This window comes from Paenibacillus sp. JL3B1040 (assembly GCF_057063165.1).
Window position 1 is genome coordinate 5,217,844 of sequence record NZ_CM169317.1, and the last position, 230,686, is coordinate 5,448,529.

General features: G+C 55.1%; 204 protein-coding genes, 4 pseudogenes and 1 riboswitch (2 of these 209 running past the window's edge). Of the genes and pseudogenes, 45 read left to right on the forward strand and 163 right to left on the reverse strand.

Annotation, left to right across the window (positions count from 1 at the left end; all coding sequences use genetic code 11):
* The 46 genes and pseudogenes from fliD to ACZF99_RS24155 all read right to left on the reverse strand — a co-directional run.
* A protein-coding gene (gene fliD / locus ACZF99_RS23930) for a flagellar filament capping protein FliD (protein ID WP_483607387.1) crosses the window boundary here: on the reverse strand, window positions 1-1,121 show its 5' portion. 355 nt of this gene lie to the left of the window's left edge; the window shows 1,121 of its 1,476 coding nt (coding positions 1-1,121); its start codon is at window positions 1,119-1,121; its stop codon lies beyond the left edge, outside the window.
* Between the two features lie 25 nt (window positions 1,122-1,146).
* A complete protein-coding gene (locus ACZF99_RS23935; RefSeq protein ID WP_483607388.1) occupies window positions 1,147-1,533 on the reverse strand; it encodes a flagellar protein FlaG in 387 nt (128 codons plus the stop codon).
* 81 nt (window positions 1,534-1,614) lie between these two features.
* Complete coding sequence (fliB, locus tag ACZF99_RS23940; protein WP_483607389.1) at window positions 1,615-2,853, reverse strand: flagellin lysine-N-methylase; 1,239 nt, start codon at window positions 2,851-2,853, stop codon at window positions 1,615-1,617.
* A gap of 123 nt (window positions 2,854-2,976) precedes the next feature.
* Window positions 2,977-3,333 carry a DUF8042 domain-containing protein gene (locus ACZF99_RS23945; protein ID WP_483607390.1) on the reverse strand — a complete coding sequence of 119 codons (357 nt, stop codon included), beginning with the start codon at window positions 3,331-3,333 and terminating at the stop codon, window positions 2,977-2,979.
* 72 nt (window positions 3,334-3,405) lie between these two features.
* Window positions 3,406-4,677 carry a flagellin N-terminal helical domain-containing protein gene (locus tag ACZF99_RS23950; RefSeq protein ID WP_483607391.1) on the reverse strand — a complete coding sequence of 424 codons (1,272 nt, stop codon included), beginning with the start codon at window positions 4,675-4,677 and terminating at the stop codon, window positions 3,406-3,408.
* A 150-nt stretch (window positions 4,678-4,827) separates the two neighbouring features.
* Complete coding sequence (csrA, locus tag ACZF99_RS23955; RefSeq protein WP_483607392.1) at window positions 4,828-5,061, reverse strand: carbon storage regulator CsrA; 234 nt, start codon at window positions 5,059-5,061, stop codon at window positions 4,828-4,830.
* Window positions 5,062-5,511, reverse strand: a complete 450-nt coding sequence (gene fliW, locus ACZF99_RS23960) for a flagellar assembly protein FliW (protein ID WP_483607393.1) — start codon at window positions 5,509-5,511, stop codon at window positions 5,062-5,064.
* A gap of 94 nt (window positions 5,512-5,605) precedes the next feature.
* Entirely contained in the window at window positions 5,606-6,169 is a 564-nt protein-coding gene (locus tag ACZF99_RS23965) for a DUF6470 family protein (protein ID WP_483607394.1), read from the reverse strand.
* A gap of 18 nt (window positions 6,170-6,187) precedes the next feature.
* On the reverse strand, window positions 6,188-7,117 hold the full coding sequence (flgL, locus tag ACZF99_RS23970) for a flagellar hook-associated protein FlgL (RefSeq protein WP_483607395.1): 930 nt from the start codon (window positions 7,115-7,117) through the stop codon (window positions 6,188-6,190).
* A gap of 14 nt (window positions 7,118-7,131) precedes the next feature.
* Window positions 7,132-8,730, reverse strand: coding sequence for a flagellar hook-associated protein FlgK (flgK, locus tag ACZF99_RS23975; protein WP_483607396.1), 1,599 nt, complete (start codon window positions 8,728-8,730; stop codon window positions 7,132-7,134).
* A gap of 18 nt (window positions 8,731-8,748) precedes the next feature.
* Entirely contained in the window at window positions 8,749-9,249 is a 501-nt protein-coding gene (locus ACZF99_RS23980; protein ID WP_483607397.1) for a flagellar protein FlgN, read from the reverse strand.
* Between the two features lie 9 nt (window positions 9,250-9,258).
* Entirely contained in the window at window positions 9,259-9,546 is a 288-nt protein-coding gene (gene flgM, locus ACZF99_RS23985; protein ID WP_483607398.1) for a flagellar biosynthesis anti-sigma factor FlgM, read from the reverse strand.
* Between the two features lie 129 nt (window positions 9,547-9,675).
* Entirely contained in the window at window positions 9,676-10,095 is a 420-nt protein-coding gene (locus tag ACZF99_RS23990) for a TIGR03826 family flagellar region protein (protein WP_483612936.1), read from the reverse strand.
* 115 nt (window positions 10,096-10,210) lie between these two features.
* On the reverse strand, window positions 10,211-11,509 hold the full coding sequence (locus ACZF99_RS23995) for a hypothetical protein (RefSeq protein ID WP_483607399.1): 1,299 nt from the start codon (window positions 11,507-11,509) through the stop codon (window positions 10,211-10,213).
* A 2-nt stretch (window positions 11,510-11,511) separates the two neighbouring features.
* A complete protein-coding gene (locus ACZF99_RS24000) occupies window positions 11,512-13,626 on the reverse strand; it encodes an ATP-dependent helicase ComFA (RefSeq protein WP_483607400.1) in 2,115 nt (704 codons plus the stop codon).
* Window positions 13,627-14,967: 1,341 nt separating this feature from the next.
* Window positions 14,968-15,387: a hypothetical protein gene (locus ACZF99_RS24005; protein WP_483607401.1), complete on the reverse strand. Its 420-nt coding sequence runs from the start codon at window positions 15,385-15,387 to the stop codon at window positions 14,968-14,970.
* A 706-nt stretch (window positions 15,388-16,093) separates the two neighbouring features.
* Entirely contained in the window at window positions 16,094-16,822 is a 729-nt protein-coding gene (locus ACZF99_RS24010; RefSeq protein ID WP_483607402.1) for a response regulator, read from the reverse strand.
* The gene (locus ACZF99_RS24015; protein ID WP_483607403.1) at window positions 16,815-17,987 is read right to left on the reverse strand and encodes a sensor histidine kinase; all 1,173 of its coding nucleotides are present in this window, start codon (window positions 17,985-17,987) and stop codon (window positions 16,815-16,817) included. Before ACZF99_RS24015 ends, ACZF99_RS24010 begins: the two co-directional genes overlap by 8 nt.
* Window positions 17,988-18,035: 48 nt before the next feature.
* Complete coding sequence (locus ACZF99_RS24020) at window positions 18,036-20,753, reverse strand: phosphodiester glycosidase family protein (RefSeq protein ID WP_483612938.1); 2,718 nt, start codon at window positions 20,751-20,753, stop codon at window positions 18,036-18,038.
* 378 nt (window positions 20,754-21,131) lie between these two features.
* Window positions 21,132-24,227 (reverse strand): SwmB domain-containing protein, encoded by a 3,096-nt coding sequence (locus ACZF99_RS24025; protein WP_483607404.1) that lies wholly within the window; start codon window positions 24,225-24,227, stop codon window positions 21,132-21,134.
* A 185-nt stretch (window positions 24,228-24,412) separates the two neighbouring features.
* On the reverse strand, window positions 24,413-25,618 hold the full coding sequence (metK, locus tag ACZF99_RS24030; protein WP_483607405.1) for a methionine adenosyltransferase: 1,206 nt from the start codon (window positions 25,616-25,618) through the stop codon (window positions 24,413-24,415).
* Between the two features lie 360 nt (window positions 25,619-25,978).
* Window positions 25,979-26,248: an alpha/beta-type small acid-soluble spore protein gene (locus tag ACZF99_RS24035; protein ID WP_483607406.1), complete on the reverse strand. Its 270-nt coding sequence runs from the start codon at window positions 26,246-26,248 to the stop codon at window positions 25,979-25,981.
* A gap of 130 nt (window positions 26,249-26,378) precedes the next feature.
* On the reverse strand, window positions 26,379-26,897 hold the full coding sequence (locus tag ACZF99_RS24040) for a hypothetical protein (protein WP_483607407.1): 519 nt from the start codon (window positions 26,895-26,897) through the stop codon (window positions 26,379-26,381).
* A 103-nt stretch (window positions 26,898-27,000) separates the two neighbouring features.
* Window positions 27,001-29,523 (reverse strand): hypothetical protein, encoded by a 2,523-nt coding sequence (locus tag ACZF99_RS24045; protein WP_483607408.1) that lies wholly within the window; start codon window positions 29,521-29,523, stop codon window positions 27,001-27,003.
* 451 nt (window positions 29,524-29,974) lie between these two features.
* Window positions 29,975-30,414, reverse strand: a pseudogene (tnpA, locus tag ACZF99_RS24050) (IS200/IS605 family transposase).
* A gap of 157 nt (window positions 30,415-30,571) precedes the next feature.
* Complete coding sequence (locus ACZF99_RS24055) at window positions 30,572-33,670, reverse strand: S-layer homology domain-containing protein (RefSeq protein WP_483607409.1); 3,099 nt, start codon at window positions 33,668-33,670, stop codon at window positions 30,572-30,574.
* A gap of 516 nt (window positions 33,671-34,186) precedes the next feature.
* Window positions 34,187-34,528 carry a hypothetical protein gene (locus ACZF99_RS24060; RefSeq protein WP_483607410.1) on the reverse strand — a complete coding sequence of 114 codons (342 nt, stop codon included), beginning with the start codon at window positions 34,526-34,528 and terminating at the stop codon, window positions 34,187-34,189.
* A gap of 137 nt (window positions 34,529-34,665) precedes the next feature.
* Window positions 34,666-38,613, reverse strand: a complete 3,948-nt coding sequence (locus tag ACZF99_RS24065) for an S-layer homology domain-containing protein (RefSeq protein WP_483607411.1) — start codon at window positions 38,611-38,613, stop codon at window positions 34,666-34,668.
* A gap of 572 nt (window positions 38,614-39,185) precedes the next feature.
* Complete coding sequence (locus ACZF99_RS24070) at window positions 39,186-40,307, reverse strand: glycosyltransferase family 4 protein (protein WP_483607412.1); 1,122 nt, start codon at window positions 40,305-40,307, stop codon at window positions 39,186-39,188.
* Between the two features lie 112 nt (window positions 40,308-40,419).
* Window positions 40,420-41,181 carry a WecB/TagA/CpsF family glycosyltransferase gene (locus tag ACZF99_RS24075; protein WP_483607413.1) on the reverse strand — a complete coding sequence of 254 codons (762 nt, stop codon included), beginning with the start codon at window positions 41,179-41,181 and terminating at the stop codon, window positions 40,420-40,422.
* Window positions 41,182-41,195: 14 nt separating this feature from the next.
* Entirely contained in the window at window positions 41,196-42,338 is a 1,143-nt protein-coding gene (gene csaB / locus ACZF99_RS24080; protein WP_483607414.1) for a polysaccharide pyruvyl transferase CsaB, read from the reverse strand.
* Complete coding sequence (locus ACZF99_RS24085; protein ID WP_483607415.1) at window positions 42,311-44,329, reverse strand: DUF5693 family protein; 2,019 nt, start codon at window positions 44,327-44,329, stop codon at window positions 42,311-42,313. Before ACZF99_RS24085 ends, csaB begins: the two co-directional genes overlap by 28 nt.
* A 72-nt stretch (window positions 44,330-44,401) precedes the next feature.
* Complete coding sequence (locus tag ACZF99_RS24090; RefSeq protein ID WP_483607416.1) at window positions 44,402-46,120, reverse strand: phospho-sugar mutase; 1,719 nt, start codon at window positions 46,118-46,120, stop codon at window positions 44,402-44,404.
* A gap of 35 nt (window positions 46,121-46,155) precedes the next feature.
* Window positions 46,156-46,578 (reverse strand): 3-hydroxyacyl-ACP dehydratase FabZ, encoded by a 423-nt coding sequence (fabZ, locus tag ACZF99_RS24095; protein ID WP_483607417.1) that lies wholly within the window; start codon window positions 46,576-46,578, stop codon window positions 46,156-46,158.
* A 306-nt stretch (window positions 46,579-46,884) separates the two neighbouring features.
* Window positions 46,885-47,085 (reverse strand): DNA-directed RNA polymerase subunit beta, encoded by a 201-nt coding sequence (locus ACZF99_RS24100; RefSeq protein ID WP_483607418.1) that lies wholly within the window; start codon window positions 47,083-47,085, stop codon window positions 46,885-46,887.
* A 12-nt stretch (window positions 47,086-47,097) separates the two neighbouring features.
* Window positions 47,098-47,919, reverse strand: coding sequence for a flagellar hook-basal body protein (locus tag ACZF99_RS24105; RefSeq protein ID WP_483607419.1), 822 nt, complete (start codon window positions 47,917-47,919; stop codon window positions 47,098-47,100).
* 32 nt (window positions 47,920-47,951) lie between these two features.
* Window positions 47,952-48,851 (reverse strand): flagellar hook-basal body protein, encoded by a 900-nt coding sequence (locus ACZF99_RS24110; RefSeq protein ID WP_483607420.1) that lies wholly within the window; start codon window positions 48,849-48,851, stop codon window positions 47,952-47,954.
* 77 nt (window positions 48,852-48,928) lie between these two features.
* The gene (mreB, locus tag ACZF99_RS24115) at window positions 48,929-49,927 is read right to left on the reverse strand and encodes a rod shape-determining protein MreB (protein WP_483607421.1); all 999 of its coding nucleotides are present in this window, start codon (window positions 49,925-49,927) and stop codon (window positions 48,929-48,931) included.
* A 241-nt stretch (window positions 49,928-50,168) separates the two neighbouring features.
* Window positions 50,169-50,453, reverse strand: coding sequence for a sporulation transcriptional regulator SpoIIID (gene spoIIID, locus ACZF99_RS24120; RefSeq protein ID WP_009223751.1), 285 nt, complete (start codon window positions 50,451-50,453; stop codon window positions 50,169-50,171).
* Between the two features lie 815 nt (window positions 50,454-51,268).
* Complete coding sequence (locus ACZF99_RS24125) at window positions 51,269-52,015, reverse strand: peptidoglycan DD-metalloendopeptidase family protein (protein ID WP_483607422.1); 747 nt, start codon at window positions 52,013-52,015, stop codon at window positions 51,269-51,271.
* A 100-nt stretch (window positions 52,016-52,115) separates the two neighbouring features.
* Window positions 52,116-53,831, reverse strand: a complete 1,716-nt coding sequence (gene spoIID / locus ACZF99_RS24130; RefSeq protein ID WP_483607423.1) for a stage II sporulation protein D — start codon at window positions 53,829-53,831, stop codon at window positions 52,116-52,118.
* 409 nt (window positions 53,832-54,240) lie between these two features.
* On the reverse strand, window positions 54,241-54,882 hold the full coding sequence (locus ACZF99_RS24135) for a hypothetical protein (RefSeq protein WP_483607424.1): 642 nt from the start codon (window positions 54,880-54,882) through the stop codon (window positions 54,241-54,243).
* Window positions 54,821-55,969 carry an ABC transporter permease gene (locus ACZF99_RS24140; protein ID WP_483607425.1) on the reverse strand — a complete coding sequence of 383 codons (1,149 nt, stop codon included), beginning with the start codon at window positions 55,967-55,969 and terminating at the stop codon, window positions 54,821-54,823. Before ACZF99_RS24140 ends, ACZF99_RS24135 begins: the two co-directional genes overlap by 62 nt.
* Window positions 55,950-56,885, reverse strand: coding sequence for an ABC transporter ATP-binding protein (locus tag ACZF99_RS24145; RefSeq protein ID WP_483607426.1), 936 nt, complete (start codon window positions 56,883-56,885; stop codon window positions 55,950-55,952). The genes ACZF99_RS24140 and ACZF99_RS24145 overlap by 20 nt, the downstream gene beginning before the upstream one ends.
* 62 nt (window positions 56,886-56,947) lie before the next feature.
* The gene (locus ACZF99_RS24150; RefSeq protein WP_483607427.1) at window positions 56,948-58,162 is read right to left on the reverse strand and encodes a HAMP domain-containing sensor histidine kinase; all 1,215 of its coding nucleotides are present in this window, start codon (window positions 58,160-58,162) and stop codon (window positions 56,948-56,950) included.
* Entirely contained in the window at window positions 58,150-58,824 is a 675-nt protein-coding gene (locus tag ACZF99_RS24155; RefSeq protein ID WP_483607428.1) for a response regulator transcription factor, read from the reverse strand. The genes ACZF99_RS24150 and ACZF99_RS24155 overlap by 13 nt, the downstream gene beginning before the upstream one ends.
* A 282-nt stretch (window positions 58,825-59,106) precedes the next feature.
* Between ACZF99_RS24155 and ACZF99_RS24160 the strand changes: the two genes are divergently transcribed.
* Window positions 59,107-59,922 (forward strand): undecaprenyl-diphosphate phosphatase, encoded by an 816-nt coding sequence (locus ACZF99_RS24160; protein WP_483607429.1) that lies wholly within the window; start codon window positions 59,107-59,109, stop codon window positions 59,920-59,922.
* A 183-nt stretch (window positions 59,923-60,105) separates the two neighbouring features.
* On the opposite strand, the gene murA is transcribed toward ACZF99_RS24160, so the two are convergent.
* From murA to ACZF99_RS24235, 15 genes are all read right to left on the reverse strand, one after another.
* On the reverse strand, window positions 60,106-61,449 hold the full coding sequence (gene murA, locus ACZF99_RS24165; protein ID WP_483607430.1) for a UDP-N-acetylglucosamine 1-carboxyvinyltransferase: 1,344 nt from the start codon (window positions 61,447-61,449) through the stop codon (window positions 60,106-60,108).
* A 245-nt stretch (window positions 61,450-61,694) separates the two neighbouring features.
* Entirely contained in the window at window positions 61,695-61,946 is a 252-nt protein-coding gene (locus ACZF99_RS24170) for a DUF1146 family protein (protein WP_483607431.1), read from the reverse strand.
* A 278-nt stretch (window positions 61,947-62,224) separates the two neighbouring features.
* Window positions 62,225-62,644 carry a F0F1 ATP synthase subunit epsilon gene (locus ACZF99_RS24175; protein ID WP_483607432.1) on the reverse strand — a complete coding sequence of 140 codons (420 nt, stop codon included), beginning with the start codon at window positions 62,642-62,644 and terminating at the stop codon, window positions 62,225-62,227.
* Between the two features lie 59 nt (window positions 62,645-62,703).
* Entirely contained in the window at window positions 62,704-64,095 is a 1,392-nt protein-coding gene (gene atpD / locus ACZF99_RS24180; protein ID WP_483607433.1) for a F0F1 ATP synthase subunit beta, read from the reverse strand.
* A 35-nt stretch (window positions 64,096-64,130) separates the two neighbouring features.
* Window positions 64,131-64,991, reverse strand: a complete 861-nt coding sequence (gene atpG, locus ACZF99_RS24185) for an ATP synthase F1 subunit gamma (protein ID WP_483607434.1) — start codon at window positions 64,989-64,991, stop codon at window positions 64,131-64,133.
* 121 nt (window positions 64,992-65,112) lie between these two features.
* The gene (gene atpA / locus ACZF99_RS24190) at window positions 65,113-66,627 is read right to left on the reverse strand and encodes a F0F1 ATP synthase subunit alpha (protein ID WP_483607435.1); all 1,515 of its coding nucleotides are present in this window, start codon (window positions 66,625-66,627) and stop codon (window positions 65,113-65,115) included.
* Window positions 66,628-66,642: 15 nt separating this feature from the next.
* Window positions 66,643-67,191, reverse strand: coding sequence for a F0F1 ATP synthase subunit delta (locus tag ACZF99_RS24195; RefSeq protein ID WP_483607436.1), 549 nt, complete (start codon window positions 67,189-67,191; stop codon window positions 66,643-66,645).
* A complete protein-coding gene (atpF, locus tag ACZF99_RS24200; protein WP_483607437.1) occupies window positions 67,188-67,679 on the reverse strand; it encodes a F0F1 ATP synthase subunit B in 492 nt (163 codons plus the stop codon). The genes ACZF99_RS24195 and atpF overlap by 4 nt, the downstream gene beginning before the upstream one ends.
* 112 nt (window positions 67,680-67,791) lie before the next feature.
* Entirely contained in the window at window positions 67,792-68,004 is a 213-nt protein-coding gene (gene atpE, locus ACZF99_RS24205; RefSeq protein ID WP_483607438.1) for a F0F1 ATP synthase subunit C, read from the reverse strand.
* A gap of 87 nt (window positions 68,005-68,091) precedes the next feature.
* On the reverse strand, window positions 68,092-68,859 hold the full coding sequence (atpB, locus tag ACZF99_RS24210) for a F0F1 ATP synthase subunit A (RefSeq protein ID WP_483607439.1): 768 nt from the start codon (window positions 68,857-68,859) through the stop codon (window positions 68,092-68,094).
* A gap of 33 nt (window positions 68,860-68,892) precedes the next feature.
* Window positions 68,893-69,270 carry an ATP synthase subunit I gene (locus tag ACZF99_RS24215; protein WP_483607440.1) on the reverse strand — a complete coding sequence of 126 codons (378 nt, stop codon included), beginning with the start codon at window positions 69,268-69,270 and terminating at the stop codon, window positions 68,893-68,895.
* Window positions 69,263-69,496, reverse strand: coding sequence for an AtpZ/AtpI family protein (locus tag ACZF99_RS24220; RefSeq protein ID WP_483607441.1), 234 nt, complete (start codon window positions 69,494-69,496; stop codon window positions 69,263-69,265). Before ACZF99_RS24220 ends, ACZF99_RS24215 begins: the two co-directional genes overlap by 8 nt.
* A gap of 150 nt (window positions 69,497-69,646) precedes the next feature.
* Complete coding sequence (gene wecB / locus ACZF99_RS24225) at window positions 69,647-70,801, reverse strand: non-hydrolyzing UDP-N-acetylglucosamine 2-epimerase (RefSeq protein ID WP_483607442.1); 1,155 nt, start codon at window positions 70,799-70,801, stop codon at window positions 69,647-69,649.
* Between the two features lie 773 nt (window positions 70,802-71,574).
* Window positions 71,575-72,204: a uracil phosphoribosyltransferase gene (gene upp / locus ACZF99_RS24230; RefSeq protein ID WP_483607443.1), complete on the reverse strand. Its 630-nt coding sequence runs from the start codon at window positions 72,202-72,204 to the stop codon at window positions 71,575-71,577.
* Window positions 72,189-72,383: a hypothetical protein gene (locus tag ACZF99_RS24235; RefSeq protein WP_483607444.1), complete on the reverse strand. Its 195-nt coding sequence runs from the start codon at window positions 72,381-72,383 to the stop codon at window positions 72,189-72,191. The genes upp and ACZF99_RS24235 overlap by 16 nt, the downstream gene beginning before the upstream one ends.
* Before the next feature lie 101 nt (window positions 72,384-72,484).
* Here ACZF99_RS24235 and ACZF99_RS24240 point away from each other — a divergent pair, with 101 nt between their 5' ends.
* The 3 genes from ACZF99_RS24240 to ACZF99_RS24250 are packed head-to-tail and all read left to right on the forward strand — an operon-like array spanning window position 72,485 to window position 74,721.
* Window positions 72,485-72,976 (forward strand): RrF2 family transcriptional regulator, encoded by a 492-nt coding sequence (locus ACZF99_RS24240; protein WP_483612940.1) that lies wholly within the window; start codon window positions 72,485-72,487, stop codon window positions 72,974-72,976.
* 54 nt (window positions 72,977-73,030) lie between these two features.
* Window positions 73,031-73,951, forward strand: coding sequence for an NAD(P)/FAD-dependent oxidoreductase (locus ACZF99_RS24245; RefSeq protein ID WP_483607445.1), 921 nt, complete (start codon window positions 73,031-73,033; stop codon window positions 73,949-73,951).
* Complete coding sequence (locus ACZF99_RS24250; RefSeq protein ID WP_483607446.1) at window positions 73,948-74,721, forward strand: class I SAM-dependent methyltransferase; 774 nt, start codon at window positions 73,948-73,950, stop codon at window positions 74,719-74,721. The genes ACZF99_RS24245 and ACZF99_RS24250 overlap by 4 nt, the downstream gene beginning before the upstream one ends.
* Before the next feature lie 81 nt (window positions 74,722-74,802).
* Here ACZF99_RS24250 and glyA read toward each other — a convergent pair whose 3' ends face one another.
* The 22 genes from glyA to ACZF99_RS24360 all read right to left on the reverse strand — a co-directional run bounded on the left by glyA (window position 74,803) and on the right by ACZF99_RS24360 (window position 97,587).
* Window positions 74,803-76,050: a serine hydroxymethyltransferase gene (glyA, locus tag ACZF99_RS24255; protein ID WP_483607447.1), complete on the reverse strand. Its 1,248-nt coding sequence runs from the start codon at window positions 76,048-76,050 to the stop codon at window positions 74,803-74,805.
* A gap of 28 nt (window positions 76,051-76,078) precedes the next feature.
* Complete coding sequence (locus tag ACZF99_RS24260) at window positions 76,079-76,663, reverse strand: TIGR01440 family protein (RefSeq protein ID WP_483607448.1); 585 nt, start codon at window positions 76,661-76,663, stop codon at window positions 76,079-76,081.
* A 190-nt stretch (window positions 76,664-76,853) separates the two neighbouring features.
* Window positions 76,854-78,239: a group II intron reverse transcriptase/maturase gene (gene ltrA, locus ACZF99_RS24265; protein WP_483606585.1), complete on the reverse strand. Its 1,386-nt coding sequence runs from the start codon at window positions 78,237-78,239 to the stop codon at window positions 76,854-76,856.
* A 469-nt stretch (window positions 78,240-78,708) separates the two neighbouring features.
* Window positions 78,709-78,790, reverse strand: a riboswitch (ZMP/ZTP riboswitch).
* Window positions 78,791-78,838: 48 nt separating this feature from the next.
* Window positions 78,839-79,423, reverse strand: a complete 585-nt coding sequence (locus tag ACZF99_RS24270) for a low molecular weight protein arginine phosphatase (protein ID WP_483607449.1) — start codon at window positions 79,421-79,423, stop codon at window positions 78,839-78,841.
* A 74-nt stretch (window positions 79,424-79,497) separates the two neighbouring features.
* The gene (locus ACZF99_RS24275; RefSeq protein ID WP_483607450.1) at window positions 79,498-80,058 is read right to left on the reverse strand and encodes a manganese efflux pump MntP; all 561 of its coding nucleotides are present in this window, start codon (window positions 80,056-80,058) and stop codon (window positions 79,498-79,500) included.
* A 177-nt stretch (window positions 80,059-80,235) separates the two neighbouring features.
* A complete protein-coding gene (locus tag ACZF99_RS24280) occupies window positions 80,236-81,108 on the reverse strand; it encodes a DUF72 domain-containing protein (protein ID WP_483607451.1) in 873 nt (290 codons plus the stop codon).
* A 19-nt stretch (window positions 81,109-81,127) separates the two neighbouring features.
* A complete protein-coding gene (locus ACZF99_RS24285; RefSeq protein WP_483607452.1) occupies window positions 81,128-82,375 on the reverse strand; it encodes an L-threonylcarbamoyladenylate synthase in 1,248 nt (415 codons plus the stop codon).
* Between the two features lie 139 nt (window positions 82,376-82,514).
* The gene (gene spoIIR / locus ACZF99_RS24290; protein ID WP_483607453.1) at window positions 82,515-83,201 is read right to left on the reverse strand and encodes a stage II sporulation protein R; all 687 of its coding nucleotides are present in this window, start codon (window positions 83,199-83,201) and stop codon (window positions 82,515-82,517) included.
* Between the two features lie 349 nt (window positions 83,202-83,550).
* A complete protein-coding gene (locus ACZF99_RS24295; RefSeq protein ID WP_483607454.1) occupies window positions 83,551-84,762 on the reverse strand; it encodes an FtsW/RodA/SpoVE family cell cycle protein in 1,212 nt (403 codons plus the stop codon).
* A 244-nt stretch (window positions 84,763-85,006) separates the two neighbouring features.
* Complete coding sequence (locus ACZF99_RS24300) at window positions 85,007-85,282, reverse strand: hypothetical protein (RefSeq protein WP_178023312.1); 276 nt, start codon at window positions 85,280-85,282, stop codon at window positions 85,007-85,009.
* Window positions 85,283-85,396: 114 nt separating this feature from the next.
* The gene (gene prmC, locus ACZF99_RS24305; RefSeq protein ID WP_483612942.1) at window positions 85,397-86,266 is read right to left on the reverse strand and encodes a peptide chain release factor N(5)-glutamine methyltransferase; all 870 of its coding nucleotides are present in this window, start codon (window positions 86,264-86,266) and stop codon (window positions 85,397-85,399) included.
* Window positions 86,267-86,291: 25 nt separating this feature from the next.
* The gene (prfA, locus tag ACZF99_RS24310; RefSeq protein WP_483607455.1) at window positions 86,292-87,359 is read right to left on the reverse strand and encodes a peptide chain release factor 1; all 1,068 of its coding nucleotides are present in this window, start codon (window positions 87,357-87,359) and stop codon (window positions 86,292-86,294) included.
* A 218-nt stretch (window positions 87,360-87,577) separates the two neighbouring features.
* The gene (locus tag ACZF99_RS24315; RefSeq protein WP_483607456.1) at window positions 87,578-88,012 is read right to left on the reverse strand and encodes an NINE protein; all 435 of its coding nucleotides are present in this window, start codon (window positions 88,010-88,012) and stop codon (window positions 87,578-87,580) included.
* A 2-nt stretch (window positions 88,013-88,014) separates the two neighbouring features.
* Window positions 88,015-88,359, reverse strand: coding sequence for a TM2 domain-containing protein (locus ACZF99_RS24320; RefSeq protein WP_483612944.1), 345 nt, complete (start codon window positions 88,357-88,359; stop codon window positions 88,015-88,017).
* Window positions 88,360-88,609: 250 nt separating this feature from the next.
* A complete protein-coding gene (ychF, locus tag ACZF99_RS24325) occupies window positions 88,610-89,710 on the reverse strand; it encodes a redox-regulated ATPase YchF (RefSeq protein ID WP_483607457.1) in 1,101 nt (366 codons plus the stop codon).
* Between the two features lie 79 nt (window positions 89,711-89,789).
* Window positions 89,790-90,272: a GNAT family N-acetyltransferase gene (locus ACZF99_RS24330; RefSeq protein WP_483607458.1), complete on the reverse strand. Its 483-nt coding sequence runs from the start codon at window positions 90,270-90,272 to the stop codon at window positions 89,790-89,792.
* Between the two features lie 22 nt (window positions 90,273-90,294).
* Complete coding sequence (locus tag ACZF99_RS24335; protein ID WP_483607459.1) at window positions 90,295-91,125, reverse strand: energy-coupling factor transporter transmembrane component T family protein; 831 nt, start codon at window positions 91,123-91,125, stop codon at window positions 90,295-90,297.
* The gene (locus tag ACZF99_RS24340; RefSeq protein WP_483607460.1) at window positions 91,122-92,858 is read right to left on the reverse strand and encodes an ABC transporter ATP-binding protein; all 1,737 of its coding nucleotides are present in this window, start codon (window positions 92,856-92,858) and stop codon (window positions 91,122-91,124) included. The genes ACZF99_RS24335 and ACZF99_RS24340 overlap by 4 nt, the downstream gene beginning before the upstream one ends.
* A 15-nt stretch (window positions 92,859-92,873) precedes the next feature.
* Window positions 92,874-93,434, reverse strand: coding sequence for an ECF-type riboflavin transporter substrate-binding protein (locus ACZF99_RS24345; protein WP_483607461.1), 561 nt, complete (start codon window positions 93,432-93,434; stop codon window positions 92,874-92,876).
* A gap of 664 nt (window positions 93,435-94,098) precedes the next feature.
* A complete protein-coding gene (fni, locus tag ACZF99_RS24350) occupies window positions 94,099-95,127 on the reverse strand; it encodes a type 2 isopentenyl-diphosphate Delta-isomerase (RefSeq protein WP_483607462.1) in 1,029 nt (342 codons plus the stop codon).
* A 64-nt stretch (window positions 95,128-95,191) separates the two neighbouring features.
* Window positions 95,192-96,700: a cardiolipin synthase gene (gene cls / locus ACZF99_RS24355; protein WP_483607463.1), complete on the reverse strand. Its 1,509-nt coding sequence runs from the start codon at window positions 96,698-96,700 to the stop codon at window positions 95,192-95,194.
* A 194-nt stretch (window positions 96,701-96,894) separates the two neighbouring features.
* Window positions 96,895-97,587 (reverse strand): TorD/DmsD family molecular chaperone, encoded by a 693-nt coding sequence (locus ACZF99_RS24360; protein WP_483607464.1) that lies wholly within the window; start codon window positions 97,585-97,587, stop codon window positions 96,895-96,897.
* Between the two features lie 502 nt (window positions 97,588-98,089).
* On the opposite strand from ACZF99_RS24360, the gene moaA reads away from it, so the two are divergent.
* Window positions 98,090-99,097: a GTP 3',8-cyclase MoaA gene (gene moaA, locus ACZF99_RS24365; protein ID WP_483607465.1), complete on the forward strand. Its 1,008-nt coding sequence runs from the start codon at window positions 98,090-98,092 to the stop codon at window positions 99,095-99,097.
* Here moaA and mobA read toward each other — a convergent pair.
* Window positions 99,094-99,765, reverse strand: a complete 672-nt coding sequence (gene mobA, locus ACZF99_RS24370; protein ID WP_483607466.1) for a molybdenum cofactor guanylyltransferase — start codon at window positions 99,763-99,765, stop codon at window positions 99,094-99,096. The two genes, moaA and mobA, sit on opposite strands and share 4 nt — an antisense overlap.
* 133 nt (window positions 99,766-99,898) lie before the next feature.
* Between mobA and ACZF99_RS24375 the strand changes: the two genes are divergently transcribed.
* Window positions 99,899-101,116: an MFS transporter gene (locus ACZF99_RS24375; protein ID WP_483607467.1), complete on the forward strand. Its 1,218-nt coding sequence runs from the start codon at window positions 99,899-99,901 to the stop codon at window positions 101,114-101,116.
* Between the two features lie 194 nt (window positions 101,117-101,310).
* Window positions 101,311-102,285, forward strand: a complete 975-nt coding sequence (locus ACZF99_RS24380) for a LacI family DNA-binding transcriptional regulator (RefSeq protein ID WP_483612946.1) — start codon at window positions 101,311-101,313, stop codon at window positions 102,283-102,285.
* 71 nt (window positions 102,286-102,356) lie between these two features.
* Here the strand turns inward: ACZF99_RS24380 and ACZF99_RS24385 are convergent, their stop codons facing one another.
* The 4 genes from ACZF99_RS24385 to ACZF99_RS24400 all read right to left on the reverse strand — a co-directional run bounded on the left by ACZF99_RS24385 (window position 102,357) and on the right by ACZF99_RS24400 (window position 108,249).
* Window positions 102,357-104,105, reverse strand: a complete 1,749-nt coding sequence (locus ACZF99_RS24385; RefSeq protein ID WP_483607468.1) for a glutamine--tRNA ligase/YqeY domain fusion protein — start codon at window positions 104,103-104,105, stop codon at window positions 102,357-102,359.
* Window positions 104,106-104,288: 183 nt separating this feature from the next.
* A complete protein-coding gene (locus ACZF99_RS24390) occupies window positions 104,289-104,780 on the reverse strand; it encodes an N-acetyltransferase family protein (protein WP_483607469.1) in 492 nt (163 codons plus the stop codon).
* A 22-nt stretch (window positions 104,781-104,802) separates the two neighbouring features.
* Window positions 104,803-106,026, reverse strand: coding sequence for an MFS transporter (locus tag ACZF99_RS24395; protein WP_483607470.1), 1,224 nt, complete (start codon window positions 106,024-106,026; stop codon window positions 104,803-104,805).
* A gap of 153 nt (window positions 106,027-106,179) precedes the next feature.
* Window positions 106,180-108,249 carry a molybdopterin-containing oxidoreductase family protein gene (locus ACZF99_RS24400; protein WP_483607471.1) on the reverse strand — a complete coding sequence of 690 codons (2,070 nt, stop codon included), beginning with the start codon at window positions 108,247-108,249 and terminating at the stop codon, window positions 106,180-106,182.
* 332 nt (window positions 108,250-108,581) lie between these two features.
* On the opposite strand from ACZF99_RS24400, the gene ACZF99_RS24405 reads away from it, so the two are divergent.
* A complete protein-coding gene (locus ACZF99_RS24405) occupies window positions 108,582-109,550 on the forward strand; it encodes a transposase (RefSeq protein ID WP_483607472.1) in 969 nt (322 codons plus the stop codon).
* Window positions 109,551-109,831: 281 nt separating this feature from the next.
* Here ACZF99_RS24405 and ACZF99_RS24410 read toward each other — a convergent pair whose 3' ends face one another.
* From ACZF99_RS24410 to ACZF99_RS24480, 15 genes are all read right to left on the reverse strand, one after another.
* Complete coding sequence (locus ACZF99_RS24410; RefSeq protein ID WP_483607473.1) at window positions 109,832-110,668, reverse strand: formate/nitrite transporter family protein; 837 nt, start codon at window positions 110,666-110,668, stop codon at window positions 109,832-109,834.
* Window positions 110,669-110,873: 205 nt separating this feature from the next.
* A complete protein-coding gene (locus ACZF99_RS24415; RefSeq protein ID WP_483607474.1) occupies window positions 110,874-112,235 on the reverse strand; it encodes an FAD-dependent oxidoreductase in 1,362 nt (453 codons plus the stop codon).
* Window positions 112,236-112,626: 391 nt separating this feature from the next.
* Window positions 112,627-113,430: a hypothetical protein gene (locus ACZF99_RS24420; RefSeq protein WP_483607475.1), complete on the reverse strand. Its 804-nt coding sequence runs from the start codon at window positions 113,428-113,430 to the stop codon at window positions 112,627-112,629.
* Window positions 113,431-113,444: 14 nt separating this feature from the next.
* Window positions 113,445-114,308, reverse strand: coding sequence for an ABC transporter ATP-binding protein (locus ACZF99_RS24425; protein WP_483607476.1), 864 nt, complete (start codon window positions 114,306-114,308; stop codon window positions 113,445-113,447).
* Between the two features lie 220 nt (window positions 114,309-114,528).
* Window positions 114,529-115,419, reverse strand: coding sequence for a M15 family metallopeptidase (locus ACZF99_RS24430; protein WP_483607477.1), 891 nt, complete (start codon window positions 115,417-115,419; stop codon window positions 114,529-114,531).
* A gap of 135 nt (window positions 115,420-115,554) precedes the next feature.
* Entirely contained in the window at window positions 115,555-117,000 is a 1,446-nt protein-coding gene (locus ACZF99_RS24435; protein ID WP_483607478.1) for a DEAD/DEAH box helicase, read from the reverse strand.
* A gap of 88 nt (window positions 117,001-117,088) precedes the next feature.
* Window positions 117,089-118,759: an ABC1 kinase family protein gene (locus ACZF99_RS24440; RefSeq protein WP_483607479.1), complete on the reverse strand. Its 1,671-nt coding sequence runs from the start codon at window positions 118,757-118,759 to the stop codon at window positions 117,089-117,091.
* 3 nt (window positions 118,760-118,762) lie between these two features.
* The gene (locus ACZF99_RS24445) at window positions 118,763-119,071 is read right to left on the reverse strand and encodes a phasin family protein (protein ID WP_483607480.1); all 309 of its coding nucleotides are present in this window, start codon (window positions 119,069-119,071) and stop codon (window positions 118,763-118,765) included.
* A gap of 56 nt (window positions 119,072-119,127) precedes the next feature.
* Window positions 119,128-119,985, reverse strand: a complete 858-nt coding sequence (locus tag ACZF99_RS24450) for a uroporphyrinogen-III synthase (RefSeq protein ID WP_483607481.1) — start codon at window positions 119,983-119,985, stop codon at window positions 119,128-119,130.
* 97 nt (window positions 119,986-120,082) lie between these two features.
* A complete protein-coding gene (locus ACZF99_RS24455; RefSeq protein ID WP_483612948.1) occupies window positions 120,083-121,159 on the reverse strand; it encodes a GerAB/ArcD/ProY family transporter in 1,077 nt (358 codons plus the stop codon).
* Window positions 121,160-121,197: 38 nt separating this feature from the next.
* Window positions 121,198-121,422 (reverse strand): hypothetical protein, encoded by a 225-nt coding sequence (locus ACZF99_RS24460; RefSeq protein ID WP_483607482.1) that lies wholly within the window; start codon window positions 121,420-121,422, stop codon window positions 121,198-121,200.
* A complete protein-coding gene (locus ACZF99_RS24465) occupies window positions 121,419-122,642 on the reverse strand; it encodes a Ger(x)C family spore germination protein (protein WP_483607483.1) in 1,224 nt (407 codons plus the stop codon). Before ACZF99_RS24465 ends, ACZF99_RS24460 begins: the two co-directional genes overlap by 4 nt.
* Complete coding sequence (locus ACZF99_RS24470) at window positions 122,629-124,152, reverse strand: spore germination protein (RefSeq protein ID WP_483607484.1); 1,524 nt, start codon at window positions 124,150-124,152, stop codon at window positions 122,629-122,631. The genes ACZF99_RS24465 and ACZF99_RS24470 overlap by 14 nt, the downstream gene beginning before the upstream one ends.
* A gap of 291 nt (window positions 124,153-124,443) precedes the next feature.
* Window positions 124,444-125,229, reverse strand: coding sequence for a winged helix-turn-helix domain-containing protein (locus ACZF99_RS24475; RefSeq protein ID WP_483607485.1), 786 nt, complete (start codon window positions 125,227-125,229; stop codon window positions 124,444-124,446).
* Window positions 125,202-125,591, reverse strand: coding sequence for a Fur family transcriptional regulator (locus ACZF99_RS24480; RefSeq protein WP_483607486.1), 390 nt, complete (start codon window positions 125,589-125,591; stop codon window positions 125,202-125,204). The genes ACZF99_RS24475 and ACZF99_RS24480 overlap by 28 nt, the downstream gene beginning before the upstream one ends.
* 186 nt (window positions 125,592-125,777) lie before the next feature.
* On the opposite strand from ACZF99_RS24480, the gene ACZF99_RS24485 reads away from it, so the two are divergent.
* Window positions 125,778-126,170 carry a YczF family membrane protein gene (locus ACZF99_RS24485; RefSeq protein ID WP_483607487.1) on the forward strand — a complete coding sequence of 131 codons (393 nt, stop codon included), beginning with the start codon at window positions 125,778-125,780 and terminating at the stop codon, window positions 126,168-126,170.
* On the opposite strand, the gene ACZF99_RS24490 is transcribed toward ACZF99_RS24485, so the two are convergent.
* From ACZF99_RS24490 to ACZF99_RS24500, 3 genes are read right to left on the reverse strand one after another with little or no spacing between them, the layout of a single operon-like run.
* Entirely contained in the window at window positions 126,087-127,190 is a 1,104-nt protein-coding gene (locus tag ACZF99_RS24490) for a GerAB/ArcD/ProY family transporter (protein ID WP_483607488.1), read from the reverse strand. The genes ACZF99_RS24485 and ACZF99_RS24490 overlap by 84 nt on opposite strands.
* Window positions 127,191-127,204: 14 nt before the next feature.
* Window positions 127,205-128,416: a Ger(x)C family spore germination protein gene (locus tag ACZF99_RS24495; protein ID WP_483607489.1), complete on the reverse strand. Its 1,212-nt coding sequence runs from the start codon at window positions 128,414-128,416 to the stop codon at window positions 127,205-127,207.
* On the reverse strand, window positions 128,403-130,070 hold the full coding sequence (locus ACZF99_RS24500) for a spore germination protein (RefSeq protein WP_483607490.1): 1,668 nt from the start codon (window positions 130,068-130,070) through the stop codon (window positions 128,403-128,405). Before ACZF99_RS24500 ends, ACZF99_RS24495 begins: the two co-directional genes overlap by 14 nt.
* Before the next feature lie 170 nt (window positions 130,071-130,240).
* Here ACZF99_RS24500 and ACZF99_RS24505 point away from each other — a divergent pair, with 170 nt between their 5' ends.
* From ACZF99_RS24505 to ACZF99_RS24555, 11 genes are all read left to right on the forward strand, one after another.
* A complete protein-coding gene (locus ACZF99_RS24505; RefSeq protein WP_483607491.1) occupies window positions 130,241-131,809 on the forward strand; it encodes an FAD-dependent oxidoreductase in 1,569 nt (522 codons plus the stop codon).
* 143 nt (window positions 131,810-131,952) lie between these two features.
* Window positions 131,953-132,279: a PadR family transcriptional regulator gene (locus ACZF99_RS24510; protein ID WP_068783904.1), complete on the forward strand. Its 327-nt coding sequence runs from the start codon at window positions 131,953-131,955 to the stop codon at window positions 132,277-132,279.
* Window positions 132,276-132,911: an HAAS signaling domain-containing protein gene (locus ACZF99_RS24515; protein WP_483607492.1), complete on the forward strand. Its 636-nt coding sequence runs from the start codon at window positions 132,276-132,278 to the stop codon at window positions 132,909-132,911. The genes ACZF99_RS24510 and ACZF99_RS24515 overlap by 4 nt, the downstream gene beginning before the upstream one ends.
* Complete coding sequence (locus ACZF99_RS24520) at window positions 132,908-133,858, forward strand: DUF4097 family beta strand repeat-containing protein (RefSeq protein ID WP_483607493.1); 951 nt, start codon at window positions 132,908-132,910, stop codon at window positions 133,856-133,858. Before ACZF99_RS24515 ends, ACZF99_RS24520 begins: the two co-directional genes overlap by 4 nt.
* A 143-nt stretch (window positions 133,859-134,001) precedes the next feature.
* Window positions 134,002-134,103 carry an RAxF-45 family protein gene (locus ACZF99_RS24525; RefSeq protein WP_483612950.1) on the forward strand — a complete coding sequence of 34 codons (102 nt, stop codon included), beginning with the start codon at window positions 134,002-134,004 and terminating at the stop codon, window positions 134,101-134,103.
* 96 nt (window positions 134,104-134,199) lie between these two features.
* Complete coding sequence (gene abc-f / locus ACZF99_RS24530) at window positions 134,200-136,218, forward strand: ribosomal protection-like ABC-F family protein (RefSeq protein ID WP_483607494.1); 2,019 nt, start codon at window positions 134,200-134,202, stop codon at window positions 136,216-136,218.
* 361 nt (window positions 136,219-136,579) lie between these two features.
* Window positions 136,580-137,824 carry an ArnT family glycosyltransferase gene (locus ACZF99_RS24535; protein ID WP_483607495.1) on the forward strand — a complete coding sequence of 415 codons (1,245 nt, stop codon included), beginning with the start codon at window positions 136,580-136,582 and terminating at the stop codon, window positions 137,822-137,824.
* Window positions 137,821-138,546, forward strand: a complete 726-nt coding sequence (locus ACZF99_RS24540) for a glycosyltransferase family 2 protein (RefSeq protein WP_483607496.1) — start codon at window positions 137,821-137,823, stop codon at window positions 138,544-138,546. Before ACZF99_RS24535 ends, ACZF99_RS24540 begins: the two co-directional genes overlap by 4 nt.
* The gene (locus tag ACZF99_RS24545) at window positions 138,547-138,900 is read left to right on the forward strand and encodes a DUF2304 domain-containing protein (protein ID WP_483607497.1); all 354 of its coding nucleotides are present in this window, start codon (window positions 138,547-138,549) and stop codon (window positions 138,898-138,900) included.
* On the forward strand, window positions 138,884-139,228 hold the full coding sequence (locus ACZF99_RS24550) for an EamA family transporter (RefSeq protein WP_483607498.1): 345 nt from the start codon (window positions 138,884-138,886) through the stop codon (window positions 139,226-139,228). Before ACZF99_RS24545 ends, ACZF99_RS24550 begins: the two co-directional genes overlap by 17 nt.
* Before the next feature lie 143 nt (window positions 139,229-139,371).
* The gene (locus ACZF99_RS24555) at window positions 139,372-140,082 is read left to right on the forward strand and encodes a Crp/Fnr family transcriptional regulator (RefSeq protein WP_483607499.1); all 711 of its coding nucleotides are present in this window, start codon (window positions 139,372-139,374) and stop codon (window positions 140,080-140,082) included.
* Between the two features lie 301 nt (window positions 140,083-140,383).
* On the opposite strand, the gene ACZF99_RS24560 is transcribed toward ACZF99_RS24555, so the two are convergent.
* The 5 genes from ACZF99_RS24560 to cidR form a co-directional block, all read right to left on the reverse strand.
* Window positions 140,384-142,276 carry an ABC transporter ATP-binding protein gene (locus ACZF99_RS24560; protein WP_483607500.1) on the reverse strand — a complete coding sequence of 631 codons (1,893 nt, stop codon included), beginning with the start codon at window positions 142,274-142,276 and terminating at the stop codon, window positions 140,384-140,386.
* The gene (locus ACZF99_RS24565) at window positions 142,273-144,000 is read right to left on the reverse strand and encodes an ABC transporter ATP-binding protein (protein ID WP_483607501.1); all 1,728 of its coding nucleotides are present in this window, start codon (window positions 143,998-144,000) and stop codon (window positions 142,273-142,275) included. Before ACZF99_RS24565 ends, ACZF99_RS24560 begins: the two co-directional genes overlap by 4 nt.
* A gap of 24 nt (window positions 144,001-144,024) precedes the next feature.
* Window positions 144,025-144,504, reverse strand: coding sequence for a MarR family winged helix-turn-helix transcriptional regulator (locus ACZF99_RS24570; protein ID WP_483607502.1), 480 nt, complete (start codon window positions 144,502-144,504; stop codon window positions 144,025-144,027).
* Between the two features lie 170 nt (window positions 144,505-144,674).
* Window positions 144,675-145,469, reverse strand: a complete 795-nt coding sequence (gene pdaA / locus ACZF99_RS24575; RefSeq protein WP_483607503.1) for a delta-lactam-biosynthetic de-N-acetylase — start codon at window positions 145,467-145,469, stop codon at window positions 144,675-144,677.
* A 127-nt stretch (window positions 145,470-145,596) separates the two neighbouring features.
* Entirely contained in the window at window positions 145,597-146,490 is an 894-nt protein-coding gene (cidR, locus tag ACZF99_RS24580) for a cidABC operon transcriptional activator CidR (RefSeq protein WP_483607504.1), read from the reverse strand.
* A gap of 141 nt (window positions 146,491-146,631) precedes the next feature.
* Here cidR and ACZF99_RS24585 point away from each other — a divergent pair, with 141 nt between their 5' ends.
* From ACZF99_RS24585 to ACZF99_RS24600, 4 genes are all read left to right on the forward strand, one after another.
* Window positions 146,632-147,003, forward strand: a complete 372-nt coding sequence (locus ACZF99_RS24585; RefSeq protein ID WP_483612952.1) for a CidA/LrgA family protein — start codon at window positions 146,632-146,634, stop codon at window positions 147,001-147,003.
* The gene (locus ACZF99_RS24590; protein ID WP_483607505.1) at window positions 147,000-147,683 is read left to right on the forward strand and encodes a CidB/LrgB family autolysis modulator; all 684 of its coding nucleotides are present in this window, start codon (window positions 147,000-147,002) and stop codon (window positions 147,681-147,683) included. The genes ACZF99_RS24585 and ACZF99_RS24590 overlap by 4 nt, the downstream gene beginning before the upstream one ends.
* 65 nt (window positions 147,684-147,748) lie before the next feature.
* Window positions 147,749-148,099 carry a hypothetical protein gene (locus tag ACZF99_RS24595; RefSeq protein WP_483607506.1) on the forward strand — a complete coding sequence of 117 codons (351 nt, stop codon included), beginning with the start codon at window positions 147,749-147,751 and terminating at the stop codon, window positions 148,097-148,099.
* A gap of 23 nt (window positions 148,100-148,122) precedes the next feature.
* A protein-coding gene (locus ACZF99_RS24600) for an IS1182 family transposase (protein WP_483612954.1) occupies window positions 148,123-149,495 on the forward strand; the annotation gives its coding sequence in 2 pieces (ribosomal slippage) (window positions 148,123-148,705 and window positions 148,705-149,495; 1,374 coding nt in all).
* 609 nt (window positions 149,496-150,104) lie between these two features.
* Here ACZF99_RS24600 and ACZF99_RS24605 read toward each other — a convergent pair.
* The 3 genes from ACZF99_RS24605 to ACZF99_RS24615 form a co-directional block, all read right to left on the reverse strand.
* Window positions 150,105-150,839 carry a Crp/Fnr family transcriptional regulator gene (locus ACZF99_RS24605; RefSeq protein ID WP_483607507.1) on the reverse strand — a complete coding sequence of 245 codons (735 nt, stop codon included), beginning with the start codon at window positions 150,837-150,839 and terminating at the stop codon, window positions 150,105-150,107.
* Window positions 150,840-150,851: 12 nt separating this feature from the next.
* Window positions 150,852-153,161: a nitric-oxide reductase large subunit gene (locus tag ACZF99_RS24610; protein WP_483607508.1), complete on the reverse strand. Its 2,310-nt coding sequence runs from the start codon at window positions 153,159-153,161 to the stop codon at window positions 150,852-150,854.
* Window positions 153,162-153,339: 178 nt separating this feature from the next.
* Entirely contained in the window at window positions 153,340-154,317 is a 978-nt protein-coding gene (locus ACZF99_RS24615; RefSeq protein WP_483607509.1) for a Gfo/Idh/MocA family protein, read from the reverse strand.
* Window positions 154,318-154,486: 169 nt separating this feature from the next.
* Between ACZF99_RS24615 and ACZF99_RS24620 the strand changes: the two genes are divergently transcribed.
* Window positions 154,487-155,143, forward strand: a complete 657-nt coding sequence (locus ACZF99_RS24620) for a nitroreductase family protein (RefSeq protein WP_483607510.1) — start codon at window positions 154,487-154,489, stop codon at window positions 155,141-155,143.
* 270 nt (window positions 155,144-155,413) lie between these two features.
* Window positions 155,414-156,790 (forward strand): NADP-specific glutamate dehydrogenase, encoded by a 1,377-nt coding sequence (gdhA, locus tag ACZF99_RS24625; RefSeq protein WP_483607511.1) that lies wholly within the window; start codon window positions 155,414-155,416, stop codon window positions 156,788-156,790.
* An 81-nt stretch (window positions 156,791-156,871) separates the two neighbouring features.
* On the opposite strand, the gene ACZF99_RS24630 is transcribed toward gdhA, so the two are convergent.
* The 3 genes from ACZF99_RS24630 to gltC all read right to left on the reverse strand — a co-directional run bounded on the left by ACZF99_RS24630 (window position 156,872) and on the right by gltC (window position 159,636).
* Window positions 156,872-158,050, reverse strand: a complete 1,179-nt coding sequence (locus tag ACZF99_RS24630) for an NAD(P)/FAD-dependent oxidoreductase (protein WP_483607512.1) — start codon at window positions 158,048-158,050, stop codon at window positions 156,872-156,874.
* A 14-nt stretch (window positions 158,051-158,064) separates the two neighbouring features.
* Window positions 158,065-158,517, reverse strand: a complete 453-nt coding sequence (locus ACZF99_RS24635) for a DUF1641 domain-containing protein (protein WP_483607513.1) — start codon at window positions 158,515-158,517, stop codon at window positions 158,065-158,067.
* 219 nt (window positions 158,518-158,736) lie between these two features.
* Window positions 158,737-159,636: a glutamate biosynthesis transcriptional regulator GltC gene (gene gltC, locus ACZF99_RS24640; protein WP_483607514.1), complete on the reverse strand. Its 900-nt coding sequence runs from the start codon at window positions 159,634-159,636 to the stop codon at window positions 158,737-158,739.
* A gap of 183 nt (window positions 159,637-159,819) precedes the next feature.
* On the opposite strand from gltC, the gene ACZF99_RS24645 reads away from it, so the two are divergent.
* Window positions 159,820-160,116, forward strand: coding sequence for an RNA polymerase sigma factor (locus ACZF99_RS24645; RefSeq protein ID WP_483607515.1), 297 nt, complete (start codon window positions 159,820-159,822; stop codon window positions 160,114-160,116).
* Between the two features lie 192 nt (window positions 160,117-160,308).
* Here the strand turns inward: ACZF99_RS24645 and cydC are convergent, their stop codons facing one another.
* From cydC to ACZF99_RS24685, 8 genes are all read right to left on the reverse strand, one after another.
* A complete protein-coding gene (gene cydC, locus ACZF99_RS24650) occupies window positions 160,309-162,072 on the reverse strand; it encodes a thiol reductant ABC exporter subunit CydC (protein ID WP_483607516.1) in 1,764 nt (587 codons plus the stop codon).
* The gene (cydD, locus tag ACZF99_RS24655; protein WP_483607517.1) at window positions 162,069-163,808 is read right to left on the reverse strand and encodes a thiol reductant ABC exporter subunit CydD; all 1,740 of its coding nucleotides are present in this window, start codon (window positions 163,806-163,808) and stop codon (window positions 162,069-162,071) included. Before cydD ends, cydC begins: the two co-directional genes overlap by 4 nt.
* Complete coding sequence (gene cydB, locus ACZF99_RS24660; RefSeq protein ID WP_483607518.1) at window positions 163,808-164,821, reverse strand: cytochrome d ubiquinol oxidase subunit II; 1,014 nt, start codon at window positions 164,819-164,821, stop codon at window positions 163,808-163,810. Before cydB ends, cydD begins: the two co-directional genes overlap by 1 nt.
* Window positions 164,811-166,220, reverse strand: coding sequence for a cytochrome ubiquinol oxidase subunit I (locus tag ACZF99_RS24665; RefSeq protein ID WP_483607519.1), 1,410 nt, complete (start codon window positions 166,218-166,220; stop codon window positions 164,811-164,813). Before ACZF99_RS24665 ends, cydB begins: the two co-directional genes overlap by 11 nt.
* Before the next feature lie 182 nt (window positions 166,221-166,402).
* Entirely contained in the window at window positions 166,403-166,798 is a 396-nt protein-coding gene (locus tag ACZF99_RS24670) for a nitrous oxide-stimulated promoter family protein (protein ID WP_483607520.1), read from the reverse strand.
* Complete coding sequence (locus tag ACZF99_RS24675) at window positions 166,795-168,453, reverse strand: hypothetical protein (RefSeq protein WP_483607521.1); 1,659 nt, start codon at window positions 168,451-168,453, stop codon at window positions 166,795-166,797. Before ACZF99_RS24675 ends, ACZF99_RS24670 begins: the two co-directional genes overlap by 4 nt.
* 3 nt (window positions 168,454-168,456) lie before the next feature.
* The gene (locus ACZF99_RS24680) at window positions 168,457-169,245 is read right to left on the reverse strand and encodes an ABC transporter ATP-binding protein (RefSeq protein WP_483607522.1); all 789 of its coding nucleotides are present in this window, start codon (window positions 169,243-169,245) and stop codon (window positions 168,457-168,459) included.
* Between the two features lie 133 nt (window positions 169,246-169,378).
* Complete coding sequence (locus ACZF99_RS24685) at window positions 169,379-170,842, reverse strand: catalase (RefSeq protein WP_483607523.1); 1,464 nt, start codon at window positions 170,840-170,842, stop codon at window positions 169,379-169,381.
* Window positions 170,843-171,113: 271 nt separating this feature from the next.
* On the opposite strand from ACZF99_RS24685, the gene ACZF99_RS24690 reads away from it, so the two are divergent.
* Entirely contained in the window at window positions 171,114-171,938 is an 825-nt protein-coding gene (locus ACZF99_RS24690) for an aldo/keto reductase (RefSeq protein WP_483607524.1), read from the forward strand.
* Window positions 171,939-172,206: 268 nt separating this feature from the next.
* On the opposite strand, the gene ACZF99_RS24695 is transcribed toward ACZF99_RS24690, so the two are convergent.
* The 5 genes from ACZF99_RS24695 to ACZF99_RS24715 all read right to left on the reverse strand — a co-directional run bounded on the left by ACZF99_RS24695 (window position 172,207) and on the right by ACZF99_RS24715 (window position 177,170).
* Complete coding sequence (locus ACZF99_RS24695; RefSeq protein WP_483612956.1) at window positions 172,207-173,211, reverse strand: siderophore ABC transporter substrate-binding protein; 1,005 nt, start codon at window positions 173,209-173,211, stop codon at window positions 172,207-172,209.
* 52 nt (window positions 173,212-173,263) lie between these two features.
* Entirely contained in the window at window positions 173,264-174,028 is a 765-nt protein-coding gene (locus ACZF99_RS24700) for an iron ABC transporter ATP-binding protein (protein WP_483607525.1), read from the reverse strand.
* Window positions 174,022-174,972, reverse strand: coding sequence for an iron chelate uptake ABC transporter family permease subunit (locus tag ACZF99_RS24705; RefSeq protein ID WP_483607526.1), 951 nt, complete (start codon window positions 174,970-174,972; stop codon window positions 174,022-174,024). The genes ACZF99_RS24700 and ACZF99_RS24705 overlap by 7 nt, the downstream gene beginning before the upstream one ends.
* Entirely contained in the window at window positions 174,962-175,915 is a 954-nt protein-coding gene (locus ACZF99_RS24710; protein WP_483607527.1) for an ABC transporter permease, read from the reverse strand. Before ACZF99_RS24710 ends, ACZF99_RS24705 begins: the two co-directional genes overlap by 11 nt.
* Window positions 175,916-176,162: 247 nt before the next feature.
* Window positions 176,163-177,170, reverse strand: coding sequence for a Gfo/Idh/MocA family protein (locus ACZF99_RS24715; RefSeq protein ID WP_483607528.1), 1,008 nt, complete (start codon window positions 177,168-177,170; stop codon window positions 176,163-176,165).
* 118 nt (window positions 177,171-177,288) lie between these two features.
* On the opposite strand from ACZF99_RS24715, the gene ACZF99_RS24720 reads away from it, so the two are divergent.
* A complete protein-coding gene (locus tag ACZF99_RS24720; RefSeq protein WP_483607529.1) occupies window positions 177,289-177,459 on the forward strand; it encodes a DUF4023 family protein in 171 nt (56 codons plus the stop codon).
* Between the two features lie 56 nt (window positions 177,460-177,515).
* Here ACZF99_RS24720 and ACZF99_RS24725 read toward each other — a convergent pair whose 3' ends face one another.
* On the reverse strand, window positions 177,516-177,701 hold the full coding sequence (locus ACZF99_RS24725; protein WP_483607530.1) for a hypothetical protein: 186 nt from the start codon (window positions 177,699-177,701) through the stop codon (window positions 177,516-177,518).
* 209 nt (window positions 177,702-177,910) lie between these two features.
* Here ACZF99_RS24725 and ACZF99_RS24730 point away from each other — a divergent pair, with 209 nt between their 5' ends.
* On the forward strand, window positions 177,911-178,420 hold the full coding sequence (locus ACZF99_RS24730) for a hypothetical protein (RefSeq protein WP_483607531.1): 510 nt from the start codon (window positions 177,911-177,913) through the stop codon (window positions 178,418-178,420).
* A 59-nt stretch (window positions 178,421-178,479) separates the two neighbouring features.
* On the opposite strand, the gene ACZF99_RS24735 is transcribed toward ACZF99_RS24730, so the two are convergent.
* Both ACZF99_RS24735 and menA read right to left on the reverse strand, forming a co-directional pair.
* Entirely contained in the window at window positions 178,480-179,565 is a 1,086-nt protein-coding gene (locus ACZF99_RS24735; protein WP_483607532.1) for a Gfo/Idh/MocA family protein, read from the reverse strand.
* A gap of 78 nt (window positions 179,566-179,643) precedes the next feature.
* The gene (gene menA / locus ACZF99_RS24740) at window positions 179,644-180,591 is read right to left on the reverse strand and encodes a 1,4-dihydroxy-2-naphthoate polyprenyltransferase (protein WP_483607533.1); all 948 of its coding nucleotides are present in this window, start codon (window positions 180,589-180,591) and stop codon (window positions 179,644-179,646) included.
* Window positions 180,592-180,783: 192 nt separating this feature from the next.
* Between menA and ACZF99_RS24745 the strand changes: the two genes are divergently transcribed.
* Window positions 180,784-181,077, forward strand: coding sequence for a hypothetical protein (locus tag ACZF99_RS24745; RefSeq protein ID WP_483607534.1), 294 nt, complete (start codon window positions 180,784-180,786; stop codon window positions 181,075-181,077).
* A gap of 1 nt (window position 181,078) precedes the next feature.
* On the opposite strand, the gene ACZF99_RS24750 is transcribed toward ACZF99_RS24745, so the two are convergent.
* The 4 genes from ACZF99_RS24750 to hemH all read right to left on the reverse strand — a co-directional run bounded on the left by ACZF99_RS24750 (window position 181,079) and on the right by hemH (window position 185,763).
* Window positions 181,079-182,473 carry a diguanylate cyclase gene (locus ACZF99_RS24750; RefSeq protein ID WP_483607535.1) on the reverse strand — a complete coding sequence of 465 codons (1,395 nt, stop codon included), beginning with the start codon at window positions 182,471-182,473 and terminating at the stop codon, window positions 181,079-181,081.
* Window positions 182,474-182,662: 189 nt separating this feature from the next.
* Window positions 182,663-183,220, reverse strand: coding sequence for a hypothetical protein (locus ACZF99_RS24755; protein ID WP_483607536.1), 558 nt, complete (start codon window positions 183,218-183,220; stop codon window positions 182,663-182,665).
* A 125-nt stretch (window positions 183,221-183,345) separates the two neighbouring features.
* Window positions 183,346-184,635 carry an NCS2 family permease gene (locus ACZF99_RS24760; protein WP_483607537.1) on the reverse strand — a complete coding sequence of 430 codons (1,290 nt, stop codon included), beginning with the start codon at window positions 184,633-184,635 and terminating at the stop codon, window positions 183,346-183,348.
* 99 nt (window positions 184,636-184,734) lie between these two features.
* The gene (hemH, locus tag ACZF99_RS24765) at window positions 184,735-185,763 is read right to left on the reverse strand and encodes a ferrochelatase (protein WP_483607538.1); all 1,029 of its coding nucleotides are present in this window, start codon (window positions 185,761-185,763) and stop codon (window positions 184,735-184,737) included.
* Window positions 185,764-186,288: 525 nt separating this feature from the next.
* Here hemH and ACZF99_RS24770 point away from each other — a divergent pair.
* Both ACZF99_RS24770 and ACZF99_RS24775 read left to right on the forward strand, forming a co-directional pair.
* A pseudogene (locus ACZF99_RS24770) lies at window positions 186,289-186,336 on the forward strand (hypothetical protein); the annotation flags it as partial.
* Between the two features lie 108 nt (window positions 186,337-186,444).
* Window positions 186,445-187,122, forward strand: coding sequence for a hypothetical protein (locus ACZF99_RS24775; protein ID WP_483613001.1), 678 nt, complete (start codon window positions 186,445-186,447; stop codon window positions 187,120-187,122).
* Window positions 187,123-187,476: 354 nt separating this feature from the next.
* Here ACZF99_RS24775 and ACZF99_RS24780 read toward each other — a convergent pair whose 3' ends face one another.
* The 11 genes from ACZF99_RS24780 to ACZF99_RS24830 form a co-directional block, all read right to left on the reverse strand.
* Window positions 187,477-187,599, reverse strand: coding sequence for a hypothetical protein (locus tag ACZF99_RS24780; protein ID WP_483607539.1), 123 nt, complete (start codon window positions 187,597-187,599; stop codon window positions 187,477-187,479).
* A 272-nt stretch (window positions 187,600-187,871) separates the two neighbouring features.
* Complete coding sequence (locus tag ACZF99_RS24785) at window positions 187,872-189,389, reverse strand: MDR family MFS transporter (RefSeq protein ID WP_483607540.1); 1,518 nt, start codon at window positions 189,387-189,389, stop codon at window positions 187,872-187,874.
* A 199-nt stretch (window positions 189,390-189,588) separates the two neighbouring features.
* Window positions 189,589-190,158, reverse strand: coding sequence for a TetR/AcrR family transcriptional regulator (locus ACZF99_RS24790; protein ID WP_483607541.1), 570 nt, complete (start codon window positions 190,156-190,158; stop codon window positions 189,589-189,591).
* Window positions 190,159-190,302: 144 nt separating this feature from the next.
* Window positions 190,303-191,160 (reverse strand): GNAT family N-acetyltransferase, encoded by an 858-nt coding sequence (locus ACZF99_RS24795; protein ID WP_483607542.1) that lies wholly within the window; start codon window positions 191,158-191,160, stop codon window positions 190,303-190,305.
* Between the two features lie 21 nt (window positions 191,161-191,181).
* Window positions 191,182-192,162, reverse strand: coding sequence for an aldo/keto reductase (locus tag ACZF99_RS24800; protein ID WP_483607543.1), 981 nt, complete (start codon window positions 192,160-192,162; stop codon window positions 191,182-191,184).
* A 167-nt stretch (window positions 192,163-192,329) separates the two neighbouring features.
* Window positions 192,330-192,728 carry an ArsR/SmtB family transcription factor gene (locus tag ACZF99_RS24805; RefSeq protein WP_483607544.1) on the reverse strand — a complete coding sequence of 133 codons (399 nt, stop codon included), beginning with the start codon at window positions 192,726-192,728 and terminating at the stop codon, window positions 192,330-192,332.
* A gap of 3 nt (window positions 192,729-192,731) precedes the next feature.
* Window positions 192,732-193,157: an SRPBCC family protein gene (locus tag ACZF99_RS24810; protein ID WP_483607545.1), complete on the reverse strand. Its 426-nt coding sequence runs from the start codon at window positions 193,155-193,157 to the stop codon at window positions 192,732-192,734.
* 121 nt (window positions 193,158-193,278) lie between these two features.
* Window positions 193,279-195,381, reverse strand: a complete 2,103-nt coding sequence (locus tag ACZF99_RS24815; RefSeq protein ID WP_483607546.1) for a glycoside hydrolase family 36 protein — start codon at window positions 195,379-195,381, stop codon at window positions 193,279-193,281.
* 101 nt (window positions 195,382-195,482) lie between these two features.
* A complete protein-coding gene (locus tag ACZF99_RS24820) occupies window positions 195,483-196,805 on the reverse strand; it encodes an ABC transporter substrate-binding protein (RefSeq protein ID WP_483612958.1) in 1,323 nt (440 codons plus the stop codon).
* Window positions 196,806-196,931: 126 nt separating this feature from the next.
* The gene (locus ACZF99_RS24825) at window positions 196,932-198,581 is read right to left on the reverse strand and encodes a response regulator transcription factor (protein ID WP_483607547.1); all 1,650 of its coding nucleotides are present in this window, start codon (window positions 198,579-198,581) and stop codon (window positions 196,932-196,934) included.
* Window positions 198,574-200,403, reverse strand: coding sequence for a sensor histidine kinase (locus ACZF99_RS24830; RefSeq protein WP_483607548.1), 1,830 nt, complete (start codon window positions 200,401-200,403; stop codon window positions 198,574-198,576). The genes ACZF99_RS24825 and ACZF99_RS24830 overlap by 8 nt, the downstream gene beginning before the upstream one ends.
* Window positions 200,404-200,537: 134 nt before the next feature.
* Between ACZF99_RS24830 and ACZF99_RS24835 the strand changes: the two genes are divergently transcribed.
* Together ACZF99_RS24835 and ACZF99_RS24840 are read left to right on the forward strand one after the other, a co-directional pair.
* On the forward strand, window positions 200,538-201,425 hold the full coding sequence (locus ACZF99_RS24835) for a carbohydrate ABC transporter permease (protein ID WP_483607549.1): 888 nt from the start codon (window positions 200,538-200,540) through the stop codon (window positions 201,423-201,425).
* On the forward strand, window positions 201,425-202,255 hold the full coding sequence (locus tag ACZF99_RS24840) for a carbohydrate ABC transporter permease (protein WP_483607550.1): 831 nt from the start codon (window positions 201,425-201,427) through the stop codon (window positions 202,253-202,255). The genes ACZF99_RS24835 and ACZF99_RS24840 overlap by 1 nt, the downstream gene beginning before the upstream one ends.
* A 278-nt stretch (window positions 202,256-202,533) precedes the next feature.
* On the opposite strand, the gene ACZF99_RS24845 is transcribed toward ACZF99_RS24840, so the two are convergent.
* A complete protein-coding gene (locus ACZF99_RS24845; RefSeq protein WP_483607551.1) occupies window positions 202,534-204,123 on the reverse strand; it encodes a glycoside hydrolase family 43 protein in 1,590 nt (529 codons plus the stop codon).
* A gap of 122 nt (window positions 204,124-204,245) precedes the next feature.
* Here ACZF99_RS24845 and ACZF99_RS24850 point away from each other — a divergent pair, with 122 nt between their 5' ends.
* A complete protein-coding gene (locus ACZF99_RS24850; protein WP_483607552.1) occupies window positions 204,246-205,292 on the forward strand; it encodes an LLM class flavin-dependent oxidoreductase in 1,047 nt (348 codons plus the stop codon).
* Here ACZF99_RS24850 and ACZF99_RS24855 read toward each other — a convergent pair.
* Window positions 205,247-206,776: a response regulator gene (locus ACZF99_RS24855; protein WP_483607553.1), complete on the reverse strand. Its 1,530-nt coding sequence runs from the start codon at window positions 206,774-206,776 to the stop codon at window positions 205,247-205,249. The genes ACZF99_RS24850 and ACZF99_RS24855 overlap by 46 nt on opposite strands.
* A gap of 16 nt (window positions 206,777-206,792) precedes the next feature.
* Window positions 206,793-208,556 (reverse strand): cache domain-containing sensor histidine kinase, encoded by a 1,764-nt coding sequence (locus tag ACZF99_RS24860; protein WP_483607554.1) that lies wholly within the window; start codon window positions 208,554-208,556, stop codon window positions 206,793-206,795.
* Window positions 208,557-208,775: 219 nt separating this feature from the next.
* Between ACZF99_RS24860 and ACZF99_RS24865 the strand changes: the two genes are divergently transcribed.
* The 3 genes from ACZF99_RS24865 to ACZF99_RS24875 all read left to right on the forward strand — a co-directional run bounded on the left by ACZF99_RS24865 (window position 208,776) and on the right by ACZF99_RS24875 (window position 211,877).
* On the forward strand, window positions 208,776-210,089 hold the full coding sequence (locus ACZF99_RS24865; protein ID WP_483607555.1) for an ABC transporter substrate-binding protein: 1,314 nt from the start codon (window positions 208,776-208,778) through the stop codon (window positions 210,087-210,089).
* Window positions 210,090-210,165: 76 nt separating this feature from the next.
* Window positions 210,166-211,047, forward strand: coding sequence for a carbohydrate ABC transporter permease (locus ACZF99_RS24870; RefSeq protein WP_483607556.1), 882 nt, complete (start codon window positions 210,166-210,168; stop codon window positions 211,045-211,047).
* A complete protein-coding gene (locus ACZF99_RS24875; protein WP_483607557.1) occupies window positions 211,047-211,877 on the forward strand; it encodes a carbohydrate ABC transporter permease in 831 nt (276 codons plus the stop codon). The genes ACZF99_RS24870 and ACZF99_RS24875 overlap by 1 nt, the downstream gene beginning before the upstream one ends.
* Before the next feature lie 641 nt (window positions 211,878-212,518).
* On the opposite strand, the gene ACZF99_RS24880 is transcribed toward ACZF99_RS24875, so the two are convergent.
* From ACZF99_RS24880 to ACZF99_RS24915, 8 genes are all read right to left on the reverse strand, one after another.
* Complete coding sequence (locus tag ACZF99_RS24880) at window positions 212,519-213,667, reverse strand: family 8 glycosyl hydrolase (RefSeq protein WP_483612960.1); 1,149 nt, start codon at window positions 213,665-213,667, stop codon at window positions 212,519-212,521.
* A 212-nt stretch (window positions 213,668-213,879) separates the two neighbouring features.
* On the reverse strand, window positions 213,880-214,614 hold the full coding sequence (locus tag ACZF99_RS24885) for an SIS domain-containing protein (protein ID WP_483612962.1): 735 nt from the start codon (window positions 214,612-214,614) through the stop codon (window positions 213,880-213,882).
* A gap of 6 nt (window positions 214,615-214,620) precedes the next feature.
* Window positions 214,621-215,367 carry a creatininase family protein gene (locus ACZF99_RS24890; protein ID WP_483607558.1) on the reverse strand — a complete coding sequence of 249 codons (747 nt, stop codon included), beginning with the start codon at window positions 215,365-215,367 and terminating at the stop codon, window positions 214,621-214,623.
* A 13-nt stretch (window positions 215,368-215,380) separates the two neighbouring features.
* Window positions 215,381-216,373 (reverse strand): phosphotriesterase family protein, encoded by a 993-nt coding sequence (locus ACZF99_RS24895; RefSeq protein ID WP_483607559.1) that lies wholly within the window; start codon window positions 216,371-216,373, stop codon window positions 215,381-215,383.
* Between the two features lie 54 nt (window positions 216,374-216,427).
* Complete coding sequence (locus tag ACZF99_RS24900) at window positions 216,428-217,726, reverse strand: PTS ascorbate transporter subunit IIC (RefSeq protein WP_483607560.1); 1,299 nt, start codon at window positions 217,724-217,726, stop codon at window positions 216,428-216,430.
* 118 nt (window positions 217,727-217,844) lie between these two features.
* Window positions 217,845-218,108, reverse strand: coding sequence for a PTS sugar transporter subunit IIB (locus tag ACZF99_RS24905; RefSeq protein WP_483607561.1), 264 nt, complete (start codon window positions 218,106-218,108; stop codon window positions 217,845-217,847).
* Window positions 218,109-218,153: 45 nt separating this feature from the next.
* Window positions 218,154-218,585, reverse strand: a complete 432-nt coding sequence (locus ACZF99_RS24910) for a PTS sugar transporter subunit IIA (protein ID WP_483607562.1) — start codon at window positions 218,583-218,585, stop codon at window positions 218,154-218,156.
* A gap of 26 nt (window positions 218,586-218,611) precedes the next feature.
* Complete coding sequence (locus ACZF99_RS24915; RefSeq protein ID WP_483607563.1) at window positions 218,612-220,711, reverse strand: BglG family transcription antiterminator; 2,100 nt, start codon at window positions 220,709-220,711, stop codon at window positions 218,612-218,614.
* Window positions 220,712-221,474: 763 nt separating this feature from the next.
* Between ACZF99_RS24915 and ACZF99_RS24920 the strand changes: the two genes are divergently transcribed.
* The 4 genes and pseudogenes from ACZF99_RS24920 to ACZF99_RS24935 all read left to right on the forward strand — a co-directional run bounded on the left by ACZF99_RS24920 (window position 221,475) and on the right by ACZF99_RS24935 (window position 224,120).
* Window positions 221,475-222,125 (forward strand): GntR family transcriptional regulator, encoded by a 651-nt coding sequence (locus ACZF99_RS24920; RefSeq protein WP_483607564.1) that lies wholly within the window; start codon window positions 221,475-221,477, stop codon window positions 222,123-222,125.
* Window positions 222,121-222,314: pseudogene (locus ACZF99_RS24925) on the forward strand (mannonate dehydratase); the annotation flags it as partial. The gene ACZF99_RS24920 and the pseudogene ACZF99_RS24925, both read left to right, overlap by 5 nt.
* A gap of 56 nt (window positions 222,315-222,370) precedes the next feature.
* Window positions 222,371-223,225, forward strand: coding sequence for an SDR family oxidoreductase (locus tag ACZF99_RS24930; RefSeq protein ID WP_483607565.1), 855 nt, complete (start codon window positions 222,371-222,373; stop codon window positions 223,223-223,225).
* 262 nt (window positions 223,226-223,487) lie between these two features.
* A complete protein-coding gene (locus ACZF99_RS24935; protein WP_483607566.1) occupies window positions 223,488-224,120 on the forward strand; it encodes a polysaccharide deacetylase family protein in 633 nt (210 codons plus the stop codon).
* 647 nt (window positions 224,121-224,767) lie between these two features.
* Here ACZF99_RS24935 and ACZF99_RS24940 read toward each other — a convergent pair.
* The 4 genes and pseudogenes from ACZF99_RS24940 to nirB all read right to left on the reverse strand — a co-directional run bounded on the left by ACZF99_RS24940 (window position 224,768) and on the right by nirB (window position 228,919).
* Window positions 224,768-225,225, reverse strand: a pseudogene (locus ACZF99_RS24940) (uroporphyrinogen-III C-methyltransferase).
* Window positions 225,222-226,094 carry a formate/nitrite transporter family protein gene (locus ACZF99_RS24945; protein ID WP_483607567.1) on the reverse strand — a complete coding sequence of 291 codons (873 nt, stop codon included), beginning with the start codon at window positions 226,092-226,094 and terminating at the stop codon, window positions 225,222-225,224. The pseudogene ACZF99_RS24940 and the gene ACZF99_RS24945 overlap by 4 nt, the downstream one beginning before the upstream one ends.
* Window positions 226,095-226,134: 40 nt before the next feature.
* Window positions 226,135-226,449, reverse strand: coding sequence for a nitrite reductase small subunit NirD (gene nirD, locus ACZF99_RS24950; protein WP_483607568.1), 315 nt, complete (start codon window positions 226,447-226,449; stop codon window positions 226,135-226,137).
* A 22-nt stretch (window positions 226,450-226,471) separates the two neighbouring features.
* Window positions 226,472-228,919: a nitrite reductase large subunit NirB gene (gene nirB / locus ACZF99_RS24955; protein WP_483607569.1), complete on the reverse strand. Its 2,448-nt coding sequence runs from the start codon at window positions 228,917-228,919 to the stop codon at window positions 226,472-226,474.
* Window positions 228,920-229,387: 468 nt separating this feature from the next.
* Between nirB and ACZF99_RS24960 the strand changes: the two genes are divergently transcribed.
* Complete coding sequence (locus ACZF99_RS24960) at window positions 229,388-229,993, forward strand: ANTAR domain-containing response regulator (RefSeq protein ID WP_483607570.1); 606 nt, start codon at window positions 229,388-229,390, stop codon at window positions 229,991-229,993.
* Window positions 229,994-230,030: 37 nt separating this feature from the next.
* Window positions 230,031-230,686, forward strand: partial view of an anthranilate phosphoribosyltransferase gene (locus tag ACZF99_RS24965; RefSeq protein WP_483607571.1) — the 5' portion only. The gene runs 424 nt beyond the window's last position; the window shows 656 of its 1,080 coding nt (coding positions 1-656); the start codon lies at window positions 230,031-230,033; its stop codon lies off the right edge, out of view.

A 230,686-nucleotide genomic window follows, 5' to 3' on the forward strand; every position in this document is an offset into this window, starting at 1 on the left:
TCACCTTGCTCATCAAGAATCAGTTTACCGTTCTCGTAATATTGACCTGTGGTAATACCGATCGAACTCAAACTGATGGAAGTTCCCTCTACACCGGCCGTCACTATGACCTCTCGCATGTTCCATACCGTAGCGCTTAGAATCTCATCGTTTCGCAGCAAGCCGCTCTGTGCTTTTTCTTGCCATCTTTTAATATCATCTTCCTTCAATTCCTTTTTCTGTTCATCGGTTAGCGGAGAATAGTCCCGATACCGTTGTTCATTCAGTTTCCCGTTAATCTTCTCCAATACCGCATTGTAATCCTTGATGAATGACTTTACCGTCTCAACGATTTTGTCCGCATCTGTCTTGGTTTCAATAACAGCAGGCTTATCCGTTTCGGTCTTATCCAGAAGTGTAATCTCGACCCCGTTAAGCGTAAAAGTATTACTGCTATACTCAAGCGGTTGTCCGTTTACCTTGATCTTAGCTTTCTCTCCGCCTTCGTAGTCCCCTGTCAACTTAAAGGCGGTCGTCAATGAACCTCCAAACGTAACATCTTCGCTTCCGTACTCTTTAGACTTAAGGGTGATCTTCCCGGTTGCTTCATCCAATACCGCCATTACATTAGCCTTAGTATCACTATTGATCTTACGGAGCACGGACTCGATCGTATCCGATTTGGAGAACTCCAGGTTTACCGCATCACTTCCGGGGCGCGTAATCGTCAGTACATACTTATCATCTGTCCCCCCTGGATCAATCGAACTCAATGTCGATTTCTTGGAGACCCCGGTTCCCAGACTTTCTATACTGGTCTTGGAGCGTTGCGTTGCTAACTGTTCCACTTCAACCGTCATCTTGACCTGGCTCGCCGCTGAAGTTGCCTTAACACTAATCGCGTTGGTATCTCCGGTAACCACGGACTTATAAGGGTTCATTGAAGAACTACTCTTATAGCTCCATAATTTATTGTTACGGAAGTCTACCAATTGACTATTGATCTCTCTATAATAATCCCGCTTCCATTCGATCGTTTGCTTCTGCTGCGTTAATTTATCAAGCGGCGCTCTTTGCGCCTTCATCAACTGTTGAACCATACTATCGATATCCATGCCGGAAGCTAGTCCGGAAATTCGCATATAGTTAACCTCCTATACCTAGACATTAAATACGTTCATCAATCAGTATTCCTGCAATCTCCATCATCTTCGCTACAAGATCCAACGTCTTCTCAGGGGGGATTTCGCGAATCAATTGACCTGAATCCCTATCCAACACCTTGACCATAATCGAGTTCGTCTGTTCGTGCACACTCACCTCAAAGACAGTGTGTGGACCCTCAAGAGCCTTGACTGCCCTGTCGATCGCCTTAATCAGTTGCTCTTCGCCAACCGAAATGTACTCACCTTGACGTTCAAGGCGTACGACCTGATTTTCACTCGTAATGAGTGGAGTATGGCTTAGATCTTTATAGTCCTTTCTTCCTGGGGAGTAGCTCGAGGTGCCGTTTGCCAAAGGTGTTCTCCCGGACAGTGTTATTTCAGGTTTCATAATCAACCCTCCGGTAACGTAAATTGATATTACTATATATATCGGCCAGACCGACAGAAAGCTTAAAGCCATTATGATTTTTTAGTTATTTTTAATCAGAATGGCCATATAGGCCATTGAGTTGTATTCATGTTTACGAAGCAATTCCCTGACATCACTTAAATATAAAGAATTATGCTCAATCGTTTTAGAAAAAGATTGAATCAATTTGATCACATGATCCAAATTGAAATTTTCTTTATGAAAACCGGCCATTCCAATCAGATGCATCTTGATCATGGCATAGTGGATAACCATCATAATATACTCTTCAAATACTTGTTTACTTCTTACCAACGGAAAAAGACGAATATATATGTAGTTAACAAGATAGTTCTCCAATACATATTCATGCTTGCTCATAAAAGGCTGGTAATAATCGTTGTAAGCGGCTTGATAGCGGGCAGATATCTCTTCAACCGAAGATCCCTTCCTATATTCGATACCATACATAAATTCGGAAAGGCAGCTGATATAACGTTGATTATGTAGTCCACGGCTAACTCTTTGATCGACAAGATTCTTCAACAACTCCATTTGAATAGACGAAAGCGAAGGTATATCATTCAAAATATCAGAAATCCCCTCCCCCTCCGCCAATGCTGTATAAGAAGCAATTAGCTGCGGAATTTCCTGAAGCCGGCTTTCCTGAATATATTGCTCGACCTTTTGAAAAAACAAGCCTAGAATAATCAATCGCTCAGCAAGTGAATATTTCCGATTTTGTAATATCTGTATGGAAAAGATCCGGAACTCCCAAAAGTACTGGTCCAACTGCTCCCCATGAGCCGCCGTGGTGTCGAGACGTTGATTAATGGCATTACGAACGTTAATTTCTTCTTCCGTTTCGTTAAATTCAATCCCGTCCGGATTCAGTAGAGCCAGTCGAGCCGCTTCGGGACAGGACATTGTGGCTGATTTTTCAAGCACCCCATTTACGATATTGGATATTCTGGGATAAGTCATACAAACATTGGACAAATACTCTTCTCCCAGCTTTAGCTGAATACTGCAAAGCTTTTCTTCATTTAGCATAGGGCAAGACATATCCGGAGTTAATGCAATTTTGGCATAATCCGCTGACCCTTTATTGGCGCGATTCCGTTTTACATGCTTATCAAGCAATGGCTTGATCTCGGAGTGGACTTTATTATATTTTTTATAGGTCGCTTGATCTATGGCTACCTGCCATCCTGCACAACAGGTATCCTCACACGCCGAGCCGATACAGGAGAACTGCTGCATAAAGGCCGGAACCAACATGGGTCTAGTTTTTGTCATCCTACGATTCTCCTTTAAAATGAAAGCAAATAGTATTTAGAATTGTTATCGGCAAGTAGGCCATAATAATGTAGGTGATTGTTCACAGCAATTTATGGAGTAGATGGTACATTTACAACAAAATTAAGATGAAAATAAAGTCATCAATTCTCTGCTCCAAAATTGAAAACCAGAGATTAGCTGGTTATTTACTATATAGGCAGCTTTATTAATATCGCAATATTCATAAGCAGTTAACATGCTGTGCAGAGCTTCCTCTATTTCACAAGTGATTACACCAAGCCGATCATCCGCTAAAAAAGAGTCCAGAGCCGGCAAAAACTCTGCAATCTGACAGTAGCCGTAAATGATGTCCTCAAACAAGTACATCGTCTCTTCAAACATCCCTTCTTGTATCCTTGCCCGAATGTGATAAAGTCCCTCCATACATGTCTCTGCCAATTCAACCGATCTTCGCATTACTTCTACATATTCTTCCATAACATCCCCTACTTTTTAAATATGAAAAAAGAGACCTTAGAAACTCTAAGGTCTCTTCCCTGCAAAAAAATCTTAACGAAGCAATTGCAGAACGCCTTGCGGTTGTTGGTTGGCTTGTGCCAGCATCGCTTGCGCCGCTTGCGTAAGGATGTTGTTCTTGGTGAATTCAACCATTTCCTTCGCCATATCCACGTCACGAATCCGGGATTCAGCAGCGGACAGGTTTTCGGAGGAAGCGCCCAGGTTGTTAACCGTGTGCTCCAGGCGGTTTTGATAAGCACCCAGCTTGGAACGCTCTGTAGATACAGTCTCCAAAGCAGAGTTAATTGTAGTTATTGCTTTGCTTGCTGTGGAAGCAGAGGAAATGTCAGTACCACCTACAGTGATATTTAGCGACTTACCAGAAGTAAGTTGAGCAGTCAAATTAAGGACGGTTTCTCCAGCTACATTTTTAAATTCTTTTCCATCACCAGAAGTAGCATATACATTCCCATTCGAATCCTTAATTTCTTTATCTGTTACTGTGTATTCTCCGGCTTGCAATTCGGTATTTGCATATTCTGCTGTACCTGTTGCTTTACCGCCAGCTACCTTCACTTGACCAGATGCAACCTTTTCTGTGAAAGTAAAGGTTGCATCAGTACCACTACCATCTCCACCTTTGAATACCAACCCACCATCTTCAGAAGTAGCTACTACATTACCATCAGAATCTTGCAACGTTACATTGTCAGCATCCGCAGGATCAACAACAACATTATAAGTGCCGTCTGCTATTTTCGCTCCGGTTCCAGTGGCCGCTGTAACATTAACAGTTTGCTCATTTTTAATGTTACCAACAACACCCAGGCTCAGACCACGCAGGTCGCCAACCGTCAAGGAAATGTTTTGACCTTCGTTCGCGCCGATGTGGAAGGTTCCACTGAAAGTACCGTCGAGCAATTTCTTAGTGTTGAACTCTGTATCTTTACCGATACGAGTCAATTCTTGGGCCAGTTGGTCAACTTCTTTTTGCAGGTTGGCACGGTCGTTGTCTGTGTTTGTATCTGTTGCGGATTGAACCGCCAGTTCGCGCATACGTTGCAGGATGCTGTGAGTTTCAGTCAATGCACCTTCAGCCGTTTGAATCAGGGAGATACCGTCTTGCGCGTTCTTTTGAGCCATGTCCAGACCGCGGATTTGACCGCGCATTTTCTCGGAAATCGCCAAGCCGGCAGCGTCGTCGCCCGCACGGTTGATACGAAGACCGGAGGACAGTTTCTCCAGGTTTTTGGAAGATGCGCCTGTGTTGGCACCCAGTTGACGGTGCGTATTCAATGCCGCAATATTGTGGTTAATTCTCATTTGTATTTCCTCCTTGAAATTTAAATGTCCCACATCCGTGTGGTTTCGCTTGTTTTCGATCAGGTCGGCCGCCCCTCGAAATCAGCGTCTATTTTTTTTATCGTCAAGTCAATGGGAGAAATGAAGTGTTTTTTTGAAAAAAAATAGGCACTAATCATTTTTTTTATAGTGCTCCAAAAGTGCGTTAACCTCCAGGGCAGTGACTACGGTTGACTCACGGTTAGCGTCCTGAATAGACAAATAAACTTCCTTACGAAAAATCTCAACGTTTCTTGGGGCAGTGATCCCCAGCCTAACTACATCCCCTTCCACTCCGAGCACCGTAACCTCAATTTCATCCTGAATGACAACGGCTTCTCCCTTCTTCCGAGACAACACCAGCATTTATTCCCCCTCCTTCGCGGCAGCAGATTTCTGTTCATTCGGCCACAGGGGGTGTCTGGGCTGATACTCGGTAGCATGAAGAATCACTTGTCTGGCCATTTGGTTTTCAAGATTGAATACAATCGGCGCCAGTAAATTAATCGTTGCATTGGTAATGTTGCGGTTGAGCGTCAGTACACAACATATCCGAAAAGACGCACCCAGCTTCAAATCCTCGACTACATTCTCCGGTAAATCAAATTCATACTCAGGATAGAAAACAAACGGATCAGCAATAAGCAAAGAAACAGAGCTCTCCCGCAGCGACTGCAAATAAGCAAATGGGGAATCCGGAAGGTCAATCACGGCAAATTCAGTATGCTCCTCTAATCCCGGAATCCCCTTCGTAAACTTGAAAGTTTGCTCTTTTCTCACTTCAACTACTCCAGTTTGAACTTCTTCTAGATCCATTGCGTTCGCCCCTCAAGGTCAAATTGAAATCGTATTGGTATAAAAATAAAGCTATAGACGGTAGCATGCACCTCTATAGCGGTCGTCCGAAATATTACATTGTCAACTCGATTGTCGGCGGTATGAATCGAATGGAATCATACTGTTTAACGTAAACATTTAAGTAGCCGGGGTTATACTCTATCCCCGGACTGTGCTGTTTTGAAGTAATTAAGGGTTTGACGGGTTCAATATTGATCTCCGGTCGATGTGGTTCTACATGAACACTAACATTATCAAAAGACGCAGGAGCCCTGAACTCCACAAAGGGGTCGCGCTTCCAATCCTGTCCATAAATCTCCGCGATCGAATTTCCCGGCAAATGGAACTGAGCCATCCGGTTGCCTTGCTCTACGCGTTTGGCAAGCGCCTCCAGGAACAAAGCCGGCAACTCCGTATAAATCTGCCGATTCATTTCCAAAGCCGTGCCCCCGTTGTAAGCTCTCCATGCTTCATGTTGGTTAATTTCCAACTCAGGCCTAGGTTGTCTTATGTCCATTTTAGCCCTTGAAGTTTCAATATTCAATTCTCCTCGAGGCTGCTTAATGGACAATCCCGCCCTTGTCGACTCAAACCCGAGTATTGCAGGCTGTCGGACAATTTGAATTTGATGGCTCAAGGCAGCTTCACACCCATTCTATCTCAAGAAATCAACAAGCGAAGTGGAAATAATTTTTGCTCCCGCCGACAAAGATGCGTTATAAATACTCTCCTGAATCTTTGACTGTAGAATGAGTTTCACATAATCTGCATCCTCCGTCTTGGACTGCATGTCGGTTAAGTTAATGCCTAAATTTTCAAGTCGGCCAGCCATTAACTCAACACGGTTTACCTTGGCCCCGATTTCAGAGCGAGCAGTCATTACTTTGTCTAATCGCGAATCTAATAAATCCAACTGGGAGGAAATCGCCGGAAAGTCGCTTGTCTCCAGTGCGGTGGTCAAACGATCAATCATCGTAAATAGATGGTCGCCATCTTTTTCATCAGGATTTCCGAATATAGCATTTCCAGATATATTTATCGACAATTGAATGCTATCCCCAACGATATATTTGATGTCTCCAGAATCGGTCAATAAATCGCCAGCTAATGTAGTATCAGATAAATTGTTGGCATCCTTGGGAAAGTCATAAGGTTTTATATCGTAAGTTTGACCGTTGAAAATATACTTTCCGTTCAACTTACTGTTTCCAATATCAATCAACTGTTCTTTAAGTTGTTCCACCTCAGTTTTTATACTATCCAGGGCAGATTGTGGATTCGTTGAGTTTGAAGCTTGAACGGTCAGTTCCTTCAAACGTTGAATAATACTTCCGACTTGCCCGATCATTTGATCGCTGAATTCCAGCCAAGAGAGGGCCCCGTCTACGTTATCCTGATACTGCTCATTGGAAGCCAGCTCTGCCCGGTAGCGCATTGAATAAGTGATCCCCACCGGGTCATCCGAAGGTTTGTTGATTTTGCGTCCAGTTGACATCTGGGTTTGAAGATCACTCATCCGATTCCCGCTGCGATTCAAATTCAGTAGGAACTGAGCATTCATCATATTGGAAGTCACTCTCATCATATCGCTATCCCCCCTTATCTACCCACGATGCCCGTTGAGTTTATCAACTTGTCGAGCAACTGGTCAAAGGTTGTCATAAATCGAGCTGCAGCGCTGTATGCATGTTGAAATTTGATCATATTGGACATTTCTTCATCCAATGAAACACCGCTGACCGATTGACGCTGCGTGTCGACCTGAGTTACCAAAATTGCCGAGTTTTCCGCTTGCCGATTGGCTTCTTGGGCTTGAATCCCCAGTTCTCCCACCATTGCGCTATACTGTGAATTGATTGTAGACTTGCTTCCGTCTGCGGCAGTAAATTTAGCTTCATTTAGCGATGACAACAACAAAGCTAACGTACCATTCCCTTTTACTACAACTTGATTATTTCCGCCGCCTTCCGCGCGTAACGAGGTTGCAATCAAGTTGGGATTATCCATCAGTAGCGGATTTAACTTGATGGTTCCAGCGTCGGTTCCCGTGAAAAACGGAAGTCCTCGATTTGTCGTCCCATCTATCGTGAAGCCTAATTGGTGGACTCCGTTTATGCCCAGGACATCAATCATCGTATCCGTTACCAAGGTAGAATTTGCCGGAAGCGGCGTTCCCGCAGGTACCAACTGGGCTGTCCCGTTGACGGTTACTGTAGTATCTTTCTTGACTACAACGCCTTCAGGCAACATGGACCCTGCCGGGACGGGCACATCCTCTATACGCCCGTTCATCATGGTATTGGTCAGGTTATTAAGCATTGTCTTATATTCCGCGACATATTGGTCACGAGACAGAATCATACCATGGACTTCCCCACCGGTCAGGCTTCCGGCAGCAAATCCTTGAAATAGAAATGAAGAGGTCGGATTATCCGGGGGCGATGCCTGTACCAAGATCTGTCCATCCTGAAGCAGCGGCGTATTCCCCATCGTAATATTGTACCCCTGCTCCCCTTCGGTAACCGTAACATTAATGATTCGGGATAATTTATCGGTCAGTAAATCTCGCTGATCTCGTAAGTCGTTTGCATTATCCCCCAAACTTTCAATACGCAGAATGGATTGATTCAAGTCATTGATGGAGGATAAATAAGTTAAAACTTCGCTTTCTTTGGCCGCCACATTAGCCGTAAGATCCGTACTTAAATTGTCCAATTGCCGACTCATATAGTTCAATGCATCGGTTAAAGCCTGAGCACGCTCTATAACGATCTTTCTCGCCGTCACACTTTCGGGATCCTTGCTAAGGTCGGACCAAGCGCTCCAGAAGTTATCCATAACGGTCCGCAGACCCGTATCGGAAGGTTCGTTCAAGATCCCTTCGAGTTTAGATAGAGTATCTGCCTGAATGTCCCAAGTCCCTTGGGCGCTGGCTTCCCCACGATATTCTCTATCGAGGAAAGTCTGCCTGATCCGAGTTATCGATGAAAATTCAACCCCTGTCCCCAACTGACCTGGGGAAGTTGACCTGTTTATGCCATACGCCTCTATCGGACGAGAAGCCTGCATATTCACTACTTGCCGGGAATAACCCGCAGTGTTGGCGTTCGCTATATTATGGCCTGTCGTATTTAAAGCCGCAGTTTGCGTGAATAAGCTCCGTTTTGCCGTCTCTATAGAATGAAAAGTAGATGCCATAAGAACCTCCCGTATTCATTATGCACGTGCATCAAACAGACCTGTTATTGGCCCTGTGCCGGATTTATCCGACGGATGTTGATAAGTTGCCTCGGACGCAGGCTCACCGCCTAAGAGTGCCAGTGAAAAATCGATGAAGGTCAGCGATTGTGCCAACAGCGTTTGGTTCAGATCGTTCACGCGCTTCAGATTGTCCAGCGTCATCGAAAGCATCGATTGTGCCTCAAGCAAAGCCTTCTTCTCTTCCGGATCAAACACAAGTCGAGCTAGTTCCGTAATCGTCAGATTAAGCGCCGACTTGATTCCCTTCTCCTGCAAAAATGCTTGGCAGGCGGCGCCCCGCTCCTCCTCCAGAGCGGCAATCCGCTTCATCACCCGGGATTCCTGATTCATAATTTGAATCAAGGACTCGATGTCATCCTTCATGATGGCTTCCTTCTTGGCCTGTCCCGACGCTAGCATGGTTTGATGGACATCATCCAGTTGATTCAAGGCCTCAATCAGTCGTTGTATCGCCATAGCCGCCCCCTATTTCTCGTTCAGAAGAGACTTGAAGTACGGAGCAAGCTTGTCGGCGATTTTGCCCGCTTCCACGTGATAGGTTCCCGAGGAGACTTGCGTCTTCAACTCCTCGATCCGCTCAGTCCGCTCGGGATTGAATCCGACCTCCTGTGCCTTCAGCAGTTCCTTCGCTTCCGCAGAAATCGAAACTTCATCTTTGCGGCGAGCTTTGCTATCTGTATCTTTACGTTGAGATTCAAATTGGCGCTGATAGTTATTGATGGCTCCAACCCGTCCGGTTTCATTGATTTTCATGGGTTTCACCTTCCTTCCAAATAGAAAAAGCCGATAATCTTTACTAAGTTTATCGGCGGCACTGAAATTATTTTTAATAGCGAAGCATTGGTTGTTTAAGAATATTATGCCAAAGCATCAGGGTTTTAGTCATTTGGGACTACGGAATTTGTCGACGGCGCTGTATGCTCCGCTTCCGCCCCTATCGTCCGGTCCCAATTTTTTCGAAGCTTCCTCTTTCATGGCGGCGTTCAAATCACGCGTAAGACGAGCGCGACAGGAATCACACATATTCCCATCCCGAATGAGAACACCGCAGACTTCGCAGGGATACATCATGTTGGGGTTATTCGCAACGGATATGCGTCCTTCTTTAATAAATTTGGTTATTTGTCGAATCGAAACGCCTGTTGCTTCATGTACTTCCTGGATCGTGGCCATTTTCTCGTCACGCAAATATTTCAGGCATTTTTCGTACTCTTCCTCAATTTCTTTGATGCAAGAAGGACAAATGTCTCTGAAATTGTTGGCGAACAATTTGCCGCAACGTGGACAATTCGCAAGATTCAACCCCATGCTCTTACGTCCTTTCGTCAAATCATCATTTGATGCTAGATTACCCTATTTATGAGGGGTTCGTCTATATGTTTGTCAACGAAAATGCAGAATTTTGTAAGAAATCAGGTTAAGATCGGGCCCAGGTCAAGCAGTAAACTTCGGCGCGTCGCCCGATTCGGCCGCAGAGCTCATGCAGTGTTCGGGAGCAAGCCTCCAGCGTACTTCCCGTCGTATATACGTCATCGACCAACAATAAGCGCACCGGCTCGGGAGAAGGAGCAGGCAGGATTCGAGAAAAGGGATCCGTTCCCCCGGCCTGAGCTCTTGTGACTGTTCTCTCCGCCGCAGCCGGGAGAACGCGAGCCCCCAGGAGTGGGGAAGCCCCCTCCCATGAAGCCGCTCCGAACCAGGGGAGTGCCCAATTCGAGGATGCGCTTCTGCCTCGATTCCGCTTTACCACGTTTACTGCTGCCGACAGCTTCTCCGCAGCCTGGGCGGTCGGCCGAAAAACATCGTGCAGGTCGTGCATCCGCTCCCAGCGGGTCTTGAAGCTTTGTTTTTCGGTATGCCGGGAACGTTCCAGCAGATTCAGCAGGGGAATACGGCCTGCCGACGCAGCACCATAGGCCAACCGGGCGGCTTGATTAAACCCCCGTTCCTGCATGCGGTCGCTGCTGATCGGAACAGCGGTCACCGCGTGGAAACGAAAGGGGGCTCCGTTTCCATTGCCGGGAATGCCGGCTTCATCCAGTTCTTTGATCATCCGCCGGTATGCCGCTCCCGTCATGCGGGCCAGAACGGTGCCGTACGCTTCGTTCCCGCGGTATTTGTACTGGGCAAGCCACTCGCGCATCGCCGGGCTGTAAGCGACGGCGCTTCGATTTATCACGAAGCTGCGGGGAGCCTGTCCCGTCCGCGTGCAGTCCGGACAGCCCACCTGACGACCGCAGATCCGGCAGCGGAGGCTTTGGATCCAAGGGATCGAGATATAGCAGGACAAGCAAATTTCCGGGTAGCCCCGCACGCGATCGGAAATCGTTTTGCCGCAAGTTAAGCAAGGGATGGCGGGCGGAGCAAGCAGTTGATGCAGCGGAGAAAACAAGCTGGTCCAAGAAAATGGGCGTCCCTCATAAAGCCGGTAGGTGCTTGAGAACAAAAAGTTTGATGAGAAGTCATCCTCAGAATGGACGTCAACTGCCGTATGCCCCCCTTTTTTCGCCGAAATTGGCCGCACCGTCCGAAGGGCCTGCTCGGGAATCGGCCTGATTTTGGCATTCGTATCACCGTCCGCTTGCCCCGGGAGGAGCCTGCCTCCGCACAGGTCACAGGGAATTTGCCGGGGAATCCGGGGCGTTGTCGCCCGGTTCCAATTGCGGCTTCGCACCCGGGCCCCGTTACTCGCAACACTCTGGGATGACTTCATCATTTTTATTGACCCTCCTTTACCTTCAAAAACCCGTTTTTATGAGCAGCGGCGTTCATCATCCGGATTTGCCGGATAGCGCCTCGCTGCGATCTCGTCCATACCGGGGCGGCAAACACGACTTTTCCGTTCGGGTCGTCCTGGGAACGCCCGGCTCTCCCGGCCATCTGCACCAAGGAGGCTTCATCGAACAAGTCGCTGTCCGCGTCTACTATGTATACATCGCTTTGGGGCACGGTCACGCCGCGCTCCAGGATCGTCGTCGTCACCAGCATTCGAATGTGCCTTTCCCGGAAAGCCAGCACTTTCTCGGCCCGGGCCGGATCCTCGGAGGAGGTTCCTTCAATTCGGATCCCTGGAAAATAAGAGCGCAGAAGCTGGGAGTATGCCGCAATCTGACGAATTCGCGTCACAAAGATAAAGATCTGCGCCCCGCGCCGAACCGAGTGGCGAAGAGGGTGCAGCAAAGCGGGCGGCAGGGAATGGCGGCGCAGGCAGAGCTCCACGCTTGCCGTCGTGACCCGTTCCGGAACCGGCAACGGGCAGCCGTGATACCGCGCCGGAACTTTGGCGTGAGGCAGCCGGCCGGCACGGATCTCCTTTTGCAAACGTAAGGGTGGCGTTGCGGACAGGAAGATGAACCGGCCTTCCGGCTTGCAGGCAGCCTCCGCCGCGTAGCCCAGCATCGGATCGTTGTGGAACGGGAACGCATCCAGTTCGTCGATCACAACCAAATCAAACGCCCGATGGAATCGCAGCAGTTGATGGGTTGTGGCCAGGATCAACCGTGCCTCTTCCCAGCGCTGCGGGCTCCCGCCGTACAAGACGGCCAGGGGCTCGTCGGGAAAAGCTTTCGCTACCCGCGGCGCCAGCTCCAGTACGACGTCGCGGCGAGGCGTAGCGACCAGCACCCGGCCCCCGCGGTCCAACGCGTAGCGCAGCAAAGGGAAGATCATCTCGGTTTTGCCGGCCCCGGTCACGGCCCAGAGCAGGAAGCGGGGCGGTCGGGCAATCGTATCCTTGCGGCGCCGGGAGGTGGGGAAGCCGGCGCGGGGCGCCGCCGGGGACAGGGCAGCTTCCTGCGCTTGCGCCAGGAAGCGCAGCGCCTCCCCCGCCGCGCTGCGCTGGGCGGGGCTCAGCCCCCACCGGTCCAGCAGGAACCCGGTGGGGGCCAGACCCGCCGCCGTGCCGCCCGCAGCGGCAGGCGGCACGGCCCCCGCGCTGCTGCCGCGCAGCAGCAGCGCGCAGGAGCGGCTGCGCCCGAGCGCGAGGCACGCCTCGCAGTAGGCGCAGCCGCGGGAGCCGCACGACCCGCAGGGCGTGCGGCGGTGCACTTCGCTGCCGCAGCGCCGGCAGCGTGGGGCCCGGGCCCGGCGCCAGCGCGGGCCCGGATCGCGGCGGGCGGGGGCCACGCCCGCCGTGAGCTGCACGCGCCCCTGCAGGTGCGCGTGCTGGACGGCGGAACGCCAGGCCGGGGCAAGGCCCGGCAGGCGTTCCGCCAGCAGCTGCTGGAGCTCCGCCTCCAGCAGCGAGCGGCCCTCCAGCGCAGCCGCAAGGCGCTGCGCCGCTGCCGCCGTCCCCATATCCCACACGCCATCCACGTTCGATATTCCGTTTTCTCCCGATGCGCCAAACTCTTTTCCCGCCCCCACAGCAATCTCCGTCTCCCTCTCCAGTGGTTGCAATCCATTTCCTTCCATCCTTGCCCCCTCTTTCCTCATGACTGCCTGTCCCAACTCCGTCACCAGGCCGTCCTTCCACAACCATCCCCGAAGCTCGCCCAATAAAGAAGTCTCATCCAGCGCCTGACCTGAATCCCCCAACCGCAGTTCTCCCGAAGTCGCCAACCGCGCCTCCGCCCGCAATTCCTCCTGCAGTTCCCGCTTCAGCAGGTGGTCCCATTCGTGCAACGACCACCGATCCATCTCGTTTAGTGGCTTGAAACGGTCCCTAACCTCAACGGCCCAACCTAGCGGCAATCCCTCCGACAACAAGTAAATGGCATGGGCGCCTCTGCCCATCCACCAAAACAAATCAACACGCAAATCCAAACTAATTCGCAATTGCCAACTTGATCTAGTTCTTATGGCATATAAACCACCCTTCAAATCTCCCACCATCTTCCTATTTTTTAGGAGCTTCATCCATATTTCAACAATTTTCGGATAATTCCTCTTTTTATGACCATTGTTTTTTGGAAATTCTTTTTTGCTCCGTTTCTTCGACTTCTTTCACCAAATTACTCGCATCCGATGTCGGATCTTGTCCCCGAAAAACCATCCCTACGAAGGGCTTCCCGCCGCCCCCGAGCAACGCCGCCGGGCAACGCCAACGGGCAACTTGATTTGGCTAATCATCATGTGGAACCTTTCATCATGTGGAGACTTTAACGGAACTGCGAGACCTTATTTGCCTATTTCCCGGCTATTTCCCAATGTAACGGAACCTACAGACCTTATTCAGCTCCAAAACAGGTGGAACCTCCTGCTTCGACGCAAATAAGGTCTTCTCGTTCCGTTACGTTTTGAATCCCCATAATCCTAAGTAAATAACGCCTCTGAGTTCCGTTAGCACCGCCCCCACTCTCGAATGCCTTCGCCCCTACTCCTCTGATTCTTGTCATCTGCCTCTATTCCACTAGCCACCTCTCTCATCCTCCTCATATACAACCTGCATCCCCAGCCTTCCACATCTCCAACACCTCCCATTACTCTCGCTACTCCTTCGCCATGATGTCACTTCCCTCATCCCGATCTCATGCCACATTACTTACTCCATACACATCATCCATTACTCATTAGTCCCCGCTCATTGCTCCCTACTCCGTACTGCGTACTCATCACTCCCTCCCCCATAGCTCATTACTAATTACTCCCCACCCTACTAACCTAGGCCGTTCCCTTTAACCACGCTGCCTAAGCCACCCCGCCTCAAGCTCCCCATACCTCATCATTCCGCTCCCTCTCATTCCTCCCAAACAGCTCCAGCCCCCCAATGCAAGCACTCCATAGCAATTCAGTGTTACTGGAACTATGCGACCGTTAAACTCCTAATCCTATTCCCTCTATCTCTATCAAACCTTCCACAGCACCATTCCCTCTTGCACTCCAATCCGGTCATTCTCAACTTATTGACTCTCTCCTAGGCCCCCATCAGCAGTTCATCCGATTAACCGTTTGTCCACCATCCATTCCTCTGCTTATCTGCTCATCCATTCATCCATTTGATTCCATTCCTCCTTTCATCCGCCCCCCCAATTTCCCTAACTCCTTCATCACCATCTCCCCCGCCGCTCCCCCGCACCAAACGCAAAAAAGCACACTCCTTGGCCTATCGCCATCAAGAGTGTGCTTCACACTTTCCACTGCGCATCGCTATGCGCCTGCCGGGTCATATGCTTTTGTCCTTTCTGCATCCGCTGCCGTTGATTCGCTCCGGAACAAGCCGTCCCGGAAAGGGGCTTACACATGGACATAGGGTATTTTGTCCGCCTCCCGCGGTATGCGAAGGTCGATGCAGACGGGCGAATCTCCGGCCAGTAAAGCCGCATGCGCTTCCACATCTTCTTGCCGCACCACCGCCAAGCCGATCACCGTCAGTTCCATTTCGCCTTGCGATTCGAGCTTCCGCATGATCGCCAGCGTATCGTCCTGCGAGCACTCATCGAGCACCGTCACCCTCAAGGGCAAACCGCGCAGCCGCGCATACCACGAGAGTGCCCGCACATACCATTCCATTTGATTCCCATGATTGCTCGTCACCAAAATATAATGAATCGCGCGATCCTTCCGTTTTCCCTGCTGAACCAGGCCGTGAAGCACATGGACCAGCGCTGCGGCCAAGCCGTAGCTGAGCAGGATCCAGCCAACATAAGGAACCACAATACCCACCTCCCACTAGAGGTAGTTGAAAAAGTCATCTTCGGATCACGATGCAGTTCAGTGAAGGTGTTTCGACATCGAATCTTGAATTCACCCGGTCGCTCCGTTGCTCACGTACCCAAAACGTACGCTCCGCTACTCACTCCCTAGCTTCATTCAACCTTCTCGGTGCTCCAAACCGACTTTTTCAACCCTCATCTCAAACGAGGTAGTTGAAAAAGTCATCTTCGGATCACGATGCAGTTCAGTGAAGGTGTTTCGACGTCGAATCTTGAATTCACCCGGTCGCTCCGTTGCTCACGTACCCAAAACGTACGCTCCGCTACTCACTCCCTAGCTTCATCCAACCTGCAGCGTTTTGAAAAAACGCACATCGGAAGCATACGCTTCTCGGTGCTCCAAACCCGACTTTTTCAACCCTCCCTTATAGCGACAATATATGCCGCCGCACAAAGGTCGGTTACTGGGCCCGCACGGAAGGAACCCCATTTAAGGTACATGGTCGCGTGAGCCGGGATTCCGCCAACTATGTATTTGGCTGGTGCCGTTCTCCGGGGGGTCTCTTTGGACGCAAACGAGACACCCGCCTCACTTTTCAATAACCAGCATAAAATGGTAAACACGGTCAAAAAAAAGTTCGTCCACCCCGATTCCCGCACGACTCTTACCACCCGCGGGAACGCTGACGTTTACCGGCCTGGTCTCCTTACAGGGTCACCCAGCCAAACTTAATCGCATTAATGACCGCTTGAGTCCGATCGTCCACGTCCATTTTTTGCAAAATGCTGCTGACATGGTTCTTGACCGTCTTCTCGCTGATAAACAAATGCTCGCCGATCATCTTGTTGCTGCGGCCTTCCGCCATCAAGCGGAGCACCTCGGCTTCGCGGCGGGTCAGCGGGTTGTCGTCGCCGGCCACGAATTTCACGCCCGCTTCGCGGATCGCGGTATCCTCGGCAATTGCTCCGGTCTCGCTCAAATATTCCATCCGGCGCAACTGCTGGATCAATTTGCCCGTCACCTTCGGATGGATGAAAGCATTGCCCTCCGCAACCGTCCGGATCGCGTTGATCAGGGATTCCGCCTCCATGTCCTTAAGCAGATAACCCGTAGCGCCTTTGCGCAGCGTCTCAAACACATAACTTTCATCGTCATGAATCGATAAAATAATGACCTTCACATCGGGCAGCGCCTCACGCAGCTCGGCCGTAGCGTCCACACCGTTAAGAAGCGGCATGTTGATGTCCATCAGCACGATCTCCGGTTGAAGCTGCAGGCAGCTTTCCAGCACCTGAGTACCGTCCCCGCATTCGCCAACAACCTCGATATCTTCCTCCATATTCAAAATCCGCTTCAGACCCTCGCGAAATAACTGATGATCGTCAGCCAAGAGAACTTTAATCACTTGTTTGGTTCCGCTAATAAGACTATCCATCCTGGTACTCCTTTCTCTTATCTGTGTTGGTTGGGATGTGAATAATGATTTTCGTGCCCAAATTGGCCGCCGATTCGATTTCCATCCGGCCTTCGAGCAGCTCCACTCTCTCCCGCATGCCGATTAATCCAAAGTGCGTATGCTCTTTCGTCTTCTGCTCCAATTGCTCCACCTTGAAGCCCAGCCCGTTGTCCGTCACCACGATGCGGATCATCTGCGCCTGATACGTAATTTCGACGCCCACATAAGTCGGAAAAGCATGCTTCGCCGCATTGGTCAACGCTTCTTGAACCAGTCGGAAAATCGCCGCCTCCATCGGCGAGGACATCCGGTGCTCCTTGCCCCGGGTTTCGAAGGTCGCCCTGATTTTCGTTTTCTCTTCATAGTCATGCACATACTTGCGCAGCGTCGGAATCAATCCCAGATCGTCCAACGCCATCGGGCGCAGGTTGAAAATCACCTTCCGCATCTCTTCCAGACTCGAGCGGACTTGTGCTTTCAAATCTACTATTTCGTCCTGGACCAGCTTAAATTCCTGCTTAGCAAGCATTCTTTCTACAATTTCCGTCCTTAGCACTAGATTGGCCAGCAGTTGGGCAGGACCGTCGTGAATCTCCCGGGAGATGCGCTTTCGTTCCTCTTCCTGGGCCAAAATAATCTTCAATCCGATCAACTGACGGTTCTTCGCGGATTCCAATATCCGGGTCACTTGTCCTAACTCGCCGGAAAAATACTCCAGCACGACGCTCATCTGCGAACTGATCGTCTCGGCACGCTCCACCGACTTCTCCACATTGCGCGCGCGCTTCTGCAGCTCGTCGCGGCGGGCCTTCAGATACATTTCCTTCTCACGGTAGATGAGCAGATCGAGCTGGAGTTGGGTTGCTTTTTCATAAGCCTGCTTAATGTCCTCTTCGTTGTAACGCACGAAGTCCCGGCTGACTTCCGTCAGCCGGATGCGGGATTTCCGGTAGTTCACCTCAAGCTGGTCGACCTTCTCCACCGTTTCCGCCGTTTCCTTCATGACATTCTGCAGCTCGTTGCTGAGCGTCTTCAGCTCATTGCGGGCCGAATCCAGTATTTCCAGAATCTGCAGCTTGCTATTTTCCAACACGTTTACTGCATTATTAATAACGCGATCTATGGCATCCGCTTGAAAATCCACGCTAAACCTTCTCCGTTTCTTAGTCCGTATAGTCCCAGACTAATCATATCATGATTCAAGGGTAATGGATTTGGTTTTCTTCTCCCAATTTACGCCAATTCCCAGCTGTTCGGAGACCAAACGTAATGGGACTAAAGTCCTGTTATTCACGATAATCGGCGACACTTCGGCTTTGGAAGAAACCCCGTTAAGCAAAAATGCCTTCTGCCCGACGCTCAGCTCCAACACCGTTGCTCCGCGGGTCACGGTGATTTTCTTGGCCGCGCCGTTCCAAACGGCGTTCCCGCCAAACACGTCCAGCACGTACTTGATCGGCACATAGGTCGTGTTGTCTTTAAGCAGCGGCGCAACCTCCAGGTTTTTCTTCTGCCCGTTCACCGTCATCGACTTCTGGTCCAATACCATCACGGCCTTCGCGCTCGGGAATTCGGAGTTGCCGCCGCCGGCCGCAGGAGCCGTAAACCGCACGTTGTCAAAAGATACGCTGCCCGTCAGCGCCCGTTCGTCCTGGCCTTCCTCCACGTTGACGACGTACAGCCGCTTCAGCTTGGCCGGGAACTTGATGTTGCTCGCCGTCAGATCGGCCGTGAGCGTCTTCCAGCCGGTGAAGTCCATCGGACGCGCCAAGTCGATGTAGACCGGCTTGCCATCGGCGTCGGACAACTCGGCCCGTACCCAGTTCAGACTGGCATCGCCCAACACGTCGATCGTCAAGGTCGTCGCGTTGTCCGGAATCGCTTTGCCGCTCGTGCCGTTGATTTGAGCGTAAGCAAACTTGCTGCCGCTGCCGCCGGTCAGATCGTAGTCGAGCTTCAGCACTTTGGAGTTGGCGCGTTCGCCGTCGCCTTGCACAATGGCAACCGCTCCTTTCGCTTCAGCCGGCAAGCCGGTGAAGGAGATCGGGTAGGCGATATTTTCGAAGCTTTCCCAGATCGATTCCGTCGAAGCCGACAGGACAACCGGAGTTCCGGTAAAACCGTCATAGGATGGCGTTGCGTACGCGAACTTCGCGCCGTTGTTGACGGACTGAACCGTTAGGACGCCGCCTTGTACGCTGGCTTTCATGCCGCTGAACGTCCATTTGACCGATTCCGCCGGTACGTCGACGGTGCGCCCGTCCTTCAGCTTCGCGGTCACGGCCACTGTGACGCTGGTCCCCGCTTGCAGCGGCGCAAATGTCGTGCCCGCCGTCATGCTTTCCAGGTCGGTGCCGCCCAGCACCTTCACGTCCATGCTGGTTTTCGCTTGGCCGCTGGAGGCCGTGATTTTCGCCGTCCCCGCCTTCACGCCTTTAAAGCCGCCGTCGGTCCATACCACGTTGCCGTTGCTGGCTTGCCAGGAAGCTTGAATGCCGCTTGTGTCGATCGGGTTGTAATACGTATCGTATCCTTTCAATGTGTACGGCACGGTTTGCCCGATAAACAATGTCGAAGCGCCGCTGACCTTGAGGCCGAGCAATGTGCCTTGCGGCGCATTCGTAAACACGCCAAGCCCGTTGGCGACCGCGCGCTGCCCCGCCGACCCATTAGACGTCGTAAAGGTCAACTGCGCCGACGTTTCCGCCAGCGGACGCGTCACCATCGTCGTGGAGCCGCCGCCGTCCAGGTTCATGCCTTTCCAGACGCCGATCCCCGTCATGAAGCCCTGCAGCTCCTTCAGGGTGAGGCCGGTGCTGTTGCTGTTTTTCTCGGCAGTAATGATATAAGCCGTTTTACCGTCCTTGGAATAACCCACTGCGGTCCGCGCCACCGCGCTGCCGCCGCTGATGGACGTAATCGACCGGGTGAACGCCGACGCTTTGCCCTGATCGACCAGGAGCGTGTGTCCGCCGATCATCATTTTCAGATCCGCCGGGTTTAGGATTTGCCCGTCCGTCAAGGAGCGCAGCTCATAGGTCGCATCGACGCGCTGCCCCACTTGCAGGTGCGTAGCCACATAATCGGCCGCCGTACCATGCGCACGCAAAATAAATCCATCCGCCGGCACCGGCCCCGGATACGCCGATTTGATGGAGATTTGCGTAATCACGCCGCCTTGCACCAGAACCTCGGTTGGTGTCGTCGCGCTGGCAGCCGGACGTTCCTCCGCTTTCCAAGCGCTCGTATATATGAATAGATTATTGACGTGGCTGTAGGCTTTGTCCGGCTCCGTCGTATAGGATTCCTGGTTAATCCCGGTGAGCGGGAACGTCGAACCGTCTTCGGCGATTATCGTACCGCTGAAGCCGAAACGGTCGATGAGCGGAGTCCCGTCATTCCGCACCGCAAAAGCATACATCCCCTGCAATTGGGCCGGGCTGGTAACCACATTGCCTTTCGTAACGGCCGGTCCCATCGGGACGCCCTGGCCGCCGGTCGCAAAGAAATCGCCGTTCACGCCGGCAACGGCGCCGGTCTCCTTGGCCATTCCTTCCACGCTTTGTCTTGTCGTCACTTGTCCCCCTTTGCCGGTCATCACGTCCAATTGAACGTAAGGATTCGTCAAATCCACCTCGATCACGTCGGCCAGTACTTTCACCGGCTTGCCCGACCGGGTCACGGTGTACTGGTATTTGACGAGCTTGGCCCCGGACGTGATCATCTCTTCGCTAAGCTTGACGGTTTGATTCGCCGCCGCTTCCGCAGTTAAAGCCGGTCCCGCCATCGGCCCTACGCCAATCACGGGTTGAATCCATATCAATCCCGCCAGGGTGGCGAGAGCGATTCGTTTGCCGCCCTTTGCCACCAGGTGGGCCCATTTCGAATTTTGATGTACGTTGACTTCCATATCCACTTCGGTTTGATTTCTTCCGTTTTCCTCTCTTTTGACTACCATTTTGTTCGACAACTCTCCCATCTATTAGTGCTTCTATCGTGCTTCAATTTCAGCTAGTCTCTTATTAATAGACTACTTTCGGGCGGAAAAGTTACGAAAAATAGCAAGATTGTTGAAGGAATGGTTCGATTCGTTGAACTTCGTAGAAACCGCTATGGGGATCGTGTGGATATTGTGGATAAAAACTGTGGAAAACAGGGATAACTTTCGGTGCCACGTTCTACCGGAGACGTTGCATGCTGTGGATATTGTGGATTTGGTGGATAACTTATGTGCAAAAAAGAATCCCGACACCAGGGTTCACACCCCGGTGCCGGGAAAAGTTGTGGATTAAATGTAATTCAGCTTATCCAGCACGCGCTTTAGCATGACCGCGGCTTGTGCGCGCGTCGCGCTGCCTTGCGGCTGGAACGTATTCGTCGACACGCCCTGGATGATGCCTTCCTTCACGGCTTTGGCCACGGTGTCCTTGGACTGGATCTTGGCCGCGTCCTTGAACTTCGTTAACGTCGCGGTGCTCGCGCCGTTCATCGACGTGTCGTATCCGGCGTATTCCATCGCCCGCACCATCATCAACGCCATCTGCTCCCGCGTGATGTTGCTGTTCGGCTTAAACGTGCCGTCGGCGTTGCCGTTGATGATCCCGGCCTTTGCCGCCGCCCCGATATACGCCGCCGTCGTTCCGGAGGAGACGTCCGGGAAGCGGCGGGCACTTGACTCGTCCCCCGGAAGACCTAGCCCTTTTGCAATGAATTCCGCAAATTCGGCCCGGGTAATGTTCTTGTCCGGATCAAACTGTGAATTGGCCGAAGAACGTGGGCCAATAATTAATCTGTTTGCTAACTCACTAATGTCGTTTTTAGCCCAATGCTTGGTTATATCGGAAAAATAACTATACCCTAGCACAGGTCCTACCACAGCATTTCCGCTCAACTTCCCGTTCAATACAACGGTACTGCCGCTCCCCGTCTTACTCGAAGGAATATAGAACATAGTACCGGAAGCAGGATCAACTTTCGCTAGAAATACCGTACCGTAAGCCGATTGATTCGATGGTGTTTTAAAGTAGACTTTCCCCGTATGCTCTACATCCACGGCATTGCCTGACATCAATCCATTGTACGCCGTCACATAGATTTGAACGGGATTCGAGACCGGCGTGGTGGTTATACCCGCATTATACTTCGATGAAAATTCCGTTTGAGAAACCGGCTCAATTTCCACTCTGAGAAACGCGGTAATCAGATTTATATTTCCGAACGCTCGAGAAATATTCGTATAAGGAATTTTCTCAAGAGGCAATTCGTACATGATATCCTTATATTTAACAGCTATGGTTCCCTTTCCGCCCTTGCTGTAATAATCAAGCAACGCGCCGAGAGGAAATACAACCTCGCCGGCTTTTTCCGCAGCGGGAATCTCGAACACCAGATTCCTTGAGGCAGCGGAACTGCTGTCCAAGAACTGCAGGGCTTCCAGAAGCTTGGTATTATCAAGCACATATCTTTTAATGACCTGACCGCGCCGGGACTGACTGGCCGATGACGTCACCGCCTTGCTGTTAAACAAGTATCCGTCCGTTCCGAATTCCCCAGCCGAAAACGTGTTAAGAAAATCCAGTGGCGTCGCCCCGACCACTCCCGTACCGCCGCCTGTGATATTCTGTACCGGCATGTTGTTAAAGCTTCTCAGCATATTGCCCTGGCTGTCGTACAGCGGGGTTGAACCCGTATAATATGTCAACTCGACCGTTTGCCCTGCCGTAACCGGCGAGGTCAGCTTTAGGATAACAGTATCACCACTGGCCGAAGCCGATTGAACACCGCGCGTGGTTTGGTTCACCAGCACGGAGAACTGGCTCGTCGGCAAATTGGAAACCGTTCGCAGCGTCTTCTTATAAACGATCGACAGGATGTCGCCATTCACCGAAGCCGACCGGACGTCATCCGCTACCGTTCCGTACACGACCTGCTTCAAGTTGATATAACCGGCCAAATTACCATTTAAATCGGCGATCCCGTTCACACCGGAGACGTAGGATAGGGTAACATTCTGGTCTTTGGTAAAAGACGAGGCCAAGGTCAGCGTCACCTGATCCCCCGAAACCTCCACCGTATTTACATAGACTGGCGAATTGTTGACAAGTACCGAGAAATAGCTCTTCGGCGGTGTGCTCGTGGTTCGGAGAGCTTCGTCGTATTTCATAATAATTTTATTGCCCGAACCCTCAACGCTGACTAATACCGGAGCTCTTGTGTCGTTATAGTTCCGTACAAAAAAATCGCTAAAAGCCGAAATATCCATATCCCTGGTGTTTTTAAGCGGATAAGAACCCGGAGTATAAGATACCTTGACCACTTCGCCGTTCGAGACGGAACTGGACAAGTAAAGTGTAACAGTAGATCCGCTATGGCTGAGGCGGTCAATCCCTTTGACCGAACCGTCGGCCGTTACCGTGAATTGCTGATAGGCATAGGTAGGAACCGTTTTTAAACTTTCATTGAAATGTAAAGTCAGAGTGCTGCCCGAAATATACCCGTCACGCGGCTTGGGCATTACCGAGTCAACACCGTTTGTTACCTCTTTGCCGGAGAAAGCCGCCGCGGCATTCCCCGATAGATCCTGAATAGCCCGGTAGCCGGTGCCGCTATAACTAATTCTTACATTCTGCCCGACCGCCACACCAGCTTCCAGTACTACATATACGCTTTCTCCCGAAGCATAGGCATTACTGATTCGGCGCGTATCTCCATTCACCGACACCGTGAAATAAGAGATCGGGATATTGTAATCCGAATTGAGTTGCTCATCGTATTTCAGACGTATAGTCATATTGTTGTACATCGTAACGTCCTGCAAAACCGGGGCGGTTTTATCGTACGAGGCGGTCTGGAAACTCCATTCCTGCCTGCTTAATCCGGCAAATGTATAAACCGTTGGATTAATCGCATCCCCTATAGCATTACGGCTTATCTCAACATAGTATCTGGTGCCGGATTCCAATGGGCCATTCGGCGAGATAATTACTTGGCGACCATTTGCCTTGACATTAATAGAAACATAGGAATCATTGCTGTATTTTCTCAAGCTGATTCCATCGCCATATCTGGAATTCAAAGCAACATTACGGTCAAACGTAATAACCAGATCGGCGTTGACATTCACATTCGTGCTTTCAGCGGATGGACTTAAGGATTCTCTGGTCGGGTAGGTGGCCTGTGTTGCTGAGAGTGCTGCCACTCGGCCAGTCCATACCTCATGACCATTTCCACTTAAACTTGATGACCTCGACGTCTCCCCGTTTGCTTTGGAGCTCTCATTTATCGTGGCTTGAGCCGAAGCGGACGCAACTGTAATCGTTGCCGGTTCAAGCAGAATACAAAAAATAAGCAGTACAGCCAGCCAAATAGAGATGTTTCTTTTCATATTCCGTAATCCCCTCTCTGATAAACTAATCTATGGCAATATTCGCTCGAATCGATCACACACCTATGTATATTAACGGCAATTTTATCCTTTAAGTTTAGTAGGTTCTTCATATTGACTAAAAAACGGACGCCCTTTCCATTTTGGAAACGGCATCCGTTATTTTTGAATCTCCAGATTATATCCTAATTTAATCCGGCTTGCGCCTTCAACGCCTCGGCCTTGTCCACTCTTTCCCATGGCAGGTCGATGTCCGTACGGCCGAAATGCCCGTATGCGGCGGTTTGCTGGTAAATCGGCCGGCGCAGATCCAGCATGCGGATAATACCGGCCGGGCGAAGGTCGAAGTTCTGGCGAACGAGTTCCACCAGCTTTTCTTCCGCTACTTTTCCGGTCCCGTACGTGTCGACGTTGATGGAAACCGGAGTCGCCACGCCGATGGCGTAAGCCAACTGGATTTCCACTTTGTCGGCCAGCCCTGCGGCTACCAGGTTTTTTGCTACGTAGCGAGCAGCGTAGGCCGCGGAGCGGTCCACTTTCGTCGGGTCTTTACCGGAGAAGGCGCCACCGCCATGACGGGCATAACCGCCATACGTATCGACGATGATTTTACGTCCGGTCAAACCGGCATCCCCTTGAGGTCCGCCAATGACAAATCGGCCCGTCGGGTTAATAAAATATTTCGTATCCCCGTCCAGCAGCTCAGCCGGAACGACGGGAAGAATGACCTGTTCCTTAATATCCCTTTGGATTTGCTCCAAAGTGATTTCCTCGGCATGCTGCGTGGATACGACGATTGTGTCCACACGTTTCGGCTTGCCGTCCATATATTCAATCGTCACCTGCGTTTTGCCGTCAGGACGCAGATAGTCCAGCGTTCCGTCCTTGCGCACTTCGGACAGGCGGCGTGCGATCCGGTGCGAAAGAGCAATCGGAAGCGGCATCAGTTCCGGAGTCTCATTCGTGGCAAAACCAAACATCAAGCCCTGGTCGCCGGCCCCAATATTTTCGGTCTCTCTATCGACCTGAGCCGGATCGCGACTTTCCAGAGCTGCGTTTACGCCTTGAGCAATGTCGGCCGACTGTTCGTTCAACGAAGTCAGCACCGCGCAGGTATTGTAGTCAAAACCATATTTGGCACGCGTATAACCGATCTCCTTGACCGTCTTGCGGACGATCGCCGGAATATCGACATACTCGGACTTCGTACTGATCTCCCCAATCACAAGTACCAGTCCCGTGGCTACCGAAACTTCACAAGCAACCCGAGCATAGGGGTCATTCGCCAAGAAGGCATCCAGCACCGCATCGGAAATTTGGTCGCAAATTTTATCCGGGTGCCCTTCGGTCACAGATTCGGAAGTAAATAAGTGTCGCCCTTGTACGGACATAGATTCAACCTCCCATGGATAGTATGGCTACGGCCTGTCTATCCAATACAATATAAAGCCCACTCAAAAAATGAACCTTTCCCAAATCGGAAAAGGTTGGATTAACATCCTTAATGGAAATAGTATCGCATTTGCCAAGTCATGTCAAAATAATTCATGTTTTTGTAGAATAATTTATATAGGTTGTTCAAAAAGTCATCTTTCCATGACGAAGCATAGCAAGTGAGATGGATTCGACGTCGAATCTTGAATTCAGCCGGGCCTTCCGTTGCTCACGTAGATCTATCTACGCTCTGCTACTCAGTCCCTAGCTTCATCCAACCTTCTCGGTCCTGAAAACCTGTCTTTTTGAACTCGAACTTAGAGGATAAAATTCCGTTCAGCTTGAGCAACCAGGCGTTTCGTAATTTCACCGCCAACGGAGCCGTTTTCACGGGAGGTCAGATGTCCCCAGCTTCCGCCGTTGCTTTGCCCGTTGCCCATGGCGCCTAATTCTCCGGCAAACTCCGTATCCGCTGCCCCCGTTGCCCCATAACCTACAGGCAAACCAAACTCAGCGGCGATTTCGTATTTCCATTGCTGCAACACCTGACGGCTTTCCGGTACGATCTTCCGATTGCTTCTTGCCATGATTCCAGACACCTCCTGAAAAGTTGGTTTCAAGAGGTAGTATGGCATCCGTCTTGCTCCACTACCCTCAGGAATGTTTGTCTGCCCTGCCCAATCATGCCAATCCGCAAGCGTAAGCGAATGAAACGGATTATTTGATTTGATATCCGCCCCGGACCATCACGGTTAAATTATGCGTACTCCCGTCCTGCACTTGAATGCCCCGACCTTCTCTTGGAAAAGACAACAAGTGGTTATTGGCCACGGCACCGCCGTTGGCAATATCCTTCCCGTCGGTGAGATCCGCAACCCCATTGGAGTCGGCGCTATAAATCACAGCCTTCCCGGAGCGGACGATAAACTCCGCCCCCGCAGCGGCAACGAGAATCTTCCCCGGCTTCACCTCGACGATTTTGATCCCCTCTTCGCTCGAACCGCCGCCAGAACCGCCAGTTGAAGGCGCGCTTGGGGGGCTTGGCGTGCTCGAACCTCCCCCGCCACCTATGGCCTGCTGGATCGCCTGATCCACGTAGCTCTTCGTAACCACCGGATCATCCGCCGTCCCTGGCGTCGTACCCGCGCCTTCCGCTTGCATATTTAACAGCGATCCTGCCCAAACACTGCCGCCAATCCATACTACGGCCGTTGCAATTTTCCAACCCGTCTTCATTATGTTCCTCCTCTATGAGTCTGTTACAGTCTATGATAGAGGTTTTGGTAGAGTGAAACAAGCCCAAATCCGGAGGGGATTGGGGCTTGTTTGGCCATTTGATTTAGTTGTACAATGAAGCATTATCGTAATAGGCAGTTTGTGTTGCGATTTTTACTTTCTCGCCTTGGTAGGAATCATAAATTGAGAATTGGAAACCACCAGTTCTGGACGCCGCAAAAATAGGATCGCTAATGACATAGGAATATGTTTGATTGCCGCCAATTATAAAGTCTTTCTCCAGTTCGATTTCTTTCTCGAATCTGGCTCCACTCGAATCAACCACTTCAAGTACAAACTTATGCTGGAATTCACCCATCTCAAAGGCCAAATCCCGTTTTAAATCATACTTCAATTTAATTTCCAAACCGGAAGAAGTCGTATGACCTTTAATTTCATTAACAGACAAAGTATACGGGAAGAGTTCTACATCTTTCAACGTGCTCTTGATATCTCTGGTTTGCAGATTCAATTCCATGGCCGATGCATTGACATAACCGGTAGGTTTTCCTTCCGCTTCCGTAAACTTGTTCTCCGTAATGCTTTCACCCACAACAAGGTTCCAGTTCGAGACGACGGTTCCTTTCGGCACTTTGGCCGAGAAGGAAACTATGCTTGCCGAGTCCGGCCCGACAGTACGATTGACCTGATTCACGTCTGCCTTGTAATACAGTCCTTGATCTGTCAGGAAATAACCTGTAAGCCGAGAAAGATTTGTTTGCTTGTTTTCCCGGTTTTTCATAATCAATTCCGTATAAATGATATCATTGCTGCTGCCTTTATACATATATGTTTTGCGGGTCTGCAAATCTGATTTTCTCCCTGCTGTTTCCAGGTTAAGGAAAGATCCGTCTTTAATCACATTAAAGTCACTGGTTTTTCCGTAGTTTGAGAACATCACCCAATTGCTGGTTTTGTCCGTGCCGGTTTTCTCAAGCAACTGAATTTGCAATTGCGAGAAACTCAGGCTGGACGGGACATTGGCAACTACGTAGACGCTGCTCTTTTCCCCAACCCCGAGAATTGAGGTGGTATTGTTATTTACGACCTGAACTCCTTCTTTCAGCGAAGTCAAGTCCATCTTGTATTCCCCTACCAGTTCAGGCAACTTTGCGGCTTTGTTGCCTTTATTTTCGATCGTAATTTTGGTTGCTAGCAAGTTCCCGTCATTCCAAGGGAGTTTTTGAACAGCATCCAATGTGACACCAAAGGTGCCGTCGTTATTTTTGATCGTTTTTTCTTGACCCAATGCATACTGCATTTCCGTATATTGCGGCAAACTGTATGCGGCCATCGGGAAATTAGCGCCTGAGGCAGGCGCCTGTCCCGCAGGATCCGTCGAACCGGCAACGCTTGCGGGAGTTTTTAGTACTAATTGCAAGTCATCGGAATTGGCAATTATCGGAACCGTTCCATCTACGGTAATAATTTGTTCCTCACCTGGCTCCAAGGTAATCCCTTCCATGCCGTTAGCCGTTAACGAATATGACTTGGAACCGGACTGTATTTCGAAGCTATAATTCGGTAAAGTCACCGATTGATTCCCCTTATTGGTGAATACAAATTGAATCGATAAACTGCTCTGTCCATAACTTTGATTACGTGATATGCTTTCAATCCTGGTAGCGATAGAATGGTTGTTGACTTTTAGTACTTTTTCCTTGTTCGCGGCAGTAATAGACTTCTGTCCGGCTTTGGTGGCCAAATCCATCGTCGCGATTGGAAGGTCCAATTTGGCGGCCTCATCGGTTTGCACTACCAAAAGCTGCAAATTCCCGGTATTTACGGTCTTTGGCATTTTGGCGATCAAATTTAGCGTTGCGATCTCTTGAGGCATAATTTTTAAATTGACGCTGGCAGCATCGGCAGTTAAACCAAAAGGTGTACCGCTGGCTGTTTGAAGTACATATTTCAAATTCGGATTTTCCAGTATTTTTGAACCCGCATTATGTAACTGCAAGGCTACATGAACATAATTATGGTCCCCTAAACCAATGACACTCACCGAGGTAACCTTGGCGTTAACCGTATTATCTGCAAACGTCAATTTCCGTGTCGTATTAATCGGGGTTGCCACCGTGTAGGAAGAAGGAATACTGATACTCCCGAGTACTTGTTCGTAACCCGCTACGTTAAAGTTCCATTTGATCATTTGGAAAGTAAGATCACTGTATTTTAATCCTTTTGCGATTTTCGCAGTGTAAGTGATGCTTACCGACGCCCCCGGCACGACCTTTGTCTTGTCTTTATCAGAGCTGATGGCACTTACGCTATACATCGTACCGGACTTAGTTTTAACTTTGGACCAATAATCAAGCAACGACAACGTCGTGCTCCCGTTATTTTGATAGGTCAAAGTATAAGTTAAAATGTTCCCGTCATCCTGAGACAAAATATTGACATTCGTCAATTTAGCCGTACTTTTGGTACCAATGCTTACTGCCCGCAATTGATTAAGGTTCTTCACCGTCGCTTGCTTATGTGACTGTGTTGTTTTCGTGGCTGCAGCATCGGCCATTCCAATGACACTTTGGCCAATCAAGGTAGCTACTGCCAACGACGCCACAGCTATTCTTGTTTTACTCAATATGAAATCCTCCTATTTTTTAGTCATTTATATTATATACGCATCAGATCAAAAAAAGTTTAGCTGAAGAACATGAAAAATAGCTGAAAATACAGTTTTATTATAATTTAGCCCAATATCTAGTGAACAGTTATCCACTAAATTTAATGTCATTTGTTAAGCCTGATATATTGACAAAGACCTTTGTTAGAGTATTATTATTTCTTTAGCAAGGGTCTTTATCTGACCAGGTGGTTTAAAACAATGATCGCGGCTGAGAATAAGCTTCACATAATTTGTTCCGTAGGTTTACTTATATGTCATATCATCTTTCGTCCTTACACTTCCCTGTCATAAACACCGGCTTAGCCGTTGGCTTCCACCAGCCCTATAAGGGCATAATACTAGCAAGCGCCTAAGTAAGGCGCACTGAAAGTCAGCCAACCGCGTACGGTCTGTCTCGGGTTGCCCCTCAATGGGGCTTTTTTTTGCCCTTCCCTACCGGCTCACCCGTAAACGGGTCGAACAGTTCTTTCATTGTGAGTTGTTCGTAATTCTTATCTTCTGTTAGTTGATTCCGGATGTACTCGGCGATCACTTTCCGGTTCCGCCCTCCGTATCCATAAAAGTAGCCCCTACACCAGAATTGGCGATTTCCGTATCGGTACTTCAGATTCGCAAATTTATCGAAGATCATGAGCTCAACTTTGGCGGGATACTCACCAACATGTGGATATGATGACATGCTTCTGCTTCGTGGATTTCCACACCTTTACGCTCACATAATTCTCGAATGATTTTCCCAATTTCTCGCTTCAACTTCCCATAGATCACATGACGTCTATGCCTTGGTGCAAATACAATGTGGTATTTGCAGTTCCAGCGTACATTCCCTTGCCCTCCTGATTTGATTGTACCGTTGGCAGACCGGCTACTATCTTATCATATAGGTCAAGGGATTTTTACTCATAGCTTTAAGCTTTCCTGAACCCCCAGTCAAACTGGGGGTTTTTTAGACAAAAAAAGAACGGACTCGCTCAGTGGAGTCCGTTCTTTTTCAAAAGAATAATTAACGCGAAGCGCGAGCTTCAAATGTTACTGATCTTGTAGTAGTGTGCTTATCAACTGGTTTTGCATTAACACCAGTATCTACAAGAGCTTTGGAGCTTTCATTTTTCGCACCATCAAAGGTAGCTGTCAGGTTAACAGTTGTAAACTCACCATTTGGAGCACCTGCTTGGTCAAGCACATAGTACTTAACAACAAACTCTCTGGTACCTGTTTGCACAAATGGAGCACTGTCAGTTACAGGCTTAGCTTTAACTTCATTAAACTTAACATTGAACAAGTTAGTAGCAACATGTTCTGGAGTGGTGAAATTAGACAGCGCGATATCCTCATTTGCTCTAAATTTAAGATCATAGTATGTCACACCAGTAGCCGAGTCGACAAATTTAGTAGCTTCAACGAAGGAAATCTCAGGTCTAATATCGTCAATTACATTTTTGTAATCAAAGGACAATTTGTTGCCCAGACTATCTTGAGACACAACGTTAGCAACAGTTCTAATTTGAGTGTTATTAGCGTCAGCAGGAATAACTTCATCAAAAGTCAAAGTAATGCTCTTTTGGTCGCCACTAAGTGCAGCAGTCTTAGGTGTATAAGTTCCGCTCGGTGTTACCAACTCAAAGTCAAATCTGCTAGTTGTGCTCAGCTTGCCATTAACAGAAAGCTTAACTTCTTTACGGGATTTTGCTTCAGCCTTTTCGAAACCAATGATTTCAGCAGCATCCTTTTTGATATCTCTTGTAATGGAATACCCACTAGTTCCATTAACAAAATACTTACCTTCAGAATCAGCCACATAACTAATAACCAATTGGGCGTATCTCAGGTCATTATTCGTATTAAGGAACACATCATCAGTCTTAGCAGTGATACGAATTGTATCACCAGTAATTGCAATGATATCACCTTTATCAGTGGTTACTGGTTTAGAAGTTCCGCCATATACATATTTTTCTGGCTCCAGTGCACTACCTTCTCCCTCAATTTTAACATTTCTGTTAAATTGAACGAAAATGTACGTCTCAACTGAATTCACACGTTGTACCCATACACGATCAATTCCAGCAACCGCCACAGATTTAGTGTTGAATTTAACATCTACAGGGAGAATTGTATTTGGAACATAAGCTCTATCCGTCAGATTGGAAATCGAAACAATGTAATCCGTGTTATCATCAAGACTTCCAACAGAGCCCAAGTTCAAGGTTACAGTTTTATCCTCATCATTGTACAAAGGTTGATATACTGGTTTACCTTCGGAGTTTACGCCTGATTTATCTGCGACTTTACCATCAGCAGTTTTCAGCACGTAGTTCTCACGATTTTGAGCTTTTTCAGAATCCAGAGATTCACTGAAGCTTACTACCAACTTAATGAATCCATCTTCGCTTTTCAATTCTTGACCAACAACCGTCGGGCGAATTGTATCGAGTTCAGGAGTCACTTTAGCTTCACGATCCGTTTTGTTATCGCTATAATCCGAAACACCTGTCAGATGGATCGTATTCTCGCCATAGTTCAACGGCTCGTTCTCGTTTTCAAACTTCAGCGTTACTTCATTGTCTCTAATTGTAGTGCTAGTCGCTTTACGGGAAGAAATATTAGCATAAGCACTCTCTACACTCTTGATCGTTTCGTTAAAAGTTACAACAACTTCACGAAGATCATTTGCTTTAATAGAAACAATTTCTGGAGCAGCAGTATCTGTAACAACCTCGAAGTCGGTTTCTACTGGTGCAACCTTCAAGCCAGAGAAGTCTTCAACATTACTTACGCTCACCTTATGAGCACCTTCAGTCAAATTAGTGGACACAATTACTGTATCAGGGTACGAATACGTAATGTATGCACCAACAGCTTTTCCATCAATTTTAAAATTGCTGGAAACCGAAGCTTGCCCGCCTTTGATCGGCTCACTGAACTTCACTTTAAATGCTTTAGTACCCAGACCTACAACTTCTTTAATTGTAGGAGCAGTTACATCAGAAGGAACGAACTTAACTGTTTGCTCAAAAGTCTTAGTTCCATCTTCATTTTTAACATTTTTAATTTTCAACTCAACTTCTCTTTGATTTCTCAAAGTTGCAGAATCTGCCTCTGCCAACAAGATGGTTACAGAAGTTTTGTCTTCGGCAACTTTTACCGAATCAATCTTCTTACCGCCATCAACATTGTAGTTATCCTTCTGACCAGCAGAAGCCACATCCACAGTACCGTCAAATGTTACTACTACTTGTTTCAGGTCAGCTGCCGATACGGATTGAACTGTTTGAGCCACAGTAGTAACATAAGTCACTTTGTGAGTGTACTCACGGTCTTGGTAAGTGAATTTAACTTCAGTTTCTTTGTTAGCTTCGAGAGCTGTTTCCAAAGCAACTTTCACTACTTCACCGTCGGACATCGTGAACTCAACGTTCTTCGGATCAACGACTTTGTAGGATTTAACAGTTGGAACTTGGTTAGCTTCGTAGATCGCGTAAGCTGCTACAACCGCTTGGGAACGAGTAGCTGCTGCTTGGTAGTTGACGCCGTCAGGAATCAATCCTTTTTCGACAGCTGCGGCTACATAACCTTTAGCCCATGCGGATGCCGTGTTGTTAGCGTCAGCAGGAACATCCAGTTTCAGAGCCGTTACCAGAACTTTAGCCAACTCTTGTACAGTTACGTTGCCCGAAGGATCGAACAAGCCTTTAACTGTATCTTTACCTTGAAGAATACCAGCTTGAGTTGCAGCTTCGATATAAGGAGCAGCCCAGTGATTAGCGCTGTAACCTTTATCCTTGTAAGTAGCTACGCCAGTTACCGGTTCCAAGCTCAAGGAGTTAACGATGATTTTCGCCAGTTCAGCGCGAGTCAACGTTCTTTCCAAGTGGGACAGGCCGTCCGGGAAGCCATTCATGATACCTGCTTCTTTCAGAGCGTTAAATTGTTGCTCTGGAGTCAGTTTGGCATCTGCACCGAATGCTACGGAAGCAAACATGGAGAATGCCATTGCTGTAGACAAAGCTACGGACAAAATTTTCTTCATAACCTTTTTTTCTCCTCCTTGATTAACTATCACATGAGAATTTTCTTTAAATGAATAGCTCGCATTACTCATTAGCCATTGCACCCCCTTTCCAGAGCTTGAGCAAGTTTCCTATAAATTAGGTCTGCAGCTAAACTGCAGAAACTTGTAACCAAATTCATTTGATAGAATGTAGAAATAGACTAGTTTCCTAATCCTACCTAAACATTATACAATGAGTCCCAAGCGCCGTAAAGCTAATTTTTCTAATAGATAGACAAGTTTCCCTATGAGGGAGACCTTGCCATGTCTAAATTGGTCGCCATTGTCAATGCTCTACAACTTAAACGCAGCAGGTTTCAAAAAGTTGCGGGGGTTTCAAAAAAAATTGCGAGATTGTAACTTTTTCTAAGATTCCCCTCAGTTTCACCTTTTTGACTTCCTTACCTCCTGACGGAAATTAGTATATCATGCCGGAATATGTCAGTCATTAAGCAACTTTTCCCATTTTCACGCTATCTCCATTGTATGTGCGTGCACGACAAATAAGACGTCCTAATTGGGACGCCTTATAAGTCATCACGTACCAAAAGGCCTCCGGATCCGGATTTATCTTACTCTCATGGCCAATTGGATAATGCGAGTCCGCATTTGCGGATCGGTATTCAGTTTCTCATACATGTCATCGATCGCTTGCTTGTTGTCCTTGTATGTCTTCTCATGCTTCATGGTGATATGAGACCACTCGATCAATTCGTTCTCGGCTGCGCGCAGCTCGGTGAAGGCATCATGGAAGCCGGTTTCAATAACAAGCCCTTCCATCACTTCCTGGGTTACTTCTTGCAGCTTTGCAGTTTCTTCAATGCGCTTTTCTAAAACTTTGGATTTATCCTCAAATTTGCGCTTCGCTTTGGAATAAGCCAACTGCGGTTTAGATAAAATCGGTTTCATCTGTTCAAGTTCACCCTTTTGCGTATTGTCTATTACTCTGCCTATTTTAACTTAAAGCTCATGAAATTACAAAAAGATGTAATTGGAAAAAAAAGAACCTGCCCATTTACTTTTCTTATGGACAGGTTCTCCCTTGACTAGCTCAGGTTTTTAGGAAATAGATCCGTGCTCTTTTTAAGCAGCTCCACGGCGATCTTGCCCGCTTCGGCTCGTGTCATGTTCGCTTTTGGATTGAAGTTGTATGACACCTTCTTGTTTCCCGCTTGAGTAACGGGAAGTCCGGCCATAATTTTCGCTTTATAAACAGCTTGAACGGCAGGCCCGGCGTATGCTTCAATCTGGCTCGCATCCAGGAACGATTTGGCAAGCGAATCCTTCAGCTTTTGATCATTTACAGGAAGTTTCAACTGAAGGGCTCGCGCAACCATCACTGCAGCCTGTTCACGCGTTATAGGTTGATCGGCTCCAAAGACCCCTTCACTTAACCCTGTTACGATCCCCGCCCTAGCTGCTGTCTCAATATGAGCGTAATCCCATGTTGGAGAACTGGCTCCCGGAACAAGTTCCACAAAGGTCGGATTATCATCATAATTCAGCGGTAAGTTCAACCCTTTGACAAGCAAAGTTGCAAACTCGCCTCTCGAAGTTTGATCATCGGCCCCGAATTGTTCAAAGCGGACGTTATTCATAATCCCTTTGGCATACAGGGCGTTCAAGATATTACGCGCCCATTGATGATTTGTTATATCATCATAACCTCGACGCATTTTCATTACAGTAAAATAACCAAATTCATCGAATGGAACTGTAATCGTATTGTTCTTTGAATTTACTGCACCGCCAATATTCACCCATTTCCTATTAGGGGTGTAGCGGAAAACGGTAATGGTCGTTCCCGCCTCTTCCACCACATTCGGGTCGAAACGAAGTGTTAATGTGCCGCGACTGGAAGGCGTGATTTTCCGTTCTGCAGGAATTTCCGGATTTCCGTAAAGGGCCTCTACCGAATAAGGTGCCAAGCCGTTGGTTGCCGCTTTATAACCGGCTGAGTTTCTGTCGCCTTGCTCTCCCAACCCGCCGCTAATCCAATATACATTGGACACTCGAGTGAAGTTTCTGGTATCGAAATTGGAGCTGAAATTCAGAAGATACTCGTCCGGAATCGTCCAAGACGGGATCCCGCTGTCCTCACCTGTACCTGGGAAGCCGATAATATTGCCGTAATCATTTCGCCGCTCCACAATGCCCGTGTTCGGCTCTGCAATACCAAACAGCAATTTGGTATCCGGATAATACTTGGTTATTCCTTTCGTATCCGTACTCTGCATTACTGTACCCTTTGGAAAATTTAGCTCGAGCGCTTTATTAAAGGCGCTGTATTTGGTGGCAACTTTAGGTGCCATAAACTGTGCGTCAATCCCAACAACTCCGGTGTAGAACACCTCAAGCGTATCCGTATTTTTTGTACCGCCTTGTACAATTTCTATTTTGATCTTATTGGATTTATCTTGCTTCAATCCGACATAATCGAGTACAAACCGGTTTTCTCCCAGATCAGGGCGTTTGACGGCCTTCTCTTTATCGATTGTAACTTCCGTAGCTCCTTCAGCTTCAATATCAAAATGAACAAAGTTCTTGTTCACCACAATTTGATTGCCTACTGTTGGCTGAGGCGCGATGATTCGGTAAGAATTCACTTCTCTGACCAATTCCAGCCGCTGGCTCGTTTTGGCGCCAGTCTCATTAATTAGTTCCAGCGTGTAGACATAGGTGCCTGGAGCTTCATTAGTGATGTCGTGGATCCGCATAATAAAGTCATTTCTATTACCGGCAAAGTCATAACTGTATCTCTCGCCGGCAAATGTAACCTCTTCCTTTTCTGTCGAAGTAGCCGGTAGATCCACGCTCAAAATATTCTTGGTCCCCATATTCAGGTTCATTTTGACCGCTCCGGAACCTCTAAGCACCAAATCGTATGTTTTTAAGCTGGTAGTATAAACCTTGTCTTTATATATAAAATCCGGCGTTAAATTAAAAATCGTAGCCAATTGCGGATCATTTGAACCAAAATCCCTCGGTGGGAAATCAGGCCGGTCCCTGCCCACAGCTGGCTGAAAATTAGTAATTGTAGAAACATTATTATCGACGATATAAATCCGCAGTTCTTTTCTTACTTCCCGGGTCTGACCCTTATCATCCTTGCCGGTACCCGTAAAGATAATACGATTTTCCCCATAAACTAAAGGGCCCTCTTCAATAGATATTTTAAGCTTAATTTCAAAGTTGCCGTCTGTTTTAAGCCATGCGGGCTCCAGATTTGCCGCCGGGTCGGTCGATTTCACTTTCAACCCGTTGGCAAATACCTCCGCAATAAAGTATTCGCTAGCCAAAGTGTCGAAATCCACATACTGCCCTCTGACCGTCAATTCCTTACTGCCGCCCGAATCGATGGGATAGGTCTGCCCATCCGTAAGATTAGCTATATAAATATAATTCTTGGAGGCAAAAGAAATGGTCGCATCTTTATAAGCCGTAGAGTTGCCATAACTAAAGCGAACCGTCTGATTGCCGTTCTGAAACCCGGTGATTTTATAAATATACTGCGTATCGGAGATTTCTTTGACCAATGTATATGAAATTTTTTGAGTAGCCAGCGGCAGATAGGTAGCCTTAAGCCCGGTCGCGGCATTGTCCGGCTTACTATTCGTGGTGACCTTGATATAAAAATCGCTGGAGTTTACCTTTGCGCCGTTCAGCGGTTCACCGGTAGGAATACTGTCGCCCCCGTCGTAACCGTTCAGATATTTCAAATCGGTGATCACAGTCTGACCCTGCATATACTGAAAATCAACGCTTTTGTTGATCGTCTTTGTTCCGTAAGTGATCGACAGAGGATGGTTTTGATCTTGCACAGGATTGGAATCTGTTCCCAATGTGAAGTTCAACGGGTCGATCTGGAAAGTAACAAGACGATAAGCGGACGTATTCGGTTTGATACTGGGAATGTAGATCTCATTGGTGCCCGTCGTCGTTAATTTTCCGCTGGCGTCAATGCTGAATCCCTCATAATAGCTAGGGTTTACAACTTCACCATCCAAACTTACTACAGCAGATCCCTGGAATGCTGCATTATTGGCATCCGGAATCAATAACTGTGCGAATAACTTCCCTTGTTGCGCATTTTCGGTAAAAATGGGCTCATTTCTTCCCAACAGATCCTGTGCGTAACCGGAGGAATCCAACAAATATAACGCAACGATCGGATTCTTCTCATCATAATAATACAGCGAATAGTTAAAAGTAAGCGTATCAGAACCGTTTTGAACAACTACTTTAAGGTCATTCAAGCCCGGGTTCATAGTCAATTGTTGCGAGAAGAAGGTTCCATCCTGCAGCAGCGTTGTCCCTAATGCAGCTCCTCCATTTACAGAAACCGTTACCTTTGTTGCGTTCTGGGCCCGACCCTCCAGCGTGATCTCGTCCTTTGGAACAACTACCCGTGTGCCTTCGTTAAGGTCGAGTTTATCGGCGCCGCCCAATACTTGAAGTTTCTCAAGATAAGGAACTTTGTCAAAGAGCACGTAAAATGATTCGGAACGGTCATTCAAGCCCTGCGAACCGGAAAACGTGATCTTATTCATGCCGGAGTGCAAAGTTAATGTTGCTTTGAAACGATTGTCCGGGCTATCGACATCCAGTTGAATAACGCCAGGTATAATTCGTGTCGAATCTTCAACCCATCTATTACTCGCCTGATCCCAATTCAGTTGTTGGACATTTACGGCAAGCGTGGAACTCGCCACCTTCGTAAAGGTGCCGCCAATCGTCATTTGCCCTTCAGTAACATGATAAGCGTTACTTCTTGATATTTGTTTCTTTTGGTTTTCCGGAGTAGTATCCGGGTCGGGTGTCAACGTTAGATCAACCGTATTGCGAAGTTCTTTAATGTCCGGAGTAAAATAACTTGTAGGCTTGAGTCCAGGACCATCCGCCGCTTTCGCCACAGGCATCAAACCCGCAGGGAGCAACGTAAGAACCAAGGACAGCAAAGTCAGCCAGATAAACGGCTTCTTCATGCGTTGCATGGATTAATCTCTCCTTTGTCGTGTAGTGTGTGTTGTTGTCCCCGCCAGAGTTCGGCAGAGACTGCCCAAAAACGTCACTTACATATGTTATCGGTCGAAAGATGGAAGGATTTTAGGAAAACATGAAGAAGAATCCAAATGAAAATCGCGGGACACGAAAAAAACCGCCGTTCCCGGCGGGGGGCGTGAGTCGGATGTTCTGTTCGTATCACAAACGTAACGGACCGTACTGACCTTATTCGTTCCTTTCCCGGACATTACCCGCTCTAACGGACTGCAGAGGCCTTATTGCACTCCGAATAAGGCGAAATCACCACAGTAGGCCGGAATAAGGTCTCCTCGGTCCGTTAGAGTCCGAGCCAACGCCGATCCGTGCAAATAACGGCTCTGTTGTCCGTTAGATTAGTTAAGGGTACCTTTGAAGCACGGCAGGCGCGAGCTTACAAAAAAACAACCACCGACGGCTTTACCAAGCCATCGGAGGTTGTCCATTTATCAAGTTAAGGATTGCATAATTGCCCTACATGTAGGGATGCTATAAATTCGTACTGGTTCTAATTCCTTGTTCCGTGTTACTTCGTACCGCGCTCCGCACCGACCTTCATGCGCAGGCGGGCGAGGAAGTCCAACACGGGGCGCTTCGTCTTGCCGATCAAGCCGATGACCTCGGCGCCGATTTGCAGGAAGAAGACCATGACGCAGATGACGACGAACGTCACCCAGTTGGCGTTGTACATCGCGGCCGACGATTGGATGACGGCCAGCACGCCGAAGAAAGCGGCGATGCCGTAAATGATCAGCACCGTCTGGCGGTGGCTGAACCCAAGCTCGCGCAGGCAATGGTGCAGGTGACCCTTGTCCGGCGAGAAGATCGGCTTCTTCTGCATCCAGCGGCGCACGATAGCGAACAGGGTGTCCGAGAGCGGCACGCCGATCAGAATCAGCGGCGTCAGGAACGACACGATCGCGATCTGCTTGAAGCCAAGCAGCGACAGCAGCGCCAAGCTGAAGCCGAGGAACAGGGCGCCCGAGTCGCCCATGAAGATTTTGGCCGGGTGAAAATTGAAATACAGAAATCCGATGATGCTGCCAAGCAATAGCAAGCACAGCAGCGCCACCATCTCGTTGCCCATCAGGAACGCCATCACGGCGATCGTCCCGATCGCAATGGCGGAGACACCCGCGGCCAATCCGTCCAATCCGTCGATCAGATTAATGGCGTTCGTCACGCCGACGATCCACAGAATGGTGAACGGAATCGCAATCCAGGTCTCCACTGCGGCATACGTATGGAACGGAATATTTGCGAATTCAATCCGTATATCGAACGCGAACACGACCACGCAGGCCGTCGCGATTTGAATCAGAAATTTCAGTTTGGCCGGCAAATCGAAGCGATCATCCAAGGCGCCCAGCAGCACGGTCATCGTTCCGCCGACCAGGAAAGCTTTGATGAAGTTCACTTCGCGTACCGAGAAGACGTCCGGAAGAAACGGAAGAAGCAGAAAAAACGCGATGACAAAAGATAAGAAAATCCCCAAACCACCGAGTCTCGGCATAATTCGTGTATGCACTTTGCGCGCATTGGGTACGTCCACGGCGCCAACCTTAAAAGCAAACTTCTTCACGAGCGGCGTCAGGCCCAAAGCCAAGCCAAGCGAAACGATGAACCCGATGATATAAATCATCAACATTAAATTTCGACCTCCAATTGTTCTGCACCGGAATGATTATACTCCGATTATGGAGAAACACCAACCCCGTATTTGCGCAAAAAACCGTAGTTATTCATGGAAATCGAGGCATTTAGCCCATTTTCGTTAGGTTTTCTTTCTCCCGCAGCACGCGCACGGCGAATTTCGGCAGCGCAAGCATTCTGCGGAAGCGGGTAGGCTCCTTCAACAACCGGTACAGCCATTCCAGCCGAAGCTTCCGGAAAGCTATGGGAGCCCGTTTGGTCCGCCCGGAAATGACGTCGAAGCTGCCGCCGACCCCCATCATGACGGGGACGCGCAGGACGTCTTTATATTTGGCGATCCAAGGCTCTTGCGTGTCCGCCCCCCGGGCGACAAACAGCAGATCGGGCGCGGCTTTGGCGATCTCGGCGATGACCTCCCCATCTTGATCGGGGCCAAAATAGCCGTCTCGGTATCCCGCGATCGTCGTTCCGGGATATTGCAGCGCCAAGCGGCGCGCGGTTTCCTTCACCACGTCCGGCGCGGAGCCGAGCAAGTACACCTTCCAGCCGAGGCGCTCCCCCTGCTTCATCAATTCGTGCAGCAGCTCGTAGCCCGGCACCCGTTCCGTTACGGGATCGCCGCCTTTTTGCGCGGCCCAGACCAGGCCTGTGCCGTCCGGCACGATCAATTCGGCGGTTTGCATCATCGCTTTGTATTCCGGGTTCTCGATCGCCGCCATCATCATGATCGGATTGGCCGTAATCACATGATGCGGCGTCTTGTCGGCTACGGCGTCCGTCAAATAGGCGACCGTCTCCTTCATTCCCCATTTGCAGACGGGCACGCCAAATACCGAAACCGTCGGGATCCCTTCCTTGATCTTGGTCATCACCTGTTCACCCATCACTTTCGTAAAAATTCAACGATCCGCCGCGCGGGCACCCGTGCCTCCCGCTTCAGTTCGGCGATTTGCGCGGCGTGGCTCTTGCGCCACGTCCCGGCTTCCTGCAGGAGGCGCTCCCCTTCCGCGGCCAATATCCGCGGATCCAGCTCCTCCGCCGTCCCGACCGGGACGCTGCCGATGCGACCGAGAAAATGGTCGATCTTCGGGTCGTACGAGACGCCGAGCAGCGGGACGTTCTGCGAGGCGGCGTAGATCAAGCTGTGCAGCCGCATGCCGACCAGCAGGCTGCACCGGCTCACCTCCCGCAGCATATCCTGCGGGTGCTCCGTCTCTGGCGCAATGCTCACGGTGCAGCCGTGGTCCGCCACATTTCCCAGCCGTTCCATCACGAAGCGCGAAGCTTCGACGTCGCCGGGGAGATGAAAAGGCAGGAAGCGGATATGCACCGACCTGCGGCGGCAGAGCTGCGAGAGCCCCTCGGCCAGCTGCGTCAATTCGGTTCGCGCTTCGTTCCAGAAGCGAACCGAGACGCCAACTACCGGCAATTCCGCAGCGGCCTCGCCTGCATCGCCGTTTCCTTCCGGCCCCGCGGCGCTCTCCCGCAGCGTCAGCCCCATGACGGGGTCGGGCACGACTTGAATGGCGTCCTTGCCGCGGAGTCCCATCTCCCGCAGCAGGTTGGCCGATTCCGTATCGCGCACGGAAATATAATCGCAGCGCCGGAACACCGAAGCGATCAGCGGCCGGAACAGCTTGCGGTTCACCGGTCCGATGCCCTGGGCGTAGACGAAGGTCGGCTTGCCGAGCCATTGCGCCAGCTTGATCACGCCCAGATAATACGGGATCGACTTGATCCCCGTGGCGTCCTGCAGCAGGCTGCCGCCTCCGCTGATCAGTCCGTCGCTGCTCTTTATAGCCTTCCTTACCTCGCCGAGTTTCATCCGGTGCACGGACTCCACGCCGTACGTCCGGCTCGTCCATTCCGGATCGATCGACAGCACGATGGGCTTGATATCCACGCCCGTGGTCAGCCCCTCTTCTTCGAGCGCCAGCAGGATGGACTGCAGCACCGCTTCGTCCCCGCTGTTGCGGAATCCGTAATACCCCGACAAAACTAAAGTTTTAGCAGTCGTGGCGACCATTTATCCCAGCACCTTTCAATGATTTGCCAAACCAGAACGGCAATCAAACCAACCACGAGACCCAATCCCATCCCCAGAACGCCGCGAATCAGCGAAAGTGCGGCCGGGGTGTGAATATGCGCAAACGTATCGACCATCGACAACTGACCCATCACCGCGATAATCATCGCGAACATCGCCCAACGGTACCGGAAAGCGGCGAACAAGCCGACGATAAACAGCGGATGCGCCAGCAAAAATTCCTTGTTGCGCGGCCGCACGCCAAACGTGTTCTCCAGGAAGGAGCGGAAGGCCGCTTCGCCCGGCAGCAGCGTTCCCGCATTGCCGGTCCGGGACAAGTAATACAAAGCCGCAACGCCCAGCACCGCGGCAACGACCACCCATAACACCGTAATCGGCATGCTCAGCCATTTCCGCAGCTCTTCCCAGACCGAGTTGCCCCGATACAAGAAGACATAGATCGCGATCAGCAAGATCGGCGCCAGATGCAGCAGGCTTACGCCGCGAAACTGATTGAGCACCAAGCTGTACGTAATGTTGTTCAGCAGCGAGATAACAAACGGCACGGCGGTCAAGGACAGCAGCGACGTTTTGATGAACAGCACAATCGTATGCGTCAACCGCCGTCCGCCCGTCAGGTTCGGATGCTTCTCCTGAAGCTCCTGCACCTTGCGGATCGCCAGCACCATGGCGATCGTCGGCGCGCTGATGGCCACGAACAGAGCCAGCGCCTGTTCAAGCAGCACCGGGTTCAGGACATACAATCCGGCCGAACCGACCCAACCTAGGATACAAGCCGCCAGCGTGAGCGACGGCAGGAAGCAGGAAATCAGCAGCGCTACGAGCGCCACGCCGCCGAGTACGACCAGCGCCTTGAGGGATTTCTGCCAACCCGCGTCGTAAACCTTGAAGGCCTCCGCTTGTCCCAGCTCAAACCCGTTATTTTCGATGCGCTCGATCGCGTTCCCCGGAGCCTGCAGCGAATCGATCAGATTGTCGATCGGATTCGTGATCGCCGCCTTCATCGCATCCTTGGAAGCCGAAGCGTTGAGGTACACCATCCGGATGTTCCGGTCTTTGGTGGCCAACACGAACCGATCGGCCAGCGTCGCCTTATCCTGGGAAGCTTCCGTATCGGCCAACGAATGCAGGCGCACCACGTTATAGTCGATCAGATAAGCCAGCTTGTTAAAGCCTTTTTGCGGAGCCTTCAGGTTCTCGATGGCCGCGATGCCGATGCCGTGCTTCTTCAGCAATTCCGCAAAGCCTTGCAGGCTGTTCTTCTCCTCATTCTCGTTGTATCCCTTGACCGCCTCGCCGTCGAACAAAATGCGGGTTACGCCGTTTTCGGCAAAAAAGGCCAACTGCCGATCCAGCTCATCCTGATCATAAGGGATATTGTCCGAAAGCCGCGGCAAAATCGTAAAGCCCTTCTCCCGCAGCATCGCAAACGCCATCGGATCCGGCGGCAGCGGCTTCATCACCGCTTCCTCCATCCCCATGCCGATCACCAGACCGCCCCGGTCCTGATACTGCCAGTTCGCGACCGGTACGTCCAGCTTGCGGAAGGCCGCTTCGATCATCGGCTTCAACTGCGCTTCGTTCTCCGCATTCGTAAACGCCAGGTACGTATAATTGCCGTTCTCCGTGATGACGGCACCATTCAGCTTCGCAGCCTCCACCGAGCTAAACACCATAACCCTACGCGCTTTCGACAATTCGTCCAGCGTACTTTCGAACATTGCCATCGTGCCTACGCCGGCTTCCTTCAACTGGCCGAGCTGTTCGTCCAGGTACGCCTGCGGATCCGCCTTATATGAAGCGATATCCAGCAAACCCCGGTAATTAAAGACGAACTCCACCTTGTTCGCGGAAGATTCCGTTTGAACCCGCTGCGCGATCACCGGCACGGATGCCAGAATTCCGACAATCACCAAAACCCACAACCATTTGCGGGAAGCGTTATTCCACCGCTGCCAACTTCGAATCACTAAGGTACCTCCTCAAAATGCATCAATCCACATCTGTTATTTGTTTCCCAAACCGACTTACCGTTACTACTACTACTTATCGACGCGGGCAAGCACGTCGTCCTGAATCCGGCTCAAGCGCGATTTGGCGTCTTCCGCGGAAGTGCCGCACACGCCGAAATAGAATTTGATCTTCGGTTCCGTTCCCGACGGACGCAGGCAGAACCATGAACCGTCCTCCAGCAAAAATTTCAGCACATTCTCCTTCGGCAATCCGTCAAGGCCCAGCGAGTAATCGAGCACCTCGGATACGCGCACGCCGCCGACCGCTTGCGGAGGCTCGCTGCGGAACGCTTCCATCAGCGCGCCGATTTGGGCCAGTCCGTCTTTCCCTTTCAGCGTCCGGGAAGCCAGCGCTTCGCGGTAGTAGCCGAATTGTCCGTACAGTTCCTCGAGCACGTCGATCAACGTCTTGCCTTGGCGTTTATAATACGCCGCCGCTTCGCAGATCAGCGTCGAGGCCACGACGGCATCCTTGTCACGAGCATAGTTGCCCGCCAAGTAACCATAGCTTTCCTCATAACCGAACAAATAAGTATATTCGCCGGAAGCCTCGAACTCGTTCATCTTCTCGCCGATGTATTTGAAGCCGGTCAGCGTGTTAAACACCGTGGCCCCGTAGTGGCGGGCGATGGCCGCGCCGAATTCGCTGGTCACAATCGTCTTGACGACCGCGCCGTTGTTCGGAAGCGCTCCTCTCTCCTTTAATTGGCTTAATACATAATGAACGAGTAAGGAGCCCGATTGGTTACCGGTGAGAATTTCATACTCGCCGTCCCGGGTCCGCACGACCGCCCCCATCCGGTCCGCGTCGGGATCCGTGCCGATCAGCAGATCGGCGCCGACTTGCTTGCCCAGTTCGATCGCCATCGTGAACGCTTCGCGTTCTTCCGGGTTCGGCGATTTGACCGTCGGGAAATCGCCGTCCGGCAATTCCTGCTCCTTCACGATATGTACTTGCGTAAACCCGATTTTCTCCAGAGCGCTGCGAACGGGAAGGTACCCCGTACCGTGCAGCGGGGTAAAGACGACCACCAAATCCTTGGCCGCACCGGAAGCCATGAGCTCGCGGTTAACGCTGGTATTCGCCACCGTCTCCGCAAACGCCTCATCCTCGGCGGCACCAAGCCAAACGAGCAGCCCCTTCGCTTCCGCTTCCTCGCGGCTTAACCGCTTGACCTGGGCGAAGGAAGCGATATTTTGAATCCGGGCAATGACCTGTTCCGCTTCATGCGGCACAAGCTGACCGCCCGTCGAGTTATATACTTTGTATCCATTGTATTCCGGCGGATTATGACTCGCCGTAATGACGATGCCCCCGGTCGCTTTCAATGCACGCACGGAAAAAGACAACTGCGGCGTAGGACGAAGCGACGGAAACAGCTTGGCGACGATGCCGTTGCCGGCCAGTACCAAAGCGGCTTCAAGCGCAAACTCCGGCGAGAAGTGACGGCAGTCATGCGCGATCACCACCGAAGGCGCACCCGCTTGCCCCGCATGCGCTTCCAGAATATATTCGGCAAACCCCTGCGAAGCGCGGGCAACCGTATAGCGGTTCATGCGATTGCTCCCCGCGCCGATCACGCCGCGCAAACCGCCCGTACCGAACTCCAGATCCCGGTAGAACCGGTCCTCCAGTTCGGCCGGGTTATTTTCCAAATTACGCAGTTCCTGCTTCGTGTCCTCGTCAACCGTGGGGTCTTGCAGCCAACCCTCCAGCTTCTCTTTTACGGCCTTGCTGATTTCAGTCATGGTTGTTTCTCCTCCTTAGTGATCTCTTCCAGCCCTTAGGACAAGGCGAACATGATGTCTCCCTCGGCTACGATCTTGTCGTCGACCTTGGCGACGGCGTGGCCTTTGCCGATCGAACCCTTCATCCGGGTAATTTCGACCTCCAGGCGCAGCGTATCTCCCGGAACCACTTGCCCGCGGAAACGGAATTCGTCCAGCCCGGCCAAAAAGCCGATTTTACCGCGATTGGCCTCCACGTTCAAAATGGCTGCTGCTCCCACCTGCGCCAACGCCTCCGTAATCAGTACGCCAGGCATTACGGGGTACCCGGGAAAATGCCCGGCAAAGAAAGGCTCATTGATTGTGACGTTCTTGATGCCGACGGCGCGTTTGCCTTCCTCGAACTCGATGATGCGATCCACCAGTAGAAACGGAGGACGGTGCGGAATAATTTCCTGGATTTGGTTGGTATTCAACATATGTAAGTCTCCTTTCGGTTTGCCGCATGAATTTCGGACCTGCACTGTCCATTATTGAATAAAAGCGCAGGCATCCGGCCACACTGTAGTTATCCTTCGCCTCTGCAGAAGCGAAGGTTAAGATAAGGGGCTTATCCGCAAGCGACCCTTCGGTCGGTTACGGATACAGCCCTTTTGACTTGCTTTTTGCCGTAGAGTCCCCCATCATTATACATTTTTCGCCTGCAAAAAGAAAACTCCCGTCAGCCGGGAGTTTGTGGACATTTATGTTAATTTCATTCTGTTTCTTCTATTATATACGCGTATTTACGAAGCGAATACCAAGTCGAAAACATGCTTCCACGTCGACAAGTTCCAAATATCCGACGCATCCTGTTTGCCGAACACGACATAACCAACGACCGTACCTGCCGCCAAGGCAGTAACAAGGACCAGCAGGATGAGCACGATTCGCAAGATGATGATCCAGGCGGGCCGTTTGGCAACCGCTTGATTGTCTTCACTCATGAAGCTTCCCACCTATCCGCGCAAGTTATTCGCCAGGCCCATCATCGTTTCGCCGGACGTAAGCGCGCGAGCCGTCAACTGATAGGCGCGCTGCACTTGGAGCACTTCGGCCATTAACTCGGTCAAATTCACGTTGGAGGCTTCCAGCGCCCCTTGACGAAGACTGGCCCGCTGCTCTTGCGGCAGGCTCATAGCATCGACCATGACTTCGGCAGGATCAACGCCCGCAGCCAGAACAAACAGACTGCCGTCCTTCTGAACCAGCGCATCCGGCCGTTCCGGCGTCAGCAAAGCGATTCGCCCCACCTCCGTCGTTCCTTCCCCGTTCGTGGCAAGAAGATTGCCTTCGGGATCGATGCTAACCTCGGCATCGGAAGGGAACGTGATCGCTTCGCCGTCGGCGTTCAGGACGACATAACCTTGCTTATTCACCAAGAAGGCGACATCGGGATCAACCGGATCCGGTTGAACGTGAAAATCCCCGCCCCGGGTATAGGCGACAACGCCTTCCGGCGTCAACACGCTGAACAATGCGTTGCCTTCAATCGCCAAATCCGTCGGATTGCCGGTTTCTTTAATCGAGCCTTGGGAAAAATTCACCGTCACCGGCGTCATTCGCGAGCCGAAACCGAGCGTGAAGCCGGACGGCGTCTTGCGGCCGGGCAGGTTCAAATCGGAAGTTTGCTCTTGCACCCGGGTCAACGTATCTTCAAAATTGGCTTGCTTTTGTTTATACCCTACCGTATCCACATTCGCGACGTTATCGGCAATCAGGTCCAGACGTTGTTGAATCCCGCTCATCGAAACCATCGCGCTGATGATGCTATTATTCATGCCGCACCTCCTATTATAGCCATTCGCTTACGTTACACGCGGCCGATCTCGTTCACCGCTTTATCCAAACTGCGATCGTAATATTGAATGACTTTTTGGTTCGACTCATAAGCCCGCTGGGCCGCCATCACATCAACCATCGCTTGGGCGGCATCGACATTGGATACCTCCAGATAACCTTGGCGCACCACGGCCCCATCCGTACCCGGCACCAAATCGCGCACTCCCGCCGCCTCTTCATCCGCAACGCGGAAGGCACCGTTGCCTTCCCGGACCAGCTGGTAAGGACGTTCGATAATCGTAACCCCCAGAGTGCCCAGATTAACCGGGATGCCGGTATTGTCCAACGCCATCAAGTTACCGGATTCATCGCTGGTCAGCGTACTTACGGACAAGCCCGGATTCAGCACGATCGGATTGCCGGTCACGTCCAGTACTCGATAACCGGTGGATGTTCTCAGCTCTCCCGCCGTATTGACGTTGAAGCTGCCGTCCCGGGTATATCGCACATTCCCCGCGTTATCTTGCACGGCGAAGAAAGCCTGCGGCTGATAAATGACTTCGCCGTCTTCCGTGACGAATTTGCCCGACGCGTCAAAAGCATAAGGCTGGCCCGTCGCCGGATCGTTAAGGCTAAGCTGCGAGATCAAAGCAAAATCGGTATCGTTCCCGGTCTCTTTCAGATCCCCTTGCGTAAACGCCGGCAAGCTCTCCTCCGCAAATACCCCGGTCATAAGTTTCCCGATGCGTGAGCCCTGTCCCGATTGCTTGTCCCCCATCAAGGAAATCAACATTTCGGGAAAAGAGTGCGCCACCGTATTCACCGATTTGTAGCCCGGCGTATTCAGATTGGCGATATTCTGCGTGACCGTATCATGCCGCCGCTGCTCGGCGATCATGCCGGACGCCGCGGTATAGAGGCCTCTTAGCATGGCCTTCCCTCCAAACGCTATATATTTAATGCCCTAATTCCGTGGGCAATACATTCCTACTTATTTATATCGGACGATTAGAGCCTACTTCTTAGCATCTTGTCCAAATTATCGAGCATGATGCCCGTTCCCTTCACCACGCAGTGCATCGGATCCTCGGCGATCAGCACCGGTACGCGAAGCTCTTCGGCGAGAAGCTCGTCCAGTCCGTTCAGCAGAGCGCCTCCCCCGGTCAAAATCACACCGCGGTCGATAATGTCGGCGGACAATTCCGGCGGAGTGCGCTCCAGCACCGATTTGGCGGTGGCGACGATGGAGGATACCGGATCGGCAAGCGCCTCCTGAATCTCGTTCGCCGTAATCGTTACGGTCAGCGGCAGGCCGGACACCATGTCGCGTCCGCGAATATCCATCTCGGCCACCCGTCCGTTCGGGTACACCGTTCCGATGCCGATTTTGATATCTTCCGCCGTCCGTTCGCCAATCAACAGCTTGTACTTCGTTTTAATATATTTAATGATAGCGGCGTCAAACTTGTCCCCGGCGACTTTCAGCGAGGAGGCGGTGACGATGTCCCCCATGGAGAGCACCGCCACATCCGTCGTCCCGCCGCCGATGTCGACAACCATGTTGCCGCTCGGTTCGAAAATATCCATGCCGGCCCCGATCGCGGCCGCTTTCGGTTCTTCTTCCATATACACTTCTTTGGCGCCGCTGCGTTCGGCGGCTTCGCGAATCGCTTTCTGCTCCACCGAGGTAATGTTCGTCGGCGCGCAGATCAGAATTCTCGGGTGGCTGTACCAGCTTCTGCCGCCCACCCGGTCGATAAAGTATTTCAACATCGTTTCCGTAATTTCAAAATCGGCAATGACTCCGTCCCTCAAGGGACGAATCGCAGTGATATTTCCGGGGGTACGGCCCACCATCCGCCTTGCTTCTTCACCGACGGCCAGTACCCGTCTTCCGTCGCTGTCAATCGCGACAACGGAAGGTTCGTCAAGAACGACTCCCTTTCCTTTGACATGAATCAGCACATTGGCCGTGCCCAAATCGATCCCAATATCCTTGCCCATCATTCGATCCCCCAAAGCGTATTTTTGTAAATCACGGAAAGGACGCAGCAGCCTTACCCATGCAATATGGCAAAAGTGTCCCGCTAACCAAGATGTAGTTAATCGACAAAAGTCGATGAATATCGTAAAATTTCGGGATAAATGGATGAAATTCCACATCATCTTATACCATATTTAAAAATACCATACTTTAGGGGAATGATTCAATGATAATCGTTCGATGGGTGAACTAAATAATTACCCATTAATTGACGGAGCTAATCACCTCTCGTTTGGATTGACCTTTTTTCTTATACTTGATCTTCGTCGCTTCCCCGCCGCGCAGGTGTCTGATCGATTTGTGATATTCGAGAATGTGCTTCACCTGATCCGCCAAATCCGGATTGATCTCCGGCAGACGTTCCGTTAAATCCTTGTGCACCGTGCTTTTGGAAACGCCGAATTCCTTGGCGATCGTTCGAACCGTGTGCCGCGTCTCCACGATGCACCGTCCAATCTTTATCGTCCGTTCCTTGATGTAATCGTGCACGCTCCCGCCTCCCTCAACTCGAGATAGTTTGGTACATTATATGAGGGGCGGGCCTAGATATTCTTTGTTTCCAAGCCTGACAAGCCCGGGCGAGGCCATTTATTTTACCTGCGGCCACCTCAAGGGAAGGAGCGGCGAGGCGGGACAAGCCCGAGTCCGGCGCAGGAAACGTTGGAGTTGGCGCGGAGATTCGGGGAAGGAGAGGGGCGGTTCGGGGGCGGTTCGGAGGAGGGTTGGTGGAGGGGCGACGGAGGTTAGGACGAAGTTCGGGTGAGGTTAGGTGAAGGTCCGGGTGAAGGTCCGGGTAAAAGTCGGTGAGATTCGGATGAGGTTAGGTGGAGGTTTGATGGAGGTACGGACGAGGTTAGGATGAGGTTAGGCGAAAGTTCGGGCGAGGTTCAGTGCAGGTTCGGTGCAAATTCGGACGAGGTTCAGTGCAGGTTCGGTGCAAATTCGGACGAGGCGGGGACGGGCAGTGGGTTGTGGATGGACGAGTTCGCAAACTGGAGGAATAGCGTTAAATTTTCACCTTATTGCGGCGTATAGGAGTAATTTTCTTGAAATAGCGTTATCAAATCACCTTATTTCGCTCACATGAGCAGATATGGGCTTAATTTTGAAGAAATAGCGTTAAAAAACATTCCTATTCTCTTGTTAATCCCGAGTTTTCGTGAAATAAGATGATTTCTTAACGCTATTTCCTTCGCCTGAGCAGAAAAAAGCGGAGAGCTCTTCGCTCCCCGCCAGGCCAGCCGCATCGGTCCGGATCATTCGGATCGGCATGCAATGCCTTCAATGAGATGGATGGGTTCACATTAATTTTTCGGAAGCACCGATTCCGGATTAACCAGCTCGCCGTTTTCGTAAATCGCGAAATGGACGTGGTTGTCGAGATCCTTCTCGATTTCGTTGCGGCCGGCGCTGCCGATGGTTTCGCCTTGCTTCACTTCGGCATCCTTCTTCACCTTGACTTCGCCCAAGCTTTCGTACACGGTCTTCAGGTTGTTGGCGTGGGTAATTTCCACGACATACCCGAGCAGCGGCACTTCTTCAACCCGCGTTACTTTCCCGCTCATGGCGGCCGTTACCTCGAAAGGCTTGCGGTCTTCGCGGGCCAGGTCAATCCCGGTGTTCGGCGTAAACGTATCGTTGTACTGTACCAGGGCCGCCTGATGTTCCTCGGCCGTGCCTTCCTTCTCGTAGAACGGCTTTACGACGGCGACTTCGGCAACGTTCGCAACCGGCCAAGCGAGATCCTCGGAGGAGGCGATGACTTCGGTTGCAGCTTCCTCTTTCGTTCCCTCTCCCGTTGCGGCGTCTTCTTCGCCGGACAGGTTTACGGTGTCGGTCACGCTGGCGGGGGTCGAGTCCAATGGCTTGTTGCTCGCATCCTGGTAGACCCACACTAAGGTTAGTATAATTGCCGCTGCCGCCACATACGCTGCCGGGTAAACCCATCTCTTCGACAATAATCTTTTCCACGCGGATACCGGTTTAACCGGTTCTCCCAATCCAATTTTAGGAGATTCCTCGTGTCCTGTTTTTTTCTGGTTTTCATTCATTTGCTCATCACCTCAGTAACCAGTGTTACCGGGGCGAACTCTTTTATACTTCGGCTTTCTACTTTTTTTTCTGAAAAAGAGAAGGTTCGTTTCCATAAAGCTACTTGAGAAAATGAGAGGCCTGCTGAAACGAGATTCCCGTGTAATAGTGTTTAAGGATTTGCGTCGTCGTATACCCTTCCTTCGCCATACCGTTCGCTCCCCACTGACTCATCCCGACCCCGTGGCCGTAGCCATAGGTGGTAACCTTGACGGTATCGCCGGTGACCGAGAGCGTAAATTGGCTGGAGCGGAGGTCCAGCTTCTCCCGGACTTCGCGGCCGGTGTAGACCTGATCTCCGATGCGAATCTCCTTCACTCTACGTCCGGAAGTCCAGGAAAGCGTCTTGAACAGGTTGACGGCGCTCAGCTTCGCCGCTGCCTTTGCACGATTATCCCCTTGATTCAGGGCAGCCAAAGCCGTCTGTACAGGTTCCGGCACCTTCTGTCCCAGCTTGCCGTACAGTTGGGAGAGCGGCATTTCGATCGTCTCGCGGTTTTTGGGGTTGATCGCGGCATCCCACGGACTGGGCACGCTGCGCAAGTAAGGGACTTTCAGCGACCAATATTCCTCGGAGTTTTCGGTATAGCCGCCGCTGGAAGAGAAAAATGATGCGGTGATCGGCTGCCCGCGGTACGTCATCACGATCCCTTCCGTCTGTTTCACGGCTTGGCGCAGCTTCTCGAGCTGCGTTGCTTTGCCCCGGTTTGGCCACTCTTCCAATTCCGCACGGGAGAGATAGACTTGATGCTCCACGGTGTCGTTCACGTCGGCTTTGCCGCCCGCGGTGCCTCCGGTATCTCCGGCCGCCAGCCGCCGGACGATGAAGGTCCGCGCCGCGATGGCCTGCGCCTTCAGTGCCGCGAGCTCGAAGTCGGCCGGCATCTCGGCGGCGAGGACGCCGGTGACATACTGCTCGAGCGGCACGGTCTCGACCGCGCCGGTGCGCGTAAGATAGACGCGCACCGGCGTCCCGCCCGCGGCCTCCGCCACCGCGGACGGCGCCTCGGCGCGAGCCGCGTCCTGCGGGCGCGGCTCCGCCGGCGGCGGCACGGCGGCAGGCGCCTGCGTCTGCGCCGTCGCCGCCGGGTCGTGGCGCGCGGCGGGCGCCTGCGCCGCGCGCCACGCGATGAGCGCTGGCAGCAGCAGCGCCAGCGCGATCAGCGCCGCCGCCACGGGGGCGGCGCCAGTGCCGCCGAGCCACCTCCCGCCACGCTTGCGGGAGGTGGCTCGGCCCGACCGCGTGCGGACGCGTACGCGCACGCGGGTCTCCGGCGGCGCCGCGACGGGTGCCGCCGGAGGCGCCGGGCCCGGCGTTGCCGCTCGGGCCTTGGTCGCGCCCGCGCTTCCCGCTGCCCCTGCAGCAGGGGCGAGCGCAGCGGGCACGACTACGGCAGGCACCGTCGCGGCCGTACCGCCGACCGGGCTGCCGCCATCGCCACAGGTCGCCAGTCCGATTCGGCTCTCTCCCTCCCTTGCACTTCTTCCGACTCGCGTACTTGCTTGCGTATTCACATTTACGGTCCGCTCAATTTGCTCCGCTGCCCTTCTCCCAACTCCTGCGCTTACGGGTCTTCCGTCTTCCGCCTTCCTCCGTTCTCCACTTCCCTCCGCCGCTTGTTCCGGTCTCCGACCAACCTCCATCACGTTTGCGGAAGCCGGCACCGCGGGGGCCTTGTCCTCATTCGGCCTTACCGGCCGGAGCGCCACCCGTTCGCTTGTCCGGCGGTTGCCGGTTTCTTCCTTCCCGCGCTCCGCCTCTCGGCGAGGCCCCACATTTATTTTTACTACTTGGGATCGTTCCTGCATCGACTCGTTTACCTCCGCCTCTATCGTGCTGCCGTACGCTTATCACGTTAACGGGCTAGCAACCTAGCTTTTCTCTCCTTATATCGTTTGCCCGCTATACTTATAGATATGAGTTTTGGCGAAATGCTAGAACTATCTGGACGGAATAACTATACATTCGTGCCAGGGCGGCCCTCCTTCAGGCTTTGCACGATGATTATCCCTTTTATTCAGAGGGGGAATCCGGGACAGAGGCCCGGAGTAAGGTGAGTTCTTCTCCCGTTCTCGGCGATCTGATCAAAAGGGATAATCGTGCAAAGCGCCCGGCCACAACGTATTTCCTCGAGTTCGCCTGGCGTGGTTCCCGAAAAAAAAAGACCCGGTTCCCCGAGTCTCGCTACTTTCTCCCAATAGCCTTCCTGATCCTACAAGTCGCGGCAATAAGGATGACGGCCGCTCCGCAGAGCGCGTATTTTTCGTCAAAACTCCCTCTGGACATGGAGAACAGGTACAACTTCCCGACGTATTTGCCGCCCCCCATATTCAAAACATAATAAAACAGCGGAATCATGTAGCCGATCACAGAAACAGAACTGATTCCAGAGGCAAAGAGACCCAGCGCCCCGAGAAACAGAGCACCGCAAAACGTGCCGAACACATAGCGGGCAAAAGGAAACATACTGCCGTTCAAAGCCATGGTCCAAGCGAAGCCGGCGATGATCCCCAGCATCAGCAGTGCGGAGGTAACCACCCGCACCAGTAAAATGCCGGTTTGCGAGACGGGCTTGGTCGCGATCAGGTCCCGAATGTTCTTATCCTGCTCCGCCGCAAAAACCGGAACGAGCAGCACGATGCCGAGCAGCGCGATAAATCTCTCCAACCGGATGGCGGCGGCTGTCGCGTCCAAATACGATATTCCAAACAGGACGGGCGCGAGCACCGCAAAAAGCAAGGCAAGCAGCAGGTGGGGAAGCACGTTACGCTTCAGATTGGATTTGGCGATGTACGAATATTTTTGCCAAACGGAAATTGGGTCCATGGAGCTTCCCCCTTCTTTTGAGCTCATAAACGCCGGCTGCGGCCCCAACCAACACAAACGACAACATCGTATAACCGATCCGATTGATCATCAAGGTATCCAGGTGCTGCAAGAAAACTTCCGTATTGCCGATCGTATTGTGCCGAACCGCCAGATCACCGCCATATCCGCCATAGATGTGTTTTACCCCTCTATTGATGTCGATGAACCACCACAATCCCTGAACCGCAACAGCGATGGGCGTCTCCGTCAGAACTGTCAAAAAAACGCCGACGGCGGTTGAACCCATCAAGGTCGGCAGCAGCCAACCCAGACTGTATTTGAAAAAGGCGAACCGGTCGATAGATTCTCCCGTATAATCGCCGGCCGTTTGCACCGTGAAATACCCGGCGACCAACAGGACGGGCAAGAACATCATCGCCACCAATGCCGCATAGCGGACGAACACGACCGTCAGGGAGGAGACTCGTCTTGAGTAAACGAGTTCCCGCATGCGGGCCCGGCGGTCCTTGAGACCTATTGCGACCGCAACGAAGACGGGAAACACCGCCAGTACGAAGCCGAAATAATCGCAAAAATAGCGCGCGAGCGCGCCGGTAATCCGGTCTTTATCCACGATAGCGTTGAACTCGGCCAGCGCATCTTCATACGTCATGTCCGTCTCGCCGAAATCGGTCAAGTTCGAAACGGCGTATTTCGAGCCGCCGCCGATCAGCTTGTCCGCCCGCTTCATCAGCTCTTTAAACCGCTCATAGTTAGGCTGGCCGTCCGCCAACTGCGCCACAATCGCTTGGATTTCGGCTTGCTTGGCCTCACTGAGCTTTACGTTCTTGTAAATAAGTAGTGGAGGGGGATAGGTAATATACGCGTTTGCCTCGAATTCTACGATCAGGGAAGCGGTTGCTTCCTTCATGATCAACTCCGGGTCGTCGACGTACTTAATGCCGTACCTTTCCAGCCCCGGCTGCGGCGCTTCGATTTTTTGGAAGCCCGTGCCAAGCTGCGTATATCCGTCCAAGAGCAATACCACAACATAGATCCAGAACGTCCAGCTCAGCAGCGTTTTTTTACATTCCATCCGGAACATAAGTGGTCCCTCCTTGAGCTCCTTGAGCCCCTTGAGCCGTCTGCGCTCCATGATCGCGCATGAGCAGCATGTAGCCGTCTTCCAGGTTCGGCTCGCACGGCACCGCGTTCGCAGCCGGCTCCCGGTCGGCCAGCAGCCGGACGCCGATCCGTTCGCCGAGTGTCGTCATGCCCGTGATCACGAACGTTTCCCTTAGCCGCTCGAGTTCCGGTCTCGCCACTTCCGCATGGTACACTTTGCCCGCCGCGCTGTCGGTCAGCGCCTTCACCGTGCCTTGATACAGCAGCTTGCCCGCTTCCAGGACGGCGAGTTTCTCGCAGGTCGCCTCGATGTCGCCGATGATATGCGTCGACAGCAGAACGATCCGCTCTCCGGCCAGTTCGCTCAGCAGATTGCGGAAGCGGATGCGCTCCTCCGGATCGAGCCCTGCCGTCGGCTCGTCGACGATCAGCACCCGCGGCTCGTGTAAGATGGCCTGGGCGATGCCAAGCCGCCTTTTCATGCCGCCGGACAGCGCTCGTACCTTCTTATGCCGGGCGTTGCCCAAATTCACCCGTTCCAGCAGCAGCGGGATTCTCGCGCGGCGGGTTTCGCGGCTCAGCCCCGATAATACGCCGAGGTAGTCCATGGCCTCGTACACGCCCATATTGCCGTACATGGAAAAATCCTGCGGCAAATAGCCGATGATGCGGCGGACTTCTTTAGCATTTTCGAGCGGGATGCCGCATACGGCAGCCTCTCCGCTTTTAATGTTCAAAAGCGTGGCCAACGTCTTCATCAACGTCGTTTTGCCCGCGCCGTTGCGGCCGAGGAGGCCGAACATGCCCTGTTCGATCGTCAGGCTGATCTTCTCCAGCGCTTGCTTTTTGCCGTAATATTTGCTCAGATTGCGAACTTCGATCGACGTTTTTTCCACAAAAAATAACTCTCCTTTCATCGCGTTCAAGGAGAGTATACAATCCACGCTTCAATTTTTTTTCAACTTTCACGGACTGCCGAAAAACTGGCTATCACGCGGGCGCCCCCTCTTTCCCCGTTGGACAACACCAACCGTCCGCCATGTCTTTCGCACAGCGTCCGGCAAATATAGAGGCCAAGGCCGAAATGGACGGAATCGGACTCGCCTGTTCCCGTCTCTTCCCTGTAATACGGCTTGGCCGCCTCCCGTAGCGCCTCCGGCGAAAAACCGTGCCCGTCGTCGGCCACCTCAACGACGAGACTGGACGTCCCCTCGCGACGCAGCTCGATTTCAATCTGTTGCTGGGCGTAACGGAGCGCGTTGGCCAGCAGATTTTCCACGACCCGGAGAACGATCTTGGCGTCCGCGCACACAAACTTCGCGCCGGTCCGGTTAACGACGCGGATGTCGACGGCGGACCGGGTCTTCAGCGCTTCGGCGATGGAGGCGATCTGCCCGGACAATTCGGAGGCACGCAGCTTCTCGGAATCGATCGCCACATCTTCCAATTTATTCGTTTCGCTCATCGTTTGAACATAACTTTCCAGCCGCTGCGTATGCCTTGAAATGGAGGACAACGTGGTCAGCAGCTTTTCCTGCCCGATTTTCCCCTCGGGAACGTATCGGGAGAGAAAATCCGCATAGCCTCGCAGCACGGTCATGGGCGTCCGCAAATCGTGCGCGAAGGCGGCGTTCAGGCGCTTGCGCTCCTCCATCATCCGCCACATGCTGCGATGGTTCTGCTCCAGCGCTTCCCGCATCGTTTCCAGCGAAGCGCACAGTTTGCCCATTTCGTCTTTGGAGTCGTAGCGCAGGGAAAAATCCAGATCGGATTCGGCGATTTTGCGGGCGGACCGGTTGATCAGCTCGATCGGCTTCTTCAGCTTGAAGCGGTAAAACAGAAACGCTGCCAAAAGAACGCAACCCCCGTAAAAAACGGGGATGACTGCGAGCTGGGCAATGTGAATGACCACCAATTTGACCCGATCCTGCGGGGTATACTCTTCGACCGGATCGGGGACGCCGACGGCCATCGGCAATTCTCTTCCGGCATCGTCTCTGAACATGGTGTACTCGGTTTTATCGTAACGGCTGATAATCGCCCCGTCCGTTCTAGACAGAAGCTCCAACGATACAAAGGTCAAGAGCGTCGCCAGCAACATAAAAAAAATCGTATAGATCACCAGTGTGGTCCGGATCGAGAGGTTGTTCCAGAAGCGTTTTACTCTGCCCATTTGTACCCAACTCCCCATACCGTCTCAATGCAGCTTGGACAACCGGCTGCCGACAGCTTGGCGCGAATCTTGCGGATATGCTCGGCGATCACGGCGCTGTTCCCCTCGCTGTCGAAGCCCCACAGGCGCTCGTAGATCCGCTCCTTATCGAATACCTGACCGGCATGTTGGGATAGAAAAGCGACGATTTCAAACTCTTTCTTGGCCAGCGGAATCGGTTCTTGGCGGTAAAAAACGGCCCGTTCGCTATAGTCGATCACAAGATCGCCGGCGAATTTCGCCTTTGTACGGGAATGGCTCCGCTGCTCCCGCCGCAAATGCGCGGCGACTCTGGCGCCAAGCTCCTCGATGGAGAAAGGCTTGACGATATAGTCGTCCGCACCCGTGCGAAACCCGGTAATTTTATCGGTGTCCTCTGCCTTTGCGGTCAAAAACAGGATCGGACATGCGGTAAACCGGCGAATTTTGGCGCATACCGCAAGCCCGTCCATCTCCGGCATATTAATGTCCAGCAGCACCAGATCGGGGGACTTCTCCATTTGCTTCAGGGCTTCGTTCCCGTTGCCCGCGGTCAGCACGAAATACCCATTCATTTCAAAATAATCCTTCAAGAGCCCCACGATATCGGTTTCATCGTCAACGATTAACAAGGTCTGCCCCATCTTAACCACCTTGCGTCTTTTCGAGATTGTTCAAACTCGGTTCTGTAAACCCGTCTTTTTTTGAACTCACACTTAAGCATATCATTAATTCATCAACTTTTTATCCATTCGCGGAAGCGTTCTTCTTTTCTTTCATCAACGGTTAAACCATTTTGTTCTCCTTTCTTATTCCCGGATGAGCGGCTCGCCTAATGGATCCGAAGAGAGACTTTTTTTTGCATCTTCGCTTTCTTCGTTATAATCTAATTAGGGAGACAAATTAGAATAGAGAGTTGGGGAAACGTGGAAGACTTGATTTTGTGGTTGAAGTACTTGATTCTGGGATTCGTTCAAGGGGCGACCGAACCGATTCCCGTATCGTCGAGCGGCCATGTCATCATCGCCAAAAAATTGTTGGGCGTCGCCCAGGAAGGGCTGTCTTTCGAGATTTTGACGAATGCGGCGTCACTTATGGCCATTGCGTTTATTTACCGGAAAGACATCCTGCGGCTGATCGTCAACGGCCTCGCTTATATCAGAACACGTAGAGCCGAGTATAAAGCGGATTTCAGGTTTATCGTTTATATAATTATCGGTACCGTTCCCGCAATGGTGATCGGCCTGTTGTTCAAAGATTGGATCGAGGAAGTGTTCTCTTCCGTCCATACCGTGGCCATCGCCTTGTTGGTTACCGGGGTGGCGCTCTGGCTGATCCGCAATCTGCGGGGGAGGAAACGCGATGGCGATTTGTCGGCCAAAGACGCGCTGCTTGTCGGTTTGGGGCAATCGGTTGCGTTGATCCCGGGCATCAGCCGGTCCGGCGCGACGATCATCTCTTCGATCGCGGTCGGGATGAAACAGGATACCGCCCTGCGCTTTTCGTTTATGCTGTACATCCCCGTCAGTTTGGGCGGCCTCGTGCTTGGCGTATCCGACATCGCCGGCGATCCGGACCGGACGGCCTTGTTTATACCATATTTGATCGCGTTTTTGACCACGCTGATCGTGACCTATTTCTCGATGAAATGGCTCATGAATATCATGGCAAAAGGCAATTTAAAATATTTTGCCTACTACTGTTTTATCGCCGGCATCCTGCTGCTTATTTTTCGGCTTTAGTTGTTGCTGTTATCGTTATTCACCTCAAACACACTTTTCCCGACGGGGAGTGTGTTTTTGTTTTGTCGCAACTCGTTACGCGAGGATCTCCCTTGTTATCCGGGCATGCCATGCTGGGCGTACCATAAAGAAAAAACCACGCCACCGGCATGGTTTTCTTCCGTACTCTATTTCATTCAGTACTTATGCCCAGGAAGGCTGGATTTTCAATAATGGGACTTCTTCTTTCAAGCTGGCCGAGACCTTCTCGGTTTCCGGGGCGGCTTCTTCCGCCGAGATGCGCCAGATGTCGGCGCCCAAACCGGACAATTTCTCGGCCAAATCTACGTATCCCCGGTCGATATGATGGGTCCCGGTGACTTCCGTCGTGCCTTCCGCCGCCAAGCCGGCCAGAATCAGTGCCGCTCCGGCACGAAGGTCGGTGGCGCATACCTTTGCCCCGCCGAGCTTCGTCCCCCCGGTGACAATCGCGCTGCGCCCCTCCACCTTAATGTCGGCATTCATCAAACGGAACTGATCGACGTGCATGAAACGGTTCTCGAAGACCGTCTCGGTAATTACGCTCGTACCTTCGGATACCAGCAGCAAAGCCATCATTTGCGACTGCATATCGGTCGGGAAGCCGGGATACGGCAGGGTTTTCACGTCTACGGCTTTCAGCGGTTTGTCCGCGATCACGCGTACGCCGCTTTCTTGCGCCTCCACGGTCACGCCCATTTCCTCGAGCTTGGAAATCACCGGACCCAGATGATCGGCAATGGCGCCTTCGATAAATACGTTCCCGCCGGTGATCGCCGCTGCGACCATAAACGTACCGGCCTCGATCCGGTCCGGGATTACGGTATGCTCGCATCCGCGCAATTGTTCGACGCCTTCGATCCGGATCAAGCCGGTGCCCGCCCCGCGGACGACGGCGCCCATGCTGTTCAGATAGTTGGCCAAATCGACGATTTCCGGCTCCTTGGCCGCATTTTCAATAATGGTGGTGCCTTCCGCCAAGGTCGCCGCCATCATGATATTCTCCGTCGCCCCTACGCTGGCAACGTCCAAATAAATTTTCGCGCCGCGGAGGCGGCCGTTCGCTCTGGCTTCGATAAATCCGTGGCCGAGGGTGATTTCCGCCCCCATCGCTTCGAAGCCCTTCAAATGCTGGTCAATCGGTCTGGTCCCGATCGCGCAGCCTCCCGGCAGGGAAATCCGGGTGAAACCCATCCGTGTCAACAACGGACCCATGACAAGAAAAGACGCCCGCATCTTGCGCACCCATTCATAAGGCGCTTCGCATGAAGCGATTCGCCGCGCATCGACCGTAATGACTTCCCGGTCATATGTAACGGCTGCTCCCAGCGATTCCAACACTTTATTAATGGTCATCACATCGTCAAGAAGCGGCGCATCGCGAATCACGCTAACCCCTTCCTCCCCCAATAAAGACGCTGCAATGATCGGTAGCACTGAATTTTTAGCACCGCTGACTTTTACGTTCCCGGCCAAAACATTGCCACCGCGGACGATAAATTTGCTCATCATGGTTCCCTCCGCGCGTTCATTTTCACTTTTTTCCCGATATGGAAAAAGATTAACCTGTTCATTCCCTAAATTTCATCATATCACCGGTCATTTAAGGCGCACAAGGCTCTAATCCTGTCGAAAAAGCGTGTTTTTGGCACAGAAATTGCCTTTTGCCTCGTCTATGGACATGCTTTCGAGTCGTAGCCCTTACTCACCATTGTTGACACAATGAAATGATGTTATTCGACAATTTACATGGATCAAAACATGTACTTCAACATTTGGGTATATCCCCAATATTCCATTACAAAAGCGGCTACGAAACGGCCCAGCACCACCGCCAACAACAGCTGCAGCAGCTTGCCCTGCGGTCCCTTGGGGTGGCGGATGAACAGATCCAGCTTCAAGTTTTGCAGCGCCCACCATGACAGCGCAACGCATGCCAAGGAGACGAGGATGGCCGTCAAGCCGCCCACCCCGACCGAAGCCGCCGCCTGGTCGATCGGATTCATGGCTAAATCCCCCATCACGTTTATATTTATGCTGCAAGTACCTAAACGGTTAATCTTTGCCCTAAACGCTTTGAACCAAGCGTCACAACACGTAATATATATCGGTTATAAACTTGTAAAAATATAGACCTTATATATCATACTTGCCATCGCAGCAATAATCCAGCTTTTCTTTGCGTTGCAAAGGCTTCCATATTCAACTATTACCCAAATATCAGTCTAACGTCATTCTGAAAGAAAAAACAGGCACCCGAAAAGGTGCCCGTTATCGCGCAGGTCTAGTGCCTATTGCGATTGTCGCTGGATACGTTGATCCGCGTAACCGCCCGTTGCAGCGCAAGCTCCGCACGGCGATGATCGATACGGTCCTGGTTGCTGCGAGCCGCCAATCGGCGTTCCGCACGCTCACGGGCCGCGATAGCCCGCTCCACGTCGATCTCCTCCGGCAGCTCTGCGCTCTCGGCAAGTACGATCACTTTATCGCCCTGCACTTCGATAAAACCGCCGTGAACCGCGATCGTCGTCGTCTCCTTGCCGTTTCTGGCAACCACCGGAGCAACCTGCAGCGGAGTGACGAACGGGATATGCCCCCGCAATACGCCGAACTCTCCTTCAATGCCGCGGGCCGTTAAGCTGTCCACTTCTTTCGAGAAGACCACATGCTCCGGCGTAACGATTTCCAATAAAAAGCTGCTCAAGTTTATCCCTCCTGTTCGTGGGACAGTTCATTTCTGAAGCATCCGGATTCGGCTTGGATCTACAGCGATTTTGCCTTTTCGACGGCTTCCTCGATCGTTCCTACGAACAGGAACGCGGCTTCCGGAAGGTCATCGTGCTTACCGTCCAGAATTTCCTTGAAGCTGCGGACCGTTTCGGCAATCGGCACGTATTTGCCCGGGATCCCCGTAAACTGCTCAGCCACGTTAAACGGCTGGGACAGGAAACGTTCGATTTTCCGAGCCCGGGCCACCAGTGTTTTATCGTCGTCGGACAATTCATCCATACCAAGGATGGCGATGATATCCTGCAATTCTTTATAACGAGCCAAGATTTGTTTTACGCCTTGGGCTACGGCATAGTGCTCTTCGCCCACGATTTCCGGCGTCAGAATCCGCGAGCTGGAAGCCAGCGGGTCCACGGCCGGGAAAATCCCCTTCTCGGAAATTTTCCGCTCCAGGTTGGTCGTTGCGTCAAGGTGAGCAAACGTCGTTGCCGGAGCCGGGTCCGTATAGTCGTCCGCTGGCACGTAAATGGCCTGGATCGAGGTAACGGAACCCTTCTTGGTCGAAGTAATCCGTTCTTGCAGTTGACCCATCTCGGTGGCCAGCGTCGGCTGGTAACCTACCGCGGAAGGCATCCGTCCGAGCAAGGCGGAAACCTCGGAGCCCGCTTGCGTAAACCGGAAAATGTTATCGATGAAGAGCAATACGTCGCGGCCTTCCTGGTCGCGGAAATATTCGGCCATCGTCAGACCGGTCAAGGCCACACGCAAGCGTGCGCCCGGCGGTTCGTTCATTTGGCCGAAGACCATCGCGGTTTTCTCGATAACGCCGGATTCCGTCATTTCCATGTAAAGGTCGTTCCCCTCACGGGTACGTTCCCCTACGCCGGCAAATACGGAAATCCCGCCGTGTTCGTGCGCGATGTTGCGGATCAATTCCTGAATCGTCACCGTCTTGCCTACCCCGGCGCCGCCGAACAGGCCGATTTTACCGCCTTTGGCGTAAGGAGCGAGCAGGTCGATGACCTTGATCCCGGTTTCCAGCATTTCCGCTTGCGTCGACAGGTCTTCAAACTTCGGCGGTTCGCGGTGGATCGGATATTTCAGTTCCGTAGCGGCTGCGCCTTTCTTGTCGATCGGTTCGCCCAACACGTTAAACACGCGGCTAAGCGTCGCTTCTCCGACCGGAACCGAAATCGGCGCTCCCAGATCGATCGCTTCCGTACCGCGCACCAGGCCGTCCGTCGAGGCCATGGCGATACAACGAACGAGGTTGTCGCCCAGATGATTGGAAGCTTCCAGAACCAGCGCAGACTGGTCATCCTGCTTCTCAATTTTTATAGCGTTGAAGATTTCCGGCAGTTGACCGCGCTGAAATTCGATGTCAACAACCGGACCCATTACGCTGACAACGCGTCCTTTGTTCATCTTCGTTTCCCTCCTAATATTGCTGCCCGGAACGATCAGCCTTGTGCGTTTGCTCCGGCAACGATCTCCGTGATTTCTTGCGTAATCGCCGCTTGGCGAGCGCGGTTGTACGTCAGGGTCAGTTCATTGATCATCTTCGACGCGTTTTTGGTCGCGCTGCCCATCGCGGTCATTTTCGCGCCAAGCTCACTCGCCTTGCCGTCAAGCAGCGCACCAAAGATCAGCGTTTCGGCATATTTCGGAAGCAGAACTTCCAACACGCGCTCCGGCGAAGGTTCATACTCATAGCTGCTGGTCGGACCCTCATGCTCTACAGAATCGAACGGAAGCAGGCGCTCCACGGTTGGCAGTTGGGTAATCGCATTGACGAACCGATTATAGCAAACATAAACTTCGTCGAATTGCTCGGTTTCGAAGCCTTGCACCGCAGCATAAGTCAAAGACTTGATGTCCGCGAATCTTGGCGTATCCGAAAGATCAGTCACATCGAGACTCACCGAATAGTTGCGGCGTTTCAAGTAGTCTCTGCCTTTGCGGCCGATCACGAACAGCTCGTATTCCGAGGAGGAAGCGTGGCGGGAACGAAGTGTATCCGTCACTTTCCGCAAAATATTCGCGTTATATCCGCCGACCAACCCCCCGTCGGACGTAATCACGATATAGGCGGTCCGCTTCACCGGACGCGTCACGAGCATCGGATGGCTGACATCTTGAGAGGCTGACGCGATGCTGGAAACGACCTCTTTAAGCTTCTCCGCGTAAGGCCGGGAGGATTGCGCTCTCTCCTGCGCTTTCCGCAGCTTCGCCGAAGCTACCATTTCCATCGCCTTGGTAATTTGCCGGGTGTTCTGAACGCTTTTGATCTGACGCTTGATTTCACGCATCCCTTTTGCCATGATTTCACCACCTTAAACTTTGGCTTTGCCAAAGTTACTTCGTAAGCATTTGCTTAACTATTACACACAGGCGTAAACCGGCGTTGCGCTTAGCCAAGGCCGGTTTGTGCCGCAAGAACATTTATGCCGAAGTCGCGAAACCGCGCTTGAATTGCTCGATGGCTTCTTTCAGCTTCGTTTCGTTGTCCGCCGTCAAATCCTTGGTATCGCGGATCGATTGCAGCACGTCGTTGTGCTTATTTTGAATAAAGGCCAGGAATTCGGCTTCGAAACGACGGACATCGGCCAGTGGAATATCGTCCAAATAGCCTTTGACTGCCGTGTACAAGCTGATAACCTGAAGTTCAACAGCCAGCGGCTGGTTGACGCCTTGCTTCAGGATTTCCATCATCCGCGAACCGCGGGTCAACCGGGCTTGCGTCGATTTATCCAGGTCGGAACCGAACTGAGAGAACGCTTGAAGCTCGCGGTATTGGGCAAGGTCCAGACGCAGGGTGCCGGCAACCTTCTTCATCGCCTTGATTTGCGCGGAGCCGCCAACCCGGGATACGGAAATACCTACGTTAACCGCCGGACGTTGACCGGAGTGGAACAAGTCGGACTCCAGGAAGATTTGGCCGTCAGTGATCGAGATCACGTTCGTCGGAATGTAAGCCGATACGTCGGAAGCTTGCGTTTCGATGAACGGAAGCGCCGTGATCGATCCGCCGCCGAGCTCGTCGCTCAGTTTGGCCGCACGTTCCAGCAAACGGGAGTGCAAGTAGAAGACGTCGCCAGGGAACGCCTCGCGGCCCGGCGGACGGCGAAGCAGCAAGGACAATTCGCGATAAGCGGCCGCTTGCTTCGACAAGTCGTCATAAATGATCAGCACGTGCTCGCCTTTGTACATGAAGTACTCGGCCATAGCAACGCCTGCATAAGGAGCGATGTACAAGAGAGGCGACGGTTCCGAAGCGGCAGCCGAAACCACAATCGTGTAATCCAGCGCGCCATAACGGCGCAGCGTTTCCACGACGTTAACGACGGTGGATTGCTTCTGGCCGATCGCGACGTAAATACATTTCACGCCGTTGCCTTTCTGGTTGATGATCGTGTCGATGGCAATCGCCGTTTTACCGGTTTGACGGTCGCCGATAATCAGCTCCCGTTGTCCGCGGCCGATCGGAACCATCGAGTCGATCGCTTTGATCCCGGTTTGCATCGGTTCATGAACCGACTTCCGGTCGATAACGCCCGGTGCGTTATTCTCTACCGGACGGAATTCCGTCGTGGCGATCGGTCCTTTGCCGTCGATCGGTTGCCCCAGCGGATTCACGACGCGGCCCAGCATGGCATCGCCTACCGGAACCTGCATGATTTGTCCGGTCCGTTTCACTTGGTCGCCTTCGCGAATTTCGCCGTAAGGGCCAAGGATGACGACACCGACATTGCTTTCTTCCAAGTTGAGGGCAAGACCAAATACGCCATTTTCGAACTCCAGCAGTTCGTTTGCCATGGCGTTTTCCAAACCGTGAACGCGGGCGATACCGTCGCCAACTTGAATAACGGTGCCGACTTCGGCCACTTCAATTTCGGATTTATATTGTTCAATCTGACTTTTGATCAGAGAACTAATCTCTTCAGGTCTGATACTCAAGTGTTTCACCCCTATCTACAGTGCTTGTCTTCGAAAAGACTTTTCCAGCCGATTCAGCTTACCTGCCAAACTTCCATCGTATACCGTATCGCCGATCTTCACCTTAATACCGCCCAGCAATTCCTTATCCACTTCATTGATAATGCGGATTTTCTTGCTTACCAGTGCGCCGAATTCATCGGCCACCAGCTGCTTCTCCGCTTCGTTCAAAGGATACGAGCTGTACACAAGGGCATCGGACAAACCCAGCGCGTCGCCCACCGCCTTGGTGTAGCTGCTTAGGATCTCCGGCAAAATCGTAATTCTCCCCCGTTCGATCAGCAACTGAACCAGCGAAACGACCGGCTGCGACACCTTGCCTTGCAGGCCTTCGCGGATCGCCTCCCGCTTCGCGGTGTCCGAAATTTTCGGACTCTCGATGAACCGCTGGATGGTTTGATCATGATGAAGCACGTCAACCAGAGCCTTCAGTTCCGCTTCCAATTCGAGCGTCCGCCCTTCCTGCTGAGCAATCTCGAACAGCGCTTTGGCATACCTGCTGGCTACAACGGCTTCCCGGCTCATGATTTGCTACCTACTTCTTTGAGGTATTGGCCTACCAGTTTCTCCTGCTCGGCCGGATTAACTTCCACTTCCCGCTCAATCAGCTTGGAAGCGATATGCACCGAGAACGCACCGATTTCGCCGCGCAGCGTTTCGACCGCATTCAGCTTCTCGCTCTCGATATCACGCAAGGCCTCATCCTTCATGCGCGCAGCGTCAAGCTTCGCCTGATTAAGCAATTCCTTCGCCTGCTTGCTGCTGGTTTCTTTGGAGGTCTCGATAATTTCGAGGGCTTCCTGCCGTGCCTGCTTCAGAGCTGCTTTCTGCTCTTCCACATAGGCTGCCGCTTGTTCCTTGGTTTGCTTCGCCTCATCCAATTGGGAACGCACCATTTCACGGCGTTGTTCCATGATCGCAAACAGCTTGCTGAACGCGAACTTGCTTAGCAGCCAGTATAATATTCCAAATGAAAGCATGGTGATCAAAATATTCTCCCACAGGACCTTCACCGATGTCACTCCTTTCCGTTAGCTACCTGCCTCTTCTACAGCACAGGATACGATACTTATAAAACGAAGGCGCGGATGGCATCGGCCCTCCCCGCCAAACCGTAGCTATTTATTAAGAGAACATGATCAGGAACGCGATAACGGTAGCCGCCAACGGCACAACTTCGACGATACCGACACCGATGAACATTGTGGTTTGAAGCTTGCTTGCCGCTTCTGGCTGACGAGCGATGGATTCCACCGTACTTTTAACGATCATCCCGTTACCGATACCTGCGCCTAGCGCACCCATACCAACTGCTATAGCTGCTGCCAAAAATGTCATCTTTAATTTCCTCCTCAAAAGAATTGAATTTGGTTTAATATAATAGACCTCTTAGAGACAGAACCGTAGGCATGCTCTTCGAGATTATTAATGACTGCCTTCCTCGTGAACCGTTGTTTGTGCGATATAAACCATCGTCAGGATCGTAAAAATGTAGGCTTGAAGCGCGCCGACAAAAATACTGAAGCCCTGCCATACGCCCATGAACGGAATCCCCAGGAATCCCAGTTTCAGGATCACCGCAATTAAAACCTCGCCCGCAAAAATGTTGGCGAACAAACGGATTGCCAACGCGATCGGCTTGGCCAGGTTCTCAATGATGTTCAGCGGCAGAAAAACCGGGAACGGTTCGATGTAATGTTTGAGATAATGCTTCCGGTTATATCTTAATCCCAGATAATTCATTAGGAAAAAGACGATCGCCGCTAGCCCCGCAGTAACGGAAATGTCGGCCGTCGGCGATTTCCACCATAAAATCTCGGCGTGTTCCCCGTGACTCAAATGCTGCGTCGCTTCAATCACATGGCCGAAAATCATTTCCGGCTGGTGCGCTTCCGTGATGATCCCCATCGGCAGACCCAGCAGGTTGGAGACAAAAATGAACAAAATCAAGGTCAGGCCGAGGCTGATATAAGGCTTCCCTTTTTTCAAATCCATCGCGCTTCCGACGATCCCTTGGACAAACTCCACAACCCATTCCATGAAGTTTTGCAGTTTGCCCGGATTATCGACCGACAGGTTGCGAACCGCCAATCGGCAAAGCACAAACACGATCAGACAGGTTACAAACAACATCAGAATCGCAGAGAGATCCAGATTAAAACCGCCAAGATTGATAATCGGTGCCTCATGCATGTGTAACTACTCACCCCTTTCACTCATCGCGAGTCAAGACTTGTTTCTCAGCACGATTACGATGCTCGCCGGTATCGTCAACAACTGGGGCACGAACATACCTATAATAGTGCCCGGCAGGGAAACTTGCTCCAGCTTGGCCGCAACCATGGCCGTTACGAAAACCAGACAGATTCTGGTAACGAACCCAAAGCTGAACTTCTTATTTTCCTGGCTAACCGCGAGATTGACGAGTCCGCGCACTTTTGCGGACAGGAAGCGGACGCAAACCAAACCAGCCACAAGGCCCAGGATCAAACCGCTGCACAGGGGCCTGTACTCAGGGAGAAAAGCCCATCCAAGAAACAAGGCGGATAACAGAAACAACGTTATCCGGGACACGGCCGTGACAATGGAATTCATGTCATCCATTTCGTTCCCCCATAAATCTGCAAATTATGACAATGATGTTGGCAACGCCAAGAATCAGGCCCAGCGTCGTCCCAAGGGCAATCCACAATCCGGATCCGCCAAAAAACGACACCAGCCACTTCGACGCCAGATAGCCCGCAACTATATAGAGCACGAGCACCGTGCCCGCCCCGCTAATATAAGAAGCAACTATCCAAGGTTTAACTTCCTTGCTAGATTTATTCATCAACGCAATCCCAACTTATTTTACAAAATGTGACGACTTTTTGTCAACGAAAGCGTTAAAGCGATAATCCATGATAACAAAGAAAGAAAGCGTTAAACCGTACAGTAATACTGTATGCTATCTTGGGCGGAAACACAATTCTTGAAGTTATTACTTTGTGAACATTCTGTGAAAATCTTCGGGTCGCTGCTCCAAAATCCCAAAATGGTGATATATCGCATTGACAATTCTTTGTGATGCTTTCCCATCGCCATATGGATTGGCGGCCCGGCTCATCGATTCATACGTCTTCCGATCGCTGAGCAACACCTTTGTCCGTTCATAAACCATCTCCTCATCCGTACCGACCAGTTCCAGCGTTCCCGCTTCGATCCCTTCCGGACGTTCCGTCGTATCGCGCAGCACCAGGACGGGAACGCCGAAAGAAGGCGCTTCTTCCTGCAAACCGCCCGAGTCCGTAAGAATTAAATGGGTGTGAGGATAGAAATTATGCAAATCCACCACATCCAAAGGATCGATAAGTTTAATACGGGGATGATCACCCAAAGTTTCGTATGCGGGTTCTCTTACCGCAGGACTGGGGTGAACCGGATAAACGAAGGCTACATCCTCGAACTCATCGGCAATTCTTCTTACGGCACGAAAGATGTTCAAGTGTGGCTGACCTTGCGATTCCCGGCGGTGAGCCGTCATCAAAACAAGCCGTTTTCCGGCAGCCCATTCGAGCACGGAATTTTTGTAATCAGTTTGTACAGTATATTGAAACACATCTGTAACCGTATTGCCTGTGACATATATGGTTGACTTTTGCTTATTCTCTTTCCGTAAATTCCCAGCCGACCATTCCGTTGGCGCAAAATGCAGGTCGGCCAAAACGCCGGTCAACTGCCGATTCATCTCTTCCGGATAAGGAGACATCTTATTCCAAGTACGCAATCCGGCTTCCACATGTCCCACTTTGATTTGCTGCAGGAAGGCGGCATAACTCGCCAGGAATGTCGTCAGCGTATCGCCGTGCACCAGCACGATATCCGGCTTGGCTTCTTTGAGCACCCCTTCCAGCCCCTGCAGCACGCGGATCGAAATTTCGTTCAGCGACTGGTTCGGCTTCATGACGTCCAGATCGTAGTCCGGTACAATCCGGAATACGTCCAATACCTGGTCAAGCATCTCGCGATGCTGGGCCGTCACGCAAACCAGCGATTCGATCCGCTCGGGATGCTTCTGCAGCTCAAGAATCAACGGCGCCATCTTAATCGCTTCGGGTCTGACGCCGAAGATGGTCATTACTTTAATCTTCCCCACCACACTCATTTCCTTCCTTTATAGAGGTAATTTTAAAATCGGCTTCCCATCGCGATGTTGGATCAAGGATGAGGACTCGACGGCGAATCTTGAATTCAGCCGGTCGCTCCGTTGCTCACGTAGCCTCCAGCTACGCTCCGCTACTCTCTCCCTAGCTTCATTCAACCTTCTCGGCGCTGAAAACCCGATTCTAAAATCTTGATTGAAACGGTAATTTTAAAACCACTTCCCCTCGCGATGTTGGATCAAGGATGAGGCTTCGACGGCGAATCTTGAATTCAGCCGGTCGCTCCGTTGCTCACGTAGCCTCCAGCTACGCTCCGCTACTCTCTCCCTAGCTTCATTCAACCTTCTCGGCGCTGACAACCCGATTTTAAAATCTTGATTGAAACGATAATTTTAAAACCACTTCCCATCGCGATGTTGGATCAAGGATGAGGACTCGACGGCGAATCTTGAATTCAGCCCGGGCTTTCCGCTGCTCACGTAGGCTTACCTACGCTCCGCTGCTCAATCCCTAGCTTCATCCAACCTTCTCGGCGCTGACAACCCGATTTTAAAATCTTGATTGAAACGATAATTTTAAAACCACTTCCCATCGCGATGTTGGATCAAGGATGAGGACTCGACGTCGAATCTTGAATTCAGCCGGTCGCTCCGTTGCTCACGAAGCCTCCAGCTACGCTCCGCTGCTCAATCCCTAGCTTCATCCAACCTTCTCGGCGCTGAAAACCCGATTCTAAAATCTTGATTGAAACGGAAAAAGAGCCCGTTTACTTCGTGCCGTACAACCGGTCGCCGGCATCGCCCAGGCCCGGGATGATGTAGCCGTGTTCATTGAGGTGGCTGTCCAGAGCCGCCACGTAAATGTCCACGTCAGGGTGCGCATCATGCACCGCCTTAACGCCTTCCGGCGCGGCGATCAGGTTCATCATCTTGATCTGGGTGCAGCCGCGGTTCTTCAACGCAGTGATGGCCGCGATCGCGGATCCCCCGGTGGCCAGCATCGGATCGATCACGATCAGCTCGCGCTCCTGCACATCCGTAGGCAGCTTGATGTAGTATTCGACCGGTTGCAGCGTTTCCGGGTCCCGGAACAGCCCGACATGTCCAACCTTCGCCGCAGGAAGCAGCTTCAATACGCCGTCCAGCATCCCCAACCCGGCGCGAAGAATCGGAATAAGCCCCAGCATCCGCCCGGAAATGACCTTCGACTCGGCTTCAGCCACCGGCGTCTGCACTTTGATCGACTCAAGCGGGATGTCCCGCGTAATTTCGTACGCCATCAAAGTGGCCACTTCGTCCACCAGTTCACGAAAATCCTTCGTGTTGGTCCGCATGTCGCGGATAAAAGTCAGCTTGTGTTGGATTAAAGGGTGATCGCATACTACCAGTTTTCCCATATTTCGTTCGTACCTCCGTTTTTAGCGCTAAGTTTTTGCTTGTCATCCCGTTCCCATTCTTCGAACGCTCCACAAATCTTGTCTATTATATCATTCCAAGTTGGCATTTTCACCATCACCGCCACATGTTGCAAAGCCGTCAAAAAGAAACCGCTTATATAGGAAGCAATACGCTTCAAACCGGACTTCCCATCAATTGACGGCGCTTGACAGCGAGCATACGCATTCGATATTATGGATACACTAAGTCCATAATTAATTGAAAGGGAGGGAACCGGTCATCCAGTACTCCAAAAGCACCGATTATGCACTGCACGCGCTCATTCACCTGGCGAGCACAGAGCGCCGCCAGAACGTCGGCATCAAGCCATTGTCCACGATGCTTGGCGTTTCGGAGAGCTACCTCTCCAAAATCATGTCCAAGCTGCGGCAAGACGGTATTGTACGCGCCGTGCCGGGCGTGAATGGCGGCTATGAGCTGGCCCGGCCCGCGGATCGGATCACGTTCCTCGAGGTCATTCAAGTGATCGAAGGCCGGCAGCACTTATTCGAATGCTCAAATGCCGAATCGCACCAGCATCGAATGCTTGCCGAAGAGGGCGGCGGCGGAAGCGGGAAAGCCGAGCAAGAATCCGTCCGATGCGTCTGTCTCGTCAAGCAGGTGATGGACGGCGCCGAACGGCAACTGAATCAATACTTGCAGGAGCATACGATTCAGACGGTTTTGGATGCGGCCGCCGCAGCCGGAAAAATCCCGGCGCACAAGAAGTGACCGGCACTTCTTGCTTTTTAATTATGGATATTAAAGATCCATGGAGGTGTATTAATGATGAACGAAGCGATGTATGATGCATTGATTATCGGCGGCGGACCGGCTGGCCTGAATGCCGCCCTCATGCTGGGAAGGGCCCGGAAGAAAGCGGTGGTCATCGACGAAGGTCGGCCGCGCAACGCGGTCACCCGTGAAGCCCACGGATTCCTGACTCGTGACGGAATTCCTCCGGGAGAACTGCGGCGAATTGCGAAGCAACAAATCGCCCGCTATCCCGGCATCTCTTTTATCGAAGACGAGGCCCGATCCGTAACCGGGACGGACGGCCATTTTCAAATCACGACCGCGCAGGGCTTGACCCTCCCCGGGAAGAAGCTGTTGTTTGCCGTTGGCATGAAGGATCGGCCGCTAAATATTCCGGGCCTTCCCGAGGTATACGGGACAAGCGCTTTCGTTTGCCCTTACTGCGACGGCTGGGAGTTGCGCGATGCGCCGCTGGTGATCATTACGAGCGGAGCGGAGGCCATGCATTTCATCCCGCTCATTTCCGGTTGGACGGATCGCTTCACGTTATGCACCAACGGTCCCGACGGATTGACGGAGGCGGATCGCGAGGATTTGCGGCGGCATGGCGTCCCTCTTTATGATGCGCCGATCCGCTCCATCGAGTCGGACGAAGGGATCGTACGGCAAGTCGTTCTCGAAGACGGTACCGCCATTTCGTGCAGGGGGATCTTCTTCAAACCGGATCTGGTCATCGGCTCCAGCCTTCCGCAAACCTTGGGCTGCCAGGTTACGGAAGCGGGAACGGTCATCGTCGACGAATTCGGGCGAACGAACGTGCCGGGCGTCTTTAGCGCCGGAGACGCCGTAACGCAACGGCATCAAGCCATCGCCGCAGCTTCCTCGGGAGCGTTGGCTGCCGCCGCGTTGAACAACGAACTGAATCTTGAAGCATGGAGGAAAAAGGGATGAACCCGTTTCCGGACAACAGGAAGGCAAACTCTGAGCCTTGGGATGACCGAATCACGAACGCCAACCCGGGCGTCGAGTTGCTATCCTGGCTGCGGCCCGAGCCGGGAGAGCGAATTCTTGACCTCGGCTGCGGGAACGCGGACCTCACCGCCGCCATTGCCGCTGCCGGAGCTATCCCCACCGGCATCGACGCCTCGGCGGAAACCATCCGCCGAGCAAAACAGAGGCATCCCGAACTGGACCTCCAAAACAAAGATGCCCGCACGTACCGGAGCGACAGCCTTTATGACGCCGTGTACTCCCATGCCGCTTTGCATTGGATCCAGGACGCGCCCGCCGTCGCCGAAACCATCCGCCTTGCCCTGCGGAAAGGCGGCCGGTTCGTGGCCGAATTTGCCGGAAAAGGCAATATCGCCGTGCTGACCGGGGCGATCGAACAGGTGCTAAAAACGCATGGATATCCGTGGGAAGGGCGAAATCCATGGTACCACCCCAGCATCGGCGAATACGCCAGCCTGCTCGAACGAAGCGGCTTCCGCGTCACGCTCGCCCGGCATCTCGACCTTCCCACGCCGCTGAGTGGCGAGGAGGGCTTACGCAAACGGATCGACGGCTTTGCCGAATCTTTTTTTCACGGGATCGCCCCCTCGGAAAGAGCCGCTCTGTACGATGCCGTCGTTTCTCTTGCAAAGCCCGCTCTATATAAGGATGGCCAATGGATGCTGGATATCAGCCGACTTCGCATCATAGCCATCAAAGATGCGGAGTAGTCCGCATGCCGCTCATGCAACGTCAAAAAGCCGGGGGCTGACAGCTCCCGGCTTCTTTCTTTTCTAAGACGAGTTTCAAAATTAGTATTTCAAGTTCGGGTACAGCGGATAACGATCGGTCAGCTCGGACACCTGCTTGCGGCTTTGTTCCAGCAGCGCTTCGTCCTTCGGCGATTTCAACACGACGGCGATAATCCGTCCGATTTCCTTCATCGCTTCTTCATCCATGCCGCGCGAAGTGGCGGCCGGCGTACCGATGCGGATGCCGCTGGTGACGAACGGGCTGGTCGGGTCGAACGGAATCGCGTTTTTGTTGACCGTGATGCCGATCGAATCCAGCACATGCTCGGCGTCTTTCCCCGTGATGTTGAGGTTGCGCGTATCGACCAGCATCAGATGGTTATCCGTGCCGCCGGACACGATGTTCAGGCCTTCGGCCACCAGCGTTTCCGCCAGAACCTTGGCGTTCTTCACGACATTTTCCGCATAGGTTTTAAAAGAAGGTTGGAGCGCTTCGCCCAATGCAACCGCTTTGGAAGCAATGACGTGCATCAGCGGTCCGCCTTGCGTGCCCGGAAATACCGCTTTGTCGATCGCGGCCGCCCAAGGCTGTTTGCACAAAATCATCCCGCCGCGCGGCCCGCGCAGCGTCTTGTGGGTCGTAGTCGTCACGAAATGGGCATGCGGCACCGGGTTCGGGTGCAGTCCCGCCGCCACGAGGCCGGCGATATGCGCCATATCGACCATGAAGAGCGCGCCCACGTCGTTCGCGATAGAAGCCAGCTTCTCGAAATCGATGATCCGCGGATACGCGCTCGCCCCGGCCACGATCAGGCGCGGGCGATGCTTGAACGCCGCTTTGCGCACCTCGTCATAGTCGATCAGGAACGTGTCTTCCTGTACGCCGTACGCAACGAAGTTATAGAACAGACCGGAAGCGTTGACCGGACTGCCATGGGTCAAGTGGCCGCCGTGCGCCAGGTTCATCCCCAGCACCGTATCGCCGGGTTTCAGAGCGGCAAGGTAAACGGCCAGGTTCGCCTGCGCGCCGGAATGCGGCTGGACGTTGGCATGCTCGGCGCCGAACAATTCCTTCGCCCGGTCGCGGGCGATATTTTCCACGATGTCCACGCGCTCGCAGCCGCCGTAGTACCGTTTGCCCGGGTATCCTTCGGCGTATTTGTTGGTGAGTACGGAACCCATCGCCTCCATGACCGCCTCGCTGACGATGTTCTCGGAAGCGATCAGCTCAATGTTGTTGCGCTGACGCTTCAGTTCCAGATTCATGGCCTCCAGCACGGCTGGATCCTGGTTTCTCAAATTTTCCATCTTCGTTGTCCTCCTTATAAATCCAAGATTAGTCGCAAAGCGTGGAATCCGAATCCGGCGGAAGCGCGTAAACGGCCCGCTCGCCGCCGATCAGCTTCGGGCGGGTCGTGGCCGCCGTGACGCGCGCCTGCCCAACCTTCCGCAGCGAAGGCCGAAACGGCACCGCCACCCGGCGCAGATGCATGCCGATCAGCGTTTCGCCGATGTCGAGCCCGGCGTGGACTTCCATCATTTCCGCCAAGCACGGAGCCGACAAGCGCCGGTAGGCCGCGGCGGCCATCGATCCGCCGGCTTTCGGGACGGGCACCGCAGCCACCTCCGTTAGCGAAAGCCGCTCCAGTACCGCCCGTTCGACCACCAGCGCGCGATTCAAATGCTCGCAGCATTGAAACGCGACGTCAAAGCCGTATTTGGCCCGGACCTCATCGATCCCGGCCCACAGCGCGGCCGCGATGTCTTCGGCTCCGCCCGTGCCGATGCGTTTGCCCGCCACTTCGCTGGTGCTGGCCCCAACGACCAGCAGCTTGCCCGGGCCCAGGTTGGCCGCGCCGGCCACTTCCTCCGCGATCGCCGCCACCTGCGCCCGAATCGTTCCGAGCTCTTCCTGCTCCATGTGATGCCCGCTCCTTTCCGTTTATCCCAAGAACACCTGATAAAGTCTGTCCTTATTATAACAGAGAAAAGCGCGCCGTAATCGAAAGGCCCTACCCAATCGGATAGGAGGCTACCCATTAATTGAGTAGCCGACCTTCCACACCACCGTGCATACCGTTCGGTACACGGCGGTTCAATCGCATTGAGTGCTATTGACGTAGACGCTCGTATTGGGCAGGGAAGTCATAATAACCCGCCTGTGCGAGCCTTTCGTTTGTTACAGAGCGATTCAATACTGCGCTTCCGGCTATTCGCCAGTAGCCCAGCCTTGTGTTCCCCCATTGGTAGGCCTGCCACTTCGGCACCCCCAGCTTGCGCAGGTTTTGCACCTTCGTTTTCGGTCTCTTCCACTGTTTCCAGATGTACATCCGCATCCGTCTTCGCAGCCATTCATTCCAGTTTTGCAGAATCCGCTTCATATCCGCTACGTAGAAATAGCCGATCCATCCGCGAATGTAGACCTTTACGTTTTCCATCACCTGCCGCGCATTCCTGCCTTGGCTTCGACCCGTTAGCTCTTTCAGCTTCTTCTTCGCCTTGGTCAGCGCTTGACGATGTACGCGTACGTATATGCCCCTTCCGTTCTTCCCCAAGGCAAATCCGAGGAATTTGAAGTGCTTCTGCGCCACAACACTGACGACCTTGCTCTTCTGCGTGTTCATTTGAAGCTTTAGCTTCTGTTCCAAATAGGTCCGGCTCGATTCCAGCAGCCGTATGGCTGCTCGTTTGCTCTTCGCCAATACCACGATGTCATCCGCATAGCGGATGACCCTCACGCCTCGGCTTTCCATCTCCTGATCAAATTCGTTCAGGTAGATGTTGGCCAACAGCGGGGACAACGGGCCGCCCTGGGGAGAACCTTCCTCCGTTGCCCGGCACACGCCGTTCTCCATGACTCCGCTTTTCAGGTACTTCTTGATCAGATCAATGACGCGTTTGTCCTGGATTTGTTTGCGCAAGAGATTCAACAGAAGCTCGTGGTTCAGCGTATCGAAGTATTTTGACAGGTCAATTTCGACCGCTTGTCCATAGCCCTGCTCCGCATACGCTTTTACTTTTCGAATGGCTTGCTGCGCGCTTCGCCCCGGGCGGTAGCCGTAACTGCCTTCCGAGAAGCGCGGCTCGAACAAGGGTTGCAGCTCTTGAGCGATGGCTTGCTGAATCACCCGATCTACGACCGTCGGAATGCCTAGCTTTCGCACGCCGCTTCCATCTGGTTTGGGGATTTCCTTTCGCCGTACCGGGCTCGGTCGATAACTTCCATTCCGGATACTTTGTAGGAGTTCCTCTCTGTTTTCACGCAGCCATGGCAGTGCCGCTTCGACAGTCATCCCATCGATTCCGGGCGCTCCGTGGTTGCGCTTGACCTGTTTGTACGCTCGGTTCAGATTCTCTCTGTCCAGGATGCGTTCCATCAGTTCGGTTGCACCGTCTCTTTCTCTACCTTCCCGAGCTTCGATGCTCCGCACTCCTGCATACCCTTCGCGTTCCACGCTATCTCTTTGCCGGCAGCCCTTTCGGTATTCTGCTTTCATCGCGTCGACTCTCCTTTCGGTCTGTACTCAAGACTTACGATTGTTCAGCCCTTCCGCTCGCCGTCGCGGCAAGCGTACTATGGCGTCTGCTGACTTCTCACAGCAAGCTTTACTCCATGTTTCGGATTTTTTTTTTTTTTTCTTCCTACTCCACGTCTGTGAGACCTCCCCGGGTAAGGGCGATAACTTTCCCCTCATCCATCTGCCACATCTACATGATGAGATTCGGGCAGTATTGGACTTTACTTTGACGTGCAAGCTCGTCCGTCTCATCATGCCTTATATGTGATTTCTGTTCGTCAGACCGAGGGTTTGCCTCCGGCTTCCTTCAGATTCGGCCTCGCGACCGACACCCTTGCCTTCAGCTAACAGTTCCTACTGCCAAGCCTGTAGCGGACTTTCACCGCCTAGTTATCGCCCATGCCGGGCGCACACAAAAAAAGAGCATAACGCAGCTTACGCGCGTCGTGCTCTTTGCCCAGGCGACCGGCCTATTCTCCGATGCTCCATCGTGGTTTGATCCACCCTTGTCGCCAGTTACATCGGAACGAAAACTTCTGCTCTTAGAATAAAGCATCGGCGAAGCAAATGCAACAGGTTTAATGCCCCTCGCCGCGCTCCAGCATGGCGATCAGCTTCTCCAGCGCCGCCCCGATCTCTGCCGCCGCCCGGTCATAATCCGCCCGCGAACCGCCGAACGGATCGGAAATGTCGTAGGCCGGCAACCGCCGCTGCAGCTCATCCAGCCGTCGCTGCTGCTCCGCGGACCATTCGCTGCCCAGCGCCCGGGCCAATTCCCTCTCCGCCGCCAGTCGGCGAAACTCCTCCAGATTGGCCAATAGCGCGGCGTCGTCCTCGACGTATTCTTTTAACGTGAATATTTTGTCTGCCGCCCCCGGAAACGTATGGATCACCTGGCGTTTGTGCCCTTGCGTCAGCGTCAGGACCAGATCCGCCCAGTCCGTCAATTCGGCGTCGATCGGGGTGGATTCGAAAGCATCCGTAATCCCCCGGTCCCGAAGGATCGCTTCCGCATGACGGGAAATGGAGGCCCCCTTCATGGCGGCCACGCCGGCCGAACGAACCTGCACGTCCAACCCGCGATCCCGCGCCAGCTTGCGCAGCATGCCTTCGGCCATCGGGCTGCGACAGGTATTTCCGGTACACACAAACAAGATGCGCATGCCCTTTCACCTCCATGTCAGCGGGGAATCCCCCTATCGTTTGAACTTTTATTTTATCACGAACGATCGTCTTTTCAAAAGATGAACAGCAGGCCAAAGGCCAGCAGGATCGCCCCGCCGGCCGCCTCGCCGTAATCGCCGAGCGAACGCCCCACACCTCGTCCCATCGCCAGCCCAACCAAGGACATGACGCCGCCGAACAATCCGAAGGCCAGCACCGCCAGCAGCCAATCGCCACGGAACATGCCAAGCGACACCCCGACGGAAAAGGAATCGATACTGACGCTTAACGAAAACAGCAGCGCGCCCCCCCAGGTCCGGTGGTTGATCGACTGCACGCCGCTGCCTTTGACCGAACTGACGATCATATGGGCTCCGAGCAGAAACAGCAGGGTGCCCGCAGCGTACCGCGCCAGGCTCCCCAGCAGCGCACCGACGTATTGTCCCGCCGCAATGCCAAGCAGAGGCATCAGCACGTGAAAGAGAGCGACCATCGTGCCGATGCGGAGCGCTTCTTTCCGCCGGACTCCTTTCATGCCGATGCCGACGCCCAGCGATAAGGCATCCATTCCCAGCGCAGCCGCCATCAGCAGGATCGTCAACAGCTCTCCCAGCCGCTCATAAGCCTCCGTCATAACCGTAATCCCCTTTGTCCCGTCTTTTGTACAACCATATGCGGACAGGTTACGGTTCATGACTTGGAGGGGAGGAGGGGAGCTTGGGGAGGCGGTAGATCGAGCAACCAACAGGAGCGTATGCTTGCTGCGGGAACGAGCAGGAGGACCATCCCCCTCTCTTCAGCGGGTTAAAGTTTAGTCCCCTAAATCCTCCATACTGCCGAATAAATCCAGTTGAAGCGGCGGAAGCCGGCGCGGCGCTTGGCCCAGCAGACTCATCATCTCCAGCGCGTTTATCGCCGCATCCCCGCCGGAATTGTTGTTGAAAATCATACAGATCTCCTTCGTCCCTTTGCTGCGCAACTGTTCCAACCTGCCGGTCCACTCCTGCAGCTCCTCCTGCGAATAGCGGTACAACGTACGGATCTCCCGCCAGTTCGCCGCGCCCGCTTGACTCCAGCCCGCGGCGTTCCGGCCGTGCATGCGAACGATCGTCAACTCGGCATCGGTGGGTTCCAGTACCGTGGGAACCGAGCCTTGTCCCGCTTGGGGTTCATCGCAAACGATATGAATCCAGCCCTCCCGGCGCATGAATTCCAGCGTACGCTCCCGGTGGACGGCGGCGAACCAGCTTTGATGACGAAACTCCAACGCGGCCGGCAAGTCTCCCATCCATTTGCGGATGGCCCGCAACTGCCGGACATGCTCCGGCGTGCAGTCGAACCAGGGCGGGAACTGGAACATCACAGCCTTTAATCGGCCCGCCTCCACCACCGGGCGGATCGAATCCAGATAAGCCCGGAACATCTCGCCCGGACCGCCGAACGGCGATTTGCCCCGGCTATGGCCGGTCATTCCCTGATAAGCTTTAATAATGAACGTGAAAGCGGACGGCGTCTCCGCCAGCCAGCGGCGATACACCTCTTCCCCCAATACGGCGTAGAAAGAGCTGTCCACCTCCACCACGGAAAAATACTTCGCATACCCGGCGAGCTTGTCTTTGGCCGGCGTCCGGGCAGGGTACAAATCGTCATGATCCCCCCAGCCGGCCAGGCCGATGCGGATCATCTCCTCACCCCCTGCCCTTTTACGAGGCTCCGCCGGCGTCAATCACCCGGTGACCGGCGGCTTTCAGCAGCCGGTTCATCACCGCCGAGCCGAGCCCCTCCTCGGGGCAAGCTTCGGCGAGGATGTAGGTGACGCCGCATTCGTCGAAGCGGCGGAGCGCGGCGTAGAGACGGTGCGCCGCCGTCTCCAGCTCGGTCTCGCGGCCGAGCGAAAGCGCGCAGTCGGCGCGGTAGGACGGGAGGCGCTCGTCGAAGGCGAGCACGCCCGTCTTCTCCCCGCGCGCCGCGGCCGCCGCGAGCTCGGCCCGGATGCGGTCCGCCACCCGCTCGGCGGACCCGCGCACGATGCGCAGCACGCCCTGCGGCGCATAGTGCGTGTACTTCATGCCCGGCGCGCGCGGCGCAGCCGCCGCCGGGCCGGGGGCGGCCCCGCCGCCCGCCCGCGCCTGCGCCTGCGGCTGCAGGGCGGCGTCCGGCCGCACGCCCGCGCCGGCAACGCGGGCGAGCTGCTCCGCCGTGATCCCGCCGGGGCGGAGCACGGTGACAACCCCGTCCCGGCCGGCTTCCACGACCGTCGACTCCAGGCCCACCCCGGTGGGCCCGCCGTCGACGATGCCGTCAATGCGGCCGGACAGGTCCTCGCCCACGTGGCTCGCCAGCGTGGGGCTCGGGCGTCCCGACCGGTTGGCGCTGGGCGCCGCCACCGGGCACCCCGCTGCGGCGATCAGCCGCAGCGCCACTTCGTGGGCGGGCATGCGCACGCCCACGGTGGACAACCCCGCCGTCACGCGCGGCGAGACGGCGCCTTCGGCCACGGGCAGCACCAGCGTCAGCGGCCCGGGCCAGAACGCCTCCATGAGCCGCCGTGCCGTCTCGTTCACTTCCGTGACGAGTCCGTCCAGCTGGCTCACGTCGGCGATGTGCACGATCAGCGGATTATCGGACGGACGGCCTTTGGCGGCAAAAATCGCCTCCACGGCCGCCGTATTCCGCGCATCCGCGCCAAGCCCGTACACCGTCTCCGTCGGGAACGCCACCGTCCCGCCGGAGGCCAGCACGGCGGCGGCTTCCTTCAGGGCCGCCGCCTCCTCCCCCGCTGCCGGAGCTTCCTCCGGCATTCCGGCCTCGGCAACTTGCTCCGCAGGGGCCGCGGCCCCAGTTCCGGGCCCGATGCGCCACCAGCGGGTCGACTTGGACGCCGCCGCTTGCTGAGCGGGCAGATCCGCCGCGCTTCGGGCGTGATTTTCAATAGATTCGTTACGGTTCATTCTCGCTCATCCCAAACTGTTCGATATCGATATATTCTACTATTATACCCGAACCCGTCCATGCGCATAGCCCGTCCCGACGCAGACCGCAAAAAAACCGTCCGGATCCCTCCGAACGGTATCTTCTCATGATGAACAATTAAGCAAATAAACTTGTCATCCAATTCCAGAATTTCACCAGCATATCCCACAGGAAGAAGCGTACCTCCGCCTGCTCCCGCTCCACCTGGACGGCGTCTCCCGCCGCCCCGCCGGCCGAAGCCTTCGCGACCGCAGCCGTACCTGCGTCCTTCGCCAGCGCGTCCCCGCTCCCCGCATCGATGAAGCACAGCGGCGGAAACAGCACGCACCACCAGTTCTTCCCTTTCCCTTCGCCCAGCGTCACGCGCAGCGCTTCGTAATCGCCGGCCGGATAGACCGCGCCGCCGTACATTTTGGTCGGAAACGGCACCGTGCCCAGCTCGACTTCATAATCGTACGTTTTGCCGTATTGCTGGAGCGTCCGTCCAACTTGCTCCTCGATGGCGGGCAGATGGTCGCGGATCACCCGGCGGGCCTCGTCCAGGCTCTGCGGGTCTTCCAACTGCGCAACCCAGCCGTTCATCTGCTCGACCACGGCATCGCGGACGCGGCGTTTGACCAGTTGATCGCCGGTTCCGTCCGAATTGGCGAGAATGCGCAGCCGAATGGATTCTTGCGGAATGCCCCCCTGCGCTCCGGCCGCAGCGGCGGTGTCGACCATTTGTCCCTCCCAGGACATCAACAACATCACAATGGAAAAGAAGAAGAGGACGATTTTCTTACGGGAAGGCGTACGTTGGCTCATGACTCCTTGCTCCTAACCAAACCGGTATTTCAGCAGCTGATGTCTATCAGTATGTCCGGTTAAGAGACTTCTAAACCTAGGAATCTAGTAAAATTTTTCGCGAAAAAAATAGAGTGAACGAATCACCCTATTTCCGCAAAACTCCCGTTTTCGAGCCACATAAGATGAAATTTTCACCTTATCTCCCTCCAAATGCGCCGTTATGGCCCCTGCATCCGGATATAAGCATAAAAAATCACCTTATTTCGGCGTCTTCCCCACTCCACATCAAAATAAGGTGAAAAAGTAACTCTATTCGAAAACTCCCCTCTGCAATGCACTCCCCGCTCGCTCCTTCCTACCCCTCCGTTCATCCTTGGCTTTCCGGACGACGTTTCGATCTGAGCAGCGAGTAGCGGGACGACGTCGGCAGCGGGGTGTCCTCCTCTTTCTCCTGACCGTAGATGCGAATACTCATCGCCACGCCGATGCTCGCCATATTAATCAGCAGCGAGGTGCCGCCGTAGCTGATGAAAGGTAGGGTAATTCCCGTCAGCGGCATCAGGCCGATGAACATGCCGATATTTTCGAAGATCTGATACAGCAGCATCGCCACGATCCCCACGATCAAATACGGCCCGCTGGTCTCGCGGCATTCCAGGGAGATCAGGATAAGCCGGTGAATCAGGACAAAATACAGCAGCAGCAGTGCCGAGCTCCCGATAAAACCGAATTCCTCGGCGATCACCACGAAGATCGAGTCGGAATAGGTCAGCGGCACGCGCTCCGACTGCACCGTCTCCCCTTTCATGTACCCTTCCCCGGTCATGCCGCCGGAAGCGATCGCCAGCTTGGCGTTCCGGGTATGATACGAGGCGTCCTCGGACGCTTTCTCCGGCATCAGCCACGGATCGATCCGGTTGATCCAATGCTCCCGTCCAATCTCGACGAAGAAGTTGTACACCTGGTCGTGATACGTCTTGTAGGCGGTAATGCCTCCGATCACCGAACCGACGAAGATAACGACGGCGATCAGCGCATGCCAATACTTAATGTTCCCGATCCACAGCATGCCCGCCAATATGATGATATAACTAAGCGCATTCCCCAAATCGTTCTGCGCCATCACGGCCACGAACGGAATAAAGGTCAGCAAGCAGATCGGCACAACATCGCGCCAGAACGCCAGCCGGGGCTTTCGTTTGCGCAGCAGCATAAACCCGAGAAAAATGACCAGCAGCAGCTTGAAAAACTCCGCCGGCTGAAAGCTTTGTTTAATGACCGGAATCGTCAGCCAGCCGGTTGCGTTGTAATACGTATTTCCAATGAACATGACGATGATCAGCAGCCCGAAGCCGAACAGGTACAAATAAGGCGCGTATTTCACGAGCAGCCGATAATCCAGAATGGAGACCCCGAAGAACGCGGCGAACCCCAGCGCATAATAGGCCAGCATGCGAAGATGGTGTCCATCATATTTGGTACCCGACGTGGCGCTGTACAGCACCGCGATACTGATGACCATGAGCAGCAGCAAGATCAACACGATGGAGTAATCGATTTTTTTCAGTTTGCTCAGCATGAACATCCTCTTTTCTTCATCTAGAAACCCCGTTACCTTTACTTTAAAAGAAACCCTGCCTAACTACAACAGCGCTTTCGACCCAATAACGGGCGAAACGCCAAAAAGGTTTCCCCTTTCCGTTCGATTTATGTTCGGGCGGCGCTATTTTCTTACGGCACGCACCGCAAAAAAAGAACGCCGACGCAAGCGTCGGCGCCCGAAAGGGGGTCGGGATAAGAAAGGGAAAATGGGAGGCGGGAGGTTAAACGGGGGTAATCAGAGTGATGAGGCCCGTGGCCGCCGTCAGCGCGAAAATACCGATGGTTTGAATGTTGCCAAGCTCAACGGAAAACGTGCTGCCTTGCGTCACGGTCTGGATAAAATCCGGCGCATTGTACCGGGTAATGCGGAGCTCGACGTTACCCAGCGTAGCCGCAACCGTAACGATCCCGGTTGGGCCCAGCGGATCGGCGGCCACGAAATAACCTTGGCCGACACCAGCCGCTTGCGCATACGGATACGTCAGTGTGAACGCCATGTGGAATCTCCTCCTTTCGGCTTGAGATACCACATTCTATGAAACTATCCTTCCAAAGTGAGCGGCTTTTGGTTGAGGAGATTCACCTATTTTCATAGAGTCGCGCAGCGGGGGTTACCGCCCGCGCGCGATGCCCAGCACGTGTCGGTCGATGCCGGCGAGATCGGGAACCGTCACGATCTCGTCCCAATGGCCGGCGGCGCGCAGCAGCTCCGCGACGGCGGCGGCCTGGCCCTGGCCGAGCTCGAAGCCGATCAGGCGAGGCGGCCGGGGCAGCAGCGCGAGCTGCGCCATCATGGCCCGGTAGGGCATGAGCCCGTCCGGGCCGCCGTCCAGCGCGCCGCGCGGCTCGAAGTCCCGCACCTCCGGCTGCAGGTGCGGGATCTCCTCCGCCGGAATGTACGGCGGATTCGACACCACGATGTCCAGCGGCTCGCCGGCGAACGGTTCAAGCAGGTTCCCCTGCTTGAATGCCACGGCCAGGCCGAGCCGCCGGACATTGTCCTGCGCCACCGCCAGGGCGTCCGGCGAGATATCGCTCGCCGCCACGCGCCACGCTGGGCGCAGATGGGCCAGGGCCGCGGCGATCGCGCCGCTGCCCGTGCCGATGTCGGCGGCGTACGGCGCGCCGCCGGGCCACAGCGCATCGCTTTCCAGCGCGATGCGCTCCACGAGCAGCTCCGTTTCCGGCCGGGGGATCAGCACCGCCGGGTTGACCCGGAAGGTCAACCCGTAGAACTCCTGCTCCCCGGTGATGTACTGCGCCGGCTCGCCCGCCGCTTTGCGGCGGATCACCGCTTCCCAGGCGTCCCGCTTGTCCGCCGGGAACGGCTCGCGCAGCGCGGCCAAATACGCCGCGCCTTCAAGGCCCAGCACATGGCGGAGCAGCAGCTCCGCGTTCGACTCGGGCTCCCGCACGCCCGCCGCCGCTAAAAAAGAAGAAGCCTCTTTACGGGCTTCCCAAATCGACATTGCACCGGACATCCGGTATCCTTCGCTGTGCAAAACGTTATTCTCCTTTTTCCATCAATTCGGCTTGCTCGGCAATCGTCAGCGCCGATACGATCTCTTCGATCTCGCCGTTCATGACTTGGTCCAGCTTGTGCAGAGTCAGACCGATGCGGTGGTCGGTCACCCGGCTCTGCGGAAAGTTATAGGTTCGGATCCGCTCGCTGCGGTCCCCGGTGCCGACTTTGCTCTTCCGTTCACCGGCGTATTTCGCTTCTTCTTCCTGCCGCTTCATGTCGTAGATCCGGGCGCGCAACACCTGCAGCGCCTTCTCTTTGTTCGAGTTCTGCGATTTGCCGTCCTGGCAAGTCGCCACGATGCCGGTCGGGATATGCGTCACCCGCACGGCGGATTTCGTCGTGTTGACCGATTGGCCGCCCGCCCCGCTCGAGCAGAACGTGTCGACGCGAATGTCCTTATCCAAAATTTCGATATCCACGTCTTCGACTTCCGGCAGCACCGCCACCGTCGAGGTGGACGTGTGAATCCGTCCGCCGGATTCCGTCGCCGGAATGCGCTGCACGCGATGCGCACCGCTCTCGTATTTCAGCTTGCTGTAGGCGCCCCGTCCGTTAATCATAAAGATGACCTCTTTGAAACCGCCCAGGTCGCTTTCGTTCATGTCCATCACATCGACGCGCCAGCCTTGGGAATCGGCATACCGCGTATACATCCGGTACAAATCGGCGGCAAACAACGCCGCTTCGTCCCCTCCGGCCGCGCCGCGGATTTCCACGATCACGTTTTTATCGTCGTTCGGATCCTTCGGCAGCAGCAACACGCGAATTTTCTCTTCCAGTTCCTGCTGGCGGACGCTCAGTTCCTCGATTTCCAGCTTTACCATTTCGCGCATTTCATCATCCAGCTTATCGGCTTGCATCGCTTTTGCCGCTTCCAACTCTTCGACAACATTCTTATATTCGGTGTACGCCTCATATGCCGGCTGTAAATCCGATTGTTCTTTGGAGTAATCCCGCAGTCGTTTGGCATCGTTCGCCACGTCCGGATCGCAGAGCAGCTCGCTCAGCTTCTCATAACGGTCGGCCAGGGATTGTAGTCGGTCCAACAAGGGATGTCACCTCTCTTCATCGATCGCATTATCTTAAAAAAAGCCGCTCATCCGCAGGCTTAGTATTTCAGGGATAAACGACTTTTTATTATACCACAGAACGTTCGAAACGGCTAGCCAACCCGTACGGACCGCATTTTAAACAAAAGCCGCGAATTTCAACAACATCGTCGAAATTCGCGGCTTTGCGATTGTCAGATACGCCTGCTCGTCAGGCATCATTCGTGAACTCGGATCCCGGTACCCGCTGGCGGGCGAAGGGCTGCGATTTGTTCAATCAGCGACTGCTCCAGCTTGGCGTTCCAGTCCCGGACCATGCCGGGCAGCAAGCAAGCATCGACGATGACCCAGACGGTAAGCGCCAATCCGAACAGAATAACCGGAATGAGCAGCAGCAGCGAATAGGCCGTCTCGGGCGAATCCACGCTTTCGATCCCTGCCGCAATGGCAAACGCAAAATAAAGCCCGATCGTCAGAACAAACAACACCAACTGCACGACCCCGCTGGCCACCCGCTTCAGGTAGAAGCGGTGCACGCCCAAATGGCCGGCCAGCAGCATCAGGTAAGCAAGACCAAGCGACTTCTCCCGCTTATTCATTTCCGAATTCAGGAGCAGCAGCTCATTCGTGGTCAGATCGCTTTTCGTTAGCATGCTTAAATCGGAAACTCCGCAGATCTGCCGCGGTCAAGGAAAATCCGGTCGATAATGCGGTTTTCGATCTCGGCGTTGTACTGCTTCACCCACGTATGTACCAGAAACGCATCTACGATCCACCAGATGCACGTCGCGATCAACCCGATAACCGTGATCGACAAAATCAATTGGGTTACCGCCGTTCCCGTGCGCCCCATGTAGAAGCGATGTCCGCCAAAGAGTCCAAGGAAATACCACAGGATGTAGGCGACCACCATATTCTTCCCCTGATTTTTTACCTCGGATTCCAGCAGCATCAGCTCCCGGGTATCGAGTTGCGACTTCCGGGACATTGCATAATCCATACTCAAAAATAACTCCCCCTTGATACAAAAAATGATGAAACTTGAGATAAGTATACAAACTGGATTCTATGAAAACAATGCAAATTTTTCCCAACTATAAATCTTTCTATATCAAGCTATGCAGGACTTCCCCTATTTATACGCTCAATCCATATGTAAAAAAATACAAAAAATAAATCAAACTGCCCCAAAATTCGCGGGAGGTTCCGCGATTTATGGGGCAGCGACTCACCGCCGATATCGGATTCGATTACACATTAAAGCGGAAATGCATGACATCGCCATCCTGGACGACGTAATCTTTGCCTTCCAGGCGCAGTTGGCCGCGTTCGCGGGCCGCGTTCATCGAGCCGGCGGCGACGAGGTCGTCGTAAGAGACCACTTCCGCGCGGATGAAGCCGCGCTCGAAGTCGGAGTGGATCACGCCGGCCGCTTGCGGCGCTTTCGTCCCTTTGCGGATCGTCCAAGCGCGGACCTCCTGCACCCCGGCCGTAAAGTACGTATACAACCCAAGCAGCCGGTATGCCGCCTGAATCAGACGATCCAAGCCGGAAGCGCTCAAGCCGAGCTCCTCCAAGAACATCGCTTTGTCTTCGCCTTCCAGCTCCGCGATCTCCGCTTCCACTTTGGCGCTGATCGGCACCACTTCGGCGCCCTCGGCCGCGGCGAACTCCTTCACCTGCTGTACGTACGGATTGCTGTCGGCATCGGCCACGCCGTCTTCGCTAACGTTGGCGGCATACAGCACCGGCTTCAAAGTCAACAGGTGCAGGTCGCGCACAATCAGCTTTTCTTCATCGGCCAGTTCCACGCTGCGCGCCGGCTGGTCGTTATAGAGCGCCTCCTTGATCCGTTCCAGAACCTCGACTTCCTGGGCGTATTGCTTATTGCCGCCCTTCATGTTTTTCTTGGAGCGCTCGATCCTTTTCTCCACGCTTTCCGCGTCGGCCAGGATCAGCTCGAGGTTGATCGTTTGGATATCGCTGATCGGGTTGATCTTACCGTCGACATGTGTGATATTCTCATCCTCGAAGCAGCGGACCACGTGAACGATCGCATCCACCTCGCGGATATGGGCCAGAAACTTGTTGCCGAGTCCCTCGCCTTTGCTCGCTCCGCGCACCAAACCGGCGATATCGACGAACTCGAATGCGGTCGGCACGGTGCGGTTCGGGACAACCAGCTCGGTCAGTTTGTCGAGCCGCTCGTCGGGCACTTCCACCACGCCGACGTTCGGATCGATCGTGCAAAACGGATAGTTGGCGGATTCGGCCCCCGCCTGGGTTATCGCGTTAAACAATGTGGATTTTCCCACGTTCGGCAAACCCACAATGCCTGCTTTCAAAGCCATATTATTGACAACTCCTCATTCGTGTAATTGCTCAGCTTCCTTCAACCATAGTAACGATACGCCGGAAATATTTCAAGGTTTAGCCGCGATCCCCCAAGGTTTTGCTCATCTGGATGTCCGTGACCGTGTATCCCATTTTTTGATACAGCCGGTAAGCCCGCTGGTTATGGCCAAACACGTGGAGGCCGATCGTATTCAGCCCCAATTCGCGCACTTTCTCCTCCAGGGCGGTCATCGCCGCCCGGCCGTAGCCCTTGCCCTGGAACTCGTCGTAGACCAGAATATCCAGAATAAACGCAACGGGGCCCTTTTCCTGCTCCATCACATTAAACCAAAGATGGCCGACGGGGGCGCGCCGATCGTTCTCCTGAACGCTGAACAGATAGGCTCCCTCCGTGTCCAGATCGTCCGGGAGAAAGCGCCGGAACGCCGCTTCGGAGAGCGCCGGAGCGTCCTCCGGCTTCCACGTGCCGGCGGCGACCTTCTCCTCCGCGTATTCGCGAACCGAGCGGTCGCGAAACGTCCGATATTCCGCTTTCGTCATTGGGACCAATTGCACCATATGTATCCTCCCTATTTAGCGTCTATTCAAACGGATACCAGAAGCCCTGAAACAAGCTGCGCTTCAGCCAAATACCGGCAATCAGCAGAACGCCGCACAGCAGCGCGATCAGCTTATCGCCGCTCGTCATGACGTTGCCCATATACCAGGTCCGCCGCGGTTTCGTGCCGAAACCGCGCAAATCCATGGCATCCGAGACCGATTCAATGTGCTGCAGCGAGGACTGCAGCAGCGGGACAACCGCCTGCGTCAGATTCCGCGCCCGCTGAAGCAGGGTGCCATCGCCGCGGGAGATGCCCATACCGCGCATTTGCAGCGCGTTGAGGATCGTGCGGAATTCCTTCGTCAGATCCGGAATGTAGCGAAACGCGATGCTGACGGCATAGGCCAGCTTGTAAGGCAAGCCCAGTTTATTCAAGCTGGCGGCAAAACGGCTGGGATGCGTCGTAAAAATGAACAGCAGCGTAATCGGCAGCAGCGTCAGGTATTTGAGCGACAGCGTCAACACGTAAAACAACGTCTCCGTATTAACGGTATCGTATCCGAGCGGGATCAGCGGCGTGTCGCTTCCGGTCAACGTCGTGCCGAAACGGGGCGTGATTAACAGGATAAAGACGCTGTTGACCACGGTAAAGACCGTGAGCGCCCAGAACAGCAGCGCCATTTTGCGAAACGGGATCCGGGCCAGCAGCAGCAGCGAAACCCCGCCGGCCAGCATGACGGCGAACACGCGCAAATCCATAAACAGGAAGGTGACGACCGTCCAAGTCAGCAGCAGGATCAGCTTGACCGCACCATCCATCCGATGAAAATAAGAATCTCCGGCAACGTACAATCCGCTCGTTTGGCTCATCCTTGTTTCACCTTCTTCTCCGCGGCGATAAAAGCTTCGACGAACCGCGATGGATCGGCCAGTCCTCGGGCTCGGGCGAATCGCGCCAAGCTCGTCTCCCGCAGATTGGCCCGGGCGGTAATTTCTCCGTCCGCAAGAATCCGGGCGACCTGATCCGCTGCGATCATCCGTCCTTCCGCCATCACCGCCGCGCGGTCCGCATATTCCAGCGCCAAATGCATGTCGTGCGTGATGAACAGGAACGCCATGCCCTCCGAAGCAAGCCGGTCGATAAATTCCATGAATTCGGTATAATGTCGGTAATCCTGTCCCGCCGTCGGCTCATCCAAGATCATCAGCTTCGGCTGCAGCGCCAGGATAGCCGCGATGCTCAGCCGTTTCTTCTGCCCGAAGCTGAGCGCGGAGACCGGCCAGTTACGGTACGGATGCAGGCCGCATATCCGCAGCGCTTCTTCCGTGCGCCGCTCCCGCTCGGACTCGGGCACGCCGCGCGCCGCCAGGCCGATGCGGATCTCGTCCCGCACCATATGCTGGGTCAACATGTGATGGGGATGCTGCATCACGTATCCGATCTCTTCGCCTCGACGGCGGATCGACCAGCCGTTGATCACCTCGCCGCGCAGGCGAATCTCGCCCGTACTAGGCTTAAAGAGGCCGGTGATCAGTCCCGACAGCGTCGATTTCCCGGCCCCGTTGCTGCCGAGCAATGCAACGGTTTCGCCCGAGCGGACGGTCAGAGTGACATCCGCGACCGCGTTCTTGCCCGGCTCGTAAGCGAAGGATACGCCCCGCAGTTCAAGCAGCGGCTCGCCGGCGCTATCCCGTGCGGCTGGCGGAACGGAGGCTGCCCAGGCCTCCAGCCGTTGCCGCAGCTGCGGTTCGCTGAATCCCGGCGAACCGGTGTCTTCCTTCGGCTTGACGCTCTCCGGGCCAGTCAAGCCGGTGAACCCGGACAGCGGCAGTCCCGCATGGCTCAGCGCCTCCAGGTACAGCGGCTGGCGCAAGCCATAGCGGGGAAGGATCCCCGCCGCGAGCAGCTCGTCCGGCGTGCCGATCGCGGCGATCTCCCCCTCGTTCATCACGACGACGCGGTCGATATGCTCCAGCAGGACGTCCTCGACCCGATGCTCGATGAGGATGACCGTTTTCCCTTGGCTGCGGTGGATTTCGTCGATCAGCCGCATCGCTTTGGCACCGCTGGCCGGGTCCAAGTTGGCAAGCGGCTCGTCGAACAACAAAATATCCGCCTTCGTGGACAACACGCCGGCTAGCGCCACACGCTGCTTTTGCCCGCCGGACAGCGCATGCGGACCCTGCGCCTCGTATTCCCGCATCCCGACCAAATCCAGCGCGGAGGAGACCGCCGCTTTCATCTCGGGCTCCGGAGCCGCTTCATTTTCCAGTTGGAAGGCGACATCCTCCCCAACCGTCTGGCCGACGAACTGGGCGTCCGGATTTTGCAGGATCGTCCCGATCCGACGGCTGCGTTCGAAGATCGCCAGCCCCGTGGCGTCCCGGCCGTCCAGCAAGAACTGTCCGGACATTTCGCCGCCGTACGAAAAGGGAATTAGCCCATTGATACAATGGGCTAATGTCGATTTGCCGGAGCCGCTGGGCCCGGCGATCCATATTTTCTCCCCGTGCGCGATCTCCAGATGGATGTTCTTTAGCGTAGGCTCGCTCTGGTTTTTGTAACGGAAACTGAACTGTCGGAAAGTTATGGCTGCCTGCATCTTTTCAGTTAGCTCCTATCTGTCCACGCTTAAATTCGAGTTGTTGCGGTTACGCTTCACGTAAGCCAGCACCGCCGGCAGTCCCAGAATGAGAAACACGGCGAGATTCGCCAGCCCCGCGGAAATGACCTGGATCGCGATTTTGTCGTTCGGCTCGCCCATCACGAGGATATCGAAGAACCCGGAAAACGCCAGCGAAACGAAAATCCCCACGACGCCGTACGCGACGAACCAGACGACATGGCTTTTCTTCATCCGCCCTTCCTGGGCGTTGAAGTCCTTCGCCAAATAAATCAGGCCCATAAAAGCTGCGGTGATGCCCGAGCCCAGCGCCCACCCCCACCAGACGGTGCCGCTCGTAATCAGATCGTTGATGATATGTCCGATGAAGCCGGCAATAAAGCCGACGATCGGCCCGAACAATGCACCAAGTATCGCCAGCAGGGCAATGGCCGGACGCAGTTGCGTATCCGGCGCAATCGGAATGCCGATCCAACTGGTCGCGCCATACAGGGCAGCCCCAATCCCGATGGTCACCACCGTCCTTGTGCTCCACTTCCATAAGGAAGGTTTCATTTCCAACTCCCCCTCGATGGGCCAACCTCCATCATCATGCAAGGCTTGCCGCCGATATGTATCCGGGCGAACCGGTGTTCACCTTCAATATAATCGGGATTCCGTCCGATTGCAACGAAATTCTTACGAATTTGGTAGGATTTAAGACGGCCGCCCCTCTTTTCTCAACCGCTTTGCATGATTATCCCTATTAATCAGGTAGCCAGGAAGTGATGAAAAGAACCGTTTCAATGACCCGTTCTCCCTCGCTTATTTACTATCCGGAGCTTATCTACTATCCGCAGTATATCTACCATCGACAGTTTATCTACTATCGACAGTTTATCTACACTATCCTTAACTTATCCATTGCCCCTGGCTACTATCTTTAACTTATCCTACTGTCCACAGCCACTATCCTTAGAAAGCTACTATCCTTAGAAATTTTAGCCTATCCGCTTCACCGGCCCCAAGCCTGAGCGAACGGGATAATCGTGCAAAGCGCGGCAAAATAAGACAACGCAAACGGCCGGCGCCGGCTCGCTCTGGCTGCGGCCGAGACCGGTTGGCACGGCCGCGGCGGTTGGCACGGCCGAGACGGGTTGGCGCAGCCGAGACGGGTTGGCGTAGCCGAGGCGGGTTGTCGCAGCCGGACGAGCTGCCGCGCAGTTGCCGCGTTGCCGCGCTACTCGCGGCGCACAAGCCGCGGCGTGTTCCGCAGCGCCGGAACGCTGCCGGCGCCGATGCCGAACATGGCGGTGCGGAGCTCCAGCTCAACGCGCTCCAGCAGCGCGTCCAGCCGCTCCTCCGAATGCACCGCCGGTTCCAGCAGCGCCCGGCCGAACCCGGCCAGGTCCGCGCCAAGCGCCAGCGCTTTGGCGGCGTCCACGCCGGTGTTCAGGCCCCCGCTGCCGATCAGGGCGGCGTCCGGCAACGCCGCCCGCACTTCGCGGATGCATTCGGCGGTGGGGATCCCCCAATCCGCGAATGCTTCCGCCGCCGCGCGGCGCACGGGATCGCTGCCGCGGAACTTCTCGACCTGGCTCCACGAGGTGCCGCCGGCGCCGGCGACGTCGATGAAAGCCACGCCGGCTTCGCGCAGCCGTCTCGCCGTAGCGCCGTCGATTCCCCAGCCGACTTCCTTTACGCCAACCGGAATCGGGAGCTCCCGGCAGACCTCCTCGATCCGCCGAAGCAGCCCGCCGAAGTTCGTATCCCCCTCCGGCTGGAACACCTCCTGCAGGCTGTTCAAATGCAGCACGAGCATGTCCGCTCCGGCGATCTCCACCGCCCGCTTGCAATCCTCCGGGCCGTAGCCGTAATTCAACTGCACCGCGCCCAAATTGGCGATGATCGGGATGGACGGCGCGAACCGCCGCACGGCGAACGTAGGCGCCAACTCATCGCGCTCCACAGCGGCCCGGACCGAACCGACGCCCATGGACCAGCCGCGCCGCTCCGCCGCTTCGGCGAGACGCGTATTGATCTCGCCGGCCAACCGGCTGCCACCGGTCATCGAGCTGATCAGCAGCGGCGTGCGCAGCGAGGCGCCGAGAAACGCCGTTTTCAGGCTGACTTCGCCGAAATCCAGCTCCGGCAGCGCGTTATGGCGGAAGCGGTATTTTTCGAACCCGTTGCGGATCCCCTCCGCGTTCACTTGCTCCTCCAGACAGAGGCGAATATGCTCGGTTTTGCGTTCCGATGTCGGTTCCATACCGTACGCCCTCCTTTATCGAAAAATAAACCGGGGCGGCCCATCGCCCCTCTTCCCGCCTCCGCTACAGCAGCGGAGATAACAGCCGGGCCGCGGATTCCGCCAGGCGCACCGGGATTTTCTTGTGCATAAACGCATGTTTGTCGATCAGCTTCGCCGACAACAGATCGCGTTCGAAATTTTCCACCACTTTGGCGACGCTGTCGCTTTGGACCAACAATGCGTTCACTTCGAAATTCAAATGGAAGCTGCGCATGTCCATGTTGGCCGTACCGACGGTCGCCACCTCTCCGTCCGCGATCAGCAGCTTGGAATGCAGGAAGCCCTTCTCGTATTCGTAGATTTTCGCCCCCACCTCCAGCAGCGACGGAAAATAGGAATGGGACGCCAGGAACGGCAGCCATTTATCCGGCTTGGCCGGGAACAGGATGCGCACATCGATCCCCGATAAGGCCGCCACCCGCAGCGCCGTCAAGATATCCTCGTCCGGGATAAAATACGGCGTCGCCAGCCACACCGATTTCTTCGCCGAGGTGATCATCGCAAAAAAGATATTTTTCAGCGTCCGGCTCTCATTGTCCGGGCCGCTGGGCACGATCTGCACCGCTCCGCTGCAGCCCTGTTCGAGCTCGGGCGACAGGTACGCCAGGTCCATGATCTTCTCCCCGGTCACATACTGCCAGTCCTGCAGGAAAATAATCTGCAGCGACCGGACCGCTTCGCCCTTGACGAGCATATGGGTATCGCGCCAGAAGCCGTACGTTTTACTCCGGCTCAAATATTCGTCACCGACGTTAAGCCCGCCGATAAATCCAGTATTGCCGTCAATGACGACGATTTTGCGGTGGTTGCGGTAATTGACCCGGCTCGACAAGGCCAGGAAGCGGACCTCGCCGAAGATGCCTACTTTGACTCCGGCCTCCCGCAGTTCGCTGATGAACGATTTAGGCAGCCCGATGCTGCCGACCGCGTCGAACATGAAGCGAACCTCGACGCCGGCCCGCGCCTTGGCAATCAGCGTCTTCTGGATTTCGCGTCCGATGTCGTCGGCGCGGTAAATGTAGTACTCCATATGTATATGGTGTTCGGCTTTCTTGAGCTCGCGCAGCAAGGTAGAGAACGTCTCTTCGCCGTTGGTCAGCACCATTGTGCGGGTCGCCATCGAATATGGCGTGCGGGCCAGCCGCTGCGACAGATGCAGCAATCGCTGCTGCCCGGGACTGAACTGCGACAAATCACGGGGAAGCGGATGGCCGCTGCGGTCGATCCGCTCGTAGCTGAGACGGTCCTGTTCCGCCTTCTTGTCGAATTTGCGCCGTTTGAAATAATTTTGGCCCAGCAGGAAATAGAGCACAAGCCCAACGACCGGCAGCAAGGCAAGCACGATGATCCAGGCCACCGTGCTGGATGGATTGCGGTTCTCCATAAAGATGGCCAAGCCGATCGTAATGACGGTGAGCGTTTGGAAAATACTAACGAGCGTACCCCCGAATTTACCGAAGACGCCAAATCCGAAATAATAGAAAGCAAATAAAACCGCGGCGATGAAAATGATTTGAAGTCCCCGTCTCATCGTTGTACTCCTTTTTGTCTAAATGATGCTTGCTTATATTCTACATGAACGTGCGCATTCTTCCTACTGGGGAGCGGGAAAAATGTACTCGCTTAAGCCCAGCGGTAAGTGTTAGACATTGTAACGGACTCAAACGCAAAAAAAAGACCTCACCCCGCGTTACTGCGGAGGTAGAGGTTCTTTTACGCGTATGATTAGCTCTCCGGCCGTTGGCTTTCGCGCCAGGCGCGAAGCTGTTGCAAATCGTTAGCCAGAAATTCATCCATCATTTCGGCCAATCCGGTAAAGAGCGGGCTGTTCGTCGCTTGCAGCAGCTCTTTGGCAAACGGCTGCGCCCACTTCAGCAAATGCGATTCCAGGAAGCGGATCTGCGCGTCCGCCAGCGCCAAGCAGCTTTGCTGCAGGCTGGCTTTGGCCAGCATCCCTTCAGCCAACACCGCCATAAATTCCAGCTCCAGCGCGATATGGTCGTCTTGCTCCCCGGTTAATTTATTGAACACAACCGCATTCTCCATGTACACCTTGCGGACTTCGGCGCTGCAATCCAGTACGCCGGAACCTTCCCTGCTGCCGCGGAATACACTCTCGCAGGACGGAATGATCGCCTCTCGGCCCGAAAACAGACGCTCATATTCCCTGGCTTCTTGATGGCAGACGCTGCGAAACTCCTCTTCCGGGATGCTCTCCAAATAGGCTTTCAGCCTTCGGCCGCCCTTGCTGACCGCCGCCTTCGGGTTCTGTTCGACCTTGCGGCGCCACTGAGCGATCAAGGACATCCGCGGCGGACGGCTCAGAAAGTCCATCAACAATTGATAAACCATTCCGCGAGTTTCCAACCACTGAACCTGCTCCTGCGTGTAGACCAAAGGTTTGAACAGCATTGCCATCCGAATTCATCTCCCTATATAGGTTATTCAAAAAGTCATCTTCCGATCACGAGGTTATTGCGAAGAAAGAGAATCGACATCGAATCTTGAATTCAGCCGGTCCTTCCGTTGCTCACGTAGCCTCCAGCTACGCTCCGCTACTCACTCCCTAGCTTCATCCAACCTTCTCGGTGCTCAAAACCTGACTTTTTGAACCTTTATTGAAGTGGTTGTTCAAAAGCCCTCTTCCGATCCTAAGAAAAAAAGATGACTTCCTTAAAAATGTCGGAAATCATCTCGAATGCATATACCGACACATGATTAAGGGGGATCACGTATTGCTTACTAGCATTATACCTTATAATGTAAGCGCTTCAATGTGATCTTTTTTACACTTTCCTATAGTTTCATTGTATCATCGCCCGCCACAGAATATACTTGAACAGTGTGTGTCAACGCATTGACGACCCGTTAGAATATATATAAAATTTGAAGCACTTAGGGGATGAAAGGAGGCATATACATGGAGCAGTTGCTTGACCCTTTCGGGCGAAAGCACGATTACCTGCGCATTTCGGTCACCGACCGGTGCAATTTGCGTTGCGTCTACTGCATGCCCGCCGAGGGAATGGTTTTTCAGCCGCATGAGGAAATCATGAGCTATGAAGAAATTGCCGAGACGGTATCGGCTCTTGCTCCGATGGGCCTCCGCAAAATCCGGCTAACCGGCGGCGAACCGCTGGTGCGCAAGGATTTGGAACAACTTGTTGCCATGCTTTCCGGCATTCCGGGCATTGAAGATATCGCGTTAACTACGAACGGCATGTTTTTGGCCAAAAAAGCGAAGCTGCTGAAACAGGCGGGATTAAAACGGGTGAACATCAGCCTGGATTCTCTTCGCCAGGACCGCTTCGCTATGATTACCCGCGGCGGCGAGGTGGAGAAAGTGCTGGAAGGCATTCAAGCTGCCGTTGAAGTCGGCTTCGAACCGATCAAGCTGAACGTGGTGCTGATGAAAGGAATCAATGAGGACGAAATCCGCGATTTTCTCGCGTTAACGACGGACCGGCCGCTGCATGTGCGCTTTATCGAATACATGCCAATCGGCAGTGCCAGCGAGTCCTGGCGCAAAACCTACTTGCCCCTGACGGCCGTGGATGACGTTTGCCGGGAAGCGGGCTGGGAAATGGAAGACGTCGACGGTCCGCGCGGCAACGGTCCTGCCGAGAGCCGCCGCATCGTCGGCGCGGCCGGAACGTTCGGATTGATCCATCCGGTCAGCGACCATTTCTGCGACAACTGCAACCGGCTGCGCCTGACCGCCGATGGACACATCAAAGCCTGCTTGTATTGGTCGGATGAGCTGCATGTGCGGCCCTATGCCGCAGCCGGCGACCGCGAGGGCATCCGCTCCCTGTTCCTGAAGGCGCTTGGGGCCAAGCCGAAGAATCACGAAATGGCGTTGGCGCTGGAGCATAAGCAGCAAAGCCATACGCCGACGAGCCGCCGGATGTCGCAAATCGGCGGCTAGTCCGTCAGGCCGCCCGACTCCAGCAGCATCCGGGCCTGGTCGTAATCCTCCGGCTTGTTCATATTAAACGCGCACCACTCCAGGGGGAGGCCCGACGCTAACGCGAGGGCCTCCCCTTCGAGATATTCGGCCCGCAGCGTTTCCGTCCAGGCCGTCATTTTAAGACGTCCCTCCTGCAGCCGGGCTTCGAGGCTCGGCAGCACGCTGCGCCGGTAGGCCGCCAGCAGCGGATGCGCCCGCCCCTCCGTGCGGGCCAGGATCGCCTCCGCCGCAGCGAAGCTTGCCGGGTCGTCCGCCGCGCCGCCCGCCGAGCGCGCCGCCCGGGCTTCCGCTGCCTCCGCCCGCTCCAGCAAAGCGCGGAACAAGCCGCGATTCGCAAACGGCGTGTCGCAAGCTACCGCGAGGTTCCAGCACGTCGCCGAGCTTTCCAGCCCGGCGTGCAGGCCGGCCAGCGGACCGGCCCCCGGGAAGCGGTCGGTGACGACTTCTTTGCCGAACCGGTCGTATGCCGTTTGGTCGCCCGCCGCAATCACGATTCGCGAAGCCACCGGCTCCAGCTCCCGGACCAGCCTTTCCAGCACCGTCAGCCCGCCAAGCTCGAGAAGCGCCTTATCGCTGCCCATTCGGCTTGATCGTCCTCCGGCTAAAATGATGGCCGTCGTGTTCATCAGTTCTCCTCCAATGCATAAATTATGGTAAATTCAATAAAACTTGGTTTGTATCCCCTTTCACCTGTATGTTACATTGGGATCATAGTCACAAGCTTCTCATTGTGACCACTTGGGACCCGGACAGAAAGGAATGGCGCGTTTGCAGGACAAAAGACAACATTCGTCCTTTTCGTTGTTGCCGCTAGGGCTGCTTAATTTTTTCATTTACGGAACCATGGTCATTTTCGCCGCCTTTTTTCAATTATATTTGCAGGACATCGGCATGGACAAGCTGGAGATCGGCAGCTTGATGGCCATTGGGCCGTTGATCTCGCTGCTGGCTCACCCGTTCTGGAGATACCTGGGCGACCAGAAGCAAAATCCGCGCGCCATCCTGTTGGTCATGATGCTGGGATTACTTATCATGGGCCATCTGATGTTTAAGGTCAACACCTTTTCGATGCTGTACCTGACGATGATACTGCTTTATTTTTTCCTAAGTCCGCTGCTCTCGCACAGCAACACTCTGATTCTCGGCTATACCGCGGGAACGGAGAACCAGTTCGGCACCTACCGCATATGGGGCTCGCTCGGCTGGACCTTCATCGCGCTGGCCGCCGGACCGATTATCAACGCGATTGGCCATTACGGGATTTCGCTGCTGTTCAGCGTCACGTTGATGCTGGCGATCGGCTCTACCCTTCTGCTCCCCTCCATCCGCCAAGCGTCTCAGACGCCTTGGCTGAAAGGCCTGGAGCTGCGGCGGGCCCTGCAGAACAAATACTTGCTCGCCTTTGTGACATTCAGCATGTTGGTGGCGATTCCGAACGCGATAAACGGCATCTTTATGCCGCTGTTCATGACCGACCTAGGCGGATCGCGGCTGGAGGTCGGCGGTGCCGTGTTCTTGTCGACAGCTTTTGAATTGTTGGCGTTTATCCTGCTGGATCGGTTTTTGAAGCGAAAATTGTCCTATTTGCTCGCTTGCATCGCCATTGTCAGCGTGCTGTTTGCGATCCGCTGGAATCTGATGTCCGAAGCGACGCATCCAGTGCAAATCCTGTTGATCCAACTGCTGCATTCCGTGACGTTCGGCGGATTCTTCTACGTCGGCACGAGGCTGATCACCCTTCTGCTTCCGCGGCCGCTGAGGTCGGCAGGACAAGCGGTGTATACGTTTGCGGCAAGCGGCCTCGCCGGCGTAATCGCGGGGGTTTGGGGCGGCTGGATCTTCCAAAATTTCGGCTCGGTCGTTCTGTATCGGTCCGGCGTCGCCTTGACGCTGATCGGAGCGCTCGGATTCGCCGCCATCTGGTATCGGGTCCGCCAACATGGATATGCGCCGAGGCTCGACCATGATGAGCTGTAAGCAGGGTCGGCTTCGCCGCAATACGCCGCAATACGAAAGAAAACAATGCCTGACGCCGTAACGCCCTCGTACTCTTTGCGAGGTAACGCCGGTTGAGGGCATTGTTTTCTTTGCTGCATCTCCAGTGTAAAATATGAAATGCATTCCATAGCAAGCTATTTTCTCGACCTCTTATGGGGAAGGAGCTGTATGCCTTGCCGAACATTAAGCAGATCGCTGAAGCCGCCGGCGTCTCGGTTACCACGGTGTCTCGCGTCCTGAATAACCACCCTTATGTCAGCGCGGCCAAACGGACCGCGGTCGAGGAGGCGATTCGGCGGCTCAATTATTCGCGGAACATGAACGCCGTCCATTTGATCAAAGGCATCACGCAAACCGTCGGCGTGGTCCTGCCGAACATCAACCATTACTATTTCGCCCGGATCATGGAGGGCATGGCGCAGGAAGCGTTGAAACGCAACTACCAGTTGATGCTTTGCCAGACGGACTACCGCCCGAACGTGGAACGGAAAGTGCTGGAGATGCTGCGCAACAAGCAAATGGACGGGCTGATCATCTGCTCGCGGGCGCTTTCGCTAAGCGAAGTCGAATCCTACGCCGGCTACGGGCCGATCGCGTTGTGCGAACCCGCAAGCGGGGGTTGCCTCTCCTCGGTATATATCGACCATTACGCCAGCTTTCAAACCGCGATCCGCTATCTTTGGGAGCAAGGGCGACGACGCATCGGCTACACGATCAGCCGCCGCAACAGCCCCAGCAGCCTCAGCCGCCGGCAGGCGTATTTCGACTCGCTCGCGGCCCTGGGCGGACAAGCCCGCGAAGAGTGGGTGCTGGACGGCTGCTTCGACTTGGAGGACGGCGCGGCGCTGGTGGATCGGCTCCTGGCCATGGATGAGCGGCCCGACGCCTTGCTGATCACCGGCGACCAGGTGGCCGCCGGGTTCATTCTCGCCGCGCGCCGCCGCGGTCTGGAGGTGCCGGGCGATTTCGCCGTCATCGGCTTCGATAACCAGCCGATCTCCGGCTTGCTCGGCATCACGACGATTGATAACCGGCTGTCGGAGATCGGGGCGCGGGCATTCTCCATCATCCACGCGCAAATCGCCGCCGGCGGCACCGCCGTCTCCGAGGAGCTCGGCTTCCGGCTGATTGAGCGAGACACGGTGTGAAGCAAGGCGCAACGACGCCAAGGAGCCCGGCCAATGGCCGGGCTCCCTTTGACTCAAGTGCTTTCCTCGCCTTATTTCGGCAATTGGAACGAGCTTTTCAACGAAACGATCCGGTTGAACACCGGCTGGCCCGCCAGCGAATATTTCGGGTCGACGTTGAAATACCCGTGCCGGAAAAATTGGAATTTATCCTGCGGCTTCGCATCCTTCATGTTCGGCTCCACAAAGCCGCGGGCGATCGTCAGCGAATTCGGATTAATGAGGTCGAGGAACGTTTTCTCCTCGGCGGTTTCCGCAGCGGCGTCCCCTGCCTCGGTTAGCGTTTCGTCCACCAAACCTTCGGCCGCCTCCTCCAGCGCTACACCGGCCGTCTCTTCCGCTTCCTCTTCCAAGATCAGCGGCTCGTACAGCCGGAATTCGGCCGGCACCGCTTGAGTCGCCTCCACCCAGTGGATCGTGCCTTTGACTTTGCGGCCGGTGAAGCCGGTTCCGCTTTTCGTCTCCGGATCGTACGTGCAGTGGATCTCCACCACGTTGCCTTCCGCATCCTTGATGACGTCATTGCATTTCACGAAGTAGGCATTTTTCAGACGGACTTCGTTCCCCGGGAACAGCCGGAAATACTTGCTTGGCGGATTCTCCATGAAATCGTCGCGTTCGATGTAAATCTCGCGCGAGAACGGGATTTGACGGCTGCCCATTTCCGGGTTTTCGCTGTTGTTTTCCGCCTCGAGCCATTCCACTTGCCCTTCAGGATAGTTGGTGATGACGACCTTCAGCGGGTCCAGCACGGCCATCGTGCGCGGAGCTTTCATTTTCAAGTCCTCGCGGATGAAGTGCTCGAGCATTTTCGGATCGATGGAACCGAAATTTTTGGAAATCCCCGTTTCATAAATGAACGCCTTGATCGCCTCCGGCGTATACCCGCGGCGGCGCAATCCGGAAATCGTCGGCATGCGCGGATCGTCCCAACCGTCGACGATGCCTTCGTCCACCAGCTTCTTCAGCTTGCGCTTGCTGGTCACCGTCTGCGTCAGGTTCAGCCGGCCGAATTCGTATTGATGCGATACGTTTGGCATTTCCGTCTCGGCGATCGTCCAGTCGTAGAACGGACGTTGATCCTCGAACTCGGTCGAGCACAGCGAATGGGTCACGCCTTCGATCGCGTCCTCCAACGGATGGGCGAACGTGTACATCGGATAGATGCACCACTTGTCGCCGGTGTTGTGATGCGACGCATGCACGATCCGGTAAATGACCGGGTCGCGCAGGTTGATGTTCGGCGAAGCCATGTCGATTTTGGCGCGCAGCACCTTTTCTCCATCCTTAAATTCGCCGGCGCGCATCCGCTCGAACAGGTCGAGGTTCTCCCGGATGGAACGGTCGCGGTACGGGCTGTTTTTGCCCGGCTCGGTTAACGTCCCGCGCAGCTCGCGGATTTGGTCGGCGCTGAGATCGTCGACATAGGCTTTGCCTTTCTGGATCAGCAGCACGGCGCGGTTGTACATCTCCTCAAAATAATCCGACGCAAAATGCAGTTCTTCCCATTCGAAGCCCAGCCACTTCACGTCTTCCTTGATCGAGTTGACATATTCCACGTCTTCCTTGACCGGGTTGGTGTCGTCAAACCGCAGGTTGGTCCTTCCGCCGAATTCGTCCGCCAACGCGAAGTTGATCCAGATCGCTTTGGCGTGTCCGATATGGAGGTAACCGTTCGGTTCCGGAGGGAACCGCGTGATGACGGTTTTGACTTTGCCGGATTTCAAATCTTCCGAAATGATGTTTTTGATGAAGTTGGGAGGGGTAAAGTTGTTCTCCACGGGTATCAACCTTTCAACCTGACTTTTTGAACTCGCACTTTAATTAACTGTGTGCTAGCTCCGATTTATTTTCTTCTAAATATACCGATATCTTACCGATAGTTCAATGCTTTAAAAGGCCTTGAACGTGTGGTTTAAGTGTAGCTTTGCCCGGGCCCCCGCTCTTTATCGGTGTTTTATGGACTAAACCTTTCGCCACATTAAAATATCATCCACATAATTTCCGTCCAGCAAAAACTCTTCGACCAAGCGGCCCTGCTCCGCGAATCCGCAGCTTTCGTAGAAGGCAACGGCGCCGGGATTGCTGGACAGCACGCGCAGCGACAGCTTGCGAACGCCTCGTTCGGCCGCCAGTCGCACCAGGGCGTCCATCAGCGTCCGCCCGATGCCCAAGCGCTGGTATGCCGGATGGATGGCGATGTTCAATTCGAGCACGTGGGCGTTGCTCGGCAGCGGCGTCGGCGGCTTAAAGCCAACGTACCCGCATATCGCCTCGCCGATGCCGGCCACGATCTGCTCGCCCGGCGGGCAGCTCTGCAAGTACTTCTCCCGCGATTTCCACTCCATTTTCTCCCCAGGGGTATTGCGGCGGTCCCAAACCAAATTATCGATTTCCATCAACGCGGCCGCATCGTGCATTTCCGACAGTCGCGTCCAAACGTCACGGTGATTCATAGTATCATCCCTTCACGTGTCCTCAAGACGCCAGGCTGGAAGGTTGCGGACGATCGTCCCGGTTCATGGCGGCGTGCACCAAGAAGGAGAGGATCGACAGCATGGCGATGCCCACCGCCAGCCAAGCCACCGGAACGAGTCCGTTCCAGTCGAACAGAACGCCCATCGCGTACGGGCCGACGACGCGGCCCGCCGCGCCCATCCCGCCGACCAATCCGAGGTAGAAAGGCGCCGCTTTGCCCGTCCGGTCGGAAATGAACGACGGGATGGCCGGCGAAATCAACATTTCCCCGAAGGTGGTCAGCACCATCGCCGCAACCATGCTCGGGTAAGTATGAAAGCCCAGGATCGTCGCATAACCGAGCATGTAAAACAACGCGCTGGCCGTCATCTGCGCTTGCGGGGAGCCAGCGAACGTCCGCTTTACCCACAAGATAAACGGTTGGCCCACGAAAATCAACAAGCCGTTGAGCGTCCACAAAATGCTGTAGTTCCACTCCGGCATCCCTTGGGATATCGTAAACGGCGAAACGCCGTTATTCCAAATACAATTGCCGAGCCAGAGAAAAAAGGACCCCACGCCCATAAACAGGTAGACGGGATAGCATCGCAAGAGCTGCCAGAGGTTTTGTCCTTCCACGGATTTTTTGCGTTTTTGCACCTGCAGCTCGCCTTGATTTTTTTGAACCTTGTTCAAATACAACCAGAAAAATAACGCAAACGCGGCCGAAGTCAATCCGTTTAAAATAAAGCTGAGATCGTACGAAATCTGCGCCAAAAATCCGCTGATCGCCGTCCCCAGCGCCACGCCGATATTGTTGGCCACGTAGATGACATTAAACAGCTCCCCGCGCCGCTCAGCGAACCGGAAGCCGATGAAAGCCTGGATCGCCGGCATCGACGTCGCATTGAAAAAACCGACGAGCAGCATCAACAGCATAAACAGATGCCAGTTGCCGCTACCGTAAGGCAGCAGAAGCAGGAACACCGCGTTTAAGCCCAATCCGCCCACGATCAAACGCTTCACGCCCAGCCGATGGTATAACGCCCCGCCCAGCAGTTGGCCGGCGATCCCTCCGACCGACATGACCAGAATTACCAAACCGGCGTCCGTCACCGTCCGTCCCAGCACCTTGAATACGAACATCGTGACCAAAGGCCACATCAACGAACCCCCGGCCGAGCTGATCAAGCTTGCAACCAGAAATACCTTCACTTCCCGCGGATAGGATTGCAGCCATCTCATTTTTTCTCCCCCTTTGCTGCAAGACATCGCAGATGTACAACAAAAGGAGAGCCGACAGGGGCTCTCCTACTACCGCTTCGGTACGGTAAACTTGCTTGTACAACGCCCAGATTAGAATAGTATCGCTTAAAAGCGCACGTCAGGCAAGTACATCTATCGCCGCTTTACATCGACAACGGTGGAAAAGAACACCGCCCCGCCGCCCATATCGGCCAGACGGTCCGGCGTTAAGGCATTCGCGCGCGCGCGCGTCCCGCCCTCCTGCTGCCACCACAACCCTTGGCTGACAACCGTGCCCGGCAGCATTTTGTCGGTGACGGACGCCTTGACGTCGTAGCGGCCTCGGTCGTTCCACACCGTAACTTCGTCCCCGTCCGCGATCCCGCGCGCCGCGGCGTCCTCGGGGTGCATTTGCAGCAGCGGGCTTTTCTCCAGCGCCTTCAGCTTCTCCACATTGCCGAACGTCGAGTTCAGGAAGCTGTGATTCGGCGGCGATACGAACATCAGCGGATACGGCGCATCCTTGCCGGGACGGCGCTCGCCGTCATAGCCTTCCGCCAGCGGCACGTACGTCGGCAGCGGCGGCAGGCCGGCCCGCTCCAGCTTCGCGGAATACAGCTCGATTTTGCCCGAAGGGGTCGGTAGGCGGTCGAGCCACGTTTTTTGCGGCCCCATGTTCAGCTTCACCGCCCGCTCTTCCTTCAGCTTCTCCAGCGTCACGCCCTCAAGGTAAGGATTGTGCCGGAAATCCAGGGCCTGCCGGATCATGTCGTCTTCCGTGTCGCGGAACGCGTCATCGTCAAAGCCCATCGCCGCCGCCAGCAGCTTGAACGTTTCGACATTGCTTTTGCTTTCGCCCCGGGGCGCGATCACCGGCTCCTGAAGCTGGATATAATGATGCCAATAAGAACTGTACAAGTCCGTATTTTCAAAAGAGGACGTCGCCGGCAGCACGATGTCGGCATATTTCGCCGTGTCCGTCAGAAACAGATCGTGCACGACGGTAAACAGATCCTCCCGCAGAAGGCCCTGCTCCACCTTGCCCGTATCCGGAGCCACGACTGCCGGATTCGAGCAGTAGACGTACAGCGCATGGATCGGCGGATCCAGCGTCAACAGCACATCCCCCAGCTGGTTCATGCTCACCGTGCGCGCGCCCGGATTCGGCCGCAGGTCGGGACGCTCCAACGCGGTCGCGTTCATTTTGCCATAAGCGCCGTTGGATTTGAAGGCGCCGCCGCCCGGTACGAGCCACTGGCCGGTGAGCGCCGGCAGGCAGCTGATCGTACGGACCGTCATGCCGCCGTTGTCGTGGTGCTGCAAGCCGTTGCCGATATGGATGTAGGCGGGCGAGGTTTCGCCGTACAGAACGGCCAGCTTGACGATTGTCTCCGCCGGCACGCCGGTGATCGCGGCCACGCGCTCCGGCGTGTACGGCTTCACGTGCTCGCGCAGCTCGGCGTGGCCCACCGTGTAGCGCTTAAGGAACGCTTCGTTTACGAGCCCGCGCTCGAACAACACGTGCATCATTCCGAGCGCCAGTGCGCCGTCCGTGCCGGGATACAGCGGGATGAACCAGTCGGCCCGCTGCCCGGTGCGGTTGCGGTGCACGTCGATGACGACGAGCTGGGCGCCTGCCTTGCGCGCTTTCTCGATCAGGGCGACCTGGTGCATGTTGGTGCTGACGAGGTTGCCGCCCCACACGAGGATCAGCTTCGCCTTTACCGTTTCTTCCGGGCTCGTCCCGCCGCCGAACCCCATCGTATATCTCCACCCCGCGTTGCCCGCGGAGTTGCAGATGCCTTGCTGCAGCTGCGTCGCGCCCAGCCGGTTAAAGAACCGCCGGTCCATCCCGTCGACGCTCAATTTCCCCATATTGCCGTAAAAGCTGTAGGGCAGGATGGACTCCGGCCCATGCTCGCGGATCAACACTTTGTAGCGTTCGGCGATCTCTTGAAGCGCTTCGTCCCAAGAGATGCGTTCGAACTTGCCTTCGCCCTTGGCGCCGACGCGCTTCATCGGGTACAGCACCCGTTCGGGATGGTAGACCCGTTCCGCCATATTGCGGACCTTGTTGCAGATCGCGCCTTGCGTAATCGGATGATCGGGGTTGCCGGTCACCTTGACGATTTTTCCGTTCTCTTTATGGAGCAGCAAGCTGCACGTATCGGGACAATCCAGCGGACATACCGCGGGAAACACCCCGTCTGGTTTATGGATCATGTTCCACCCCTCCTGTCTGTAGCTAATTGTAAGGAAAAACGATCCCCGTCGTAAACCCCCGCTATGAATTTCCTTACGGACTTGCTGACTTGGACGGGCCCTGCTCGAAGTCAGGGATAGTAGGGGGGAGGGGGGAAGGGACGATTGTGGCGGTGTGCCCCAGTCCCTGCACCCTGCTCTCCGCTCTCTGTTCTCTGTTCTCTACACTTTGCACTTTGCACTATGCACTATGCACCTTGTAACCCTGTACCTACCCTCTGCCCACTCTTGCCCACTCTTTGCATGATTATCCCGTTCGTTCAGGTCGCAGAAATTCTAATTTTTGACTTTACATGAGAACATATGTTTTGTATAATAAAGAAAAGCGAACGTATATTCGGGAGGTGCCATCAGGGATGCCAATCAATACGGAGACGAAGTCGATTCCTCAACCTAGTCGTTTTACCAGCGAGCAGGATTGCATGGATGCGTTGATTTCCGTGAAGTGGCCTACCGGCTTCGTCTGCCCGCGATGCGCTCACACCCGGTACAGCCGTCTGACCTCCCGGCGTATTCCCTTGTTCGAATGCGAAAGTTGCGGGCATCAAACGTCGCCTTTGGTCGGAACGATTTTTGAAGGAACGCATTTGCCCCTTCTGAAGTGGTTTCATGCGCTGGAGTTATTCCTGCTCCCCGATGGCATCTCGGCTACGCGGCTGTGCCAGGTGATCCGGGTCACCTACAAGACCGCCTGGTTGATGCTCCAGAAAATGCGCCATGCTGTCGGGGAGTTCGATGCCCGGGAGCTGCTCTGCGGAGACGTGAAGGTGAACTGCGATCAATATGGGACAAATCCGACTCGTTGTCCATCCTCAGATCGGTATGCCTCGGCAGTCGTAGCTGGCTGCACAGTAACAGAGTCGGGCGAGCCTGAGCACATCAAAATCCGCCTATTGCCGCAGAAAAGGGGAAACGGGCAAAGGGCGAACCGTCGCGAACTCGCTTCGTTCATCACCGAACAGGTGGAGGTTCGCACATCGGCGGTGCAGTCGTTTCCTTTGGCCTTCCGGCTGTATTTGCCTCTGCGGAAAGCAGTGAGAGAGGCATGGGAATCATTGACCCGTACCTATGGAGCCCTGGGGTCGAAGCATCTGCAGGCTTATATGAACGAGTACACCGCACGCCATCGGTTGCGCCGCTTGCCAGTAGCAGGCATAACGATGAGGCAGAAATTGCTACAGATATGTATGACGATTCCGGCGATCCCCTACCGGCGTTTGATCGCTCGCCAACCGAGTCTGTCCCTTGCGGATGCTGCTTAATCGAGCTACTCTACTACACCTATCTGCTTATCTGATCTGCTTATCTGATCTGCTTATCTGAACATCTCTGCTTCACTGTCGACCTATCAGTTTCAACGCGACCTACTTTCTTCCACAAATTTATCTTTTTGATTCCTCAGCTAGCTGATTAAAAGGGATAATGGTGCAAAGGCGCGGCCAGACATCCCCCTTCGCCCCCCCTCTCGTCCCGCTCGAACAACACAAAACAACCGCCCCCCATGCGGAGAAGCGGTTTAAGATTGACGATCGTTATTTTCGTACTATACCGTTTTGCTCATCGATGCGGACGTTGAAGTTGCATGCTTGGTGGCCGATGCGCCGTCCTGTCCTTTGTCCTTCAAATAGGCGGTCCAATACGCCGCGGCCACGAAGATGGCACCGCCGGTCAAATTGCCAAGCCAAACCGGCACAAAGTTCTTCAAATATTCGCCCCAGGAGTAATATCCTTCGAAAATGGCCGCCGGAATCAGGAACATGTTGGCAACCACGTGTTGAAAGCCAATCGCGACGAAGGCCATAGTCGGGAACCAGATGCCGAGGATTTTGCCGCTCATATTGTCTGCGCCGTACGAGAGCCACACCGCCAAAGCAACTAGCCAGTTGCAGCCGATGCCGGACACGAATGCTTGTAGGAAGCTGTCATCCAGCTTGTGGCCGGCCATATCGACCAGCTTCTCGAGATAAGGGCCACTGGCCGTCAAGCCGACGACATGCCCAAAAAAGTAAGCGACGAACAAAGCGCCGATGAAGTTGCTCAAAGTGATCAATACGAGGTTCTTGAACATGTCTGCGGTGGAAATGCGCCCCGCCATCCGCGCCAGCGGCACGGCCATCATATTGCCGGTCAAGAGCTCCCCGCCTGCCAACAGCACGAGAATCAGCCCGATCGGGAACACCGCGGCGCCGATGAAGTTAGCGATGCTGCCCCATTCCGCCGGAGCGCTGCTGATCACGCGGATATCGAGCAGAAAACCGAGCGCAATAAAAGCTCCGCCCAGAAAACCGAGAATAAGTACGGTCAGCAATGGATTATGCGCTTTTTTGATGCCATTTTCCACGGTCACTTCGGCAATTTGCGCAGGTTTATAGTAAGCCATGATCCTGTCTCCTTTACAAGCAGCTTAACTTGTTGATCCGTGTCTATTGTAGCGTGCCGATTTGCCCGGATAAGTAACAAAGATCACGTTAGCGTTTTCACGAGGTGAATGAAAAACAAAAAAAGCCGGTCCCTTGAAGGCATATTGCCCTATTGAACCGGCTTTCGCTAATCATTCTAAGAAAGGAACGGGGGATGAAATGACCTTAAACGCGAACGGTCTCCCGCTTCGGCACCTCCGGCAGCGCCCCCAAACCTGCGCTGTTCAAGAAATTCCACGGCTTGTTGTAATGCGGCTGGAAGAAGAAATCGACGAAGGCCAGCTCTTCCATCTTCATGCCGTTTTGGATGCACACCGAAATCGTGTTGATCGACTGGGTCAGGTCTACTTTCGACATGATTTGCGCGCCCAAGATTCGGCGAGTGGTCTTCTCGTAAACGACCTTCAACATGACGGGTTCGTGGGTCGGCATAAATTCCGGCCGGTAGTTATCGGTGATAAATACCTCTTCGGCCTCCAGACCCGCCTCTTTCGCCGCAATTTCCGTCAAACCGGTTCCCGCGATGTTGTTTTCGTAAATTTTGATTCCCGAAGTCCCTTGGGTACCCATGTACTTCACGGTTGGCGTAACCAGGTTACGCGCGACTAACGTGCCCATGCGAACCGCGTTTGTCGCCAGCGGGATATAGGCGTGCTCACCTGTCGGGTTATAGAAGACCGCGCAGCTGTCGCCAGCCGCATACACGTCTTGCTTGCTGGTACGCATGTATTCGTCCACAATGATTGCACCGTTATCCAACATGTCGACCTGCCCTTTCAGCAGCTCCGTGTTTGGTCGGAACCCGATGCACATGATCACCAGGTCGGCTGCGTAGGCGCCTTTGTCGGTGATCACTTTATTTACTTTGCCGTTTTCGCCTTCAAAGCGTGCGACCTTTTGTCCTAAGGCCAGCTCAATGCCATGCTCGAGCAGCGATTGTTCGATCTTATCCGTGTATTCCGCATCAAGGTATTTGCTCAAAATGCGATCCTCGGCGTCAACCAGCGTCACTTGCTTCCCGTTCAATTGGAAGGCTTCAACCAGTTCCACGCCGATGTACCCGGCGCCGACCACAACGATTCGGTCTGCTTGCTGCGCTTTTTCGATGATCGTGTTGGAGTGGTTGAAGTTCTTCGAGAGCACGATGTTCTCCAGATCGCTGCCCTCAAACTTCGGCACAATCGGCCACGACCCGGTCGTTACGATCAGCTTATCGAACGTATCCTCGAACACTTCGCCGGACTCCAGGTTCCGGGCTTGGAGCGTTTTGGCGTTGGTATCCACCGAAACCACCTCGTGCTGCATCTTCGTATTCACGCCAAGCTCGGCCAACTGCTGCGGCGAGGAGTAAAACAACCCTTGCGGATCCTTAACCATCCCCCCGACGTACAACGCAATGCCGCACGACAGGAAAGAAATGTTGTCGTTTCGTTCGTACACGGTAATTTCCGCGTCCGGGTAAAGTTTTGCCGTGTTGACGATGGCGGCCGTGCCTGCATGGGTACATCCAATAACTGCTACTTTCATGATTTCTTCCTCCTCCAAAGGCAAAGCCTGTTTTTGTTGTTATCGACAAGTCCATAATTTGTGGGATATTTGTGAAAAACATCACTTGGAAATCTATCGACTTGTGAAATGTTTCACCTTATACACTTTATTATAGTGTGACATTTTTCACATTGCAAGAGGTAAAAGAGATTTTTTTAATATTCACAATTTTATTTTTTTTGCGAGCCTTTAGTTGCCCAAGCTTCCGTAAAGCCTTTATCAGGTTTCCCGGCCGCCGGGAATGTTAAGCTGGAAGGTTGTGGGGCCATGAAAAAAAGCATCCGACGGATCCCGGACTCTTCCGGGTTCGCCAAATGCTTACATTGCCAATGTTATGATGATACGATTCTCCCGCCTGATACCGGCGTATTTACTGCGCTGAAGCCGCGGCAAGCTGCTCCCGGATCTCGGCGTATTTGGCCTCCCGCTCTGTTTTGGTGAGCTTGGGACAGCTATAACAGTAGCCGTGGCCGGTTGCCGTCCGGTAAGCGAGGCAGCAAGTCGGCTTCATCGGCGTTTTCTCGCCTGGCCGGTAAGGATCGTCCAGGAAGACTTCCTTGATCCGATAAGGATTGCGTTTCAAACCAAATTCTTCGGCCGGCAGTTGCTTAACGAGCTCATACTCTTCCAGAAGGCGTGAACATAAACCTTCATTCTCCAAACGGCCAGCGAGGGCGCGCACGTAAAATTGAACGCCCAACGGCAGTTGACCCCACAATTGGGCCATCGGAAGTCCCGAGACCGCGGCAATGCCCTCCATAACCGGAAGCAGCGTCTCTCCGTAAAAACGTCCGAGCCCGCTTATCCGCCAGGACGAAGGGCCCCCGACCGGCCAAGGCCGTTCCGCCTTATCGTTCAACACAAAATAAACCCAGGGAAACCCGTTCACCGGCACGAGTTGAATCGTCAGATTTTCAAGCGAAAAATCGAGCCTGGCCGGTGTCACGGACACCATATACTGCAATGCCGCGCACACGACCCGCCAACTCGTAGCGAAATAGGTCGCCGACACCTGAAGATCCAGCCCCTTGATTTGCTCCCGGTACAATTCCAAAAAAGAAAGCATCTGCGCACGATCCAACAGTGCCGTGGCCGGCAACGTAAACAGCGCATCCGGCCGTTTCTGCGTGACAATTCCCAATTGCTGCTCCAGCAGTTGATAATCTATGCTCATCTTCGGTGCCTCCGCTACAGGAGTGAGACGACTTTGGGCGAAGCCTCTTCAGGTCTGTCGTTTTTGCCTTTGCGTGCCTTGCCTTCGGATGCCGCCCGGTACAGCTCATAAGGGAGACACAGCGGCACACCGCTCCGAGGATCGGTAACGATGTCCGCCTCGATGCCAAACACGTCGCGCAGCACTGAGGAGGTCACCACCTCTTCCGGCACACCGGAAGCGACTGCCCGGCCCTGCTTGATCGCGATCATGTAATGGGCGTAACGGGCGGCGTGGTTCAAATCGTGAACGACCATCACAATCGTCCGTTTAGACGTGGCGTTAAGCTCTTCGAGCAGTTGAAGCACTTCCAACTGGTGCGCCATGTCCAGGAATGTCGTCGGTTCGTCGAGGAACAGGATATCCGTTTCCTGAGCCAATGCCATCGCAATCCAAGCCCGTTGGCGCTGACCGCCGGACAACTGCTCCAGGGCGCGGTCGCTGAATTCGCCCATGCGCGTCGCTTCGATCGCCCATTCGACAATACTCCGGTCCTCGGCTTTCAAGCCGCCAAACCCTTTCTGATGCGGAAAACGCCCATAGGATACAAGCTCGTATACCGTTAAGCCCTCCGGGGCGGTCGGGTTTTGCGGAAGAATGGCCAGTTGCTTGGCCACTTCCCGCGTCGATTGCTTGTGGATCGACTTGCCGTTAAGCAGCACGCTGCCGGATTTCGGCTGAAGGATCCGGGCCATCGTTTTCAAGACCGTGGATTTACCGGAGCCGTTCGCCCCGACCAACGCCGTGATTTTCCCCTCGGGAATCGAAATGTTTAAATCTTCGACAATCAGACGATCCTCGTAGGCAATATCCAAATGCGAAGTTTTTAAGGAGACCATGGCATTCTTCCTTTCCGTGTCCAACTGAATAATCACGCCAATATATCATCTAAAAAGAATCCGAATAACGGTTTCATCTCAATTTCATTAAAACTTCATCTTCTTAAAGATACTGATAATCATTATCATCTGTCAACTGTTAATTTTGATCGTTCTGCACAAAAAGACGCCCGCAGGCGTCTTATGCTTCATGGCTCACGGCCACGGACAGTCTAAGAAATTACTGCGCCGAAACCGGCACGGCGTCATAGTATTCTTCCAGCGTAATGCCCCGTTCCCCGATATCCGAAGCGATTTCCTTCCCTACATATCGTAGGTGCCATGGCTCATATTTGTATCCGGTAATGGCTTCCTTCCCTTCCGGATAACGAATGATAAAACCGTATTCGGTCGCATGGTCCGCCAGCCAAGCCGCTTCCTTCGTGTCGCCGAAGCAGCTTTCCGCCGCGCATTTGCCGTCGCTGCCCGATACGTCGATCGCCAGTCCTGTCTCATGCTCGCTGTGTCCGGGCACAGCGCTGTAGGTCTTGGCCACTTCCTCGCCGTCCTTCGCCACATACCGGTTAAACAGCGCCGTCTGGGTACTGTGCGAACGATACGCCGACACGCCGGCCAGATAGATGCCGTCTTTCTCGGCTCCTTCGAACAAATCCTCGAGTGCTGCGGCCGCCTCTTTGCGCATCATGCGTTTCTCGATTTTTTCTTTGAACGTGAAACGGACGTCCGGATACACCAAATCCTGCGGTTCGTATTCGTCCGGCAGAGCGAATTGCTTATTGATCAGCACCGCCACGCTATCAGGGTCGGCCATCGCTGCACGGTCCCCTCCGCTGCCGTTATCCGAACCGGCAGGGTCCGGCGCCTGATCGGCGGAATCCCCGTTCGCGACTCCGCCGTTTGCCGCGTTGGCATCGTTTGCGGACGATTTATCCGTGGTGCCCGCGTCGTTCCCGGCGCCATCCCCCGAACCGGCATTCGAGTCGGCCGCGTTCGTGCCGCTCTGAGCCGACGTCTGTGGAGCATCTGCGGCTTGATTCCCGCAGCCCGCGAATAAAGCCGCCGCCATGATTAGCGCAACCGCCGCGGTTATCGCCCCTTTCTTGCTATTCATCCTGATTCCTCCCCCAATGTCGGGTGCCCGGGCATGACGTATCATAGAGCACCTCGATATGTTGTTCTCGTATCTTATCCTTCTTTAACGCATTCAGCGAGCAAGAAGTTACATGGAAAATCGCGGGGGCGCCGGCTACCGCCCCCGGCGCCCGCTTCCCCCGCCGCGCTCGCCCTGCCCGCGGCGGCCCTGCCCTTGCGCGCGCGAGGCGCCTCCGGCGGAGCCGCGCTTCGCGCGCGCGTCATCGCCGCGGCGGCCGCCCGCGCCGCGGCCTCCTTTGACCGGCGCGCCTGCGCCGCCGGCCGAGCGGCCCCGTCCGCCGCCCGTATCGCTGCGGCGGACGGCCGGGCGCTGTGCGCCGCCGCGTTCCTCGCGGCTGCGGCGGCCCGGGCCGCCCGCCTTGTCCGCTCCCGCACCGGCGCGGCCTACGGCGACGATCTTCTCGGCGCCTGCCCCGGCGCCGCTCTTCTCGTATCGCTGCCGCTCCAGCTTGCGGCCGATGCCCCGCTCGATCAAGCGCAGCGCCTCCATGTCCTTCGGCGCGGCAAACGTGATGGCCACGCCTTTCTCCCCGGCGCGGCCGGTCCGCCCGATGCGGTGGATGTAGCTGTCCACATCGTGCGGAATGTCGTAGTTGAAGACGTGGGTGACACCTTCCACGTCGATTCCGCGCGCGGCCACATCCGTCGCGACCAGCAGCTCCAGCTTCGCGCCGCGGAACGCACGCATCACCTGTTCGCGCTTCGCCTGCGACAGGTCGCCGTGCAGCTCGTCCGCCTGGAAGCCCGCCGCCTGCAGCGCCTCGTTCAGCGTGCCGGCCCGGCGTTTTGTGCGGCAAAAAATCACGGCCAAATACGGCCGCTGGCTGCGGATGGTCTCAATTAGCGCGGCCTGCTTGGTCCGGTCCGTGCATTCCACCAGGATCTGCCGGATGCTGTCGAGCGTGACGCGCGAGATCTCCGCGATCCGGATATCCCTCGGCTTGTCCATATAAGCCTTGGCCAAGCGCTTGACATTGTCCGGCATCGTCGCCGAGAACAACATCGTCTGGCGGCTGCGCGGAACGAGCGAAATGATCTCCTCCACCTCGGCCAAAAAGCCCATATGCAGCATCTGGTCCGCTTCGTCCAGCACCAGCATGCGAACGGCGCCCAGCGTCAGCGAGCCGCGGCGCAAATGATCGAGCAGCCGGCCCGGCGTGCCGATGACCAACTGAGCGCCATTCTTCAGCTTGCGCAGCTGCCGCTCCACGTCTTGGCCGCCGTAAGCGGCCAGAACGGATAATCCTTCGCGAGCCTCCGCCAGCTTGCGGGTCTCCGCGGTAATTTGAATCGCCAGTTCCCGCGTCGGGGTAATGACCAGCGCCTGCGCCTCGGGGCGGTCGGGCCGAATTTTATCCAGGATCGGCAGCAGGAACGCCAGCGTCTTGCCCGTACCGGTCTGCGCCTGCACTATGGCGTCTTCGCCCGATTGCAGCACGGGAATCGCAGCCGCTTGCACCGGCGTCGGATTCGCGATGCCTTGTCCCTGCAGCTTGCGGACCAAGACGGGCGATACATTCATACTTTCAAAAGTCGTCAACAGGTTTCACCTCATATTCTTATCGTGCAGGTAGGAGCAACCGAAGCACGAGGGTGCCTAGAATCAGCTTTCTTATTGTAACACATCCTTAGAACCTTCCCGACCGGAAGATGGAATACAGCAGCCACAAGAACATCAGCGTGGCGACAATGAAGCCGATTTCGATCGCCGGAATGTCCCAGAGCAAGGTCGGCATCCGAGACAGGGAGGAGCCGATGATGAGTCCGACCATAATAATACTGAAGGACAGCAACACAATGCTGAAGGACAACCGATTGCTGATCTGGTCCAGCTTGCGGAGAAACTGCTCCATCTCCGGAACGTTCATATCCATCTTCAGTTTGCCGCGAGCCAGCGTGCTCGACAGCTTGCGGACCTGCTGCGGGAGATCGACCAGCGAATCCGTCAGCTCGGCGGCTTCGTCAAACAGCTTTTTGCCAAGCCGGCGAGCCGCGTATTTCTCGCGCAGCAGCTTGCGCCCGAAAGGCTCCGCCAAATCGAGAATGCGGAGGTCGGGATCCAGCGCAAGCGCCACCCCTTCGACGGTCAGCAGCGCTTTGCCAAGCAGCAAGAAGTCGGCGGGCAGCACGACCTGATGCTTCTGGGCCGTGGCGAACAGGTCATGCAGCGCCTCCCCGATCTGAATTTCCGCGAACGGCAGATCATAATAACGCTCGCGAAGCCGTTCCAGGTCCGTTCGCAGCCCGTTCGTATCGACGTCGTCGCCAACGAGGCCCATGCGCAGAACCGCCCGTACCATCCCCTCGGTGCTTCGCCGCATCAAGGCGATCACCAGCGACGACAAATGGTCCTTCATCTCGCCGCTGAGCCGCCCGACCATGCCGAAGTCGATGAAGGCCAGCTCGCCCTCGCGAGTCACCAGCAGATTGCCGGGATGGGGGTCGGCGTGGAAGAAGCCGCCCTCGAAAATTTGCCGCAATATCGCGTTCACCAGCCGCTCCGCCAGCTCTTTGCGGTCGTAACCCAGCTCATCGATCGCCAGCAGCCGGTTCAGATGCTCCCCGTCCGCGAAATCCATAGTCAATACGCGGGAGGTCGTCAAATGCCAATGGGCTCCGGGAATATAAATGCCCTCGTCCGCCTTAAACTGCCGGCGAATTTTCTCCATATTCCGAGCCTCGATGCCGTAATCCAGCTCCGCACGGATCGACCGGGCGAATTCCTGGACCATCTGCGGAATTTGATACCGGGATACCCAGGACCAGCGTTTATTCGCCAACGTCGTCAAGTGCTGCAGAATGTCGAGATCCAGCTCGATCACCGGTGCGATGCCGGGCCGCTGGATTTTGATCGCGACGGACTCTCCCGTCGTCAAGCGGGCGCGGTGCACCTGGCCAATCGAAGCGGCGGCGAGCGGCGTTTCATCGAAGCTCTGGAGCACTTCCGCAAGCGGCTGGCGCAATTCCTCTTCCAAAATGCGGCGGGCCTCCTCGGCCGGAAACGGCGGGACCTGATCCTGGAGCTTGACGAGCTCTTGAATAATCGCCTCGGGGAGCAGATCCGAACGCGTACTGGCCAACTGTCCGACCTTAACGAAGGTCGGACCCAGCTCCTCCAGTACCAGCCGAATCCGCTCGGCCAAAGTGCGGGAGCCCGGCTCGGCCTTGCGCAGCCGGCGCAGCGGCAGCCGGATCAGCCGGGCCAGGCCGATTTCCTCGGCCAAATAGCCAAAGCCATGGCGCCCTAGCGCCATGGCGATTTCACGATAACGGCCGGTATGACGGACAAAGCTGCTCATCGTTTACGGCTGCTGCATCTCGGCGAGCTTGATCTCCAGCTCCGCTACCCGCCGCGTCAGCTCCTCCACCTCTTTGGCCGAGGCCAGGCCCATGCCTTGCAGCGCCGACCGGACTTGCTCATTCACCAGTTCCTTGAACTTGCTCTGCTCCTCGGCGCCGCGATCAATCAGCTTCTCCACCAGTTGCTTCGATTCGGAAGGAGCCAGCTCGCCGCGTTTGACCAAGTCGTCCACGATGCTCTCGACTTTCTCCTTGCTCATGATCGTCAAACCCCATCCCAGAGAAATCGCTTTTTTCAGCAAATCACTCATCATCCTTCATCCTTTCCATTCGAGGTTTGGATATTGCTCTACTTCTCATTACCCAATTAGGCGCGTTGTTCATCGTCGCCGCGTTCGACCGCGAAGAGCGGCTTGGCTTCGCCCGCGTAATAGCGAGCCAGCTCGACCATCATGCTGCCCATGCGTTCTTCCTTGGGCGCCAGCACCCGGGGGACCCCGGCCTCATGCAGCCCGGCTGCCGTCACCTTGCCGACGGCCACCGCCAGGACCGGCCCTTCCAGCGCCTCCATCAAGGCCGCAAGTCGTCCTTGACGCTCCGCGTGCTCCATCAGAAACCGCACCTGCGGCCCGCTGGTAAATGTCACGGCATCGATCTCCCCGGCAAGGATGTCGCTTAAGAGCTGCTCCAGCGCTTCGGCAGGCGGAGCGATATGCCGGTACGGCAGGAGCTGCCGGCACTCCGCCCCCTGTTCCTCCAGCCAGGCGACCAATCGTGGGGCCGGATCGCCGTGCAGTTGCAGCAACACGTCGGCTCCTTGCAGTTCATGTTCCGATAACCCGCGAATCAGTCCCTCCGTACTGCCGTCGTCATCGCGAACGATCGGTGTCAATTGCCGCTTTTTCAGCGCATTTACGGTCTTGTAGCCCCGCGCGGCAATCTTTCCCGCCCGGAGACGCTCCTCCAAAACCTCGGCAACGCCCATGTCCTCGGCCATGTCGAACAGCGCATCCAAGCCCATCCCTGTCGTAAAAATCGACCAGTCCGACGGATGCTCCACCCAATCGGCGATGCCGCTTCGTAAGGCCAGATCGTCCAGCAGCACGGTGCCCTGCGCCGGACGGTACAACGGCGTGCCGCCCATATTCTCCACCAGCTTGCCCAATTCTTCCGCCCGGCGGGGGCCCGTCAGCGCTACTCTTTTTCCTTCCAGTCTCCGTGCCATCGTATCCCTCCCAGGTTTAGGTTTATCCTGTTTCCGCTACCTTCAGCTTATACGACGGGGAGGGCGAAGTAAATTGCCTTTTCGGCCTATACGACCGTTACCCTGTCTTCGGTTTCGGTTGATTCCGGCGGGGACGAAGCAGCGCAAAAAGCAGAATCGGAAAGGCAAGGTGAAACACCAAGGCGATGGCCGGCCAAACGAAGTTGAAAGTCAACAGCTGCAGCGCATTTTTGAAGAACCAGCCAGAGCAGGCAAAGGCGAACGCCCCAACCGGGGCCGTCATTAGGCGTCCGGAGAGCTTGGGAACGACCATTTGCAGCGTATAACACAGCACGTAGAGATCAAACGCGATTTTTCCCAGCGCCGTCGGATACCAAATGGTCATCAACAGCAAGTCGAAGCGGTCGATGAAATCGGTAACTTGAATGTGGCGGATCAAGTCGTAAGAGGGATGGACCAGCTTACCGGACAAGGCCACGCCGAGAACAAGCTGCGTAAGGAGCAGCAGTGCGACGATGATCCCCGTCCCAACCGCCAAGCTCGCATAACTCGCCGAAGCTTTGTAGGATTTGCCGGAGATGACGAACGGGAGCGCAAGGATCTCGGCCTGATAAGGGAAGGCACACCAGGATCCTTTCAGGATGCCGGGCCAGTCCGGCGAGAAATAGGGCATCATATAACTTGGGTGAAAATCTCTGGCCAGCATTAGGATAACGCCCACCACCACCGCAATAAAGATGGGAATATAGATCTCGCTGAGCCCCAAAAAAGCCCGGATCCCTCCTTGACAGATGTAAACGGCCGTTGCGGTAATCATCAAACCGAGGATGGGAATCGGCGTCCGGTTAAGCAGCACGGTACTGGTAAAGTCGGCGATGATCAGGATATCCCTCGCGCTAATAAACAAGAGGAACAGGAGGTACAGCACCAGCAGCCCCCTGCCCATAACAGGAAACCGCGCCGTGAGGGCCTGCAGCAAATTGCGGTCGGAGAATCGCTTCAACGTAAACGAGACGAGCCACAACGCCAAGAGACAAACCAATCCGCTGGCGAGGTAGGAGATGAACGCATGCTGGTTCGCGGTTTGGCTAACCAAGGAAAAAGTCTGCACATATGAAATTGACCCGATGCACAGGATGCCGAGCAGAAATAGTTGCCGATGGGTTATCTTCATCACAAGACTTTCACTCCTCGAGGTTTCATGCGGGCGGCCTAGGGTTTGGCGAAGCGTACGAGCGGCTCAAGCACCTTGCTCAGCCAAACCGAAGGATAAACGATGTCGGTCGCCCATGAGATATAGATCGAGAGCAAGAAGGAAGCGGCCATCAACGCATAGAACACGAGGCGGCTGATCGCCCCTCCTTCCCGCAATGCCGCTTTGTCCCGCCAACAGCTGAAGGCGATCAGCAGCAGCAACGCGATATGGGTACTAGTCATTTTTGAGGCGACCCTCCCTCACGCCAAACGAATTGATTTAATTCGCCGCTGCTTTCCAAATGAATGTCCGTACGGACATTCACGTCAACTTCCGGCAGCAGGTCATGCCATTGACGATGGATCTTCTTCCACTCCGAAGGGTACTTGTTATTAAAAGCGACGCCGAAGCCGAAAATGTCGGATCGGTTCTTTCGGATCGCTTCATGAATAGCCGCTTGGATCCCTTCGGTCACAACTTCGTTGCAGCGTTTCTCCACAATCCCCATCATCGTAGACTGGATATCCTGACGGGTCGTATTCTCCAGGACCAACCCTCTGGCTCTCACCACAACGTCAAACGAAATGTCCGAACCCTTCAGATGAGGACGGATCCTCGTGCCGGTTTGAGTGAACACGATCGTTACCGCCTCATGCGGGCGCTGCTCGTCCATCGTGACCGTCACTTTGGGATTCATGGCTTGCCCCATCGCCATCAAAGCCATCTGGGCCGGCTCCGAGGGGAGATAGCCCGACAGCTTGCTGTCGCGAAACATGCCTAGACCGCCCAGTTTGATCAAGCTATGCCCATCCCCCACCTTCTTCGGTGTGCTCTCCTTGATTTCCATGACCGGAAGGGCCAAATCGACGCCTTCGGTCAGCAAGGTGTTTGCCAGGCTTTGGACGGAAACCGGATCCTTCATTGCCGACTTGGCCAGCTCCCGAATCATTTCCGAAGGCGACTGTTCAATCGGAGCGTCGACCCCCAGCAATTTATAACCCGGACCTCGGCTCAATATTACATAAGTCGTCAAGCGGTTTTGCGGAAAGCGGGCCAACACGTCGATCATCTCTCCAATCCCCGATCTGGCGAATTCCTCCCCGATAATCGTTACGCGTCGATGCGAAAAGTTGAGTACCCGTGATAGGTTGCTTTGAATCGACTTGTTCGCTTGATACGGCGTCGGGGCCGTCTGGGAAACCATCAGATAGGTTTTGTTGCCCGACGTTCCGCCCCCTCCGCCCTCACTGCCGGCCCCTCCGAAGGAGCTCGGCAAGGCGATTTGCGCGGTGGAGCGGATTTGGTCCTGTTCCAGATCCGTCGAGGTGGCCAGAACAAAAGCCACATCGTTGACCTCGATGCGATCCCAGCAGCCGGTCAGGACAAGAGCAGGAAGCAGGAAAGCCAGGATAAGCCGAATCCGGGCCCCGGACGCCTTCATGATCCATTCACCACCCTTCATTGGAGTCGGTCCCCAGCGGCCTTGATTTTCCGATTCGCCGAACGTTCTCCCCCTTTGCATCGGAAGGCCGCTTTTTCATTCGCCACATCGGTACCCGGCTGAAGATATCCTTCGTATCCTGCGGATCGTAGGGAGCGATTCCGTTCATATAAGGAACGCCAAACGACTTTAATTGCGTCAGATGAACGATAATCCAAATCGACCCGATCACGATGCCGAACAAGCCGAATGCACTGGCCAGCAGCATGATCGGAAAACGCAGCATGCGAACGGTGACCGCAAGACTGAACCGGGGAATCGTGAAGGAAGCGATCCCGGTCATCGAAACGACAATCACCATCGGTGCGGATACGATCCCGGCCTGCACCGCGGCTTGTCCGATCACAAGCGCGCCCAGAATGCTGACCGCTTGCCCTACGGTTTTCGGCAGCCGGATTCCGGCTTCCCGCAGCGCCTCGAATGAAATTTCCATTATAAAGGCCTCCACCAGAGCGGGAAAAGGAATGGCCTCCCGCGAGGCGGCGATGCTCAAGATTAAGGTTGAGGGCAGCATATCCTGATGAAACGTCGTTACCGCAATGTACAGGCTCGGCAGAAACAAAGCCACAAACAGGAAAAAGATGCGGATCCAGCGAATCATGTTGCTGATGAAGTAACGTTCGTAATAATCCTCGCTGGCTTGCAGAAGCTGCCATAACGTTACCGGTGCGATCAACACGAACGGCGTGCCGTCCACAAAGATGGCGATTCTCCCCTCCAGCAGTTGGGCAGCCACCGAGTCCGGACGTTCGGAATATTGCATCTGCGGAAAGGGGGATGAAGGATTGTCCTCGATCCACTCCTCGATGTATCCGGATTCCAGAATCCCGTCGATATCGATGCTGTCCAGCCGCTTCTTCACGTCGGCAACCAGTTTTTCCTCGGCCAAGCCGTCGATGTAGGCCATCGCTACGTCCGTTTTGGTGACCTTGCCGATCACCATATCGATCAGTTTCAGCTTTTCCGTTTTGATTTTGAACCGGATTAAGGCGGTATTGATCCGCAGCGATTCCGTAAATCCCTCGCGCGGACCGCGAATCACCGCTTCGGTCTGCGGCTCCTCGACGCTCCGCCGTGAACCGCCTTTTACACTAAACAGAAGCACCTCTTGCATTTGTTCGACAAAGATGGCGACCTTCGCTGTCAATACTCCGTTGATCACCGTCGGCCAGTCGGTGGCGGCTTTCGTTTCGCTTATGGAGACCCGCGTGAACGATAACGGATAAATTTCTCCGTCCGCTTGCGGGTGTTGGGCCAACCCCTCGATCAATGGGCGCAGAATGTGCTGTTGAACATCCTCGACTTTGATGATCCCTTCGATGTACACCAACAATCCGCGAATATGCTCGGTCAATTGAAGCTCGCGGTAGATCACATCGGAACAGTCCTGGAATATCGTTTGGACTTGCTTGAGATTCTCCTCCAAATCCGGGCTGATTTTGTTCTCTTGTTTACGTTCCTTGGTTTTCATGGGAACACTCCTTGCCTGTCTACCGGCTCATCGTTGACATGATGTAGAATGTACCATTTTGGAAAAACTATGTAGACAAAAAAAGCCCTCCGGCCACCAGCCGGAGAGCGATTCACATAGTTATGCCTTGATATCCTTTCATGCTGCCTTTGCACGATGATCCCTTTCATTCAGGGACGGACCGGGGCCCGGTGTGACGAACTCTTCTCCCGTTCTCGATTACGCCTGATCAAAGGGGATAATCGTGCAAAGCGTCCGGTCAACGTATGTCCCTCAAACAGGGAACCCGCTTCAATCAGCCAGCCGGTAACCGACGCCGCGAACGGTCGTGATGTAAGTCGGACGCGTCGCGTTGTCGCCCAGCTTCTTGCGTAAACTCTTGATATGAACGTCGACGACGTTACTGCCGCCCAGAAAAGACGTCCCCCACACCTCGGACAGCAGCTCTTCGCGGGACAATACGGTGCCTTCCTGCTCAAGCAGCTTGATCAGCAGCTCGTATTCCGTCTTGGTCAGTTCGATTTTGGCACCGCTCCGGTACACGGCCATCTTCTTCCGATCGATCCACAAATCCTTGAAAATGGCCGGCGAAGTGCCGGCGAGCAGGCGGGACGACATCGGCCGGGGGCCGCTGTTTCGGATGATTCGCTGCGCATGGTAAACGACCTCCATCGGCCGGGCCGGCCAAACCAGGATCTCTTGATTCATCAGGCCTTGATCCGTTTGCCCCAGCATCGATTCCTTGACAAGCAGCAGCGAAGGGGTACCGCCGGTCTCCTGTCCCGCCAGCGTGCGGATCGCCGCCGCCTCTTCACCCTCCCGGTAAGAGGTTAGATCGAAGATCAGCAAGTCGGCCGCCAAAGCGTTGCGAATCCCTTGCTCCCAATGATGGAAGACGAGAACGTCGAAGCAGCTTTCGGACAAATCCCGCACCAGTTCGTGCACATCGCTCGGAAAAGGACTGATCAAAATGACCCGCTGCGTCACCGGACAAGCAATCCTTCCGGATGCCAATCCTTCTTGTTCGGCAACTTCAACGCCTTCCTTGATCATTTCTTCCGCTGACAATCCGGACACACCCCCCCGAATACGACATGGGCATGATGTACATCATACCCCGTTTCTTTGGCTACGGTACGGTTCCATTCCTCCGGCACATGAGACATCACTTCATCCACGCGGCCGCAAACCTCGCACAAGATATGCTGATGATCGTCGAGCTTCGCATCGTACCGGCTCGCCGCCTCGCCCAGCTTCAGTTCGCGAATGAGCTCCTTGTCGGTTAAGTACCGCAACGAGTTGTAAACCGTGCCGTAAGCGAAATTGTATCCTTGCTCAACCAGGCGGTTCATGACTTCCGCCGCCGTCGGATGATCGGTGGCATTGCGGACGACATCGTACACCGCTTGACGTTGAGTCGTCAAATTCAAAGCTTTCATCTATCATCAATCCCTGCAGTTATTTTTAGAATTAGTATAAGTCTTATTTTATGATTCGTCAATTGCTTCGCTTGGCCTTATCCCTGCATGTTCCAGCGGAATCCCCCCCATACTAAGCATAGACTAGCGTTCTCGGACGTCCAGTCTAAACAATGGCACAACACTTCTTATCAGGGGGGCACCTTGATGTACATCCGTAAATATTTGAGTACGCTTCTTTTTGCCGCGTTAGCTATAGGATACATCATTGGGGTTGATCTGCTGACCGGGTTACCGTGGTATAACTTCATCATCAACTGGAACTATTCGCTGACCGATCCCGCCGAACGAATCGCCGCTTGGATTCTGGTCCTGTTCCTCGCGGTTCCGGACATCCTGCATCTCGCAGGCCGGAAACGAAGGGAGAAAGGGCAAGCATCCGGCCAAGGTATGCGCTCACCCGGAAAATCCGAGTCCGCTTCGTCGGATGAATCCTCCTCCCAAGCCGCCGAAGATTCAGGACCCGGTCTGCCGACGGGAGCGGAATCGGTAAATCAAGGCGGCAACAATCAGGGCGGCGGGGAGACCCACATAAAATAAAGGATCCATCATAAACAGCACTTCGCCGCCTTTTTTGACGTGTTCGCTGTAGGTTCGGGCGATGGTCAACGAAGAAAACAGCATGATCAAGGCCATCGGGTACAGAATTTTGCGGTAGGGAATCTGTAACAGGTCGGAGGCACCCATCACCGCGGCGTAAAAATAGACGGAGATTTTGAAGAAATCGCCGATAATCAGCACCATCACCACCAGGATGTCCGTCCGTTGAATGAAATCGGCCACGGAGGCCTTGCCGACCATCGTCAACATCGGAAAAATCGAACGCTCCGCAATTTCCACGCCAAGCACCGAAATCGTGATAACCACCGTACCCGATAATATCAGACCGGACAACAATACGGACAACAGCCCGGCCCGGATCCCCGCTTTCTGATTGTTTAAGAACGGCATGACCATGGTAAAACAAATGATCTCCCCGAACGGGAATTGATAATTTTGGCGGTAGACCGACTTCAGCACCGGTTGGATTCCGTCGCCGAGCACCGGGAGAATCCGGGAGAAATCCAGGATCCCGGAAAACAGCACCAACAGTAAAATGGTTATTCCGATCAAAAATACCACCCCAAGTAGGATAAACGCCGTCCGTGCCAATACCTCGATCCCTTTGTGCAGCACGTAAACGATCGTCAGCACCATCATCGTATTGATGATGAACAACGGGGTTTCCTTCAGGGTCGAAGCGAATACCAACAACCCGCCATCCATCAAATCGCGGGAAGCCTTATTTAGGTAGAACACCGAATAAGCGATACCGACCGCCCCGCCCAAATATTTGCCGAAAAGGATGCGGCTGTATTGGGTGGGCAGCTTCCCCGGAAAAGCGGCGTAAAGGAAGGCGTACCCGAGATATAACAGCATCCCGATCAGCATGCCGGATAATACGGCGATCCAAGCGTCCTTGCCGGCTTCCATACCCAGGTTGACGACCAGGGCGGTCCCCAGTTGGAACAGGATAAGCAGGGCGAAAAATTGCAGCGGACTGAGCTTTGTGGTTTCCAAGCGTATCCCGCCTCCTATTCTTCCTTCAGATCGTACTTGAAAGAGCGGTCCCTCATTTGGGAATTGCGAACAATCGAGTCGACTTGGTATTCGATCTTCAGCTTCGGAAAAAGATCGGACCATTGGCCTTTTAGCTTCTTCCACTCATTCGGATGCTGGCGTTCAAACCTCTGCCCGAAACCAAAAATGTCGATGTTTAGAGCCTGGGCCTTGCTGACGGCCGCCTTCATTTTCTTAACGATCTCCTTGTCGACGTAGAGTTCCAGAGCACTCAAGGCCGCCGGATCGCGCAAATCGACGGTGCTGTCCATTTCCCGGACCGACAGCTGGGCCGTTACCTTCACCCGGATGACGGGATGGTTCGGGTCCTTGAGGATCAATTGCGTCGAGGTTTTGCTTCTGCGCACGTCCAGCGAAATTTCCCCCTGGCCGTCCGGCGCAATGACAACCACCGTCTGGTTCATGATGCCTTTAATCCAGACCAGCCCCAGGCTCTCCTCCTCATCGAGCCACCCCTTCAGCCGATCCCCTTTAAACAGAGCCAAATTGGACATGCAAAGGAGCCCGAGGTTATCCGTTTTCTCCAGATTATTTTTCTTACTGGCCTCCTCGACGTTCCCCAAGATATCGACGCCGTTAATAACGGGGCCCGAGTTCGGCACAAGCATATCCCGGATGACGTCATCGATTTCGACGGAGTAGTTGGCACCGAATGCTTTGGCAGTTATTTCGGTTTTCTGGGCCAACGTGTACGCGGTGATTTTCCCCATGGGGGCAAGCGCGGAGATGATGTCGCGCGCCCGAACGCCGTTCTTCGCAACGTAGATTTTCGTCGTAAGGCGGATATCCGAGTCCCGGTCCAAAAAATCGGCGATATCGGAAATCCCCTGCCGGGCCAGTTCCTCCGAAATGACCACGATTCGGGTGTGCGCCGTCGACACCATCCGCGGCACCAGGAGGGAGACCTTGCGAACCGCCTCCATCACGGACCGCCCCTGGGCGGAATAAACCATCGTTGGGGTAGCGCCTCGGCCGCTCTTCCCGGAAATTTCATCGGCGATGATCACTTGAAAGGAAACCAGATATCCCTGCTTCTCGGGGGCCAGATCAATCCCAATCCCGGAGACGACGGCCCGCCGGTTCAGTTCTTCCGCATCCCAGCAGCCGGCCAGCGGCAGTAAGGCCCATAAGAATATCAGCAGCAGCACCAGCCTAGCTCTCGTCATGGTCCGCCTGCTTTCTTTGGCCGGATTCGGAGCCGCGTTGTTCCCGGCCCTCCCGGCCTTTTTCCGAATCGCTCCGTCCCTCGCCGCCGGCATCTTCGGTACTGAGCTTTTTGATTTCTCCCGTTTTCTTGACATCCTGTTGGCTTGAGGACATCAGCGGTTTCCATCCGTGCATCCAAATCGGCAACCGCAGGAGCGCATCCTTCTGCGCTTGCGGTACAAACGGACTGAACGGCGACAGGTAAGGAACGCCGAACGAGCGGATGCTGTTCATATGTGCAATCAGTATAATCAAACCAAGCGTGATTCCGTAAAATCCGAACAAACCGGCCATTACCATAAAATAGAATCGAAACAGCCTGCCTGCAATCGAGAGGTTATACGAAGGCAAAGCAAAGCTGGCGATTCCCGTCAGCGCCACGACGATGACCATAATCGGCGTGATGATCCCCGCTTCGACGACCGCCTGGCCCAGGATCAACGCGCCGACGATCGACACGGTTTGGCCGATCGCCCGCGGCATCCGCACCCCGGCCTCGCGCAAAATCTCGAACACGACCTCCATGATGATGGCCTCCACGAAGGCAGGGAACGGCACCCCCTCGCGCTGCGCCATTAAACTGACCAGGAGCAGCGTTGGGATCATCTCATAATGGAAGGTGGTCAAGGCGACGTATACCGCCGGACCGAGCAGCAGGATCACGAAACAGATGTAGCGGATGACGCGCATCAGGATACTGATGTCAAAGCGTTGGGCATAATCCTCCGGCGATTGCATAAATTGGGCGAATACTGTCGGCAGGATCAAGGTATACGGCGTTCCGTCGACGAGGACAACGACCCGGCCTTCAAGCAAATTCCCGGCGGCAACGTCCGGGCGCTCCGTATTATATATCGTCGGAAAAGGGGTAACGGTCTTGTCCTGAATGAACTCCTCGATGTAGGCCGATTCCAAGATGCCATCGACACGGATTCCCTTTAACCGTTGCCGGATCTCCTCCACCAAATTCGGGTCCGCGCTGCTCTTTAAATACATCATCGCCACATGGGTATGGGTAATGGAACCGATTTTCATCGACTCCAGCCATAGGTCCGGCGATTTGATGCGCCGCCGGATCAGCGAGATATTCGTTGCGATCGACTCCACGAAGCTGTCCTTGGGACCGCGTACGACTAATTGCGAGGTTGGTTCGTTGACCGCCCTCCATTCCCCGCCTGCCGTTCCCGAGACAATCCCTTGATCGCTGCCTTCCACCAGCAGCACGGTGTCCCCCGATAGAACGGCCATCATAATGTCGTTCCATTCCTTCACGACGGAGGTCTCCCCTAAGGTCAAGGCGTCCTCCAGTATATATTTCATGAGCCGTTCCGTCGGATAAGCGTTGACTTTCTCGGGGTCCAGTCCCATTAACGGCTTAATGACAAAATTATTGATCATCTGCGGGTTGCTGAGGGCGTTCAGATAAACGATCGCCGCCTTTACGGGAACCGGTACGGGGCCGCCGAGCTTGAGATGGCGGATGACGATATCGGGGCTATGTCCGGATTCCGCGATGACGCGGTCCAGCATTTGCTGCAAATCGCCGGTAATTTGCGGATGTCCGTCGCTTTTGTTCTGCCGGCCGGAGCGGCCTCGGGAATGATGGCGCAGCATAGCAGCAACTCCTGTTCTGCATATCTTGTCTCCATTATTTGCTTCTCTTGCCTTTTTCATGCGACAGCAGTCGACATCGGCGATCCGGCGGTTTTTATGAACTTCAGCGGGAAATAATGTATTCGAAACGGCCTCCCAACTTTAAAAAATATGACAGGAGGAAGCCCAAAATGGAGGAACAACCATTCATGTCCGGCGGACTTCCGCGGTTCCCGGAATCAATGTGGCGCAAGACGGCGCCTCTGCCGGACTTCGGCAAGCTCAGCGAGGACCTGGAGATCGACGTCGCCGTGGTCGGCGCCGGGATTACCGGGATCACCACCGCTTATTTGCTGGTACAGGCCGGCATAAAGGTCGCCATCCTGGACGCCGGTAAAATCCTGGACGGCACGACCGGATACACGACGGCCAAAATCACGTCCCAGCACGGCCTCTTTTACGACAAGCTGATCGGCCATTTCGGCGAGGAAGGCGCAAAGCTATACTTTGAAGCCAACGAAGAAGCGCTGCGATTTATCGCCGAGACGATCAAAGAACGGAAGATCGAGTGTCAGTTCCGCCGGGAGGATGCTTATTTGTATGCCGATTCGGAGGAGCAGCTCAAGAAGCTCGAAGCCGAATGGCGGGCCTATGAGCGATTGGGTTTGCCCGCGGAATGGCGGGACTCCCTGGATTTACCGCTGCAAGCCAAAGGCGCTATCGTGATGAAGAACCAGGCGCAGTTCCACCCCCTTCACTACTTGAGAGAGCTGCTGGCTTACGTCACGTCCCACGGAGGCGCGATATACGAGAATACGACGTTACAAGACGCCGCCGAACCGGAGCCGGACGGTCGGCTTCGCCTGACCACGGAAGACGGACGACACGTCCTTTGCAAGCACGCGGTATCCGCCTCGCATTATCCGTTCTTGGACGGGAAGGGTTTCTATTTCGCCCGGCTTCATGCCGAACGCTCGTACGTCGTCGCGATCGAGCCGGAGAAGACCTACCCCGGCGGCATGTACATCAATGCCGGCTCCCCCACGCGCTCGCTTCGCTCCGCCGAGCTGGACGGGAAGCCGGTGATCCTCGTCGGCGGCGAGTCGCATAAGACCGGGAAAAACGACTGCACGATCCGATCCTATGAAAATCTCGAAAAATTCGGACGGGAGACGCTGGGTATCCGATCGATTCCGTTCCGCTGGTCGACGCAGGACCTGGTTACGTTAGACGGAGTCCCCTACATCGGACGGATTACATCTTCCCTTCCGAAGGTTTACGTCGCCACGGGCTTCTATAAATGGGGGATGACAACCAGCGCATTGTCCGCCATGCTGATCCGCGATCTCATTCTGGAGAAGGAAAACCGCTACACCGAGCTGTTTACGCCTTCCCGGTTTAAGGCGGATCCTTCAGTTAAGCATTTCGTGACGCAGAACGCGGACGTGGCCAAAGAGTTCGTCACCGGCAAAATCGAACTCGTTCACTTGAAGCCGGAGGATCTTGTCCCCGGCCAAGGCGGCGTGGTGAAGCACCGAGGCAAAAGAGCCGGTGCTTATCGCGACGAAGACGGCCTGCTCTATCTGTTGGATACGACCTGCACCCACATGGGCTGCGAGGTGAAGTGGAATGAAGCGGAACGCTCGTGGGACTGCCCCTGTCACGGATCCAGGTTCGATTATAAGGGCGAAGTGATCGAAGGGCCCGCCACCGAAGCCCTCCCCCGTCTCCATCGCCAGCCCGAACAGGCGAAAAGCTGAGCCGAAAGCGCATCTGTCCGGCCCGTTTCCTGGATGATCAGGGGACGAAAGGAACAGATGCCTTTTTTCATTCACTACCTTGCTTTGATCAGTACTGTATGATATCATGCTATCTATCCTAGAGGAAACGAGGCGAAATAGGGTTGGATATCAGCATCCAGTTTAAGAAGGGCGCCTTGGAGCTATGCGTGCTGGTGTTGATCCAAGGCCGCGACCGGTACGGTTACGAGCTGGCCCAATCGGTATCGAAGCATATCGAGGTGGCCGAAGGGGCCCTGTATCCTCTGCTGCGCCGACTGGTCAGCGAAGGATATTGCACGACCTATCTGCAGGAATCCACAGGCGGCCCTCCGCGTAAGTACTACAAGCTGACTCCCGAAGGCGAGGCATACACCCGGAAACTTGTCGTCGAGTGGAAGCAGTTCGTGCACAATGTTTCGACACTAATCGAGAAAGGAAGCCGTTTATGAATAAAAGCGAGTTTTTGGCGAATCTTCGGGCCCATTTGTCGGTTCTCCCGCCGGAGGAGCAAAACGATTTGCTGGAGGATTACGAGGCCCACTTCGCATTCGGATTGGAAAGCGGCCGGGCGGAAGAAGACATCGTTCAGGAGCTGGGCGACCCGGCGGAGCTGGCCAAGGAAGCGCTTGGCAACCGCTACGTGCCTCGGGAGCATGTGTACTGGTTTGGCGGTGCGGAGCCCGCGGCGGTGCCGCATGCTCCGATGGACTTTACAACTGCAGGAGTTTATGGAACCGGGTCCGGCATTCGGCGGCGCAGCGGTTTTACCAGCGTCATGGTTTACATCGGCTTGTTCTTTATCAATATTATCGCCGTTCCGCTGTTGATCTCCTGCTGGGCGTTAGTCGCCAGTCTAGCGGTCACCGCCGCGTCCGGGATGGTCGCCCCCGTACTTGTTGGCCTTGAATATATCTGGCATGGAAATATATCCGCGGCAAAAATCTTCGCATCGGTCGCCGCCGTCGGGTTGGGCATTCTGCTCGTGATCGTTACGCGGTACGTTTACAAGGGGATGGTCCGGCTCAGCGCCGCTTATCTGCGCTGGAACGCCCGGATCGCGAAAGGCGGGAACCAAGCATGAAAACGAAAAGATGGTCGTTTATCGCAATTGTGCTGATTGTGGTCGGCTTTGCCGGCATGGCTTACCAGCATTTCGATTTCGGCGATGAGCTGCCGGCCCACCAGCAGAAATGGACGTTTGCGCCGGACGGCCTGAAGACGCTGCTCGTCGATAGCGATTATGACGTCGAGCTGGAGTTTATCGACAGCTCCGACGGAACGAATTACGTGGAAATCAGCGGAAATATGAAGCAGGAGACGATCGATTCGTTGAAAGCGACGCAAATCTCGGGCGATACGCTGCAGTTGAACCTGCGGGACGATTTCGACTGGACCTTCTTCACGATCAACTTCCAGTCCACGAAACAACGAATCACCGTCGCGCTTAGCGACAAGGACGAATTGAACCGGATCGGCTATAAGTCGGGCTCCGGCAACGCTGCGTTCCGCGGCCTCCGCGCCGGCGATATCGAGTTGTCTATCGGCTCCGGCAATCTCCGCGCGGAGAACCTCTCGGCGGGCCGGACGACCTTGGCCTCCACATCCGGCAACATTACGGCCGAGAACATTCAAGGAACGGCGGAGATCAAGCTGACGTCGGGAAGCATCCGCATCGATTCGCTGCAAGGCGATTTGATTGCCAAATCAACTTCGGGCAACATTACGGCCAGCCGGGTGCAAGGAACCGTTCAAGCTACGGTCAGCTCCGGGAACATCCGTTTTGAGCGTTTTACGGGAGACGGCACCTTTAAGGCGACCTCGGGCAATATCACGCTGTCCGAGCAGCGCTCGGACAACCTGGATATCTCCGTAGGATCGGGGAATGCGACGCTATCGGCCGATGACCAGTTCAAAGGCTTCTATGATCTGCATACGAGCTCCGGGAACATCACCGCTCCCGATTCGCTGCGGCAAACGCAGGATCTGATCAAGGTTCGGACGACTTCCGGCAACATTCGCATCCGATAGAACCTTAAGAGGTGTAGCTCCAAACAGAAACACTTGATTTTCCAAAAATGAACGAATATAATTACCATAATTATTTCGTGAAGGAGGTGGGTAGAGTGGATCGCAAATTTGCGTGGAGTCGAGTAAGCCAACTGCCGATGGCAATGTTTGGCATTGTTCATGCCGCAGCCGACAACGGGAGAAGTCTGTCCTTTTTCGGAAACTCGATATCCAAACCAAATTGCGAAATACCGCTCCTACCTTAACCTCGCTAACGCGTGAGCTTTGAAGGCAGCAGGATTTCCTGCTGCCTTCTTTTTTTTTGCAGGATCGGTATGGGATTAAAGGAGAACTAAATTGTCATGATGATCCAAGGGCAAAATATACAGAAGTATTACGGCGCCGAACTGGTGCTGAGCGATGTGACGTTCGAAATTAAAGCGGGCGAAACGGTCGGGCTGATCGGCCGCAACGGCGCGGGAAAAACCACGCTCATGAAGCTGCTGGCCGGCGTTGAGCGGCCGGACCAGGGGCAACTGTCGATCCCAAAGAACGCCCGAATCGGCAATCTGGCGCAAATTCCCGACTATTCCCGGGAAGACACGGTCTATGACGTCCTGCTCGGTGCGTTCGCGGATTTGCGGGACCTGGAAGCGGAAATGCGGCGGCTGGAAGCGGAGATGGCCGGAACCGGAGATTCCGACGCGCTGGATTCGCTGCTTCGGCAATACGGCCGGCTGCAGGAGGCATTCGAACGCGGCGGCGGTTACGGGATCGAAGCGTCGATCGCCCGGGTCGCCGGCGGTCTTGGCATCCCGGAGGAACAATTCGCCCGCCCGTTCGCCTCGCTGTCCGGCGGAGAGAAGACGAAGGTTGGCTTGGCGGTCATTTTGCTGCGGGAGCCGGATTTGCTGCTGCTCGACGAGCCGACCAATCATTTGGACATGGCGGCGACGGAGTGGCTCGAGGGTTACGTCCGCGCCTTCCCGGGAACCTGTGTCATCATCTCCCATGACCGTTATTTCCTCGATGCCGTTGTCGGCAAAATCATCGAGCTGGAGGACGGGGAAGCGTTCACGTACCACGGCAATTACAGCTATTACAAAGACGAGAAGGAACGCCGGCTGCTTCAGCAGTTTGCCGATTACGAAGAACAGCAGAAGAAGATCAAGAAAATGCAGGAAACGATCAAGCAGTTGATCGAATGGGGCAACCGGTCCAACCCGCCGAACCCCGGCTTTCATCGGCGGGCGGCATCGATGCAGAAGGCATTGGACCGTATGGTCAAGCTCAAACGGCCGATACTGGAACGCAAACGCATCGGCTTGGAGCTGGATCATGCGGATCGCTCCGGCAAGGACGCCATCGTCCTGAAGGACGTGGGCGACGCCCGCGGCGGGCGCGTTCTGTACCGCGGCTTGACCCACACGCTTCGCTATGGCGAGGCGGCCGTCCTCATCGGCGACAACGGGGCGGGCAAGAGCACTCTGCTCAAGAACATCCTGGGGCAGGAGCCGCCGCAACAGGGGGAAGTCCGGCTCGGCTCGCGCATTGAACCGGGGTATCTGGCCCAGCAGGCGGCTCCCGCCGATCACGACGAGACGGTCCTGCAGTATTTCCGCGACGAGATCGGTCTCGAAGCGGGTGAAGCCCGCGGGCAGCTGGCCCGCTTCCTGTTCTACGGCGCCGACGTGTTCAAGAAGGTGAGCAGCCTGTCGGGCGGCGAGTGGACGCGGCTTCGGCTGGCGGTGCTGATGCACCGGAAGCCGAACCTGCTGGTGCTCGACGAGCCGACCAACCACCTTGACATCGATTCGCGCGAAGCGCTGGAGGAGGCGCTGGAGGAATACCCGGGCACGCTGCTGGCGGTGTCCCATGACCGCTACTTCATCAATAAAGTAGCGGGGCAGGTGTGGGCGCTGGCGGGCGGCCGCCTGACCGTCACCCTCGGCGGGTACGAGGACTACCGGGCGGAACTCGCCCGGAAGACCGCCGCCGCCGGAGACGCGGGCCCTGCGGGCCGCGCGGCCGATCGGCACGGCGCAGCGGGCCCGGCCGCCACGGGCGGCAGCGCCGGCGGCACGGGCGCGCCGCGCGTAAGTGCGGGCGCCGCGGCAAGCGCCGCCGGCGCGAAGGGCGATGCGGCCGCGGGAGCGGCGCGCAAGCCCGGGGCAAACCCGGCCTCCGTGCGCAAGCTGGAGGCCGATTACGCCGCCGCCGAAGCGGAGCTGACGGCGGTGGACGCGGCGATGCAGGCGCCGGAGGCCGCCTGCGACGCCGCGCGGCTCGCGGAGCTGCAGGAGCGGCGTGACGCCCTGCAGCTCCGCGCCGACGAGCTCCTCCAGCAGTACATCACACTGCTGGAGGAGCATCCAAACTGAAGGAGGTTATCCCACGAACCTCGGGAAACCGGTATTCAGCTGCACCCGAACGAACCCCGGGCCCAGGCGCTGGCCAGCGGAGATGTTCCTCATCTTTGCTCTGGGCCGGGAACATGTCGTGTCTTACGGGGACACCGGACTGCAACGGGCCGCAAAATGGGGCTACGGCATAGCGGGCCGATCGCAAGTATTTGCATCAGGCCGCCAAGCGGCGGCTTGTAACAGGAATATTTTGGATATAATACGGGATAGAAGGGGATCATGCCTATTTTTATAAGAATATAAAACAAAGTGGGGTTGAGTCGCTGTGCTCTCGTTATCCGATGTCCGTCGCCCCGTCAGGTGGTATCTGTTCGGACTGATGGCATTTGTGGGAATCGTATCGAGTCTCGTCGTCCTGGTGTACAACGATTACTTTCTCTTGGGCGACCCGGTCCGCCCGAACAACGATGACGTGAAGTATATTCAGTCCGCTCGTCTTCTGCTGAACGAAGGCGAACTTGCCTACAATACCAAGGAGGCGCCTTCCGCCTTCATCATGCCCGGGCTGCCCTTGATGCTGTCCGGGTTTATGGCCGTTTTCGGCCAAGATCAAGGCGGCATCGTCGCCTTTCGCCTATTCCAATGCCTTCTGCAAGCGTTGTGCATCTATCTCATCTTCTGGATCGGCCGGCGCATCTTCAACACCCGTACGGCGCTGATCGCCTGCACGGTATCTGCGTTATACCCGCCCGATTACTTTTCCTCCGGGGTCATACTCTCGGAAACGACCTTCCGCACGTTGCTGCTGCTCCTCGTCTGTTGCACGATCCTGGCCGGGGAACGCAGTGAACCGACCCCGTACGTCCTGATCGGCGTCCTGACTGCCGCGGCGGCTTATTTGAAGCCGCATGCTTCTTTGTACCCGGCCGTATTTCTCGTCATCTGGCTGCGGATGAAGCTTCCTTGGCGGACGATGTTGAAATACGTCCTGTTGATGGGAACAACCTATGCGCTGCTGCTGACGCCATGGTGGATCCGCAATTGGGTGACGTTTCATGAATTTATCCTGTTCACCAATTCCGGCGGAAGCCCGTTCTTGCTCGGCACGCGCATCCGTTGGCAGTTGCCGCCGGCCGGCTTCTTCGAGGCTTACCCCCAATACGATCCGGTAACGATATTCGAAGGCGCCGATTCCGCAGCCGTCCGCAAAGGTCTGGATATCCTTCGTTACGGTTTTGCGCATGAGCCGATGAAATACTTGTATTGGTATACCTTGGGGAGATGGGCGGAGCTGTATTTCTATCCGTTTTATTCGCGCCCGTTCTGGCCGGTCAGCCGTCCGGTGATGAACGTTGTTCAAGAGGTGATGATGTACGTGAACATGGCCGGCATCCTGTGGGCGATGGCCACGCACCGCCTGAAGCTGGACCGCTTGCTCCCGCTTTTGTTGGCGCTGGCTTATTTCACGGTGATCTACGTTCCGTTCGTGGCGTTTAACCGCTACGGGTATCCCAATATGACGCTGTTGATCCTGTTCGGTTCTTTCTTGCTCGGCGACTTGTCCGCCCGATTCCTCCGCTGCTCGCATCAACGGGCGGCACGAAAGGGGGCTGCCGCTTCATGAACGCCAACTCGCGGAGCGTTCTCGTCATTATACCGGCTTATAACGAGGAAACCAGCATTGGCCCGGTAATCCGTGACGTGCAGAACCACGCGCCGGAGGCCGACATTCTCGTGGTTAACGACGGCTCCTCCGATCGCACGGAGAGCTGCGCCCGGGAAGCCGGGGCCAAAGTGCTTACATTGCCATACAATGTGGGGATCGGCGGAGGCATGCAGACCGGTTATCTCTACGCCAAACAAATGGGATATGACGTCGCCGTACAAATGGACGCAGACGGCCAGCATCCGGCCGGAGAGCTGCACAAGCTGATGGCCGGGATCGCGGAGCAGGACCTTGTGATCGGCTCCCGATTCCTGGGGGCTGCGACCTTCCGGTCGTCCACGGTAAGGCGGATGGGGATCGCCTTCTTCTCCCGGCTCGTCTCCTGGGTTACCGGCGAACGCTTTACCGATACGACCAGCGGCTTTCGCGCCGCGGGGCGCAAGGTTATCGAGCTGTACGCCCAATATTATCCCGCCGATTATCCCGAGGTGGAGTCCATCGTGTATTTGAAACGCCAAGGCTGCCGGATCGCCGAGGTGCCTGTCGTCATGCGTCCCCGCATGGCCGGAAGATCGTCGATCACGCCGTGGCGCTCCGCGTATTACATGGTGAAGGTGACGTTATCCGTGCTCATGAGCGCGATTCGCCGCCCGCTCCGCCAGACGGCGGTGACGGACTAAATGGCGATTTATGTCCTATCCGTATTCGTTGCCGCGTTGTTTCTCGTATTCGTCCTGGAATTGGTGCGCCGCCAAAAGCTGCGGGAGCAGTATTCCCTGCTCTGGATCCTGTTCAGCTTGATCTTGCTTATTTGCTCGATGAACGTCCATCTCGTCGAATGGATTGCCGCCCGATTGGGAGTCAAGTATGCTCCGGCGGTACTTTTCCTGTTCGGCCTGCTCTTCTGCTTTGCGTTTATCCTGCACCTGACGATCGTTGTTACCCGGTTGACGTCCCAAGTCCTGCGTTTAACCCAGGAGATCGTCATCCTCAAAGAAAAGGAGGCGGTCCCTAAACATGGAGAAAACCGTTAGTTACCTGCTCCTATTGGGCAACATATTGCTGCTCGTAACTGGGCAAATCCTGTTCAAAATCGGTTTGGGCCGCTCCGGCGGTCTCCATTGGGGCAAGCTGGCGACTTCGCCGGAAGTGCTCGGCGGCGTGGCCTTGTACGGATTGGCGACGCTGCTATGGTTTGCCGTGCTGTCGCGACTCCCGCTGAGCGTCGCCTACCCGCTTCAGGCGCTGGCTTATGTCCTGGTGCTGGTTCCCGCCTATTTCCTGTTCCACGAAACGATCACCCTGACCAAACTAATCGGCGTGGCCGTCATTTTGCTGGGGGTCTATTTGCTGGCAAAGTAACGAACGCTTATTGCCCGCAAATCCGGATTTCGTACTCGAACTGTCCGTCCCCGGAATTGTGATAATAATCACTACCCCTAGTTATTTCGACTGATAGGGTAATAGTAAACACCCGTTATTCCAGGAAAGGAAGGTGTTATCCGATGAGTTCCTGCGCTTGCCACAACCGAGATACGGCAACCGCTCCGTCCTGTCTGGCTCATGTTCCCGTCTTTGCGCAGCTGCGTAAAGCGGAGGTCGACCTGCTTCATTCGGTCATGCAAACCTCGAAATTTCGTAAAGGCGAGATCATCTTCCGCGAGGGAGACCGCTCGGATTCGCTGTTCGTGGTCAACCGCGGAATCATTAAGCTGACCAAGCTGGAGGATAACGGCAAGGAGCATATCGTCCGTTTGCTATTCCCCGGGGAGTTCTTCGGCCAGTTTGCCTTGCTGCAGGAAAAACCTCATTATGCCAATGCTTTTGCGGCCGACGCGACCGGCGTCTGCCGGATTCACCGCAGCGATTTCCTTGATATCTTGCGCCGCGATCCGGATACGGCGGCCCGGTTTATGACCGCGCTCAGCGCGCAGCTGGAGGAGGCCGACGCCTGGGCGGCCGTGCTGACCTTGCTTGAAGCCGACCGGCGCTTAGCCAAAATGCTGTTGTATTTTCGCCGCAAAGCCGCGCCGGACAGCCGGGAATTTACATTACCCGTGTCCAAAAAAGAACTCGCCGGCCTGATCGGCACGACGCCGGAAACGCTCAGCCGCAAGCTGCGACAGCTCAGCGATACCGAGGTGCTCACCGTCTCCCGGCGGCAGCTTCTCATCCGCGATGAGGCGGCCCTGCGCCGCCTGGCCGGGGAGGCCTAACCCGGACGGGTAAACCATCGACACTTGCCGTCCGTACGCTTTTTGCACGATTATCGCGTCTTAGTGTCCCCCATTGCTGCCTTTGCACGATTATCCCTTTCATTCAGGGGGGGGGGCTCGTCAGGAGCCTGGAGTGAGGCGAGCTCTTCTCCAGTTCCCGGTTATCTGATCAAAGGGGATAATCGTGCAAAGCGTCCGGCCAACGTGTGTCCCTGAACGAACAAAACCGCCCCCGCACCATGCGGAGGCGGTTCGTTATAACACCGCTTGCGTTCAGGAATTCAATGAGCTTAGCTTCCCTCTACACCGCTTCCGGCTCGAAGCCGCCTTTGGTGAACTGGCTGTTGTACAAATCGGCATAGAAGCCGCCGAGCGCCAGCAGTTCTTCATGCGTTCCCTTCTCGATGACGGTGCCGTGGTTCATCACGAGAATGAGATCGGCATCCCGGATCGTCGACAACCGGTGGGCAATGACGAAGCTCGTTCTGCCCTTCATCAGCTCGTTCATCGCTTTCTGGATATGCACCTCGGTCCGGGTATCGACGCTGCTCGTCGCTTCGTCGAGAATGAGGATCGCCGGATCGGCCAAAATGGCCCGGGCGATCGTCAAGAGCTGTTTCTGTCCCTGCGAGATGTTCGATGCTTCCTCGTTCAGGATCGTGTTGTACCCGCCCGGCAACGTGCGGATAAAGTGGTCGGCGTACGCCGTTTTGGCGGCGTTCACCACGTCCTCGTCGGTGGCGCCTTCACGCCCGTAAGCGATATTGTCGCGGATCGTGCCGTTAAACAGCCACGTATCCTGCAACACCATGCCGAACAGGCTGCGCAGGTCGCCGCGTTTCATCTCGGCGATGTTTGCCCCGTCCACGGTGATCGAACCGCCATCCACTTCATAGAACCGCATCAGCAGGTTGATGAGCGTCGTTTTGCCGGCGCCGGTCGGCCCGACGATCGCGATCGTTTGCCCTTGCTTCACGTCGATGTTCATGTCCTCGATGAGCAGGTGCTCCGGATCGTAGCCGAACTGAACATGATTGAACGCCACATCGCCGCGAGGATGCCGCAAGACGACCGGGTTCGCCTCTTCCGGCACCTCTTCTTCTTCATCGAGGATTTCAAACACCCGCTCCGCCGAAGCGACGGTCGACTGAATGACGTTGGCGATGTTCGCCGTTTGCGTAATCGGCATCGTAAACTGGCGGGCGTATTGGATGAACGCCTGCACGTCACCGATTTCAATCGTTCTCTTGGTGACGAGGATGCCGCCGACCACCGATACAAGCACGTATCCGATGTTGCCGATAAAGCTCATGATCGGCATGATGATGCCGGAGATGAATTGCGCCTTCCACCCGGCATCGTACAGCCGTTCGTTGATGTTGTCGAACTGCTCCAGCGATTTCGCCTCGCGGCCAAACGCCTTGATGATCTTGTGGCCGGTGTACATTTCCTCCACATGACCGTTAAGCTGGCCGAGTTCCTTTTGCTGGCGAACGAACTGCTTCTGCGACCGCTTGGCGACCTGCATGATCCCCACGATGCTTAGCGGCAACGTCAACACGGCGATCAGGGTCATCAGCGGGCTGATCGACAGCATCATCGCGATCACGCCGAGGATCGTCAGGATCGACGTGATCAGCTGCGTCAAGCTTTGCTGCAAGGTTCCGGCGATATTATCGACGTCGTTGGTCACGCGGCTAAGTATCTCACCGTGCGTGCGGGCGTCGAAATATTTGAGCGGCAGCTTGTTCAGCTTGGCATTGACGTCCTTCCGCAGATCGTAGACCGTCTTCTGGGCGACGCCGGCCATCAAATATTGTTGAACATAACTGAACAACGCGCTCAGCACGTACAACCCGATCAAGATCATGATGATCTGCCAGACGTAATGAAAGTCGATCTCCGCGCCGGGAACCCGTTGAATTTTAGCCATGATACCTTCAAACAGCTTGGTTGTCGCTTTCCCCATCACTTTCGGGCTGAAAATGCTGAACACGGTACTTAAAATCGCCATGACCAGTACGGCGGCCAGTTGAACCTTGTGCGGTCTCAAGTATCGGATCAGCCGCTTCAAAGTCCCCTTAAAATCCTTTGCTTTATCTACCGGCATCCCCATGCCGGGTCCGCCCGGACCGCCATGCCCCCGGCGAGGGCCGCCGAATCCGCGTTTCTTCTCTGCAGGCTCTTGACTCATGCGATCTCCTCCTCCGAAAGCTGCGAATATACGATTTCTTTATAAACCTCGCAGGTCTCCATCAACTCTCGATGGGTGCCGATCCCGGCAATTTGGCTATCGTTCATCACGATGATTTGATCGGCATCGAGCACGGTGCTGACCCGTTGCGCGACGATGATGACCGTAGAGTCCTTCGTTTCCTGCTTCAAAGCAGCCCGCAGCTTCGCATCGGTCTTGAAGTCAAGCGCCGAGAAGCTGTCGTCAAAAATATAAATCTCCGCCGGCCGCACCAACGCGCGGGCAATCGACAAACGCTGCTTCTGCCCGCCCGACACGTTGGTGCCGCCTTGGGCGATCGGCGACTCGAAGCCTTGCTCCATCTTGCCGATGAAGTCGGTCGCTTGGGCAATCTCCGCGGCACGACGCACTTCCTCCTCGGTCGCATCCTCTTTGCCGTAACGGATGTTCTCGCTGATCGTTCCGGAGAACAACACCGCCATTTGCGGAACAAAGCCGATTTTTCTCCGAAGCTCATCCTGCGTCAGATCGCGGACGTCCACGCCGTCGACCCGCACGCTGCCTTGCTGCACGTCGTAAAACCGCGGGATCAAGCTGATCAGCGTCGATTTCCCGGAACCCGTCCCCCCGATAATCGCCGTCACTTGCCCCGGCTTGGCGGTAAACGATATGTCCTGGACTGCCGGTTGTTCCGCGCCAGGATAACTGAAGGAAACGTTCTGGAACTCGACGATCCCCTTGGTTTCCGACGTTTCGCTGCCCGTTGTCGAATCCTTGATGACCGGCACCATGTCCAGCACTTCATTGATGCGGATCGCCGAAGCCGACGCCCGCGGAATCATCACGAACATCATCGACACCATGACCAGCGAAAACATGATTTGCATCGCGTATTGGAGGAACGCCATCAGGTCGCCGACCTGCATTTGCCCGGCGTCGATCCGCAGTCCGCCGTACCAGATGATCGCCACCGACGACAGGTTCATGACCAGCATCATAATCGGCATCATAAATGCCATGATTTTGTTCACCTTGATCGATGTCTCCGTCAGATCGAGGTTCGCCGCATCGAAACGCTTGCTTTCGTAGTCGATCCGGTTAAACGAACGAATGACGCGAATCCCGGTCAGGCTTTCGCGCATGACGAGATTCAGCTTGTCGATTTTTTTCTGGATCGCTTTAAATAAAGGCAGCCCTTTGCGCGCGATCAGGTAGATTGCTCCGGCCAGCACCGGCAGAATAACCACCAGCACCAGCGAAAGCGTCGCGTCCTTCGAGACGGCCATGATGATGCCGCCCAAGCACATCATCGGGGCCATGACCATCATGCGCAGCATCATCATCAGCACCTGCTGTACCTGGGTAATGTCGTTGGTCGTACGGGTAATCAGCGAGGCGGTGCCAATCGTGTCAAACTCCTCCAGCGAGAAGTTCGAGACGTGCTTGAACACCTTCCCGCGAAGAAGCTTCCCGAAGCCCGTTGCAGCCCGCGAGGAAAAATAGCTGGCCGCGATCGAGCAGACCATGCCGCCCAGCGCGACCAGCAGCATAAGTCCACCGATTCGCCAAATATAAGGCGTGTCCCCGTTCACAACGCCTTTGTCGACGATGTCGGCCATCAACGTAGGTAAATACAACTCGGATAACGTTTGAAAAAACACGAATACGAGCACCGCGGCTACAAGCCAGCGGTATGGTTTCAAATTGCGGAAAAGTTTGATCAATTCCCATCATCCCCACATGTTCTTCTATTCATTTCGTAGCTCTTGGTTCATCTCTGCATTTACTTGCCTTTCCACGTACTCATACACCTGCTCCAGCAATTCGATCAACTGCCCGCTCTTCTCCTCGCCCAAATACTCGACCAGCCCCTGGATTTGGGCGGAGCGTTTCTTGGCGAATTCCCGGACCTGTTCCAGACCCTGCTCCGTCAGCTTGACCCGAACGGCCCGGCGGTCCTCCTTGTCGTTATAGCGAAGGACGAGCCCCTGCTCTTCCAGGCTGCGGACAAGCGGCGTAACGGTCGGGGAAGCGACCGCCATCATCGAGCTAAGTTCGGAGACGGTCACCCCACGCTCCTCCATCTCCATGCCGTGCATAATCGTAAACATCAATCTGACTTCGCTTGGTTTCAACGCCGACGGCGTCATTTTACTGAAATCGAGCCTCCGTAAGCGGTGAAAAGCCTTCAGCAGCCTACGTGCTTGCGGGTTATCACCGGTTAACAAACCAATCCCTCCTATTTATTTTCATTGTTTAATTATTAGTATTACTATTATTTCGTAAACCTAATTATAAGAGCCGGCATCAGTGAAGTCAAGCGCCGCCAAAATTCGGACAAATAAAGCAAAAAAAGACCGTACGACCTGGCGTGCGGCCCGGTGTAACGGTCTGTAAATCAGGATGATGGACGTGAGGGTCCTGGCTTTAGCTCATCGAGGCTTTTGAATTCGTAGCCCTGCCTGCGGGCTTCGTCGATGATCGCTCCCAGAGCCGCCGCGTTGTCCTTCGAGACGGAATGGAGCAGGATGACCGCGCCCGGGTGCAGTTGCGACACCACCTTCCGGTAGGCATAATCCGCCCCGCGCTGGTCGTTGACATCCCAGTCCTTGTAAGCGACGGACCAGAAGACGTTCGTATATCCCATCGCTTTCGTCACGCGCAGCGTCCGGTCGCTGAAAATGCCGCGGGGCGGGCGCAGGTAATCCATTTCGGATTGCCCTGTCACCTGGGCGGTCGCGCTTTTTACCTTCTCCAGCTCTTCCCGGATTTGCGCGTCGGCAATCGCCGTCATGTCCGGGTGGCTCCAGGAGTGATTGCCGATCAGATGGCCCTCCGCGACCATGCGTTTCAGCAACTCCGGCTGATCCTTGATGTAGTGGCCGGTAACAAAAAAGATCGCCGGGACCTTCTTCGCCTTCAGCGTATCGAGGATCGGGGCCGTATACCCGTTCTCGTAACCGTTGTCGAATGTCAGGAACAATTCCTTGCGCGCGGGATCGCCGAGGAAGATCGCGCCATTTTTGTCGATGATGTCTTTGAATCCTTCCTCATTAATCGAGGGAAGCTGGCCGTCGATGCTTTTTTTGAATCCGAAGTGGTGGGCAACATCCGCTTGGGCTGCCGTAATAACGGGAGCTCCCGTTCCGAGCAGGAGGCCGGCCAGCAATGAACAGATCAAGGCAAACTTCACTTTTGTCTCTCCTTCTTGGCTTCTAGGCTAATTCAGTTTCGACACACCTTTTACTATCTGCCGAATTCCCGGGAATTATGCAGAAATCCCCCCTTAAACAGGGAGCTGCGCCCAGCAATTGAGAGGATCATTCACTGCGGGGCATCAGCACTTCCCGGGCAAACCGGATCCATTCGCGGGTGGCAAACGATAAATACCGGTCATCGCGCCATACGATTCCGAGCTTCCAAGGGATGACCGGCTTGACGAGCGGGATAATCCGCACGCCTTCGTCATCGATCTCGCGGCAAATCGTCTCCGGCAGCAGCGTAACGCCGAGGCCGACGGCCACTGTTTCGCTGATCAGATCCCATTGTGAACTCTCGTAGATGACATGCGGTTGAAACCCGGCTTTCGCGCATTCCCCGATAATGCGGTCATGCAGCGTAAAGTCCTCGCGAAACAACACGAACCCGTCCTGGGACAGCTCGGTCAATTCGGCCGATTCCCGTTCCGCGAGCGGATGGGAAGGATGCACGACCAGATTCAGCTTCTCTTCAACAAAAGCAAAACTGCTGAGCTCCGCCTCCACCGTCGGCAGGACGACGACCCCCACGTCCAGCGCCCCGCCGGCAACGTCCTGCTCCACTTTTTTCGCTCCATCCTCAAACAGCTGGATCGTAATGTCGGGATACCGTTCATGAAATTCCCCAATCACCTTCGGAAAAAAGCTTGCCCCCACCATCGGCGGAAGCCCGATGCGGAGATGCCCTTTCTTTAAATTGCGCAAGTCGTCGAGCTCCGACATCAGATTCTGGAAGGAGGTCACGATTTGCTGAGCCTGCGTGACGATAATTCGTCCCGCGTCGGTGAGCTCGATGGTTTTGCCGACCCGGTCGAATAACACGACCCCCAATTCTTCTTCCATCGCCTTGACCGTTTTGCTGATGGTCGGTTGCGTAATATACAGCGCTTCGGCCGCCTTGGTGAAGCTCCGCAGCCTTGCGACTTCGATTAAGGCCTGCATTTGTCGAATATCCAACAGCCTGATCTCCCTTAACTTGAATTATCGATAGCCAAATGGAATGATCTTCATTCAGTATATTCATTTTACTCATGAAAACAATCGATGTAAAATTTCATTACCAACCAAAAGCAGAAAGGAGCCGCTCGCATGAATAAGATGAAAGAGGTCGGCACGGGTATCGTTCAAGTCGCTATCCTGTTCTTCGTCTCGATGGCCCTGAATGCGACCGCGGAGCTGCTCCATTTGCCGATACCGGGTTCGATACTTGGCATTGCCATCTTGTTTGCCTTATTGAAAACGGGCGTCGTCAAGCTGAAATGGATCGAGCGGGGCGCCAACTGGCTGCTGGCCGAGCTGCTGCTGTTCTTTGTCCCTTCCGCCGTCGGCGTCATGCAATATATTCCTTTGTTCGAAAGCGAAGGCGTCCGGATCCTGATCGTCGTGATTCTCAGTACCGTCATCGTGATGGCTTGTTCCGGGCTGATCGCCACGCGCATCGCAAAACAAAAGGAGGGCCGAATCTCATGATCGCCGGTATTCTATGTTTAGCTTCCACTCTGATCATCTACGGTTTATCCAAACAGCTGTATCGGATTCGGCCGAAGGTCTATTTGTCCCCGCTGCTGATTACGCCTTTGGTCCTTGTCATCGGCTTGCTGTGGGCGCAAATTCCTTATGAAACCTACCACTCCGGCGGCAAATGGCTGAGCAGCCTGCTCCAGCCGGCCACGATCGCGTTTGCGATTCCGTTGTACAAATACTACAATGTGCTGAAAAAACACGCTGTGGAAATTCTCATCAGCGTGCTGAGCGGCTCGGTTGTCGCGATGTTCTCCTCGGCGTTTCTGGCCGAATGGCTGCATCTGGACAACCGGCTCGTTACCAGTCTCATCCCCCGTTCGATCACGACGCCCATTGCGATGAACGTATCGCAGGTGATCGGCGGCGTTCCGAATATTACCGCCGTGTTCGTGATTCTGACCGGCTTGCTTGGCGCCATGCTCGGGCCGCTGGTCATGAAGCTGTTCCGTATTGAAGGGGAGGTCGCCCGCGGCGTTCTGTTCGGCACCAGCGCCCATGGAACCGGGACGTCCAAAGCGTTCGAACTGAGCTCTTTAACCGGAACCATTTCCAGCATCTCCATGATCTTGGCCGCCCTGTTTACCTTAGGGGTCGCTCCGATGCTCATCTCCCTGCTCCATTTTTAACCCTTAGGGATTTAAGCATCGACTTTTTTCCGGGGTTCCTCCTAATTTTTCATAGAGTTGTTTCTTTGGGCCTCGCCTCGGCGGGGCTGTTTTTTTGTCCGTGTATTCTGTATTCTGTCGTCGTCAGCGTGAATGGCCGGGAGATCGGCTTCAGTGAGCTGCCGCCCGCCGAAGGGGATCGGGTTCGCGTTCCGCTGAAGGATTTCGCTGTGGCGGCCGGCATCGAGTTCAGCTACGACGCTGCCGAGAAGACCGCCAGTTTGACCCGCGGCGCCCTCTTGTCACTTATAACATCACGCTGGATTAAAGCGGAGGAAAACCCTCGCCAAATGGCGAGGGTCAGGCTGTCGAGAAAGTCTCGACAGCCTTCTTTTTTTCTGATCAATTTAAGACGACACCGCGTTAATGTTGTATAATATAAGTGAATACTCATGAACGGATGGTGTTTTTGGTGCTGATATCTAACCGAGAAAAACAACAAAGCTACGAGTTCGTCTCGATCGAAGAGCTGGTTCCGCAGGATCATCTACTGCGTAAAGTGGACAAATATATCGATTTCTCATTTATAGAGGATAAAGTTCGCCCCCTGTATTGCGAGGACAACGGGCGTCCAGCCATTGACCCGATTGTTCTGTTCAAGATGATTTTCCTCGGTTACTTCTACGGCATTCGTTCCGAACGACAACTGGAACGCGAGATTCAAACCAATTTGGCGTACCGCTGGTTTTTAGGTCTGGGCCTGACCGATAGAGTCCCTGACCACTCAACAATTAGCTGGAACCGGCGAACTCGCTTTAAAGGTACGGATATCTTTCAGGAGATCTTCGACGAAATCGTACTCCAGGCCATCTCACATAAAATGGTAGGGGTACGCGTACTGATTACCGATTCAACTCATGTGAAAGCCAACGCCAATAAGCACCATTACACCAAGCAGGAAGTCCTGCAAAACACCAAGGACTATATTGACGAACTCAATGGAGCCGTCACGGAGGACCGTAAAGCGCATGGAAAAAAGCCCTAAAAGAGCGAAAGGAAGTGAGTGAAACTAAGGAAATTAAAGTGAGTACTACAGATCCGGAAAGCGGTTATATGATTCGGGATGGCAAGCCGGAGGGGTTCTTTTATCTCGACCACCGCACGGTGGATCTTAAATACAATCTTATTACAGATGTACACGTGACGCCCGGAAATGTCCACGACTCAGTTCCCTATTTATCTCGTCTAGACCGCCAGAGAGAACGCTTTGGCTTTCAAGTAGAGGCTGTCGCCTTGGATTCGGGTTATTTAACAACGCCGATTTGCCGTGGTCTAAAAGAGAGAAAAATTTTTGCGGTTATTGCACACCGGAGATTTCATCCAAAGCAAGGTTTGTTCCCAAAGTGGAAGTTTACTTACGATGCTGAAAGCAACACTTATATCTGTCCAGCAGAGCATCGACTGACATACCGTACGACGGACCGGAAGGGTTACCGGCACTATGCTTCAGACCCGGAGCATTGCAAGCAATGTCCAATGCTTGCACAGTGCACTCATTCGCGTAACCACCGGAAAGTGCTGACCCGACACATCTGGGAAGACAGCAAAGAATGGGTACGAAACAACCGGCTGAGCCGTGACGGAAAACCGTTATACCGCAAACGAAAAGAAACGATTGAGCGAAGCTTCGCGGACGCCAAAGAGCTCCATGGGTTTCGCTATTGCCGTTTGCGCGGATTGGCTAACGTCACGGAACAAGCTTTGATGACAGCCGCCGTGCAGAACATGAAGAAGATAGCGATCCACCTGGATCGCCTGGAAAAGAGGGGATAATCCCCTTTTTAGGTATTTGAGCATACTGTGAATGAAAAAAAGAAACCCACGCCTCAAAGACATGGGGTTTCTCGACAATCTGACCCTCGCCAAATGGCGAGGGTGGTTTTGGGTCTGCGCACAAAGTCGGGCAGCGAAATTTGAAAGGTTGAACAGGGAAACCGCCTGTTGCCTGCTCCTGCTGTAACGCTTAGGAGCAACGCTATTTGCCGCAAAAACCCATCTGGAAAGATGTAACGCTGGTCACAGCGCTTATTCGTCCATTTTCAAGCTAAAACGCCTGTTTTCGTACTAAATAAGACTCCAGATCAGCGTTAGAAATGAAAATCTCCTCCAGCAGCCCAAATAAGACTTCTGGCAAGCGTTACCGCTCACCCAACTTTTGGAGCAAGCAAATCTGTGCGCAAAGTTGCGCAGCGAAGCACAGCGAGTTGCCTCTCGACGCCGCTAAACGTTACCACTGTTGCACGCGTCTACCCATTGCCACATGGAATTACACATACGCACATAACCACCGTTCACCGTTGCCCCACACTTTACTGTACGTTGCCACCATCGCCACCTACAAGCTGCTACACTTTGCTACAAGTAACTGCAGTTAACCTTGCGCTAACCCTGCCGGACGCGTTGCAAACCGCGGCAATGCGGACAATTCTCTTTGACGCATACCTTCTCCCTTAAAGCCTGCAGGTTTCGCACGACAAAGCCCTTACGGCTGACCTGCACGATGCCTTCCTTGCGCAGACCGGTCAGCAGGCGGCTCACCGATTCCCGGGCAAATCCGATCGTGCTGGCCAGTTCCTGATGCGTCACCGGGATCGGAACGACGACTTCCCCTCCCCGCTCGATGCCAAAATGCTCGGCCAGGTAGATAAGAAACGAGATTCCCCGGTCTTCCACACTCCGTTGATTGAAATTGAGCAGTTTGTCTTGAAGCTCGCGGATTTTTCCGCTCATGAGCCCCATCGTCTTGAAGGAGAGCTCCGGCGAACCGGCCAGAAGCTGCTCGAAAGAGCGGAGCGGTATCGCGAGCAAGCTGGTTTCGACGACGGTTGCGGCGGTCACCGGCGAGGCTTCCGCATCGAATCGGCCCGTGAGAGGGAACATGTCGCCTTGCTTCAGAAACGAGAAGATTTGTTCATTGCCCTTCTCGTCCGTCCGGCTCGTTTTGATCAACCCGCTCGCCACAAAATAAATCGACTCCACCTCGTCCCCTTCCCGGAACACCGTCGCCCGCCGCGGCAGTAGCCGAGGCACGGCGAGCCGCCCGATCCGGGCAGCTTCGTCCGCGTCAAGCCCTTGAAATAAGGGGAAGGCGCGCAAAATGTGGGTTGAATGCCCCATCCTCTCCGCCCCCTATTCGAAAACTTCTTCTTCGGCAACATTCGGTTTGCGCAGGTGGAACATCGAACGGACGACCACGTACACCAGCGGCGCAATCCCCGCCACGATGAAGATCGTGTCCGGAATCATCCGCAGCCACAGCAGCAGGCTGACCGTATCCTGCTGATAGAACGAGAAGTCGCGCGCCGACCAGAAACCAAAGTCGAACGAGTGCTTCAGTTGGATAAAGCCCACCGGCAACAGGGTAATCACGATCATTCCCGCTAACCCGAGGTTCAGGCCCCAGCAGGAGATGCGCAGCAGCTTGTCGTTCCACTGCTCCGGCTTCACGATGTTGCGCATCGTATACAGCAGGACCGCGATGGCGAACATGCCGTATACGCCCATCATTGAGCCGTGGGCGTGAGCGGTGGTCAACGTGGAGCCGTGCATGAAGTAGTTGACCGCCGGCAGGTTGATCAAGTAGCCAAGCACCCCTGCGCCGATCAAATTCCAAATCGCCGTCGAAACCAGGAACCGGAAGGCGGAAGTGTAAGGGAACGTTTGGCCGCCATCCTTCATCATTTTGTACTGGTCGTATGCTTCCAGAATCAACAGCGTCAGCGGGATGACCTCCAGCGCCGAGAATACCGCGCCCAAGGCAATCCAGATTTCGGCCGAGCCGTTGTAGTAATAGTGGTGACCGATCCCGATCACGCCGCTGCCGAGCAGCAAAATCAGCTGGAACAACAAAGAGCGCACCGTGGATTCCTTCGTTACCAGCTTCATCCGCACCATCAGGAAGCCGATGACGACGACGGCAAACACTTCAAAGATCCCTTCCACCCATAAGTGGATAATCCACCAGCGCCAGTAGTCGGCGTAAGTGAACGACGTCGTCGGATTAAAGAAGAACGCAAAGATGTAGAAGAACGGAACGGCGATCGCCGAATAGAACAGCAAATGCGTTAATCCGCCCTTATCCGTTTCTTTCCGCAAAGCGGTGCGGATGGCGCGGTATACGATGAACAGCCAAATCGCCATGCCGATGACGAGCAGGACTTGCCAGAAGCGGCCCAACTCCAGGTACTCCCAGCCTTGATGGCCCAGCCAGAACCACAGGTTGCCGAGGTAACCTTTCGCTCCGAGCCATTCCCCGACCGTACTCCCCGCCGTAAGCGCCACCAGCGCCCAGAACAGGATGTCGACGAGCAAACCTTGCCGTTTCGGCTCCTTGCCGCCGACGAGCGGAGCCACATAGATCCCCATTCCCAGCCATGCCGTCGCCACCCAAAGGATCACGAGCTGCAAGTGATACGATTTGGCGATATTGAACGGGAACAAACGGGTGATCCAGTCCAGCCCGAAGAAGCTGTCCGGCTCGACGTAATAATGCGCCAGCAGCGCGCCGAAGCCCACTTGGATCAGGAACAGCAGCACGACGACGAGGAAGTACTTCGCCGTTTTCACCTGGCTTTTCGTCACCGGCATTTGGTTCAGATCCAGCACCGGGAACTTGCCCGGCTCATAGGCTTCCTGCATATGCAGCCGGTAACGGTTGTAGAAATACAACACCAATCCCAGCACCAAAATCAAAAGCGTCATGCTGATGCCGCTCCAAAGAACGGCGGAATAACTCATCGTGTTTCCGGCGTCCTCGAAATACGGCCAGTTATTCGTATACGTAATCGTGTCGCCCGGCCGCTGCGTGCCGGACAACCAAGCGGTCCAGAAGAAGAAATCGGCGATTTGCTCGCGCATATCCCCGGGCGCCACATAAGCGCGCCCTTCCTCCGGCATCGTGTCGTTGCCGAACAAATTCGGCCGGATCCCGCGCCCGTCGCCTTCCGTGAAGACTTGATCATAATAGGCGCGAACCCGTTTCAAACCCTCAGCCTGCCCGTCGGTCAGGACCAAGGTCTTCGCGTTCTTGTCGTAGCGGTTCTGTTTCATTTCCGCCTTGACCTTCTCGAAAATCAACGTTTGCCGCTCCGGATTCAGTTCGGCATAGGCCGTCCCGTACTCCGCTTGCGCATGTTGATCGTGCATGGCGTCGGTGACGATTTTCAGCGCCTGCGCCGTGTAATCCGGTCCCAGGTAGGAGCCGTGGCCCAGCACGGTGGCGTAATCCATCAGGCCGTACTTCTGAAATACCGCTTGCCCTCCGCTGATCCGCTCTTGGGTCGTCAATACCTCGCCTGCGGTATTCACGACTTTCAGCGGCGTAGGCGCCTGCGATTTAAAAATCCAATATCCTCCGGCAATGAGCACCGTGAAGCTTACCAAAAGGACACAGATCAGAATGCCCTTCAAAAATGAATTTTGAGTTTGAGTTCCCTTCATTCCCTCGTCTCTCCTTTCCTCTTGACAGAATCAGGATAAGATTTCGGCGGGAAGGGAATTGTGATTCGGATTACAAATCAAAAATTCGACACCCGTTGGGAAATAAAACGATCACAGAAAGTTCAAATTTTAACATTTACCATTTGGTTATCAGCGTAAGCGGCCTTCGGCTTCCGGCTTATCCTTCAATACGGACCGGCTGCCCCGTCCGGGCCGACTCCAGGGCGGCGCAGGTAATCCGCTGGGTTTTCACGGCATCGGCGTAATCGGACAAGATCCGCGAAGTGTCGCCGGTCCGCAGCGCATGGATAAATGCTTCGGTTTCCGCCGCATACGGATTGTCCGTACCGGTGTAGATTGTCTTGGTGCCCGGCAGGTTGATTTCCAGCCGCTCCGGGCTCCAGGCCAGGATCCCGGTATCGGTATACAAGTGCAGCCCCACCTCGGAGACGCCGCCCGGCAAGATGCAGGTATTGGAGATCGTAGCGACCGCTCCGTTATGCAGCTTCATCGTGACAGTACCGACGTCGGGGACGGTCACGTGATCAAACCGTTCCTGCACGACGCGGTTGCCGTAAGCGGCATAAACCTCATCGACTTCGCCGGCCGTATAGCGAAGCAGATCGACGATATGGGTCGTCTGCTCCACAAACTGCCCGCCGGAGCCCTCCTGGCTTCGCCACCACGCCACCTGCGGCATATCGCCCATCCAGGCGCCCAAAGCCATGCCGAGGGTCCGCCCTTCCAGGGATTCCTTCAGTTTACGGATCGACGCTTTATAACGGAAATGGTAGCCTACCGCATGAATCAGCGGCTTTTGCTGCAATCGCGCCAGGATCTCGAGCGGCGTATCGAGGCTCGCGGCAAGCGGTTTCTCCACGAAGAAGGGAATTCCCCGTTCGATCAGTTCGGCTTCGAGCTCCCCGTGCGCCATCGGCGGGATGCACAGATACACGGCATCCAGCTTCAGCGAGTCCAGCATACCCGTCAAGCTGCCGAAACCGATCGCCCCCGGATAACGGTCGGCCAACGCTTGCGCTTTGGCGGCCGTCGTTCCGGTAACGCCCGCCACGCGGACGCCGTCCAGGCCTGCCAAAATGTCGCCATGCACCTTGCTGAACCACCCCGTACCAACGATCCCCATCTGCAATGTCATGTGAAACCCTCCCCGGATTCAAATATCGATGAACTACCTCTTTAAGATAATGGTTATCCTAATTAACCACAAGTTTTAAGCCGTCAAGCCCCTCGTGAAACTGTTCTTGTATTTGTAACAGTTAAGGATTATACTGGTCACGTGAAGAATTAAACAGAAAGGGTGGAGCATGAAAGTGAGTACACTGGATCAAGTTGCGCTAAATGATTTTTACACCGTACTGCAGGCAAGACATTCCGTTCGCATATACGACCCGTCCGTGAAAATCCCACGCGAGGAACTGAAGGAAATCGTGGAGTTGTCCTTATCCGCTCCGTCCTCGTCCAATCTGCAGCCTTGGCGTTTTCTGATCATCGATGAACCCGAATTGAAACAGAAGCTGCTCCCGATTGCCAATAATCAGCAGCAGGTTGTTGACGCGGCGGCGATCATCGCCGTCCTGGGCGATCTGCGTTCGTACGAGCGCGCGGAGGAGATTTATAGCCAAGCCGTGCAGCTTGGCGCCATGACGGAAGACGTCAAAACCAACTTTGTCGAGCGTCTGCAGAAAGGTTACGGCGGCATGGGCCCGGAACGCCTGCACCAAGTCAACCTGCTGGATGCCGGGCTGGTGTCGATGCAATTGATGCTGATCGCCAAAGCCAAAGGGTACGACACGGTCCCGATGGGCGGCTACAATGCCGAACAGTTCGCCGAGGCGTTTGAAGTACCGGAAACGCTGAAACCGATCGTACTGATTGCCATCGGCAAGGCGGCCAAACCGGCTCACGCCACGCCGCGTCTTTCGGTGGACCAAGTTACGCACTGGAACTCTTTCCAAAAATAATCACTTCCTCGATAACGGCCGGAACCGCATTGATTGATCTGCGGTACCGGCCGTTGATTTCGTCTGAATCGCCCGTTTTCCGCACATACTACTCCTGATTCTTTGAGGCCAAAAAGCCGCCCCCACTCCAGTTCATCTCATTCAATCATCAAGTTGATCTCAAATTAGCTTTGTTCATAGCTTACATCAATATTACAATAGAGGTCATAAATATCGTGAAAAGGTGAACGTACTCATCCGATTACGCACACAAGAAAGGTGGAGTGGATCATGGCTTTAACACAGCAACGCGAAGTCGGCCTGGAGGCAGCTCGCAATTATGTAAATCAGGTATACGAAACCGTCCAACAACGGAATCCGGGGGAGCTTGAGTTTCACCAAGCCGTCAAGGAAATCCTCGATTCGCTCGTTCCCGTCTTCGCCAAACATCCGAAATATCAGCAGCATGGCATTCTCGAACGGATCGTCGAGCCGGAAAGAATGGTCAGCTTCCGCGTACCTTGGGTTGACGACCAAGGCAAAGTTCAAGTAAACCGCGGTTTTCGCGTCCAATTCAACAGCGCGATTGGCCCTTATAAAGGCGGTCTCCGCTTTCACCCGTCCGTAAATGCCAGCATTATCAAATTCCTCGGGTTTGAGCAAATCTTCAAGAACTCCTTGACCGGCCAGCCGATCGGCGGCGGCAAGGGCGGATCCGACTTCGACCCGAAAGGCAAATCCGACCTTGAAGTGATGCGCTTTACGCAAAGCTTCATGACGGAGCTGTCCAAATACATCGGCCCGGACACGGACGTCCCCGCTGGCGATATCGGCGTCGGCGCCCGGGAGATCGGCTACATGTTCGGTCAATACAAGCGGCTGTACGGCAACGAAACCGGCGTGTTGACCGGCAAAGGCCTCACCTACGGCGGCAGCTTGACGCGGACGGAAGCTACGGGTTACGGACTGGTCTATTTTACGAGCGAAATGCTGGCGAGCCGGGGCGACAGCTTCGCAGGGAAAACGGTCGTCGTCTCCGGATCCGGCAACGTCTCGATCTATGCCATCGAGAAAGCGCAGCAGCTCGGCGCTAAGGTGGTTGCTTGCAGCGATTCGAACGGTTACGTGTACGACAGAAACGGCATTGATCTGGCGACGGTCAAACGCCTGAAAGAAGTCGAACGCAAACGGATCAAGGATTACGTCAACGAGCATCCTGCCGCCGAATATGTGGATGGCTGCCAAAATATCTGGAGCATTCCTTGCGACATTGCCCTGCCTTGCGCGACGCAAAATGAAATCAATGAAGCCGCCGCGAAGCAGCTTGTTGCGAATGGAGTCAAGTATGTGGCCGAAGGGGCGAACATGCCGTCCACGCTGGAGGCCATCGAGGTCTATCTGAACAATGGCGTATACTTCGGCCCGGCCAAGGCCGCCAATGCCGGCGGGGTTGCCGTCTCCGCGCTGGAAATGGCGCAGAACAGCGCAAGACTCGCCTGGACGTTCGAGGAAGTCGACGCCAAGCTGAAGGACATTATGCGCAATATCTACCAAAGCAGCGTGAATGCGGCCGAAGAATTCGGCTATGCCGATAATCTGGTCGTCGGCTCCAACATCGCCGGCTTCCTGAAAGTCGCCGATGCGATGCTGGCTCACGGTGTGGTCTAAGAATTCCTTCAACAAAAGAGTCTCCGGGAGGACGAATCCTCCCGGAGACTCTTTTTGCGTTGAGCATGTTGCGTCCCGACCTTAGTAAGCCAGGGCGTCAAGCGCTTTGATATGGGATAAATACCGGATGTTGCTCGCTTCCTTCATCATCGTGGCCGGCAAACCGCGCAGTTGGGTGTTGCTCGCTCCGATCGTGGCTACGGCGTCCTTGCGTCCCAGGGAGGCCAGCGTACCGGAGTTGATCGGGTTGAACGCGCTCATCTGCTTGCCGCCCAAGTAAGCGAACAGATTGTAGCCGATCAACTCGCCCATCTGCCAGGCGATTTGCGCCGTCGGCGGGTAAGGACGTCCGTCCGGACCCATGTACACAGCGCTGTCGCCGGCAACGAACACGTCCGGATGCGAAACGGATTGCAGGAAGTCATTCACCGAAGCGCGTCCGCGGTTGACTTCCAGCCCCGATTCGCCGACCAGCGGATGACCCTGCACGCCGCCCGTCCAAACGAAGGTGTTCGCGACGATTTTTTGTCCGTCCTTGAGATCGATCGTGTTGCCCTCGACATTGGTGACCGGCAGACCGGTCAAAAACTCCACGCCGCGTTTTTCAAGGCTGGCCGTGGCACGCTGGATCAACACATCCGGAAGCACCGGCAAAATCTTCGGTCCCGCTTCCACCAGCATCAGCTTGATATCGCTTGGATTTACGCCGTATCTCTTCGTCAACTCCGGCAGCTTGTCGGCGATTTCCCCCACGAGCTCGACGCCGGTCAATCCGCCGCCGCCGATGACAATGGATGCGTCCGCCTCATTGCCGGAGGCCGCGTATTCGCGAATACGCGATTCGATGTGCTCGTGAATCCGCTTGGCGTCGTCCGCCGACTTCAGCACCATGCTGTATTTCTCCAGGCCAGGAATGCCGAAATAGGCGGTGATGCTGCCGAGGCCGACCACGAGGGCGTCATAGGACAAAACGGTGCCGTCGGAGAGTTTGACCTCTTTTTTATCGACCGAAAATTTCTCCACTTTGGCGATCCGCAGATCGATGTCTTTCCCTTTAAACAGCTTCTCCAGCGGCAGGGACACGGCGCGTTCGGAAATGCTCCCCGCCGCGAGGCGATGCAGCTCGGTGATGATCTGATGCGTCGGATATTGGTTAACCACCGTGATCCGCGCCTGCGATTTATCCATAAACTTGCGGGCCGACAAAGCGCTGAGTACGCCGCCGTAGCCAGCGCCCAAAATTAAAATATGTTTTGACATCATCTATTCCTCCGTTAGTTTTGATGACGGTCCCGTTCACCGGAAACTTGAAGATACGCGTTCACGAAGCGAAGCAGCTTTTGGGTTTGCGGGTCTTTGAGCATCTTCATCAACCCGAACACGCCGATCACCTCTTGGCTGTCCTCGGCGCGGTCCTTCGCTTCGATCACGTTGGCGGCCAGATGCTTCACTTTACCGACGACCGGTCCGGCGATTTCCGAAATGGCGCCGACGGTATCATTCTTCAGGACTTCATCCGAAGCCACCGTTTTGGCAAAATCATACGTTTTCGTCAAAACCCCCACGAGTTCGTTCAATTGGGGAAGCTGTTCCACCAAAGCGGTCAGCGATTGCTGTACCTCCGGATTCAAGAGCTGCTCCAAGAGCTCCTGCTGCCCGGTTGCGGCTCCGGCCCCTGCCCCGGCTGCGGATTGCTCCGCTTTCGTTTCAGTAACTGTCTCTGACATATTCGATTCTCCTTTGCGATAATCTGAGGATTAACCTGCCGAACTCTAGTTCATGCATAGTGTTCCTCCTTTAGATGCCTCTAACCCGCTTCAAGTTAGTGAAAATTTGCACATCTAAACCTTGAACAATCCGAATAAATTGTAACACATTTTCAACAAAAAAGGACCGTGCAAGTGACAAAATTCACGGCCCCTATCGATATCATTTTTCGATGAATCTTAAAATTCGCAAGAAGACGGTAACGTCTCTTTCAAAAAATCATAAAAAAGCTTTTCCGTCGGCGCAAGCTCCCGATTCGCCGGAATGATCACCCCAACGTCCCGGGTCACCTGCGGCTCCGTCATCGGCAGCGAGGCAATCGTGGAAGGGATATGCTCGCCCAGCGCGATTTCCGGAAGCAGCGTCAAACCAAGCCCGGCAGCCACCAGCCCCTTGATCGCGTCGAGATCGTCCCCTTCGAACGAAACCTTCGGTTGATATCCCATTTGGTCGCAGGCGTCGACAACGATGTCCCTTAAGACGAATCCCTTGGGGAACAAGACGAACCCGTCGTCCCGCAGGTCATCCAGCCCCACCGATTCGCGGCCGGCCAGCCGATGTCCGGCGGGCAGGAGCACCTTGAACTTCTCGCGGAACAACACTTCGCCCGTCACCTGCGGTTCCCCCTGGGGCACCGGGCCGATCAAGGCCAGGTTCATCATGCCGCCGCCGACCCAGTCCAGCAGCTCCCGATACGATCCGTGCTGCAGTTGAAAATGCACCTCCGGGTACCGGCGCCGGAACGCTGAGACGACCGTCGGAACCAAGTTCGCGGCCAGGCTGCTCGGAAAACCGATGCGCACCGTCCCGCGCTCCGGATCGAGATATTCGTTGATTTCCTGACGCGCCTGCTCGATCACTTGCATCATCTGTTCCATATGCTGCAGGAAATGGCGGCCGATCGGCGTCAGCTTCACCTTCCGGCCTTCATGGACAAACAGATCGACGCCCAGCTCCGCCTCCAGCTTAAAGATTTGCCGGCTGACCGCCGACTGCGACACGTGCAGCGCATACGACGCTTCCGTCACATGCTCCAGCTTGGCCACCTCAATAAAGTATTGGATTTGCCTGAGCTCCATCCCCTCACCCCGTCCGCTGCATTTTTGATAGCTTACACCTCATGTAAATATATTAAAAACCATTATATCGGCTCCCCTCCGAAAACGGAAGCACGTATGTTTGAATTTTGCGCCAAACGGATGAACCTATTCCCCAGTTATGACAATATAACGTTGAATGACCATTCAGAAAGGAATAGCTCCTTGGATATTGATGAGTTGATCGAGCTCGTGGAGCTGCACGGCAAGTCGATTTACGGCTTTTGCTATAAACTGACGGGAAACAAAGAGGATACGGACGATTTGTATCAGGAACCTAGTAACTGCGAGCAATTTTTTTCCGTCCTTATTTCCGATCGTTCTCCTAGTAGCCCCTTTCGCGTGAAGGCGGGCCGTCCAAGTGCAAATGTGCAGTTCATTTCACCGATTCACGCCGAAAAAGGCTGGTTTGATGTAAAAATGCAGTTCATTTTCGTTCAATTCCGCAGTTTCGGGCGATAACCGGCCGAAATCAGCTGCACTTTTGCATCTCAAGGGGCTCATAAGCCGAATTTTACGAAAATGAAGTGTACTTTTGCAGTTCAGCCACCTTGCTGTCGTCTATGGCGCCATTCCTTAATCCCCACCCCGAGCATAAAAAACGGCGATGCCGGTTTTCCCTACATCGCCGCCTAATTTTAGTATGCGCCTTACTCACTCCTCCGGACAATCCAGCCGGTACAAGCTGCGGTACCGCGGCTCGCGAGCCAGCAGCTCCGCATGGGTGCCGCGCATGACGATCCGCCCGTGCTCCATGAACACGATCTCGTCCATGCGCTCGGCGCCGACCAGGTGATGCGTCACCCAGATCAGCGACTTGCCTTGCGTCGCGCGGAAGATCGTCGCCAGCAGCTCGCGTTCGGTGCGCGGATCGAGGCCGACGGTCGGCTCATCGAGGATGAGCACCGGCGTATCCTGCAGCAGGATCCGCGCCAAGGCCACGCGCTGCCGTTCGCCGCCGGAGAACCGCCGTCCCGTTTCGCGCATCGGCGTGTTCATCCCCTGCGGCAGCGCCGCGATCAACGGGCCGAGCTGCGCCGCCTGCACGGCCCGGCCGATCTCCTCGTCCGTCGCCTGCGGCCGGCCGAGCCGGACGTTGTTCGCCACCGTCGTGTCGAACAGGTGCGGGCTTTGATTCAGGACGGAGATCACCTCCGGCATCCGATCGCCGTAAGCTGCGGCCGGGATGCCGTTGATCTGCACCGTCCCGCGGCTTGGGGCAAGCGCCCCCTGGATCAGCTTCAGCAGCGTCGACTTGCCGGCACCGCTGCGGCCGATCACCATGACCCGCTTGCCCTGCGGGATGTCGAGCGAGACGCCGTCCACCGAATCGGCGTCCTCCGCCGCGTAGGCGAAGCGGACGTCCCGCAGCCGCACGTCAGCGGCAGCGGTGCGGGTGACGGCTTCGCCCGCCGCAGCGGGCAACGCTTCGCCGGGCATCGCGCCCGGCGCGCCGGCGCCGTTGCCCTCGCCCGAGATCCGGGCGAGGCGGTCCAGCGACACGCGATATTGCGGCGTGCGCTCCACCGCTTCGGACACCGGCAGGAACGCGTCCGACAGCGGGAACACGATCAGCACGAACGCCGCGATCAGCGTGGCGTCGATATGCCCGGCCGCCGCTTCACCGCCGGCCCAATACACCATCGAGACCACGGCAAGGCCAACGACGAGATGGCCGATGAAGCTGCGCCAGCGGGCCCAGGCCCGCAGCTTGCGGTCTTTGCGGGCTACCGCGGCCTCATCTTGCTCGTACGACTTGAGGAATTCCGCCGTCCGGCCGCTGATGACCCAATCGCCGATCCCCATTACGGCATCGGTTAATTTCTGGTACAACCCGTTCCGCTCGCGCTTCACCTCTTCGTTCGTCCGCCGCGTCAGCCGCAGCGACAGGTACGGCAGTACCGCGACGAGAACGAAAATGTACGCCGCCAAGAGCAGGGCGAACGTGACGTCGAATAAGCCCATGGCCACGACGGCTGCGGCATACAGAATTAAGGCCACAACGCTTGGAAAAACGGTGCGGATATACACGTTTTGCAGTTGCTCGATATCGTCGGCAAGCGCGCCGAGAATATCCCCCGTCCGGAAACGGGAGCGAATGAACAAGGCTTGCGGTTCCAGCACGCGGTACAGGCGGACGCGCATTTTCGCCAAGATCCGCAGCACCGTATCATGGCCGACCAGCCGCTCGACATAATGGATCACCGCCCGGCCGATCCCGAACGTGCGCACGCCGACGATCGGAACGTATACGAGCAGGATGTTGTAAGGCTGAAGCGCCGACTTGGAGATCAAAAACCCGGAGGTGAACATCAGCATCCCGGCGGACAACAGCGTTAGCACGCCAAGGATCAGATATAACGCAAATCTTCCGCTATACCGCCGAAAATAAGGACGAATCCAGGACTCTTGCTTCATATAATCTCCCCCCGCTGCGCCGTTGCCAACCGATAATAAGCTCCCCGCTTGGCCATCAGTTCGGCATGCGTCCCCGCTTCCGCCACTCGGCCCTGCTCCATCACGACGATGCGGTCCATTTCGCGCATCCAGTGAAGCCGATGGGTCGCCAGGATTACCAGCTTCCCTTCAAATAGGGGCAGCATCGTTTGCTTAAGCTCGTATTCCGTCTCGATATCCAAATGCGCGGTCGGTTCGTCGAGCAATAGGACCGGCCGCCGGCTGAGCAAAGCCCGGGCCAGCGCCACCCGCTGCTCCTGGCCGCCGCTCAACGGCCGGCCGCCGCCGCCGATCGGCTCGTCGAGTCCGCCCGGCAAGCTGCGCACCAGCCCGTCCAGTCCGGCCGCCGCCGCCGCGCGCTCCACCTCGGACCGCGTGGCGTCCGGCACGTTAAAGCGGATATTATCCGCCAAGGTTCCGCTGAAAATATACGGATTCTGCGGGATGTAGGTGATCTGCTCCCGCCAGCCCGGCGCCGTCAAATCGCCCAGCTCCGCGCCGTTCAGGGCAAATCGGCCCGAACTCGGCCGCAGGAAGCCGCCAAGCACGTCGATCAGCGTCGATTTGCCGGCGCCGCTCTCGCCGATGATGCCGATCTTGCCCATGCCGCCCAGCGTCAGGTTCACCCCGGCCAACGAAGGTCTGGCCTCCTCCTCCTCGTGGATCACGCCAATTCCGCGCAAGCTCAGCAGGCTCTCCGGCGTCCAGGTCCAGACCGTTCCCGCCGGCACCGGCGCGGCTTTGGCCGCCTCCTCCTCCGCGGCGGCGATGATCTCGTTCATCGCTTCGCCGGCGGCTTTGCCGTCTTGGGTCGCGTGGAAATCGGCGCCGACCATCCGCACCGGCAGGAAATATTCCGGTGCCAGAATCAATACGGTTAACGCCGGCAGCAGCACCATTTCGCCATTCACCAACCGCAGCCCAAGGCTAACGGCCACCGAGGCGACGGACAGCATCGTAAAGAAATCGAGGGCAAACGAGGACAGGAACGCCACCCGCAGCGTCCGCATCGTTGCCGACCGGTACGCGTCGCTGACCCGTTCGATCGAAGCCGCATGCGATTTGCTGCGCCCCAGGAACTTCAACGTTTCCAGCCCCCGCAGCGAATCCACGAAATGATTGGATAAGGTGCGGTACGATTTCAACTGCCGTTCGGTTTGCTTGCGCGCCGCAAGCCCGACCAAGATCATAAAGGCGATCAAAATGGGCATCGTCAGCGTCAGAATCAGCCCGGAAGCGAAATCCAGCTTATAAACATAGGCCAAAATCAAGACCGGCGTAAAGGCCGTCCCCAACATGCGCGGCAGGAACAACTCCAGATAATTGCGGTATTTCGTCACGCCTTCCAGCACCAGGGTGACCAAATTTCCGGTGCCTTCGGTCCCGGCAAAACGCGGTCCCAGCTGAAACAGCTTCTCCAGCACCCGTTCCCGCAGGGTCTGTCCCGTCCCTTGGGCAAAAGCGTACGCCGTCCTCTGCTGCAGCATGCCGCATCCCTGCCGCACGAGAAAAGCAAGCAGGAACAAACCGGCCCCGCCGGCTTGTTCCTGCAGCTTGGCTCCGGCAAACAGGGCGGAGACGACCTCCGCCAGCCATTTCGCCTGCCAGATGATTGCAAAGCTTTGTCCCAGGGTCAGCAAGGCCAGGATCGCCATGACCGGCTTGATCCCTGCGATTTTCATGAGTCCGCGTCCCATTAATATTCCAAATGCTCCTTCTCGTGTACGCGTTTATGGAAAACGAAATAACTCCAAATTTGATAACCCAGCACGAACGGCAGCAGCGTCAGCGCCACGATGGTCATCACCTTCAGCGAGTATTGGCCGGAAGCGGCATTATCGATCGTTAAAGAGAAGGTTTCGCTAATCGAGCTGACCATCACCCGCGGGAACAAGCCGACAAATACCGCGGCAATCGATAATACGATCATCGCGCCGGTCATCCCGAAGGCCCAGCCGTCTCTTTGTTTCGCAATGAACCAGCCGGCCAGCACGAAAGCGGCAACGCCCAACGCGGCCACCAGGCCGATCAGCACGCCGCGCACCTCGAACACGTCCGTTTCGAAGAACGTCAGCACGCCGAAGAGGACGAACAGGGCCGCGAGCGGAATGAGCAGCTTGTGGGCCAGCTTGCGAGCCCGTTCCTGCAGGCTGCCGGTCGTCCGCAGGGAGGCGAACAACAAGCCGTGCACAAGGCACAGCATCACGACCGTAATCCCGCCGACCAAAGTGTACAGGTTAACCATATCGAACAATCCGGCTCTCATTTCCATATCCTCGCCGATCGGCAATCCCTTCAGCAAGCCGGAGAACACAACGCCCAGCAGGAACGGGGGCAGCAGACTTCCGATGAAGACCGCCCAGTCCCACGTGCCTTTCCATTTGCCGTTATCCACTTTGCCGCGAAACTCGAAGGCAACGCCCCGCGCAATCAAGGCGAGCAGCAACACGACAAGCGGAGTATAATAGCCGCTGAACAGCGTGGCGTACCAGTTCGGGAAAGCGGCGAACATCGCGCCGCCGGCCGTCAGCAGCCAGACTTCGTTGGCGTCCCAGAACGGACCGATCGAATTAATGAGCACCCGGCGTTCCATATCATTCTTGGCTAAAAACTTGGTGCTCATTCCCACCCCGAAGTCAAAGCCTTCCAGGAAGAAGAAGCCGACAAACAACACCGCGACCAGGACAAACCAAAGTTCATTAAGAGACATGGTATCCCTCCTTACCGAATGGATCCGCTAACTGATCGGAGTCGGCGCCCGTGATCTCACTCGGACCTTTCTTGATCACTTTCACGAACAAGTAAACCATGACCGCTCCAAGCACCGCATAAATGAGCGTGAACGCAATCAGCGAGAACAGAATTTGTCCACCCGTTACGCTAGGCGACACACTGTCCTTCGTTTGCATTAAGCCAAACACCGTCCAAGGCTGACGCCCGATCTCCGTCATGATCCAACCGGCGGTGTTGGCGATAAACGGCAGCGAAATCGACCACAACATCACGCGATAGAACCAGTTGTTGCTCGGTTGGTCGAGTTTTTTGCGCCAGGCCAAATAAGTGCCGTACAAAGCGAATACGATCATCAAGCAGCCGGCGGCGATCATGATCCGGAAGCTCCAGAAGGTCGTCCGTACCGGAGGAATGTACTCCCCGGGACCGTAGGTCTGTTCATATTCGGCTTGCAGCTCGTGCATGCCTTTGACTTCGCCGGAGAACTTGCTGTAAGACAGGAAGCTCAGCAGATAAGGGATTTTGATCTCAAAATTGTTCTTTTCGTTGTCCGAATCAATATGCGCATACAGCGTCCAAGGCGCAGGGTCGCCCGACTTGCCCCAAAGCCCTTCGGAGGCGGCCATTTTCATCGGCTGTGTCTTCACCAAATATTGCGCCTGTTGATGGCCGAACAACGCCGTTCCGAACGAAGCGATCAAAGCAACGATGATCCCGATCGTAAAAGACTTCTTGAAAAAAGCCGCATCTTGGCGTTTCAGCATTTTATACGCGCTGACCCCGGCAATGAGGAAAGCTCCGGTCGCAAACGCGCCGAGCACGGTATGCGGGAATTCCACCCATAGTTGTCCGTTGCCGATCAAGGCGAAGAAGTCGTTCATCTCCGCACGTCCGTTATTGATCTCGAAGCCGACCGGGCGCTGCATGAACGAGTTGGCGGCCAAAATCCAGAAGGCCGATACCGTCGTGCCCAAAGCGACCAGCCAGATGCACAGGAGGTGCACCTTTTTGGACAAGCGATCCCAACCGAAGATCCACAAGCCGATGAAGGTCGATTCCATAAAGAAGGCAAACAGCGCCTCCACCGCCAGCGGCGCGCCAAAGACGTCGCCGACGAAGCGGGAGTAATCCGACCAGTTCATGCCGAACTGGAATTCCTGGAGGATCCCCGTCACGACCCCTACCGCAAAATTGATAAGGAACAACTTCCCCCAAAACTTGGCCATCCGTTTGTATTCTTCTTTCCCCTTCACGACATACATCGTCTCCATGATCGCGATAAGCAGCACCAGACCGATGGACAAGGGAACAAAGAAGAAATGGAAAATCGTTGTCACCGCAAACTGAAGGCGAGCAAGCACAATCGGATCCAGCATTTCTTTCCCTACTTTCTAAAATAATTATTATCTAAGGTGAATTCTATCACCGGATTATGAAAACGAACGGGGAAAAAATAATAATTTTGTGACAGAAATCACATGACAAATGTCACAACTATGAACGAATGCTCCAAACCTGCGCCGGATCAACGTTTTTTGACGGTCGGAAAATTATGACATTACTGTGAATGGACCTTCTTGACCCCGTCGAGCAGGTGCCTCAGCGTGAGTATCGGATGACGCCACAGCATTCGAGGTCCGGCAAAAGCCATCACCCGGCGAATGCGCTCCCGCTGGACGGCCGCATAACAGTGCACGGGGCATGCCAAGCAGGTCGTCTTGCCTTCACCAAACCGGCAGCGGTCAAGCCGCTGCTCGGCATACCGGTGAAGCTCGGCGCATTCGGCGCATAACGGCGCCAGCGCATCCTGGACGCCTTGGGCGTCCCGGGCTGCCTGCCGCGGATCGGTCCGCGCTTTGCCGCCATGCACTTTGCGGCAGTACAACGCGATCATGAGGGCTACGGTTTTCTTCTCGCGGCGAATCCGCGGCCCGCTGACGCCGGTTGTGATCAAAGCGTTCCCTTCCTTTCCGCGACACGCGGCCGGAAGGCAATTTTCCAGCCCAGCCAGGTCCCAGCGATCATCAGGACACCGTACGCAACAACGCCGAACGGAAGGGTCGTCGCCGCCCAATGCAACAAGGCGAACCCGCCCAGCAGAAGCATCAGTCCTATCATGACGATGGTTTGATTTTGCTGCCCCGCCGCTTCAAACGGCTCCGAGAAAGGCAATCCCTTGCGTAAAAGCATGAAACATAAAATGGCGTAACATTGCATCGCCAGTCCCGCCACGATCAGGTCAGGGATAATGGAAGCCCCAAACAACACGGCGAAAACGGCAGCTTCCACCACATACAAAGGTAGCATCAGCCGGACCAAGCTGGCCAGCAAAGCTCCCTTGTAAATCGGCGCTTCGCCGGAAAGCGGAGCGGTTCGATAGATCCAGGCCGCTTTATATCTGCTGGAGTAACGAAGCATCATGATTATAGTCGGCAGCATGATGCCGCTAAAATATATGAACAAATACGTACGGGAACCGGCAAGCCCCTCCAACCCCCGATCGAGTCCGTTCGAAAACAAGAAAATGAAGGGAAACACGATCGAGAACCCTAAGGAAGGATACACCTTGAGCTTAAACTCCCGCTCCGTGCCCATCGTCGACCAGGCAAAACGGAAAAAGGCGCTTTCCTGCGGCGAGGAACAAAGCAGTCCGGCGAGGCGTCGCAGCGCTTTCCCCGACCCCTGGCCGCCTTTCGCACTAGGCTCCGCCAGCTTCTGCAAATTCCGCTCCAGCGCAGGCATCAGCTTCAGGTACAGCAAGAAGGCGGCCAGCGGAACGACGACGGACAACGCCGCGAGCCCGGCATAGGCCTGGCCTTCGCCCGGATGCAGGAGGGTCTGAAACGCCGCTCCGACCCAGGCCGGCGGCAGCAGGTACTGCCACCAGGCCGGCTTGAATACAACGTCCATGGCCGTGAAATCGAACAGCCGGATCAGCACCTGATAACCGACCGTGATCGCAATCGTCATCCCGATCTGCACATAGTTGATCATGTCTTTCAGCTTCTCGCCGTCGAAAAAACGAAGCACGGCCAGATACAGCAGCGCGGTCAACACCACGATCAGCAGATCCATCAGGATCAGCTCCAGCAGCATCAGGGCAAAGAAGCCGAACCCCTGCCGAAACAGTCCCACCGCCAGCGGAATGACGGCAACCGCCCCGGTCAGGAAAAACAAATAAATAAAAATATGAACCGTCTTCGCCATGGTGATGGTGCGGCGGCTGACCGGCTTGGTCGCCAGAATGCCGCGATCCCGGATATCCAGCAGCACCGAGGAGAAATCGGAGATCATCGCGGTCATGACCATAAACATGATGATGCCGAACAAGAGGCTGACCTGAAACAGCAAATGGTCTCCCATCAATACGAACACCGAACTAAGCCCGCCAAAAATGACGTACAACCAGAGCGAACGCAGGAACTGGTTTCCGTCCTCGGCTTCGTCCTGCTGTTGTTTCTTCGATTTATTGACCAGCGTCGGTACTCTTCGCGCGTCCATCATCAGCTTGACCTGCAGAATCCGCCGCATCGCCGGATAGTCGGCGCCCATTTTCTCGAATAAAACGCGGAACCGGTCTACCACCTGAAGGGTTTTCATTTCATTCATGGGCTACACCTCTTGCACGATGGACACGAGCCGGCCGGCGATATCCTGATGCTCGTTGAACCCGGTCAATTGGTTGAAAATCTGTTCCAGCGACCCTTCGTGATTCTGTTCCTTCAATTCATCAAAGCTGCCGTCGGCCACGATACGCCCCCCGTCCAACAAGACGATCCGGCTGCTGATCTTCTCGACCACGTCCATAATATGAGAAGAATAAAAAATCGCCTTGCCTTGCGCAGCCAATAAAGCAAGCATTTCCTTGACGACCATGACGCTGTTGGCATCAAGCCCGCTGAGCGGCTCGTCCAGAAACAACACGTCCGGATTGTGCAGCAAGCTGGAAATCAGCAGCACCTTCTGCTTCATCCCTTTGGAAAACGTCGTAATCCGGGTGTTAAACACGTCTTGCAAGCCGAACTCATGCATCATCCGGCGGGCTTTCATTTCGGCCTCATCGGCGGATAACCCGTACAACTCCCCGATGAACGTCAGGTACTCCCGCGCCGTCAGCGTATCGTAAATCTCGGCGACTTCCGGGACGTATCCGATCCGCCTCTTGTAGCCGGCATCGCCATCGCCGGGGCGTTGTCCAAATACCTGAACCTCTCCCTCATATCCTTCAACCAGGCCGAGCATGATCTTAACGGTCGTGCTCTTGCCCGCCCCGTTTGGCCCGATGTAGCCGATAATCTGCCCCGGATACACCTCCAAATCGACGCCGTTCAGAACTTGGCGCCCTCCGTAGCTCATGCGTAAATCCGCCAGTTTAATCACCGGTTCCCTCGTTGTTGTCATCGATTCAACTCCTTTCCAATGTCCCTATTTTACCATAGTTTTCCTTATGAAAGCGGATGAATTCCTCATACAAAAAGGCATCCCCCGAACCTAAGCGGTACGGGAAATGCCATATTTATTCAAAAGGGATCGCTTATCCCTGGGTATTGGTCGGAATAAAGCCGCTGATATCCACGCCAAGCCCTTGCGCAAGGCGCATGCCGTATTCCTGGTCGGCGCGGAAGAAGTTGCACACGGCGCGCAGCTGCACTTGCTCCGGCGTCTGCTTCAGATCGTTCACCAGGTTGGCGATGAGGTGATCCTTCTCCTCCGCTGTGAAGCTCCGGTACAGCTCGCCCGCTTGGGTGAAATCGTCGGTTTTGGCGATTTTCTCGCGGCCGATCTGCCCGCTGACCGGCACCACGCTGTCGCGATAAGCCGGATCTTCCTTGGGACTCGAATCGAAGCTATTCGGTTCATAATTGATCGGCGACGGATCCTGCTTCACGTTCATGAAGCCGTCCCGCTGATGGTTGCGCACCGGGGCATACGGGCAGTTGATTGGGATCTGCAAGTAGTTGGCGCCAAGCCGGTAACGCTGGGTATCCGGATAGGAGAACAATCGGCCCTGCAGCAGCTTATCCTCGGACGGTTCGATGCCGGGAACGAGCACGCTTGGCGAAAAGGCCGACTGCTCCACCTCCGCGAAGAAGTTCTCGGGGTTGCGGTTCAGCGTCATCGTGCCGACTTTCACCAGGGGGTAGCGATCTTCCGGCCACACCTTGGTCGGATCGAGCGGGTCGAAGCTCCAAAGATCCAGATCCTCCACCGGCATGAGCTGCACGTTCAGCTCCCATTGCGGGAATTCCCCGCGCTCGATATGCTCGTGCAGATCGCGCGTCGCATGATTGAAGTCGCGTCCCTGCACTTCACGGACTTCATCCGCCGACAGGTTCTTTACGCCCTGCTTCGATTTCCAAGTGTATTTCACGTACGTGATCTTGCCCTCGGCATTGATCCATTTGAACGCGTGAACGCCGAAACCGTCCATCTGGCGATAATTGGCCGGCGTCCCGTTGTCCGAGAACACCCAGGTCATCATATGCGTGGATTCGGTCGACAGCGTCATGAAATCCCAATACCGCGCCGGGTCCTGGATGTTCGTGTCCGGAGCGGGCTTCAGCGAATGCACCATGTCCGGAAACTTGATCGCGTCGCGGATGAAGAAGACAGGCAAATGGTTCCCCACCAAATCGTAGTTGCCTTCTTCCGTATAAAACTTCACCGCAAACCCCCGCGGATCGCGCGCGGTCTCCGGAGAGCCCTGGCCGTGAATGACTGTGGAGAAGCGGACAAACACCGGGGTTTCGCGCCCGGCCTCCTGCAGAAAATGGGCTTTCGTGTATTCCGCCATGCTGCGGTCGGTAACGAATACGCCATGGGCGCCCGCACCTCTGGCATGCACGACGCGTTCCGGAATCCGTTCGCGGTCGAAATGACCCAACTTCTCGAGCAAATGATAGTCCTCAAGCAGCGTCGGGCCGCGTCCCCCCGCCGTTCGGGAATTTTGATTATCGCCTACCGGAGCTCCCTGATTTGTCGTCAACCGGTTATCCATTCTATCCTTCCTTTCGATTTATTACTATACTTAGACTTATTCTAAAAACTATAATAAATAGTACCACGTCCGCCTCCGGACTGCATGAAGGTTCCATGAGGGCTTGATGAAGAAAGTATCGTTATTATGAGAATATGGGGAGACCGGTGCGAGTATGTCACTTTCCGTAGGGCTACCCGTCTCGGCCATTGCCGGCCATTTGAAAATCAAACCCGGGAGTGCTATACTCACCCTGAAATTAAGTAAGCAGATAGAGAAGGAGCGACGCTACATGGAATTCGTAACTTTAAATAACGGATTGCAAATGCCCAAGCTCGGGTTCGGGGTATGGCAGGTGCCTGATGAAGGAGCGACCGCCGCTGTAACCAAGGCGCTGGAGGTAGGCTATACCTCGATCGATACGGCGATGATTTACCGCAACGAGGTTGGGGTCGGCAAAGCGATCAAGCAATCCGGCATCGCCCGCGAGAAGCTGTTCATCACCACGAAAGTGTGGAACAGCGATCAAGGCTACGACAGTACGCTGCGCGCCTATGACGAAAGCCTGGCAAGACTCGGACTCGATTACGTGGATCTGTACCTGATTCACTGGCCGATGCCGCAAGTGGACCAATACGTGGAGACGTACAAAGCGCTCGAGAAGCTGTACCGCGACGGACGGGTTAAAGCGATTGGCGTATGCAACTTCGAGATCGAGCATCTGGAACGCCTGTTGAATGAAACGGAAATCAAACCGGTGCTGAACCAGGTGGAATGCCATCCGCATCTGGCTCAGACCGAGCTGAAGGCCTTCTGCGCCAAGCACGGTATTTTCGTAGAAGCGTGGAGTCCGTTGGAGCAAGGCGGCGAAGTGCTGACCGATACCGTGGTCAAATCCATCGCCGTAACGCACGGCAAAACGCCAGCGCAGGTCGTCCTCCGCTGGCATCTGCAGAACAATACGATCGCGATCCCGAAATCGGTCACCCCTTCGCGGATCGAGGAGAACTTCAACGTGTTCGATTTCCGGCTCACCGACGCCGAAATGAAGCAAATCGACGGCCTGAACCTCAACCGCCGCAAAGGCTCGCATCCGAACGAGATGCACGTGCGTTAAGCTTCATTCTTCGGTTTCTCAGCTAACGGACTCCACGGACCTTATTGGTCCATTTCCCGGTTATTTCCCGCTGTAACGGACTCTAATGACCTTATTGGGGCCCCTTGAGGGAAAGTTCGCCGTTTCAGGCCGGATTAAGGGCTCCTGAGTCCGTTAAAATTAGAAATTTGAACATGCACCATAATAACGGCCTCTGAGTCCATTAGCAGGCAAATGCAAAAGAACGGGTTGCCCGGGACTTCCCCAGGCATCCCGTTCTTTTGCAATATTACTGAATCCCTTCCTGCACTTCTTTGATCATTTCCGGAACCGACATCAGCCCGCCGCCGGAGAGATACCAGTAGCTCGGGTCAAGATACACGATCTTGCCGTCTTTATAGGCATTCGTCTTCTTGACGAGGTCGTTCTCGACGATTTCCTTGGCAGGGGTCGCCTGTTTGCCTTCCTCCGTGACGACCGCATCGCGATCCACGACAAACAAGTAATCCGGGTTCTTCTCGGCGACGAATTCGAAGGAGATCGAGTTCCCGTGGGTATCCACCTTAATGTTCTCGTCCACCGGCGTGACTCCCAATACGTCATGGATTAAGCCAAATCGCGAACCTGGACCGTACGCGCTGACTTTGCCGCCGGTCGTCAGGATAATCAGCCCCTTTTTGCCGCCGGCCGTAGCCAGATCGTTCACCGCTTTGACCGAATCGTTAATCGCCGCCAATGCCTCCTCTGCTTCTGCTTCTTTCCCGAAAAGCTCGGCGATAGTCGTCACGTTCTCCGTGAAGGATTCCATATATCGCTGCGTGTCGACGCCCATAAAGATCGTCGGAGCGATCTTGTTCAGCTCCTCATACGCTTCGGACGAACGTCCGGAGATGAAAATCACGTCCGGCTTCAGCGCGTTGAGCTTCTCGAAATCCGGCTCGAACAGCGTGCCGGCATTCGTATACTTGCTGTCGTTGTATTTCTCCAGGTGGCCCGGCAAATTGCCCTGCGGCACGGCCACGACCTCCACGCCAAGTTTGTCGAGCGTTTCGAGCGTTCCGTAGTCGAATACGACGACCTTGGCCGGATTCTTCTTCAAGGTCGCTTCGCCGAGTTGATGCTTGATCGTGATCTCTTCATTTCCGGCAGGCGTTGCCGCCGCCGGCTCCGCCGTGTCGGTTCCGGCCGAATTGGCCCCCGTTGCCGCCGTATTGCCGCCCCCATTGTTGCCCCCACTACTGCCGTTCGCGCCGCATGCGGCTAGCGCAAATACCAACGTTAATGCAGCAAGCATAAACGTGATCTTCTTCGCTTTCGCTTTCACTTTGAAACTCCCCCTCATCTTGTCATATGGCATTAAAATACACGCAAATTTTGTTGCCGCCGATCTCCTGGACCGGTATGTCCATGTCGTAAACCTCCCGCAGCACGGACGGTTCGATAATTTCATCCGTCGGGCCTTCCTTGACCACTTTGCCATCCTTCAGCGCTACGATGTAATCGGAATAGCAGGAGGCAAAATTGATGTCGTGGATGACCAAAATCACCGTTTTCCCCAATTCGTCCACCAATCGGCGCAACACCTTCATGATCTGCACCGAATGGTTCATATCCAGATTGTTCAAAGGCTCGTCAAGCAGCACATATTCGGTGTTCTGTGCGATGACCATGGCGATGAACGCCCGCTGCTTTTGCCCTCCGCTTAATTCGTCCAGATACTTATGCTGCATGGACTCCAGATGCATATAACGGAGCGCTTCATCGACATACGCTTCGTCGTCTTTCGTCAGTCGCCCCTGGGAATACGGGAACCTTCCGAAATTAACGAGATCTCGCACCGTAAGCCGAATATTAATATGATTGGACTGCTTGAGAATCGAAATTTTCTTGGCAAGCTCTCCGCTTTTCCAATTTCCGATTTCCCGGCCCTCGATTTGGATCTCTCCCTCATCCTTGGCAATGAGCCGGCTGATCATGGACATCAAGGTGCTTTTTCCCGCCCCGTTCGGTCCGATAAAGGAAGTGATCCTGCCCTTGGCGATCTCCAGCGACACGTTGTCGACGACCTTTTTGCCGCCATATCGTTTCGTTACTCCACTGACCTTTACCACGATTTATTCTCCTTTAACAGCAGATAGATGAAGTACACTCCGCCGACAAAGTTGATGATGACACTAAGCGAAGTGGAGAAGGTAAATACTCTTTCGACGATCAGTTGACCGCCGACCAGGGCGATGAAGCCGATCAGGGAAGCGCCGAGAATCAACGTCTTATGGCGGTAGGTGTTCAGGAACTGGTACGCCACATTGGCGACCAGCAGGCCGAGAAACGTAATCGGTCCGACCAACGCCGTCGAGATGGAAATCAAGATCGCCACGACGATCAGCATCCGCTTGACGACATACTCATAGCCGACGCCGAGGTTGACCGCATGATCCCGCCCTAAAGCCAGCACATCCAGATATTTGGCGAATCTCGTAAAATAAAGCGCCACCAACAATACCCCTGCCAGCGATATCAGCAATAAATCGGAATGGACGTTGTTAAAGCTGGCGAACATTTTGTCCTGAATCACCAGGAATTCATTCGGGTCGATGAGCTTCTGCAGAAAGGATGTCACGCTGGAGAAGAACGTACCGAATATAATTCCGATTAGCAGAAGGTGATAAATGTTGCGTCCTTCCTTGCGAAACAGCATCCGGTAGAGCAGCATCGCAAACACGACCATCAAACCGACCGCCATGACGAAGCGCAGATTTTGGCTCATCATCGTCAAAGCCGTGCCTCCGATCAGGAACACGATCACCGTCTGCAGTAGCATGTATAGCGAATCCAGCCCAATGATGCTCGGCGTCAAGATCCGGTTGTTCGTAATCGTCTGGAACACGACCGTGGAGAAAGCAATGGCGGTACCCGTGAGCAGGATGGCGATCAGTTTCTTTCCCCGCCGCGGTAATATGTAATCCCACTGTCCTCCCGCATCGATCGTCATGAAGACGATCGCAAGCAGAACGGCGATGACGACAAGGGTCCACAGTTTGGCTTTATGGCTCATAGGTCTTTCTCCTCATCAGCATATACAGGAAGACCCCGCTTCCGATTACCCCGACGGTCAGTCCGATTGACACTTCGTACGGATAGATGATCACCCGGCCTAAAATGTCGCAGGCCAGCACGAAAACCGCGCCAAGCAAAGCCGTATGCGTCAAATTGTCTTTCAGATTGTCGCCGCGGAACATTGTAACCAGATTCGGAATGATCAGTCCGAGAAAAGGAATCGATCCGACCGTCAGCACGACGACGGCGGTCACCAGCGCCACTAAGCCCAATCCGATATTGACGACCTGCTTGTAGTTCAATCCGAGATTCACGGCAAATTCCTCGCCCATGCCCGCCACCGTAAACTTATTGGCATAAATATAGGAAAGCACCACCAGCGGGACGCTGATATACAGCAACTCGTATCGGCCCTGCATGATCATGGAGAAATCCCCGTACAGCCAGGCGGACATGCTCTGAATCAGATTGTATTTGTAAGCGAAGAAGGTTGTCGCCGATTCAACGATACCGCCAAACATCAGCCCGACCAGCGGGATGAAGATCGCATCCTTGTATTTCACCCGATTGAGGATCGCCATAAAAAGATAAGTGCCCAGCAGGGCGAATACGAAGGCGACGGACATCTTAACGAGCGGCCCTGCGGCCGTAAAGACGAGCAGCGCGACCATAATGCCGAAGCTCGCCGAATCCATCGTCCCCGCCGTTGTCGGGGACACGAATTTGTTGCGGGTCAGTTGCTGCATGATTAACCCGACGATGCTCATGCTGACGCCGGCGATAATCAGGCTGATCAACCGGGGAATCCGGCTGATGCGCAAGAGCTCCCATTGCTCGGGGTCGAACTGCAGCAGCGCCGCAAGCGACACCTCCCCGACGCCGATAAACAAGGAGACGAGGGATAGGATAACCAACAGCACTACCATGTAAGTTTTCTTCATAAAATGTTCGTCCTTACTTTCCTTCCCCTGGCCAGGAGGAAGTTCAAGTTTCTCGCTGCCGGCAGGACAGACGATTTGTGATAATGATATTCATTATCAATTAGTTAAATTATACTGTCTCTTTTTTGTCACTGTCAACCATTTTAAAATTGAAATTATGCATGACAAAAAGGCACTCGCCCTGGCTCAGGCTCCCTGCGGAGTCCCCTGAACGAAGCGAATGCCCGATGTTCCTAAGGCTCAAAACCTACAACTCAACCCGCCGTCTCTCGCGCGCCGAAGCCAAGCAGGCTTCCAGTACGGCCATGCCTTTGACCGCGTCGGCCGGGGTAAAGCGCGGCGGACGTTCGCCGAACGCGGCGGCGGCGAAATCATCCAGCTCGGCCACGTACGGATCGGCCGATGCCGGTGTCTCCGTGCGTTTCTCCCCGCGCACGGTAACGGTAAAAGCGGCGTCTTCCCCGCCGGCGGTGAAGGCCAGCGGCAGCTCGATCGTCCCTTCCGAGCCGACGATTTCCAGCAGTTGGCGGTGTTCGGTCCACATCCCGCAGTCGAACGTCAGGCCGATGCCGCCGGGGAATTCCGCCAGCCCGGAAGCCATCATGTCGACGCCCCCGTGACGGTCGGAGTACTGGGCCAACACGGTGACCGCCTCCGGCTCCTGGCCGAGCAGAAACCGCGCCGCGCTGAGCGGATAGCAGCCGACATCGTACAGCGAGCCTCCGCCCCATTCCGGCTTGAGCCGGATGTTGGCCAGATCCTCGGCGTTGTTGAACGTAAACGCCCCGCGGATGGCGCGGAGTTCGCCGATCTCGCCGCCCTCAAGGATGGCCCGAATCCGGCTCCAGCGCGGATGATGGCGGTACATGAACGCTTCCGCCAGTACGACGCCGGCTTTGGCGGCCGCCGCCGCCATTTCTTCGGCCTCGGCGGCCGTCAGTGCAAGCGGCTTCTCGCACAACACATGCTTGCCGGCTTCGGCCGCGCGAATCGCCCATTCTTTATGCAAGTGGTTAGTCAGCGGAATATACACGGCATCGATGTCCTTGTCCGCCAGCAGCTCTTCATAGCTTCCGTATCCCTTCGGGACGCCAAACCGGCCTGCGACCTCGAGGCTTTTCTCCAGATTGCGGCTGGCGACTGCGGCAAGGCTCCCCGTTCTGGACTGCTGAATCGCCGGCATGACCGCTTTGATCGCGATGCCGGCGCAGCCGACGATGCCCCATCGCAGCTGCCGATTGTTGCTTGGTTCCATGGCTTATACCCTCTTTTCCCGTGGTTATCCCCTTCATTGTACCTGTCCGGCGTTAGCAAGTATAGAGGCCCTCCGTCTGATGAAAAACCCATAAACGGGGTATAGTAATCCAAGAGAATTGGATCTACACCATACTTCAGCCAAGGAGACGATCGACCTCATGGAAAACCTGCACGAATTCGTCGAAAAGGTTCAGGATCAGCAGCAGAAGCAAGCCAAGAACAAAAAAAGCGGCCACGGCAACCCGGCCGGCCAGCTTCCGACCAAACAGCATGGCACGCAAAAATAAAACCGCCGCAAAAAGCCGCTCACAGTACGCTGTGCAGCGGCTTTCGGCATTTTTGTTTATCCTTCAAACTTATCTTGGCCGGTTATGAATTCGTTCAGCGTCTCTCCGCCTTCGGTGCGGTGGTTCTTAATCGTGGCCAAGCGGCCGTTCTGCGCTTCTCCGCCGTTGCCGGTCGTTTGGTTCTGCCCGTTGCTGCTGCCGTTTCCCGTGCCGGGCTTGCGTTGCTGCTTGTTATTTTCCATGTCGTTCTTACCTCCTGAGCGGTTCTGATGGATGGGAAAGGTCGCTCTGCCTATTCCTTGGGTTAGCGTTTCTTCCTCAGGATGTTTTTATTCCCGGCGGATAGACTGGACTTAGGTCCAGCTTCTCGGCTCCCCCAGAGACTGAAGTCATCCTTGCGCTTTTGTAGTATGCTGGTATCAGTTAAGTACATAGGCAAAGGAGATTGGATATGAATTTGAATAAAAAATCATGGATTGGACCCGCGCTTATCTTGCTCGGTATCTACCTCCTCTTCTTCCGCAAGGAAGCGATCAGCGCGGGAACGCTCTTCGGCAACTTCTGGCCTACCCTGTTCATCCTTCCGCTCGGTCTGTTCTTCCACTGGATGTATTTCTCGGTCACCAATCGCAGGGCAACCGGATTGCTGATTCCCGGGGGGATCCTCTTCACCGTCGGCCTGGTTTGCCAGATCGCCACGTTGTTCGACAGTTGGCAGTATTTATGGCCGGGCTTTATTTTGGCCCCGGCCGTCGGCTTGTTTGAGTTCTATTGGTTCGGCAACCGCAACAAATACCTGCTGATCCCCATCAACATCTTGACGGTGCTTTCGCTGTTGTTTTTCGCCGTTTTCTCGCTGGGATCGCTGTACAATCGGCTGGTATTCGGCCAGCCGGTCTTGGCCATCGCCCTGATCGCCATTGGCGCGGGCGTGATGATCGCTCCGAAGAAACGAATTTGACGTTTCGCCTCCAGCGCGCAAAGAGCCGTCCGGATAAACCGGGCGGCTCTTGGTTTTGTTTATTTTATGCACCCAGTTGCCCAAGGCTGGCGCTCGGTCCGCACCGTTTGCCCGGAACGGACCGCCTCCTCGAGCATGAGCGACAGGTATTGATCTTGCGCGGCCTCCGCCAAGCTGTAGAAGGAGGGGCCGCCCTGTACGTAGTGCCCCATGCGTTCCAAGCTGGTGGCGATGGCAATCTCTTCGTCGCTAAGCCGTCCCGGGCGGAACGGGTTCTCGTAGACCCATTCGGAGCCGGCCAGCACGCCCTCGTGGTAGTATCCCAAGAGGCTGCCGTCTTGGCCGGCATCCATCCGGCGCAGCTGCAGCTCGACCGGGGTGCGAAAATCGCGGAGATAGCGAAGCTCTACGCCGTCGATTTCGCCCCGGATACCGCGCACCAGCACGCGATGGCGCCGGATCGGCGAGAAATATTGGTCGTAGGTGAAATCGAACAAAGCCGTCCGCTCGCCGAAACGCAGCAGCGCGATCGTCTGGGCCGAGGAGACGATCCGCTCCCCCGCCGGCCATCCGCCGCGGCCGGGCCCCTGGACCAACGGGGACGCCATCTGCTCCCCGCGGATTTCCGCTTCCTCGAATCCGACCCCGAGCAGTTGCCGAATCAGGCTGATCCCGTGGTAGCCGTGCCCCGCGGAGACCTGCACATGCGACACCTCGCCCAGCAGGCCCGACCGTGCGATGGCGAGGCGGGCCGCGTGCATCGGCTGGAACAGGAACTGCTCGGCCACTTGGACTTTTGCCGCGGAGCCCACCGCCTCATAAAGCCGCAGCAGCCCCTCCAAATCGGGCGCCGGCGGCGTCTCCGTCAGGACGGGGATGCCCGCTGCGGCGAGCCGGATCAGGTACTCCGGCGTAACCGTGCGGGGCAGCGACAGCACGGCGAAATCGAAGTTCCGCCGCTCCAGGAACGCCTCGAGACGCGAAGTGACCGGGACGCCCCAAATTCGGGCGGCTTCCCGGCCTTTCGCTTCGTCCCGCATATAAATCTCTCCGATTTCCAAACGCTCCGGCAGCGCGCGGGCAATGCGCAAGTAAAACTCTGCCCGCCAACCGCCGCCGATTAGGCCAAACCGAATCTTGTCCATCTCGTCTTTCGCCTCCGCCTCAAATCAAGCTGACCTAAGGAAAGCACGGATCGTGCCGATTCCCCGCCGGTCGTATGGTCAGAAGGGAAACAAGGCGGCGATGCCCAGCGCAACAACGCGTGCCGCATTGGTCAGCAGGAAATTTTGCACCGACAAGCCAAACGTAAACTGCTTGGTTGGCTGTGCGGTAAACGTTTTGATATTTTTCGACACCGGCACCACCGTCAGGAGCACCAGCAATAGGATTAACGGGTGAACCCCAAGGATCGCCAGTACGATCACATCCGCATAGGCCGCATAATACAGCAGCTTAAACAGGATGAGCGCCGGACCTTTCCCGATGTACACCGGCAGGGTGTAGCGTTTATTATCGATGTCCTCGTCCATATCGCAAATATTGTTGGCCAACATGATGTTCGCGATGCCGAGGACCGCCGGAATGGAGATCAGAAACACCAGCAGCGTCTCCAGCAAATGGACCTGCAACGTCAACGCGCCGCCCTCCAGCGTCAGCGCTGCCAAGCGATCGCCCGCATGGATATAAGCCGATACGAATATAATAACAAATCCCATGAACAACCCGGAAAAAATTTCGCCTAGCGGCATCCGTGAGATGGGAATCGGCCCGAAGGAATACAAAATGCCGACCGCAAACGACAATCCGCCGAGCACCAGCAACAGCCAACCCGTCTGCAGGAACAGCATGACTCCAGCGGCCACCGCGATGACGAACATTAGAATAATCAGCGCCAGCACCGCCGCCGGATTCATGTTGTATTTCACGATGGCGTTGTGCTTCTCGTAGCCGTAACCCTGCTTGCGAGCCGCCTTTTTGAAATCGTAATAATTGTTGATTGCCGTCGTCGTCATGTCGAAGCTGAGCAGGGAAACCAGCATGAGCACAAAATGCCCGGGCTCGAATACATGGAACCGGTAAACGGCATAAATCGTACCGAACAGCAGCGGAATCATGCTGGCCGCCTTTGTTTGGATCTCTACCAGCTTGAGAAATTTGGTGATCGCCATTCTCCATCATCCTCTTCCATCTAGTTAAAAAGAGGATATCTTATTTTTGAAATAATAGCTGTTGGATATGTCCTTGACAGACACGATCACCGGATTTCCGAGCTCCGGTTTGTTTGCCAGGCCTGACGGGTTAGGCTAAAATGCTAGGTAGTCGTATCTATAAATGATGGAAGAGGGGGGCGCATATTGTCTATGTTTTCCAGAGAAGACCTGATCGGATCGTTGATCTTTCTCCTCATCCTGGGCGTCGTCGCCGTTTGGAATCTGCGGAAGATGGCCTCCGGGTCGTACGATCTCAAGGCGCTGCGCAAACGCGGCCTGATGTGGACCGAAGTCGCGGTCGCCCTATTCCTCCTGCAGTTGCTGCTGCGTAAAGGGGACTCTCGCTTCTTGCTCATCCTCGGCATGGTGGTGTTGTTTGCCGCAAGCCAGTGGCTGGGGGCGCTCTATTTGGAACGAAAAGAAAGCCGTGGGACGAAGCAGTAGGTCAGTTGGGCAGCGGCGCGTTCCCTTCGGTGGTGACCCGAATGGAGTCGCCGCCCCGCTTGACGTCGTACATCGTCGCATCGGCGAGCCGAAGCATGTCCTCCAGGCTGGCGTTCCCGTCCGGCGACATGCTGATCCCGATGCTCGCCGATACGCCGATCCGCATTCCCCGGTACATATAACCATCGGCCAGACTCGACCGGATGCGATTCATGACCTTCGTGACGGCTTCCTCATTCAAGTCCACCAGCAGAATCACGAATTCATCCCCGCCCAAGCGGCACACCATATCCTGAGCCCGCACCTGAGATACAAGCCGGCCTGCGATATGCTTCAGCAATTCATCCCCGGCCTCATGCCCGAACGTATCGTTCACTTCCTTAAAGTTGTTCAGATCCAGAAACATCAGGACCAGCGGAATCCCGCCTTGGTCTGCGTACTCCGCATACTTCGCGGCAAACTTCGTCCGGTTCGGCAGCCCGGTCAGTTCATCATGGTATGCCAGATATTGGATCGTCTCCTCTAACTGCTTCCGCTCGGTAACCTCGATAATGACTCCCTCCAGCCGGACAAGGTTTCCCAGGGAATTGAAATAAGGCCTTCCCCGGCTTTGAATCCATTTGATTTCCCCGTCGGGGCAGATAATACGGCATTCCTTCACCGAGCTTGTCCGTTTGATGAGCAGCTCCTGCTGCACCTCGTTAAACAGGCCGAGATCCTCGGGATGAATAAACTCCTGCACCCGGCTCACGTGGCCCATCAAATAGCTGCGCGAATAGCCGGTGATCCGTTCGAATCCGTCGGACACCTCAAGTTTCATGGTGCTTAAATCGTAGGTCCAGATCCCGACGGATACGCTTTCGAGGATATTTCGCAACCGAAGCTCGCTGTGTTCGGCGCGCTGGGACAATTTTTTCGTAATCAAGATGTAAATTAAGGAAAAGGACAAGATAAACAGCCCGTAGATCAGAAAATACGCGGCATCGGAATGATCCACCCTGCCGGTGAATAAAGGTTCCGTGTGGACGAGCATATAATACAACACCGAGATCAGGTGCAGCGAACCCGCCAAAACAACGGCCGCGTAATTGAAATAAATCAAGCTGAGGAGCGGCAGCAGTCCCAGAAATATATAGCTCGTCACCGTCATATCCTTCATGACCGTAACGTTAAGATATACGAACAACAACACGATGGTCAGCATCATGGTGAAACGCGGCCAGCGGCGGCTGCCGACAAGGCCGGCAAGAATCAGCAGCATAGCGGTGCCCATAACCAGCGGACCGGCATCGAAATGCCAGCTGACGAACATATGAATCAAACTGGCAAAGGCAAAAAAAACGGCAAGCAGCCTCAGCATCCAAACATTTTTGTTATGAATTTGTTGGGTATCCATACGCATTGCTACCCCCTATTTGCTGACGCTTGGTCATACTCAACCGCTGGGAATTTTTAGGTACAAAGGACTACGTCTAAAGAAATATTATACTACAATCACAAATTTGTGCTATAGTTTTTGCTCCGGTCCGCCAAACCAAAAAAGCCGGGGGGTCGCTCTCCGGCTTTGGCTTGTTATTCGGCAGGTTCAGGGAACATATTGCTGTACGATTCGCACGACTTTGCCGTTCTCCAAAGTAAGATGGTACGGGAACTGGCTGAGGTCGAGCAGGTCCGTCTTTGGGAACAACTCGCCGAATCGATGCAGGGATACCGCTTCATCCGCTACGATCTCGATATCCTGCGGTTGTCCGGTGCGGTCATAAATCTGCAACAGAACCACGGCGTCCGGGGAAACCGGGTAATTGGCCGCTTCCTCGGTGTCATTCACGATATAGTACCCGTCCGGGGGACCGTCGATCCCGACTTCCGGTTCGCGTTCGGCCATTGCGGCCGACGCCTCCTCTCCCTGATACCACATGATCGGGTCACCGGTCAGCGATCCGCCGTCAGGGGCGAGATTCACTGCGTTCAAATATACCGTAATCGTGATCATCTCCGGTGCCTGGATTTCCGCCATCCCGACGGCCGCCGTCATGCTCCCCGCTCCCGCAAGGGACCCTACGGATGCCGGTGCCTTGGCGTCGAATGCTGGCAGCAACACAACCAGCGCCAGGGGAACCAGCGCCGCAAACCAATTTTTCATGTCAGATCCGCCTTTCTATGTCAGCACATAAAGCGAATTACAGCTTCATTATATGACGGCCCGCCGAAAAAAGGGTCTCACCCGGGTTAAAACGGGTAACAAAATCTTCTTCACTTCTTAAAGTGTTAATGTGCCGGGAAAAAGGCCAGTTGAATGACGAAGATCACGCCAAAAACGTAAAGCAGCGGATGGACTTCCCGCCCTTTGCCGCTGACCAGCTTCATCACGGGGTACGTGATGAAACCGACGGCGATGCCGGTGGCGATGCTTGCCGTGAGCGGCATCATCAATAGGATGGCGAAGGCCGGGAACGCTTCGTCGAACGATTTCCATTGGATGCGGGCCAGTCCCTCCATCATAAAGCAACCGACGATGATCAGCGCCGGGGCGGTGATGGCCGGAAGCCCGGAAATAGCCCCGACCAGCGGAGAGATGAACATCGACAGCAGGAACAGCGCCGCCACGACGAGCGACGTCAAACCGGTGCGTCCGCCCGCAGCGACGCCGGTCGTCGACTCAATGAAGGCGGTCGTCGGGCTCGTGCCGAACATCGAGCCGACCGTGGTCGCCGTCGCGTCAGCAAGCAGCGCGGCCTTGGCTCGAGGAAGCTCTCCGTTCTTCATCGCACCGGTTTGCTCGGTGACGCCAATCAACGTGCCTGTCGTATCGAACAACGTGACGAGCAGGAATGCGAATACGGTCGTGTACAGTCCATGGCTGAAGACGCCGGACAAATCCAAGTCGAAGAACACCGGAGCCGGCGGCGCGGACACGAGGCCGGACAATTGAAGCTGGCCGGTGAAATAACCGAGCACTGCGGTCAGCGCCATGCCGATGAACAACGCGCCGGGGATGTGGCGGGCCATCAGCACGAGCGTTGCGAACAAGCCGAACAAAGTCAGCAAGGTCACCGAACGGTGCAAATCGCCGAAGGTCACCAGATTATCGGGATTGGCGACGACGATCCCGGACATTTTCAAACCCAGGAAAGCGATGAACAACCCAATCCCTGCGGTAATGCCAAATTTCAGCGAATCGGGAATCGCCCGGATCAGCGCTTCCCGCAGCCGGGTCAGGCTCAACAGCAGAAACAGCACCCCGGCGAGGAACACCGTGCCGAGCACCGTCTGATACGACAACCCGGTGCTGGCAACGACGCTCGTAAAATAGGCGTTCAACCCCATTCCGGGCGCGATGGCGATCGGATGATCGGCGAACAACGCCATAAACAACGTGCCCGTTACGGCCGCAATGACCGTGGCCATAAACACCTGATCAAACGGAACACCCGCAGCGCTAAGCACCGCGGGATTAACCACCAAGATGTAGGCCATTGCCAGAAACGTGGTTAGCCCGGCGAGCAGTTCGGTTCGAATGGTAGTTCCATGTTCTTTAAGTTTGAAAAAACGTTCCATAAAAACGGATACCCCTTCCTTATGTACTCTCTTGTTGTCAGTATTGCCATATTCGGGAACTTGTCTTCCCTCTTGATGGCTTTCGGTTGCAGGCTGCGCCTAGTTGTCAACCCAGCCCTTGGCATGGTCGCGGACAATCCCCGCGAGGACATCCAGCCACTCCGGCCGATCGTTCAAGCAAGGGGCCAGCGTAAGCCCATCGCCGCCGATGCCCGCAGAGCCGCCGCTATCGCTATGAACAGCGAAGTCCTCCTTCGCTTCAACTCCCAGTTCGTGCAACGTTTCCAGGCAGTCGGCCACAAAGCCGGGAGCGAACACCAACGGGCGTATCGCGCCGCCGGCGGCCATACGACGCAACTGCTCCTCGGTGGATGGCCCCAACCATTTTTCTGGGCCAAACCGCGACTGGTACGCCATGTCCCATTGCTCCGGCAACCAGCCCATCGCCTCCGCCAAAAGGCGCGCGGTTTCGCGGCACTGCTCCGGGTACGGATCGCCACCGGCGGCATAACGCTGCGGAATCCCGTGAAAGCTGAGCAGGAAGCGGTCCGGTGTTTGCGGAAGGCACCGCAGCAGCTCCGCCAGGTGGGTTTGCATCGCCCGGATATAGCCGGGATGATCGAAGAAGGCACCGGCCAGGCGAAGTTCCGGCACGAAACGCTTCGCGGCTGGCCCCAAGCGGCGGTCCTTGCCGAGGGCGGCAAAGCAAGCCGCGTCATAGATTGCAGCGGTGGTGGTCGACGAGTACTGCGGGAACAGCGGCAGGACGAGGATTCGGTCCGCCCCCGCCGCTTCCAGGCGGCTCATCGCCTGGGCGATGTCCGGTTCGCTGTAGGCGAAGCCCAACTCGACCGCGTAGCCGTCGCCGAGCCGCTGCTGCAGGCCACTTTGCTGCTGGCGCGATATCTCAAGCAGGGGAGAACTCTCTTTCCCCCAGATACGGGCATACATCCTGGCCGAACGCTTCGGCCGGACGGTCAGGATGACGCCGCGCAGCAACGGCTGCCACAGCAGCGGCGGGAAATCGATGACGCGCCGGTCGGACAGAAAGCGGCGTAAAAAGGGCCGCACCGCCTGAGCGGTCGGCTCGGCAGGCGTGCCGACCTGCGCCAGCAGCACGCCGATCACGCGGGATGATTGGGACACCTTTCACTCACTCCCGTTCAGTTAGATTCTTATTTGCGTTACATTTGCGGGTAAACCAAAACCTCCTATGCCATCATCCCCGTTCGCCGCCGGATGTTCAATCGAAATCGGTAAGATTGCCAGAAAGTTCACAATTATCACGCTCTCTAAGTTCCGAGTCCTGGTATCCCTGCCCCCTCCTTTTCCCTCCTTTTGCATTATTATCCCTTTCGCTCAGAGTACGAGGGGTGGGCGTTGGGGATGGGGGGTGTGGGGGAAGTAGGGCTTCAGATTAGGTAAGACCAAGATAATGGATAAAAAATCAGATCTGAAAAACTTAATGGAATTTAGTGGGATTAAGGACTTGATATAGGAACACATGTTTGGTATAATGAAGAAAAACGAACGCATGTACGTAATTTTATAATATGGAGGCGGGCGGACATGGAAGTCAAGGCGGGAATGGATCTTCAATCACTTAGCGGACGTTATCATAACGAGCAAGAGTGCATGGAGGCGCTGATCGCGATGAAGTGGCCAAACGGTTTTGTCTGTCCACGCTGCGCTCATACTGGGTGCAGCCGTCTGACCTCTCGGCGTATTCCCTTGTTCGAGTGTGCAAGGTGCGCGCATCAAACGTCGGCTTTGGCCGGCACAATTTTCGAACGAACTCACCTCCCCCTAATGAAATGGTTCCGGGCGCTGGAGTTGTTCCTGCTCCAAGACGGCATTTCGGCGATGCGGCTGTGCCAGGTGATCCGGGTCACCTACAAGACCGCCTGGCTGATGCTGCAGAAAATACGCCATGCTGTCGGGGAGTTCGATGCCCGGGAACTGCTCAAAGGGGACGTGAAGGTGAACAGTGATCTGTATGGATGCAATCCGCACCGAAATCAGTTTCCGCATCCGTATGCCACGGCGGTCGTAGCGGGGTGCACAGTGACGGAATCGGGCGAGCCCGAGCACGTCAAAATCCACCTGTTGCCGCAGAAAAGAGGGGACGGACAAAGGGCTAACCGTCGCGAACTTGCTTCGTTCATCACCGAACAGGTGGAGGCTCGTACATCGACGGTTCAGTCATTTCCTCTGGCCTATCGGCTGTATTTGCCCTTGCGAAAAGTGGTCAGAGAGGCGTGGAAATCGCTGACGAGCACGTATGTTTCCTTGGGAGCAAAGCATCTACAGGCGTACCTGAACGAGTACACCATACGCCGCCGACTGCGCTTGCCCGGAGCGGAGGCAACGATGCAAGAGAAATTGCTGTGTATGAGTGTGGCGATTCCGGCCATTACGTATCGCCAATTGACCAGGCGCCAACCGAATCCTCCCCTGGCAGTGGCCGGCCTGATTCGAGCCGCTTGAACGCTGGGGCTCTATTTGATGCGGATTGCATTGATTCATGTGTGAGTTGGCCTAAAACGTGCGGACGTTGCCATAACGGAAGGGTTCAGGCTGCAGCAAGATACAGGGGCTTTTCGTTACCCCATGTCATGTTCTTTATTTCCTATCCGGACCTATCCGGCCAGCTGCATCTCCCCTGAACAGGGATCCCTAACCCAATCAGGGTTCCTTAACCTAAACACAGTTTCTTCTCGGAAACGCCCTTTCTTATCCGAACTTATCCGAAACACAGTTTCTTCGAAACACGTTTCTTTCTCTTAAGCCGTTCCATGATCTGAAACCAGTCTGTTTCCCGTTATATTTCTCTGCCTTTTTTTATAATTTTCTTGTTTTTTCTCCACTTTTCATCTTATTTCGATTTTTTCTAATTCTCGCCTTTTCTCTATTTTTCTCACATTTTCTCACCTTTTCTCTACTTTCCTCTACTTTTCTCTTCATTTCTTTTTATTTCCCTTCACTTCTCTTAATCTCTCTTAATTCTCCTTAGTCTTCTTACATTTTTCTTCATTCCCCTTCATTTCTCTTTTTTCCGAACTATTCTGCCTCTTTGCCTCACCTGATTGAAGGGGATGATCGTACAAAGCGTCCGAACAATAGGTACTGATCCTGCCAGTCGCTTGCTGACTGCAAAAAAAGACCGATCCAGCGGAATCTACTCCACCGGATCGGTCTCCTAGTTACATGCCATACAGTCGTTCTGCCCCTTTCGATCAGTGCACTTCCGGTTTAACCTCCGGCTTGAACTCCGGATGGCTGCCCGCCGCTTCATGCGCGGCATCCGGGGCGTAAGTACGCCGCAGGAACAGGCCGATCAACAGCGCCACCACGCCGACGTACATCGATATCGTGAAGGCATTCTGCATCCCGGATACCAATGCGTTTCCCAGTTCCGCCGGGTCCTGCGGATTGGCCGAAGCCTTCAGGTAACGCTCCTGGCCGTGCGAGAAAATACTGATGAACAGCGCGGTGCCAATCGCTCCGGACACTTGCTGCAGCGTGTTCATGATCGCTGTGCCATGCGGATACAAGCTGCGCGGCAACTGGTTCAGCCCCGTTGTTTGACCCGGCATCATCACCAAAGAGATGCCGATCAGCAGCGTGATATGCAAGGCAATGACCTCACCGGTCGAGCTGTCCGTTGACAGTCCGCGCATGAACCACAAAGTGGCAATCACGATGATGAGTCCCGGCGCAATCAGCGCGCGCGGGCCGAATTTATCAAACAGCCTGCCCGCTATCGGCGACATCAGTCCGTTGATTACCCCACCGGGAAGCAGCACGAGGCCGGCCGCGAACGGCGCCAGCAGCAACGCCCCCTGCAGATACATCGGCAAGATGATGAGCGTCGAGAACAAGGTCATCATCATCACCATCAGCAACACCGCCGATAAGGCGAACATTGGGTATTTAAATTTAAAGACGCGGACGTCCAGGGTTGGCTCGGAGACCGACAATTGCCGCCAGACGAATAAGACTAAAGCGATAAATCCGACGATCAGGCAGGCATAGACGACGGGACTTGACCAGCCCTCCCCTTCCCCTGCGTGGCTGAATCCGTACACGATACCACCGAAGCCGGCCGTTGACAACAGAATCGACAGCAGGTCCACCCGCGGCCTTGTCAATTCCGACACGTTCCGCAAATACATCGCTCCGAACGCAATGGAGAACACCGCAAGCGGAACAACCAGATAAAACAGCCAGCGCCAATCCAGCGAGTCCAGAATCAGCCCCGACAGGGTAGGGCCGATCGCCGGACCGAACATGATGACCAGGCCGATCGTACCCATGGCCGCGCCTCTTTTTTCCGGAGGATAGATGGTTAAGATGGTGTTCATCATTACCGGGAGCAGCAGCCCCGTCCCGATCGCTTGAATAACCCGGCCCAGCAGCAGCATGCCAAACGAAGGCGCGATGCCGCAAACGACGGTTCCGATCAGGAACAGGATCATCGCCGATAGAAACATCTGTCTTGTCGAAAACCATTGGATCAACAGCGCCGTAATCGGCACCAGAATCCCGATAACCAGCATATAAGAAGTAGAAAGCCATTGGATCGTTGAAGCCCCCACCTTCAGCTCCTGCATCAGGTCGGTGTAAGCTACGTTCAGCAAAGTTTCGTTCAGTATGGACACAAACGCCCCGATGACCAGGGCAATCGTAATCGGCAGACGCCTGATCCCTTCCACACCGGACCCTTGCGCTGAAGTAAGCGTTGATGTATTCATTTGTAGGGTTACCTCCACATCTTCCTATTTTGGACTTTTTGTCTCTTTCTAGGTTTTCTATATGAACAAGGCAAGGCTTGCCTTGGGGTTTGATCCACCGCCTCTTTTTCAATTAGACCATTCTATAAATAAAATTTTAAATATAGGGTCGCAAAAGCCCCTTCCCTCTTTGGCCGCAAGGGCCTTCAAGCAACAGTTGTTAGGTAGGAAAGAGCCGCGGGATCAGTCGGGCTGCCGAACGCAGCGGCCGGCTGCTTTTCTGCGTCAAACACATGATGATCGAGCCCTCCACGATGGCGTTAATGAGGAGCGCCAAATCCGCCGCTTCTTCCGCGGGATAGCCGGAGGCGATGAATTTCTTCTCGAATTCGGCGATCCAGGCATTGTATACTCCGCAGCAAGCTTGACGAATATTCTCATTGCTGCGGGCCGTTTCATGAGCGACGATGCCAATTGGCACACCCAGCTCCGCATCCTCGCGATCATAGTTATCGGCGATGAAGGTCAGCAACGCTTGCACCGCCCCGACCGCATCGTGTGTTGAGTCCAGTGCGGCGCGCAGACTCGCTAAGGTTACGTTTTTCGTATAGCCGACAGCTTCGCATGCAAGCTGTTCTTTGCCTTCCGGAAAATGGTAGTATAACGATCCCTTGGGCGCACCGCTCAATTGGGTGATCTGGTTCAAGCCCGTCGCGTTATAGCCTTGGTTCTGCAGCAGCTTTGCCGTTGTTTCGATGAGCAATTGCCGGGTTGGGTTCTGATTGGGCATGCATACCGGTACCTTTCCGCATAAATTAGACCGATCGGTCTACACGATGATAAACGATATCCGAGTCTATTGTCAATACCTCATGACCGGTATGTCATGACCGGTAACCCATGGCCGGTACAGGTCCGGTCCGTTACTCCCTTTTTATAATCGAAGGTACATCTCATGCAGGCTGATCTTGTCGCGAACGAACCCGTGTCGTTCCAGGAAACCTTCCAGCAGCGCATTGTTGGGAGCGGAGGCGGTGAATTTGACGAGGCCCAGCTCTTCGCGAGCAGCGGCCAGCAACCGGGTAGCGATGCCATTCCCCCGATGGCGGTTACTGACGATCAGCATGTTGATCTTGCCGCTGGGGCTGATGGAGAGCCCCCCTGCCCATTCCCCGTTTGCCCGGACGCCGTAATAGACGTTGGAAGGACTTCGCTGCTGGTACTCCAAATCGTTTTGCCAATTGATGTGAAAATACCTCCAAGCCCTCACCATATTAGCGAATACCTCGAACTCGATCCGCTCCACCGTCCCTCCCGCAGAAGCCCCGGGCGGGGCTTCCAATCGGGATGCATCGGGAAGCGTGTAGAACGAAACGTCGTAAACGCGGCGGTAACCTCTTTTCAAATAAAAAGCGATCGCCCGGTCGTTCCCGGCAATGACCTCCAAAAACAGCTGCTTGCAGCCGGCCTGCAGCGCGTCCTCCCGATGCAGATCCATGAGGCCTGCACTTAGGCCCTTGCCTCGGTATTTCGGGCTGACGGCCAGTGCGCCGCAGCGCATCGTCCGGACGGATTCATAGACCTTATTGCCGCCCAGGACGACGCCCACAGCTTCTTCTCCGTCGAGAGCCACGAAGGAGTGCTCCCGCGCATTGCCTTCCGGACCGAAGAATCGATCCGTAAAATCCGCTTCGGCTAAATTAAATTGGATGATGTAATCGGCGAATCCGCGCTGAAACGCCTGATAAATCGTGTCCATCTCCAGGTCTGTGGCCCGTTCGTATCGAATCATCGTGTCGCTCCCCTTCTCCTATTACCAGGCGTAGGCTTTAGGCGCTTCTCCACCCGGACCCGGGAAGATCTCGTCGATGGCCTTGAGCGTCTCCTCGTTCAGCTCGACGTCGACGACTCGCAGCGATTCCTCGAACTGCTGCAGCGTCCGCGGCCCGATAATCGGTGCTGTGACCGCCGGATGGGCCAGCGTCCAGGCCAGGGCCACCGTAGCTTCCGACTCGCCCAGTTCCTTACACAGCTGGCTGAACCGCTCCAGCTGCGGGCGCAGCTTCTCGATGCGCTCGGTTTGCTTGGCCGTGCGCGAGCCCGGCTGCGGACTCAGATTCCCGCCGAGAATACCGCCGTCCAGCGGACTCCAAGGGATCACGCCGATTCCCAGTTCCTCGGCGGCGGGCAGCACCTCCAGCTCCGGCAATCGGCAAAGAAGGCTGTATTTGTGCTGCTCGGAGACAAGGCCAAGCACCCCGCGGGCTTTGGCTTCATATTGCGCTTTCACAAGATCCCGCCCGGCGAAGTTGCTGGAGCCGACATAACCGATCTTGCCTTGTTGTTGCGCGATATCAAACGCATTCCATAACTCATCCCAAGTTACGTTCCGGTCGACATGATGCATCTGGTACAGTTCGATATGGTCCGTGCCGAGCCGCCGCAACGAGTCGTCCAGATGGCGGCGGATTTTATAGGCCGATAAGCCGGGAGCGCCTTCATTCGGGTCTGCCGCAGGATCGCTCATCGCCCCGTACACCTTCGTAGCCAGCACGACCCTTTCTCTCCGGCCGCCGCCCTGCGCGAACCAGCGCCCGATGATCTCCTCGGTCCAGCCGCGATGCTCTATTCCCCCGTAGACATTGGCCGTATCGAAGAAATTAACGCCGGCGTCGATCGCCGCGTCCATAATTCTAAACGCTTCCTTCTCGTCCGTCGTCGGCCCGAAATTCATCGTTCCGAGACACAAACGGCTGACCTTCAACCCGGTTCTTCCCAAACTGACGTACTTCATCACAACTACCTCCTCAACGATTGGATAGGATGAGTGCAGTATACAAGATGACAAACCCATTATATACCAGATCGGGGAGGAGACAAAGGCGAAAGCGATGCGGCGCAAAAAAGAATCGACCCGCCAAAGGAGGCTACCGGCCCGATCAATACAAAAAATCCCCGGCCTTATCGGCTCGGGGATTCGCTTGCGTCGCCGGGGCGCGGCCCGGGAACGGGGCGCAGCCCCGCCGGTTCCGCCCCCGGTTCGGTTTCGACATAGTGCTTGAGCAAGGATAGCTTGTTCTCCCAGAAACGCTCGTAAAACTCCAGCCAGCGCCTCACCTCCAGCAGCGGATCGGCGTCCAGACGGTAACGCGTCTCCCGGCCGACCCTGCGCTCCTGCACGAGCCCGGCCTCAGCCAGAACGCGCAGGTGCTTGGATACCGCCGTGCGGCTCATCGGGAACCGGCCGCTGATCTCCTTCAGCGGCAGTTCCCGCCCGCCAAGCAGCTGCAGTAGCTCCCGGCGCGTCGGGTCGGCGATCGCCTGGAACACGTCATGCTTCGCAGAGGCTGCTTCCGACATCATCTACACCCGCACGTATTCGGCCAGCTTGCCGACCAAACCGGCCCAGCCTTGATCCATGCGGCCGCGAACCAGCTCGTGCGTCTCGCCAAATTCGGTAACTTGATCGGCGCTCCAGCCGCCGTGGATTAGCGTAAATTCCGTTTGTCCGTCTTTCTCCTCCAGTTCGAACGTCAGCGTCCAGTCCTTGCCCCAATTGAACGATAGCCGGTGCGGCGGATCCAGCACCGTGACTTTGCACGGGGAATCTCCAAACGGACCGGCGTGCAGCACGAATTCATACCCCTCCACCGGCTGAAAATTATTCGGCATAAACCAAGCCGCGATTCCCTCCGCCGTCGCTACCGCTTCCCACACCCGGGAGACCGGAGCGTTTAACAGAATGGTGTGCCGGATGTCCGGCAGCTTGCCCGCATTATTCTGATCCATCCTATATCTCCTTTTGCTGATTGTTTTTGATTTTATGAAACCAAATGGTTTCCCATTCAAAATGATTATATGACACCATTTGGTTTCGCGTCAACAAAAGAAATCCGAACCGGGTACCCTGTTACGGTTTGCGGCGAATCTCAAACAACCGTGCCGAAGGAGCAGGCGGTAGGGTGACCGTCAACTGACCCGCTACGGAATCCCAGTCCCAGGTGCAATCCAAGTCCTGCGGATAAGCGCAGCGAATGTCCAGCCCCTCCCCTTGCAGCGCCGGGAGCGGCAGCGCCCGCGACGAGACATCCCCGCGGGTCCGCCAAACGGCCAGGTAAACCGTATCGCTGCCCGGCCGGCGCAGCCCCAGGCTGATCCATTCGTCCTGCTGCTTCGGCAAACCGAGCGGCCAGAACGGCAACGCTTCCGGAATGTCCTTGCGAATCGCCTTGTAATAATCCAGCGCTTCCTTCACGAGCTCCCGACGGCGGGGGCTCAGTTCGGCCAGATGCCCGCTTTGGTGCACGCGCAACAGCAGCGCGTTGACCATGTTGAAGACGACTTCCTCGTCGTCGCCTTCCCGCAGCGGGTACGACCAGATGGCGGACTGCTCCGGCGTCAGCGCCGACGGGGACGCGGCGGCGATCGCCGCATAGTTCACGTAGTTCTCCTGATCGCTGGTCGATTGAATGCTGTGGCGGCTCAGCATCGCGTAATCCATACGCATCCCGCCGCTGGAGCAATTTTCGATCACGAGCTCCGGATAACGCGCGAAAATACGGTCAAGCCATGCCAAATACGCGCGATTATGCTGCAGCAACCCGTCACCGAAGCTGTCCGCGTCGCGTTCAGTCCCGATTCCGGCATTGATGTTGTAGTCCATCTTGATATAACCGACCCCGTAATCCTCCACCAAACGGCGAATCACCTCATCGGCATGCGCCACGACCTTCGGGTTCCGGTAATCCAGCTGATACCTGCTGCGGTCCATCACCCGCTTGCCGTGCCGCTGGAAGAACCAGCTGTCGTCCGTGTCGGCCAGCTTCGGACTGTTGATGCCCATGACCTCCAGCTCAAGCCATAAGCCCGGCACCATCCCTTTGCTCCGAATATAGTCCAGCACGTACTTGATTCCTTCCGGAAACCGCTCCGAGGACGGCAGCCATTCGCCCACGCCGTCCCACCACTCGCCCGGAGCGTACCAGCCGGCATCGATGCAGAAGTATTCGCAGCCCGCTTCGGCGGCGGCGTCGATCAACGGCAGCAGCTTCTCCGTCGTTGGGGAGCCCCAAAGGCAATTCATATAATCGTTGAAAATGATCCGCAGCTCCCGGTTATCGGCGTTTGGACGGCGAATCCGGCGACGGTAAGCGGTCAGTTGAGCGATCGCCTCTTCAAAGCCGCCATTCGCCGCCCCGACCGCAACCGGAACGCTGACGAACCGTTCGCCCGGCTGAAGCGAAACCCACCAGTGGTTATCGTGCTCGGTCGGGCCGCTGAGAAGCAGGGTCAATTGGTCAACCTGGTCGAAGATCTCCCAATGCCACGAACCGTTATGCTCGATTTGCCAAAACAAGCTGCTGTTCGTTTCCCGGTTCTCCAGCACGGCCATCGGAACATGTTCGGCAGCCGACCAGGACCCCGTGTTGCTGCAGGAAATCCGTTTGGAGCTGCGGTCGATCAAATGGGACAAACCGAGCTCCGGCAAACGATAGGTCCGCCATTGCAGCTCGCTTTGCCATCCGGTATGGGGGATGGACAACACCATTTTGTCGTCCCGGTCCTGACTGCCTTCCTTATCCAAACCGGTCAACGCAAAGGAAGAGACGTACTCCACGCCCACCGCCGCCGTTCCGGCATGGTACAATTCCACCCAGGCACGGACGATCTGCACACCGTCGTAAAATTGCACGTGCTGCACAGCCTCCAGCCCGGTCTCCGGGTCACGCAGCGCGACCTCCAGCTTCCGCCCGAATGCGTTGCAGCCGTTGGTATGACCCGCGTAAACCATCCGCAGCCCCGGGTACGATGCCCGATGGGTTCGTCCGTGATGTTCGGCCCGGTCCTCTCCGGTCAACTGCAGCTCCATCAGGCGGAAGCCCGGTTTATGCTCCTCCCGGATCCGCGCTTCGTTCAGCTCGTTGGCGCCGAAATGAAGCAGCCGCACATCCTGCTCCTCGGTTACCTCCAATACCAGATGTAAGCCGTTTTCTCGAATTTCGATTCTGCTCATCACCCACACACCCTTTCGCAGTTGTAAGTAAAAAACAAAACCCAGCACCGGAGGTGGTGCTGGGTTCATTTGTGTTTAAAGAACAACCGAGATTCTCGATGTTATTGAGCCGAACCCAGTTGTACCCAAGCTTGTTCGATTTCGGTTATGGCCTGATCCTTCGATTTGCTGCCGCCGATGTAGGACTGCATGATCTCGCCGAATTTCTGATGGAACGTATCCAGCGAGTAGTTGATCGCCAGATCGCCCGACGGCTCGGATTCCAGAATTTCATTCATTTGCTTCGGCATATCCAGTTCCGGAAGCGGAGCGTCCTTGATCGGAGGAATGACCTTCGCTACCGTGGAGAACCAGCTCTTGCCGTAATCGGAAGTGTACAGCCAGTTAAAGAATTCGATCGTTTCATTAACCACAGCGGAATCCCTGTTGATGCGCAAAGCTTGGTCCGCACCGGTGATGATCGTTGCTTGCTCCGCTTTGTCGCTGACCGGATACCCGGCGATGCCGATTTGGATGTCCGGGGTAATTTTCTTGATCGCTTCTTCATCCCATGCGCCTTTACCTATCATGATCGCCGCTTTGCCGGAAGCAAAGTCGCTGACTTGCGCATTGCTGTCGCGTTCCAGCGGTTTGTCGGTGCCATGTTTTACCGTCGTATCAACGAAGTTAAAGAAGTTGTTGTACAGGGCAGGGTAATCCTTGACTTTGACGTCTCCGGCGATGAAGCTGCCCACCAGATCTTGTGTCGTTACGCCGGCATCTTGCGCGGCCGCGTTCACGAAATGCTGGAATACGTGCTTCCATACCCACCATTCTTTGTACGCATTTGCGAAAGGCGTGATGCCCTTCGCTTCCAGCTTGGCGATGGCGTCGTCCAATTCGGCCGTCGTTTTCGGGAAAGTCGTAACCCCCGCTTCATCCAGCAATTGTTTGTTGTAGATCAAGGAGAACAGGTTGCCTTTGACCGGCAAACCCAGCACTTTGCCGTCGGAGGAAGTCATGTTGGCGCGAACGGCGTCGGTCATGGCCGCCGCCAGCGGTTGATCCGTCAAATCGGCGCTGTATTCGGCAAAGGTGTCGATGTCCCCGCCGGCCGTGGTTTGGAATACGTCGGGCGTACTGCCGGCCGCGATTCTCGATTTCAATACCGTGTTGTAGTCGGCCTGCATAATTTCCAGATTGATCGTAACGTTCGGCTTCACTTTCTTATATTCCGCAATGTAGGCGTTAAACGCATCGGTATACTCCGGAGAAGCCGTAAACATATTGATCGTTACCGGTTTGGAATCATCCACCGCGCCGCCGTTTCCGGCACCTGCGTTGTTCGCTCCGTCATTCGCCGCGTTATTGTTGCCCCCGCAAGCGGATAGCAGGCCCATGATCAGCACCAGGCTGAACGACAGAGCCAAGATTTTTTTCTTCATTTCGAACGCCCCCACTTTCTTTTTGGTTGTCATTTGCTATGCTCCCTATTCTAAAGAAAAGGTTCGGGTGAAAAAATGTAGATATGTGGTGAGTTAAGGGTAAAAAAGTGGAGTTCTCCCGCGAGTTCACTTTTTGACCCTTTCTTCCTGCTGCTGGCGGTATTCGGACGGCGACAGGGCATAGTAATTCCGGAACGCCTTGCTGAAATAGTTCTTGTCTTTATACCCCAGCATTTCGGAAATCTCCTGAATTTTGAGCGACGAATCGTCCAGCAACTCCTTGGCCTTGTCCATGCGCACCTTCTGCACGTATTCGTGGATGCCGCAGCCGTATTGCTGTTTAAACAGCTTCATCAAATACTCGCGGCTCAAGAAATACTTCTCCGTGAACATGGAGATTTTGATGTCCTCGAAGTAATGATTGTCGATATACTCCTTCATATCTTCGACGCTGAACGGACGTCCCGCGGCCATCGACCGGCGGACTTGCTCGTGATAATACTCCGTCAACGCGAGCAGCAGCGCTTCGAACTGGTCAAACGAGGCAAAATCCGTATGCAGTCCAAGCGCCTGCAGCGACGGGTCGCTGCCGGATGAAGGAAGCTTCTCCGCCGGAACGCCAAGCTCCGATGCCGTATCGTTCAACAGGACGACGATTTCCCGCAGCGCCCGATCGGCGGCACCGATGCTGAAGAAGCCGGAAACCTTGATGATCTTGGCGAATTCGGCCATAACCGATTTGGCATGATTCAGATTGCCCGCCTCGAGCGCCCCCCGCAAGATCGGCATCCGGCTGGAGAAGGAGAACGTCTCCTTGGACGCCGGCTTGTCCGCTTCCCCGATTACGGCATTTCCCTTGAGCTTCAGCAAATCAATGCCTTGGATGCCGGCGACCGCCTCTTCATACGAAACGGCCAGATCAAGGACATCGTCGCAATGCCGGCCGATGCCTCCGGCTGCCAGTACGCCGAACAAAGCGCTTAACGTCGAAACCACCTTCCGAAGCAGCTCCCCCGCGCGGAAGGCGATCTCTTGCGGATATCCGCCCTGCGCCGTGTAAACTGCGATCATCTCCCGCTCCTGCTTCGGATTGGCGAAGCTGAAGCACTGCAGAGTGTCCACCGCCACATCGTTGATCACGTTGGCCACGGCGAAGTATAACAGCTCCCGATCGCGATTGAAGCGGCTGTCCCGCACAGCCTCCATATTCATGATCCGCAGGACGAGCACGCCAAAGCGGTGGGCCGGGTCATCCGCGCCGATCAGCGGCAGAAATGCCTGATTGCTTTGCTTTTTGAAGCTGCGTTCGATGATGGACAGGTAAATCTTCTCTTTCAATTTGGGTAGCGACATGTTAAAGGCGATGTTTCGGGTGATCGATTCGCTTTGAATCTGACGTTTGGCCTTTAGCACGTCGATCGCTTTGCGAAGCGCCTGGTTCAAGTCCTGGCGGTTAACCGGCTTCAGCAGGTAATCCACCACTCTGGCATGAATCGCTTGGCGGGTGAATTCGAAGTCGTTATACCCGCTGATGACGATCGTCAACAGCTCGGGATACTCCTGCTCCACGATCCGTAAAAATTCGACCCCGTTCAACTCCGGCATCTTCATATCGACCATAACAATATCCGGCTTGTGCTGTTCGAGCATCGCCAGACCCGTCTTGCCGTCGGTCGCTTCCCATATTTCGTCAACCTCAAGGTCCTGCCAATTCCCCAAAATCCGAATCGCTTCCCGAAGCGGTTCTTCATCGTCGATAATCAACACCTTATACATGACTGCTGCCCCCCCGCGGTATCAACATACGCATCTCCGTGCCGTGCTCATCGCTGCGAATGCTAAGCTCGGCTTCTTCCCCATAGAGAAGCTTCAGGCGGGTATACAGGTTTTTGAGCCCGATGTTCTCTCCCTCCTGCTCCTCCCATTCCTGAAGGAACGAAGCCTGGATTTGCCCCATACGCTCCGGGGAAATGCCCGGGCCATTATCGCGTACGGAAATGGCGGCATGGGTGTCGCCCAACTCGGCGCGAATCCGAATGGAGATGCCGCTCGACATCTTCTCCAACCCGTGCTTGATGGAGTTTTCGACCAGGGATTGAATGGACAGCTTGGGAATCTGCAGCTCCTTGAGGGCCTCTTCCCATTCGACCGTTACCTCGAGGCGGCTGCCAAACCGAGCTTTCTGCAGCGCCAGATAACGTTCGATATGCTTCAGCTCCTCCCTAGCGTTTACGATGTCTTTTCCACTTATGCAATATCTTAGCGTGAGCGCCAAGGCATCGATCATGTCGGCCACCTCGTCGTCCCCGCTCTTAAGCGCCTTGGTCGAAATCGCCTGCAACGCATTATACAGGAAGTGCGGGTTAATTTCCGCCTCAAGCGCTTTGAGGATCGCGTTTTTCTCGACCAGCTTCATTTTGTAGCGCTCGTTGATCAGATCGTTCGTTCGCCGAACCATCCGGTTGAAATGTCGCGATAAATAAGCGATCTCGTCCCGGCCCTTCACCGGAATTTCCGCGTCGAAGGTCCCTTCGCTGAAACGGCGCATCTGGAGCGATAAGTCTTTGAGCGGACTTGTAATTTTATTGGAAAACAGCGTGACCAGAATGAGCGAAATCAGCAAAAAAATCAAACCGATCAAATACCCCAGATTCCGCGTCGCCTTGGCCGCCGCGTAAATATTGCTGTAGGGAATCGGTTTAACCAGCTTCCAGCCCCCGTTCGCCTCAATATTATAAATGATCAGATATCGTTCCCCCGCCTCGTCGGTCCAGGTCAGCGGCTTCATCGACGGGTCTTCCCCCAGCCGGGCAAGCCACGGCGCTTCGCCCACCAGGTCCAGGAATGCCGGTTCGTCCACATGAAAAGGGACGTTGTCCGGATCAAGGTACAGCAAATGCTCCCCGTTCTCGAACGGTACATCCCCCAGGATCTGGTCTTTGACCGTCGGCTTGAGATAGAAGGAAATGATCGCTTTCGGCTCGCGTGTCACTAGGGATCGCAGGACACGGTGATATCCCATAAAGCTGGGCTCTTCGTTCATAACATAGCCGGACTTGGCCCCCGGTACGATAAACGATTGATAAGACCGGTTATGGCGGCTTGCCATCGCCTGCTTGTACCAGGGCTGATCCGGAATCCCCTCCTGGTAGCTCGCCCGAACCGTAACGTTATAAGCTTCACGCGTAATGGAGTAGTATTTGTGCTGATCGATCAGGTACAAATAAATGCTCTCCAGGTCGTTTCGCGAATAGAAAAGCTCGCGCAGGTAATCCTCCAGGTACATTTTCGCCGCATAATCCGATTCTTCGCTCATGATTGCCTGCAGGATATCCTCATAGTGGATTTGGGGCAAGGAGAGCTGCTCGACGCCGGACAGGTAATCCTCCAGCTTCTGGTTGACGAGCTTCAGGTTATTCGTCGTGCTGGCCATGCTGTGGTCCACCGATTCTCGCTCCAGCATCTGGTAAGAAATCACCGTCAGGAGGCCAACCACCAGAATAATTATCGTCGTAAACAACAAAATAAGCTTATTGACCAGTCTTCGCGAAACCCGGTCAGTAAGCGTCGTCAACAAGCTTAAAATGCGGTTGAACATGGTTCCTCATTTCTAGTACGCCGGGAAAAAGCGAGTTCACCTTTTTACCCTTAACTGTTTTCTTAAATCCATTTTGGCGGCAAAACCGCTGTTTTATAATCATTATAGCCGAAAAACGAAAAAGAGGTGCCACTATGTTCAAACTAGGGAGAAAACGGGCCGAGAGATTGGAATTTGGCGTATTTACGCTGCCGATTCTGATTTCCATCATCGCAGTCTTTTATTATCCGTTTGTCATGACGATACGTTATTCCCTGACCAAATGGAACGGGATATCCAAGCACCCGAAATTTATCGGGCTTGATAATTTCAAGCAAATTTTCATGGGCGACGCAAACTTCTCGCAAGCCGCCTGGTTTACGATCAAATACGCGATCCTTTACATCGTGCTGATTAACGTGCTGGCGATATTGCTGGCGTTGGTGCTCGATATGAAGCTGAAGACGACGAACTGGCTGAGAGCCGCTTTCTTTATCCCTTACATTCTCAGCTTGGTCATCGTCGGGTTTATCTGGAAATTTATCTTTATGCAGGGCTTCGAATCGCTTGGGGAAAGCACCGGCTGGGGCGTATTTGCCTTAAGCTGGCTCGGTGAACCCGGACTCGCCTTCATTTCCGTGTTGTTCGTGTCCATTTGGCAATCAATCGGGTTCTATATGGTGATTTACATCGCCGGGCTGCAATCGGTTCCGGACGACTTGAAAGAAGCCGCAACGGTGGACGGCGCCGGCCCGTTCCGCAGATTCTTTAACGTCACGCTGCCGCTGCTCGCGCCATCGATCACGATTTCCGTCTTTATGGCGCTGACCAACTCGATCAAGGTGTTCGACGTCATCCTGTCCTTGACCGGCGGCGGCCCCGGCGGTACGACTTACAGCGTGGCGTACGACATTTACCGCGACACGTTCCAGAACAACCTGTACGGCTACGGTACGGCCAAAGCGCTGATCCTGTTCGTGGCGGTGCTGATTATTACGGTGATCCAGCTCACCATCTTCAAACGCAGGGAGGTTGAGGCGTAATGAAAAAGAATACGGCAGGACGCATCGTCCTGGAAATCGTGATGGTGCTGCTCTCGATCCTGTTCTTGTATCCGTTGTTCCTGACCATCATCAATTCGCTGAAGAGCTTCTCCGAGGTCATGACCGATGTGATCGCCTTGCCGAAGAAATTGGCTTTTGAAAACTACAGCTACGTTTGGGAGTTCATCAACTATCCGCGGCTATTCCTGAATAATGCCGTCGTGACCATCCTTGGCTTGGCCGGGATCGTGCTGATCTCGTCCATCGCCGCATACAAGCTGGCCCGCACGAAATCCAAAACCAGCTCGATCATCTACTTTATCTGCATTATGCCGATGCTGATTCCGTTTCAATCGATCATGCTGACGGTGCTGCAAATGGCGAAAAGCTTCCACCTCTCCGACAGCACCTGGGGACTGGGCATTTTGTACTGGGGCTTTGGCGCTCCACTGGCCCTGTTCATCTACCACGGCTTCGTGAAGGGGATTCCGAAGGAAATCGACGAAAGCGCCACGATCGATGGTGCCTCCGGCTTCCGGTTGTTCTTCAGCGTGATCTTCCCGCTGTTGAAATCGGTGACCACCACGATCATCATCATCGACGTCATGTGGATCTGGAACGACTTCCTGCTCCCGCTGCTCATGGTCAACGGCTCGCCGGCCACTAAAACGCTGACGCTGGCCGCGTACACCTTCGTCGGCCAATACACGTCCGACTGGCAATACGCGATGACCGCTATGGTGATGGCCGTACTGCCTTCGATCATCGTATTTATCTTCCTGCAAAAATACATCGTTAAAGGCGTTGTCGCCGGCGCGGTGAAAGGTTAATCTTCCTATGCAAAAAAGCCCTCGGTCCTGAGACTGGGGGCTTTTTTTGCGGACGCTTTGCACGATTATTCCTTTTAATCAGGTGGCTGGCATAAGAATCGGCTTGGTTCAAACTCGCGAGACAAGCATGAGGTCAAAAACAGAGTAGGGGGCGCATGACTTTTCGAGGCCTGGCCTCCCCCCGCTCCCTGCTACCTTAACGAAAGGGATAATCATGCAAAGGCTCGCTTCAGACCTATTATGACGGGATTTCCGCATCCGGATAGGCGAATCGAAGCTTAATCCAGCTCCTTGTAAATAAAGTAATCGAAATCGGCCGGCTTGCGCATCCCGCTGAGGTCCTGGGCGCATACGCCGAGGAAGGTGCCGGTGAAGCGCACTTTCTCCGCCGGATCGTCGGACAGGTGGCGGACGTCCACCGCCGCGCCGACGGTTTGCCAGGTCTCCCCGTCGAGACTGTAATAGAAGCGTGCCCTCTCGCGTTCGATATTGACGCGCAGCCAGCAGCGCGAAGCGCCCTCAATAGAAATATCCTCCTCCAGCAGCTCATCGTATACTCCATCTTTCATCCGGATGAGATTCAGACTTTTGCCCTTCGTTTCATCGCGGGAAATGCGCAAATAGACATGATCGTTCGTATCGTAAAATACGGTCAGGCCGGCCATCTGCTGGAACGTCTCCGGCTCGAACTCCACCGCGGTCTCCGCCAGGCAACGGAACGACTGCTGCCGCCGCGCCACCAGACTTTGCCGGAACAGCGAGTTCATCGACTCGCGGCCATACAACCGCAGGAAGCCGGGACGCTCGCGCAGCGTCAGCCAGTCCTCCGTGGCCGGAATGCGCAACGTGCTCCAATGGACGCCCAACTCGTCACCGCCGTCGAAGTCGTCCCGCTCCGGCTCCGGCTCGAACGGGTGCGGCGGCAGCGAAGGTGCCGGAACTTGCACTTGCGGCTCATTGCCGCCGGTCTCCAACCGGAACCAGCCGTCTTCGGTCCACACGCCGCGCTGGATCGCCGTTTCCCGGCCAAGCGTACAGTAGATGTCCTTCGTCGGCCGTCCGGTCAAGTGCACCATGTACCACTCGCCCGTCTGCGTCTCGACCAGCGAGCCATGTCCCGCTTTTTGCAGCGCCAGATGCGGTTTGCCCGACGACGTCAGGATCGGATTGGCCGGGTCGACCTCGTACGGTCCGTCGATGCAGCGCGACCGGGCCATCGTAACCGCATGATCGTAATACGTGCCGCCTTCGGCCGTGAGAAGGTAGTAGTAGCCGTTTCTTTTATACAAATGCGGGCCTTCGGTTAACCTAAGCTCCGTACCCTTAAAAATATTTTTGACCGGGCCAACCAGCTTCCGTTGTTGAGGATCGTATTCCTGAAGCACGATTCCGGCAAAACGGTTTTTCCCTTTGCGGTGATCCCATAACATGTTGACCAGCCATTTGCGTCCGTCGTCATCGTGGAATAAGGAGGGATCGAAGCCGCTGCTGTTCAGGTAGACCGGGTCTGACCAGGGACCGTGAATATCGGTGGCCGTCACCAGATAATTCGGCGTATCTTTGAATGCGCCGTGCCGGCTTTTGACATCGGTATAGATGAGATAAAACACGCCGTTATCGTAGCTGAGGCAAGGGGCCCAAACCCCGCAGGAACCGGGGTTGCCCAGCATGTCGAGCTGCGATACCCGCGTTAACGGATGACCGATCAGCTGCCAGTGGACGAGGTCCCGGGAATGATGGATCTGTACGCCCGGAAACCACTCGAAGGTGGAGGTCGCGATATAATAGTCGTCCCCGACCCGCAAAATCGAAGGGTCCGGGTTAAAGCCGCGCAAGATCGGATTGGTGATCATCAAACGTTCGCTCATATTTTCCTCCCATTCAAAACTGTTATCGAATTGATTATTGTTTTTCGCTTATTTACTTAAAATTCGATTATAATAGAAATTAGGCTTTCGCAACGATTTCCTGCCTAAGGAGGCTTGATTGTATGCCCGAACCACGGACAACTGCAACTCACGATTCATCGCATCGTCTACCCCATATTCCTGTCTCGATCCTCGACCTGGCGCCGATCACCGCCGGCAGCACCGCTGCCGAATCGCTGAGCCACACGCTGGACCTTGCCCGGCACGCGGAGGGCTGGGGTTATCATCGCTACTGGCTTGCGGAGCATCACGGCATGCCCGGCATCGCCAGCTCGGCAACTTCGGTCGTCATTGGCCATGTCGCCGGCGGCACGAAGAAGATCCGCGTCGGTTCCGGCGGCATCATGCTGCCGAACCATGCGCCGCTGGTTATCGCCGAGCAGTTCGGCACGCTGGAGTCACTGTACCCTGGCCGCATCGATCTCGGCCTCGGCCGGGCGCCCGGCTCCGATCCGCTGACCTCGCATGCGCTGCGGCGAGGACCGGGCAGCGACGGCCAGGACTTTCCGGAGCGACTCGCCGAGCTACGGGATTATTTTCAGCCCGTATCGGGCTCCTCCATGCGGGTCCGGGCCATTCCCGGCGAAGGCCTCCACATCCCGATCTGGCTGCTCGGCTCCAGCGGCTTCAGCGCGCAGCTGTCCGCCCAGCTCGGGCTGCCCTTCGCCTTCGCCAGCCACTTCGCGCCGGATTACTTGCTACCGGCGCTTGACCTGTACCGCACGCACTTCCGCCCGTCGAAGGAGCTGGCGAAGCCTTACGCGATGATCGGCGTTAACGTGATCGTCGCCGAGACCGAGGCGGAGGCCCGCCGCCTGGCCACCTCCCAGTTGCAGCAGTTCCTTAACCTGATCCGCCGGCGTACCGCGCAACTTAGCCCGCCTGTCGATCAACTGGACTGGACGCCGCAGGAGCAAGCTCTCGTCGAACGCCAGCTCAGCTATTCGGCAATCGGCTCGCCGGAGACGGTGCGTAACCGGCTGGAGCATCTGCTGGCGGAAACCGAAGCCGACGAAATCATCGTCGCCGCCCAGGTCTACGACCATAAGGCCCGCTTGCGTTCTTACGAGCTGCTGTCGGAGCTGTTCGGGGGACAACGCTCCTTATAATCCGATGGACTGTAGCCCGTGTACTCTTTGAACACTTTGGAGAAATAGTGCTGATCGCTGAACGACAAGGCGTCGGACACCTCTTTGATTCGCATTTCCGGCTTGCAGGCCATCAACCTGCAGGCCTCTTTGATTTTCAGTGCCGTATAATACTGCACGAACGTGCTTTGGGCGTATTTCTTCATCACCCGGCTGATATACGAGGGGCTGACGTGAAATTTCAACGCCACATCGGCAATCGACAGATACGAGTACAAGTTCAACCTAACGTACTCCTCAATCTGCCGGAACAGCTCCTCTCCGCTTTTCCGATTTTGCGCCTGCACCCGTTCAAACGATTGCTTGGCCCACTCCTGAAATTCGCGGCAAAACCGATCGAAGCTGTCCGCCTCCAATAGACGCCGGGAGGTCGCTTCAAGCTCCAGACGGTGCCCGGTCGCTTGATCGCCCCAAGCTCGGGAGAAGGCGTCGACCACTAGCGCGACGAACCGTTCCAGCTCGGCCAAGCGAATATTGTCGCCGGCCCATTTGGCCAATTGCTCGTTCAGCTTTAACAAGAACTGTTCCTTCCTCCGCCCCAGGATGAGCTCGGTGAAGGCAGCCGCCGTCGCCCGATCCAAATCCGGCCCCTCCGAACCGCCGAGCGCCTGCAGAATTTCCGTGTCGATGACGACGCCCTGGTGGATGCGCTGCCCCTGGTCCAGGATGCCCGATACACGGTGATACAGCTCGGGCAGCCCGTCCGGATCGCCGGCCTGCAGTTGCCCGCCGACCGTCGCCGCTAACCCCCCCGCCTCCAGGACGCGGCGGACCGACTCGAGGCATTCGTACATCGAGGAATACTTGTCCGCAGCCGTTCTTGGCACCAAGACGAGAAACTGACTGGTCATTTGGGTCGGAAACACCCAGCACGGATGCGGGGCAAATAAGGCATCCAGCCTTTGCTGAAGCCCCTCCGGATTCCAAAGCTCCCGTCCGCCGGCAAACGGCTGCCTCCGGATGAGGATCAGCATTTTTCCGTAGTGGCGGAATTGGTCGCCGAGCTGCAGCTCCTCATAGTAACCCGGTTCCACGATCTCCTTGAATAATTCCGCTTCACTCGGAATCCGGCTTTGGAGGCGCTCGAGCGCCCGATCCATGACCTCCGCCAACTGCTTGCGCTCGACGGGCTTCAGCAAATAGTCGAAGACCTGCAAATTGATGGCCTTGCGCGTGTATTCGAAATCGTTATAACCACTGATCAAAATAAACATCAGCTCCGGGCGCAGCTGCTTGGCCTGTTCGATTAACGCCAAGCCGTCCATCTTCGGCATGCGGATATCGGTCAGCACCAGGTCCACCGGCTGTTGCCGGATTAGCTCTAGCGCCTCCTCTCCGTTCGCAGCCGCCGCCACCACCTGGACCGGGAGCTCCAGGGAACCGAGCAGCGTTCGAATGTTCCGCAAGATCGGCTTGCTGTCCTCCACGATCATCAGGTTATACATACCGTTCCCTCCTCGTTCAGTAGAAGTCCTTCGTTAACGATCCGATGATCTGCACCGTGGCGCCTTTTTCCCCGTCGGCATGGTTAAACAGATTGAAAAACAGCCGGTTCTGGTACATTAACTTCAGTCGGCCCACGCTGTTCACGATGCCCATGTTGCCGATCGAGGCGCCGCGCTGCTCTCCCTCTCCGGCAGCGGCGTCGGCACTTTGCAGGTTGTCCATGATTTCACTGATTTTCCCGGGCGGAAAACCGTCCCCGTTATCCTTGATCTCCACCGCCCACAGCCCGTTGAACTGCTTTACGGTGATGTCGATCCGCCAAGGCGGGTCGCTGCGGGTGAAGGCATGCTCGATGCAGTTCTCCACGAAGGGCTGCAGCACCAGCCGCGGCAGCTGCACGTTTCGCGCCGATTCGTCGGCATGGATCTCCCAGACCAGGTCCTCTTCGTATTTTTGCTGCACAAGGGACAAGTAGTGCCGCGTGTGTTCCAATTCATCGGCCAAGGTTACGTGAGCGTAAGGCGAAGACACGATGTAGCGCAAGCTGTCCGATAAATGCTTGCACATATCGGAGACGACGTTGGACTTGCCCTCTTGGGCGGCGATGCTGATCAAATAAAGCACATTATGAATGAAGTGCGGCGCGATCTGGGCCTGGAGCGCGGAGTTTCGCGCTTTGACCTCCTCGTGCAGGGCAATTTTCTCCCGTTCGATCGACTCCTGAAGGCGTTCCATTAAATCCTGAAATGCTTCGTTCAGCAGAATCAGCTCGTTATTTTGCGAACGGTTGTCCATTTTGATGTTCATATTGCTGTAACTGATCCGCCAAATTTGGCTTCGCAGCTTGCGAATGGGCAACAGCAGGTTCCGTGTGGAAAAATAAATGTAAACGAAGGACAGCAACAGCAACGAAGTCATCAGCAGAATGGAAAGGTTCTTCACGGAATTGACGGGTCCGAGCACGTCCTGCTTGGGCGTGACGAGATAGGTCGTCCAACCGGTGCTATCCGACCGGGCGTAGGCCACGTAATTTCGGTATTTGTCCACATAAACCCCGCTGTCCCCGTCTTGCTCGGACAGTTCGGCATGCTCCGCCTCCGGTGCGGCCCCGGCTATGGACCGGCCTTTCCGGTCGAGAATATACACCTCCCCGGCGCCCACCCCTTGTACCATCCTTTGCAGATAAGCTTCATCGAGCCGGATGCTAAGGTACCCAAACACTTTGCCGTTCTGGTTATTGATCGCGCGAAGAAAAGAAATGGCCTCCTCCCCCTGCCGCTCCAGCACAAAACCGCTGCCGCTCCAGCTTCCGTCTATGAGGCTCCTCTTTAAATATCCCTCCAAAGAGGCGGCCTCTCCCTGTACCCCAAGGTAGGAAACGATCTGCCGGCCTTCCTTGTCGTAAATGGCCATGTCCTTGATATTCATCCGCGGGCCGATGGCCTGGAACATCAAATCTTTGAGCCTGCGGCTTTGATTGAGCCGCTCGATGTTCACGTCGGTTTGGTAACCTCTCTCCAGGACCGTAAAGATGTCCTTACTGGATAAGATCCGCTGAGACAACTGGTTCTGACTATCCACATAGTCGTCGAGCTGCTGGCCGACTTTCGTCGCCGCCGCGAGCTTGGCCTCCACCGTTTTCTCCTTCAGCGGTTTGATGACGACCCCATTTACGTAGACGATGAAGCAACCGAGAATAAACAAGAGCAGGGCCACAAAGGTTAGGAATACTTTGCTTTGCAAGCTAAGCTGATCCTTGCGGGGGAAGAATGGTCTCATGACGTTGACTTAGGCCTCCTTGCTGTGCCTTAGTTGCGTTTTGGATGGTTTAACTGTACCATTTCGCTTCGCATCATGACAACGTTTACAAGTTCACAATTTTACACATGATCTGTCACCCTCAGACATGTACCTAAACTGACCCGGATTTTATAATCAAAGTGCAAACGCATTCAAAGCCACATCATAAAGACAGGGGGATTTGCCTTGAATTACGTCATGAAAAGAACGACCATCGCGATCATCGCCGGTTTGCTGGCGGTATCGCTCGCGGCCTGCGGCTCCGGAGGCACAAAGTCCGGCAACGCAGCGAAAGACGACACGAATGGAGGCGCCGCCAAGGGAGACAAAGTCACGATCGAGTTAGCCATCTCCAAAAGCTCGCAGGACTCCGCCTTCATTCAGCAGGATCTGCTTGACGAGTTTGAGAAGCAAACGAACATCAAAGTGAATTTGCAGTTGATCCCGGCCGAACAAACGACAACGGTTCTGCAAACGAAACTGGCCGTCGACGAAACGCCGGACATCATTCAATACAACTTGGCCAGCGCCACGACGGACCTCAACCTGGAGCGTAACTTCGAGATTCTCGATAACGAGCCTTGGGCCGCCCGGATTTTGAACAAAGACGTCCTCTCCGCTAACGGCCACATCTACAGCTTCCATATCAGTCAGGACACGGGCATGCAGGGCGTCGTATACAACAAAGACATCTTCGAGGACTTGGGCCTGTCCATTCCGACGAACTTCGAAGAGTTTCTGGCCGTTTGCGAGAAGATCAAAGCGAGCGGGGTTACTCCGGTGTTCATGCCGTATAAGGACAATTGGTCCGCCAATATTTGGCCGGCCGCCGCGTTTGCCAACTTCGTATCCAAAAACGATCCGACGTTCTTCGACGATCTGAACAGCAACAAGAGGAAGTGGTCCGACATTCCGGAATTCCAAACGTTCCTGCAGCAGCAGTACGAGGTGTATAAACAAGGCTATACCAACGCCGACGTCCTGAGCGACAGCTACGATATGGCGGTCGGCAAATTCCTGAACAAGGAAGTTGCCATGATGTTCATGGGCGACTGGCTGATCGAAGGCGTGCTTCAGCAGGATCCGGACATGCGGCTCGGCGTCTTCCCGATCCCTTCCGAGCAGGACGCCAGTCTGGGTGCCAGCCCGCTCGGCGGCCAGTTGTTCATTCCGAAGAAAGCCAAGCACTTGGCGGAAGCGAAAGAATTCCTGAACTTCATGGGCTCCAAGGAAATCGCACAAAAAATCGTCGATTCCAAAGGTTACGTATCCAACCTGAACGACGTCAATACACCGGAATTGCCGGCCTACAAGCAGGAAATCGTCGACAACTACATCACGCCGAAGAAAACCGTACTGACGGCCGACGCCTACATGCTGGTCGACCGCAGCGAGTTGTACCGGCTGCTGCAGGACCAATTCGCCGGAGGATTAACGCCGGAAGAAGTCCTGAAGTCGTGGGACGAGAAGTTCAGCCAACTGATGAAAGATAAAGAAATCCCCGGTTTCTAAATCGGAAGAATGGCAGACAGCATAAAATCCCGTCCGGGGTTTTATGCTGTCCCAGGCTATAGTGGGGTGAGAGAACATGAAATCGAAAACATCGGTCAAAAGTTTGTATTCCTATTATCTCGTGCTGCCGGCGTTATTGATCTACTCGATCTTTTTCGTGATCCCGGCGTTTACGGGCTTTTACTATTCCTTTACCGATTGGCGGCTGGACCGCCTGACCATCCATTTTGTCGGCTGGGAGAACTTCCAGAAGATCTTCTCCGATAAAACGCTTATTCTGGCGCTCAAAAACACGCTGATTTTTGCCGTCGTGACCGTAGTCGGGAAAAACCTGATCGGGATCGCGCTGGCCGTCGCGCTCAACATGCGGTTGAAGACGCGGAACCTGCTGCGGGCGATTTTTTATTCCCCGTCCATTCTCAGCATCCTGGTGATCGGCATCGTGTTTACGCCGATCTTGCGCACCGAAGGCGCCATCAACCGCATGTTCGATGCGGTCGGGCTGCACGCGCTAAGCCAAGCCTGGCTCACCAATCCGCACCTCGTCATCTGGACCATTGCCATCATTTCGATTTGGCAGCAGGCCGGCTTCCAAATGGCCATTTACTTGGCCGGTCTCCAATCGATCTCCCAGGAATATTACGAAGCGGCGACCATCGACGGGGCCGGTTCTTGGAAGAAATTCACGAAAATTACGCTGCCGCTCTTGCTGCCGGCGATCAATATCAACCTGATGCTCACGCTCATCGGCGGCCTCAAGGTCTTCTCCGAGGTCTTCGTCTTGACGGGCGGAGGTCCGGGCAACGCTTCCCAGGTTGTCGGTACAATCATTTTGCGGTCCTTCGGCGAAGGAAGCTGGGGACTGGGCACGGCCATCAATACGCTGCTGTTCGTGGCCGTAACGATCATCGCCATCCCGCTGCTCATCTTCATGCGGCGTAAGGAGGTCACCGAATAATGGGATTCACGCGCAAACTCGCCATTCGTAACTACATCGTCGAAGGCCTTCTGCTGTTGGCTTCGCTGCTGATTATTTTGCCGGTGTTGATCATGATCTTCGGCTCGTTCAAAACGAGCGCCGAAGTGCTCGATTTCTCGCTGAAGCTGCCGGAAAAATGGATGTTCTCCAACTATGCCCGCGTTTTTGAGGAAGGCGGAATCGCCCGGGCATTCTGGAACAGCTTCTGGATTACGGGCATTTCGTCGGTGATCAACATCATCGCTTCCTCGGCCGCCTCCTTTATCCTGGCGCGGCGGGAAACGAAATTCGCCAACACCTTGTACATGTATTTCTTTATGGGCCTGATCGCCCCGATGTCGATCATTACGACGATCCGGATCGTGCAGGCGCTTGGCTTCTACGGCAGCACCACCAGTGTTATTCTGATCTACGCCTCGCTGAACACCGCATTTAGCGTGTTCCTGTACAGCGGGTTTATCAAAACGATCCCGAAAGCGCTCGACGAAGTCGCGTTCCTGGAAGGCGCCAGCGTGTTCGGCGTATTCTTCCGGATCGTAACGCCGCTGATCCTGCCGGTGAATGCCACGGTCGCGATCATGGTCTTCATGTCGGTGTGGAACGACATCACGATCCCGTTGTACTTCCTGACCGACAGTTCAACCTGGACGATGCCGTTGTCCATCTACAATTTCTACGGCAAGTACAGTCGGGAGTGGAACCTGATCTTCGCCAACCTGGTGTTGACGTCCTTGCCGGTGTTCATCCTTTACTTGTTCGGCCAAAAATACATCGTCAGCGGCTTAACGGCCGGCGCCGTCAAAGGCTGAACGATTGGTGCGCGGGGACGCCTCAGGCGGGCACGAGCGCCTGAGGCCCGCGGGGCACCTTGGTGAGGCGTTAGCGCCTGGGCGCGGGGCACCTCGGGGCGCGCAGGGGCACCTTGGGCGGGCGTTAGGGCTTGACGCGCGGGTACACCTTGGGCGGGCGTTAGCGCTTGACGCGCGGGTACGCCTTGGGCGGGCGTTAGGGCTTGACGCGCGGGTACGCCTTGGGCGGGCGTTAGCGTCTAGTGCGCTCATGAACCTCGTGTGAGCCCACGGTGCCCGCATGCCGATCCCGTCTCACCTAAACTGGAACGGACCGTAAGGACGCTATTCTCCCATTTCCCGACGATTGCCCGGTTTTACGGACACTAAAGTCCTTATTTGGCCTCAACTACGGCGTGCGAGAGAGAATGCGCCGAAATAACGACTCCTGAGTCCGTTAGAAACCAATAACCCATGGATTAGGCTAAATAGCGTCGCTGGGGTCCGTAAGGCCCGATAACTCTCGGATTAGATCAATAGCCGCACCAGAGTCCATTATGTTAACCATGCCTTGATTGGTCACGGGTGGTTGGGGGCCGGTGGAGGCCAGCCTGAAACCTCGACACACTCCCTCCACACGACCGCCGCCTTCCCCATTCCGCTTACGCCTCACCCCACGGCATCCAAATCCGGTAGTTGCCGCTTAACGCCAGCAGCGCGAACAGGTACAAGCAATTGTCGTAATAACGGCGGCTGCCGGTTCGGACCGGGGTGTTCCAGAACAGCTCGACGCTCGCCTTCGCTTGGGGTCCTTCGGTCGCCAGCGAAGCCATCGCGTTGGTGGCGAGCAATCCGACCGGATGCAGCGCCGGTTCGTTAAACGGCTCGCCCGCAATCGTGTAGCGGCGGTAATCCTCCGGCCGCTTATCGGCGAAAAACGCCTGGATTTTGCCCGCCGTCTCCCGCTGCCACGGATCGGCGGCAAACCACTCCCAGTCAAGGCCAAGGTTGGCCGCCACCCGATACGCGTCGCTATAAAAGTGGCCGAACCCCCGCTCGTTATTGGGCGTTCCATCATAATACGCATACTCCGGCGCAAGTCCCGTGACCGGATGGCAAGAGAGATGCAGGTACTGACGGCTTGCCTCGGCGGCTTCCTTCCAGAACGTCCGGTCCTCGGGATAAGCCCACAGTGCAAACAGCTCGTAGAAATGAGGCAGGTGATAGGAAGGATCGGTGAACTCGCAGTTCGGGATAAATTTGATCAGCTTGTTGTCCGGGTTCCACATCGGATAACCTGCCCCGTTTTCTCCCTGGTGCAGACAGGTGCGCAGCAAGTCCCGCGCCTGGGTGCCATAGTTAAACGGCGCTTCACGGTCACCCCAGCGGTGGGACGCAAACAGCAGCGCCATCGCAAAATATTCCTCGCCGTCCGGCGCCGGCCCGTTCGACAGACGTTTGCCGTCCGGCGCGCAGGACCAGGCGAAGTACCCGGCGTTCTCCCCTTCGGTCATGTACATATAGGTCATCGTCCACTTCCATAGCCGGTCGAATACGTCCTGTCGGCCGTATTGTACGGCCATCATCATCCCGTAGGACATCCCCTCCGTCCGGACATCCAGGTTGCCGGTATCCATCATGTACCCCATATCCTCGCCTGACGGATAATAGAAACGCATATCCTCGTCCCCATTGAACAATAGATGCCACGTCTCTTCCAACCTACGTTGGATGATCTCCTCAGCATAGCCGTATTCGGCCAGCAAATTCCGGTATTGGCCCGTGTAATAAGCACCTTGGCGCTCCGCCATCGCTTCCGCCGCCTCCTTTTTCGTTTCCAGTTCTCCTAGAAGTGCGTGTTCAAAAAGTCGGATTCTCAGCACCGATAGAATTAACGTAAACGTAACATGAGTCCCGTCCTCGTTCCATGTGCATTTCGCGCTTTTATTTATCCAAAACAAGCCGTCATGAAAAAACCGCACTCCGAAGTCGGATCAGATCCGACCTTCAAAGCGCGGTTCGATTAAGACAGCAGCGGAATGCGGTCGCGGTAGCGCTCGATCAGACGGCGATTGTGATCGTCGGCGCCGTCGATATTGCCGCTTAGGTAGACAGGCGGCTCGTAGCCCCGCTCGATCATCAGGGCTATGGCCTCGGCGAAGATGCCGTTAAGGATCGCCGCCCCGATCACGGTGGACGTTGGCGTAAACGGAACGCGCAACCCCGGATGGGTTAGTACGGCATCCCCCTTCACGGCATAATTGTCGATAGCCAGATCAACGGAGTTGAACAAATGCTTGCCGCTCACGTGCCGGGACGGCTGGCTTTGCGAATATTCCAGGGAGGTGATGCCGATCGTGAACGCGCCCTTTTGCCCCGCGATTTGCGCGGCGTCGACCGGAACCGGGTTGCGGCCGGAGGTCGACAGGACGAACATCACTTCGCCCGGACGAATATCCTGTTCCTTCATGAACGATTCGGCCAGCCCGTTTTGCCGCTCCAGCTCGGAGGAACGGACCGCCCCCTCATGCAACATCAGCTTCTCCACGAAGATGGGACGGATCGGCACCAGTCCCCCGGCCCGGTAGAACACTTCCTCGGTCAAAATGTGGGAGTGCCCGCAGCCAAACAGATGAATAATGCCGCCCTCCATAATCGTTTCGGCCGTTTTTCGGGCCGCCTGGCCGATTAGCTCCGCTTCCCGCTCCTCGACCTGATTCAAGATGCGGCGGAGATGATCAAAATAAGTATGAAGCATCGGCATTCACTGCTCCTTCCCGCTAAGTAAGCGCTGCTTGGCTCCCTCGATCATGGCCGTCATCGCATTCAGAGTAGCTTCGATGACGTGCTCGCCCTTCTCCTTGGTAGCGATTGCCGCATTGCCGAGCACGGCCGTCGAGGTGAATTCCTCCCAAGGCGTCGGGGTGCAGTCGGCCTCGACGCCGATGTTCGGGATGTCATTCAGCGCTTTGTCCATATCGACATATTCGCCCGCCAAATAGAGCATGTACGAGGTTTCCAGCTCGCAGGCGTGGAAATAGGAGGCATGCGAAGCCGGCGTTTCCCTCACCCGTTCGATCGCCTGCTTCGAGCCGGGATAGAAGAAGTAATACACCTTAAGCTCCGGATAATCACTATAAAGCAAGCGGGCCGCTTCCTTCAGCGCCACGGCGTTGCCGAGGTGCCCGTTCAGCATCACATAAATCCGCAGGCCCTGCCGATACAGGCTTTCCCCGATATCGTACAGCATCCGGATCAATGCCTCGTTGGAGACGTTGATACTGCCGGGAAAATTTTGCAGGCTCCATACCTGGCCGTACGGGAGCGTCGGGAGCACAAAGCTTTCCGTACGCTCCGCCAGCCGGCGGGCCAGCCGTTCGGCCAGCATATTGTCCGTGCCGAGGGGAAGGTGGGGGCCATGGGCTTCCACCGCGCCGATCGGCAGGATCGCGCAGGGCATGCGTTTGATTTTCTCGGCGATGTCAAAGGCGTTTTCTTCTTGAAAGATCATCCCGTACGCCTCCTTACAATTTGAAGGCAAAACAGTTTGCCGGATTCGCCACGAAAAATTTATGAATCAGCTTCCGCCCGTCAAAGCCGGCCCGGTCCGCCTCATCCACGAATCTCGGAACCCATTTGGCGATAATGTACTCCAGGCCCGGTCCGTAGTCGTAATGCTTATAGTACGTTTTGCGGGCTGTATCCCCGCTGACGAGGATCTGATCCTCATATCCCTTGCGCACGAGCTCAAGAATTAGCTGGATCCGCGTGCTTTCGGGTGCGTACTTGATTTTGGCAATGCCGTCGAAGGACAGGAAAGCGCCGGTTTTGGCGATTTGCTCATGGTAATACGGGTCCGGATTCCGATCCATATGGCCCAGGCTAAGGTAGCTTAGGTTCACGTTTTCGCTGCGCAACAGCTCGATTTGTTCCAGCCCCATCGTCCCGACCTCGGTATGCGAATGGACCGGCGCCTTCGTTTCGTGATGGGCACGGGCGACGGCCCGCAGCGTTTTCTCCTCCAGCGGCGTAATCCGGTTGTAGCCCGTGCCGAATTTGACCTGGCCGGCTTTGAACGGCGTGCCCTCCAGGCCCTCCTCCACCTCACGAATGACAAAATCGGTCAACTCATTGATGCTCTTGGCCTCGATCCATTCATAATAGGTCTCATAGTTGCCGATGAGCGGCTTCAATTCGTCTTTCACTCTGGCGTCCCAGAGAAAGCTTTTGTTAAACCCGGCGGTGCCGACAATACGAACGCCGGTTTCCTTCATGATATTGTAGACCGCCGGCACGTCTCGCCCGTAATCGATCGCCGTTGCGTCGACGATGGTTTGGCCGCCGTGGTTTTTGAAGTCAAGCACGTCCAGCTTCGATTTTTCCGGATCGTCCAACAATAAATCATCTTCGCCGCGCTCGGACCAATGCGCCGGACGGCAGACGATATGCTCGTGGGAATAGGTGAATCCCAATTGTTCCGGCGCAATGTCCGCGTCAAGTGTTCGTATGAAGCTCATCTCGATGTTCCCCCCAAATGTTGTATTACGCTCAGTCTGCAGCTCATCGGAACGTTAGAACAGGAGCTGTGCCAGAAGACGGATGATCGGTCCGAGAATGAACATATCGGAATCGGCCGCCCACATCGCCGTATCCGGCACCGTCGAAGAAATCAGGAAGCGGACCGTAATGAATTGCCCCCAAGCCACAATCGTGGAGGTGATCAAACCGCCCAGGAGCGCCCCTCTAACACCGCCGGTGGAATTGCCGAACACGCCCGCCGTAGCGCCGTGAAAGAACAATACAATCATCGTAGGCACAAATATATAAGCTACCGTATTGCCGAGCACAACGAGCCAGATCAACGCCCCGGCAAAGGCCCCGATAAACCCGAGAATAACCGCATTGGGCGCATAAGGGTAAGTTACCGGCGAATCCAGCGCCGGTTTGGCGCCGGGCACGATTTTGGTCGCGATCCCATTAAACGCCGGAACCAATTCCCCGATAAACATTCGCACGCCCAGCAGCACGATAGCGATTCCGCCCGCAAAAGTAAGCGATTGAATTATGGAGTACATAATAAAGTTTTGATCGCCCGCATTGGCAATCAATTCCTGCGCTCCGGGGGTTCCTTTCAGCGAGATAACAACAGCCCCGATTAAGAACAAGACTCCCATGCTGAGCGCCGTAATTACGTTGGAATCGCGCAAAAACTCAAGTCCCTTCGGCACTTTGATTTTCTCCGAATCGTTCTCTTTGTTGCCGAACCATTTGCCGAGCAAAGCTCCGAGCAAAGCGACCGAAGCCGAGGTATGGCCCAGGGCGATATTGTCGTTGCCGGTAATTTTACGCATAAACGGCTGGGTGAGCGCCGGCTGGAACGTCCAGTACAACCCCAGCACGATTGCCAGGAAAAGCACAAGCTTCCATTGCGGAACCGCTCCGCCCGCCGTATGCACGACGATGCCGGCAAAAACCGTGGCCGTCCAGAACATCATGTGTCCGGTCAAGTAGATATATTTGAATCGCGTAAATCGCGCCAGCAAGACGTTAATCAGAAAGCCGAGCAGCATGGCCATCGTGACGGCGCTGCCGAACTTGGCGTTGAACGCCTCCTGGCCGAGAAATTGACCCAGGCTCACGGCCTGCAGCCCGAACACTTCCTTCCACATCGGTTCGAACACGTTCAGCGCGCCGACGATGACGCTGGAGCCGGCGGAAATGATCAGGAAGCCGATCACCGCTTTAAACGTGCCGCTGATGACCTGGCTGGTCGATTTCTTCTGCAGCAGCAAACCGATTAGCACGATAAAGCCAAGCAGAATCGCCGGCGTGCCGAAAATATTCGTGGCTATCCAAAAAATAGCGTTCATTTAGCCTTCCCCCTAAAAGTTTTGTGAGCGTTGCTTCCTGAGGAGCTTCGAACAAAACTCGCTTCGGAAGCATAGGCTTTGTTCTGTGAGCGTTGCTTCGGAAGCATAGGCTCCTCTTTCACATGGCTTCTTGCAAGTTTTGTTCGATTTCCTTCAAGTCGAAGTAGTTGTTGACGATCACGATTTTGGCCGTGTGTCCTTGCAGGCTCTGAGCCAGCTCATTGCTGGTCACAATGTAATCGGCCGCCATGCCGGAAGCAGTGGAGACGTCCGTATGCTCCACATCGGCTTGCACTCCCATCTCCTTCAATACCGTTTCAACGTTCATCCGCAAAATCAAACTGGTTCCTTGTCCTAATCCGCAAACGCACAAAATTTTCATGGGAATTCCTCCTGAAATGTAGTTTTCTTGCTGTAGGGAAATGGATCATTGGATCAAAGCCCCGACCTCCTCGGCGGTTTTGGCCGCCTTCAGGGCTTCGACATTTGCCGGCTCGTTCAGCAGGCCGGTCAGCCTGCGCAACAGTGCAATATGGTCGGAGCTGGACGAGGAGCCTAGTGCGAACACGAGCTCGACCGGATCGTTCTCGGGATGGCCGAAGGCCACCGGCCGCTTCAGCCGGACGAAGGAAACGGAGGCCGTGTTGACGCCGTTCTCCGCTTTGGCATGCGGCAGAGCAATATGCGGGGCGATCACGATATAGGGGCCCTTATCCCGAAAGGCGGTCAACATGGCTTCCACGTAGCTGCTTTCCGCCGCCCCGCTATCGACCAGGAGTCGGCCGGCCGCGCGAATCGCTTCCTCCGCATCCTTCACCTCGACATCCAGCGAAACCAGGTTTTTTTCCATAAAGTGCATCTTCATAATCCTCCTTAGGTTATCCATCATGTAGCGGAATATTGTAAGATGATCCGCGATATTTCCGCTTTTTTATCAGTATTCCCCAAAACTTGTCGGATCTGCTCTTCTTTGAGCATATTTGCCAGTTGCGAGAGGGCTTTTAAATGAAGCTGTCCATCGGTGCCGACAACGACAAACAGCAGGTAAACGAGGTGCTTGGGCTGGTTGCTGAAGGCAACCCCTTTTCGAATCGTCAATAGGGCCATGGATGCCCGCGCCGCTCCATCCTCCGGTCTTGCGTGCGCGATCGCCACTCCGGGAGCGGCGACGATGTACGGACCGTATTGATTGACCTTATCGATCATGGCCTGAACATACCCTTCGGTTATGGAGCCGTCATGAAGCAAGGGCTTGGCGGCAACCCGGACCGCCAGCCGCCAATGGGGGATTTCTTCCCGAACCGTAATTCGCGAAGGAGTCAGCAACTCGCCAAGCGTCGGCTTGTATTCCTTCGGCTTTGGCGGCTGCCCTTTGGCCGCGGATAAATAGCGTTGGATCTCTTCAAGCAGCGCTTCCTTATCGGCAATTTTTGCGTGCTTGCCGACCAGCTCGACGATCGCCTGTGCGGAAGGACTGGCCGAGTGCCCCTCCGCGGCTCCGAGATAAGGGGACACCTGCCCCAGCAGATGGGCCTTTTCCGCATTGCTCATAATCGCGTTTAAGATGAACACGGGAACTTCGCAGCCCGACAGCGGAACGGTGGAGAAAATCAGGTCCACCTTTTCGGAGAATGTTTCTAAAGCCCGCAGCGACAGCACAGCGACCAGATCGATGGAAGGAAACAACTGCTCCAGTTGGTTTTTCAGCAGGCGCGAAGCCGAAACCCCGTTGACACAAACGACGGCTGCCCGTTTTCTTGGCGCGGGCGTTACCCTCTCCCGCCTGAGCCAGCCGCCGAAATGCATAGACAGGTAGGCGATTTCCTGCTCGTTGATCGGCTTTTCAAAAACCTTTTCCAACGGTTGAATTGATTTTCGGGTCAATTCGAACACTTCCCGATATTCTTCCATGATTTTCTCCGTCAACGGATTCTCGATGTTCAGACCGTATTTGGTCCGATAGAAGACCGATTTCACATGCAGAAACAACTGCTTCCTCAGTGCATCACGATCCTGAAAGTAGACGCAGCCGATCTTTTCGAACAGGCCGATCATCTCTTCCGTCGCCGAACGCAACCGCTTGGCATCCAGCGTGTCGGACTCCACCTTTACCCGGTTCACCTTGGCCGCCAGTAAGTAGACGGTCATGTAGCAGATCTCGTCTACGGGGACATCGATGCCGAACAGTTCGCCAAGCTTCGCGGCAATATGCGCGGCAGCTTTGTATTGGAGCGTATCCTGCAATGCCGCTTTTTCCTCTTCGTCCATCTTTACCGCGTTGCCCTGCTTGAGGCGAATGGCGGAGAGCCAGAGCCGAACGCTCAGATGGAGGATTGTCTCGTCCGTCAGTTCCATGCCGATCAGTTGTTCGCCGGAAACGATCATGAGGTATACGGAGGCCAGTTGCTCTTCCCGGAAATCCGGAAAATGGCGTCTGAACAGATCGGCGTGAATCAGGCCGTCAATCGTCGGGGACAAATGGTTCCAGTTGCCGTAAGGCAACAGCTCGAGCAAGAAATGCGACAGGGCCGCCCTCACTTCTTTCTCTTTCCCATGGATAAAATAACCTTGCTTGCGGTCGAACCGAACCGTCAGCCCATATTCGGCCAGATCGTCCTTAAGCCGCTTTAGCTCGGAATGGGCGGTCCCCCGGCTCACCTTCAGCAAATCCTCCATGTCGTACAAGAACAAGGGACCGCTTCGGTTAGCGAGCTGCAAGCAAAGCAAGGCTTTGCGCTCGCTGCCGGACAAATAGTAATGCTGCGGCTGGACGGTTTGCGCCACGGCCGGAAGCCGGGACCGCGATGCATCGGGAAGCAGGAACCCCATCCCGCGAACATAGTCGACGGGAGCCAGTCCGCCTTGACGCAGCCAGTCGTTGATTTTGTCCATGTCGTAGTAGACCGTGCGTTTCGAGATATGAAAAATATCCATCAGCTCCTGCACCTGAAGGTAGCCTTGCGACTTCTGAAGCAGGGCAAGCATTGAAGAACTGCGCTCGTCAAGTATCCTTCACCACCTACTTTCCTTATGAGGTAGTTCGAAAAGCCATCTTCGGATCTCGAAGCAGGTCAAGAAGCGGAATCGACATCGAATCTTGGATTCATCTGGGCCAAAGCCGGAGCTCCCGGCAAGCTAACGGACATCAGAAACGCTATTGTCAGCTTTGGGGCAGTCCCCGGTTCTAGCGGACCGAGGAGACCTTATTTCGGTCAAAAGCGGCGAAATGGCTGCAATGAGAGCCCAATAAGGTCTCTGGAGTCCGTTACAGCGGGAAATAGCCGGGAAATGGGCAAATAAGGTCATTACGGTCCGTTACGTTCAGCGCGGTTACGATCAGCCCCGCCACTGACGTCCCTAGCTTCATCCGACCTCAAGCGTTTTGAAAAAACGCACTTCGGAAGCATACGCTTAGCGTTTTGATAAAATGCACTTCGAAGGCGTACGCTTCGGTGCTCCAATCCCGATTTTTTGAGCAATGACTATGGTAGAAAGCATCTCTCTTTGCAGATCATTATACGTAAGGCATTTCGCATACAACAGCGCAATTATTGTCTCTCTCGCGTTTGCAAAATTATACGCTTAATGACCAATTTGCAGTCTTTCTCTTGCAATTCAAAGTGTGCCATACTACCATGCAAGTATGGCAGTATGGAGCTGGAGCTTTATACCATTTTGGGGGAAGTGATGTCATGACCGACATGGGGCTACCCAGCCGGGATCGGCGGGCAATGCCGTATACGCCAAATTGAAGGAGCAAATCATTACGCTGGAGTTGCCTCCGGGAACGGCGTTATCGGAAAAAGAGATGTCCGTGGCCTTTCATGTCAGCCGTACTCCGGTCCGGGAGAGCTTCGTCCGATTGGCGCAAGAGGGCTTGGTGCTCGTTGTGCCGCAGCGCGGCACGCGTGTGGCGCTGATTGACCCGGAGCTCGTAGAAGAAGCGAGATTTATGCGGGAACAGCTGGAGCGCGCCGTTATCCGGCTCGCTTGCGAGAAGTTCCCGGAGGAAGGGCTTGTCGCGCTGGCCGACAATTTAAACCGCCAGAAAGACATCATTGAGCGGCATGACAATCAGGCCATGTTCGTGCTGGACGAGGAATTTCATCGCATCCTGTTCGCAGGCTGCCGCAAGCTGGGCACCTGGAACATCATCCAACAGATGAACGCCCATCTCAACCGGACCCGGGTGCTGTGGCTAACGACCGATCCCCATTGGGAAAATCTGTACGAACAACATCGATCCATGCTCGAGGCGGTGACCGCCCACGATGCCGAGCGGGCCGACCGCCTCATGAAGGAGCATTTACAGTTGAGCGTTTCAAATTTGCCGGCGCTGCTGAAACGGTATCCCGGTTATTTTACGCAGAGCGGAAAAAGTACCCGAAATCTCATCTGACCGGATTCCGTTTGCGCCTATCCGTAACGTGCGCGTGTTCGACAATGGCGATTTTATGGAAACGTCGCACCTCCCCAGAACGGCACCGTCGATATCGCCGGAATCGTCAAGGCGTATTATGGCACCGGTTTCACGGGGGATGCCCGTCCCGATCACAGCCGCCCCATTTGGGACGAAGAATGCCGGCCGGTTGAACTAATCAAGGATCATCCTTCAATTACGATGAAAAAGGAGTGAAGCAACCGATGAGCAAGTTGCCTGTACATCCGGCTTTGTCCGGCAAAATCGCCGTCATTACCGGCGGAGCCGGAATCCTGTGCCGGGCGATGGCCCGGGAGCTGGGCCGCCAAGGAGTGAAGGTGGCGATCCTGAACCGTACACTGGACAAAGGAGAAGCCGTGGCAGACGAGATTCGCGCCGACGGCGGAACGGCGATCGCATTAGCTTGCGACGTAACGGACGCGGAAAGCGTCAAGGCGGCCGAAGCGGCCATTCGCGAGCGGTTTGGCCCCTGCGATATTCTCGTGAATGGAGCCGGCGGCAACCATGCCAGCGCCAACACGACCAACGAGATTTTCCGGCCGGAGGACGTGGCGAATCCGGACGTCACCAGTTTCTTCGACCTTAACATCCCCGGCGTTCGCGCCGTCCTTGACTTGAACTTCATGGGGACGCTCATCCCAACGCAGGTTTTTGCCAAAGCAATGATCGGGCGTCCCGGCGCAACCATCCTTAACGTTTCCTCCATGAGCTCGTACAGCCCGATGACGAAAGTTCCCGCTTATAGCGCGGCCAAGGCGGCCATTAATAATTTGACGCAGTGGCTGGCGGTGCATCTGGCCGAATCCGGCATTCGCGTCAATTCGATCGCGCCGGGATTTTTTCTCACCGAACAGAACCGCAATTTGTTGACGAATCCGGACGGGACGCTAACCGAACGTTCGAATAAGATCATCGCCCGTACCCCGATGCGCCGCTTCGGCGTTCCGGAGGATTTGCTGGGGACGCTGCTGTGGCTGGCGGACGCTGACACGTCCGGTTTCGTTACCGGTACGGTCATCCCGGTCGACGGCGGGTTTATGGCCTATTCCGGCGTATAAGTGGAGGGATGACCCCGGGGTGATCCGGGCAGCCGGGGATTTGCAAACCGACGTTGAGCGGGTTACCGGGCGGAAGCCGCGGCTCATAGGGGCGTTGAAGCCAACCGCGAGCCGCTGCCAACGAGCGCCGTCCCGGCTCTCGCGGTACAACGCGAAGATCCCCGCCCCCGCCGCTACAAGCTGAAGCTTGCCTTAACCTGGGAAGACGGACAACAACGAGAGTACGTAACCGAGTGGAGACTCTAAAGGAGGTGGATCACCCATGTCTAACTATCAAATAATCGATGAAGTATCCGTCCGGGAAAAAGCCGTCGCCTTTACGTTCGACGACGGCCCCAATCCGCTCTACACCCCGCAGATCCTGGAGATCTTCCGGGAAGTGCAAGGGAAAGCGACCTTCTTCATGATCGGCACGCAGATCGAGAAAAACATAGAAACCGCGAAGGCCGTTCATGCGCAAGGCCATGAGATCGGCAACCACACCTACTCGCATCCGCACCTGCCCGAACTTAGCCCGGAAGAATGCCGCCGGGAATTACAGTTGACGGAGGAATGGATCCAGCAGGTGACCGGGTCAAAACCGAAGGTCTACCGTCCGCCTTATACCGATACCTCTGAGGAGGTTGCCGCGATCACTGCCGGCGAATTCGGTTATCCCGCCATCGGGGCGGTCAACGGAGCGGCCATGGACTGGGAGATGCCCGGCGTCGCGCATATCGTGGAAAAGACGCGGGAGCAGGTTCGCCCGGGCAGCATTTTATTGTTTCACGACGGCTTCGATGACCGTTCGCAAACGGTGGAGGCGGTCCGGACTCTCGCTGCCGAACTGGCCGCCGGGGGGTATCGGCTGGTTACTGTGAGCGAACTGCTCGCGTTAGCCGAAGCAGAGTCGTAAGTCGCATAGCAAAGAGGCCAAAAGAGCCGCGCCGATAACGCGCTCCTTTTGGCCTTTTTTACCCGGCAGGCTCGGTCAACTTGGTGACGAAATGCTAAAGTGCAGGCGAATATTGTCGAACGTATCTAGTAACCGTCGATGAAGCGCAAAAGTGCAGTTCATTTTCTACCAGACGCTCGTTAGTCATCAAAACACGCTCACGCAAATGCACTTTTGCAGCTCATCCCGCAAAAAAGCAGGTTTTCCTCGAAATCAACTGCACTTTTGCACTTGAAAGGTGGGCGAACCGTGGTTGAGTGGTAGGGGCGGACGGTTGTTGAGCAGTTGTTGAGCGGTTGTTAGGCGGTTGTTGATCGGGTTGTTGGATAGTTTATGATCATTTGTCGGGAAGTTGTTGGTCAGATGTTTGGTAGATGTTTATCATTAGTTGGACAGCAGGTGAGCAGCAGGCGGACGGCAGGTCGTGGTTCGATCACGATCCACCCACTCTCACACCCCACTCACGTTCCACTCTCACACTCACTCAGGCTCCCCTCACAAACCACAGTCCAGATCACGAGCCACTCATCCACTCACGTCGCCTCACGATCCACTCATCCACCTCACAACTCCGCTAAAGACCTTACGCACAACGGTTCACGCCCCACTCACGACCCGTAATACACTTCCGCTTGGCGTTCGAATAGCTGCAGTTGCTCGCGGACGCGCACGACCTCCCCGACAATGATCAACGCCGGGTTGCTGAGCTTCACAGCGGCGGCCAGCTTGGGCATGTCGCCCAAGGTGCAGGTAAACGTGCGCTGCCTGCGGGTCGTGCCGCTCTCGATCAACGCCACCGGCGTATGGGCCGGCTTGCCGTGGCGGAGCAGCTCGCCGCGGATGGCGGCGATTTGGCCGACGCCCATGTAAATCGCCAGCGTGTCGACGCCTTGCCGCAATACACCAGCTCGGCGCAGGGTCCGGCGTACGCCAGCAGCTCTTCGCCGACGAGGCGGTCGTACAGAACGACCTCGGCCTCGCGCAGCCGCTTCACCGCCTTAACCGTGATCAGCTCGGGGTCGCCGGGCCCCGCTCCGACTATACTTACCGTCCCGAGACCCTTCATAGGCGTTCTCCCGCGACGGACAATGCGCGGCCGTCCGGCTCGGCCATCTCCGTTGCGGCAGCCCGCGCCTCTCCTCCGCGCCGCAGGGTACCTTTTTGCGCAACATAGAACATCAAACCGGTAAACACGACGCCGCCCAAAAAGTTGCCGATCAAGACGGGAATTTGATTCCATAGCCACCAGTCCGCCATGCTGACGTTCGCCCCCAGCAGCATCCCCGCCGGAATGACAAACATATTCACGACGGCATGCTCGAAGCCCTGCGCGAAAAAGATCAGGATCGGCAGCCACATCGCCGCGATTTTACCGGCCGTAGACGTCGAGGTCATCGCCATCACCACGCCCAGCGTCACCATCCAGTTGCAAAGGACCGCTTTGATGGTCACCAGCGCCAGCCCGCTGCCGCCCATGTGCTTGTAGGCCAGCGTCTTCGCTTCGCTCGTCTGGATCAACGCCTGCACGAGCGGGTGGGTTAGGTCCGTGCCCATTTTCGTGATCGTTAGCCCATACAGGATCGCATAAACGGCGCAGCCGATCAGATGCCCCAGAATCACCCAGCCGAAGCTGGACAGCATCCGCGCCGCCGAAACGCGCCGTTCCAGCACGACCAGCGGGATCAGCGCAAAGCTGCCGGTGACCAGCTCCAGGCCCAACAGCACGATGATCACAAAGCCCACCGGAAAAATCACCGCCCCCACGATCCCCAACGAGGTTTGCTGCGTTGCGGTTAGCGCCAAGGTTGTGGCAAAAGCGAGGATCGCCCCGCCCAAAAACCCTTTGACCAGCAGCTGCGGGATGCTGAGTTTGGCTTTATTTTCCCCTGTCTCCATCATTGCTCCAAGTACTTCCCCCGGTTTGACATAATCCATGGTTCGTCCACTCCTTTATCTGCGGCGGTATCTCTAGGCTCTATAGCGATATATAGATGGCACCGGTCGTTTCATCCACTTCGGTCTCATAGACGGTCACCGAGCCGTGGTCGGGCGCATGGACGCGCCCGCTGTGCAGGTTGATCTTCCAATCATGCAGGGGACAATGCACGGCCAAGCCGCACACCATCCCTTCCGACAGCTTGCCGCCTTTGTGCGGGCAGCGGTTCTCGACCGCGTGGACGCTGCCGTCGCTGAGGCGGAAGATGGCCACCTCTTTGTCTTCGATCGTGACTGTCCGCGAGCCGAGCCGATCAATGTCGTCCAAACGGGCGACCTGAATTTTCGTCAACATAGGTTCTCCCCCTCGAAAAAGATTACGAATTTTGCAATTGCACATCTTGCAGCGGTTCGAAGTTTTTGCGCAGCTCTTCGTTTTCGATGATCTCCTTCCACGGGTCGGTCGTTCGGCTCAGCGACTCTTCGATCCGGGCGGCCAGCGCCTGGCGCTCTTCGGCTTGCTCCAACACAGCCTTAATGGCATCCAGTCCTACCCGTTCCACCCACTGCGCGGTGCGTTCGTTCCAGTTCGCCTGCTCGCGGTAATGCTGCAGGAACGCAGCCGTCCATTCAACGACCTCGTCCTCGGTCTTCACCACGCAGAGCAGCTCGGCTGCGCGGACCTTGATGCCGCCGTTGCCGCCGACATGGATCTCCCATCCGCCGTCGATGGCGACGACGCCCAGGTCCTTAATCGTCGCTTCGGCGCAGTTCCGCGGGCATCCCGACACCGCCAGCTTGACTTTGCCCGGCGTGTTCAGCCGCTCGAACGCCTTCTCCAAGCGAATGCCCATGCCGATGGAATCCTGCGTGCCGAACCGGCAAAATGTCGAACCGACGCAGGTCTTCACCGTCCGCAGCGCTTTGCCGTACGCATGGCCGGACGCCATGTCCAGCTCCTCCCACACTTTCGGGAGATCCTCCTTCTTAACGCCAAGCAGGTCCAGCCGCTGTCCGCCGGTAAACTTCACCATCGGGACCTCGTATTTCTCCGCCACCGCCGCGATCCGTTTGAGTTCGGCCGGGGAGGTTACGCCGCCGTAAATTCGAGGCACGACGGAGAAGGTCCCATCCTTCTGGATGTTCGCGTGGTAACGCTCGTTGGCGAAGCGGGACTCTTTTTCGTCCACATATTCGGCCGGCCACAGCATTCCCAGATAGTAGTTCAGCGCCGGGCGGCATTTGGAGCAGCCCTCCGGTTCGCGCCACTCCAGCACGTTCATGACTTCGCGCACGCTCTTGAGTCCCATCTCCTTGATGCTTGCGACGATCTCGTCGCGGCCCAGCGGCGTACAGCCGCAAATGCCTTCCTTCACCGCCTTGACGTCGCCTTCCGCATAGAGATGCAGCAGTCCCTCCACCAGCGGTTTGCAGCCGCCGCAGGAGCCGGACGCCTTCGTACACGCTTTAACCTCGCCTACGCTGGCGCAGCCGCCCTTCACCGCTTCGACGATCGTGCCTTTGGTGACGCCGTTGCAGCCGCAGATTATTTCATCGTCGGCCATCGCCGCCAGTCTGGCATTCGGGGAGGCCCCTGCCCCTGCTCCTGCTCCCGCTTGCCCCGGAGCGTACCCGAGCAGCAGCTCTTTCTCCTTCCCGACCACGGATTCGCCGCTTTTGATCTTGGCAAACAGCGAAGGTCCGTCCGTCGTGTCGCCGAACAACACCGCGCCGATCAGCCTGTCGTCTTGCAGGACGATTTTGCGGTACGTGCCGTCCAGTTCGTCCTGAATGCGCAGCGAGCGCGTGCCCGGAGCCTCATTGAAGTACCCGGCGGAAAAAACGTCCACCCCCGAGACCTTCAGTTTCGTGGAGGTCACGGACCCTTCGTATCCGGCCGTATCCACGCCAGCCAGCCGCTTGGCCAGCACGCTGCCTTGTTCGTAGAGCGGGGCGACCAGCCCGTAGGCGATGCCGCGATGCTCGGCGCATTCCCCGACGGCATAAACGCCCGGCGCGCTGGTCTCCAGATAGTCGTTCACGATGATGCCCCGCGCAACCTCAAGTCCCGCCTCTTTCGCCAGCTCAATGTTCGGCTTGATGCCGACGGCCATCACGACCAGATCGGCTTCGAGCCGGTTTCCGTCCGCGAACTCCAGACCCTCGGCCCGCCGTCCGCCGTAAATGCTTGCCGTTTGCTTCTGCAGCAGGAACTTCATGCCCTGCGCCTCCAACTCGCGCTGCAGCATCCGCGACGCCGGCTCGTCGAGCTGGCGCTCCATCAAATAAGGATGGAGGTGCACGACCGAGACGTCCATCCCGAGGTGCAGCAGGCCGCGGGCCGCTTCCAGGCCCAGCAGACCGCCACCGATGACCGCGGCTTTCGTATATTTGCGGGACGCCTCCATCATCCGCTCGCAATCCCGGATGTCCCGAAACCCGATCACGCCGTCTTTGCGCGCACCGGGAATCGGCAAAACGAACGGGTTCGAGCCCGTGGCCAGGATCAGCGCATCGTAATCGGCCTCCACGCCGGACGCCGACACGACCTTGCGCCCTTTGGTATCGATCCGAACGACCGCATCGCCCAGATGCAGCCGGATGTGATTTTCCTCATACCAGGCCAGGTCGTTGATGACGATCTCCTTCATGTCCGCTCCGCCCGCCAGTACCGAAGACAGCATGATGCGGTTATAGTTCGGATACGGCTCCGCGCCGAATACCGTGATTTCATACGCTTCCGGAGCCAGCTTGAGCACATGCTCCACCGTTCGCATTCCCGCCATTCCATTCCCGATCAGCACCATTTTTTTCGTTCGGCTCATCTCCATCTCCCCTTTCTCGAATCGCCAAGAAACACAAAAAGCCCGCTTCGCCCCCAGAAAGACGCACCTTGGCGTGTTTCCACGGATTGCGAAGACAGGCTCCATTGCCGCTTCTTGCGGGCACCCCATTGTACCCGGCATTCCATTTATGGAATTTTGAATTACGTAAATTTGAATCAAGCGTTTGGTTGTCATTTACTATATAAGAGGATGATGTCTATGTCAATATATATTACATAAAAATGAGTAAACCAAAATTTTAGTGTAAGTTTTTATAACATATATATTGATTTTTCAGAAAAAAGGCGCGAAAATACATTTATCCTTTAAAATTTGAAATGTGATGTTAGGTTTTCTTTCCCCGAATACCTTCCTGCTACGCTTTATCCTTTATCGCTATCGCTTTAAAGCTCGGCACCCGCTAGGATTTAGAAACACATCGTCATGGATAGGAGGGATCACCTCACGATGCGCTTCTTATTGGTCATTCGCGAAGCTGCATTACCCGGGTCTGCTCCGGCGGATCCCCTGAAGTCTTTGCCCTTGGCTGAACCCGAAACCCTCCTCAAAGCGAGCGGGTATCAGGTCTTTGCCTCCTGCCGGGAGCCGCACATCCGCAAGCGGATCAAGGAGGTTGACGCCGCGGTGCTGGATATGCCGATCGAGGGCATGCAGCGCTGGGGCGCGTTGCTGATCAAGTGGAAGCCGCTCCCGCTCTTATGGTGGTGCAGCCCCGATACGGCGGGCTCCTCGCTGGAGGCGTGCGAAACCGAGGTCCCGGTCGACGGCCTGCTCTCTCCGTCCATGACCGCGTCGGAGCTGCATTGGGCGCTGCATTTCGGCGCCAGGCATTTCTTCGAGCGTCAAGCGTGGCGGGATGAACGGTCCCAGTTGGTTTCCCGGCTCGAGGAACGGAAGTGGATCGACATGGCCAAGAGCATTTTGTGCGACGTCAACAAAGTGTCCGAAGCCGAGGCTTACGACATGCTGCGCAAGCGGGCGATGAACGAACGCAAACGGATGGTGGATGTGGCGACCTCGGTCGTTAAAGCCCATCAGCAACTGAAATTTTAAATGCCAACCCATGCTTACAAATAAAGGAGGGCTCCCGATGACGATGACAGAAATCCTGAAGGAAGTAGGCCGAGGCAAAAGAGGCGCCCGCGACCTGACCTACGGGGAGGCGGTCCACGCCGCCGAACTGATAATCGGAGGCCAAGCGACCCCGGCGCAAATCGCCGCCTTCTTCATGGCGCAGCGGATCAAGCTGGAGAGCGTTGAGGAACTGAAGGCGTTCGTGATCGTCTTCCGCAAGCACGCCCATCGCTCGCCCATCCCGCAGGGATTGGACTGCGCCGGACCGTATGACGGCCGAACCACCTCCTTTATGGCGACGTTCGCCACCTCCTTCCTGCTGGCGGCGGGAGGACTGCCCGTCACGCTGCACGGTACTTCGCCGCTTCCGCCCAAGTGGGGCGTGACCCTGACCGACCTGCTCGGCGAGTTGGACGTCGACAGCCGGTTGATGGAATGGGTGCCCGCCGCCCGCCCGGCCGATTTTGCCGGGGTGCGATTCGTGCCGGCGGAGATCTGGTGCCCGCCGCTCGCGAAGCTCCGCCCGATCCGCGAGGAGCTGGGCATGCGGACCATCCTGAATACGATCGAGAAGCTGCTGGACTTCAGCGATTCGCCTTATCTGGTTTACGGCGTATACCATAACACGGTGTTCGACCGGATGGCCCAGCTCATCGAGCAACTGGATTATCG

Excerpts from the sequence above, each read along its gene's own strand:
- ACZF99_RS24070 (WP_483607412.1), bottom strand. The coding sequence starts at position 40,307 with ATGTTGATGATTTATATCATCGGGTTCATCGTTTCGCTTGGCTTGGCT.
- ACZF99_RS24485 (WP_483607487.1), top strand. The coding sequence starts at position 125,778 with ATGTACATCCGTAAATATTTGAGTACGCTTCTTTTTGCCGCGTTAGCT.
- ACZF99_RS24420 (WP_483607475.1), bottom strand. The coding sequence starts at position 113,430 with ATGAGCATAGATTATCAACTGCTGGAGCAGCAATTGGGAATTGTCACG.
- ACZF99_RS24275 (WP_483607450.1), bottom strand. The coding sequence starts at position 80,058 with ATGACGGAGGCTTATGAGCGGCTGGGAGAGCTGTTGACGATCCTGCTG.
- ACZF99_RS24540 (WP_483607496.1), top strand. The coding sequence starts at position 137,821 with ATGAACGCCAACTCGCGGAGCGTTCTCGTCATTATACCGGCTTATAAC.
- flgM (WP_483607398.1), bottom strand. The coding sequence starts at position 9,546 with ATGAAAATCAATGAAACCGGACGGGTTGGAGCCATCAATAACTATCAG.
- ACZF99_RS23995 (WP_483607399.1), bottom strand. The coding sequence starts at position 11,509 with ATGATGAAGTCATCCCAGAGTGTTGCGAGTAACGGGGCCCGGGTGCGA.
- fabZ (WP_483607417.1), bottom strand. The coding sequence starts at position 46,578 with ATGTTGAATACCAACCAAATCCAGGAAATTATTCCGCACCGTCCTCCG.
- fni (WP_483607462.1), bottom strand. The coding sequence starts at position 95,127 with ATGGAACCGACATCGGAACGCAAAACCGAGCATATTCGCCTCTGTCTG.
- ACZF99_RS24695 (WP_483612956.1), bottom strand. The coding sequence starts at position 173,211 with ATGCTTGCTGCATTAACGTTGGTATTTGCGCTAGCCGCATGCGGCGCG.
- ACZF99_RS24730 (WP_483607531.1), top strand. The coding sequence starts at position 177,911 with ATGAATTTGAATAAAAAATCATGGATTGGACCCGCGCTTATCTTGCTC.
- ACZF99_RS24910 (WP_483607562.1), bottom strand. The coding sequence starts at position 218,585 with ATGCACTTTATGGAAAAAAACCTGGTTTCGCTGGATGTCGAGGTGAAG.
- ACZF99_RS24585 (WP_483612952.1), top strand. The coding sequence starts at position 146,632 with ATGAAAGAGGTCGGCACGGGTATCGTTCAAGTCGCTATCCTGTTCTTC.
- ACZF99_RS24825 (WP_483607547.1), bottom strand. The coding sequence starts at position 198,581 with ATGTATAAGGTGTTGATTATCGACGATGAAGAACCGCTTCGGGAAGCG.
- ACZF99_RS24035 (WP_483607406.1), bottom strand. The coding sequence starts at position 26,248 with ATGGCAAGAAGCAATCGGAAGATCGTACCGGAAAGCCGTCAGGTGTTG.
- ACZF99_RS24675 (WP_483607521.1), bottom strand. The coding sequence starts at position 168,453 with ATGAATGAAATGAAAACCCTTCAGGTGGTAGACCGGTTCCGCGTTTTA.
- ACZF99_RS24875 (WP_483607557.1), top strand. The coding sequence starts at position 211,047 with ATGGGATTCACGCGCAAACTCGCCATTCGTAACTACATCGTCGAAGGC.
- ACZF99_RS24270 (WP_483607449.1), bottom strand. The coding sequence starts at position 79,423 with ATGCGCATCTTGTTTGTGTGTACCGGAAATACCTGTCGCAGCCCGATG.
- ACZF99_RS24110 (WP_483607420.1), bottom strand. The coding sequence starts at position 48,851 with ATGCTAAGAGGCCTCTATACCGCGGCGTCCGGCATGATCGCCGAGCAG.
- ACZF99_RS24505 (WP_483607491.1), top strand. The coding sequence starts at position 130,241 with ATGGAGGAACAACCATTCATGTCCGGCGGACTTCCGCGGTTCCCGGAA.
- ACZF99_RS24395 (WP_483607470.1), bottom strand. The coding sequence starts at position 106,026 with ATGAGATGGCTGCAATCCTATCCGCGGGAAGTGAAGGTATTTCTGGTT.
- ACZF99_RS23950 (WP_483607391.1), bottom strand. The coding sequence starts at position 4,677 with ATGAGAATTAACCACAATATTGCGGCATTGAATACGCACCGTCAACTG.
- ACZF99_RS24000 (WP_483607400.1), bottom strand. The coding sequence starts at position 13,626 with ATGGTGGGAGATTTGAAGGGTGGTTTATATGCCATAAGAACTAGATCA.
- ACZF99_RS24520 (WP_483607493.1), top strand. The coding sequence starts at position 132,908 with ATGAAAACGAAAAGATGGTCGTTTATCGCAATTGTGCTGATTGTGGTC.
- ACZF99_RS24835 (WP_483607549.1), top strand. The coding sequence starts at position 200,538 with ATGTTCAAACTAGGGAGAAAACGGGCCGAGAGATTGGAATTTGGCGTA.
- ACZF99_RS24465 (WP_483607483.1), bottom strand. The coding sequence starts at position 122,642 with ATGAAGGGTGGTGAATGGATCATGAAGGCGTCCGGGGCCCGGATTCGG.
- ACZF99_RS24850 (WP_483607552.1), top strand. The coding sequence starts at position 204,246 with ATGCCCGAACCACGGACAACTGCAACTCACGATTCATCGCATCGTCTA.
- ACZF99_RS24010 (WP_483607402.1), bottom strand. The coding sequence starts at position 16,822 with ATGGATAGTCTTATTAGCGGAACCAAACAAGTGATTAAAGTTCTCTTG.
- ACZF99_RS24870 (WP_483607556.1), top strand. The coding sequence starts at position 210,166 with ATGAAATCGAAAACATCGGTCAAAAGTTTGTATTCCTATTATCTCGTG.
- ACZF99_RS24620 (WP_483607510.1), top strand. The coding sequence starts at position 154,487 with ATGAAAGTGAGTACACTGGATCAAGTTGCGCTAAATGATTTTTACACC.
- ACZF99_RS24260 (WP_483607448.1), bottom strand. The coding sequence starts at position 76,663 with ATGGAGCAGGAAGAGCTCGGAACGATTCGGGCGCAGGTGGCGGCGATC.
- flgL (WP_483607395.1), bottom strand. The coding sequence starts at position 7,117 with ATGATGAGAGTGACTTCCAATATGATGAATGCTCAGTTCCTACTGAAT.
- ACZF99_RS24785 (WP_483607540.1), bottom strand. The coding sequence starts at position 189,389 with ATGAATACATCAACGCTTACTTCAGCGCAAGGGTCCGGTGTGGAAGGG.
- ACZF99_RS24065 (WP_483607411.1), bottom strand. The coding sequence starts at position 38,613 with ATGCAACGCATGAAGAAGCCGTTTATCTGGCTGACTTTGCTGTCCTTG.
- ACZF99_RS24895 (WP_483607559.1), bottom strand. The coding sequence starts at position 216,373 with ATGAGCTTCATACGAACACTTGACGCGGACATTGCGCCGGAACAATTG.
- ACZF99_RS24390 (WP_483607469.1), bottom strand. The coding sequence starts at position 104,780 with ATGAATCACCGTGACGTTTGGACGCGACTGTCGGAAATGCACGATGCG.
- fliW (WP_483607393.1), bottom strand. The coding sequence starts at position 5,511 with ATGGATCTAGAAGAAGTTCAAACTGGAGTAGTTGAAGTGAGAAAAGAG.
- ACZF99_RS24285 (WP_483607452.1), bottom strand. The coding sequence starts at position 82,375 with ATGAACCGTAACGAATCTATTGAAAATCACGCCCGAAGCGCGGCGGAT.
- ACZF99_RS24555 (WP_483607499.1), top strand. The coding sequence starts at position 139,372 with ATGAGTTCCTGCGCTTGCCACAACCGAGATACGGCAACCGCTCCGTCC.
- ACZF99_RS24535 (WP_483607495.1), top strand. The coding sequence starts at position 136,580 with ATGGCATTTGTGGGAATCGTATCGAGTCTCGTCGTCCTGGTGTACAAC.
- atpD (WP_483607433.1), bottom strand. The coding sequence starts at position 64,095 with ATGAACAAAGGACGCGTTGTCAGCGTAATGGGTCCGGTTGTTGACATC.
- ACZF99_RS24815 (WP_483607546.1), bottom strand. The coding sequence starts at position 195,381 with ATGAGCAGAATCGAAATTCGAGAAAACGGCTTACATCTGGTATTGGAG.
- ACZF99_RS24725 (WP_483607530.1), bottom strand. The coding sequence starts at position 177,701 with ATGGAAAATAACAAGCAGCAACGCAAGCCCGGCACGGGAAACGGCAGC.
- ACZF99_RS24495 (WP_483607489.1), bottom strand. The coding sequence starts at position 128,416 with ATGACGAGAGCTAGGCTGGTGCTGCTGCTGATATTCTTATGGGCCTTA.
- ACZF99_RS24635 (WP_483607513.1), bottom strand. The coding sequence starts at position 158,517 with ATGTCAGAGACAGTTACTGAAACGAAAGCGGAGCAATCCGCAGCCGGG.
- ACZF99_RS24685 (WP_483607523.1), bottom strand. The coding sequence starts at position 170,842 with ATGGATAACCGGTTGACGACAAATCAGGGAGCTCCGGTAGGCGATAAT.
- ACZF99_RS24100 (WP_483607418.1), bottom strand. The coding sequence starts at position 47,085 with ATGAGTGAAGACAATCAAGCGGTTGCCAAACGGCCCGCCTGGATCATC.
- ACZF99_RS24605 (WP_483607507.1), bottom strand. The coding sequence starts at position 150,839 with ATGGGGCATTCAACCCACATTTTGCGCGCCTTCCCCTTATTTCAAGGG.
- ACZF99_RS24755 (WP_483607536.1), bottom strand. The coding sequence starts at position 183,220 with ATGAAAAATTGGTTTGCGGCGCTGGTTCCCCTGGCGCTGGTTGTGTTG.
- atpG (WP_483607434.1), bottom strand. The coding sequence starts at position 64,991 with ATGGCAAAAGGGATGCGTGAAATCAAGCGTCAGATCAAAAGCGTTCAG.
- ACZF99_RS24900 (WP_483607560.1), bottom strand. The coding sequence starts at position 217,726 with ATGAACGCTATTTTTTGGATAGCCACGAATATTTTCGGCACGCCGGCG.
- ACZF99_RS24245 (WP_483607445.1), top strand. The coding sequence starts at position 73,031 with ATGATGAACGAAGCGATGTATGATGCATTGATTATCGGCGGCGGACCG.
- spoIIR (WP_483607453.1), bottom strand. The coding sequence starts at position 83,201 with ATGAGCCAACGTACGCCTTCCCGTAAGAAAATCGTCCTCTTCTTCTTT.
- csrA (WP_483607392.1), bottom strand. The coding sequence starts at position 5,061 with ATGCTGGTGTTGTCTCGGAAGAAGGGAGAAGCCGTTGTCATTCAGGAT.
- fliB (WP_483607389.1), bottom strand. The coding sequence starts at position 2,853 with ATGACAAAAACTAGACCCATGTTGGTTCCGGCCTTTATGCAGCAGTTC.
- ACZF99_RS24195 (WP_483607436.1), bottom strand. The coding sequence starts at position 67,191 with ATGAGCCGGGAAGCCGTTGTAGCCAGCAGGTATGCCAAAGCGCTGTTC.
- ACZF99_RS24300 (WP_178023312.1), bottom strand. The coding sequence starts at position 85,282 with ATGGCGTTCACACTGACGTATCCGTATGCGCAAGCGGCTGGTGTCGGC.
- ACZF99_RS24450 (WP_483607481.1), bottom strand. The coding sequence starts at position 119,985 with ATGGCACGGAGACTGGAAGGAAAAAGAGTAGCGCTGACGGGCCCCCGC.
- ACZF99_RS24360 (WP_483607464.1), bottom strand. The coding sequence starts at position 97,587 with ATGGCAATGCTGTTCAAACCTTTGGTCTACACGCAGGAGCAGGTTCAG.
- cls (WP_483607463.1), bottom strand. The coding sequence starts at position 96,700 with ATGAGACGGGGACTTCAAATCATTTTCATCGCCGCGGTTTTATTTGCT.
- ACZF99_RS24430 (WP_483607477.1), bottom strand. The coding sequence starts at position 115,419 with ATGAATAGCAAGAAAGGGGCGATAACCGCGGCGGTTGCGCTAATCATG.
- ACZF99_RS24025 (WP_483607404.1), bottom strand. The coding sequence starts at position 24,227 with ATGAAAAGAAACATCTCTATTTGGCTGGCTGTACTGCTTATTTTTTGT.
- ACZF99_RS24135 (WP_483607424.1), bottom strand. The coding sequence starts at position 54,882 with ATGGACCCAATTTCCGTTTGGCAAAAATATTCGTACATCGCCAAATCC.
- ACZF99_RS24250 (WP_483607446.1), top strand. The coding sequence starts at position 73,948 with ATGAACCCGTTTCCGGACAACAGGAAGGCAAACTCTGAGCCTTGGGAT.
- ACZF99_RS24800 (WP_483607543.1), bottom strand. The coding sequence starts at position 192,162 with ATGAAGTACGTCAGTTTGGGAAGAACCGGGTTGAAGGTCAGCCGTTTG.
- ACZF99_RS24455 (WP_483612948.1), bottom strand. The coding sequence starts at position 121,159 with ATGAAGATAACCCATCGGCAACTATTTCTGCTCGGCATCCTGTGCATC.
- menA (WP_483607533.1), bottom strand. The coding sequence starts at position 180,591 with ATGGCGATCACCAAATTTCTCAAGCTGGTAGAGATCCAAACAAAGGCG.
- ACZF99_RS24500 (WP_483607490.1), bottom strand. The coding sequence starts at position 130,070 with ATGCTGCGCCATCATTCCCGAGGCCGCTCCGGCCGGCAGAACAAAAGC.
- ACZF99_RS24795 (WP_483607542.1), bottom strand. The coding sequence starts at position 191,160 with ATGATTCGATACGAACGGGCCACAGACCTGGAGATGGACACGATTTAT.
- ACZF99_RS24375 (WP_483607467.1), top strand. The coding sequence starts at position 99,899 with ATGGCGCGTTTGCAGGACAAAAGACAACATTCGTCCTTTTCGTTGTTG.
- cydB (WP_483607518.1), bottom strand. The coding sequence starts at position 164,821 with ATGTCTCTTAATGAACTTTGGTTTGTCCTGGTCGCGGTGTTGTTTGTC.
- ACZF99_RS24345 (WP_483607461.1), bottom strand. The coding sequence starts at position 93,434 with ATGAAACCTTCCTTATGGAAGTGGAGCACAAGGACGGTGGTGACCATC.
- ACZF99_RS24410 (WP_483607473.1), bottom strand. The coding sequence starts at position 110,668 with ATGGCTTACTATAAACCTGCGCAAATTGCCGAAGTGACCGTGGAAAAT.
- atpB (WP_483607439.1), bottom strand. The coding sequence starts at position 68,859 with ATGCATGAGGCACCGATTATCAATCTTGGCGGTTTTAATCTGGATCTC.
- ACZF99_RS24865 (WP_483607555.1), top strand. The coding sequence starts at position 208,776 with ATGAAAAGAACGACCATCGCGATCATCGCCGGTTTGCTGGCGGTATCG.
- glyA (WP_483607447.1), bottom strand. The coding sequence starts at position 76,050 with ATGGAAAATTTGAGAAACCAGGATCCAGCCGTGCTGGAGGCCATGAAT.
- ACZF99_RS24590 (WP_483607505.1), top strand. The coding sequence starts at position 147,000 with ATGATCGCCGGTATTCTATGTTTAGCTTCCACTCTGATCATCTACGGT.
- ACZF99_RS24320 (WP_483612944.1), bottom strand. The coding sequence starts at position 88,359 with ATGGATTATGCAATGTCCCGGAAGTCGCAACTCGATACCCGGGAGCTG.
- nirB (WP_483607569.1), bottom strand. The coding sequence starts at position 228,919 with ATGAGCCGAACGAAAAAAATGGTGCTGATCGGGAATGGAATGGCGGGA.
- ACZF99_RS24020 (WP_483612938.1), bottom strand. The coding sequence starts at position 20,753 with ATGGAAGTCAACGTACATCAAAATTCGAAATGGGCCCACCTGGTGGCA.
- ACZF99_RS24810 (WP_483607545.1), bottom strand. The coding sequence starts at position 193,157 with ATGGATCAGAATAATGCGGGCAAGCTGCCGGACATCCGGCACACCATT.
- cydC (WP_483607516.1), bottom strand. The coding sequence starts at position 162,072 with ATGAAGCAAGAGTCCTGGATTCGTCCTTATTTTCGGCGGTATAGCGGA.
- ACZF99_RS24215 (WP_483607440.1), bottom strand. The coding sequence starts at position 69,270 with ATGGATGACATGAATTCCATTGTCACGGCCGTGTCCCGGATAACGTTG.
- ACZF99_RS24125 (WP_483607422.1), bottom strand. The coding sequence starts at position 52,015 with ATGAATGAAAACCAGAAAAAAACAGGACACGAGGAATCTCCTAAAATT.
- ACZF99_RS24335 (WP_483607459.1), bottom strand. The coding sequence starts at position 91,125 with ATGAGCCAAACGAGCGGATTGTACGTTGCCGGAGATTCTTATTTTCAT.
- mreB (WP_483607421.1), bottom strand. The coding sequence starts at position 49,927 with ATGATGGGCAAGGATATTGGGATCGATTTGGGCACGGCCAATGTGCTG.
- ACZF99_RS24295 (WP_483607454.1), bottom strand. The coding sequence starts at position 84,762 with ATGCTGAGCAAACTGAAAAAAATCGATTACTCCATCGTGTTGATCTTG.
- ACZF99_RS24790 (WP_483607541.1), bottom strand. The coding sequence starts at position 190,158 with ATGCCCAATCAGAACCCAACCCGGCAATTGCTCATCGAAACAACGGCA.
- ACZF99_RS24930 (WP_483607565.1), top strand. The coding sequence starts at position 222,371 with ATGAGCAAGTTGCCTGTACATCCGGCTTTGTCCGGCAAAATCGCCGTC.
- ACZF99_RS24075 (WP_483607413.1), bottom strand. The coding sequence starts at position 41,181 with ATGACCAAGATCAAGGAAGGGATCCCGACGGTTTCGGTATTTGGCGTG.
- ACZF99_RS24515 (WP_483607492.1), top strand. The coding sequence starts at position 132,276 with ATGAATAAAAGCGAGTTTTTGGCGAATCTTCGGGCCCATTTGTCGGTT.
- ltrA (WP_483606585.1), bottom strand. The coding sequence starts at position 78,239 with ATGAAAGCAGAATACCGAAAGGGCTGCCGGCAAAGAGATAGCGTGGAA.
- ACZF99_RS24945 (WP_483607567.1), bottom strand. The coding sequence starts at position 226,094 with ATGGATTATGTCAAACCGGGGGAAGTACTTGGAGCAATGATGGAGACA.
- ACZF99_RS24735 (WP_483607532.1), bottom strand. The coding sequence starts at position 179,565 with ATGGACAAGATTCGGTTTGGCCTAATCGGCGGCGGTTGGCGGGCAGAG.
- abc-f (WP_483607494.1), top strand. The coding sequence starts at position 134,200 with ATGATGATCCAAGGGCAAAATATACAGAAGTATTACGGCGCCGAACTG.
- ACZF99_RS24440 (WP_483607479.1), bottom strand. The coding sequence starts at position 118,759 with ATGAGCAGCTTTGTCCGTCATACCGGCCGTTATCGTGAAATCGCCATG.
- ACZF99_RS24105 (WP_483607419.1), bottom strand. The coding sequence starts at position 47,919 with ATGAATAATAGCATCATCAGCGCGATGGTTTCGATGAGCGGGATTCAA.
- ACZF99_RS24615 (WP_483607509.1), bottom strand. The coding sequence starts at position 154,317 with ATGACATTGCAGATGGGGATCGTTGGTACGGGGTGGTTCAGCAAGGTG.
- ACZF99_RS24140 (WP_483607425.1), bottom strand. The coding sequence starts at position 55,969 with ATGTTCCGGATGGAATGTAAAAAAACGCTGCTGAGCTGGACGTTCTGG.
- ACZF99_RS24915 (WP_483607563.1), bottom strand. The coding sequence starts at position 220,711 with ATGCTTGCCCTGCTTCAGAAGTCGCAAGGCTACCTTCAGGTGCAGGAG.
- ACZF99_RS24905 (WP_483607561.1), bottom strand. The coding sequence starts at position 218,108 with ATGAAAATTTTGTGCGTTTGCGGATTAGGACAAGGAACCAGTTTGATT.
- ACZF99_RS24525 (WP_483612950.1), top strand. The coding sequence starts at position 134,002 with ATGTTTGGCATTGTTCATGCCGCAGCCGACAACGGGAGAAGTCTGTCC.
- ACZF99_RS24775 (WP_483613001.1), top strand. The coding sequence starts at position 186,445 with ATGAAATGGTTCCGGGCGCTGGAGTTGTTCCTGCTCCAAGACGGCATT.
- ACZF99_RS24830 (WP_483607548.1), bottom strand. The coding sequence starts at position 200,403 with ATGTTCAACCGCATTTTAAGCTTGTTGACGACGCTTACTGACCGGGTT.
- ACZF99_RS24935 (WP_483607566.1), top strand. The coding sequence starts at position 223,488 with ATGTCTAACTATCAAATAATCGATGAAGTATCCGTCCGGGAAAAAGCC.
- ACZF99_RS24550 (WP_483607498.1), top strand. The coding sequence starts at position 138,884 with ATGGAGAAAACCGTTAGTTACCTGCTCCTATTGGGCAACATATTGCTG.
- flgK (WP_483607396.1), bottom strand. The coding sequence starts at position 8,730 with ATGGCATCTACTTTTCATTCTATAGAGACGGCAAAACGGAGCTTATTC.
- gdhA (WP_483607511.1), top strand. The coding sequence starts at position 155,414 with ATGGCTTTAACACAGCAACGCGAAGTCGGCCTGGAGGCAGCTCGCAAT.
- murA (WP_483607430.1), bottom strand. The coding sequence starts at position 61,449 with ATGAGCAAATTTATCGTCCGCGGTGGCAATGTTTTGGCCGGGAACGTA.
- ACZF99_RS24155 (WP_483607428.1), bottom strand. The coding sequence starts at position 58,824 with ATGGGGCAGACCTTGTTAATCGTTGACGATGAAACCGATATCGTGGGG.
- cydD (WP_483607517.1), bottom strand. The coding sequence starts at position 163,808 with ATGGGACGCGGACTCATGAAAATCGCAGGGATCAAGCCGGTCATGGCG.
- ACZF99_RS24750 (WP_483607535.1), bottom strand. The coding sequence starts at position 182,473 with ATGGATACCCAACAAATTCATAACAAAAATGTTTGGATGCTGAGGCTG.
- metK (WP_483607405.1), bottom strand. The coding sequence starts at position 25,618 with ATGTCCGTACAAGGGCGACACTTATTTACTTCCGAATCTGTGACCGAA.
- ACZF99_RS24665 (WP_483607519.1), bottom strand. The coding sequence starts at position 166,220 with ATGCTGGATCCGATTGTGCTTGCTCGCCTTCAGTTTGCGGTGACAACG.
- ACZF99_RS24040 (WP_483607407.1), bottom strand. The coding sequence starts at position 26,897 with ATGAAGACGGGTTGGAAAATTGCAACGGCCGTAGTATGGATTGGCGGC.
- ACZF99_RS24710 (WP_483607527.1), bottom strand. The coding sequence starts at position 175,915 with ATGAAGAAAACTTACATGGTAGTGCTGTTGGTTATCCTATCCCTCGTC.
- upp (WP_483607443.1), bottom strand. The coding sequence starts at position 72,204 with ATGGGAAAACTGGTAGTATGCGATCACCCTTTAATCCAACACAAGCTG.
- moaA (WP_483607465.1), top strand. The coding sequence starts at position 98,090 with ATGGAGCAGTTGCTTGACCCTTTCGGGCGAAAGCACGATTACCTGCGC.
- prmC (WP_483612942.1), bottom strand. The coding sequence starts at position 86,266 with ATGTCCGGTGCAATGTCGATTTGGGAAGCCCGTAAAGAGGCTTCTTCT.
- ACZF99_RS23935 (WP_483607388.1), bottom strand. The coding sequence starts at position 1,533 with ATGAAACCTGAAATAACACTGTCCGGGAGAACACCTTTGGCAAACGGC.
- ACZF99_RS24280 (WP_483607451.1), bottom strand. The coding sequence starts at position 81,108 with ATGATCCGCATCGGCCTGGCCGGCTGGGGGGATCATGACGATTTGTAC.
- ACZF99_RS24715 (WP_483607528.1), bottom strand. The coding sequence starts at position 177,170 with ATGGAACCAAGCAACAATCGGCAGCTGCGATGGGGCATCGTCGGCTGC.
- ACZF99_RS24090 (WP_483607416.1), bottom strand. The coding sequence starts at position 46,120 with ATGACTGAAATCAGCAAGGCCGTAAAAGAGAAGCTGGAGGGTTGGCTG.
- ACZF99_RS24820 (WP_483612958.1), bottom strand. The coding sequence starts at position 196,805 with ATGAAGAAAAAAATCTTGGCTCTGTCGTTCAGCCTGGTGCTGATCATG.
- ACZF99_RS24880 (WP_483612960.1), bottom strand. The coding sequence starts at position 213,667 with ATGGCGGAGCGCCAAGGTGCTTATTACACGGGCCAATACCGGAATTTG.
- ACZF99_RS24560 (WP_483607500.1), bottom strand. The coding sequence starts at position 142,276 with ATGAGTCAAGAGCCTGCAGAGAAGAAACGCGGATTCGGCGGCCCTCGC.
- ACZF99_RS24425 (WP_483607476.1), bottom strand. The coding sequence starts at position 114,308 with ATGGTCTCCTTAAAAACTTCGCATTTGGATATTGCCTACGAGGATCGT.
- ACZF99_RS24055 (WP_483607409.1), bottom strand. The coding sequence starts at position 33,670 with ATGAGTAATGCGAGCTATTCATTTAAAGAAAATTCTCATGTGATAGTT.
- ACZF99_RS24855 (WP_483607553.1), bottom strand. The coding sequence starts at position 206,776 with ATGTATAACCTGATGATCGTGGAGGACAGCAAGCCGATCTTGCGGAAC.
- ACZF99_RS24690 (WP_483607524.1), top strand. The coding sequence starts at position 171,114 with ATGGAATTCGTAACTTTAAATAACGGATTGCAAATGCCCAAGCTCGGG.
- ACZF99_RS24630 (WP_483607512.1), bottom strand. The coding sequence starts at position 158,050 with ATGTCAAAACATATTTTAATTTTGGGCGCTGGCTACGGCGGCGTACTC.
- ACZF99_RS24470 (WP_483607484.1), bottom strand. The coding sequence starts at position 124,152 with ATGAAAACCAAGGAACGTAAACAAGAGAACAAAATCAGCCCGGATTTG.
- ACZF99_RS24885 (WP_483612962.1), bottom strand. The coding sequence starts at position 214,614 with ATGCTTCATACTTATTTTGATCATCTCCGCCGCATCTTGAATCAGGTC.
- ACZF99_RS24150 (WP_483607427.1), bottom strand. The coding sequence starts at position 58,162 with ATGGGCAGAGTAAAACGCTTCTGGAACAACCTCTCGATCCGGACCACA.
- atpE (WP_483607438.1), bottom strand. The coding sequence starts at position 68,004 with ATGACATTTTTGGCAGCAGCTATAGCAGTTGGTATGGGTGCGCTAGGC.
- ACZF99_RS24445 (WP_483607480.1), bottom strand. The coding sequence starts at position 119,071 with ATGAGTGATTTGCTGAAAAAAGCGATTTCTCTGGGATGGGGTTTGACG.
- gltC (WP_483607514.1), bottom strand. The coding sequence starts at position 159,636 with ATGGAGCTCAGGCAAATCCAATACTTTATTGAGGTGGCCAAGCTGGAG.
- ACZF99_RS24220 (WP_483607441.1), bottom strand. The coding sequence starts at position 69,496 with ATGAATAAATCTAGCAAGGAAGTTAAACCTTGGATAGTTGCTTCTTAT.
- ACZF99_RS24745 (WP_483607534.1), top strand. The coding sequence starts at position 180,784 with ATGTTTTCCAGAGAAGACCTGATCGGATCGTTGATCTTTCTCCTCATC.
- ACZF99_RS24405 (WP_483607472.1), top strand. The coding sequence starts at position 108,582 with ATGAGAACATATGTTTTGTATAATAAAGAAAAGCGAACGTATATTCGG.
- ACZF99_RS24400 (WP_483607471.1), bottom strand. The coding sequence starts at position 108,249 with ATGATCCATAAACCAGACGGGGTGTTTCCCGCGGTATGTCCGCTGGAT.
- ACZF99_RS24340 (WP_483607460.1), bottom strand. The coding sequence starts at position 92,858 with ATGCAGGCAGCCATAACTTTCCGACAGTTCAGTTTCCGTTACAAAAAC.
- ACZF99_RS24890 (WP_483607558.1), bottom strand. The coding sequence starts at position 215,367 with ATGATCTTTCAAGAAGAAAACGCCTTTGACATCGCCGAGAAAATCAAA.
- ACZF99_RS24480 (WP_483607486.1), bottom strand. The coding sequence starts at position 125,591 with ATGAAAGCTTTGAATTTGACGACTCAACGTCAAGCGGTGTACGATGTC.
- ACZF99_RS24315 (WP_483607456.1), bottom strand. The coding sequence starts at position 88,012 with ATGCTAACGAAAAGCGATCTGACCACGAATGAGCTGCTGCTCCTGAAT.
- nirD (WP_483607568.1), bottom strand. The coding sequence starts at position 226,449 with ATGTTGACGAAAATTCAGGTCGCCCGTTTGGACGACATTGATCGGCTC.
- ACZF99_RS24860 (WP_483607554.1), bottom strand. The coding sequence starts at position 208,556 with ATGAGACCATTCTTCCCCCGCAAGGATCAGCTTAGCTTGCAAAGCAAA.
- ACZF99_RS24060 (WP_483607410.1), bottom strand. The coding sequence starts at position 34,528 with ATGAAACCGATTTTATCTAAACCGCAGTTGGCTTATTCCAAAGCGAAG.
- csaB (WP_483607414.1), bottom strand. The coding sequence starts at position 42,338 with ATGGTCGCCACGACTGCTAAAACTTTAGTTTTGTCGGGGTATTACGGA.
- ACZF99_RS23980 (WP_483607397.1), bottom strand. The coding sequence starts at position 9,249 with ATGGCGATACAACGACTGATTGAGGCCTTGAATCAACTGGATGATGTC.
- ACZF99_RS24845 (WP_483607551.1), bottom strand. The coding sequence starts at position 204,123 with ATGAGCGAACGTTTGATGATCACCAATCCGATCTTGCGCGGCTTTAAC.
- ACZF99_RS24705 (WP_483607526.1), bottom strand. The coding sequence starts at position 174,972 with ATGAGCCATAAAGCCAAACTGTGGACCCTTGTCGTCATCGCCGTTCTG.
- ACZF99_RS24960 (WP_483607570.1), top strand. The coding sequence starts at position 229,388 with ATGCGCTTCTTATTGGTCATTCGCGAAGCTGCATTACCCGGGTCTGCT.
- ACZF99_RS23945 (WP_483607390.1), bottom strand. The coding sequence starts at position 3,333 with ATGGAAGAATATGTAGAAGTAATGCGAAGATCGGTTGAATTGGCAGAG.
- ACZF99_RS24545 (WP_483607497.1), top strand. The coding sequence starts at position 138,547 with ATGGCGATTTATGTCCTATCCGTATTCGTTGCCGCGTTGTTTCTCGTA.
- ACZF99_RS24170 (WP_483607431.1), bottom strand. The coding sequence starts at position 61,946 with ATGAATCCGATCGACCAGGCGGCGGCTTCGGTCGGGGTGGGCGGCTTG.
- ACZF99_RS24460 (WP_483607482.1), bottom strand. The coding sequence starts at position 121,422 with ATGACTAGTACCCATATCGCGTTGCTGCTGCTGATCGCCTTCAGCTGT.
- ACZF99_RS24805 (WP_483607544.1), bottom strand. The coding sequence starts at position 192,728 with ATGTCGGAAGCAGCCTCTGCGAAGCATGACGTGTTCCAGGCGATCGCC.
- ACZF99_RS24330 (WP_483607458.1), bottom strand. The coding sequence starts at position 90,272 with ATGGTGCAATTGGTCCCAATGACGAAAGCGGAATATCGGACGTTTCGC.
- ACZF99_RS24415 (WP_483607474.1), bottom strand. The coding sequence starts at position 112,235 with ATGAAAGTAGCAGTTATTGGATGTACCCATGCAGGCACGGCCGCCATC.
- ychF (WP_483607457.1), bottom strand. The coding sequence starts at position 89,710 with ATGGCTTTGAAAGCAGGCATTGTGGGTTTGCCGAACGTGGGAAAATCC.
- ACZF99_RS24760 (WP_483607537.1), bottom strand. The coding sequence starts at position 184,635 with ATGGAACGTTTTTTCAAACTTAAAGAACATGGAACTACCATTCGAACC.
- ACZF99_RS24680 (WP_483607522.1), bottom strand. The coding sequence starts at position 169,245 with ATGACAACAACGAGGGAACCGGTGATTAAACTGGCGGATTTACGCATG.
- ACZF99_RS24840 (WP_483607550.1), top strand. The coding sequence starts at position 201,425 with ATGAAAAAGAATACGGCAGGACGCATCGTCCTGGAAATCGTGATGGTG.
- ACZF99_RS24780 (WP_483607539.1), bottom strand. The coding sequence starts at position 187,599 with ATGAAGAGAAAAGTAGAGGAAAGTAGAGAAAAGGTGAGAAAATGTGAG.
- ACZF99_RS24610 (WP_483607508.1), bottom strand. The coding sequence starts at position 153,161 with ATGAAGGGAACTCAAACTCAAAATTCATTTTTGAAGGGCATTCTGATC.
- mobA (WP_483607466.1), bottom strand. The coding sequence starts at position 99,765 with ATGAACACGACGGCCATCATTTTAGCCGGAGGACGATCAAGCCGAATG.